Below are 184,960 nucleotides of genomic sequence, written 5' to 3' on the forward strand. Positions count from 1 at the left end.
TTGGCTGCTTGGCTGCTTGGCTGCTTGGCTGCTTGGCTGCTTGGCTGCTTGGCTGCTTGGCTGCTTGGCTGCTTGGCTGCTTGGCGCTTTACCTCAACAGCCAGGACAGCACCAGCAGCAGCAGCAGGATCCCCGCCACGCCCTGCCAGAAGCTCGCCCGCTCCCCCGGGCGTCGCCCGCCATTCCCCGCCTCCCGCGGCGGGCGCAGGGCGCGGCGAAACTCCGACATGCGCCGGAAACGCAGCGCACGCTGGGGATCCAGGGCGCGGCGCAGGGCATCGTCCAGCGCGATCGGCACCTCGGGATTGAGGGTGCGGGCGCTGCGGTAGGCCAGCTGTTCGAGGTCGGTGTGGCTGCGCAGCTGGTTGGGCGCCAGGGCGTAGGGCAGCTCGCCGGTCAACAGCCAGTAGATGGTCGAGGCCAGCGAGTACTGATCGCTGCGCCGCCCGACCTGATCGTCCAGGGCATACTCCGGGGCACTATGCTCGGTGAGCCCGAGCTGGCGCACCAGGCCCCGAGAGCGACGATGGCCGTCCACGTCGCGCAGGTGGCAGGCGCTGAAGTCGGCCAGCACCACCTGGCCATGCGGATCGATGAGCACGTTGTCGGGGTGGATGCGCTGGTGCAGCAGGTCGCGGTGGTGCAGCGCCTGCACCGCCTTGCCCAGCTGGTTGGCGATGTCCAGGCGCTGCTCGAGGCTCGCCTGGGGATGCTGGCGGGCCCAGTCGGTCAGGGTGCTGCCCCGTACGTGAGCCATCAGATAGTAGAGGTAGCGCCGTGGGCGCGAGGACTCCATGATCCGCACCACGAAGGGTGAGGTGACGCGCTCCACCACCCACTGCTGCAGCAGGAAATGCTCCAGGTAGGCGTTACGGCTGGAGAGTTCGGGGCTCGGTGCCTTCATCACCATCTCACGCCCGCTGTGCACGTCACGCACGTGATAGACCCGTGACTGAGCGGTGCGCGACAGCACCGACAGCACCTCGAGACCGTCGAGGCGCTCCCCGGGAACCAGCTCCGGAGGAATCGGCAGGTCGCCGTAGACCCGGCCGGGCTGATCCTCCGAGGCGTCGGGCAGGCCGTCGATACGCACCAGCTGGAAGCAGAACTGATCACTGCCGTAGCCGCGCTCCTGGGCCCGCTCGCGGGCCGCCTCGGCGAGCCGCTCGCAGGCGGCATCCAGGTCGCTGACGTCCTCACGAATCAGGCGCACGTAGTCCGAGGGCATCAGGGTGCCCTGCACCGCCTGGGTGGTGAACAGGAAGATGTCGCCCTGCTTGAGGGGCAGATTGGCGTAATCGATCTCCAGGCCGCTGTCCATGCCCATGGCCCGCGAGGGGTAGCGGTAGCCGCCCAGGTCGGTGACGTGATCCCGGGAGAGCTGCTCGAACTCGGCGCCGCGCAAACGGAACACCACGGTATCGCCCATGTGAAAGAGGTGCGCCTCCCGGCCGCGGAAGACCATGGCGGAGAGCGAGGAGACGTAGCTGCCGTCCGACATCTGGCGGTTCTGGCTGAAGCACCAGCCGTTCAGCGCCCGCAACACGCGGGTCGCCGAGGTCTTGACGTCCCAGTGGTCGGGGGTGGAGAAGTAGTCGGCCAGAAACCCCTTGACGCTGAGATCCCCCGCCTGCTTGGCGAGGTTGTTGCGCAGGGTGGAATCACTGATCAGGGCGCAGGCGCCCTTGGCGGCGAGCTGGGGTGGCTCGGGGAAGCGCACCGACATCGAGCTGCGATGCCGCCGCCGATCGGGCGCGACGAAGGCCTGGCCGTAGCTCAGCGACAGGTGCAGGGGGGTCAAGGCATTCTCCTCGCAAACGACGCGCTCCGCCGGCCGGTGGCCGACGCCTTCCATCGGGGACCCATGATACACCCTGCTTCCACGCCTGGCCCATCGGTCGGTGGTCGAAGTGGCATGCCACCTATGGCCGATTGGTAATCACCGCCTCGGCTTCGTATAATTCGGCGGATTTTTCCGCCATTACGATTCGCCCCGCATTAGCATTGCCAACCCAAGGAAGCGACGATGAACCTCGACAACATCCCCGCCGGCAAGGATCTCCCCAACGACATCTACGTGGCGATCGAGATCCCGGCCAACCACGCGCCGATCAAATACGAGATCGACAAGGACATGGGTGCCCTACTGGTCGATCGCTTCATGGCCACCCCGATGTTCTACCCGGCCAACTACGGCTTCATCCCGCACACCCTGGCCGACGACGGCGACGCCCTGGATGCGCTGGTGGTCACCCCCTATCCGGTCCAGCCCGGCGCCGTGATCCGCGCTCGCCCGGTGGGCATCCTCAACATGACCGACGAGGCCGGCGAGGACGCCAAGCTGGTCTGCGTGCCCCACCCCAAGCTCTCCAGCCTCTATGACGATGTCCAGGAAGTGACCGACCTGCCCGAGCTGCTACGCCAGCAGATCGCCCACTTCTTCGAGAACTACAAGGATCTCGAGAAGGGCAAGTGGGTCAAGGTGGAGTCCTGGGAGGGTTCCGAGGCCGCCTGCAAGGCGATCGAGAAGGCCGTGGTCGCCCACGACAAGGCCTGATCGCCACACCGGATCATGCCTAACGGCGGCAACGCCGCCGCCCAACAGAACGGGCCGCCCACTGGGCGGCCCGTTCTCGTTGCAGGGTGTCCACGGCGATCTCGCCGGCCCCTGCCGGCACCCCCACCGCGGCGACGTCCTACTCCTGCGGCTTCGCGCCGGCCTCGCTGTCCTCGGCGGCCGACTCGTCGCTTGCGGCCTCGGTCGTGGTCTCTGACGGCGGCGACGCGGACGCCTGCTCCGTCTCGGGCTCGGGCTCGACAGCGCCCTCGCCGGCCGCACTGCCCGTCGGCTCACTGTCGGCGGTTGCCGCCCCCGATGAGGCCTCGACGGCGGCGGCGTCGGCCTCGCTCGCGGACGCCGCCGCATCAGGCGAGGCGTCGGGCGCTTGCTCGGCGGTTGCCTGCTCGACGGGTGCCACGGCACCTTCATCGACCCCGCTATCGGCTGCGTCATCTGCTCCGACCGGCGCCCCGGTGGCCGGCGCGCCGCCGGTCGGGGTCGCCGCCGCCAGCTGCTCGGCGAGCTTCCGGGACAGGTCGCGGGCCCGAATCATGTGGTTGGCCAGCACCAGCGAGTGGTTGGCGAAGATGCCGAAGCCCGAGCCGTTGAGCACCAGGGGGCTCCACAGACGCCGCTGGCTAAGCTCGAGCTCGGCCACCAGCGCCTCCCAGCGCGCCTCGAGGCCGGCCGCGGCCAGCACGTCGGCCTGGTCACGCTGCACCGCCCTCAGCAGGTGAATCATGGCCCAGGCCTGGCCGCGCGCCTCGAAGAAGACGTCGTCGACCCGGTACCAGGCGGTCCGCGCCGGCAGCGCCTCGGCATCGATGTCCAGGTCGCGAAGCTCCGCGCGAGGGCCGATGCTGGCCGACAACCGAAGCCCCAGGTCGTCGAGCGAGCGAGTGACCGCCTCCAGCCAGGCGGCGAGTCCCTGCCCACGGTCCCCGAAGGCCGCCTCGCCGTCCTCGTCGAGCGCCTGCAGGTAGCCGTCGAGCGCCTCGAGGGCCTGGTTCAGGCGCCGCTCGGTGGAGGGATAGAGCCAGTCGCCGCTGTCCCCCGCCAGGCGCTGCTGAACGCTCTCGAGTGCCGGCAGGGCGGACTGCTCCATGGCCGGCAGCGCCACCGAGAGCCGACGCGCCTGGGTGAGCACGCCAAGCTCCCAGGCCGGCATATTGTCGAGCCACACCCCGGGCGGAGCAATATCATTGCGCAGGTAGCCTCCGGGCTTCTCGAGCAGCGTCTCGACCAGCGTCATCAGGCTCGCGGTGGTCACCGCTCCTCGGGAGGCCGGCGCCTGGGCGGCCGTGCCGCGCTGATCGATCACGGCCTGCTCCACGTCGAAGACCGCCGGCGTGCGGCTCCACCAGATCCCCAGCCCCACGCACACCGCCAGGTAGATCACCAGCAGCGTCAGCAGCGGCTTGTAGATCCAGCCATAGGCCGGACGCTCCAGTTCCTCGGTCCGCTTGCGGCGCCTGGCGGCACCCTTTTGCGTCAACGCCATGTTCGGGTTTCCTTGATGATGAGAGCTTCCGGCGGCGCGACAATACGGCGCAGCCTCCACGGGAGGATGCCATCCACACCCTCCTGACTACTGCGATATCCTAGCAGGCCGGCGGCCATACCGCCGATGGGGAACCCCGACCACTGTCCGGGGTCAAATCGCGCCGAACGCTCAACGCCCACCGTCAATCAAGGAAGACCCGTGTCGACCGTACTGCGACTCGCCCTGCTGATCATCCTACTGCTGCCGCTGGGAGCCCAGGCCCAATGGTTCTCCCAGAATGACGACGAGGCGCAGTTCCTGCCCGTTCATGACGCCTTCCAGCCCAGCGCCTGGCATGACGGCGAGACGCTCTACGTCGGCTTCGAGAACGCCGACGGCTACTATCTCTACCGCCACCAGTTCGAGGTCGCGACCGAGATGCAAGGCCTCTCGCTCGGGGAACCCGACCTTCCTCCCGGCGAGGCCAAGAGCGATGAGTTCCTCGGCGACGTCAACGTCTTCTACGATAGCGTGGTCTTCGCGAGCGCCCTCGCGCCCGATCATCAGGGCCCGCTGGAGTTGACCCTGACCTTCCAGGGCTGCGCCGATGCCGGCCTCTGCTACCCGCCGGAGCGGGTCGAGCTCACCGCCCGCGAGGGTGAGGCACCGGCCCGCTTCGTCGGCTGGACGCCGGACGCCGAGGCGAGGGATTTCGCCGCCTCCCCGGTCGACGACGCCTCCGATGCCCTCACAGATGCTGCTGCCACGGCCTCTACGGGCACGGCTTCTCTGAGTCGTAACGACGGCGCATCGGTCGCCGCCCCGACGAGCGAGGACGGCCGCTTCCGCTCGCTGATGGCAGAGGCCAGCCTGCCGCTGATCCTCGGGCTCTTCTTCCTCGCCGGCCTGGGGCTGACCTTCACGCCCTGCGTGCTGCCCATGGTACCGATCCTCTCCTCGATCATCGTCGGCCAGCACCCGACACGCCCCCGCGCCTTCGCCCTCTCGGCCAGCTATGTGGGCGGCATGGCGCTGACCTACGCTTTCGTCGGCGTGCTGATGGGGCTGTTCGGCGCCGGCCTGAACCTCCAGGCGCGCCTGCAGTCGGCGCCGGTGCTGATCACCTTCGCCCTGCTCTTCACGCTGTTCGCCCTGGCCATGTTCGGGGCCTTCAACCTGCGCCTGTCGTCGTCGCTGTCCGGCCGCATCGATGCCTGGCAGGCTCGCGCCCAGCAGAGCGGTCCCGCCGGCCTGGCACTGGCCGGCGCGCTGTCGGTGCTGGTGGTCTCGCCCTGCGTCTCGGCGCCGCTGGCCGGCGCCCTGGTGTTCATCTCCACCACCGGCGATGCGCTGATGGGTGGCGCGGCGCTGCTCTTCCTGGCATTGGGCATGGGCGTGCCGCTGCTGCTGGTCGGCACCTTCGGCACCACCCTGCTGCCGCGCTCCGGTGCCTGGATGAACGGCGTCAAGGCCGCCTTCGGCATCCTGCTACTGGGGGTCGCCATCTGGCTCGTCGAGCGCCTGCTGCCGGGCAGCGTCGCGCTGCTGCTGTGGGCGGGACTCGCCATCGGCAGCGCCCTGGCGCTGGGGGCGCTGACCGTCAATCAGGCGGCCGGCTGGCCGCGAGTCCGCCAGGCCGGCGGCCTGATGCTGCTGGCCTGGGGCATCGCGCTGGTGATCGGCGCCTCCCGCGGCGGCGAGGATCCGCTGCGACCGCTGGTCATCACCGCGACGAATTCGGGCGCCGCCACGGCGGGCGAGTCCCTCTCCCGGCAACCCATCACCACCGTAGAGGACCTCGAGGCCCTCGAGGCGACGCTTGCCCAGAGCGACGAGCCGGCCTTCGTCAACATCACCGCCGACTGGTGCATCTCCTGCAAGGTCATGGAGCGCAGCGTCTATCCGGCGCCCGAGGTGGCCGGGCCGCTGGCGCGCTTCCGGCGTATCAACGTCGACGTGACCGAGAGTGACGCTGCCAGTCGCGCCCTGCTCGAGCACTTCCAACTGTTCGGCCCGCCCAGCCTGCTGTTCTTCGACGGCGGCGAGGAGCTGCGCGACGCCCGAGTCCAGGGCGAGGTCGACGCCCCTCAGCTGGCCAGCCACCTCGAGGGCGTGCTGGACTGGCTGGCGACGCGGCGGGGCTGAGCCCGCGGCCCCCGGCTGATGGCGCTCGAACAGCGTTCCCCTACGGCTGGACATCCCGAACGATTTTCGGCAGACTCCGCTCCCACTGCTCCTTCATGGTCAATAGAGGCCGCAAGACACGCTATCTTGCCGCGATCTATTGCAAGTTGGCCGGGGTTGACAGCACCCCGGATCACCACCCCAACCCCACCGGTCGAGACAACGTCATGGATATCCGCAAGGTCAAGAAGCTGATCGAACTGCTCGAAGAGTCCAACATCAGCGAGATCGAGATCCAGGAAGGGGAAGAGTCGGTTCGCATCAGCCGCCACCCCAACGGCACGAGCTGGCAGCAGCCCGCGCCCCAGCCCAACGCGGCCGCCTCCCAGCCGGCGCCCCAGGCCCCGGCCGCTCCCGCCGAGCCTGCCGCCGCCGAGCCGTCCTTCCAGGGCCACAGCGTCAACTCCCCGATGGTCGGCACCTTCTACCGCTCGCCGGCACCGGGCTCCAAGGTCTTCGTGGAAATCGGTCAGAGCGTCAAGAAGGGCGAGACCATCTGCATCGTCGAGGCGATGAAGATGATGAACCAGATCGAGGCCGATCGCGACGGCGTGATCGAGGCGATCCTGGTCGAGGACGGCGAGCCGGTGGAGTTCGACCAGCCGATGGTCGTCATCGCCTGATCGTCCCGCGTCTTCATCACTCATCAACTGGCGGATTCATCATGCTGGACAAGGTTCTGATCGCCAATCGCGGCGAGATTGCCCTGCGCATCCTGCGCGCCTGCAAGGAGCTGGGCATCAAGACGGTGGCGGTCCACTCCACGGCCGACCGTGAACTGATGCACGTACGCCTGGCCGATGAGGCCGTGTGCATCGGCCCGGCCTCCTCGGCGCAGTCCTACCTGAACATTCCGGCGCTGATCAGCGCCGCGGAAGTCACCGACTCCAGCGCCATCCATCCGGGCTACGGCTTCCTCTCCGAGAACGCCAACTTCGCCGAGCAGGTCGAGCGTTCCGGCTTCACCTTCATCGGCCCGCGCGCCGAGACCATTCGCCTGATGGGCGACAAGGTCAGCGCCATCGAGTCGATGAAGAAGGCCGGCGTGCCCACGGTGCCCGGCTCCGACGGTCCCCTGGGCGATGACGAGGGCGAGACCCTCGCCGTGGCCCGGCGCATCGGCTACCCGGTGATCATCAAGGCGGCCGCCGGCGGCGGCGGGCGCGGCATGCGGGTCGTGCACACCGAGGCGCACCTGCTCTCGGCGGTCAACGTCACCCGCACCGAGGCCCACTCGTCCTTCGGCGACGGCACCGTCTACATGGAGAAGTTCCTCGAGAACCCGCGCCACGTGGAGGTGCAGGTGCTGGCCGATGGCCAGGGCAATGCCATCCATCTGTATGACCGCGACTGCTCGCTGCAGCGCCGCCACCAGAAGGTGATCGAGGAGGCTCCCGCCCCGGGCATCGACGAGACCGCCCGCGCCGAGGTCCTCGAGGCGTGCCGCGAGGCCTGCATCACCATCGGCTACCGCGGCGCCGGTACCTTCGAGTTCCTCTACGAGGACGGCCAGTTCTTCTTCATCGAGATGAACACCCGGGTCCAGGTGGAGCACCCCGTGACCGAGATGGTCACCGGCGTGGACATCGTTCGCGAGCAGCTGCGCATCGCCTCGGGCCTGCCGCTCTCGGTCAGCCAGGATGAGGTGGAGCTGAGCGGCCACGCCTTCGAGTGCCGGATCAACGCCGAGGACGCCCGTACCTTCATGCCCTCGCCCGGCAAGGTCACCCTCTATCACCCGCCCGGCGGGCTCGGCGTGCGCATGGACTCCCATGTCTATACCGGCTATACGGTGCCGCCCCACTACGACTCGCTGATCGGCAAGCTGATCACCTGGGGCGTGGACCGCGAGACGGCGCTGATCCGCATGCGCAACGCCCTGGACGAGCTGCTGGTCGAAGGCATCAAGACCAATACCGACCTGCACAAGGACCTGGTACGCGACGGCTACTTCCAGCAGGGCGGCGTCAATATCCACTACCTGGAGAAGAAGCTGGGCCTCTGAGCTTGTCTCCTCCTGCGCGCGGGGCGGCCATGGCCGCCCCGCTTGCGTTGCCCACCGCCTATCCTTTCTTTCCCGCTCCCACCGACCGGAGATCGCCCATGCCCTGGATGCAACTCAAGGCCCGTATCGCCCCCGAGCAGGCCGAGACCCTGGAGGAGCTGCTGCTGGCCGAGGGCGCCACCGCCATCACGCTTCAGGACGCCTTCGACGAGCCGGTCTTCGAGCCGGAGCGCGGCACCACTCCGCTGTGGGACGAGACGGTGCTCACCGGGCTCTACGACGACCTCGAGGGCATTGATGCGATGCTCGAGCGCGTACGCCAGGCCTGGGCCGCCGAGCTCCCGGACGAGCCCTGCCCCGAGGTGGAGGTCGAACTGCTGGCCGATCGCGACTGGGAGCGCGAGTGGATGGCGGACTTCCATCCCCTGCGCATGGGCGAGCGGCTGTGGATCGTGCCGAGTTGGCATGCGCCGCCGGAGCCCGGCGCCGTCAACCTTCATCTCGACCCCGGGCTCGCCTTCGGCACCGGCACCCACCCCACCACGGCGCTGTGCCTGGAGTGGCTGGACGGCCTGGCGGTGGCCGGCGAACTGACCGACCTCGATGTGCTCGACGTGGGCTGCGGCTCGGGCATCCTGGCGATCGCCGCGCTCAAGCTCGGCGCCCGAGAGGCCACGGGCACCGACATCGATCCCCAGGCGCTCTCCGCCAGCCGCGACAACGCCGAGCGCAACGACGTGACTGATGCCGCCTTCCGGCTCTGCTACCCCGAACAGCTCGAGCCAGGCGCATTCCCGCTGGTGGTCGCCAACATCCTCGCCGGGCCGCTGGTCGAGCTCGCCGACGAGATCGCCGGCCGCGTCGCGCCGGGCGGTCGCCTGGCGCTCTCGGGCATCCTCGAGGCCCAGGCCGAGGAGGTGCTCGAGGCCTATCGCGCCCGCGGACTGATCATGGAGGAGCCGACGGTGCGCGAAGGCTGGGGGCGACTCACCGGCATGCGCCCCGCCGCCGCCAAGGCGCCGTGAGGCGGATGCCCCGCGTGTAGCGGTTCAACAACGCCCACCGTGGGCGTATGATATGCCCCCCTTGTCGCCGACGATCTCGATCATGCACGACGCTCGCCACCTGCCCCGCATCGGTCGCCACCAACTGCCCAACCGGGTGGTGCTGGCGCCCATGGCCGGGGTCACCGACCGCCCCTTCCGCGCCCTCTGCCGTCGCCTGGGCGCGGGGCTGGTGGTGGGTGAGATGGTCACCTCGGATCCCACCCTGTGGCATACCCGCAAGTCGCGGCTGCGCATGGATCACCGCGGTGAACCTGGCCCGCGCAGCGTGCAGATCGCCGGCGGCGATGCCGAGATGCTCGCCGAGGCGGCGCGGCTGAACGCCGCCATGGGTGCCGAGATCATCGACATCAACATGGGCTGCCCGGCCAAGAAGGTCTGCAACAAGGCCGCCGGCTCGGCCCTGCTGCGCGACGAGGCGCTGGTGGCCGAGATCGTCCAGGCGGTGGTCGCCGCGGTCGAGGTGCCGGTGACCCTGAAGATCCGCACCGGCTGGTGTGCCGAGAGCAACAACGGCGTACGGGTGGCGCGCATCGCCGAGGACGCCGGCATCCAGGCCCTGGCCGTGCACGGCCGCCATCGCCAGCAGCGCTATGCCGGCAGCGCCGAGTACGACACCATCGCCGCCATCAAGGCCGCGGTCGGCATTCCGGTGTTCGCCAACGGCGACATCGACGGTCCCGAGAAGGCGCGCCGGATCCTCGACTATACTGGAGCGGATGCGGTGATGGTCGGGCGCGGCGCCCAGGGCAATCCCTGGATCTTCCGCGAGATCGATCACTATCTGCGCCATGGTGAGCCGCTGACTCCCCCGCAGGACGAGGAGCGCGCCGCGGTGCTGCGCGACCACCTCGGGGCCCTGCACGGCTTCTACGGCGACCACATGGGCGTGCGCATCGCGCGCAAGCACCTCGGCTGGTACCTGGCCGGGGATGTGCGTTTCGACGACGACGGGCGACGGGCCCTGCGAGCCACCTTCAATGGCCTCGAGAGCCCCCCGGCCCAGCGCCGCTTCATTGACGAACTCTTTCGCCACGACCCCGCCGCGACGCCACGTCACGTTGCCCGGGCCATGGCATCCGACGGAACCTGTGCCGCATGACCAGCAGCCAATCCCTTGATCAGAATCTCGCGCAGTCCGAGGTCGAGTCCCCGGCCTCCGGCGAGCTCGCCGAACTGCGCGACACCGTTCGCCCGGCCCACCAGGACGACCGCCCCCTGCGCGAGGCCGTCGAGGCTTCCCTGGCGCGCTACTTCGATCATCTCGACGGCTCCAGCGTCACCGACCTCTACGCCATGGTGATGGCCGAGGTCGAGGCACCGCTGCTGGCCTCGGTGCTCGAGCATACCCAGGGCAACCAGACCCGTGCCGCCGAGATGCTCGGCCTCAACCGCGGCACGCTGCGCAAGAAGCTCAAGCAGTACGGCCTGATCTAAACGGTCCATCCGGGGAGCCCGTGGGGCTCCCCTCGCGTTCTTCGCCGCCCCATCACAACCCGTATCAGCCTGACCATCGACAAAGAGTGACTCCCATGGCCCAAGCCTCCTCCACCGCGGTCCGCCGCGCCCTGATCAGCGTCTCCGACAAGACCGGCATCGTCGACTTCGCCCGCGGCCTCGCCGAGCAGGACGTCGCGCTGCTCTCCACCGGCGGCACCTTCCGCCTGCTCAAGGAGCACGGCATCGACGTCACCGAGGTCTCCGAGCACACCGGGTTCCCGGAGATCATGGACGGCCGGGTCAAGACGCTGCATCCGACGATCCACGGCGGCATCCTCGGTCGCCGCGGCCAGGACGACGGCGTCATGGCCGAGCACGGCATCGATCCCATCGACATGGTGGTCGTCAACCTCTACCCCTTCGCCCAGACCGTCGCCAAGCCGGACTGCACCCTCACGGATGCCATCGAGAACATCGACATCGGCGGTCCGACCATGGTGCGCGCCTGCGCCAAGAACCACGCCCATACCACCATCGTGGTGGATGCCGGCGACTACGCCCGAGTACTGGCCGAGATCGCCTCCGGCGAGGGCGCGGTAAGTGATGCCACCCGCTTCGACCTGGCCGTGAAGGCCTTCGAGCATACCGCCGGCTATGACGCCGCCATCGCCGACTACCTCGGCCAGCGGGTCCCCGGCGGCGAGGATGGCTTCCCGCGCACCTACAACCTGCAGTTCGAGAAGAAGCAGGCCATGCGCTACGGCGAGAATCCGCACCAGAATGCGGCCTTCTACGTCGAGGCAGACGCCCGCGAGGCGAGCGTAGCCACCGCCACCCAGCTCAACGGCAAGGCGCTCTCGTTCAACAACGTCGCCGATACCGATGCCGCCTTCGAGTGCGTCAAGGGTTTCACCGACACCGCCTGCGTGATCGTCAAGCACGCCAACCCCTGCGGCGTGGCGGTGGGCGCCAACGCCCGCGAGGCCTACGACAAGGCCTTCGCCACCGACCCGACCAGCGCCTTCGGCGGCATCATCGCCTTCAACGTGGCGCTTACCGCCGAGACCGCCCGCGCCATCGTCGACCGCCAGTTCGTCGAGGTGATCATCGCCCCGGGGGTCGAGGACGAGGCGGCGCGTATCGTCGCCGAGAAGAAGAACATCCGCCTGCTCGATGTCGGTGCCCACTGGCCCGGCGAGCGCGAGCACGCCCACGACCTCAAGCGCGTCACCGGCGGGCTGCTGGTGCAGGATCGCGACCTCGGCATGGTCGGCCGCGACGAGCTCACCGTGGTCAGCGAGCGCGTGCCCACCGAGCAGGAGATGCGCGACCTGGCCTTCGCCTGGAAGGTGGCCAAGTACGTCAAGTCCAACGCCATCGTCTACGCCAAGGATGGCCAGACCATCGGCGTGGGCGCCGGCCAGATGAGCCGCGTCTACTCGGCCAAGATCGCCGGCATCAAGGCCGCCGACGAGGGCCTCTCGGTGCCCGGCTCGGTGATGGCATCCGACGCCTTCTTCCCGTTCCGTGACGGCATCGATGCCGCTGCCGCCGCCGGCATCGCCGCGGTGATCCAGCCCGGCGGCTCCATGCGCGACCAGGAGGTGATCGACGCCGCCAACGAGGCCGGCATCGCCATGGTGTTTACCGGCATGCGCCACTTCAGGCACTGACGCCGGCGCCTGCGGCGAGCTGGAAGCTGGAAGCTGGAAGCTGGAAGCTGGAAGCTGGAAGTCAGCCTGAGCCAAGCCCAGTAAGCACAACACCCCCGCCGGGCAACCGGCGGGGGTGTGTTTTTCCAGCTTCCAGGCGCGAAGCGCCGCTCTTCAAGCTTCCAGCTGGTTCAGCCGAGATCGATGCAGAGGTACTTGGTCTCGAGGAACTCGTCGAGCCCCTGATGGCCGCCCTCGCGGCCCAGCCCCGAGGCCTTGACCCCGCCGAAGGGCGCGGCGGCGTTGGAGATCAGGCCGGTGTTGATGCCCACCATGCCGTACTCCAGGGCGTCGGCGACCCGCCAGACGCGCCCCAGGTCGCGCGAGTAGAAGTAGGAGGCCAGGCCATATTCGGTATCGTTGGCCAGGCGGACGGCTTCCTCCTCGTCATCGAAGGGGAACACCGCCGCCAGCGGGCCGAAGGTCTCCTCGCTGGCCACCTTCATCCTGTCATGGGCGAAGCTGATCAGGGTCGGCGAGAAGAAGTTGCCGCCCAGCGGGTGCGGATGACCGCCCAGCAGCAGCTCGGCGCCCTGATCTACGGCGTCGTGGACATGCTCGCTGACCTTGGCGACCGCCTTGTCGTCGATCAGCGGGCCGATGTTGACGCCGTCATCGGTGCCGTGGCCCACCTTGAGCTCGCTGTTCATGGCCACCGCCAGCTTCTCGCAGAAGGCGTTGACCACGCTGGACTGGACCAGGAAGCGGTTGGTGCAGACGCAGGTCTGGCCGGCGTTGCGGAACTTGGCGGCCATGGCGCCCTCCACCGCGGCGTCCAGGTCGGCATCCTCGAAGACGATGAAGGGGGCGTTGCCGCCGAGTTCCAGGGAGATCTTCTGGATATGCCGGGAGGCCTGGGCCATCAGCTCGCGACCGACCTCGGTGGAGCCGGTGAAGGTGATCTTGCGCACCAGCGGCGACTCGGTCATGGCCGCGGCGATCTCCGAGGCGCGCCCGGGCACCACGTTGAACACGCCGCGCGGCACGCCGGCGCGTTCGGCAAGCTTGGCCAGGGCCGTGGCGGAGAACGGGGTCTGGCTGGCCGGCTTGACCACGATGGTACAGCCCGCGGCCAGCGCCGCGCCGGCCTTGCGGGTGATCATCGCCGCCGGGAAGTTCCAGGGCGTGATGGCCCCCACCACGCCGACCGGCTGCTTGGTGACCACGATCCGCTGGTTAGCCTTGGCGGCCGGCACGGTGTCACCGTAGATACGCCGCGCCTCCTCGGCGAACCAGCGCAGGAAGCTTGCCGCGTAGGCGATCTCGCCCGCGGCCTCCTTGAGCGGCTTGCCCTGCTCATGGGTCATGATCATGGCCAGGTCGTCCTGATGCTCCATCATCAGGTCGTGCCACTTCATCAGGATGTCGGCGCGCTCCAGGGCGGTGAGCGCCTTCCAGCCCGTCAGGGCGGCATCCGCCGCGTCGATGGCCCGCTCGGTCTCCACACGCCCCAGGCGCGGCACGTTGCCCATCGGCTCGCCGGTGGCTGGATTGAGCACGTCGATCTGCTCGCCGCTGTCGGCGGCGACCCAACTGCCGTCGATATAGGCGAAGGGGCAATAGAGCTGCGTTTCCTTGAGGGCTTGCATGATCATCTCCTGCCGCTAGCGCGGCCTCGTGTCGGTTTTCCCCATGCTAAGCGCAAAGACCCCGATGCACCAAGCATCGGGGTCCTTCATCGATCAACGCCGGGGGCTCACTGCGGGCGGCGAGACTCCCGGGAAGCGGAGAGCGTAATCGAGACCGAATCGGAGAAGCGCAGCGCGTGAGGCTTGTCGATCTCCACCTGGGCGGTCAGCACCTGCTCATGGCTCATGATCAGATCCAGCACCTCTCGGGTCATACGCTCGAGCAGCAGGAAACGATGATCCTCGACCAGGGCGATCACCTCCTTGGTGATGGTCCGGTAGTTCAAGGCCTGCTCGATGTGGTTGAACTCGACGGCCTTGTCGGCACGATAGCGAATCACCGCGTTGATCACCACATCCTGGCGATTCTTGGTCTCGTCATCCTTGATGCCGATGTGCGTCCGAAGGCGCAGGTTCTTGATGCGGATCGTGGCCAGGTCGTGGTCGAAGTGCTGATCGTCCAGGGCGTGAATCGGCATGTCGTGGCTCCTTAGGGAAAATCAGCGGCCGTTGACCAGCGTGAGGAACTCCTGGCGGGTACTCTGGTTCTCACGGAAGGCACCGAGCATCACCGACGACGTCATGCTGGAGTTCTGCTTCTCCACCCCGCGCATCATCATGCACAGGTGGCGCGCCTCGATCACCACTCCCACGCCCCGAGCCTCGGTCACCTGCTGGACCGCCTCGGCGATCTGGCGAGTGAGGTTCTCCTGGATCTGCATGCGCCGGGCGTACATGTCGACGATGCGGGCGAACTTGGAGAGCCCCAGCACCTTGCCGCTGGGCAGATAGGCGATGTGGCACTTGCCAATGAACGGCAGCAGATGGTGCTCGCACATCGAGTAGAGCTCGATGTCCTTGACCAGCACCATCTCGTCGGTCTCCGACTCGAACACCGCGCCGTTGATGATCTCCTCCAGCGACTGGGTGTAGCCGCGGTTGAGGAACTGCATCGCCTTGGCGGCGCGCTTGGGCGTGTCGCGCAGGCCCTCGCGCTCGGGATTCTCGCCCAGCTCTTGGATGATATGGCGATAATGGTTGGCGAGTTCTTCGGTCATGGTCAGGCCCCGTGGCAGAGTCGGTGTCCGGCGTGTCGATGGTGGATAGCCCGGCCATCACGCTTGCATAGTGTACAGAAGATATACAAGAAAAATATCTTGTACAATAAAAGAATCCAGGAACTTAGCATTCTAGCGCATGACGCCCGTCGACGCAGGGGAACGGCGTCCGGTCCAGGGCTATCGCAGCTAGCTCGACCTCGAAAGCGAAAGGCGCCGGGGACAGGTCGAAGAGGGGGTCCGGAGGCCAGGGAAGGCGGAGGTATCGTACAGGGAGGTATTCACAGCGCCCCCTCGAAGGCCTGTCGCCGGGAAAGCCTTAAGCGATGTTGCCAACGGCGATAGCCCTGCGGTCCGGTCAGTGACATCGTGTCGCGCCCTCCGCCGCCCCCCAGGGCTGCCGGGTATGCCGCCCTGTGATAGAATAATGGCGGCTTCATGCTGCGCCCAAGTCACCCTCGAGAGCCCGACATGATCAAGACCCCTGCCTCTCTGCTGATGGCCGCTGCCCTCGCGGCACCAACCCTGGCCATGAGCGACACCCTCGAACTGCCGACCGATGCGACCCTCGACGTCCAGGTCATCGACACGCTGACGCTCACCGCCCAGGAGCCGGCACGCGACGATCTGGTCATTCATCCGGTCGCCGGCGGCAGCGCCTCTCACACCCTGCCGGAATACTGCGTGGTGATCGGCAACGCCCGCCTCGATGGTGAGCGCATCCGCCTGACCACCGAGGCCCTGACCTGCATCGAGACCGACGGCAGCGAGAGCGAGATCTACAGCGGCGAGCTTTCCGCCGCCGCCTATGGCGCCGACGGCGATTTCGGCATCCCCGCCTGCCAGGACGGCGAATGCCGCCTGACCCCGCAGCAGACTTTCCAGCTGCGCCTGGCCAGCGATCTGGCCATCGAGCAGCAGGACAATCCGGCGGCCGAGATCAATGCGCAGCGCCGCCAGGGCGAGGGCGCCGCCGCCCCGACGCCGGCCGAGACCGGTCCCGGCGACGACTGAACGTCGCCCGACCCGCGGCATGCTCAAGGACGCACCCTGCGGGGTGCGTCCTGCGTTGCGGCCCCCTTTCTATCTTGCCCTGCGCCCATCGCCTTCTCGGGCCAGCCCCCTCTCAGGCCAGCCAGCGCGGCGCCGCCTCGAGCACCTGGCGCTGCTGTTCCAACAGGCGCAGGTGGCCATCCCAGTAGCCGGCATCGGCCAGCCACGGGAAGGCCAACGGGAAGGCCGGGTCCTCCCAGCGATCCACCAGCCAGGCGCTGTGGCGCAGCAGGCGCAGGGTGCGCAGCGGCTCTACCAGGGCAAGCTCGCGGCGCTCGAAGTCGCGGTGCTGCTCATAGCCCTCGAGCACCTCGGAGAGCTGCATCTGGCGCTCGCCTTCGTCCTGGGCGGTGAACAGCATCCACAGGTCCTGGATGGCGGGCGCCATCAGGCAATCATCGAAATCGACCAGGGCGAAGTGCTCGTCCCGGCCGAGCACGTTGCCGATATGACAGTCACCCTGCACGCGGATCATCTGCCCCAGCTCCTCGCCATGCGCGGCGAGCCGGGCATGCAGCGCATCGCAGAGGCGCCGGTAGGCCGGGCGCTGGCGGCGATCCAGCCAGCGGCTCGCCAGCACCTTGTCGCGAGCCTCCAGCACCATGCCGTCGAGATCCAGCGAGCGACGATGCGCGAAGCTTCCTCGCTCGCCCACCGCGTGCACCGCGCCGATCAGCTCGCCGAGGGCGAACAGGTGAGTCGGATTCTCCAGCTCCGGCGCCTGGCCCGGCAGGTGTGGGAAGAGCGTGAAACGAAAGCCCTCGGCGCGGTGCAGGCTCTCGCCCGCCGCGTCGCGCCAGGGTGCCGACACGGCCACCTCGGCCTCGGCGAGCTCGGCGAGGAAGGCGTGCTCCTCGCGGATCTGGGCATCCGTCCAGCGCTCGGGACGATAGAACTTCACCACCCAGCGGCGCCGCTCGTCGTCGTGCACCAGGAAGACCCGGTTCTCGTAGCTGTTCAGGGTGAAGGGTTCCCCGGGCAGCCAGAAGCCGAGCGACTCCACCGCCGCCACGACCCGGGCGGGCGAGAGGTCGGCGAAGGGATGGGGTCTGGTCTCCATGGAGGGCTCCGGCAGGCGTCGTAAAAGAGCCACTCTACCAGAGCCCGGATCAGCGGTCGTGGAGGGGCGTGCGCGCCACCGCCCAGGCCTCCGCCTCGCGGGCGCCGGCCCGGCGGCAGGCCACGGCCAGCGCCTCCAGGGTCGCCCCGGTGGTCATCACGTCGTCGACCAGCGCCACGCGCCCAGGCAGGCCCGCCGACACGCCAAAGGCCGCGCGCAGGTTGCTGCGCCGCTCGCCGCGATCCAGGCCGCGCTGGCTGGGCGTATCGCGCAGGCGCACCGCTCGCACCAGTGGACAGCCGAGCCGCCGCGCCAGCCGCCGGGAGAGCCACAGGGCCTGGTCGAAGCCACGCTCCCGCGCACGGCGCGGATGCAGCGGCACCGCCACCAGCGCCTCGGGCCAGGCCGGCGCGTCCGGCGTGAGCCCCGTCATCAGCAGCTCGAGCAGCAGGCTCCCGGCCCGCGGCGAGGCCTCGAACTTGAAGCGCTGCACCAGGCCGGCCACCTCATTGGTGTAGCGTAGCGGCACCCTCGCCCGGTCGAAGGCCGGGGGGCGCCGCAGGCAGCGCCCGCAGCGAAACCCGGCCTGGGTCGACGGCTGGGGCTCGCCGCAGCCGTCACAGGCCGGCCGGTTCCAGGGCAGCCCCGCGAAGCAGGCCGCACACCAGGGCGCCTCCCCCGGCAGCGACGCCAAGCAGAAGACGCAGCGACCGGGCAGGGCCCGGCGCAGCCAGCCGTCAACCCCATGCATCCTCGTGGTTGACATGACTGCCGCAGACCGTAGGCTATCCGTCAACCTCGATATCCACGCCAAATTGACCATAAGCGAGCCCGCCATGCCTGCTGCGCGCCAAGAATCCCGCCCCGACTCCCTGACCCTAGCCACCCATGGCGAGGTCCGCCACGACTGGTCACTCGAGGAGATCGAAGCGCTGTTCGCCCTGCCCTTCAACGACCTGCTGTTTCGCGCCCAGCAGGTGCATCGGGCCCACTTCGAGGCCAATGCCGTGCAGGTCTCCACCCTGCTTTCCATCAAGACCGGTGCCTGCCCCGAGGATTGCAAGTACTGCCCCCAATCGGGCCACTACAACACCGGGCTCGGCAAGGAGAAGCTGCTCGAGATCGAGAAGGTGGTCGAGCAGGCGCGGGCCGCCCAGGAGGCTGGTGCCAGCCGCTTCTGCATGGGCGCCGCCTGGAAGAGTCCGCGGGAGCGCGACCTCGAGGTGGTGCTGGAGATGGTCCGCCGGGTCAAGGCGCTGGGGCTCGAGACCTGCATGACGCTCGGCATGGTCGACAGCGACCAGGCGAGCCGACTGTCCGACGCCGGGCTCGACTACTACAACCACAACCTCGACACCTCGCCGGAGTACTACGGCGAGGTCATCACCACGCGCACCTATGCCGACCGACTGGAGACGCTGGGCAACGTGCGCGAGGCCGGCATGAAGGTCTGCTCGGGCGGCATCCTCGGCATGGGCGAGGCGCCCCGCGACCGCGCCGCCCTGCTACAGCAGCTGGTCAAGCTCGAGCCGCACCCGGAGTCGGTGCCGATCAACATGCTGGTCAAGGTGCCCGGTACGCCGCTTGCGAACGTCGAAGACCTCGATCCCATCGAATACATCCGCGCCATCGCCGTGGCCCGCCTCCTGATGCCGAAGAGCCACGTGCGCCTCTCCGCCGGCCGCGAGCAGATGAGCGACTCCACCCAGGCGCTGGCCTTCCTGGCCGGAGCCAACTCGATCTTCTACGGCGACAGCCTGCTGACCACCGGCAACCCCCAGGTAGAGAAGGACCGCGCGCTGTTCGACCGCCTGGGCTTGCACCCCGAGCGCCGGGAGACCTGCACCGACGAGGCCGGCCAGCAGGCTGCCCTGACGGCCGCGCTCGAGGCCAGTGCGGTGCGCCAGGCCGCGACGGCACTGGACACCGAGGCCAGCCGGCTCGCCTACGACGCCGCTCAGGCCTGACCCGCCATGCCGGAGGCCTGGACCACCTACCTCGGCGAGCGGGCCGCGGCGCAGCGCGACGGCGGCCGCTGGCGAGCGCGCCGCACCCACCATCCCCGGGGGCCGCTGCGCGACTTCGCCGGCAACGACTACCTGGGCCTGGCTCGAGATCCGCGTCTCGCCGAGGCCCAGGCCGAGGGCGCGCGCCGGGACGGCGCCGGGGCCGGCGCCTCACACCTGGTCAGCGGCCACCTGGCGGTCCACGAAGCACTCGAGCAGCGCCTGGCCGCCCTGACCGGGCGCCCGGCGGCGCTGCTCTTCTCCACCGGCTACATGGCCAACCTCGGCACCCTGCAGGCACTCTGCGACGGCGAGACACGGCTGTTCCAGGATCGCCTGAACCACGCCTCGCTGCTCGACGGCGGCCGGCTCTCGGGCGCCCGCTCGCGGCGCTTCCACCATAATGATCTGGGCGATCTCGAGCGACTGCTCGCCCGAACGCCGGCCGAGGGGCGCCGGCTGGTGGTCAGCGACGGGGTGTTCAGCATGGACGGCGACGTGGCCGACATCGCCGGGCTCGCCGAGACCTGCGCTCGCCACGATGCCTGGCTGATGGTCGACGACGCCCACGGCCTCGGCGTGCTGGGCGAGCATGGTGACGGCTGCGCCGGCCGGGCCGTTGGCCCCGAGCGCGTGCCGGTGCTGGTCGGCACCCTGGGCAAGGCGCTCGGCTCCGCCGGCGCCTTCGTGGCGGGCAGCCAGGCGCTGATCGATCACCTGATCCAGTTCGCCCGCCCCTACGTCTATACCACCGCCCAGCCGCCCGGGGTGGCCGCCGCCACCCTCGAGGCGCTGAGGCTGCTCGAGGCCGAACCCGAGCGGCGCACGCACCTGGCCGAGCGGGTCACGCGCTTTCGCGCCGAGGCCGCCCGGCTAGGGCTCGCGCTCTCGCCCTCCACCACGCCCATCCAGCCCCTGGTGCTGGGCGACAGCGAGCGCGTGATGCGCTGGGCGGAACGGCTGCGCGAGCGCGGGATCCTGGTCGGCGCCATCCGCGAGCCCACGGTGCCCCGCGGCGAGGCGCGGCTGCGCATCACCCTGAGTGCGGCCCACGCTGACGAGGACCTCGAGGCGCTGCTCGAGGCTCTGTCCGCGCTGTACGCCGAGGAGGTATCGGCATGACCCGGATCGTCCTCCTCTCCGGCTGGGGTTGCGATGCGCGCCTCTGGCAGCCGCTGGCCGCGCACTGGCCTGATCGGCGAGAGGGAGGCCTCGAGGTCTCGACCCCGGACTGGCCCGGCTATGCGACCCGCCCCACCCTGGACGACCCCGAGGATATCGCCGCCCTGGCCGAGGCGATGGCAGGCGACCTGCCCGCAGAGGCCGTCTGGGTCGGCTGGTCCCTGGGCGGCCTGCTCGCCGCGGCCCTGCTCGACCACCTGCCGCCCCCTCGCGGCCTGGTGCTGCTCGGCATGGGGGCGCGCTTCTGCGACCCCGAGGGCGTCACCCAGGAGGCACTGGTGACCTTTCGTACCGCCTTCCGCCGCGATCCGGAGGCGACGCGGGCTCACTTCCTGCGCTGGCAGCTGCGCGGCGAGCCGTCGCCCCGGGCCGCCCATCGCCGGCTGCTCGACCTGCTCGGCGAAGTGCCCGCCGCCCCGCCGGCGACCCTGGCCGCGGGGCTCGGGCAGTTGGCCCGGCTCGATCATCGCCACCGCCTGGCCGCCCCGCCCTGCCCGGTGTGGCGCGTCGCCGGGGTACACGACCCGCTGCTGCCGCCGTCGGCCCGCGATGCGGCGGACATTCGCCTCGCCGACGCGGGCCACTGTCCGATGCTCAGCCAGCCGCTCGCCCTGGCGGACGACCTGGCCGCCATCGCCCTGGAGCGAGCACCATGATGGCGCTTCCCACCCCCCCGTCGGACGCGTCTCGCCGCGCCACGCCACACTCGGCGGAAGACGCCAGCTGGCGAAGCCGCGTCGCCCGCGCCTTCTCCCGGGCCGCCCCGCAGTATGCCGAGCGGGCCAGCGCCCAGCGGGCCATGGCCGCGACGCTGCTCGAACGCCTGCCCGAGCGGGCCGAGGCGGTACTGGATCTCGGCTGCGGCCCGGGAGAAACGGCCGCCGGCATCAAAGAGCGCTTCGGTGCGGCCTGCCGCGTGATCGGCCTCGACCTCGCCCCGGGCATGCTCGACGAGGCCCGCCGCCACCACGGCGAGCGCGTGCGCTGGCTGTGTGGCGATGCCGCCGCCCTGCCGCTGGCTGATGCGAGCCTGGATCTGGTGGTCTCCAACCTGGCGATCCAGTGGTGTCCGGACCTCGAGGCCGTGCTGGCCGAGGTACTGCGCGTGCTGCGCCCCGGCGGTCGCGCCCTGATCAACACCCTCGCCCCCGGCACCCTCGCCGAGGTGAGCGACGCCTGGTCGCATCCCGAGCGCCCGGCCGCCCTGCTCGCCTTTCGCGATGCCGGCGAGCATCGCCGCGCGGCCTGGTCGGCGGGCTTTCGCCGCGTCGACTGCCGCGAGCGAGCCGCGCGCTTTCACTATCCCGACCTCGCCGCGGTCATGGCCTCGATCAAGGGCGTCGGGGCCCAGGTCGCGCGACCCGGTGCCCGGCTGACGCGGGGCGATCTGGCCCGGGCGACGCGGCGTTACGAGGCGCTGCGCGACACCCATGGGCTGCCCGTCACCTATCGTCTGCTGACCCTGGAGCTTTCGACCTGATATGTCCGCCTACTTCGTGACCGGCACCGACACCGACGCCGGCAAGACCCTCGTCACCAGCGGCCTGCTCGCCCTGGCCCGGCGCCGCGGCTTCACCACCCTGGGGCTCAAGCCCGTCGCCTCCGGCTGCGAGGAGACCGCCCAGGGGCTGCGCAACGCCGATGCCCTGGCTCTCGAGGCCCAGACCCGGCCGCCCCTGCCCTACGCGACGATCAATCCCTTCGCCTTCGCGCCCGCCATCGCCCCACACCTGGCCGCCCGGCGGGCCGGGGCGACGCCGACGCTCGCCGTGCTGGCCGACCATGTCCGGCCCCCACTCGACCTCGAACGCGACCTGACGCTGATCGAGGGGGCGGGCGGCTGGCGGGTGCCGCTCAACGAACGCGAGGACCTATCGGGGCTGGCCGTGCGCCTCGCGCTTCCGGTGATCCTGGTGGTGGGGCTGCGCCTCGGCGCCATCAGCCACGCCCGGCTCAGCGGTGAGGCGATCCGCGCCGACGGCCTGCGCCTCGCCGGCTGGGTGGGCAACCTGATCGATCCCGGCTTTGCGGCGGATGACGCCCTCTACCGCGACAACCTGGCGACTCTCGCCGCTACCCTCGATGCGCCCTGCCTGGGCGTGGTGCCGAGGCTCGCGGCCGAGGGCCACGCGGCACTGGCCGCGGCCGCCGCCGACCACCTGGCGATGCCCGATGTCGATTGACTTGCGTGAAGGCGTCCGTAAAATATGCACGCCTGCCTATCCGTGCGGATGTGGTGGAATTGGTAGACACGCCAGGTTTAGGTCCTGGTGCCTTCGGGCGTGGGAGTTCAAGTCTCCCCATCCGCACCATCTCAGCGCAGCGTTGCGCTCCTTTTCGCACCGGCCTTCCTCGAGAAAGCACGGCGTTTTCGCGCGTCCGTCTTCCGCGCGCCCCGCCGAGCCCTGTGCCATCGCCTGGCACGCGTCCAACGGCCGCCAGTCCAGCGCCCGTCACCTTTTCAACACCCGTCACTCTCTGCCGATTCCTCGGAGGCCCTCATGACGTCCCCCGTCTGGCACCCCTATGCCCACCTCAAGACCCAGCGCCCGGCCCCCAAGGTGGTCGGCGGCGAAGGGGCAACCTTCACCCTGGAGGGCGGCGAAACGCTGCTCGACGCCACCTGCTCCTGGTGGTGCATGATCCACGGCTATCGCCACCCACGACTGGTCGAGGCCATCCAGCGCCAGGCCGACGAGCTGTGCCACGTGATGCTCGGCGGCCTGACCCACGAGCCCGCCGACCGCTTGGCCCGGGAGCTGGTACGCGTCACCCCGGACGGCCTGAACCACGTGTTCTTCTCCGACAGCGGCTCGGTGGGCATGGAAGTGGCCATGAAGATGGCCGTGCAGTACCACTACCTGCGCGGCAAGCCGGCCAAGCACCGCATGCTGACACTGATGAAGGCCTATCACGGCGACACCGCCGGTTGCATGGCGGTGTGCGACCCCGAGGAGGGCATGCACTCGCTGTTCTCGGGCTTCCTGCCCCAGCACCACTTTGCCCCCGCCCCTACCGCTCCCTTCGAGGCCAGCCGCGAGGCGGTGCAGCCCGATCTCGACGCCCTGCGCGGCGTGCTCGAGGCCCATCACGAGGAGATCGGGGCGCTGCTGATGGAGCCGCTGCTGCAGGCCGCCGGCGGGCTCAACATGACCTCGCCCCACTATCTTCGCGGCGCCCGCGAACTCTGCGAGGAGTTCGACGTGCTGCTGATCTTCGACGAGGTGGCCACCGGCTTCGGGCGCACCGGGCGGATGTTCGCCGCCGACCACGCCGCCGTGACGCCGGACATCATGGTGCTCTCCAAGGGGCTGACCGGCGGCTACCTGGGCCACGCCGCCACGCTCGCCACCGACCGGGTGCACGACGCCTTCATCGGAGATAGTCCTGAACATGCCTTTATGCACGGCCCCACCTTCATGGGGAACCCGCTGGCCTGCCGGGTGGCACTGGAGAGCCTGGCGGTGTTCGAGGAGGAGGACTACCTGGGCCGCATCCGGGCGCTCAATGGCGTGCTGCGCGAGACGCTGGTCGACGATGAGGCGCTGCGCGCCCATCCGGACGTCGCCGACGTGCGCGCGCTCGGCGCCACCGCGGTGATCGAGGTCCACAACGCCGCCGCACTCAAGGGCGTGGCCGACTTCGCCCGCACCCAGGGCGTCTGGCTGCGCCCCTTCGGCCGCTGGCTCTATACCATGCCCGCCTACGTCACCCTCGATGCCGAGATGCGCCGCATCACCGACGTCATGAAGGGCTGGTTCCTCGCGCGCTGAACGTTCAGACCAGCGAGCGCAGCAGGCGCCGGTCCCAACTGCGGCAGAAGACCCGCGTCTCGCCCTCGTAGGCATCCAGGGTGGCATGCAGCCGGAACGACGTGGCATCCGAGGTCAGGCGCGTGCGCGTCACGGTGCGCACCGTCCAGTCGCCCCGGGTGAGCGAGCGCTCCCAGTGGGTCGTGCCCTCCAGGGAATCGAAGTCGTCGTCGCGGGAGGCGTAGGTCTCCACCGATCGGGTGGCCACCTCGATCCCGGAGTCCTCCAGCCGGATGCGACCGTTGTCGTTGATCACCTCGAGGGTGGAGAGATCCTCGGCCAGGTCGCGATGCACGTACCAGTTGTGGTGGCCGGGCTCGAGGCGCGTGGTCTCGATGCTCGGCGCCGCCTCCGGCGCCGCGAAGGGGGCCAATCGGCTATCCTCCTCGCGGGGCGGACGCACCGGCAGGTGCAGCGCGCAGCCCCGATCGAAGAGCGTGAGACGCACCGATTCGGGTGGCGCCCAGGCCAGCGGCCAGTAGGAGGAGGAGAGCGACAGCCGCAGCCGATGGCCGTGGGGAAACACCTGGGCCACGTCGTTGAGCTGCAGGCTCACCCGATAGCGGCGCCCCGGCTCCAGGGGGCTCGGTGAGGCGTGGCTCTCGCGGTGGGTCAGGTTGAGCAGGCCGTAGGTGACCCGGGTCGCCTTGTCGTCGGGGGCCACGTCGCTCAGGCGCGCCGCCACCATGGCCACCGGCCGGTCGGCGGCCAGCTCCAGTTCCACCACCACCGCCCCCATCACCTCCAGCGGCGCCTCCAGGGGCGAGCTGTCGAAGGTCAGGGCGCCGCCGTCCTCCTGGCGCTGGTCGTGGGCCAGGTCGGGACCGGCGGCGTAGGAGCACCACTTGCCGGCGAACAGGCCGCAGGTCAGCGGCGACTGCACGGTCAGCGCGTGCTCCTCCTCGCCGGGATGGCCGCCGAGATGCAGCCGGTCGGGCGAGAGCGGCAGCTTGTAGTGCACGATGTTCGGCGACGGCCAGCAGGGCTCGGCGACCCAGCGCCCAGGCCGGCAGCCATAACGCGTGGTCGGCGGCATGCTGTCCTGCATCCACACCTTGAGCGCCGGCTCCTCCTTCACGCCGGTGTCGCGCCCCTTGAGCCACTGGTCCCACCAGCGCACGCACTCCTGCAGGAAGCCGATGGCCGGCCCCGGCTCGCCGAGATGGGGATACTTGTGGCTCCACGGGCCGATCAGCCCCTGGCAAAGCTCGGGTAGGCTCGCCACCAGACGCTTGACGGCGTTGGAGTAGCCATCCGACCAGCCGCTGACCGCGAGGATGGGCACCTGCACCCGCGAGAAATCCTCGCAGATCGAGCCGTGGCGCCAGTAGGCGTCGCGATGCGGGTGCTCGAGCCAGGTATCCAGCCACAGCCCGCTGCCCTCGAGACGCCGGTGCCACATCGCTCGCCACTCCTCGCCCACCACCGCGGGGTCCGGCGGCAGCGAGTTGTAGGCGAACATGGTCGAGGCCCAGGAGAGGTTGTCACCCAGCAGGCAGCCGCCCATGTAGTGGACGTCGTCGGCGTAGCGGTCGTCGGTGGAACAGACGCTGACCACCGCGCCGAGTTCGGGGGGCTGGCGGGCCGCCAGCTGCAGGCCGTTGAAGCCGCCCCAGGAGATGCCGATCATGCCGACCCGGCCGTCGCACCAGGGCTGGGCGGCCAGCCAGCGCAGGATTGCCTCGCCGTCGACGAGCTCCTGCTCCAGGTATTCGTCGGTGAGCACGCCACCGGAGTCGCCGCTGCCGCGGATGTCGACACGGATCGAGGCATAGCCGTGGCCGGCGAAGTAGTGGTGGTGCATGGCGTCGCGCCGGGCCGAGCCGTCGCGCAGCCGGTAGGGGATGTACTCGAGGATCGCCGGCACCGGGCGCTGCTCGGCGCCCACCGGCAGCCAGAGTCGCGCACACAGCGCGACGCCGTCGTCCATGGGAATCCACACCGGATCGTGGCATTCCACGCGATGGGGAAAGTCGCTGACGATACGCATAGCATCCTCCTCTCGTGCTGGCGGCCGGCGCGGGCTCAGGCCTCGCCCTCGTCCGACAGCGGTTCGATCTCGAACGGCAGCATGCGCCGGCACTGCGCGATGCGCGCCTCCAGCGTCTCGCGGTCGTCCGCCCCGATGAACAGCACGCCCAGCTCCCAGGAGAAGGAGTCCTGGTGCTTGAGCTCGGACAGCCGCATGCCCTCCTCCACGTTGACCTGCATCAGGGTGCCCGGAAATGCCGCCTCGACGCGGCGGATCTCGTCGTCGCTCGGCACCCGGCGCACCCGACCGTCCTCGAAGACCCGCAGCATCTGCTTGGCGGCCACGGGATAGCGGCCCTCGCGGTGGGGCATGCGCGGCGGGATGCCCAACGCCACGTCCACCATCACCTGGAAGTGCGGCGCCCCGTCGACCAGTTGGAAGAGCGCCGCGTGGGAGCGCGAGATGCGCGCATTGACCTCCAGCAGCCACAGCCGGTCGCTCTGCGCGTCGTGGAAGTACTCGATGTTGAAGGGGCCGTGGTCGTAGCCGATCTGGGCGATGAAGCGCCGGGTGAGGGCCAGCATCCGCTGCTGCAGCGCCTCGGGCAGCGAGGAGGGGTACTGATAGCGCACCAGCACGGAGGAGTGTGCGGCGTCGCGCAGGCTGTCGACGATGCCCACCAGGTGCACCTCGCCGTCGAGGACGTAGCCCTCCAGGGTGAACTGGCGCCCGTCCGAGATGATCGCCTCGGCGATGCAGTGGTAGCCGGTCACCGCCGCGACCTCGTCGGGCAGCGACGCGTGGGCGGTGATCTCGTCGAAGGGGCCGCCGAAGCGGCCGATGCCGTCGCGAATGGTCGGCAGCACCTCGCGCAGTTGGTCGGCATTCTCGATGCGAAAGCCCAGGTGCGACGAATGCGCCTTGATCGGCTTGAGCCAGAACGGATAGTCGATCTCCACCGACTCGACGGCCCGCGGGTCGAAGGGATCCAGCGCCTGGAAGGCTGGCACGCACTCGGGCACCGAGCGCGCCTGCTCCAGGCGGCTCCAGTACTTGTGCTCGCACTTGAGGAAGGCGACGAGCGACGGGCCCGGCAGCCCCCAGGCCTGGCGCAGCACCGGCAGCAGGCCGCTGGTGGGAAAGTCCCAGTAGCCGACGATGGCATCCACCGGGCCGTCGAAGCGCCGCAGCTCCGCCAGGGCACGCTCCACCAGCTCGTCGAAGGGGTAGGCCTCGGCGTGCACCACCTCCTCCAGGCTCAACAGCGGGTGAAAGGCGTAGTCCTCGGCGTGGCGCAGGCGCGGCAGCATGCGCTGCCCAAGGGCGTCTTGGCCGACGATGAAGACGTTCCAGCTCATGGGCATTTCTCCAGACAGGCCATCCCCTGGCAGCGGATCATCACATCTCGTCCCACCCTCCAGCATGGCAAGCGATTCACGAATCCGCCTCCGGGACGTGCGCCGACCTCGCCTACCCGCCGGATCGTCAGAGTGATGCCGAGCGCGGTGTCGGACGTGGTATCGAGGACGACGAAGCCGCTAGACTCCAGAAAAAGCGAGGGGCGCACGCATGAGGGGATTATGGATCAGGATGATGGTGGCGCTCGTCACCCTGGGCCTCGAGACCCAGGCCGCGTCCGCCGACGCCCCGCTCGGGGACAGCGACCTGCCGAAATGGGCCGACAAGAAGTTCGGCCCCTTCCATGCCAGCGTATCTCGCTGGGTGGAGGACACCTCGCGCCGCATCGACGGCTTCTTCGGCACCACCGATGCGCTAACCGTGAATACCGATTCCTACTTGCGCGTCCGCCAAGAGATGGCCTGGCGCGAGGGCGAGGCGTTCCAGCAGGACCTGGGGGCCCGCTTCCGACTCGACCTGCCCACCACCGAGGAGCGCCTGCGCCTGATCATCGAGAGCGAGCCCGAGGAAACCCGCGGCACACTGGCCGAGCAGGAGTCGGCCCTCACCGACGACCAGGCCGACAGCCTCGGCGACCTGCTGGTGGGCCTCAACCGGCTCGGTGACCGGGACAAGCGGCGCCACTGGAATACCCGCGTCGGGGCCGGGATCAAGCTCCGTCTGCCGCTGGAGCCGTACGTGCGTCTGACCAGCCAGCGTCTCTGGACCCTGAACGGGGGGCCCTGGCAGCTGCACAGCGACAACCGCCTCTCCTGGTTCAACGGTAACGGCTACTCGGCACGCACCCGCTGGGACCTGGGACGGGAGCTCGACGACCGCCGTCATCTGCGCTTCCTCACCAACGTCCAGTGGCGCGAGACCGAGGACACCCTAGAGTTCAGCCAGGCCGTGGAGCTCAACCGCCGCCTCAACCGCCGCAGCGTGCTGCGCTACTCGGCGGTGGCACTGGGCGAGAGCGCCTCCCATCCGGCCATCGAGGACAGCTACCTGCAAGTGCGCTACCGTCGAGACATCCACAAGGGGTTCACCTTCGTGGACGTCTCGCCCTCGCTGCACTTCCGCCGGGAGGACGACCGCGAGCCACGCTGGGCGTTGACCCTGAGCCTGGAGATGTATTTCCGCCGCCATATCGACCGCGTCAGCCTGTAGCGCGTCAAGGATGCTCCATATGACTCTGAGCAAGACCCGAACCAGCTTCTACCGCCGCCTCTACGTCGCCCACCTGGTGGCCAGCGGCGCCTCCAGCGTGCCGGCCATCATGGAGGCCACCGGCATGCCCCGGCGCACCGCCCAGGACACCCTCAGCGCCCTGGCCGAGCTGGATATGGTCTGCGAGTTCGAGCACCTGCCGGGCGAGCGCCACAACATCGGCGCCTACGTGATTCGCGACTGGGGGCCCATCGACCCGACCTGGGTGGCCAACCACGCCGAACGGCTGCGCCAGGCCCTCGGCTACCCGCCCCGGCACTGACTGGCGGAGGTAGCGTACAGGGAGGTATTCACAGCGCCCCCTCGAAGGCCTGTCGCCGGGAAAGCCTTGAGCGATGTCGCCAACGGCGATAGCCCTGGGCCGAGATGGCGGCAGGCCGTTGCGGACCTTGAGGTGGATGGAGAATTGATGACATCAGCCCAACTGATGAGAATGCGCGCACTGGCCCTCCGGTGTCCAATGCCGGGATTCGGCCAAGGATGGACTTTAGAAAAGCTTGATTAATGCCCGCAACACCGAACAATTTGGAGAAAAGGGGGATCCGGATCAAGTGGTGTATCCGGTGTTTTACTGACACATGCACCCGCTTTGTTCCCTCCGCATGTTCTGGCTGGCCGGAACGACGGAGCTGCCTCAAAATCCGCTGTCGCGTCACGTCACCTCCCGAGGAGGGTTCACGAAGGGCTGAAGCAACATGCGGTCCAGCCGCAGGTCGTGCGCTTCTCTGAAGTCCTCTATGCCGATCGTCATGCCGAGGTGTCCGGCGGCAGGCTGATCTCGGTAAGTACCGAAGAGTCGATCCCACCAAGGCAGGTTGAAGCCGAAGTTGCTGTCGGTTTCCTGGCGGACAATGGAGTGATGGACGCGATGCATGTCAGGTGTCACCACGGCCAGGCGTAGCCAGCGGTCAAGTCTGGCGGGTAGGCGGACATTGCCGTGGTTGAACATCGAGGTGGCGTTGAGCAACACCTCGAAGATCAGCACTGCCAGCGCCGGCGCCCCGAGCAGAGCCACCACGGCGAGCTTGATGCCCATCGAGATCAGGATCTCCAGGGGATGGAAGCGCAGCCCCGTGGTGACGTCGAACTCCAGATCCGCATGGTGCATGCGATGCAGTCGCCAAAGCCAGGGAACGACATGGAAGAGGCGGTGCTGGAAGTAGATGGCCATGTCCAACATGACCACGGAGGCGACCATGGCCAGCCATGTCGGGACCGACACCAGGTTAAAAAGACCCCAGCCCTGCTCGGCGGCGACCAGGGCCGCCCCCACGGCGGCGAGCGGGAAGACCAGGCGCACCGCCAAGGTATCGAGGACCACGATGGCCAAGTTGCTTGGCCAGCGCTGACGACGAGGAATGCGCTGGGGCCGTCGCCTGGCAACGACCTCCCACAGTGCCATTCCCAGCAGAACGAAGGCGAAGACACCCCCTCTGATCAGCAGTTCATGGGTTAGGGGCATTTCGGACATGGCGGTACCTCCTGTCATGCGATGGGCAGACCCGCCGCTTTCCACTCCGGATACCCTTCCTCGAAGCGCCGGACGCGATAGCCGCGTTGACGCAGGCGCTGTACGGCCTCGTGCGACAGGACGCAATAGGGGCCACGGCAATAGGCCACGATCTCCCTGTCCTGGGGCAGCTTGCCCAGCATGTCTTCCAACTGCTCCAGTGGGATGTTGATTGCCTCGGGCAGGTGGCCGGCCTCGTACTCCTCCTCCGGGCGCACATCCAGCAATGCCACCTCGCCGCTGGCAAGCCCTGCCAGCAACTCGTCCCGGCTGACCGCCTCCAGAACGCCATCGGCGTCATCCTCCGCGAACAGCCGACTGACCAGACGCTCCATCTCGGCCAGGTTGGTCTCGGCCACCTGCCTGAGCAGGCCCAGCAGGTTGATGATCCGCTCATCGGTCAGGCGGTAGATCATCTGCTTACCGGAACGCTGGGCAGTGACGAGCCCCGCCCGGCGCAGGTGTTGAAGGTGCTGGGAGGCGTTACCGATGGTCAGGTCGGTGGTGTTGGCCAAGGTTTCGACCGAGGCGTCACCCTGAGCCAGGCGCTCCAGCAACGCCAGGCGATGCCCGTTACCCAGGGCGCGGGCGACCTGGGCCAGCGTATCGAGAAGGTCCTGCTGCAAGGTCATGGGGTCTCTCCGAGGGGCGTAAGCAACACAGCGCGCCATTTGACAGGTGACGATATATCCATCCATCATTCTATCGTTTAATTGAATGATGGCAATAAAACCATGCAGACGCTAATCATCATCAACGATCCCCCCTATGGCACCGAACGCCTCTACAACGGCCTGCGACTGGCCCTTGCGCTGTCAAAGCGCGAGGGAGACGTCACCGTCTTCCTGATGGGGGATGCCGTGTCCGGAGGCAAGGCGGGACAGAAGACGCCGGACGGCTTCTACAACGCCGAGCGCATGCTCAAGCGGGTCACCTCCAAGGGCCGCGTGCTGCTGTGCGGAACCTGCATGGATGCCCGGGGCATTACCGACGAGGAGGTGGTGAAGGGCGCCGAGCGCAGCACCATGGACGCCCTGGCTGAAGCCACCGAGCAGGCCGACAAGGTGCTGGTGTTCTAGTCCCACCCTGATAACCTCTATTCTCACGACCTGAACCGTCCCGGGATTCCCGGAGGCTCCAAACCTTGAGAGGATGGAGCATCGGCGTCCGCTACTGGGCCTGGAAGCACAAGCTGACCCGCCGCAAGGACGGGCAGTTGCCAGCGGTCAAACGCTCCCCTGCAAACCGAGAATGGCGATCACGCTCTCAACGCTCTGGCGGCGAGAGCCTGGAGCCCTGCCTCAATGCGCAGCATGCTGCGGGGGAACATTCACCATCAGCGGACGATGAGGCCACTAGCCGGGTACAGCCGTTCGGCATTCAGCCTCAATTCAGCTTGATGGCTTAGAAATAGACAGACTCACTGACCCAACAAAGGTATCAACATGCGTAAGTCTCTTCTCTTGGCCGTTTTCGGTCTGGCGTCTACCACAGCACTGGCCGGGGCCGGGCACGGCAGCGGCCAGTCGCAGGCCGACAATGATCAGTCGATCGATCGCACCTTCACCTTCGAGGCCGGTGATATGTGGTTCACGCCCGGCAAGCTGGAGATCGCTCCCGGCGAGACGGTGAAGTTCGAGATCACCAACACCGGCAATCTCGACCATGAATTCGTGATCGGAGACAGTGAGGCTCAGGCGGAGCATCGCGAGATGATGCTCGAGATGGCCTCCAGCGGTGGACACGACATGGGGGCTGGCCATCATGGCGGGGGACAGGATGACGCGGCCAGCATGCCCTCGGTGACCATCCCCCCCGGCGAGACCGCCGCCCTGGTCTGGACCGCGCCCAATGATGGCGAGGAGGTGGAGTTCGCCTGCAACATTCCTGGCCACTATGAGGCGGGCATGAACGGCGACATCCAGATCGAAGGGTAAGCCATCAAGCTACTGCTTCTCTAGGACGATGACCCGCTGGGCGAGAGCCTGACGGAAACTCTGAGCGATGAAGGCTATCGCGTCGATACGGCCACACGCTTGCGTGTGGCCGACTCACTGATGCAGACACAGGCATATGGCCTCGTCTCATCCTGGATATCGGACTGCCTGACGGCTCCGGTACGGGTGCGCTGATCGCCTTCTCCATTTCCCGCCTGCTGGGGCACAACGCCCTGAGGGCGTGGTTGGGCGTGCGCCCTATCCCGAACCTGCTGCAGCGTTTCATCGGCTCGCAGAATGCCCTGATGGCCGCCGTTTTCGCCACCCGGCTGATGCCGTTCGTCTCGTTCGACGTCATCAGCTACGCGGCCGGGCTCTCGCCTCTCAGAGCCTGGCGCTTTGCCGTCGCGACGCTGCTGGGCGTGTTGCCGGCGAGTTTCCTGCTGGCGCATTTCGGCGACGAACTCGCCTCCAACGATCTGCGCCGCGCGGGCCTCACGGTGCTCGCGCTCGGCACCATCACCCTGCTCCCCCTGGCCTGGAAAGCCGCGCCGGCACGCCTGCGATCGGCCCTCAGGCGCTGGCTGCATCTCGGCTAGACGGGTCACAGTCCCGCCAGGCGCCCTGCTTAAACCGTCCATCATGGGGTCCTGGCATGGGGGTCGGGGACGCGTAACCCGGCCTGCCTGGCCGACATCCTCATGACGCCCCGACAGGCTCCGCCCATTCACATTCAGGGTGGGTTCAGCTTTGCCACCCAGGCTAGGGGTGGGCCTCAACAAGCCGGGGATTGCATGACGTCGATCAAGATTTGGAGCTATCCACCGCCCTGATGTTCCCCTCTCGCTTGACCCTTGCGTTACCCAAGGGATTTAGGCTTTGAGCAAATCGGCGGAATCCAAGGGCCTAGGCATCGCCGGGGGGGTGCCGAAGGCAGAAGGCCCGGAAGGTGGGAGCGATACAGGCCGAGGGGCAAGGGTAGGTATCGCCATCGCGATCAGTTCGGTGTCGGAGGTTCGCACTGTTCTGAACTTACACCGGACATGGATCTGACCGTGCATGAGGAAAATGACAGAGGGGAGTGTTCCATATGTCAACGAAACCACATCGTCTCGGCGTCTCAGAGGTCAACCTAGTGACTCGCAAGCTAAAGCTTGAACCCTGCAATAAGGAGGCTTTACGCGTCGCCATGGACGAGATCGATGAGCTGTACGGGCTCGAGGGAGTCACCTATGACACCGACAAGCACAAGCTCAGCATGGCCTATGATGCGTCGCGGCTGTGCATCGACCATATCGAGGCGATCCTCGCCCGGCACGCCATCGAGATCAGCCATGGCTGGTGGACGCGCTTCAAGGAAGACCACTACCGGTTCGTCGACCAGAACATCAAGGACAATGCCAGCAAGGAGCCATGGAGCTGCCATTGACTGCTCTCTTCATCGCCGCCGCGGCCATGTCGTTCAGCTCGGTATCGGTGATATGACATTCCCTGTGCTCGAGCCAAACGAGGATCTGACCATGCATGACGAAACAGGCTGGCTTGACGTGGTCCGATTGACGCGGACATCCCATGTGCCTCATCCGGTCAACCAAGCTGAATGGACATGAGCCCCCATGCCTACCTGAAAGACGAGCTGGCTCGGATGGTGACTTCATCGAATCATTCTCCATGACACCTCGACCGCCTGCCGATGGTCGCCCACGCCCCTCAGGGGCCTCAACACTTAGGAAAAGCCTCTCATGAAGAACCCTCTGCACAGACCGTGGCTGGCTAGTCTCATGGCCGGCATCGCCCTCGGCGCCTCGACAACCGCCATGGCGGCGAGCGATCGGGCATTCGTGCCGATGGGGACGGCAGATGCCGTGGGTATCATCGACCTGGAGCGTCAGGAGGTGATATCGACCGTGACCGATACGATCAATACCCATGGCTCCGCCCTGACTCCTGACGGACGACACCTCATCGTGGGGAGCCTTTCCCCTCATGATGCCGGTCGCGAGATCGCTCGTCCCGAGGAGGTGGCGGAAGACGAGCACGCGGCCCATCATGGCGACGACGGCACGACTTCCACGAGAGCTGCGAATACCGGTCTACTTTACGTCGCCGATACGGCCACGAGCCGCCTCTCCAGAACGCTGGAGGTACCCGGGCCTGTTCATCATGTGCTGGTCACGCGAGACGGGCGTCATGCCGTCTCGACCCACCCTGCCGGCGGAGGCATCAGCGTGGTGTCGCTGGAAAGCGGCCAAGTGATCGCTTCCGTGGCCACGGGACCGAACCCGAACTACCTGGTTCAGCGCGAGGAGGGGGGAGCGATTCTGGTCAGCAATGCCGGTAACGGCACCATCAGCGAAGTCGATCCCCAGCACTGGTTCGTGCAACGCAATATCCGCGTCGGCGGGAACCCGGAACACATGGTGCTCTCGAAGGACGGCAAATCCCTCTACGTCAACGATGATGCCGGGGGCCGCGTCCTGGCGGTGGATCTGACGACAGGCAGTGTGGCGGACGATTATGAGATCGGCACGGCGCCTCACGGCATCGACCTGAGCCCGGATGGCCGGAGGCTCTATGCGACGAGTCAGGGCGACAACCGCCTCGTCAAAATCTCCCTCGAGGATGGCACTCGGCATACCGCCGAGCTGGCACCGGCCCCCTACCATCTCGCCGTGGCGCCCACCGATGGCCGGGTGCTGGTCACCAGCCGGGAAGAGCCCCGGATGTGGATCCTCGACCCGGACACCCTCGAGATATTGCAGAGCGTGGAGCTGGGGGGCATCGGTCACCAGATATCTCTCGAGGCTGCGCACTCCCGGTGAATGAGGCGACGGAAAACGGGGCAATATGCTGCAGCCAAAGGACCCATCGCGCTTGTGACCCCAAGGGACAGCAGTCGCCACCTGACCGATTCCGGCCGGCACCCCGGACGAACGCCGGCCGATAGCCATTCACTTCATTTCACCTAGGTAGAAGTTCAGTGGAAACGCTCTCCTCTATCGGTCTGATCGGCGCCCTCTTCGGCGGGCTACTGTCGTTCTTCTCGCCCTGTACCCTGCCGCTGCTGCCCGCCTATCTGTCGGTGGTCACCGGCGGCAGTGCCGGCAAGGCGGATCGCCGCTTCGAGGCGATGCTGCTGAGCACCTTCTTCGTCTTCGGCTTCAGCGTGGTCTTCATCCTGATGGGTCTGGGCGTCACCAGCATCGGCCAGCTGCTGCGCGGCTATCGTCAGGAGCTCAACTGGATCACCGGCAGTATCGTCATCGTGCTCGGCCTGTTCATGACGGGCGTATTCCGACTGCCCGTCCTGCAGCGCAGCTTTCACTGGTCGCCGGAGCTGCGAGGAGGCTCCCCCATGGCGGCGACCTTCTTCGGCATCTCCTTCGCTATCGGCTGGACGCCCTGCATCGGCCCGATCCTGGGGGCGATCCTGATGGCCACCTCGACCACCACCAGCGCCCAGGCCGGCATGCTCTACCTGGCGACCTACTCCCTGGGCCTGGCCCTGCCCTTCCTGGCCAGCACCCTGTTGCTCAACAAGTTCAGCCGCTACCGGGGCCGTCTCGGCAAGTGGAGTGCCTATGCCCGACCGGTCGCCGGCGTGATCCTCATCCTCATGGGGCTGCTGATCGTTTCGGGGACGCTCACCCGGCTCTCCAGCATGCTGGTGGACTGGTTCCCGGCCCTGGCCACGATCGGCTGAGGGCACCGATTGGATTCCGATCGTCGAGACTCCTGCGACTACTCGGCCTAACGCCATCTACCATCACCGCGTGTTGTGTATCACCGCGCCAGCCTCGCCCGGCACGTGGCTGAAGGCCATCGCGGCATTGCCGCACTCCAAGGCGACGAAGCCGCCCCTCCACGAGGGTGGCCCCATTCTAGTCAGGCGCCGGATGAACCACCTACCGATGACCACACCTAGAAGAGCTTGGCAAGTGCCGCAACCCCTGGGATTACCCAATCGGCCAGGCACCGCACCCTCGCTCTCATGAAAACGCCTCCTGCGAGTCGTATGATGAGGAGGCAGGTCACATTCAATGGAGGGAACGACGATGATCAGCGAGACCGACAAGCGGCACCTGGCGCGCTGCGTAGAGCTGGCCGAGGAGGCCCTTGAGGCCGGCGACGAGCCCTTCGGTTCGGTGCTGGTGAGCGGCGACGGCGCGGTGCTGGTCGAGGACCACAACCACGTGGCCGGCGGCGATGCCACCCAGCACCCGGAGTTCTTCCTGGCCCGCTGGGCCGCGGAGAACCTGCCGCCCGAGGAGCGCGCCCGGGCCACCGTCTATACCTCGGGCGAGCACTGCCCGATGTGCGCGGCCGCCCACGGCTGGGTGGGGCTGGGGCGCATCGTCTACGCCAGCTCCTCCGAGCAGCTCGGCGGCTGGCTCGAGGAGATGGGCGTGGCCCCGCCGCCCGTGAATCCCCTGCCGATCCAGGAGATCGTGCCGAGCGCCACCGTCGAGGGGCCGGTGCCGGAGCTCGCCGAGCGGGTCCACGCCCTGCACCGGCGCCTGCACGAGGCCTGAACCGTCAGCACGCCAAGAGGCCACCGGCGCTAGCTGGAGGCATCAGGGGCGGGCGTCTGGCCCGAGCCGGTCGATGATGCGGTAGTGCTCTTGCCGGGCTTCGCCCGGTGCTCGTTCGTCCCGCTCGGCATGCGCCTCCAGCCCGTTCGCCAGCCGGGCGGCGGCGGCCGAGACGGCGACACTGAGCGAGGCCGCGACGTCACGGCGGGCCTCGTCGAGGCCCTCGCGCAGCCGGGCCTCGAGGGCCGGGCGCCGGCGCGCCTCTTGCAGCTTCAGCAGGGCGAATTCGCCGCCGACGAGGCCGGCCAGCCCCACGGCAGTGGTCGCCGCGCCCACCATCAAGGCGCCGGGGCCGCTGGAGGCCGTGACCGCCGCCGCGGCCCCGCCGCTTGCGAGCGAGCGGGCGGCACCGGCACCCAGCCGGGTCGCCAGGGCGCGCAGCGCCATCCGGCCACCCTGCCCCGCGGCACCGGCCGCGAGCCTACGCGCCAGAGGCCGCCCCGCCAGCAGCCCGAGCCCGCTGCCGCCCAGCGCGGCCGTCTGCCAGCGCCGGGCATCCAGCGTCACCAGCAGCGCCTGATCCATCTGGCCATCCAGGTCGAACGCCGGCGGCGCCGCCGGCATCTCCGCGTCAGCGACACTCCGAGGGGCATAGCGTTCGAGCAGCGTCGCGCTCATCGCATCACCCACGGCCTGCTGCTCACGGGCGAGCCGCGCCGTGTGTTCCGCCTGAAGCTTACTCAGGGCCGCCCCGATGCCGCTCGCCTCGATCAGCCGTGTCTGGCGCTGTGCGTCGAGCCAGGTGGCCTGATCGCCCGCCAGGCCCATCGCCAGCCGCAGGTAGCTGCCGCGCAGGGAGAAGTACCAGTCGAGATAGCCCGGTACCGCCGCCGTCAGGGGCATGAAGGCCCGCTCCAGGCGCGATGCCATCCAGGGCGCCATGCGTGCGGCCAGCGCCGCCTCGGCCTCGGCGGCGAGCCGTTCGAGATCGCGTGAAAAGGCGGCATGGGTCTCGGCATCGAGGGTCAGCGACTCACCCGCCACGATCACCCGATAGAGCGGGGCCTGGCTACGCGCCTCGAGAACGCGGTGGCCGACCTCGAACACGAAGAGCAGCAGGAGCACCACCAGGGCCGAGAGCGCCCAGCCGCGCCAGCGGGAAGCACGATCCAAGGCGCGCCCGTCCAGGCGGTTGGTGACCTCGCCGGTCACGTTCATGCGCGAGTCTCCTGATCGCCGAGCTCGGCGGGATCGTTTGTCGGCCCAGTGCGAGGCGAACGGCCCTCGCGGCGCAGCGCCTCGGCGCCCACCAGCAGGCGCACGTAGGCCCAGGCGACGGCGCCCTGAGTCAGCAGCAGCACCAGCCAGCCCAGCACCGCCACGGGCGTGGCGAGGTGAAAGCGCTCCACGGCGTTCTGCATGGCCCACTGCCGGGTGAACTCGGCACTGGCGGCCAGCCGCTCGAAGACGCCGAGCAGCCCGCCGCTCTCGCCTGTCGAGAGGTGGCGAGCGATCGTCTCCTCCCAGCCGAGCCCGACCAGCCATGGCTGGGGCAGCCAAAGCGCCGCCAGCACCATCGCCAGCGCCAGCAGCGCGGCGATGGGCAGCATCACCAGGCGCCGGGTCACCGCCGGCAGGTACTCGGCCACGACATGGCGAGACAGTCGCCGCCGCAGGCGATTTCTGGCCAGCACCATCACCGGCACCGCGGCCAGCAGCAGCGGCCACTCCGGCAAGGTCAGCAGGCGCAGGTCGACCAGCAGCACTAGGGCGAGCAGCGCGGCGACGAGCTGATGGCGCAGCACCATCAGCGCCCCGCCCTGCAGCCAGCGCCGCCAGGGCGAGTCGTCGCGCAGGTACTGACCGAGCCAGGCACGCCGCCGCAGCCGGGCGGCCTCGAGACTGCCGGCCACGATCAGCTGGGTGGCCAGTACCCAGACCGGCAGGAACAGCACGACGGCCCAGTCGTCGCTCGCAAGCGACCAGGCCAGCAGCACCAGCACCGCCAGGGCCAGATGGGCATGGCGACGCAGCGGTCCGGCGATCGTCCTGCGCCTTGCCATCAGGCCAGCGGCGAGAGAGCCTGCTCGACGAACGCCTCGCAGCGGGCGCGCGCCGGCCGGTCCTTCAGGCCCGCCCAATAGGCCTCGAACTCGGGCCGCCGCGGGATGGTGCCGAAGTACATGCCCCAGCCGAGGTGCGAGCCGACGTAGACGTCGGCGGCGCTGAAGGCCGTCCCGGCGATATGGCGGCGTCCCTCGAGGGCGCCCGCCAGGGTTTCGATGACCGTCCAGTAGTCACCGCAGCCGAGCTGCCTCTGCTGCTCGGCCGTGGGCTGCACGCCGAGGGTGTTCAGCGAGAGTGCGGCCTCCAGCGGCCCGGCAGCGAAGAACAGCCAGCGGTAGTAGTCGCCCCGCGCCGCCGGCGGCGGCGCCAGGCCGGCCTCCGGAAAGGCATCGGCGAGGTAGGCACAGATGGCGGCGGCCTCGGTGACCACCACGTCGCCGTGGCGAATCGCCGGCACCTTGCCCATGGGGTTAAGGGCCAGGTAGTCCGGCGATTTCATGGCGGCGCCGTACTCGAGGGTCACCGTGCGATAGGGTACGCCGAGCTCCTCGAGCATCCAGTGGACGATGCCGCCCCGGGAGAGCGGGTTGGTGTAGAAGGTGAGCTCGGCCGGCTCGCGTGGGGCTGGCTCGGCCAGTGCCGCGGGCGGCAGCACGACGTCAGGCGGCAGCACATAGCCCTGGCCGGGCGCATTGACCACCTCGACCCCCACCGCCCGCAGCGCGGCGACGTCCTGGTAGAGGGTACGCAGGGTGATACCCAGCCGCTCGGCAAGCTCGGGCCCGCCGATCGGGCCTGTGTGATGGCGGAGTTCACGGATCAGGTCTTGCAGGCGCGTCGTTCGTGGCATGAGCGGTTCCTCGTGCGCGTGGCAGTCTCTCGCCGCCTCAGTGAGCGTCGAGGCGATCATCATGCCTCCGACGGCGTAGCGGTACCAGCTACACGGCCAGGCGTCTGCAAGCGACACACGGAAGCGACATCACAGGGGCCGGCTACGGGACATGCCGCCCATTGCCCGGCACCCTCGCGGCATTGCCCCCTGCCCGGCTCACAGCCCTTGGGCGCCTCGACGCAGCCAATCGTGCATGAAAACAAGCTTACGGCGGACCCGTTCGGACAGCACGAAGGGGTAGAGATCAGACAACCCCATCGCGCGATTGATGTGGTTGACCGCCATCACCTGGTGCGTCGCAATGTGGATCAACTCCTCGGCATCTGCCTCCATGTAGGGATCCCACCCGAGATGCGGCAGGTCAGTGGAGGACAGGCCAGCAGCCACGAAGCTATCGGCGATATCCGTGAGGTGCAGCAGGTGGGACGCGGTTTCGGCCCAGTCTTCGTGGGGGTGTGCCGCGGCATAGGTGCTGACGAAGTTCGAGCGCCAGTCGGGCGGTGGCCCATTATGGTAGTAGCGCTGCAGTGCCTCGGGATAGTCCTCCCGCTCATCGCCGAACATGGCCCGGAAGGCCTCGAGAAAATCTTCCCGAAGGCTGAGACGCCACCAGAGCATATGCGAGATCTCATGGCGCATATGGCCGATCATGGTGCGATAGGGCTCTTCCAGGGCTTCTCGACGGGTCGTGCGCAGGACCGGGTCTGCCTCCGCCACGCTGATCGTCACCACGCCTCCGACATGCCCCATGGGCACCGGGGTCGGGCCCTCGGCCAGCATGTGAAACACCGGGCGAGTGCCGGGGTCCTCGGGCCGAAACCAGTTCCAGCGTCCCAGATTGTCGAGAACCCAGCGCTTGGCGGCCTCGGTCTGCGCCCAGTTGGGCATGGCATCGGGGATGGAGGGATCCGGCGCCAGCTCGGTCATGGCGCAGGCGCGACAGAAAGCGCCCTGCTCGGGAGCGATCCAGTTGCAGCCGATGACCTCCCGGTTGGCGCAGAACGGCGGCATGGTGATAAAGGCCCTGGCCTGCGGATCATAGGCAACGGGCGTTCCCTGGGCGGTGGCGAGATTGTCGAACCAGAGGGCTCCGGCACCGACCGGGTTGGCAAAAACACGCATGAGGCACTTACTCCGAAATTACCGTAAGGCAGATGGCCTGACGCCTTACGATGCATCCTGCTCTTTCCGGGCCCACCAATCAAACCGCCACCGCTGCAAGGCCAGGCAGGATCCGACCAGGGCTATCGCCGTTGGCAACATCGCTCAAGGCTTTCCCGGCGCCTTTCGCTTTCGAGGCCGAGCTAACTGCGATAGCCCTGAGGATCCGACGACATCCCTCGTAAAGAAAGCGGCGAGGGAATTCCTCGCCGCCACACACCGATCGTTCCCGATCGAGAGAGTGCTTGCTGGTGTGTCGTTACGTCATCAGGCCTCGAAGCCCAGGCCGAAGTCCTCGGCGCTGATCGCCATCAGCGATTCGGCGCCCGCCTCGATGGATTGCTTGTGCGCCCGGGTGCGCGGCAGCAGGCGCTGGTAGTAGAAGCGCGCGGTGTCGAGCTTGGCGCGGTAGAAGGCGGCCTCGTCCCCCCCTTCGGCCAGTGCGGCGCGGGCCTGCTTGGCGGCCCAGGCGAAGAGGTAGGCCAGGGTCACGTAGCCCGAGTACATCAGGTAGTCGACGCTGGCCGCGCCGACCTCCTCGCGCTCACTCATGGCCTTCATGCCCACGCTCATGGTCAGCTCGCCCCACTCCTGGTTCAGCCTGGCCAGGGGACGCACGAACTCGGCGAGCTCGGCGTTGCCCTCCTCCGCCCGGCAGAACTGGTGGATCTCCTTGGTGAACACCTTGAGGGTCTCGCCCTGGTTCATCAGCACCTTGCGGCCGAGCAGGTCGAGGGCCTGGATGCCGGTGGTGCCCTCGTAAAGACGCGTGATGCGCGCATCACGCACCAGCTGCTCCATGCCCCACTCCTGGATGAAGCCGTGGCCGCCGAAGACCTGCACCCCCTCGTTGGTGGCCTCGAAGCCGACCTCGGTGAGGAAGGCCTTGACGATGGGTGTCAGCAGGCCGAGCAGCGTCTCGGCGCGTTCCTTCTCGGCGGCGTCAGTCCCGTGCTCGACCAGGTCGATCATCTGCGCAGTGTAGAGCGTCAGCATCCGGCCGCCCTCGGCGAAGGCCTTCTGGGTCAGCAGCATGCGGCGCACGTCCGGGTGAACGATGATCGGATCGGCGGGTTTCTCCGGGGCCTTCGCCCCGGCGAGCGCGCGCATCTGCAGGCGGTCGCGGGCGTAGGCCAGGGCATTCTGGAAGCTCGCCTCGGTGAGGCCCAGGCCCTGGATGCCGACGCCGATGCGCGCGGCGTTCATCATGGTGAACATGCAGGCCAGGCCCTTGTGGGGCGCGCCGACCAGGAAGCCCTTGGCCCCGTCGAAGTTCATCACGCAGGTGGCGTTACCATGGATGCCCATCTTGTGCTCGAGCGAGCCACAGCTGACGCCGTTGCGCTCGCCCGGCTCACCCGCTTCGTTCGGGAGGAGCTCATTCGGTAAGTACTTGGGCACCACGAATAGCGAGATGCCCTTGGAGCCCGCCGGGGCGTCCGGCAGCTTGGCCAGCACCAGGTGGACGATGTTCTCGGCCAGGTCGTGCTCGCCGGCGGAGATGAAGATCTTGGTGCCCGTTACCGCATAGCCGCCATCGTCATGGGGCACCGCGCGGGTCTTGATCAGCCCCAGGTCGGTGCCGCAGTGGGGCTCGGTCAGGCACATGGTGCCGGTCCAGGTGCCCTCGACCAGCTTGGTCAGGTAGGTGGCCTTCTGCGCCTCGGTGCCGTGGTGGCGCAGGGCATCGGCGGCGCCGTGGGAGAGCCCCGGGTACATGCCCCAGGCCAGGTTGGTGGCACAGATCATCTCGTTGAGCACCATCGCCAGCGAGGGCGGCAGGCCCTGGCCGCCGTGCTCGGGGTCGGCGGCGAGGCTCGGCCAACCGCCCTCCACGTATTGGGCGTAGGCCTGCTTGAAGCCCTTCGGCGCCTTCACCTCGCCGCCCTCCAGCAGGCAGCCCTCGCGATCGCCGCTCTGGTTCAGCGGCAGCAGCACCTCGCGGGCGAAGCGTGCGCCCTCCTCCAGGATGGCGCCCACCACGTCGGGCGTGGCCTCCTCGCCGCCCGGCAGGCGCGCATAGTGGGCCGGATAGTCGAGCATCTCGTCCATGACGAAGCGAAGGTCGCGCAGGGGGGCCTGATAGTCGGGCATCTCGATCTCTCCAGTTCCACGGCCGGGCCACGAGGGGCACCGAGTCATAGGGTCGCGAAGGCGGCGAGAACCGCTTTCAAACATGTGTTTGAAAGTATCCGCCCACCCTCCATGAGTCAAGCGTTCGTTTCAAAGCTGGAAGCTGGAAGCTGGAAAGCAGCGAAAGCTTGCCTGCCCATCGCAAACACCCCCGCAGCACGGCTGCGAGGGTGTTCTTCTTCAAGCTTCGAGCTTATGGCTTTCAGCTCCCGGCGTAGCCGGGTTACTGCATGCGTATCCCGCCGTCGAGGCGGATCACCTCGCCGTTGAGCATGGGGTTGGTGACGATCTGCTCGGCCAGGCGGGCGAATTCCGCGGGCTTGCCCAACCGCTTGGGGAAAGGCACGGCGGCGGCCAGGGCCTGGGCGGCCTCGTCGGGGATCTCGCTCATCATCGGCGTCTCGAAGACGCCGGGGGCGATGGCCATCACCCGCACGCCGTGGCGCGAGAGCTCACGAGCCGCGGGCAGGCTCATGCCCACCACTCCGGCCTTGGAGGCGCTGTAGGCACACTGCCCCACCTGGCCATCGAAGGCGGCGACGGAGGCGGTGTTGATGATCACGCCGCGCTCGCCATCCTCGCCAGGCTCGTTGCCGGCCATGGCGGCCGCGGCCAGACGCATCACGTTGAAGGTGCCCACCAGGTTGATCTGGAGGGTGCGCTGATAGGCCTCGAGATCGGCGGGGTTGCCCTCGCGATCGACCAGCTTGCCCACGCTCACCACGCCGGCACAGTGCACCACGCCGGCGAGGCCGCGCCCCTCGGAGAGGGCCACGGCGGCCTCGACGGCCGCCTGGATATCGTCGCCGGAGGTGACGTCGCCGCGCACCGCGCGGGCCGCCTCGCCCAGCGTCTCGGCGTGGGCCTCGACCGCGTCGCTCAGGTCGCAGAGCACCACCCGGCCGCCGCCGGCCACCAGGCGTTCGGCGGTGGCCGCGCCCAGCCCGGAGGCGGCGCCGGTGATCAGGAAGGTGTTGTCCTTCACGTTCATACAGGATTCCTCGATGTCATGTGGCCGGTGCGGCCTCTGCCTTGTCGGCGGCATCGGCGCGCAGTTTGAAGCGTTGGATCTTGCCGCTGGGGGTCTTGGGCAGCACCTCGACGAACTCGATGACCCGCGGGAAGGCGTGGGTCGAGAGCCGCTCGCGCACCTGCTGACGAATCTCGTCGGCCAGGGCGTCGCTGGCCTCGAAGCCCTCGCGCAGCACCACGTAGGACTTGATGATCTCGCCGCGGATCTCGTCGGGCTGGCCCACGGCGGCGGACTCGGCGACCGCCGGATGGGTCATCACGCTGTTCTCCACGTCGGTCGGGCCCACCCGGTAGCCGGCGGTGGTGATGATGTCGTCGTCGCGGCCGGCGAATTGGAAGGTGCCGTCCTCATTCTGGATCACCACGTCGCCGGTGAGGTAGTAGCCCTCGGCGAAGGGGTGCTTCTCCTGCCAGGTGTAGCCGGCGAAGAAGTGCGCCGGGGAGCGGGCAATGTCCACGGCCAGCACGCCCGGCTCCCCCGGCGGCAGCTCGTTGTACTCGGCATCGAGGATCGCCAGGCGGTAGCCGGGGAGCGGCACGCCCATGCCGCCGACGTGCTTGGGATGATCCAGCGCGTGGTGGTTGTTGCAGGTCATGCCGGTCTCGGTCTGGCCGTAGTGATCCATCACCGGGCAGCCCAACGAGCGCTCCACCCAGGTCACCACCTCGGTATTGAGCGGCTCGCCGGCGGAGCTGGCCGCGCGCAGCTCGAGGGTCTCGTGGGCATCGTCGAAGAGCCCCGAGGCCTTCATCAGGCGATAGGCGGTCGGTGCGGCGGCGAAGTTGGTGATACGATGGCGTTTCATGAAGGCCAGCGCCCCTTCGGCGCTGAAGCCCGCCTCGCAGAAGTGAGTGGTCACGCCCAGCAGCAGCGGGCCGGCGATGGCGTAGTAGAGGCCATAGGCCCAGCCCGGGTCGGCCATGTTCCAGAAACGATCGCTGTCGCGCAGGTCGACGGCGAGCTCCATGTAGAGCGCGAAGGCCGGCATCGCAGACAGCGGGACCGCCACGCCCTTGGGCTTGCCCACGGTGCCGGAGGTGAACATCTGCAGGAAGGGCGCCTCACGAGGCAGGCGCGGCGGCGCGGCCTCGAGGGGCGCGTGGGCCAGCGCCTCGGCCCAGTCCCGATCATCGGCATGCTTGGCGTCGGGGCCACCCACGGCGAGCACCGGCGGACACTGAGTCAGGCCGTCGAACTTGAAGCGATTGGCGTGATCGGTGATCACGAGCTTGGTGTCGGCCCGGCCCAGGCGGTAGTCGACGGAATCCGGACCGAAGGCGGTGAACAGCGGCTGGTAGACCGCGCCGATGCGCCAGGTGGCCACCACCGCCACCAGCAGCTGCGGCGTGCGCGGCAGCATGCAGGCGATGCGATCTCCCTCGCCCAGCCCCTGCGCGGCGAACCAGCCGGCGAGGCGGGCGCTCTGGGCCTCCAGCTCGGCATAGCTCAGGGTGGTGACCGCGCCCTCGGCATCCTCGTGGATCAGCGCCGGCACCTCACCCCGGCCGGCGCGCAGATGGCGCCCGCAGCAGGATTCAAAGGCGTTGGCGCGGCCGTCGCGATGATCGTCGAGGCGCGCGATGACGTCATCGATGGAGAAGGAGTCGAGATAGGTGGCGTAGTCGGTAAGAGACGGCGTGGATTGAGTGCTCATGGTTTGCCCTCTTGCGGCTTGTGATTGTTGTAGCGGCAAACGGTAACGACCATGAGGCTGGCCGGTCGCTGGCGTGGTCACGCCCTCTTCCGATTGCCATGCAGTTGACGTAAGCGTAAACCTAGCAAGCGCTCGGTACACGCTAGTGGCAACCGGGGAAGGGGGCAACCCCTGAGCGACGAGAAGGGACTAGACGATGGTCGTGCACGGCGGGCCGACGGCCCGCACGAGAACCGTTCGGGGTCAGGCGGGGCGCTGGGTGATCATGGCGACCAGTTCATGGGCCAGGTCGTCCGGCGAGCGCGGCCCGGCGGGGTCGTACCAGCGCACCGTCCAGTTCAGCGCGCCCATCACGAAGCGGGAGACCAGGAAGCGGTCACCATGGATCAGGCCGGCGTCCAGCGCCTCGTCGATCACCGCCTCCCAGAGCGCCTCGTAGGCATCGCGCAGGTGGATCAGGTGATCGCGGGCCTCGGGATCGAGGCGGCGCCACTCGTAGAGAGCGACCACGTGGGCGTTGCGGTCGGTAAGCAGGGTCTCCAGGTGCGCCCGGGCCATCGCCTGCAACCGCGCCTCGGGCGTGTGGTCACACGACTCGAGGGACGCCCGGGCGATGAGCAGGGCGTTCTGGGTGCCCTCCTCGATCACCGCCGCGAGGATCTCCTGCTTGTCGCGAAAATGGTGGAAGAGGCTGCCAGACTTGATACCCATCTCCTGGGCAAGCATGCGCACGGTCGTCCGATCGAAGCCCTCCTGGACGAACAACTGGGCGGCCTGGCGGGTCAATTCCTTGCGGCGCGGGGAGTCATTCATTACATTCATTGGAATTTACACTAGCGCTTGCTTGGTTGCCCCTGAGAAAACCACAGGCCCGATGCCGGGTCAACGCGCGGCAACCGCCTGAACGACAAGCCATAACAACGACAACCTACCACCTTTCCGGCCAGCGCCGGACCACCTCAGGAGCCATGCCATGAGCCATTCCAACGATATCGTCTTCCTGTCTGCCACCCGCACGCCCATGGGAGGCATGCTCGGCAGCCTCGCCAGCCTCACCGCCCCCGAACTCGGGGCCACGGCCATCCGCGCCGCCATCGAACGTGCCGGCATCGAGGCCTCCGCCATCGACGAGGGCATCATGGGCTGCGTGCTGCCCGCCGGCGTCAAGCAGGGCCCGGCCCGCCAGGCCATGCGCCAGGCCGGCATCCCCGACGCCAGCGGCGCCACCACCATCAACAAGCTGTGCGGCTCGGGCATGAAAGCCGCCATGCTGGCCCACGACCTGATCCGCGCCGGCAGCGGCGAGGTGATGCTGGCCGGAGGCATGGAGTCCATGTCCAACGCGCCCCACGTGCTCACCAAGGCCCGCGCCGGCTACCGCCTGGGCCATGGCGAGTTGAAGGACCACATGTTCCTGGACGGCCTCGAGGATGCCGAGACCGGCAAGCTGATGGGCGTCTTCGCCCAGGACGTGGCCAGCCAGCGCGACTACGGCCGCGAGCGCCTGGATGACTTCGCCATCGCCTCGCTGGAGCGCGCCATGGAGGCGACCAACGCCGGCCACCTGGACGCCGAGATGGCGCCGGTCACCGTCAAGAGCCGCCAGGGCGAGAGCGTGGTCGACCACGATGAGCAGCCCTTCCAGGCCAAGCTCGACAAGATTCGCGACCTGCGTCCGGCCTTCGCCAAGGACGGCACCATCACCGCGGCCAATTCCAGCTCCATCTCCGACGGTGCCTCGGCGCTGATCCTGGCAAGCCAGGCGGCGGCCGACCGGCTCGGCGCCACGCCCATCGCGCGGATGCTCGGCCACAGCACCCACTCGCGCCACCCGAGCGAGTTCACCATCGCGCCGGTGGGGGCCATCGACAAGTTGATGAAGAAGCTCGACTGGGGCGTCGACGACGTCGACCTGTTCGAGATCAACGAGGCCTTCGCGGTGGTCACCCTGATGGCCATCGACGACCTGGGCCTGCCCCATGAGAAGGTCAACGTGTTCGGCGGCGCCTGTGCCCAGGGCCACCCCATCGGCTCCACCGGATCGCGGATCATCGCCACCCTGATTCACGCCCTGCGCACCAAGGGCAGCAAGCGCGGCATCGCGAGCCTGTGCATCGGCGGCGGCGAGGCGACCGCCGTGGCCGTGGAGCTGATCGACTGACCGAGAGCCGAGGCCTCCAACTCCCACCCACCTCACCCGCATGATCTGCCACGCGCCCGCCCTTCGGCGGGCGCGCTCACTCGGCAGCTGCGTTCAGGCGCGAGGCGCCGACAGACGCTCCAGGCGCAGCCGCTCGCGACCGTCGAACAGCCGCCGGCTGCCCGCCGCCACCGCCGCCAGGGTGCCGAAGCCGGTACCCAGGGTGATGGTGAACATCACCAGTATCTGGTATTTCACCGCCAGCGCCGGCGGGCTGCCGGCCAGTATCTGGCCGGTCATCATGCCCGGCAGGCTGACCACCCCGGCCGCCGCCATGGCGTTGATCATCGGCATCATGCCGCTGCGCATCGCCTCACGGCGGATATCGCCGATCGCCTCCTGCCAGCGCTGGCCGAGCATCAGCCGATTCTCGATCACCGCGCGCTGACGCCAGGCCGTATCGGTGAGGCGGTCCAGGGCCAGGGCGACGCCGGTCATGGTGTTGCCGAGCATCATGCCCAGCAGCGGGATGGCGTACTGGGGCTGGTACCAGGGCTCGGGGCCGATGATCACGGTGAGCGTCAGCACGGTGACGGTGAACGAGGAGAGAAACATTGCCACGGTGCCGATGCCGAAGGCCCAGCCGCCGCGCAGCCGCCGCGTCTGGCGGGCCATGACCTCGCGCCCGGCGATCAGCAGCATGCCCATCGCCATCAGCACCACCCAGTGAAAGCGTGCCGCCGAGAAGAGCGCCTCGAGCACCAGGCCGACCAGGCCGAGCTGGATCACCGTGCGCGCCGCGGCGATTAACAGGCTGCGCCCCATCCCCAAGCGGGCGACCATCGTGCAGCCGGCCAGCGCCACCACCATCAGGGCCGCCAGGGCCAGCTGCCACCAGGCCAGCGCGATCACGCCCATGCGCCTGCCTCCTCCAGTCGACCCTCGACGATGCGCCAGTGGCGATCCGCCACCCGGTCGATCTGCGCCGGGTCATGGGCGACCCAGATCACCGGCCAGCCGCGCTCGCGGATCCGCGCGCCGAGCCACGCCTCGACCCGGCGAGCCGTGGCGTCGTCCAGGTTGGCGGTGGGCTCATCGAGCAGCAGTGCCGAGGGCTCCCGGCTCAGCGCCCTGACCAGCGCCAGGCGCTGCTTCTCGCCCGAGGAGAGCCGCGCGACCTGCCAGTCGCGCACCTCGGCCGCAAACCCCAGGGTCTCTAGGTCGTCGAGACGCGCGTCAGCCAGGTGCTCGCCCACCGTGTCGCCCCACCACTGGCTCTCCGCAGGCACCAGCATCACCCGGGCGCGCCAGGCATGCCCGGCGAGCGAGGACTGGGCCGTCTCGCCGAGCCACGCCTCGCCGTCGTGGGGCTCCAGATCGGCCACCGCGCGCAGCAGCCGGCTCTTGCCGGAGCCGCTGGGGCCGGAGAGGCAGTGAACTTCGCCGGGGGCGATGGTCAGGCTCACCTCGGCAAGCTCGCCGACAGCGAGCCGCTTCAGGCTCAGGGCATCGGTAGCGGTCAAGGCAGCCTCCAGGCAGAAGGGAATGCCGGCGATGGTAGCAGCTTGCCCCGCCGAGGGGTGTGCGACACGGCATCGTCAACCAGACGTCACCCCAACGCCATCCCCATGCAGCAGCACTGTCACATGAAGCTTCCAGTATATCGGCTGAGCATCCATTCCCCGACCATTCCCCGACGTATGGTGGTGCCCCATGATGACCCTGACCCGCTCCCTGCTCGCCGGCGGCTTCGCCGTCGCCGCTCTCACCGCCGCCGTCTCCCCGGCCGAGGCAAGCTTCTCACTAAGCGATCGCTTCAGCGATGCCGACGGCGACCTGGTGGCCGATATCCCCGCGGACGAGAGCCAGTGGCTCGACCCCGACACCCTGGTATTCGCCTACACCCCGGTCGAGGACCCCGCCGTCTATGCCGAGGTGTGGGACGGCTTCCTCGAGCACATGGAGGAGGTGACCGGCAAGACGGTGCAGTTCTTCCCGGTGCAGTCCAATTCCGCGCAGATCGAGGCGATGCGCGCCGGGCGCCTCCACGTGGCTGGTTTCAACACCGGCTCCAACCCGCTGGCCGTGGCCTGTGCCGGCTACCGTCCCTTCACCATGATGGCCGCCGAGGACGGCAGCTTCGGCTACGAGATGGAGATCATCACCCATCCGGGCTCCGGCATCGACGAGGCCGAGGATATCCGCGGCCGCACCCTGACCCACACCTCCGAGACGTCCAACTCCGGCTTCAAGGCCCCCACCGCCCTGTTGGCTTCCGAGTTCGGCATGGTGTCGGGTGACGACTACGAGGTCGACTTCTCCGGCAAGCACGACAACTCCGTGCTGGGCGTGGCCAACCGGGACTACGAGGTCGCCACCGTCGCCAACTCGGTCAAGAATCGCATGCTCGATCGCGGCGTGATCGAGGCTGACCAGCTCGAGGTGATCTACCAGTCGGACACCTTCCCCACGACCAGCTACGGCACCGTCCATAACCTGGCGCCCGAACTGCAGGAGGCGATCCAGGAGGCCTTCTTCAGCTTCGATTGGGAAGGCAGCGCACTGGCCGATGAGTTCGGTCGCAACGGAGAAGAGCAGTTCATTCCCATCACCTTCAAGAAGCACTGGGCGGTCATCCGCCAGATCGATGCGGCCAACGGCGTCGAATACGACTGCAACTGAGCCGCATGCCAAGGAAGGCGCGGGCGATATGTCGCCCGCGCCTTCGCGCAAGTGAAACACAGGGGAGAACCCGCCAAGTGCTTACCATCGACCAGCTGACCAAGACCTATACGGCCGGCGACACCGCTCTGCGTGAGGTGACCTTCCGGGTACCACGGGGCCAGGTCGTGGGCCTGATCGGCCCCTCGGGGGCCGGCAAGTCGACGCTGATTCGCTGCATCAACCGCCTGGTGGAACCTTCGAGCGGTACGATTCGCCTCGGCGAGACCGACCTGGTCAACCTGGGTACCCGCGAGCTGCGCCAGGCGCGGCGGCGCATCGGCATGATCTTCCAGGAATACGCCCTAGTGGAGCGCCTGACCGTGATGGAAAACGTGCTCTCCGGGCGACTGGGCTATGTGCCCTTCTGGCGCAGCTTCACGCGACGCTTCCCGGGCCGAGATATCGAGAACGCCTATCGCCTGCTCGATCGTGTCGGCCTGCTGGAGCACGCCGACAAGCGGGCCGACGCTCTCTCGGGCGGCCAACGCCAGCGGGTGGGCATCGCCCGTGCCCTGGCCCAGGAGCCGGAGCTGCTGCTGGTGGACGAGCCCACGGCCAGCCTCGATCCCAAGACCAGCCGTCTGATCATGCGGCTGATCACCGAGATCTGCGCCGAGCGCCAGCTGCCGGCCATCGTCAACATCCATGATGTGCCGCTGGCCCAGCAGTTCGTCGATCGGTTGGTGGGGCTGCGTGCTGGCCGGGTGGTGTTCGATAACGCCCCCGGCCGTCTCGACGAGGCCATGCTCACCGAGATCTATGGAGCCGAAGACTGGACCGCCACCGACCAGGACGACGATGACCCGGATCCCGACGACAAGGCACAGGGCAGGTTACGGCTGGTGGGGACGGCGACATGACAGCAAGCGCTTCCTATCCTCGCCGCTGGCGGCGACCGCCGCAGCTGGTCACGACCCGGCGCTGGCGGCTGATGCTTCCCGTGCTGGTGCTGGCCTACCTGATCCTGGCGGTCGGCTCATTGGAGATCGACGTCGGCCGCGTCGTCGAGGGGCTCTCGCGAGGCGCGCGCTTCGTCCAGGGATTCCTGCAGCCGGACTTCGTGAGCCGCTGGCAGGATATCCGCCAGGGGTTGATCGAGAGCCTGACCATGACCCTGACCGCCACCGTGGTGGGCGTGCTGGTCTCGGTCCCCATCGGCATCGGGGCGGCGCGCAACCTGTCACCGCGGCCGGTCTACCTGGTGTGCCGCTCGATCGTTGCCGTCAGCCGCTCGCTGCAGGAGATCATCATCGCCATCTTCCTGGTGGCGATGTTCGGCTTCGGCCCCTTCGCCGGCTTCCTTACCCTGGCCTTCGCCACCATCGGCTTCGTGGCCAAGCTGCTCGCCGACGACATCGAGGAGGCCAGCGCCAGCCAGATCGAGGCGATCCGCGCCACCGGTGCCGGCTGGTCGCAGCTGGTCCACTACGCCGTTCAACCCCAGGTCATGCCGCGACTGATCGGGCTATCGCTCTATCGACTGGACATCAACTTCCGCGAGAGCGCGGTGATCGGCATCGTCGGCGCGGGCGGCATCGGCGCCACCCTCAACACCGCCATCGACCGCTACGAGTACGACAGCGCCGGCGCCATCCTGCTGCTCGTCATCGCCATCGTCATGCTCTCGGAGTACGCCTCCAGCCACCTCAGGAAGACCCTGCAATGAGCGCTCTCGATACTCGCCGCGGCGACCCCCCCCACTACTCGCAGATCTGGACCTTTCGCACGCCGCGCGCTCGACTGGCGCTGTGGGTGGGCTGGCTCGCCCTGGTGGCGCTCTTCGTCTGGTGCTGGCAGGTGATGAACCAGAACACGCTGTGGATCTTCGTCACCGATGCACCTGACCAGGCCGTGGACATCGGCAGCCGCATGTTCCCCCCAAGGCTGGGCTACCTGCCCGAGCTGCTGATGCCGCTGTGGGATACCCTCAACATCGCCACGCTGGGCACGATGGGGGGCGTCATCCTGGCAGTGCCGGTGGCTTTCCTGGCCGCGCGCAACACCACGCCCTCGGCGCTGCTGGTTCGCCCGGTGGCGCTGTTCATCATCGTGACGTCGCGCTCAATCAACTCGCTGATCTGGGCGCTGCTGCTGGTGGCGATCATCGGCCCCGGCCTGCTGGCTGGCATCGTCGCCATCGCCCTGCGCTCCATCGGCTTCGTCGGCAAGCTTCTGTATGAAGCCATCGAGGAGACCGATGCCCGCCAGGTCGAGGCGGTGACTGCCACGGGCGCAGCCCGGGCCCAGGTGATCCACTTCGGCATCGTGCCGCAGGTGCTGCCCGCCTTCTGGGGCATCTCGATGTTTCGCTGGGACATCAATATCCGCGAAAGCACCATCCTTGGGCTGGTCGGCGCAGGCGGCATCGGCATGAAACTGCAGTCCTCCATCGACACCCTGGCCTGGTCCCAGGTGGCCACCATCCTGATCGTGATCCTGGGCACGGTAGTGGTCAGCGAGGCGCTCTCGGCGCGGGTGCGCCAAGCGCTGATATGATGCGAGGCCTCTTGATGACATGAATGCCGCCGGGTTCGCGCGTTTCGCGCGTCTGCTAACGTGGCGGCTTCCTCTCTTCATGGTCAAGGAGCCCACCCCATGGCGCATTACCTAGTCTTCCTCGGAACCGTCCGCGACAGCACCCCGCCCGCGCCTGCCCGTCTCGGCTTGAGAGTGGCCCGTGCCTGCGTGCAACTGCTCGAGGACGACGGCGCCACGGTGGAACTGATCGACCCGTTGGACGTCGACCTGGGCGAGATATTCAAGCCGCACTTCGCCTATCCGAAGTCGAAAGTGCCCGAGGTACTGGACGCCCTCGCCGAGAAGATCGCCGCCGCCGACGGCTACGTGATGGTCAGCCCCGAGTACAACCACTCCATGAGCCCGGCACTCGCCCATCTGCTGAACCACTTCGGCAGCTCGCTCTATGCCTTCAAGCCCAGCGCCATCGTCACCTACTCGGCCGGCCAGTGGGGCGGCGCCCGCGCCGCGGTCAACCTGCGCACCTTCCTCGCCGAGCTCGGCTGCCTGCCGGTCTCGGCGATGATCCACATGCCGAAGGCTCAGGAGGCCCTCGACGAGGACGGTCGCTTCCGCGAGGACCCGGAGCGGTGGGCCGGCTACTTCGGCCGCACCCTGGGCCAGCTCGGCTGGTGGGCCGAGGCCGCGGCCAGGCACCGCAACATTCGGGCCCCCAGCGAGGTCTCGCCGGCCTTCCAGCGCGCCCCGGACCAGCGCAACGCGCCGGAGTCCGGGTGATGGCATTGAGCATATATGACTTCCCACATATGATGGGCAGCACAACGGCCTGATACCCCACCCCGACGACTGTCTCGATGGAGACACCATGAACGTACTGTTTCTGTGCACCGGCAACGCCTGCCGGTCCATCTACGCCGAGGCGCTGTTCAACCAGCTGACCGAGACCCGCCATCGCGCCTGGAGCGGTGGCAGCCATCCGACCGGCGAGATCAACCCCCTGGTGCTGATCTGGCTGGAGAAGGCGGGCATCCCCACCCGCGGGCTTGCCAGCAAGTCCTGGGACGACCTCGAGGTGACGCCGGATGCCGTCATCACCGTCTGCGACGATGCCGCCGGCGAGGCCTGCCCGCTCTTCCTCGGCAAGGCCGTGAGGGCCCACTGGGGCGTGCCGGCCCCCTCGAGGGCCAAGGGCAGCGAGGCCGACATCGAGGCCGCCTTCGCCAGCACCTTCGGCGCCCTGCGCCGGCGCATCGAGGCCATGCTGGCCCTGCCGCTGGATCGGCTGTCCGACGACGCTCTGCGGCAGGCCCTGGAGGAGATTCACCAGCGCGCCTCAAGGGAAGAGACCCCACAAGGAGATACCGCGTGACGACCCACCCCCTGGACGACCTGACCAACATCGACCGCGAGCGCTTCCGGGTGCCCGATGCGGTCAGCCTGGGCATCCCCGTGGACCGTGAGCATGCCCCGCGCATCCTGCTGCTCTATGGCTCGCTGCGCAGCCGCTCCTTCAGCCGTCTGGCGGTGGAGGAAGCCGCACGGCTGCTGCGCGCCATGGGCGCCGAGACCCGCATCTTCGACCCGCGGGGGCTGCCGCTGCCCGATGCCGAGGAGGCGACCCACCCCAAGGTGGCAGAGCTGCGCGAACTGGCCGAGTGGTCGGAAGGTATGGTGTGGTGCTCGCCGGAGCGCCACGGCGCTATGACCGGCATCATGAAGGCGCAGATCGACTGGATCCCCCTGGCGCTGGGCGCGGTGCGCCCCACCCAAGGCAAGACCCTGGCGGTGATGCAGGTGTGCGGCGGCTCCCAGTCGTTCAACTCGGTCAACCAGCTGCGCGTGCTGGGGCGCTGGATGCGCATGGTCACCATCCCCAACCAGTCCTCGGTGCCCAGGGCCTTCATGGAGTTCGACGACAACGACCGCATGAAGCCCTCGCCCTTCTATGACCGCATCGTGGACGTCATGGAGGAGCTGGTGAAATTCACGCTGCTGGTGCGCGGGCGCAGCGAGGCGCTCACCGACCGCTATTCGGAGCGCAAGGAATCGGCCGAGCAGCTCTCCGCCCGGGTCAACCAGCGCGCCATCTGACAGGAGTCACACCATGACCGCACATCAGGAATCCCAGTCTCCCAGCACGTCGGAGGGCATGGGGCTCTTCGAGCGCTTCCTCTCGGTGTGGGTGGCGCTGGCCATCGTCGCCGGCGTGCTGCTCGGCCAGTTCGTCCCCGCGGTGCCCGAGACCCTCTCGCGCTTCGAGTACGCCCAGGTGTCGATCCCGGTGGCGATCCTGATCTGGGCGATGATCTTCCCCATGATGGCGCAGATCGACTTCAGCGCGGTGCTCGGGGTGCGCCGCCAACCCAAGGGACTGGTCATCACCACCACGGTGAACTGGCTGATCAAGCCCTTCACCATGTTCGCCATCGCCTGGTTCTTCCTGACGGTGGTCTTCCAGCCGCTGATCCCCGAGCCCCTGGCTAGCCAGTACCTGGCCGGCGCCATCCTGCTCGGTGCCGCACCCTGCACCGCCATGGTGTTCGTATGGAGCACCCTGACCCGGGGCGATGCCGCCTACACCCTGGTGCAGGTCGCCCTCAACGACCTGATCATGCTGTTCACCTTCGCGCCCATCGTGGTCTTCCTGCTCGGCGTCTCCAACATCCCGATACCCTGGGACACGGTCGCCCTGTCGGTGGTGCTCTACATCGTCATCCCGCTGGCAGCTGGCTATCTGACCCGGCGCACCCTGATCGCCCGCCACGGCAGCGAGTGGTACGACAACGTCTTCATGAAGAAGGTGGGGCCGATCACCCCCGTCGGACTGATCATCACCCTGGTACTGCTGTTTGCCTTCCAGGGCGAGGTGATCCTCGAGGCGCCGCTGCACATCCTGCTGATCGCCATCCCACTGATCCTCCAGACCTTCCTGATCTTCTTCATCGCCTACGGCTGGGCCAAGGCGTGGAAAGTGCCCCACAACGTGGCGGCGCCCGGGGCGATGATCGGTGCCAGCAACTTCTTCGAGCTGGCGGTGGCCGCCGCCATCGCGTTGTTTGGGCTACAGTCCGGTGCGGCGCTGGCCACGGTGGTGGGCGTACTGGTGGAGGTCCCGCTGATGCTCGCCCTGGTGGGCATTGCCAACAGGACCCGCCACCACTTCCCCGGCGCCGAGACGCAGGCCCACGCCGAGGCCAGGGGCTGACCCATGGCCATCGAGGTCAGCGACCGCGCCCGCGAGTGGCTGAAGAGGAAGGGCGGTGTGGTCACGGTGCGCCTCTCGCCGCGCCACGGTTGCTGCGGCGGCGGGGCCGATATCGCGGTGGCCGAGGCCCGGGCCCCGGATGTTCCGGAGCACTACACCCGTCTCGACCTCGATGGCGTGATCGTGCACATCGACCCGAGTCTGCTCGACCAGGGCCTGAGACTCGACGTCGAGGGCTTCCTGGGCCTCGGGCACCTCTTCGTGGAGGGCGCCTCCCCCACCCGTTCCAAAGAGTAATACCCTGTTCAAGCACATCCTGGTCGCCGTGGACTTCTCCCCCGCCTGGCCGCTTCTCCAGGCGCGCCTGAAGTCGCTGCCCCCTTGGTCGTCGACATCCGTAGCTAATATATTTCAATATTGCATGAAATCTAGAATTCATCCATTTTTGAAATATGAATCTGACCAACGACGACATCGTCGCCAGAAAGCTGACCGCCCTCGCCCATCCCGTCCGCCTGGCGGCGATTCGCCGGCTGGCGACGGCGGGCCCCGACGGCGTGGCGGCAGGCAAGCTCGCCGAACGCCTGGACATGGCACCGAGTGCCTTGACCTTTCACCTGCAGAAACTGGCCGCCGCCGGCCTGGTCGAATCGCGCCGAGAGGGTCAGTTCGTCTATTACCGCGCGGTGTTCGATGCCCTGCTGGCGTTGACGGACCATCTGGTCGGTGCCTGCTGCAGCGAGTCCGAGAATGACTGCGGCCCCCGCTGTCCCTCGAGCCGTTGCGAGTAGACCGCCGCCCTCTCCTGCAGGGTTCATCCGTTCATCTCCCGGTAACAGGAGTGCAAGATGACTCAGACAGCCTCCGCCAAACCTTCCTGGACTAGGGCGATCGGCATCGGGATCGTGGTGTCGGTCTTGACCGCCATCGTCATGGTGGCCTTGCTGAAGACCGGCATATCGCCCTTCCCCAAGCCCCCTTCCCTGGCCTTCGCCGAGACCCTGCTGGGACGGCCCCTGCCGATGCCGGTCGGCCTGCTCTTCCATACGGTCTACGTGACCTTCTGGTCGGTGGTGTTTGTGCGCTATTTCCCGCGCAAGACCCTGCCGACTGCGCTGGGCCTGGCCGCCGTGCTGTGGGTCGTGATCCTGGTGGTGTTCTTCCCCGTGGTAGGCTGGGGACTCGCCGGCCTGGCGATCGGCCCCCAGCTGATCCCGGCGTCTGCCCTGCCGCACCTGCTGTTCGGCCTGCTGCTGTGGGGACTGGACCGCTACTTCGGCAAGTGATTCTCGCGCGCCACCAAGAGGTGCCCTGTACCGACTGGTTCATCAGCTTCACTCATCTCGGCAAGGGGGATGCCGCCCGAGCCATCACCGCCGCGCCCCTGCTGCTGGCATGGATCACCGAACGCCTGGCCGCACGGCACGCGCAAGCCAGGCGACTGATCCATGGCCTGGGCGTGCTGCCGGTCCCGCTGCTGGCCTTGGTGGTGCTGGTAATCGCGGCCTCTCAGGTCAACGCCGTGATCGAGCTCCGGGACGTCCTGCTTCGGGTCCTGGGGGTGTTCGTTGCCTACCTGCTCTTCGCCGCCTGCCTGGGAAAACTCCTCGGCCAACTGTTTCGCCTTGATGTCTACCGGGCCCGCACCCTGGCCTTCAGCTTCGGGACCCGCAATTCCTTCGTGATGCTGCCGCTGGCCCTGACGCTGCCGGAGGCCTTGCAGGCCGCCGTGGTGGTCATCGTCTTCCAGTCACTGGTCGAGCTGTTCGGCATGGTGGCTTACCTAAGCTGGGTGCCGAGCAAATTGCTTCCGGAGCCCCCTGGGGCGTGACGAAATCATCTTCCGTTTACACGACCCACCTTGCCAGGGGACGAGAAGAGGGCAAACCTGACGACATGACTCATTTGCTGCAGCGCCATCCGCTGATTGTCATCGTCCTCGCCCAGCTGTGCGGCACCTCACTCTGGTTCTCCGTGAATGGCGTCGGGCTGGCACTGTCGCGTAACCTGGGCCTCTCGGAGGCCGACCTGGGCCGCCTGACCCTGACCGTGCAGGCAGGCTTCATCGCCGGCACCCTGTTCATCGCCACCACGGGCCTGGCCGACCGCTTCCGCGCCAGCCGGATCTTCGCTGTCTCCTGCCTCGCCGGTGCCCTGACCAACGCCGTCTTCGTGCTCACAGCGGCACATCCTCCCCTCGATCTGCTGCTGCGTTTTGCCACCGGGCTCTGCCTCGCCGGCATCTATCCGCTGGGCATGAAGCTGGTGATCGGCTGGACGCCGCGACATACCGGTGCGGCACTGGCCTGGCTCGTCGGCATGCTGACCCTGGGCACCGCCCTGCCCCATCTCCTTCGCGGTTCCACCCTGGGCCTGCCCTGGGAGTGGCCGCTGCTGGGCGCTTCTCTGCTGGCGCTCGCGGGCGGCGGCCTGATCCTGGGTCTCGGTGATGGCCCTCACCTGCCACCCTCGAGCGGCAAGGCACGACTTCTCGACGGCCTGGCGGCGCTGCGCGAGCCGCGGTTCCGCGCCGTGGCCGGGGGCTACTTCGGCCACTGCTGGGAGCTCTATGCCCTGTGGACGCTGGCCCCCTTCCTGGTCGCCCGGGAGGTGACCCGGCTCGGTGCCCCGGAGGCCTGGGTTCCCTGGCTGTCGTTTACCGTCATTGCTCTGGGGCTGGCGGGTTGCGTGGGAGGCGGCGGACTGAGCCGCCGCCTCGGTAGCCTGTGGGTGGCGCGCCGGGCACTGGCCGCCTCCGGGCTGATCTGCCTGGCTTATCCGCTGCTGGTCTGGCTGCCTCCCGGCATGTTGCTGGGGCTGCTCGCCCTGTGGGGGCTGACCGTCATCGCCGACTCGCCGCAGTTCTCGGCACTGGCCGCGGCCAGCGCGCCCCGGGAACGCGTGGGCTCGACCCTGGCGGTGATGAACGCCGTGGGCTTCGCGCTGACCATCCCGGCCATTTCGCTGACCACCGCGCTATGGTCACTGCAGGCTACCTGGGTGGTGTGGTGGCTGCTGCCCGGGCCGCTGCTGGGTCTCTGGGCAATGCGCGGCATATGCACCGACGCGCCCGACACGCAAGATGCGCCTTCACCTCCGGGAACACGCAAGACGGGGGCCATTCGTCATTGATGCCGATCGAGTCGGCCGCGACTCGACCCGTGAAACATATGCATATTGATCGTCCCCAAGGCGAGGGCGTAACAGCGACAATCACCATTGAGTGATACCTGTCAGGGACTCGTCACCAACTGCGTGCTATAGGTGAGATGTCCTGACCGGCGGCCCATTCCGCCACCTGCCCGAACGAAATGAGGAAAACACCCATGTCATCTCGCGATGTCGTCATCTGCCACCCCGTGCGCACCGCCATCGGCACCTACGGCGGCAGCCTCAAGGACACACCCGCGACCGACCTCGGTGCGCGGGTCATTCAGGAGACCCTCTCTCGTGCGGGCCTCGTCCCCGACAAGGTGCAATCGCTGGTGATGGGCCACGTGATCCAGGCCGGCTGCCGCATGAACTCCGCCCGCCAGGCCGGCATCGGCGGCAGACTGCCGGTGGAGGTGCCGGCGCTCACCGTCAACCGGGTCTGCGGCTCGGGGGCCCAGGCCGTGGCCAGCGCCGCCATGGAGATCTGGAGCGGCATGGCCGACTGTACCATCGCCGGCGGCATGGAGAACATGGACCGCGCCCCTTACGTGCTGCCACAGGGACGCTGGGGCGCGCGCATGGGCGACGTCACCATGCACGACACCATGCTGCTCGACGGCCTCAACGATGCCTTCAGTGGCAAGCACTCCGGCTGGCATACCGAAGACCTGGTCACCCGCTACGACATCTCCCGCGAGGACCAGGACGCCTGGGCGCTGCGCTCCCAGCTGAGCTTCTCCAAGGCCCAGGAGGCCGGCCACTTCGACGCCGAGATCGCCGGTGTGGAGCTCACCACCCGCAAGGGCACCACCACCTTTGCCCGCGACGAACACAACCGCGGCGATACCACCGCGGAGTCCCTGGCGAAGCTCAGGCCCGCCTTCCGCAAGGAGGGCACCATCACCGCCGGCAACGCCCCGGGGCTCAACAGCGGCGCAGCGGCGATGATTGTCGCCGAGCGCGACTGGGCCGAGAAGCAGGGCCTCGCGCCCATGGCGCGGCTGGTTTCCTTCGGTGTCGGCGCCGTGGAACCGGGCTACTTCGGCATCGGCCCGGTACCGGCGGTCAAGCAGGCGATGGAGCGTGCCGGCTGGTCGGTGGGCGACCTGGAGCGGGTGGAGATCAACGAGGCCTTCGCCGCCATCGCCCTGGCCTGCCAGCGCGAGCTGGGCCTGCCGGAGGCGATCGTCAACTCCGAAGGGGGGGCCATCGCCCACGGGCACCCGATCGGCGCCAGCGGCGCGGTGCTGACCACCCGCCTGCTGCATGCCATGCAGCGCAACGGCGAGCGTCGCGGCATCGTCACCCTGTGCATCGGCGGTGGTCAGGGCATCGCCCTGGCGCTGGAAATCCTCTGATGAACGGCCGTGGGTGCGCCTGGGCGCACCCACGTCTCCCCGCCGATACTCATAGAGAGTGACGATGACGGCCGACCCGCACCCACACGCCTGCATCGAGTCCGCCTGGCAAGCCCACCGGAATGAGCTCCGCGGCTTCCTGATCCGACACAGCGGCGATCGCGATGCCGCCGACGACCTCCTGCAGACCGTCTATGCCAAGGCGCTGGCCCACCGCCGGCAATTCTGCGAACTGGATTCTCCCCGTGCCTGGCTGTTCCGCGTGGCGCGGCACCAGTGGATCGATCAGCAGCGGCGCGCGAAACATTGGACGGACGAGGCACCCCCCGAGATCGCTACAGAATCGCCAACGGCCTCCCCCGTGGAGAGTCTCGTCGACTGCATCGAACGTGCGCTCCCCCATCTCGAGCCGCAGGACCGGGACATTCTGCGTCGTTGCGACCTGGAGGGGCGTCGCCAGGCCGACTATGCCGACGACCACGGCCTGGGCCTGCCGGCCACCAAGGCCCGACTGCGCCGCGCCCGACAGCGGCTGCGCCAGCGCCTCATCGCCCAGTGCGGCATCGTCTTCGACGATCAGGGGCACATCTGCTGCCATCGCGCGCATCGGGGATGATCGAGATTTTTCGCATCGCGGCGGTATCCTTTTGCCGCCTGCCGCGTCTTCCTGGGTGACACCGACCGAACACACAGGGAGAGGATGACCATGCTGGAGGTCTTTACCTGGCTGGCCGACTGGCTGATCTACGACCTTGCGGGGCTGGGTCCCGAGAGCAAGCTCGGCGCCTCGCTGCACTTCTTCGTCGAGGACACCACCAAGATCTTCGCGCTGCTGGTGGTAATGATCTACATCATCGCCCTGGTGCGCGCCTCGCTGAACCTGGAGCGGGTACGCCACTACATCCAGCAGAAGCATCGCCTGGCAGGCTACGGCCTGGGCGCCGGCTTCGGCGCCATCACCCCTTTCTGCTCCTGCTCGAGCATCCCGTTGTTCCTGGGCTTCACCAGCGCCGGGATCCCGCTAGGCATCACCATGGCCTTCCTGTTCACCTCGCCGATCATCAACGAGGTCGCGGTGATCATGCTGTGGAGCCTGCTGGGCTGGGAGTTCACCCTGGTCTACATCGCCATCGGCATGGCCGTGGGCATCGGCGGCGGCATGCTCCTCGATGCCCTGAAGGGCGAGCGCTGGCTGAAGGACTTCGCGGCCAAGGCCTACCAGCAGGCCGCCGCGACACCCCACGACGACGAGCCCGCCCCCGAGACGCCCTCGCTGACCCTGAAGGAGCGCCATGCGTTTGCCCGGGACGAACTCAAGGAGATCGTCGGGCGGATCTGGAAGTGGGTGATCATCGGTGTCGGCCTGGGCGCCGGCCTGCATGGCTTCGTGCCGGACGGCTGGTTCGCCGACAACCTGGGCAGCGGCCAGTGGTGGAACGTGCCCGTCGCCGTGCTGGCGGGGCTTCCGCTCTACTCCAACGCCACCGGTGTCATCCCGGTGATGGAGAGCCTGATCCTCAAGGGGCTGCCGGTGGGCACCACCCTGGCCTTCTGCATGAGCACCGTGGCGGCCAGCTTCCCCGAGTTCATCATGCTCAAGCAGGTCATGCAGTGGCGCCTGCTGGCCACCATCTTCGTCATCCTGCTGGTCAACTTCATGATCGTTGGCTGGCTGATCAACCTGCTGAGCCCCTGGCTGTTCAGCGGACTTCTCTAAGCGCAAAGGAGCAAGACCATGAAGAAGATCGAAGTACTGGGTACCGGCTGCAAGAAGTGCGTCACCACCGCCGAGCAGATCGAGGCCGTGGCCGGCGAGCTGGGCATCGAGGTCACGGTGGAGAAGGTCACGGATCCGGCGGCCATCATGGGCTACCAGGTCATGTCGACGCCCGCCGTGGCCATCGACGGCACCCTCGTTCACAGCGGCAGCGTACCGAACCGAGAAAGAATCGAGAGCCTGCTGAAGGGCTGAGCACGGCATACCGGGCCCGGGAGGATACCTTAGACGGGCCCCTTTCCGAGACGCCCCCACCAGACTATCTTGATCTCCATCAAGCCCCGTCCAGAGCGACTCCTCCTCCTCCTTGGCTCAACCCCCTGACTTGTTTTGCTGTTGGTGAAAGCAACGCACCGACGCTATCAACCCTCCTTGCGCACCTGCCAGGGGGTAACTAATCTGAGCAAAAGATCTGCTGATTCAAATATCCATATAACAATGAAGCAGCAGCCGATACCGGCTTCCCGACAACAACACCGGAGCGTCAGACGATGTCACGACTGAGCCGCCGCAACTTCCTCAAGCTGACCGGCAGCAGCGCTGCTGTCGGCACCCTGTCCCTGTCACCGCTGGCCAGGGCTCAGCAGGACCAGGGCCCGAACGCCACCGGCAGCACGACCCTCCCCTACCCGCGAGAGGTGGTCGCCCGGCTGGGCGACGTCGCCGTCAATCAGCCCGTCCACTTCAACTACCCCGACTCCCGCTCGCCCTGCGTGCTGATTCGCAAGGGCCGCGAGGTCAAGGGCGGGGTGGGGCCGGACAGGGACGTGGTGGCCTACAGTACCCAGTGCACGCACATGGGCTGCCCGGTCAACTACGACCAGGAGGCCGAGACCTTCAAATGCCCCTGCCACTACAGCGTCTTCGATCCCGACAACGCCGGCCAGATGGTGATCGGCCATGCCACCGAGAGCCTGCCACGGATCATTCTGGAATATGACGAGGCAGAAGACGCCCTGCTTGCCGTGTCGGTCGATGGGCTGATCTATGGTCGTCAGGCCAACATCATCTGAATCGGGAGAACAACAATGACGCAGTTCAAGGACCGCATCCCCCTGCCGCCGGCCGATGCCCGGAAGACCAACATGGCGTGCCACTTCTGCATCGTCGGCTGCGGCTACCATGTCTACAAGTGGCCCGCCGACCGGGAAGGTGGCAGGGCTGCCGACCAGAATGCGCTGGGGCTCGACTTCACCCGCCAGCTTCCTGCCATGCAGCTCACCATGACGCCGGCCATGGTCAACCGGATCAAGGATCACGACGGTCGCGAATACAACATCATGATCCTTCCCGACAAGGCGTGCAGCGTGAACCAGGGGCTGTCCTCGACGCGGGGCGGTCAGATGGCCAGCGTGATGTATTCGGAAGGCACCCCGATCGGCGAGCGGCGGCTGAAGTACCCACTGGTATACACCGGTGACGACTGGGTCGAGAGCAACTGGGAGCAGGCGATGGCCCTCTATGCCGGCCTGACCCAGCGCATCCTCGACAACGACGGCCCGGACCAGCTGTTCTTCAACCTCTTCGACCATGGCGGCGCCGGTGGCGGTTTCGAGAACACCTGGGCCACCGGCAAGCTGATCTTCAACGGCCTGCAGTCGAAGATGGTGCGCATCCATAACCGCCCCGCCTACAACTCGGAATGCCATGCGACCCGCGACATGGGCATCGGCGAGCTCAACAACAGCTACGAGGATGCCGAGATCGCCGACGTCATCTTCTCCATCGGCGGCAACTCCTACGAGACGCAGTCGAACTGGTTCCTGGCCCACTGGGAGCCGAACCTCAGGGGTGCCAACGTCGGCAAGAAGCGGGAATGGTTTCCCGACGAGAGCGTGGGCAAGGGCAGGGTCATCCTGGTCGACCCGCGGCGCACGCCGACCGTGGCGATCTGCGAGACCGTCGCCGGCAAGGACAATGTCCTGCACCTGGCGATCCAGCCGGGCACCGATACCGCGCTGTTCAATGGGCTGCTGACCTACGTGGTGGACCAGGGCTGGCACGACCAGGCCTTCATCGACGAGCACACCAGCGGCTTCGAGGAGATGCTGGCCGCCAACCGCCTGGAACTGGACGAGTGCGCCCGGATCACCGGGCTGGATCGTGCCGATATCATCAAGGCCGCCGAGTGGGCCTACAAGCCCAAGGAGAGCGGCCATGCCCCGCGCACCATGCACGCCTACGAGAAGGGCGTGATCTGGGGCAACGACAACTATCGGATCCAGTCCGCCATCGTCAACCTCGTGGTGGCCACCCGTAACGTCGGCCGCCGCGGCACCGGTGTCGTACGCATGGGCGGCCACCAGGAGGGCTACACGCGCCCCCCCTATCCCGGCGGGCGCCCGGCGCCCTATATCGACCAGGAGCTGATCAAGGGCAACGGCATGATGCTGACGGTCTGGGCATGCAACGCCTTCCAGACCACCGTCAATGCCGAGACCTATCGCCAGGTGATCAAGCGGCGAGCCGCCATCGTCAACCAGGCGCTGGCCGAGGCGCGCGGCGCCACCACCGAGGAACTGATCGATATCGTCTATGACGCCGTCAAGAATAAGGGCGGCCTGTTCATCGTCGATATCGACCTCTACCGCACCAAGTTCGCCGAGTCCTCCCACCTGGTACTGCCGGCGACCCATCCCGGCGAGATGAACCTGACCTCCATGAACGGCGAGCGGCGACTGCGGTTGTCCGAACGCTTCATGGACCCTCCCGGCATCGCCAAGCCGGATTGCCTGATCGCCGCCGACATGGCCAATGCCCTCAGGCAGCGCTACGAGGCGGCAGGCAACGCGGCGATGGCCGAGCGTTTCGCCGGCTTCGACTGGACGACCGAGGAGGACGCCTTCAACGACGGCTTCCGCATGGCCCATGAGAAGGAGATCGACAGCCAGGGCGGGCCGACGGGACACCTGGCCACCTATGAGCGCCTGCGCGAGGCCGGCAACAACGGCGTACAGCTGCCCATCAAGGAGTACAAGGATGGCAAGCTGATCGGCACCGAGATGCTGTACACCTACAGCCGCTTCGATACCGAGGACGGTCGGGCACATTTCCAGCCATCGCCCTGGAACGGACTTCCCGAGGTGGTCCAGCAGCAGAAGGAGAAGTTCGACTTCTGGATCAACAACGGCCGGACCAACCACATCTGGCAGACGGCCTATCACGACCAGCACCTGGCCTTCCGCAAGGGCCGCTACCCCATGGCCCCGATCGAGATCCACCCCCAGGATGCCGAGGCCCTGGGTATCGCTAACGGCGATATCGTCGAGGTCTTCAATGACTTTGGCGCGACCATGGCCATGGCCTACCTGGAACCCGATCTAAAGCGGGGGCAGGTCTTCATGATGTTCGGCTACCCCAACGGGGTACAGGGCGACGTCGTCACCGAATGGGCCGACCGCAACCTCATCCCCTACTACAAGGGCACCTGGGCCAGCATCCGTCGAGTTGGGGAGAACCCCGCCTACCTGCGCGATGTCTCCTTCAAGCGCCGGCGATATTCCTGATCTCACCGACACGTATCTGAAGCGAGGGGCGCAATGGCCAACCCTCGGCGGGAGTGCCCAAGAGCACTCCCGCCTGTCGTTGACACCCCAGCGTCAACACATGGCCACACGGCGCTCCGGGCGATCTCCCATGGTATGGAGGCCCGCCTGCAGCTCGGCAAGGCGGGCCGCTGCGCCCCGCCCGGCGGCGTCGAGGGCCGTGGTCACCCACTCGGGCAGATCAGGGGGGAGATCGTAATAGACCCACTGCCCCTCGCGTCGATCCATGAGCAGGCCGCACTGGCGCAACTGTGCCAGGTGCCGCGATACCTTGGGCTGTGACACCTGCAGGGCATGGGTCATCTCGCAGACGCAGAGCTCCTGCTCGCGCAGCACGAGGAGCATCAGCATCAGGCGGGTCTCGTCACCCAAGCACTTGAAGACACGGACCGGGTCCAGCGACATCGGGGCTTCCTCCTGCGGGTTTCAGCCCAATTCTACGCGACGGGGGGCAGGGTTCGAAGCGCGGTGCGCCATGACATCGAAAAACAAGGCACCGAAAAGCGGGGTCTCGAAGAACACGGCATCGAGAAACTCGGCGCCGGCCGCCGCCACGGCCCCCACGCCCGGGTCGGCTCCACCCTGGCGGTGATGAACGCCGTGGGGAGCGGGACTAGTCATCGCTCAGCCCGGCGACCCGGAGCCGCTCCTTGAGACGCTGGTTCTCCTCGATCAGGTCGGCCGCCAGGGCGGCGAGCTCGGGCGCTGCCTCGAAGTCACGTTCCAGCTGACACAGCCGCCGGGCCCGGGTCAGGTCGCGACTGGTGAAGCGCCAGCTCGTCACATAGGGCGACCCATCGGCCAGCAGGCCGCTCTCGATGCGTTCGACGACCCACTCGACCTCGACCGAACAGGCGCGTGCCAGTTCCTCGAGCGTCAGGGTCGCCTCGTCGATCAACTCGCCGCTGGCGATACGCCGCTGTGCCATGGCCTAGCCTCCCCTCCGCCGGCGCGGATCGAAAGCGAGCTCCCGCGCCATGGTCTCATAGAGCTCCCTCGCCCTGTCGGTATCGGCGGGGGGCAGTACCACCTCGAGCTCCACGTAGAGATCGCCCGGCTCGGGCCCCGGAATCCCGCGCCCCTTCAAGCGCAATTGGCGCCCGGACTGTGAGCCGGCGGGCACCTTCACCTTGACCACCCCCAACGGCGTCGGCGTCTCGATGCTGGCTCCCAGGGCGGCCTCCCAGGGGGTGACCGGCACGCGTTGATGCACGTCCCGTCCCTCGACCCGATAGCGCGGATCCGGGGTGAAGTGGATCTCCAGAAAGAGGTCACCCGCCGGGCCCCCTCCCATGCCGAGGCCACCCTGGCCGGCGAGACGGATATGCTGGCCCGCCTTCACCCCCTTGGGGATGCGCACATTGAGGGTGTGCTCTCGGGACAGCACGCGTCCCTGGGCGTCGACCCGGGGCACCTGCAGGGTGATTGCCCGGGTAGCGCCGTGGTAGGCGTCCTCGAGATCGATGACGATCTTGGCATGGCGATCCTCGCCACGCATCTGATAGCCGCGGCTCCCTCGCCCTGCCCGGCCGCCCCGGCCGAACAGGTTGGCGAAGAAGTCGCTGAACTCCCCGAGGTCGGCCTCCTCGAAGCCTCCCCCGCTGAACTCGAACCCTGCATCCCAGTCCGGTGGCGGCTGGAAATCCTGGCCCGAGCGATACCGCTCGCCCAGCTGATCGTAGGCGAGTCGCTTCTCGGGATCGGTAAGCACCGCCTTGGCCTCGTTGATTTCCTGCATGCGCTGCTCGGCTTCCGACTCCTTGCTGACGTCGGGGTGATACTGTCGCGCCAGCTTGCGATACGCCTTCTTGATCTCCTCGGTCGTCGCGGTCTTCTCCACCCCGAGAACCTGGTAGTAATCCTTGAATTCCACGTGAAAGAACTCCGGTGGTGCCTGTCAATCCGGGCAGGATGACCCCAGCGTCACTCCTGACAGGACATCGGCGATTGACTCAAGCCTAGTCGAAGATGACCGCAGGACGAAGCCAGGCGCCCACGCGCGTCCCTCGGCACGCCTCGTCAGTGGGCCGATGCTTCCCGAGGCAGCGCCAGGGCCATCAGCGCACTGGCCGCCACCAGGGCGGACGAGATCCACAGGCAGACGGCCAGGCCGTAGACCTGGTAGACCCAGCCGGAAAGCAGCGTGCCTAGCAGGCGGCCCATGGCGTTGGCCATGTAGTAGAAGCCCACGTCCATGGAGACGCCGTCGGCGCGGGCGTAGTGGACGATCAGGTAGCTATGCCAGCTGGAGTTGATGGCAAATAGCACGCCGAAGGCCAGCAACCCTGCCACCAGCCAGCCCACCTCGGCCAGGGGCAGCAGCGCCAGCAGGGCCGGCAGGCCGGCAAGCATCAGGGCCCAGAAGGCCGTGACACCTCGCGCCCCGCCCTTGACCAGGCCGGTAAGGCGCGGCGCCTGGGTCTGCACGCCGCCGTAGCCGATCACCCAGATGGCCAGCAGACCGCCCACCGTCCAGTGGTTCCAGCCGTGCTGGTCATAGAGGAACACCGGCAGCGCCACCACGAACCAGACGTCCCGGGAGGCAAACAGGCACAGCCTTGCCGCCGAGAGCACGTTGATGGCCCGCGACTTCGAGAACACCTCGGTGAATTTCGGCTTGCGTTTCTGGCGTCCCAAGTCGGCCTTGAGCCGGACCAGCGACAGGGCGAGCACTCCCACCAGCATCAGCGCCATGGCGATCACGGCGCCACGGAAGCCGATCAGGGTCAGCAGCAACCCACCCAAGAAGAAGCCGGCCCCCTTGAGGGCATTCTTGGAACCGGTGAGGATCGCTACCCAGCGGTAGAGGGCGCTGCCGGCGCTGGGGCTGTCCTTGGGGACCAGCACCTTGACCGCACTCTTGGCACTCATCTTGTTGAGGTCCTTGGCGATGCCCGATAGCGCCTGGGCCGCCATCACCCAGGGCACGGTCAGCGCCGTGGCGGGCACCATCAGCATGGAAAGCGCCACGATCTGCAGCGCGAGCCCGACGTTCATGGTGCGGTTGAGCCCCAGGCGGGCGCCCAGCCACCCCCCCACCAGATTGGTGACCACGCCGAAGGCCTCGTAGAAGAGGAACAGCAGCGCCACCTCGAGCGGCGAATAGCCCAGCTGGTGGAAGTGCAGCACCACCAGCATGCGCAAGGCGCCGTCGGTGAGGGTGAAGGCCCAGTAGTTGCCGGTGATCAGCAGGTACTGGCGGACCTCGAAGGGCAACCCCCTGAGACGGGCGACGAGCGATTCAGCCACGTCCCACCTGCTCGCTCTCCACCTTCTCACTACCCACCTTCATGGCCAGCTCGGCGGTGCGGTTAGCGTAGCCCCACTCGTTGTCGTACCAGGCGTAGAGCTTGAGCTGGGTGCCATTGATCACCATGGTCGAGAGGGCATCGATGATCGAGCTACGTGGGTCCGTGCGGTAGTCGATGGAGACCAGCGGACGCGTTTCAAAGCCCAGGATGCCGGCGAGTTCGCCCTCGGCGGCGGCCTCTAGCGCCGCATTGACCTCCTCCACCGTCACCTCGCGCTCGAGTTCGAAGACCATGTCGGTGAGCGAGGCGTTGGCCAGCGGCACGCGGATGGCATGCCCGTTCAGCTTGCCAGTCAGCTCCGGGAAGATGACGGTGATCGCCTTGGCCGAGCCGGTGGTGGTGGGGATCAGGCTCATGCCGCAGGCCCGCGAACGACGCAGATCCGGCTTTTGTGGAGAGCTCGGGGCATCGAGGATGGTCTGGGTGTTGGTGATGTCGTGCACCGTGGTCATGGAGCCGTGGCGGATCCCGAACGTCTCGTGGATCACCTTGACCACCGGCGCCAGGCAATTGGTGGTACAGCTCGCCGCGGTGACGATGCGATGGACGTCGGGGTCGTATGCGTGGTCGTTGACGCCCACCACCACGTTGAGCACGCCCTCCTCCTTCACCGGCGCGCTGACCACCACCCGCTCGACGCCCTGGTCCAGATAGGCCTGAAGCGCCTCCGTGGTCTTCATCTTGCCGGAGCACTCGATGGCGACCTGACAGCCGGACCAGTCGCCGTCGTCCAGCGCCTTGTGCGCGCTGAAGGCGATACGACGGCCATCGATGACGATGGCATCCTCCTCGGCCTGGATACCCTGCCCCGGCGACCAGTGGCCGTGGACCGAGTCGAACTCGAGCAGGTGGGCAAAGGTGGCGGCATCGCCGCCCGGGTCATTGATGCGCGAAAGCTCGACCTCGCCCGCCGCGACGCGGGGCCAGAGGCTACGCAGCACCAGGCGGCCGATACGCCCGAAGCCATTGATGCCGATACGTAATGTCATGATGTCCCCTTGAAATGAAGAGAAATACGCCAGGTGATGGCCAGGGAACAGCGCCCCGTCACTGTCAGCGCCGGATATCGTCCCGCGCCTTGATCTGCAACCACAGCGAGAGGCGGTGGCGAATCTCGCTAAGGGCCTGCTCGTAGGCGTTGGCACGCCCGATCAGGCGGGGATCGCGAATATCCCAGTAGAGATGCTCGTCGCTCTCTCCCTGCCAGTCGCGACACGCCTGCTGGGCCTTGTCGCACAGCACGATGACGGCATTGAAGTGTTCGCCGGCGAAATCGTCCAGCGGCTTGCTGGCCAGCCCCTCGGTGGAAATACTCAGCTTCTCCAATGCCGCCAGGGTCATCGCAGCGGGTTCATCCGGCTCGCTGCCCGCGCTGTAGGCCTCGAACTTATCGCCTGCAAGGTGGCGCAACAGCGCCTCCCCCATCAGCGAGCGGGCGGAATTGGCATTGCACAGGAAGAGCACGCGCTGTTTCGTCATGGGAGGCTCCCGACGATATATGGAATATCATATATAACAGCGCCAGATGTCAATCTGGTGACAGCGTCAGGGGGCGACCAGGATACCCGACACGGCCAGCAGCCCCACCACGGCCCAGGCGGGTAGCTGCCAGCACACCAGCAGCAGGAAACCGGCCAGGGCCAGGGCGAACTGCTCGGGCCCGAGGATGCCTCCGGTCCAGACCGGGTCGTAGAGTGCGACTCCCAGGATGCCCACCACGGCGGCATTGGCACCGCGCATCGCCGACTGGACACCTGCCCAGTGGCGCAAGGTATTCCAGAACGGTATCACCGCCACCAGCAGCAGCAACCCCGGCACGAAGATGGCCACCAGCGCCAGGGCCGCACCCTGGCCCGCCCCGGGCCCGATGCCCGGCAGGCTGCCGAGGTAGGCCGCGAAGGTGAAGAGCGGACCGGGCACCGCCTGAGCGGCACCATAGCCGGCCAGAAAGGCGTCCGACGAGACCCAACCCGACTGCACCACCTCGGCTTCGAGCAGCGGCAGCACCACGTGCCCGCCGCCGAATACCAGGGCCCCGGCCCGATAGAAGGCATCCAGCAGGTCGAGGGTCGGCGAGGCGGTGGCAAATGCCAACAGTGGCAGCCCTCCCAGCAGCGCAAGGAAGGCCACCAGGGCGAGGCCGCCGGCCCGATGGGAGACCGGTAGTGCTAGTGGCACGCGAGGCGCATCGTCACCGTCGGCGCGGCAAAGCGCCAAGCCGGCCAGCACTCCCATCAGGATGGCGACCACCTGACCGAGAGGGCCGCCCATCAGCACCACGGTGAAGACCGCGGCCAGCGCGATGCCGGCGCGACGTCGATCCGGACAGAGCCCCATCGCCATGCCCCACACGGCATGGGCGACGATGGCCACCGCCGCCACCTTGAGGCCGTGGATCAGCCCCGCGCCAACGGGACCGTCGAACAGGCTCGCGCCCAGGGCGAAGGCCACCAGCGCGAGCGCCGAGGGGAGGGTGAAGGCCAGCCAGGCCAGGGCGGCCCCCCAGGGGCCGGCCCGCAGCAGCCCCAGGGCAAACCCCACCTGGCTGCTGGCCGGCCCGGGCAGGAACTGGCAGAGCGCCACCAGATCGGCATAGTCACGCTCGCCGAGCCAGTGCCGACGCGTCACGAACTCGTGGCGGAAGTAGCCCAGATGCGCGACGGGGCCACCGAACGAGGTCAGGCCCAGCAGCAGGAAGGCCTGGAAGACCTCCCGGCGCCGCCCCCCTTGGCCGGTCGAGCGGTTCATGCCGGGCGAGCGCCGCCGGGCTCGTCCACGCTCAGCCGTAGCGGCCGGTGATGTAATCCTCGGCCTTCTTGGTGGCCGGGTTGGCGAACATCGTCCGGGTGTCGTTGTACTCGATGATCTCGCCGAGGTGGAAGAAGGCCGTGTAGTCGGCCACCCGCGCCGCCTGTTGCATGTTGTGGGTCACGGTGATGATGGTGAACTGCTGCTTGAGCTTGTCCATCAGGTCCTCGATGGTCGCCGTGGAGATCGGGTCCAGCGCCGAGGTGGGCTCGTCCATGAGGATCACGTCGGGCTGAACGGCGATAGCGCGGGCGATGCACAGGCGCTGCTGCTGGCCGCCGGAGAGCGAGGTGCCCGGCTGTTGCAGCTTGTCCTTGACCTCCTCCCACAGGCCGGCATCGCGCAGCGCCCTCTCCACCAGTTCGTCCTGTTCGGCCTTGCGGCTCACCAGGTCGTGCATGCGCGGCGCGTAGACGACATTGTCGTAGATCGACTTGGGAAAGGGGTTGGGCTTCTGGAAGACCATGCCCACCCGGCGGCGAAGCGCCACCTCGTCCATCTTGGCGGCATTGACGTCGCGGCCATCCATCTCCACCAGCCCCTCGAGACGTACGCTGGGGATCAGATCGTTCATGCGATTCAGGCAGCGCAGGAAGGTGGACTTGCCGCAGCCCGAAGGGCCAATCAGGGCCGTGATGTTCTTCTGATAGACATCGATATTGATGTTCTTCAACGCTTGGCTCTGGCCATACCAGAGGTTGAGGTCGCGAACGCGGATGCTCAGCTCGTGGTGGGCGTCGGTATTGCGGGTCACCGGCTGGCCGGGTTCGGGGCGAGAGCTTTCGTGACGTGACATCGGCGCGGTACTCCGCTCGGCAACGTGAATGTTCATCTGTGGATACCCTGTAACGTAGCGTGGCCTACCAGCGGCGCTCGAACTTCTTGCGCAGGATGACGGCGGTGGCGTTGAGGAAGATCAGGATTGCCAGCAGCACCAGGATCCCCCCGGCGGTCTTCTCGACGAAGGCCTGCTCCGGCTCCCCTGCCCAGGTGAAGACCTGTGCCGGCAGCACGGTGGCGGCCTGGGTGAAGGAGGCGCCCACGTCGGGGATGAAGGCCACCATGCCGACGATGATCAGCGGTGCGGTCTCGCCCATGGCCTGGGCCAGGCCGATGATCGAGCCGGTCATGATGCCCGGCATGGCTAGCGGCAGCACGTGATCACGCACCACCTGCCAGCGCGAGCAGCCGACCCCGAAGGCGGCGTGGCGGATCGAGTCCGGCACGCTGCGCAGTGCCGTGCGGGTGGCGATGATGATCACCGGCAGGGTCATCAGGGCCAGCGTCATCCCGCCCACCAGCGGCGAGGAGCGCGGCACGCCGAAGAAGTTGATGAAGATCGCCAGGCCCAGCAAGCCGAACAGGATCGAGGGGATCGCTGCCAGGTTGTTGATATTGATCTCGATGATCTGGGTCAGGCGGTTATCCGGGGCAAACTCCTCCAGGTAGACTGCCGTCATCACGCCGATGGGGAAGGCGATGGCCAGCGTCACCAGCATGGTCATCACCGTACCCATGGCCGCGGAGAGGATGCCAGAGGCTTCCGGCATCTTGGAATCGCCGCTGGTGAAGAAGGTGGTATTGAACTTGAGCGCTGCCCTGCCCTGTTCCACCAGGGCATCGACGGTAGCCTGCTGGGATTCACTGAGCGTGTGACGATGCCCCTTGAGGTACTGGTCCACCTCGCTATCGGCGAGCACCCAGCGGGTCTCGCTGGTGCCCAGCAGCTCGGCATTGTCGCGCATCCGCACCGGAATCAGGCGTTCGAAGGTACGGCTCACCAGGCGCGACACCTCGGGGTCCAGGGCGGCACGCCCCATGCGGCTGGCATCCTCGTTGTAGTCGATCTCCACCTGGATCTGCGCCTGCTGAAAGGCCGGCAGGCCCTTGGAGAGCATATCGGCGAAGAACAGCAACAGGAACAGGCCGGCGAGCCCCAGGGCGCCCATGGAGATCCACTTCAGCCGCGATGACTGGCGATGGCGGCGGCGCAGCTGGGCGCTGATGTCGTCGAAGGATTGACTCATGTCGGCGATTCCTCGGCGTTACAGGTTGTTGACGCGATACTTCTCGCGGAAGCGGCGGATCATGAGCACCGACACCAGGTTCAGGCTGAGGGTGACGGCGAACAGCACCAGGCCCAGGGCGAAGGCGGAGAGGGTCTCGGCACTGGCGAACTCCAGGTCGCCGGTCAGCGCCGCGACGATGCGCACCGTCACCGTGGTCATGTCTTCCAGCGGGTTGGCGGTGAGGTTGGGCCGCATGCCCGCCGCCATCACCACGATCATGGTCTCGCCCAGCGCCCGCGAGACCGCCAGCAGCGAGGCGGAGATGATCCCCGGCAGAGCCGCGGGAATGACCACGTCGCGGATGGTCTCGCCCTTGGTCATGCCCAGCGCCAGGGAGCCCTGGCGCATGCTGTCGGGTACCGCATTGATCACGTCGTCGGAGAGCGAGGAGATGAAGGGGATGATCATGATGCCCATCACCACCCCCGGCGCCACGGCATTGTTGAAGGAGGCATCCAGGCCGAAGAAACCGGCCACGTCGACGATGATCGGTGCCACCGTGATGGCGGCGAAGAAGCCGTAGACCACGGTGGGCACACCGGCCAGCACCTCGAGAGTGGGCTTGGCCAGGGTGCGTACCCGCTGGGGGGCGAACTCTGCCATGTAGATGGCCGAGAGCAGGCCCACGGGGATGGCCACCAGCATGGCGATGGCGGTGATCATGAAGGTGCCGGCGAACAGCGGCACGGAGCCGAACTGGGCGGCGCTGCCGCCCTCGTCGCCGCGCCCGGCGGCCTCGAGGAAGCTGGCCCCCGGGTTCCAGACGGTGCCGGTGACGAAGTCCCAGAAGCTGTGCATCTGGAAGAAGCGCAGCGCCTCGAAGACGATGGAGAAGAGGATGCCGAAGGTGGTGAAGATCGAGATCAGCGCCGCGGTCACCAGGACCCAGCGAATCACCCGCTCGATGGCCTGGCGGGCATGGAACTCGGGCTTCACCTGGCTCATCCCCACCATCAGGCCAATAGCCGCAATCACCAGACTGCCGGCCAGCAGGTAGAGCGTGGGGATATCGGCGCCCAGCAGCAGCATCAGGAAGGCCCCGATGGCGCCCACGGTGATCGCCGGGCCGGCGGTGGCGAGCACCGCGAACCAGGCGTACTGGTCGGGCTGGGCGTACATGGCCGTGCCAGTGGCGCGCACCCGCGCGGCCTTGGCACGACCCAGGAAGAAGGCTATCAGACCCAGCAGCAGCAGGACGCCGCTGAACATGGCGAGGAGTTGGTTGGTCTGCATAGGTCTCTCTCGGTGGATAACGACGGCAGCGTGCCTGCCGGAACGTGCGACGGCCGGCAGCCGTGGGCTGCCGGCCGGATCAGGCGTCCTTGCCTATTCGGATGTTACTTGAGGTCGCTGACCGCGAGCTGCGCGCGGTTCTCGACCTTTTCACGGGTCTGTTCGCGCTCGGCTTCCGGCAGCGGGATCAGGCCGAGGTCCATCAGGTAGCCACCCTCGCCGATCATGGTCTCGGACACGAACATGTCGACATAGTCGTACAGCGGCGGCACGGCCTCGACGTGCTGGTTCTTGACATAGAACCACAGCGAACGGGCGATCGGGTAGTCGCCGGCGCTGATCGCCTCGGACTCCGGTGCCACGCCGTCGATGGCCGTGCCAACCAGGGTATCGGGGTTCTCGACCAGGAAGGAGTAGCCGAAGATACCGAAGGCATCGGTGTCCTCGCTCAGGCGCTGGACGATCAGGTTGTCATTCTCGCCGGCGTCGATATAGACGCCGTCGGAACGAATGTCAGTGTAGCCCTCGCCACCGTAGGCCTCCATTTCTTCTGACGGGACCTCCATGGCGAGCTCTTCGAAGGCATCGCGGGTACCCGAGGTGCTGGGCGGGCCGTAGATGGAGATCTCGCGATCCGGCAGGGAAGCGTCGATCTCGCTCCAGTTGGTGTAGGGGTTGTCGACCAGCTCGCCATCGACCGGCACCTTGGCGGCCACGGCCAGGAAAAGCTGCTCGAGGGTCAGCTCGATCGCCTCGTTGGTGCTGGACTGGGCGAAGACGATGCCGTCGGAACCGATCTTGACCTCGGTCACGTCGGTCACGCCGTTCTCGATGCAGCGCTCCAGCTCGGAGAGCTTGATACGACGAGACGCGTTGGTAATGTCCGGGGTGTCCTCGCCCACGCCGTTACAGAACAGGCGCAGGCCGCCACCGGAGCCGGTGGACTCGATGACCGGCGTCGGATACTGGGTCACCGCGCCGAATTCTTCGGTCACGTAGCTGGCGAACGGGTAGACGGTGCTGGAGCCGACGATGCGGATCTGATCACGGGCGTGGGCCACAGTGGCCACACCCATGACGGCGGCGGCGATAGCGGTGGTCTTGAGGATGCGGTTCATGGAGCGATCTCCTGTCGAGAAAGGGATTCATCCTTCGCGACACACACGTTGCCTCAGGAACGTGACAGCTTCATGACAGTCCACGGCGACGACCTCATCCACGCCTCGCCTTCACGCCGGCCGCTATCAGATGACGGGGGTAACCTCCCGACCGGCGCGCCCCACGAGCCCCCGCAGGGCCAGGTTGCCGGCCAGCGATACCGCCAGCATGGTCAGCACCATGGGCCAGGCGCTGTCGATCTCGAAGCCGCTCACCACCACCCCGGCGAGCGCCCCGCAGGTGAACTGAATGCTGCCGAGCAGCGCCGTGGCGGTCGCGCTCATGTGGCTGAAGTGCTCGAGCAGCGAGGCGATGGCGTTGGGCGTGATCATGCCGACCATGCCCATGAACAGCATGATCAGCGGCACCACGGTATAGAGCGAGTCCTGTCCGGAGGCCACCAGCAGGGTCAGGCAGCACGCCACGCCAAGCTGCACGCCGAGACCGAGGCGTATGTTCTGCTGGGGGGTACGGCGGCGCAGCAGGCGGATGTTCACACGGTTCGACGCCGCCATGACCACCACGTTGGCGCCGAAGACCACTGGGTAGATGGCCGGCGACACGCCGTAGTGGGTGATGTAGAGAAACGGCGAGGCGGTGATGAAGGCGAACATGCCCGCGAAGGTCGCGGCCACGGCGAGCACGTAGCCCATGCCCTCGCGGTGGCGCAGGACGCTGGCGTAGTTGCGCAGCACCTGCCGCGGCGAAGCCGCGGGAGCGTCGGGCGCGCGGGTCTCGGGGAGCTTGGTGCCCATCAGCCAAAGGAGGAAGGCCGCATAGACCGCCAGAAAGACGAAGATCAGCCACCAGTCGGCGAGATAGAGCAGCCCGCTGCCCACCGCCGGGGCCGCCAGCGGCGCCAGCATCATGATCATCGCCATGGTCGACATCACCTTGGCGGCCTCGCGGCCCTGGAAGCAGTCGCGCACGATGGCCGCCGAGTTGACCACGCAGGCGCCGCCGCCCAGCGCTTGCACCAGGCGCCAGGAAAGCAGCTCGCCGAGGCTGCCCACCGTGGCCAGCATCAGGCTCGCCAGCAGGAAGATCACGAGGCCCGTGAGCAGCACCGGCTTGCGGCCCAGCCGGTCGGAGAGCGGTCCGCCCATGAGCTGCCCGAGCGCGAAGCCGGCCAGGAAGGTGCTGATCGACAGCTCGGTATGATGGATGCTCGCGCCCACGGCCTCGGCCAAGGCCGGCATGGCGGGCAGGTAGGCATCGATGGCGAAGGGAGCCAGGGCGGTGTTGGCGGCGACCAGCAGGGCCACGCGCCGGGAATTCAGGGTCAACAAGGCGCCTCCCACAGGGCTCTTGGCAGAGAAGGAGTGGATAGCGAATAAAAGATAGAGGGCTAATGATAACCCAAAAACCGCTCGCGGGCCCGGGCACCTGTATTCGCCCGGGCTGCCTTGCTAGAGTGAACGCCTTGACAACCGGAAGGATCCCCACCATGGCAGACGACCTGCTTTCACAACTCAAGACCATGACCACCGTGGTGGCCGACACCGGCGATCTCGAGGCGATTCGTCGCTTCGAACCCTCCGACGCCACCACCAATCCCTCGCTGATCCTCCAGGCGGCGCAACACGAGAACCGCCGGGCGCGGCTGGCCGAGATCGCCCGCCACGCCACCGATATCGACGATGCCCTGGACACCGTGGCCGTCGAGATCGGCAGCGAGATCAGTGCCCTGGTCCCCGGCTTCGTCTCCACCGAGGTCAGCGCGCGGCTCTCCTTCGACACCGATGCCACCCTGGCCCGGGCTCGTGCACTGATCGAGCGCTACGGCCGCCACGGGGTCGGTCCCGAGCGGATCCTGATCAAGGTCGCGGCGACCTGGGAGGGGATTCGCGCCGCGCGGATCCTCGAGCGCGAGGGCATCCACACCAACCTGACCCTGCTGTTCAGCTTCGCCCAGGCCCGCGCCTGCGCGGATGCCGGCGCGACCCTGGTCTCGCCGTTCGTGGGGCGGATCCTCGACTGGCACAAGGCCCAGGATCCCGAGGCCGACTTCGAGGGCGACCGCGACCCGGGCGTACAGTCGGTCAAGCGCATCTACGAGCACTTCAAGGGCCACGGCTATGAGACCATCGTGATGGGCGCCAGCTTCCGCAATAGCGGCGAGATCCTCGCCCTGTCGGGCTGCGACCGGCTGACCATCTCGCCGGCGCTACTGGAGGAGCTGGCCGGTACCGAGGCGCCGCTGACGCGTCGACTCACGCCGCTGGACGCCGAGACCAGCGCGCCGGAACCCCAAGACGAGGCCGAGTTCCGCTGGGCGATGAACGAGGACGCCATGGCCACCGAGAAACTGGCCGAGGGCATCCGCAAGTTCATGGCCGACCAACGCAAGCTGGAGACGCTGCTGGGAGAGCTCAGGAAGGGGTGACCGGACGGTAGGCGGCCTGGCTCAGAGTTGCCTTGAAGGGAGCCCGTCTAGGGGCCGTGGGAGGCGGCCTGCTGGGCCTCGAGCATCTCCACCAGCGGCTGGAACTCCTCGCGGTTATGCTCGTTGAGGCGCATCAGGATACGATGCGCCTCGAGCACCCGCTGGCGGGTCTCCTCCACGTCGGTGGGGATCTCGGGCAGGTCACGAAGGTCACGCGTCTCGGTGATCGGTGACTCCACCAGGGTGAAGATGCGCGAGAACCCCATGACGTCGAGCATCCGCTGAACATCGGGATTGTCGGCGATGATGGTCGGCGCCTCGCTGACGCGTCCCTGCACCGCCATGGCCACCTTGGCGAGAAAGCCCAGGGCGGTGGAATCCACGTTGGTGGTGTCTCTCAGGTCGATGATCAGCGTCTCGAGGCCCGGCGTCTCGGCGAGCTGCTGGGCCTGGCGATCCAGGGTCGCACAGAGCGTCAGGCGCACGTCCCCGCACAGCTTGAGGACGAAGACCCCCGATGCAAACGCTGCCTTGATGCGGCCCTCATGATTTATCATTGCCAAATCCGCTCAACACCATGATCGTCAGGTCGTCTGGCAGTTCCTCATGCCCCGGTGCCCTCTGGGCCACAACTTCATCATCGTCGGCCAGATGCTCCAGTGCAAGACTGCCGCGTAGGTCCTCCAGCGTCGCGCTGGCCAGGACCCGCCGCTCGAGTTCCCTGAGCCGCCCTTCCAGGGTGTCCCCCGGCAGACACTCCAATATGCCATCCGAACAGAGCCACAGCCGAAAGTTCTCCGGCAGCGGACAGCCCAGGCTCGGGTAGTCGACCCCGGGGAAGAGACCGACCGGCATACCCTCGCCGGGCAGCGCCTGCACCTCGCCATCGGCAACCAGCAACGGCATGGGTAGCTGCGCGCCGAGGGAATAGTGGAGATAACGGCGCCGGTGGTCAATCACCCCGACGAACAGGGTGGCGTGCTTGCCGATACCGGCATCCAGCAGCTCGCGGTTGAGGGCCTCCAGCCAGCGCGGCGCCAGCCGCTCGGGATGCTCTCCGTTCCACTCCTGCTGCCAGCGATTGGAGAGGTATTTCAGCAGCACGGTGACGAAGGCCGAGGAGGCGCCGTGGCCGGAGACGTCGGCGAAGTAGAACAGGCTGTAGTGATCGTCGAAGCCCTGGAAGTCGAGGAAGTCCCCGGAGAGATAGAGCGAGGGCGCCAGCCAGTAGTCGAAGGTCACGCCCTGCAGGGTCTGGGGCCTGGGCGGCAGCAGCTTGCGCTGGATCTGACCACCGGCCTGCTGGTCGAGGCGCAGCATCGCCAGGTGGGTCTCCAGGCTCTCGTTGAGCTCCTCGAGGTTCTCGTTGAGATGGGCCAGCCGGGCCCGATCGCGCTCCCGCTCGGCGGCCAGCCGGTGCACCTCGATGGCCTTGACGATCATGCGCCGCAGCAGCGGGCCGTGACGCAGCGGGTCGATGATGTAGTCCACCAGGCCCGCCTCCACCGCCTGCAGCAGGTCGGCGTCCTGACGATCGTCGCTGACCACCAGGGTCGGCAGCCGCTCGGCCAGGCGTTCCCATTCGGCACGCGAGACCGCCCGCGCATGGGCGACGATCAGCGCCGTCTCCGGCGGCAGCTCCTCGATGCCGGAGGCGGCGTACACCGCCAGGTCGTCACGGGCGATGGTCCGGGCCAGGGCGTCACGCTCCGGTCCCGGGATGTCGATCACTCCGATCAGCTGCTTGGCTGGTGGCATGCGGTCATGGCCTCATTCGGCGAAGGCGTCGTCGAAGTCCGTATCATCGAAGTCGAACTCGTCGCTGGCGAAGGGATCCTCGCCCAGCTGCCCATCGTTGACCTCGAAGCGACGCTGCTGAAGGTAGGCATCGCGGATGAAGCTGTAGCGGTCGCCGCTGATCAGCGCCTCCTGATCGAGCAGCCCGGCCCGGGTATCGATCACCCGCAGCGCGGTCAGGCTGAGGCGCACGACATCGTCTTCCACGTAGGTGGTCGGGTAGGTGACCATGTCCGCCGGCAGCCCCGCGGTGTCGCGCACCGTGCTCGGCCCCAGCAGCGGCAGCACCAGGTAGGCCCCCTCCCCTAGGCCCCAGGCACCGAGCGTCTGGCCGAAGTCCTCCTCGCGACCGGTGATCTCCATCCGCGAGGCAACGTCGAACAGCCCGCCGATGCCGACGGTGGTGTTGATCAGGAAGCGTCCGGTCGCCACGCCGGCATTGGTGCCCTTGCCCTGCAGCAGGCTGTTCAGGGTGGTGCGGATCTCGCCGAGGTTGGAGAAGAAGTTGCCCACGCCCGTCTCCACGGGATCCGGGGTGATGAAGCGATAGCCCTGGGCGAGCGGCTTCAGCGCGTAGCGGTCGAGCACGTCGTTGAAGGCAAAGACCTTGCGGTTGAAGCCCTCCCAGGGGTCGTCGGGATGACGCTCGCGCATCTCACCACTGCTGGCGCAGCCCGCGAGCACCGCCAGCGCTACGACCAGGGCACCGCGACCCGCCCACCGGGCCATCCCCCCTGCCATCATCCCGTTCATCTCACGTCCGTTCATCGGGCACTATCGCCTCCCTGCGGTTACTGTCTTGACGCTCATTGGCGACGCACCACCACGCTGCCGGCACTGTAGCCCGCGCCGAAGGAACAGACCACCCCGATCGTGCCGGGCTCGAGATCGTGACGATGCAGGTGGAAGGCGATGATCGAGCCGGCCGAGCTGGTATTGGCGTAGCGATCGAGGATGATTGGCGCCTGTTCGGCCTCCGGCTCATGGCCCAGCACACGCCGAGCGATGAGGTCGTTCATGTGGCGATTGGCCTGGTGCAGCCACAGGCGCGCCAGGTCGTCGCCGGCGAGCTCCAGGCTCGCCAGGTGATCGCTGATCAGCGCCGCCACCAGCGGGCAGACTTCCTTGAAGACGCGGCGCCCCTCCTGCACGAAGAGCCGATCGGTGGCGAGCGGGTCGCTGTCGGTGACGCGGTCGAGGAAGCCGGCGTTGTTGCGAATGGCATTGGAGAAGCGCGTCGTGAGCCGGGTGCCGAGGATCTCGAAGCGCGACTCGGCCGTCGCCACCTCGTCGCTCTCCAGCACCAGGGCGGTACAGGCATCGCCGAAGATGAAATGGCTATCGCGGTCACGGAAGTTGAGGTGGGCCGAGCAGATCTCGGGATTGACCACCAGGGCTCGCTTGATGCTGCCGGCGCGGATGGCGTTGGCGGCGGTCTCGATGGCGAAGGTCGCCGAGCTGCAGGCCACGTTCATGTCGAAGGCGTAGCCGCCAGCGCCCAGCGCCGCCTGAAGCTCCACGGCCACCGCCGGGTAGGGGCGTTCCAGATTGGAGCAGGCCACGATCATCAGGTCGATCTCCCCGGCCGCCACACCCGCCGACTCCAGCGCCTCGCGGGCCGCGGCCAGGCCCATCTCGCACTGTATGGAGGGCTCGTCATTGCCGCGCGGAGCGAGCCGCGGACGCATGCGCTCAGGGTCGAGGATCCCCTCGGCATCCATCACGTAGCGGCTGTGGATACCCGACGCCTTGACGATGAAGTCGCTGCTCGAGTGCTCCAGACGCTCCTCGACGCCCGCCGCGGCGCGACGCGCGTTCTCGGCGTCCACCCAGGCATTGAACGCGGCCACCAGGGCCGCGTTATCGATGGCGTGGGGCGGCGTGAAGAGGCCCGTGCCGGTAATCACTGCATGGGTCATGCGCTTCTCCCTGTGAGTTCGGCCCAGCGTTTCTCGAGGCGCTTGGTGGAGACCGGGAAGCGGGTGCCCAGCTGCTGGGCGAAGAGCGAGACGCGCAGCTCTTCGATCCACCAGCCGAACTCCACCAGGGCCGGGTCTTCCACCCCGCCGCGCCGCTCGCTCTCGCGGCGGGCCGCCAGGCGCGCCTCGAAGTCCTGGACCTCCTGCATGTGCATCTGGTCGCGCATGCGCTCCCGCGGCGCCTTTTCCAGTCGGATCAGGGCGGCTTCCATATAACGCGGATACTCCTCGAGCCACTCGCCGGCCTCGCTGACGAAGCCGGGGTGCACCAGGCGCTGCATCTGCGCCTTGAGATCACTGTACACCAGCGCCAGGGCCAGGTTCAGGTTGCCCTTCAGCGCCTTGGTCACCGCCAGGTGCCCCTGGAGCGCCTGCTCCAGGGTCGCCACCAGGGCCTCCGCGCGGGGCAGCAGCGCGTCGCCGGTGGCCTCGAGTCGCGCCGCCAGCTCATCGCGGGAGCGCGGCAGCGGGTCGCTGGCCACCACCTGGCGAAAGACCGCCGCCACCACGTCCTCGATGAGCGTGCGCTTGCCGCCCACCTTGGCAAACAGCAGCGCGCAGGTAGCGAGCCCCTTCAGTCGCTCGATGGCGCGTGCCTGGTCGGGGCGCTGCTCTATGGCGGCCTGCACCACGCCGGTGCGATGGGCCTCGCGGGCCTTGTCGGGATGATCGAACAGCTCGACCCGGTAGGCCTCCCTGGCGGGCACCAGGGCGGGATAGGCCTCCACCCGGATGCCCGCCTGGGTGGTGACCCGGGACTCGGGCAGCGGCGTCTCGGGCAGGGCCTCGAGTTCCCCCTCGTCGCTCGCCTGCTCAGCCAGGGCACGGGCGCCCTCCCCCGCGGCCGCCTCGAAGCGGCGCTCCAGCTCGCGGGGGTCGCGGCCCTGGCCCAGGGGCTCGCCGCGATGGTCGACCACCCGCAGGTTCATCACCAGGTGGGGCTCGAGGGCCTCGAGGTTCCAGTCGTCGGGGTGCAGGCGCACGCCGGTCTTGCGGCGCAGGAACTCGCCCAGCACCTCGGTGAGCGGGACGTCGTCCGGCGTCATCGCCTGCAGGGCGGCGTCTACCCAGTCGGGGATCGGCACCACCTGGCGCCGGATCGCCTTGGGCAACGACTTCATCAGGGCGATGCACTTCTCGCGCAGCAGCCCCGGCACCAGCCACTCCAGCCGCGCCAGGGGCAGCTGAGGCAGCATGGCGGCCGGCACGGTCAGCGTCACGCCGTCGTCCGGGGCGCCGGGCTCGAAGTGGTAGGCGAGCGGGTAGCGCACGCCGTTGAGCGTGAGCTCGTCGGGGTAGTCGGCCTGGGTGACCTCGCCGGCCTCGCGAGCCAGCAGGGCCGCGCGGTCGAACTTGAGGATATCGGGGTCCTCGGCCTCGGCCTTCTTGCGCCAGGCCTCGAAACCCTTGCCGTTGACGATCTCGGCGGGAAGACGCTCGTCGTAGAAGGCGAAGAGGGACTCCTCGTCGACCAGGATATCGCGCTTGCGGGCGCGATCCTCGAGGTCCTCGACCTCCTCCACCAGGGCCCGATTGTGAGCGAAGAAGTCGCCGCGGGTCTTGAACTCGCCCTCGACCAGCGCCCGGCGGATGAACAGCTCCCGGGACTGTACTGGGTCGATCGGCCCGAAGTTGACCTTGCGCCCGGTGACGATGGGCAGACCGAAGAGCGTGACCTGCTCGGTGGCCACCACCTGGGCGCGCTTCATCTCCCAATGGGGCTCGGCGTAGGAGCGCTTCACCAGGTGGCCGGCCAGCGGCTCGATCCAATGGGGCTCGATGCGCGCCGCGGTGCGGGCGAAGAGCTTCGTCGTCTCCACCAGCTCGAACGCCATCAGCCACTTGGGCGACTTCTTGGCGAGCCCCGAGCCCGGATGGACGACGAACTTGCGGTTGCGCGCCCCCAGGTACTCGCGGTTCTCGGTGAGCAGGCCGATATTCGAGAGCAGCCCGGTGAGCAGCGCCTGGTGCAGGGCGACCGCGCGCTCGCGACGAGCCTCGCGGCGCGCCTTGTCGTCCTCCCCGGGCTTGTCGCTAGTGCCTTCGACCGGCGCCGGGGCCGGCGGCGGCACCTCGATCTCCATGTCGCGCAGCAGCTGGCGCAGCTGGCGGAAGGTATCGTGCCACTCGCGCAGGCGCAGGTAGTTGAGGTAGTGATCCTTGCACCAGCGGCGCAGCCGGTTGCCGGAGAGCTCCTCCCGGGCGGCCTCGAAGCCGTGCCAGAGGTTGAGCAGCGCGACGAAATCGGAGTCGGGGTCGTGCCAGCGGCGATGCGCCTGATCGGCGGCCTGGCGCTTGTCGGCCGGTCTGTCGCGGGGATCCTGGACCGCCAGGCCGGCGACCACGATCAGCACCTCGCGCAAGCCCCCCTGCTCGGCGCCGGCCAGCACCATGCGCGCCAGGCGCGGATCGATGGGCAGCCGAGCCAGCTTACGCCCCAGCGGGGTCAGGCGGTTGCCCGCATCCACCGCGCCCAGTTCGAAGAGCAGCCGGAAGCCGTCGGTGATGAAGCGCGAATCCGGGGGGTCGACGAAGGGAAAGGCCTCGATGTCGCCGAGCTTGAGCGAGAGCATCGAGAGGATCACCGAGGCCAGGTTGGTGCGCCGGATCTCGGGGTCGGTGAACTCGGGCCGGGCGAGGAAGTCCTCCTCGTCATAGAGGCGGATGCAGACGCCCTCGGCCACGCGGCCGCAGCGGCCCTTGCGCTGGTTGGCGCTGGCCTGGCTGACCGGCTCCACCGGCAGGCGCTGAATCTTGGCCTTGTAGCTGTAGCGGCTGATGCGCACCAGGCCGGGGTCGATGACGTAGCGGATACCCGGCACCGTCAGCGAGGTCTCGGCGACGTTGGTGGAGAGCACGATGCGCCGCCCCGCGTGGGAGGCGAAGACCCGATTCTGCTCGGCGTTGGAGAGCCGCGCATAGAGCGGCAGGATCTCGGTGCCGCGCAGGTCGGCCCGGCGCAGGGTGTCGGCGGTCTCGCGGATCTCGCGCTCGCCGGGCAGGAACACCAGGATGTCGCGGGGCCCGTGGAACCAGCCCTTGTCGCGCTCGACCCGCTCGATCTCCTCCACGGCGTGCAGGATGCCCTCCTGCAGGGTGCGGTCCTCCTCGCCGTCGTCATCGCGCACCAGGGGCCGATAGTGCACCTCCACCGGGTAGGTGCGCCCGGAGACCTCGACCACCGGCGCCGGCATCTGTTGGCCCTGGGCATCGCGACGGCCGAAGTGCGCGGCGAAACGCTCGACGTCGATGGTCGCCGAGGTGATGATCACCTTGAGGTCGGGACGCCGCGCCATGAGGCGCTTGAGGTAGCCGAGCAGGAAGTCGATGTTAAGGCTGCGCTCATGGGCCTCGTCGATGATGATCGCCTCGTAGCGACTGAGGTCGGGGTCGTGGCGTGTCTCGGCGAGCAGGATGCCATCGGTCATCAGCTTGATCAGGGTCTCGTCGCTGCTCTGGTCGGTGAAGCGCACCTGATAGCCGACCTGTTCGCCCAGCGGCACCGCGAGCTCCTCGGCCAGGCGCGTGGCCACCGAGCGCGCCGCCAGACGCCGCGGCTGGGTGTGGCCGATCAACCCGCGACGCCCCAGGCCCAGCTCCAGGCAGAGCTTGGGCAGCTGGGTGGTCTTGCCAGAACCGGTCTCGCCGGCGACCACCACCACCTGGTGCTCCGCGAGGGCCGCGAGGATGTCCTCGCGCCGCTCGGCCACCGGCAGCGCCGCCGGGTAGTCGAGGGTGACGGGGCGCGCCCGGCGCCGCTCGACGAGGCCGCGCGAGCGTTCCACGGCGCGGCGCACCTCGGTGAGGCCCCGGTCCACGGGCTTGCCTTCCTTGAGGCGGCGGCGCAGGCCGCGCAGGCGTTTCTCGAGGCCGACGACGTCGCGGCGCATGACGTCATCGAGGTCACGGGTCAGGGCATCAAGCTCGGCGGCGTCCTCGGCCTTCGCGGCGGCGGGCTGGCGGGTCTCGGCGGTCACGGTATCGACGGTCGGCTCCGGGTCACGGTCAGCGAAAGGTGGCCGCCCGGGCATTCCGGGCGGCCCCGCATTATAACGTCGCGGCCTCGACCGCGCCTAATCGGGGTGCTCGTCGGGGCGCTCGCCCGCCTCGTCACGCAGCTGGCGGCGTAGCACCTTGCCCACATTCGTCTTGGGTAGCTCATCGCGAAACTCCACGAACCTCGGCACCTTGTAGCCGGCGAGTTCCTTGCGACACCAGCCGCGCAGGGTCTCGGCATCCAGCCCCTCGTCGCGAGACACCACGAACAGCTTGATAGCCTCGCCGCTGACCTCGTCCGGCACCCCCACGGCCGCCGATTCCACCACCCCCGGATGGGCGGCCACGACGTCTTCGATCTCGTTGGGGTACACGTTGAAGCCCGACACCAGGATCATGTCCTTCTTGCGATCGACGATACGGATGTAGCCGTCCGGCTGGAGCACGGCGATGTCACCGGTGTGGAACCAGCCCTGGTCATCGATCGACCGGGCGGTCTCGTCGTCACGGCGCCAGTAGCCCTTCATCACCTGGGGGCCCCTCACGCAGAGCTCCCCCGCGGCATCAAAGGGGGCGTCCTGGCCGTCGGCGTCCAGCACCTTTACCTCGGTGCCGGCCACCGGCTTGCCGATGGTGCCCAGCTGGATGGCGTCCACAGGATTGAAGCTGACGATGGGCGAGGTCTCGGTCAGGCCATAACCCTCGGCCACCTGACAACCGGTGACCTCTTCCCAGCGGGTCGCCGAGGCGCGGGTCAGGGCCATGCCGCCGGAGATGGTCAGATGCAGCCGCGAGAAATCGAGCTGGCGAAAGTCCTCGCGGTTGCACAGCGCATTGAACAGCGTATTAAGCCCGATGAAGCCGGTGAAGCGCACCTGCTTGAGCGTCTTGACGAAGCCATTGAGGTCGCGGGGGTTGGGGATCAGCACCGAGTGGTTGCCGGTCTCCATCATGAACAGGCAGTTCACCGTGAAGGTATAGATGTGATAGACGGGCAGCGGCGCGATGATGGTCTCGACGCCCTCACCCAGCGCCGGCCCGATCGCCTGGCGGGCCTGCAGCATGTTGGCCACCAGATTACGGTGAGTCAGCATGGCGCCCTTGGCGAGCCCAGTGGTGCCGCCCGTGTACTGCAGGGCGGCGATGTCGTCGGGCTCGCGGTTCACCTCGCGGTGTGGATGCCGGGCGCCGGTAGCGAGGACCCGGCGGAAAGGCGTGGCACCGGGCAGCGAGAAGGCCGGCACCAGCTTCTTGACGTGCCTGACCACGGCATTGATCAGCGGACGCTTGGGGAAGGAGTGCAGATCGCCGAGCTCGGTCACCACCACCTGCTCGATGTCGGTACGCTCGAGGATGCCCTCTAGCTTGGCGGCCATGTTGGCCAGGATGACGATGGCGCGAACCTCGGCATCCTTGAACTGATGGGCCATCTCACGCTCGGTGTAGAGCGGGTTGGTATTGACCACCACGAGGCCGGCCCGCAGGGCGCCAAACACCGCCACCGGGAACTGCAGCACGTTGGGCAGCTGGATGGCGATGCGATCCCCGGGATCCAGGTCGGTCTCCCGCTGCAGCCAGGCCGCGAAGTGGCCGGAGAGATGGTCGAGCTCGGCGTAGCTCAGCACCCGCCCCATGCAACTGAAGGCCGGCTTGTCGCCGAAGCGCGCCACCGAGGTGTGGAAGACCTCCATCACCGAGGCATAGTCATCGAGTTTCTCGAGGGGCTGTCCAGTCAGGATGGCGGGCGTGGCGTTCTCGCTCATGGGCTGTCTCCATGCTACGGCCGATGTCGATATCGGCCTTATTGTTCTCCACGCGAAGGTGATCCACACGCGGTGTTATTAGCAGGCACCTTATACCAGCGACTCGACGGCTGTAAAACGAGTGATTGAAACTTACGTTTTATAGCGCGCCTGGATCACTCCACCCTGCCACACCAGCAGCTCGCCCGGCACCATGCGCACCCAATCCTCGTTGTCGGTGAGCGGCTCGGTGGCGATCACCGAGACCACGTCGTCGGCGGTGGTGTGTTCGGCGAAGTTCACCGTCAGCTCGGCATCCGACAGGCTCGCCCGCCCGAAGGGCGCCCGGCGGGTGATGTGCGCCAGTTTGGTGGAGCAGAAGGTGTAGAGATAGTCGCCGTCGGCCAGCAGCAGGTTGAACACCCCCAGGCCGCGCAGCCGTTCGCAGAGCCCGTGCAGCATCGACCAGAGGGCCTCGCGCTGCCGGTCATCGGCGGGCGGCTCGGGAAAGGCCCCGCGCAGCTCGCCGAGCAGCCAGCAGAAGGCGTGCTCGCTGTCGGTGCTGCCCACCGGGCGGTAGAAGGAGTGCGGCAGGGCCTGCCAGTCGGCCAGCTGACCGTTATGCGCATAGCACCAGGGACGCCCCCACATCTCGCGCACGAAGGGGTGCGTGTTGGCCAGGCGCACCTGGCCGACGTTGGCCTGGCGGATATGGCTGATGACAATGTTCGACTTGATGGGGTAGTCGCAGATCAGCCGGGCGATGGGCGAGTGTACCGAGGGGTGCGGGTCGCGAAAGTCGCGGTAGCCGCCCTCCTCGTAGAAGGCGATGCCCCAGCCGTCGCGATGCGGCCCGGTCCCGCCGCCCCGGTGCAGGAAGCCGGTGAAGCTGAAGCAGATATCCGTGGGCACGTTGGCACTCATGCCCAGAAGCTCACACATGGGGTTCCTCCCGGCGTAGGGGGCGCCGCGCCTGGCGGCGCCGAATCAGGCGGATGACCAGCAGCAGCAGGAGCAGCGCCGCCAGCGCGCCCCACAGGCGCGGATCGCGACGATGCTCGTGCCAGAGGCGCTCAAGGCCCGGCCAGCCCGCCCGCCAGAGCGCCCGGGCCGCTTCCGGCAGGCGGTTGACCCACGCGACGAAGCGGTCGGCGGCGGGCTCGGCGCCCACCTCGGGCGGCGGTACGGCGTCGCTACCGCGCGGATCGGCGAGGGTCTCGGTGGCAAGCGTCGGGCCGGCCACGTCGGCGAGCTCGATGCCGAGGCGGCCATCGGGATGGAGCACCAGGCGCGGCAGGGAGAGCGTCTGGCGCTCGCCGTCGAGCTCGACGGTGGCCTCCAGTAGCAGGGGCAGACTCAGCGAGGGATCGAGGTCGGGCAGCGCGAGGTGCCAGCGCGTCTCCCCCACCGCTTCGGCCTCGAGGCGCTCGCCCTGCAGCTCGCCGTGGATCTCGGTGTTGTCGCGGTTGAGGCCCGGGTGTTCGGCGGCCAGGACCACCCGCCCGGCCTGGGGACGATGGATGGCCCCGATGGCCGGCAGCACGTTCACGGCCTGGGCCCTTTGCCGCTGGAACGCCTCGCTCTCGGCGCGGATCACCAGGCGGGCGTTGCCGGTCAGCGCCGGCGCCGGCAGGCGCCCACGATAGCGCCCCGCCTCAGGCTCGAGCACGACGCGAGACTGCACCTCGCCCTGGGCGTCCTGCAGCGTCACCGACAGCGCCAGGTCCTCGCCGCCCTCGAAGGGCCCGCCGTCGTGGGTGATCCACGCCTCCACCGGCACGTCGAAGCCGCGATAGAGGGTGGTAGGCAGGTCGGCGGTGCGCAGGTGCAGCGGGGAGGCGACGTTGATGCGGCTCTCCTCTCCCACGGCGCCATCCAGGCGCCACTCGCCGGCCTGGGGATCCGGCACCCGGATCAGGTCGAAGCGTGATCCCGCCTGCCAGCGGATGTCGTCGGGCGCGTCCTCGGCCCGGTAGCGCATGCCATCCGGGGCGATCAGGGTCAGGGGCTCGTCGTCGGGCTCATGGAAGATCAGCGCCGAGAAGGTCTCCACGCCGTCATCGATGACGAAGCGCCCCTCGTCCAGGGGTACCTGGTCGGCGGGGAAGATACGCTCGACGATGTCCAGGAAGGCACCCAGCAGGCCCTCGGGGCTCTCGGCCAGCGCCGCCAGCCCGCCGGTGGACTGGGCCAGGCGCTCCACCAGGGCCAGGTCGGCCTCGCTGGAAAAGGCGATGGCATGGACCGCCACGCCCTGTTCGGCGAGCTCCTCGGCCCGCTCCTCGACCAGCCGGCGCCGCGAGGCCCGATCGATGTCGGGCTTGGGACCCCGGCCGGGTGACAGGTCGATCATGCCGTCGGTCAGCAGCACCAGGTGACGCCAGCCGTTGGCCTCGCCGCGGGAGGCCGCGTTCAGCGCGGCTTCGATGTCGGTGTACTGCTGGTAGGCCCGTAGCGCCGGCGGCAGGGCCAGGGCCTGCTCTCGCCAGGCCGCATCCACCTCGCCCAGCGGCAGGGGGTTGTCGACCGTCTCGCCGAAGGTCCAGACGCCCGCCCGTGCGCCACTTGGCAGCAGTGCCACCAGCAGGTCCAGGGCGCTGACGGCCAGCCGGTCAGGGTCGTTGTCCCGCATGCTGCCGGAGACATCGACCACCACCCGGACGTCGGGTCGCTCCTCGTGCGGCTGGGCCCAGAGCGGGCCGGCCCACAGCCACAGGACCATGCCCACAGCCAGCATCCGAGACAGCCAGCCGATGCGTTCCTTGCCGTACCCACTCATCGAAGCTCCTTGGCCGATCAAGATAGCCGACTAAGTTAGCCGACCACGTCAGACCATCATGGCGCGTATTAGCCGATCACCGGCTCATGGCGTTCGCCACGGCCGCCGCGGCCGGAAGTAGCGGGCGCTTCGTCGTCCCTATCCACGACGTCATCGTGGCCTTGGGTGTCACGATGGCGACCGCGCCACCACAGCAGCAGCCCCAGCAGGGCGCCCACGCCGGTCCCTACGGCGACCAGCAGGGTGGCCGGCAGGAAGGTCTCGCGATTGTTCTCGAGGAAGGCCACGGCCGCGACCATCACCGCCGGGGCGAACCCGCTGTAGAACTCCCCTTCCTCCAGCAGCGGCAGACGGAAATGGGACGGGGTCCACATCACGCCGGCCACCGCCCAGGTGATCACCAGCCGCGGCAACCGCGGCAAAAAGCCCAGCCCCAGGTAGCCGGTCAGCAGTACCACCAGCGACAACACGACATAGACCAGCCATAGTAGGGGCATCGAATCCGACATCAGCATCACGACCTCGCGAGTTGTGCGTCGACGACGCACGTTCTTGAAAACACACTGAGTATGGTACATCCCGCGCCATGAAAGCACAGCCGCCACGTGACAAGGCCCCACCCCTCCCCGCCGACGACCCCGCTACCCGCTTTCGCCATGCCGATGATCCGGCCTGGCACTGGCTGGAGCAGCGCGACACCCCGGAGGTCACCGCCTTCCTCGAGGCCGCCAATCAGGAGTCCGATCGCTGGTTCGCGCCGCTGGACGACCTGGTGGAGCGTCTCTATCACGGCCACCTAGCGCGCCGGGAACTCGCCGTGAGCGGGCTCAAGACGCCGCTCGATCACTTCACGGTGTGGAGCGAGACGGCGGCCAACGCCGACTATCCGGTCTGGTGGCGCCATCCTAACGGCCGTCCCGACGCCGCGGAGGCCTTCCTCGACCTGGAAGCCAGGGCCAGCGAGCACGACTTCCTCGAGCTCGGCGACATGGCCCTCTCCCCGGACGAGGCCTGGCTGGCCTGGACCGAAGACACTCGCGGCGACGAGACCTACACGCTCTACCTCAAGCGCCTGCCGAATGGCGACCCCGCCATGCTGCTCGAGGAGATCGGCCCCGAGATCGGCTGGGCCGAGGACAATACCACCCTGCTGTTCACCCGCTTCGATGCCACCCAGCGCCCGGAGAGCATCTGGCGCCTGCCGGTGGCGCAGGGCCAGGCTGGCGAGTCGACGCTGATCCTGCGCGAACACGACCCGGAGTTCTGGCTGGGCCTGGGCAAGACCCGCTCGCGGGAGTGGCTGATCCTGGAGAGCGCCTCCAAGGACACCAGCGAGAGCCACCTGATTCCCGCCCATGCCCCGGACACGCCGCCCCGCTGCTTCCGCGCCCGGGAGAGCGGCGTGGAGTATGCGATCGATCATCGTCCCGGCCACTTCTATGTCCTGCATAACCGCCAGGCGATCCACTTCCGCCTGGATCGGATGGCAGCGCGACACCTCGGGGACGCCGATCCCACGCACCACTGGCAGCCGCTCATCGACCACCGCGACGAGGCAACCCTGGAGGGAGTCGACGCCTTCGACTGGGGGCTCGTCATCACCGAGCGCGACCACCACGAGGCCCAGGTGCATCTGCGCGTGCTCGAGCTGGAGGACGACCACGCCCCCACCCGTGACGAGCGCCTGCCACTGCCCGAACTGCCCTGCAGCCTGGCGCTGGGCGACGCGCCGCACTTCGCCGACCGGCGTCTGCGGCTGCGCGAGGAGTCCTTCATCCTGCCGGTGACCTGGCTCGAGCTCGACCTCGACAGCGGCGACCGGCGCCTCCTCAAGCAGCAGCCGGTCCATGGTGACCTGCGACCCGAACAGCTGGCCTGCGAGCGGATCTGGGCGACCTCCCACGACGGCGAACGCGTGCCGGTCTCGGTGGTCAGGCGGGCCGATCTCTCCGGCCACCCTCTGCCCACCCTGCTCTACGGCTATGGCGCCTACGGCGAGGTGCTCGACCCCTGGTTCTCAGTCGCTCGGCTGGAACTGCTGGCGCGCGGGGCGGCCTTCGCCGTAGCCCACGTGCGCGGTGGCGGCGATCGCGGCGAGCCCTGGTACCTGGCCGGCAAGCTCGAGCACAAGGTCAATAGTTTCCATGACTTCCTCGCTGCCCGCGACGCCCTGGTCGAGAAGGGCCTCAGCGACGGCGAGCGCATCGCCGCCTACGGCGGCAGTGCCGGTGGCCTGCTGGTCAGCGCCAGCCTCAACCTGGCCCCCGACGCCTTCTGCGCCGCGGTGCTCGACGTGCCCTTCGTCGACGTGCTGCGCACCATGGAAAACCCCGACCTGCCCTTGACCACCGCGGAGTACACCGAATGGGGCGATCCTCGCGAGCCCGAGGCGCGGCGCCGCATCCGCGACTACTCACCGCTGGACAACCTCTCGGCCAGGCCCTGGCCGGCGGTCTTCCTGCAGGGCAGCTGGCACGACACCCGGGTGCCCTACTGGGAGCCGGCCAAGCTCTATGCGCGTCTCAAGGAGCTTGCGCCCGAGCAGCGCCTTGAGGATCACCCCATCCTGCTGAGGACGGACATGTCCGCCGGCCACGGCGGCGCCTCGGGGCGCTTCAAGGCCTGGCACGACAATGCCCGCCAGGACGCCTTCATCCTCTGGGCACTGGACCTGGATGGCCGGGAGGCCTGATGCCTCGATGACAGCGCCCTGACGGCAGGGACCCGGTCGCGGCCGGGTCCCTGTGACTTGTGCGTGAAGCGAGTAGTCCGGGATCAGCCGCCGGCACCTCCCGCTGCTCCGCCACCGGCACCGCCGCCGGAACCGCCACCCGAGCCGCCGCCGGAACCGCCACCCGAGCCGCCGCCGGAACCGCCGCCGGAACCGCCACCCGAGCCGCCGCCGGAACCGCCACCCGAGCCGCCGCCGGAACCGCCACCCGAGCCGCCGCCGGAACCGCCACCCGAGCCACCGCCGGAACCGCCACCCGAGCCGCCGCCCCCACCGCCGGAATGAATCAGGCCGTCGTCACCGCTGCCGTCGTCGATGCCGTCATCCGTTCCATCATCGGAGCCATCATCCGCTCCATCATCGGACCCGTCGTCCGCTCCATCATCGCTGCCGTCGTCCGCTCCATCATCGGACCCGTCGTCCGCTCCATCATCGCTGCCGTCGTCCACTCCATCATCGGACCCATCATCCGTTCCATCATCGGACCCATCATCCGTTCCATCATCGGACCCATCGTCCGCTCCATCATCGCTGGCGTTGTCGCTGGCGTTGTCGCTGGCGTTGTCGCTGGCGGCCAGCACGATATCGCTGCCGTCACGCGCACTGGAAAGCCCCGTGTCGCGCTCCCCGGCGCTCGGCGGATAGAGCAGCAGCAGCTCTTCGGGACTCTGCCGCGTCGGCAGCCACGACTGCAGCTGCGCCATCTCCTGGTCGTCGAGCACTCGGCCCTCGTTCATGAGGTCGTTGAACATCGCCGCCATCTCGTCATCGCTGAGCGTGTCGCCGCTCCACGAGGAGGACTGCGCCGCGACGCCGGACGAGGCCAGGGCGCCCACCGCCATGGCCAGCGCTAGCTTCCTGAAACCTTTCATGATCGCTCCCCCTTGATCCCGTACCTCTCGACACCCGACGTCGATGCGTCGAGCAAATATGCCCATGCCGGACAACAAACTGTTACACATAGCAAAGCATCGTCTCCGCCGGTGGGCGGCGCCATAGGACGAAGCCATGAAACCACGGCAGCAAGGGGATGAGCCTGGACGCCCACCGGCGTATGAGGCGTCTCAGGCATGAAGTGGAGGCGGTACACCCCGCTGAAGGGATGGGCGAGGTGGCGACGTCAGCCGTCGATGGGCAGGATGGCGATGATGTGCGCCTCGAGTTCCTCCTCGGGCACCTCGCGCTGGGAGACGGCGAAGCTGCGCACGCTGATGCCCTTGCGGTGCATTCGTTCGGGCCCACCGGCGATCAGTGGATGCCAAGCGGCCAGCTTGCGGCCCTCCGCGACCCGGCGGTAGGCACAGGACTTGGGCAGCCAGCGGAAGTCGTCGATGCGCTCGGGCGTCAACTGCGTGCAGTCCGGCACCTTCTCGAACCGATGGGCATAGTCGCCGCAGCGACAGCTCGGGATATCCAGCAGCTCACAGGCGACATTGAGCACCGCCAGGTCGCCGCTCTCCTCATCCTGGAACTTGAGCAGACAGCACTGGCCGCAACCGTCGCAGAGCGCCTCCCACTCCTCGTCGGTGAGCTCCTCCAGATCGAAGCGCTCCCAGAATCGTTCTCTCATGCTCTCTCCTGTCCCTCTTGGGGCCTTGGCAAGGCGCCACTCGCCGGTATTGCCGGCCCGAACTCGCCGTGTCGTTGGGCATCCGGCGGGGGTCAGCGTCTTTCACGCGGCCGCGGGCGCGACCCAGCGAGAGCCGCGCGGCCCCGGGCGCGATACTCGTTTATCGCGCCCGATGCCGCGCGAGGTTTATCGCGCCCGATGCCGCGCGAGGCTAGTAACGTGCCTCGGTCGGGGTGCGGTAGAGGTCGAGCAGATAATCCTCCTTGGCCGGCGGCATCTGCAGGTAGTAGCCCTTCTCGCGGATGGCGGCCATGACATCGGCGGCCTGCGCCCGCCCCATCTTCTTATCCGGGGTGAGGATCAGGGTCATGGCGGATATCGGCCTGCCGAAGTGTCCCAACAGCGCCTCGGGCACCTCGTCGAGCCCCCGGCGCTTGTCCACGTAGAGGTACATCCCCTCCTTGGACGGGCTCTTGAAGATCTCGCAGAGCAGCTTGTCGCCGCGCATCCGGTCGTCGCTCATCGTGATGCCTCCTCGAGGGCCGCGGTCAGGCCCGTCGCCAGTCGCTCCCCGCGCCAGCCGCCGGGCAGGGGCAGCGGCTGCCCCCTCAGGTCGGCACTCACCAGGGCTTCGAGCTCGCGCCGCTTGAGCAGCACTTCGGGCGCGACGCCCAGCGCCTTGGCCTCGGCATTGACCACCGTCTTCAAGGCCTTGAGACGTTTCTTGAACTCGGGCGTCATCGGCGAGAGCGGTGCCGGCGGCAGCGCGTCCTCGTCGACCTTGAGCGCCTCGCGCACCAGCCTCAGCAGGTCGTCGCCCTCGCGCTTGATCAGCCCGGGCTTGAGGTCCTCGACGCGTGCCAGCTCGAAGCGGTTCTCCGGCAGCTGCTCGGCGATGGCGTAGAGCAGACGGTCGGGGACCAGCCAGCCCCGCGGTACATCGCGACGCCGGGCCTCGCCCTCGCGCCAGATGGTCAGGCGCCGATAGGCTTCTACCTGGCGCGGCGAGAGCCGCCAGAGCTGGCGATGACGCAGGTACCATTGACCGTCGGCGGTCTCGCTGCGCGTCGCCTGGGCGACCAGGGCGGCGCAGTCGGCCTCGACCCAGGCCATGCGGCCCTGATGCTCGAGAGAGGCGCGCTGCTGCTCCCAGACCTCGAGCAGGAAGACCACGTCCAGGGCCGCGTAGCGCTGCTGGGACTCCGAGAGCGGGCGCAGCAGCCAATTGGAGCGGGTCTCGTCCTTGGGCAGAGTCTCGCCGGTCCAGTGCTCCACCAGCTTTTGGTAGCCCATCGACGGCACCTCGCCAAGCAGCGACTGGGCGACTTGGGTATCCACCAGGGGGGCTACGGGTACCCCGGCCCAGTGGGCAAAGACCTCGAGGTCCTCGCTCGAGGCGTGCAGCAGCTTCAACGGCCCCTCGGCCAGCAGGCGACGAAAGGCCTCGGTGCATGCCACCTCCTGGGGATCGATCAGGAAAGCCGGGCCGCCGGCGGCGAACTGGATCAGCGCCGGCACCGGATGGAAGGTGTTCTCGCGAAAGAACTCGGTGTCCAGGGCGATGACGTCGGCCGTGGCCACTTCGGCACAGGCAGTGTCCAGGGCGGCGGGGGTATCGATCCAGCGAATCTCGGGGTTCAGGGTCATGCAGGGTTCCGACAGCAGGGGAAAAGGTTCACTCGCCCCGGAAGGGCAGGCGACCGTTGAAGGCGCGGCTCAGGGTACCACCGTCGACGTACTCGAGCTCGCCGCCCATGGGTACGCCATAGGCCAACCGCGAGAGCGAGACGCCCCGTGGCGCTAGCTGGGCGGCAATGTAGTGGGCGGTGGCCTCCCCCTCCACCGTGGGATTGGTGGCCAGCACGATCTCCTCCACCCCTCCCTCGGCGACTCGCGCCTCGAGCTGGTCGAGACCGATGTCCTCGGGGCCGATGCCGTCCAGTGGCGAGAGGTGGCCGTGCAGCACGAAGTAGCGGCCGCGAAAGCCGCCGGCCTCCTCGATGGCCAGCTGGTCGGCGGGAGATTCCACCACGCAGAGCAGGGCCTCATCGCGCCGCGTGCTCTGGCAGATGCCGCAGACCTCTTCCTCGGTCAGTGTGCGGCAGCGCCGGCAATAGCCGACCCGCTCGAGCGCCACGTCCAGCGCCGCCACCAGGCGCCTGCCGCCGTCGCGGTCGCGCTCGAGCAGGTGCATGGCCATGCGCTGGGCGGTCTTGGGGCCGACGCCGGGCAGCACCCGCAGCGACTCCATCAGTCTCTCGATCAGCGGGGAAAAGCTCATGATCGGTCCGTCTCGGCCTGGATCAGAAGGGCATCTTGAAGCCCGGCGGCAGGTTGAAACCGGCGGTGGCCTCCTCCATGCGCGCCTTGGAGTCCGCCTCGACCTTGCGCACCGCGTCGTTTACGGCGGCCGCCAGCAGGTCCTCGAGCAGCTCCTTGTCCTCCTCCATCAGGCTCGGGTCGAGGTCGACCTTGCTGACGTCGTGGCGGCCGTTCATGGTCACCTTAACCATGCCGGCACCCGCCTCGCCCTGGACCTCGGCCTTGGCGACCTCCTCCTGGGCCTTCTGCATCTTCTCCTGCATCTCCTGAGCCTGCTTCATGATGTTGCCCATGCCACCCTTCATCATGGCGAAATCCTCTCGTGGTTGATGTGATCGGTCTCGGCGCGCGGCTCAGCCGCGCGCCTCGGCATCGGCGGGCTTGACCGTGGATTCGATCAGGCGTGCGCCGAAGGCCTGCTGCAACTTCTGTACATGGGGGTCGTGGTTCAAGGCTTCAATCGCCTCGGCATGCCGCTGGGCGGCCAGGCGGTCGGCCTGCTGCCTGGGCGTCTCGACCTCTCGGGGCAGCTCTCCGGGCTCCAGCACCAGGCGACGCTCGATGCCAACGGCCGCCAGCGCCTGGCGGATGCGGGTCACATGGACCTCGGCGTTCATCGCCTCCTGGGAGGGGTCGAGGCGCATCGTGAGCCGCTCGCCGTCGTCGGCCTCGACCACGCAGTGGGCCGCCAGGTTGCGAGTCAGCCCGCCGAGCCCCAGCGCCTCGAAGCGGGCCAGCCAGTCGGCGTGCTCGAAGCGGCCCGCCGGCGCGGCCGGCGCCGTATCCTCGCCCGCCGAGGCGGGCTCGAGGTCGCGGGTCGCCTCGCACGACGGGACAGGCTCGGGGCTCTCGGACGACACGGCCTCGGCAGAGGTCGTCGCGGGCGCGTCCCGGGGCGTGCTCTGCGGCGGCGCCATCTCCGGTGCCATCTCCGGTGATGGGGAGACGGGCTCAGGGGCGGGAGAGACATCTCCGGCCGGCGCGTTTGGCGACTCTTCCGCAGGAGGCGCTGCCTCGGTCGGCGGCGCGGCCTCGGTGGCCGGTGCCGGCTCGCGGGGCGGCTCAGGCGAAGGAGCGGATGCGGCCTCGGGCTCCAGCGAATGGATCGGCTCGGACGCCTGGGGCGGCGCCACCTCGGCCCCTTGTGATGGGGACATCTCGGATGGGGCGGCACGCGACGCCTCGGGCCCCGGCGCCGGATCGCTGCCTGGGTCGCTTGCCGGTCCCGCCCCGTCGCCGCCCGGCTGCCCGCGCAGGGGCAGCGGCGTCTGCGCCGGCCGCGGCACGCCCTGGGGACGGAAGGCCAGCATGCGCAGCAGCGTCATCTCCAGCGCGGTGCGCAGGTCCGGGGCATGCTCCATGTCGCCGCGGCCCTGAATGCCGATCTGGTAGAAGAGCTGGATGTCCTCAGCGGTGAAACGCGCGGCCAACGCCAGTAGCGCGGCGCGGTCGCCGTGACCGTTGTCCACGGCGTCGGGCACCATCTGGGCAATGGCCAGTCGGTGCAGCACGCCGGTGATATCGTCGAGCACCGCGGCGAAGTCGGGCCCCTGTTCGGCCAGGGCCGTCACCTCGGCGAGCAGCCGGGCGGCATCCACCTCGGCCAGCGCCTCGACCAGCGCCAGCACGTGGCGATGATCGAGGGTGCCGAGCATGGCCGCCACGTCGGCATGGTGCACCTCGCCCTGGCCGAAGGCGATGGCCTGGTCGGTGAGACTCATGGCATCGCGCATGGAGCCCTCGGCGGCCTTGCCGAGCAGCCACAGCGCGCTCTCCTCGAAGCTCACCTGCTCGGCCTCGAGCACCGCGGCCAGGTGCCCGACGATGCGCTCCGGCGCCATGTGCTTGAGGGTGAACTGCAGGCAGCGCGACAGCACCGTGGGCGGTAGCTTCTGCGGGTCGGTGGTCGCCAGCAGGAACTTCACATGGGGCGGCGGCTCTTCCAGGGTCTTGAGCAGCGCGTTGAAGCTGCTGGTGGAGAGCATGTGCACCTCGTCGATGAGGTACACCTTGTAACGCCCCTGGGTCGGCGCGTACTGCACGTTATCGAGCAGCTCGCGGGTATCCTCGACCTTGGTGCGCGAGGCGGCGTCGACCTCGATGAGGTCGACGAAGCGTCCCTCGTCGATGGAGCGGCAGCTGTCACATTCACCGCAGGGGGTGGAGGTCACGCCCTCGTCGCCCCGGCCGTTGGCCGTGCAGTTCAGACACTTGGCCAGAATGCGCGCCAGGGTGGTCTTGCCCACGCCGCGGGTGCCGGTGAACAGATAGGCGTGGTGCAGCCGGCCCTGGTCCAGGGCATTGACCAGCGCGCGCTGGACATGCTCCTGGCCGACCAGTTCATGGAAGGTACGCGGTCGCCACTTGCGGGCCAGAACCTGATAGCTCATGCAGCGCGGGATCCTTGCGGTATAGCGAACAGCAGCTGGGTGATGAGGGGCGCCGAGCGGTCGGGTGGTTCGGTTGACCGAGCCCGATGCTCGACGGCAAACGGTCATTCTATCGACCGGGGCGCCCGGCGGAAAGCGGCGCGGATTCAGGCCTCCCGCGCCAGCCCTCCCGCCCCCCAGCGCTGGGCGAACTCCGTGGCCGTCAGCGGCGGGCTCAGGTAGTCGCCCTGATAGGCGGGACAGCCCAGCGAGCGCAGGAACTCGAGCTGGGTCGCGTTCTCCACGCCCTCGGCGATGACGTCAAGCCCCAGGCGTTCGGCGATCGAGAGGATGGCGGCGACGATCGTCTCATCGTCGGCGTCGCCGGGCACGTCGGTGATGAAGGAACGGTCGATCTTCAGGCACTGCACTGGCAGGCGCGTGAGATAGGAGAGCGACGAGTAGCCGGTACCGAAATCGTCCACGGCCAGCTCGACGCCCAGGCGACGCAGTCCGTTCAACCGGTCCAGGCCCTCGTCGGCATGGCCGATTACGAAGCCCTCGGTGATCTCCAACTCCAATCGCGAAGGGGACAGTCCGCTCTGTTCGAGGGCATCACGCACGTCGCCAACGATGTCCCCCTGCACCACCTGCAGCCCCGACAGGTTGACCGCGACGCGCAGGGGCAGCCCGGCCAGTTCCCACTCGCGGGCCTGGCGACAGGCCTCGCCCAGCACCCAGCGGCCGATGAGATGGATCAACCCGGCCTCCTCCGCCAGGGCGATGAAGCGACCCGGCCCGATCACCTCGCCCTCCGGCGTGGTCCAGCGCACCAGCGCCTCGGCTCCGAACACGCGGCTGCCCTCCACCCGCGCCTGGGGCTGGTAGTGCAGTACCAGCTCCTGACGATCCAGGGCCCGACGCAGACCGGTATCCATGGTGAAGCGTTCGCGACTGGCCTCGGCCAGTTCCGGCGTGAAGAACATCCAGGTGTTGCGCTTAAGCGCCTTGGCACCGTACATGGCGGTATCGGCACGCTGGATCAACTCGCCGGCGCGGCGCCCATCGCGGGGATAGACACTGATCCCGATGGAGGCGCCGATGAAGATCTCGTGCGGCCCGATATAGAACGGCTGCAGCAGGGCGTCGATCAGCTTCTGCGCCACCCGGCCGGCATCGGCGGATTCATGCAGGCGCTCCAGCACCAGCACGAACTCGTCGCCCCCCAGGCGCCCCAGGGAGTCCTCGTCTCGCACGGCCCGGCCCAGGCGCCGACCGACCGCCTGCAGCAGCCGGTCGCCCAGCGGGTGCCCGAGGCTGTCGTTGATGTCCTTGAAATGATCCAGATCGAGGAACAGGACCGCCAGGGCTCCCTCGTCCTCCTCGGCGCGCTCCAGCGCCAGGGCGAGCCGCTGGTTGAGATAGGCACGATTGGGCAGGCCGGTCAGCGGATCGAAGTTGGCCGACCGCCTCAGGCGACCGGCCTGATCGGTGATGCGCGACAGCAGCGGGCTGATCACCCGTGCCGTAGCCAGCGCCCCCAACCCCATCAGCAGCACCACCATGATGGCCGGCCAGAGCAGCTTATGGTAGACCACGCCGTAGAAGCTACGGGCGGGAATCTGCACCATCAGCGCCCAGTCGGGCGTGGCCAGCGGCATCTGCACCAGTACCGCCGCCTGCCCCCCCTCGCCATCGCGGGTCAGCTCCGCCTGATCGCTCGCCAGCGCCTCGCGCAGGCGTCCGGCGAGCCGCCCCTCGGGCTCGGCCTTGACCAACGCGCCCTGGGGATCCGCCGCCAGCAGCGCCTGGCCGGGGGGGGCCAGCAGCCACTGTCGTGCGCCCTCACCGAAGCGACTGGCGTCGTGGAGCATGCCGGCGATGTCCTGCGAGCCGAAATAGAGCAGATCGGTGCCGAGGCGCCGGCTGTCCCGAGAGACGATCGGCGTCGTCACCTCCACGAGCATCCCCTCCTCCGCCGGCACCAGGCGCGTCTGGCCTGACGTGTCGGTCACCGCTATCACCGGGCGCGCTTGCGGAACCCGGCCGATGGTCACCAGCGGCTGACCCGCCGCATCCAGCCGAATCAGGCCCACGAGGTCCGGAGACTGCAGCATGGCATCCACCAGCCGCGGCGCCATGAAGGCCGCCAGGGCGTCACGCCCCTCGCCGGTCGCGGCATAGTCCTCCAGGTGGCGCCGCAACTCGGTGCGGCTGGCGATCTGGCGGGCGACATCCCGATAGCGCGCCAGCAGGTGATCGAGGCTCTCCGCCTGGGCCGAGGCGCTGACCAGGGTGATCGTCTCGAGCCCCTGGCGATGAGCGTGGTAGAGCGGCCAGGCCGTCGCCAGCCCGACCAGTGCGCCCGTGCAGAGGATACCGAGCATCGCCAGTGCGACGATGCGACGCTGGGCGCGCTTCATCATCCAGGACGACTCCCCTCAGGGCCCACGGCGCCGAATCCAATCACCGCCGCACGCCGGGCCCCGACGCCGTCGGGCTCTGCCGGAGCATCAAACATGGTTCATCCTCGGTGGCCGGCGCTCTCGCCTTTCCAGTGTGGGCCGGGGTCCGGTAAACGCCAAGCCGGCCGCACCGCACCGGATCTAGCCCCGCGGAAGCGGCTCACGGCCGCTCGAAGCCGCTCAGCACGTTGACCGCATTGATGCCGATCTCCTCCACCGCATAGCCGCCCTCGAGCAGGAAGACCGTGGGCAGCCCGAGGCGTCCCAGCCGCCGGCCCACGTCGCTGAAGTCGTCGCTCGAGAGCGTGAAGGCGCTGATGGGGTCGTGCTCGAAGGCATCGACGCCGAGCGAGACCACCAGCAGCTCGCAGCCGGCCTCGACGATGCGCGCCTTGGCCGCTTCCAGTGCCTCCACCCAGGCAGCATAGCCGGTGCCCGGCGCCATGGGGTAGTTGACGTTGAAGCCCTCGCCCGCCCCTTCTCCGATCTCGTCGGCATGGCCGAGGAAGTGGGGGAAGCAGTGGACAGGATCACCGTGCAGTGAGAGGAAGAGCACGTCGTCCCGGGCGTAGAAGATCTGCTGGGTGCCGTTGCCGTGGTGGAAGTCGATGTCCAGTACCGCCACGCGCGACCTGCCGGCCTCCAGCGCGCGCTGGGCGGCGATGGCCGCATTGTTGAAGAAGCAGTAGCCGCCGAACTGGTCGGTGGCGGCGTGGTGGCCCGGCGGTCGGCACAGGCCGAAGGCCGGCTCGCCGCTGGCCAAGACATGGTCCACCGCCGAGAGCGCGATGTCCTTGCTGGCCATGGCGGCCTCGAAGGTACCCTCGCAGATGGAGGTGTCGGCGCCCAGGGCGTAGTGGCCGAGGCGGCCGTCGATATGCTGCGGGATGACACGCCCCGGCATGGTGCGGGTCGGCCAGATCCAGGCGATCGCCTCGCCCTGGCGACCGGCGGCGACCCAGTCCGCCCAGCAGCGCGCGAGGAACTCGACATAGCCCCGGTCATGGATCGCCAGTACCGGGTCGAGGCCATGCTCGGTCGGCTCGTGCACCGCGCCAAGGCCGCTCTCGAGCACTCGCTTGAGCACCAGATCGACCCGCTCGGGGCATTCGTACGGCGTCACCAGCCGTCCGCCGTCCAGCTCGGTGCGGGCACGACGGCACTTGGTCCGTTCACTGTGAAAGGTCAGCATCGCGATCAGGCATCCTCGTCGGTCAGAAATGGGCAAGCACGCACCGCGGCGGGCCGGGCGTCGTCAGGCGGGGTACTCCCGCAGCAGATCCCGGCCGCTGGCGCGGATGAACTCCAGCGCACGAGCATGCTTCCAGTCCTCGCGATACACCAGCCCGAAGCTGAAATCGATCGACGGGGTGAAGGGCAACACCACCACCTCGTCGCGCCCGACGAGCTGATCGGTGGCGGTGATCGGGTTCATCACGCTGATCCCGACCCCGTTGGCGACCAGCGAGGTGATGGCCCCGATGTTGGCTTCGGTCTTGCCGGCGATATGAATGCCGTGGGCGGTGGCCAGGTGGAGCAGCGGATCGGCACCCACGTTGGGTTGGTTGCCGATCACCAGGAACTGGTCCCTGAGGTCGGTGATGCTCACCTCGTCCCGGCCGCTCAGGGGGTGCTGTCTGGGCACCAGGCAGCGGGCCTGGGTGGTCAGCCACTCCTCGACGCGCAGCACCCGAGAGCTGACCGGCAGCGTCACGAAGCCGATATCGGCATGGCCGGACTCCACCTCGCGCAGCACCTCGTGGCTCGACATCATGTCGAAGCTGATGCTGAAGCCGCGATTGTCCTCCAGCAGCGTGGCGATCAGACGCGGCACGAAGCCGAAGGCCAACCCCGGGATGGCGGCGATGCGCAGCCGCGAGGTGCCGAACTCCTTGAGCGCCAGCACGCTGTGGCGCAGCTCCTCGATGTTGCCCATCAGCCGCAGGATCTCCTCGTAGAGCTCCCGCGCCTCGGGCGTGGCGACCAGCCGATTCTTCTCGCGCAGGAACAGCTCGAGCCCGAGGTTCTGCTCGAGCTGGGAGAGCGAGCGGCTGACGCCCGACTGGGTGATGCCGAGCGTCCGCGCCGCCTGCGAGGCGCTGCCCGCCTCGAACAGCGTCTTGAAGATGGCGAGCGCCTTGAGCGAATGGATGTTGATGTCAGGCATGATCGAAAGTCATCGAATTCGGTAAAAACATCATATCTTGAAATAGATTATCGCGGCTACCTAGACTGACAGCCATCCGAACAACACCACCACAACGGATCGACACGATGACGTCCTCCCCCCTCTTCTATCAGGCCGGTCCCACGATGCCGGAAGTCAGCCACGGCGATGGCGTATTCCTGTGGGACACCGACGGCAAGGAGTACCTCGACGGCTGCTCCGGCGCCATCTCCTGCAACCTCGGCCATGGTCGCGAGGACCTGCGCGACGCCATGCTGGCCCAGCTCGACCGCGTCGCCTTCACCTACCGCACCCAGTTCGAGAACGCCCCGGCCGTGGCGCTGGCCGAGGCGCTGGTCGAGATGACCGAGGGCGCGCTCGAGAAGGTGTTCTTCGTCTCCAGCGGCTCCGAGGCGGTGGAATCCGCCCTCAAGCTGGCCCGCCAGTACTTCGTGGCCAGTGGCGAGTCCCGTCGTCGCCATTTCGTGTCGCTGCGCCCCTCCTATCACGGCAGTACGCTCGGCGCGCTGGGCGTCACCGGCTACCAGCCCCTGGAGGCGCCCTTCGCCGACATCACCGCAGGCTCGCTGAAGGTGCCCGGCCCGGACTTCTATCGCCAGCGGGACGGCGACTGCGACGCCCACATCCGCCGCGTGCTCGCCGAGACCCGCGAGACGATCGAGGCGGCCGGCGGCGAGAGCGTCATCGCCATCGTGCTCGAGCCCGTCGGCGGCGCCAGCACCGGCGCCCGCCTGGTCGACCGGGCCTATCTCGAGGGCCTGCGCGCGCTATGCGACGAGTTCGGTTGCCTGCTGATCTTCGACGAGGTGCTGTGTGGCATCGGCCGCACCGGCCGCTGGTTCGCCTACCAGCAGTGGGGCGTGACGCCGGACCTGCTGATCACCGCCAAGGGGCTGGGGGCCGGCTACTACCCGGTGGGAGCGCTGCTGGCCCGCGAGGAGATCGTCGAGACGGTGATGGCCGCCGGCGGCTTTCAACACGGCCACACCTACGCCGGCAACCCGCTGGCCTGCGCCACGGGCCTGGCCGCCGTCGAGGCGATCCGCCGCGAGGGGCTGCTCGACAACGTGCGCGCCCGCGGCGAGCAGCTAAAGCGCGGCCTCGAGGCACTCCAGGCACGCCACGCCTGGATCGGCGACGTGCGCGGCCTGGGGCTCTTGTGGGGCGTGGAGCTGGTCATGGACCCGGCCGAGCAGACGCCCTTCCCCGCCGAGGCCAACCTCTTCGCCCGGGTGACGGCACTGGCCAGGGAGGAGGGGCTGCTGATCTATCCCCGGCGCACCCTGAACGGCCTGTGTGGCGATCACTTCCTGGTCAGCCCGCCCTTCACCATCAGCGAAGGCGAGACCGACCTGCTGCTCGAGCGGCTCGCCCGCGCCCTGGACCGGCTCGACCATGAGGTGGTGACTCCGCTGTTCGACGACGCCAGCGCCATCCCCGCTCACGGCATCACAGGCTGAGACTCATGACACTGCTCAACCAGAAACACGCCACGCTCGAGGCGGCCATCGCCGAGATCCCCGACGGGGCCTCGATCATGGTCGGCGGCTTCGGCTCGCCGGGCACGCCCTTCGCACTGCTCGACGAGCTGCTGGCCCAGGGCCAGACGCGCCTGACGCTGATCAAGAACGACGCCAACGAGCCGGACATCGGCATCGGCCGGCTGATCCGCGCCGGCCGCGTCGACAAGCTGATCACCTCGCACATCGGCCTCAACCGGATCGCCATCGAGGAGATGAACCGGGGCCGGCTGGCGGTGGAGATGCACCCCCAGGGGCTGCTGGCGGAGAAGATCCGCTGCGCCGGCGCCGGCCACTACGGCTTCCTGACCGATATCGGGCTCGGCACCGAGGTCGCCGAGGGGCGCCGCGAGATCGAGTGCGACGGCCGGACCTGGGCGATCGAGCCGGCCATCCACGCCGACGTCGCCCTGGTCCATGCCGACCTGGCCGATGCCTACGGCAACCTCGTCTACCGCGGCACCGCGATCAACTTCAACCCGCTGATGGCCATGGCCGCCGACCGCGTGATCGCCCAGGCCTTCCGCGTCGAGGCTCCCGGCCAGCTGGCGCCGGCGAGCATCCATACGCCCTGCGCCTTCGTCAGCCACATCGTCGAGGTCGATCCCGCCACCAGCGAACAGGGGAGGCGCGCCCATGCCGTCTGACCAGGAAAGGATCCTCGCCCGCGCGGCCCGTGAGGTGGTCCCCGGCCAGATCGTCAACCTCGGTATCGGCCTGCCCACCCGGCTGTTCCACTACCTGCCGCCGGAAATGGAAGTGCTGGTCCACTCCGAGAACGGCGTGCTGGGCTGCCAGCCCCTCGATCACGACGCCGCACCCGACCTCGAGATGATCGACTCGGGCGGGGCTTACATCGGCGCGCGCCCCGGCGCCAGCGTCTTCGACAGCGCCCTCTCCTTCGCGATGATCCGCCGCAGCCGGGTCGACGTCACCTTCATGGGCGCCTTCGAGGTCGACCAGCAGGGCAACCTCGCCAACTGGAAGATCCCCGGCAAGTTCTCGCCGGGCATCGGCGGCGCCATGGAGCTTGCCCAGAAGGTCGAGACCCTGGTGGTGCTCTGCTCGCACAACGACAAGCACGGCAACCCCAAGATCCTCAAACGCTGCCGCCTGCCGCTGACGGCGCCGCGCTGCGTCACCCGGATCATCACCGAGAAGGCGGTGATGCAGGTGACCGACGCGGGCCTCGAGGTGCTGGACATCGCCGAGGGGCTCGACGTGGCCACGCTGCGCGCGGCCACCGAGGCCGACCTGATCATCGACGACGACCGGCTGGGGAGATTCTGATGCTCGACGCCACGGAAGAACGCATCCTCGCGCGCTGCGAGGCGCTGATGGACACCACCCTCGACCTGACCCGGGACCTGGTGCGCGGCTACAGCGTGCTCGGCCAGGAGCGCGGGGCGCTCGACACCATGGAGCGCTGGCTCGAGCGCCTGGAGCTGCCGGCCGAGCGCGTCGGCCTCGATGCGCCGGGCTTCGCCGACCATCCCCACCGGGCGCCGGCCGCCTGGTCGAGCGAGGGGCGCTACAACCTGGTCAGCCGGCTCAATCCCCAGAGCGACGAGCCCCACCTGGTGCTCAACGGCCACCTGGACGTGGTGCCCGCCGAGCCCACCGACATGTGGACGCGCCCACCCTGGGAGCCCTGGGAGCAGGACGGCTGGCTGTATGGCCGCGGCGCCGGGGACATGAAGGCGGGCATCGCCGCCATGGTGATGGCCGTGCAGGCGGTGCGCGAGGCCGGCGTGGCCATCGACTTCCCGCTGACCCTGCAGACGGTGATCGAGGAGGAGTGCACCGGCAACGGCGCCCTGGCCTGCCTGCACCAGGGCTACAGCGGGGACTTCGTGCTGATACCCGAGCCCTTCGGCGCGCAGATCTACAGCGGCCAGGTGGGCGTGCTGTGGTTTCGCATGCGCCTCGACGGCGTGCCGGCCCACGTGCTCGACCCCCGCGCCGGCCGCAACGCCATCGAGACCCTGCAGGGCTATCTGCCGGCGTTCAAGGCGCTGGAGAAAGAGATCAACGCCCTGCCCCGTCCCGCGCCCTATGAGGCGCTGGAGCACCCCTTCAACCTCAGCATCGGCAAGATCGAGGGCGGCAACTGGGCCTCCAGCGTGCCGGCCCATGCCCTGCTCGAGGGACGCGTCGGCTTCCCGCCGGGCATGAGTGCCGACGAGATCATGGCGCGTGTTCGTCGGGTCATCGCCGACCATCACCAGGCAATGGACGACGGCTCGCCCGCGCCCCGGGTCGAGTTCCACGGCTTCCGCTCCGAGGGCCACCTGGTCGACCTCGATACGCCGGGGATCCGCCTGCTGTCGCGCTGCCACGAGGACCTCGCCGGCGCACCGCCGGGCCACTACCTCTCGACCTGCACCACCGACCTGCGCGCCTTCCATGTCGCGGGCGGCATCAACGGCACCTGCTATGGCCCGGTCGCCCAGCGCATCCACGGCGTCGACGAGTGCGTCGAGATCGACTCCATCCGCCGAGTGCTGACCACCTACGCCCTGTTCATTCACCGCTGGGCCAGCGGCGACGCCACCCCGAGGAGCGCCTCATGAACGACGCCTATCTCGTCGACTATGCGCGCAGCGCCTTCACCCGCGCCCATCCCCGCAAGCCCGAGATCGACGCCTGGTCGGGCCAGCGCGGCGACGCCCTGCTGGCCCGGGTGATCGATACGCTGCTGAGCCGCCGCGGGATCGAGGGCGAGCGCATCGAGGACCTGAGCGTCGGTTGCGCGCTGCCGGTCAAGGAGCAGTGGAGCTTCGGCGGGCGCTATCCCCAGTGGCTCTCGATGCTGGGGGCGAGCTGCGCCTCGCGCCAGATCGACCAGCAGTGCGGCTCGAGCCTGGCGGCCCTGCGCGGCACCGTGCGCGAGATCCAGGTCGGGGCGATCGAGGCCGGCGTAGCCGGCGGCTTCGAGAACATGTCGCGGGTGCCGATGGGGCCGAGCCTCTTCCAGGAGGGGGTGCTGACGATCCCCGAGGCCCTGGAGGGCAGCGACGGCCTCGACCTGAGCGTGGCCATGAACATGGGGCTGACCGCCGAGCGCCTGGCCCGGGAGAGCGGGATAACCCGGGAGGCCATGGACGCCTTCGCCCTGCGCTCCCACCAGCGCGCCGCCCGGGCCGAATCGGCCGGCTGGTTCGAGGGCGAACGCCTGGCGCTGGCCAACCCGGCCGGCGAGACGGTCGCCACCGACGCCAACATCCGCCCCGACACCAGCCTGGAACGCCTGGCCGGCCTCGATCCGGCCTTCGTCGAGGGCGGCCGGATCACCGCCGGTAACAGCTCGCCGCTGACCTCCGGCGCCGGCGCGGCGCTGGTGATGTCCGAGGCCGGCCTGGCCCGCCACGGCCTCTCGCCCCTGGCGCGGGTGGTCGCGGTGGTCGACGTCGGCGTGACGCCGGAGCGCATGGGCGCCGGGGCGGCCAAGGCGATCGCCCGGGCGCTGACCGCCACCGGCCTGCATGTCGATGACATCGACGCCTGGGAGATCAACGAAGCCTTCAGCGCCGTGCCGCTCTACGCCATGGATTTGCTGGGCCTCGATCCCGAGCGCGTCAATGTCTACGGCGGCGCCCTGGCACTGGGCCATCCGCTGGGGGCCACCGGCATCCGGCTGGCCGGCACCCTGGCCCGCCTCCTGCAGCATCGGCAGGGGCGCTACGGCTGCGCCGCCGCCTGCATCGGCGGCGGCCAGGGGATCGCGATGATCCTCGAGCGCGCATGACCCTAAAGGCACGGCGTCCTGCGCCGGATGTTCCCCCACCACATCAGGAGGACATGGCGGTACCAGCCATCGATCACGTCGATAACGCAATCCCGCAGCCCCAAATCTGAATCACCTTATAAACTGATAACGGCAACCCACCACAGGCAGGCATCAACATGACAAATCACAACAAGCCTTTCTCTCGTTCCCTCATGGGCGCCCTGGCGCTGCTCGGCGCCCTCTCCCTGGCCAGCGTGCCGGCCCAGGCCCGGGATCTGCCCGAGATCCGGGAGGATGTCTTCCAGGTCGCCAATTCCGGCGCCTACCCGCCCTTCAGCTTCGTCAACACGGAGGGTGAGGTGGTCGGCTTCGACGTGGATATCGCCGAGGCTCTGGCGGACAAGATGGGCGTCGAGGTCAATATCCAGACCTCTCCCTGGAACGGCATCGTCGCCGCCCTGGCGGGCGGCCGCTTCGACGCCTGCATCTGCAGCATGAGCGCCACCGAGGAGCGCCGGAAGGCCGTCGACTTTACCGACCCCTACTACCGCTCGGGGCTCTCCATCTGGGTGCAGGAAGAGACCGATGACGTCTCAAGCATCGCCGACTTCGAGGGCAAGCGCGTGGGCTCGACGCTCGGCGAGACCGGCAACCAGTGGGCCACCGAGCAGGCCGACGGGCGCTGGCGCAACCAGACCTTCCAGGGGCTGCCCGACATGCTCAATGCCCTCACCACCGGTCGCATCGACGTGATGGTCGCCGATGACATTCCCGTCTATGTCGCGCTCAACGAGGACGATATCGCCATCAAGCAGGTCGACGTGGGCGACCTGCCTCGCTTCCCGGCCGCCATCGCCGTCCAGAAAGGCTCCCCGCAGCTCAAGGAGGCCCTCAACGAGGCGCTGGCCGAGATCAAGGCGGATGGCACCTACCAGGAGATCGTCGACAAGTGGATCGGCGCAGGCGTCGAATTCAACTGATGGTATCGACACAGCAGGGCACACGCCCTGCTGCCCTCCACCCTTCCTGACAACACGACAATAGGAAAGAAGGGATCATGGACTTCGATCTGATGATCGACATCACGCCGCTGCTGGTGAAGGCGGCGTGGGTCACCGTGGACATTTCCGCGCGCGCGCTGTTCTTCGGCTTCATCATCGCCTCGGCGCTGGTGGCCATGCGCACCTCGCGCATCCCCCCCGTCCGCTGGTTCGCCCGTGCCTATATCAGCGTGGTGCGCGGTACGCCCTATTTCGTGCAGCTGCTGCTGGTCTTCTACGGCGGGCCCGCCGTCGGCCTGCGCCTGGACCCCTTCACCTGTGGTGTGGTGGTCGGCGCCTTCAATATCGGCGCCTACATGAGCGAGGCCATTCGCGGCGCCATCGAGTCGGTGGACAGTGGCCAGAACGAGGCATCGCGCTCCCTGGGCTTCGGTCGCCTACAGACCCTGCAGCACATCATCCTGCCCCAGGCAGCCGGCCTGATGATCCGCTCGGTGGGCGTCCTGGCCATCATCCTGGTCAAGAACTCGTCGCTGGTCTCCATCATCTCGGTGATCGAGCTGACCTATCAGGCCCAGCGACTGATCGGCTCCACCTACAAGCCCCTGGAAGTCTTCACGCTCAGCGCCCTGATGTACATCGTCATCATCTACGCGGTCATGGGCATCGTGGAGTTTCTCTACCGTCGGGCCACACGCTACGCCTTCCTGTAACCCTTACCGGGCGTCTTACCGGGCCACAACCACCAGGATAGCCCCATGGAATTCGACTTCAGTCCCGTCATCGATTACCTGCCCACGCTGCTTCAGGGCGTCGGCGTCACCCTGCTGATCGGCCTGGCCGTCGCCGTGATGTCGGTGGTGGGTGGCCAGATCGTGGCGGTCATCACCCTGTATACCCGCAAGATGGTGAACTGGCCGCTGCGCTTCTTCATCTGGCTGTTCATGACCACGCCGCTGCTGCTGCAGCTCTACTTTCTCTACTTCGGCCTCGGCGAGCTGATCCTGATACCGGCCATCGTGGTCGGGGTGCTGGGCCTGGGCTTTCACTACATGGCCTACAACGCCGACATCTTCATCGCCACCATCAAGTCGGTATCGAGTGGCCAGTACGAGGCCTCGCGCTCGCTGGGCTTCGGGCATCTGAGGACGCTGTTCTACGTGATCCTCCCCCAGGCCTTCTATCGGGCCCTGCCCCAGCTGAGCAACAACATGATCATCATGGTCAAGGATATCTCGGTGCTCTCCGCCATCGGCATCGGCGAGATGGTGTATGTCTCGCAGTACGCCATCAGCGTGACCTTCCGCCCCTTCGAGTTCTACATCACCATCGCCGTCATCTACTACCTGATCAACCTGATGATGGAAGCCGGCCAGACGTGGATCGAACGTCGCGCCGCCTATCGCCGCTAACGAGGACGTCATATGACTCAATCAACAGAGCCCCCGATGGTCGAGCTCAAGGGGGTCAAGAAACGCTTCGGTGACCTGGAAGTGCTCAAGGGCATCGACCTGAGGGTCGACCGCGGCAGGATCATCTCCATCATCGGCCCATCAGGCTCGGGCAAGAGCACCCTGCTGCGCTCCATCAACAACCTGGAGGTGATCGATGAGGGCATCATTCTGCTGGATGGTGTTCAGGTCAATCGTCCCGATCTGAAGGGCCTGGCCTTCGAGAGGCACATCAACCATATCCGCCAGAACATGGGCATGGTGTTTCAGCACTTCAACCTATTTCCCCACCTCTCGACATTGGAAAACGTGACCCTGGCGCCCAGAAAGCTCAAGGGCATGAGCGCCGGCAGCGCCCGCAAACTCGGCATGGAACTGCTCGATCGCGTGGGCCTGGCGGACAAAGCGACGTCCTACCCCAGCTCCCTCTCCGGGGGCCAGAAACAGCGGGTGGCCATCGCCAGGGCGCTGGCCATGCAGCCCAAGGTGATGCTCTTCGACGAGGCCACCTCGGCGCTCGATCCCGAGCTGGTCGAGGAGGTAAACCGGGTCATGAAGGGGCTGGCCGAGGAGCATATGACCATGCTGATCGTTACCCACGAGATGGCCTTCGCGCGCGACGTGTCCGATTGGGCGATGTTCATGGATGGCGGCGTGGTGGTCGAGGCCAATACCCCTGACCACCTGTTCAGCCATCCCGAGCAGGAGCGCACCCAACACTTCCTGCGTAAACACCTGGGCGCACACGCCTGAGGCGGCACCCGACCCAGCCGCGAATCGTCAGCGATCCGCTCACGTCGGTCACGGTATCGGCCAACAACAATCCCCCTCGGAGGAGCAATACCTTGCACCATTCAACCACCCAGGATTCATCCATACGTCCCTCGTTCCTGGGGGCCGCGAGTTGCATCGGCTTTCTATGCTTCATGATGTTCGCCCAGATCTTCCTCCTCGGTGAAGACTGGGTCACCCATATCTCGCTGATCTTCGCCATCATGGTCACTGCCATCATCGCCATGCTGTCGGGTTTCAGCTGGCACGACATCCAGAAGGGCATCCTCTACGGCTGCGAGATCGCCATGCTGCCGATGCTGATCCTGATGATGGTCGGAGTGCTGGTCGCCAGCTGGATCGCCTCGGGCACCATTCCCTCGCTGGTCTACTACGGCCTACAGCTGATCAATCCGACCTACTTCCTGTTCACCGCGGTGATCGTGTGTGCCATCGCCTCGCTGGTCACGGGCAGCTCCTGGACCACCGCCGCGACCTTCGGCGTCGCCTTCATGGGCATCGGCACGGGCCTCGACGTCCCCCCCGCCATGACCGCGGGTGCCGTGATCTCGGGCGCCATCTTCGGCGACAAGATCTCGCCGGTCTCCGACTCCACCAACCTGGCCGCGGGAGTCGCCGAGGCGGATCTCTTCGACCACATCCGCTCGATGCTCTACACCACCGGTCCCGCCCTGATCATTTCGGCGGTGCTGTTCTTCGTCATCGGCATGGGCTTCGACGGCAGCAGCGTCGACACCTCCCGCACCGACCGGCTGCTGGCCGGCATACAGGAGAACTACTCGGTCGGCCTGCTCGCCTTCCTGCCGCCCCTGGTCGTGCTCATGCTGGCCTATCGTCGCGTCAGCGCCCTGGCCGTCATGGTGATCGGCAGCCTGGTCGGGGCCGCCATGGCGGTTGCCATCCAGGGCGTGGCGATCGGCGACATGATGAACTTCATGAACTATGGCTATGTCTCGGAGACCGGGATCGAGTCGGTGGACAGCCTGCTCAGCCGCGGCGGCCTGCAGGAGATGATGTGGACGATCTCGCTGGGCTTCATCGGCCTCAGCCTCGGTGGCCTGCTGGAAAAGACCCACATGCTCGAGGTGCTGCTCGAGAAGATGGGCCGGCTGGTGAGCCACTCGCGGGGGCTGATCGTGACCCACGTCGTCGCCTCGCTGGCCACCAATCTGTTCTCCGCGAGCCAGTACATCGCCATCATCATTCCCGGACGCATGCTGGTGCCGGCCTATCGCAAGCTCAAGATCCTGCCGTCGGTGTGCTCGCGCACCTGCGAGGATTCCGCCACCGTGACCTCGCCATTGGTGCCCTGGGGCCTGGGCGGCGCCTACTACATGGGCGTGCTGGACGTGTCGGCCTGGGACTACATGGGCTGGACCTTCCTGGCCATCATCACCCCGGTGATCGCCGTCCTCTATGCCATGTTCAACCTCTTCATCTGGCGTGAGGGGGAGCGCAACGAGGTCAACACCTATCGCGAGCCACAGGTTCAAGCCGGCTGAGCGCAGCCCGGCTGAGTGCAACCAGAGCCACCTGCGCGCCACGCCAAGGGGGCGCCGTGTTCGACACGGCGCCCCCTTCGACTTCCTATGGCGACTGCTCCGGTTACTCGACTCGCTCCCGGCGGAAAACGTCGCGACGGCGCCTAGCTCGCCGACAGCGCCTGACGCTCGAGTTCCTGCCTCATGCCGTCGTCCAGTCCCAAGGCGCCGCCCAGCTGATCGAGCCAGGCGCGCTCCATGGGGTTCTGTTCGTCGATCACCGCCACGCTGATCAGGTACATCTCCCGCGCCGCCTGGGGCGAGTCCGCCTGACGGGCCAGGGCCTCGGCGTCCAGCGGCGCCGATAGCTGTTGCTCCACCCAGTCGTGAAGCTCGGCGTCGGCGCCCATGGCATCGATCTGTTCGGTCAACAGGGCGCGCTCGCGGTCGTCGATGTGGCCATCGGCGCGCGCCGCCATGATCACGGCCTGCAGCAGTTCCAGGCTGCGCTGTTCCTGGGAGACACCTTCGAGGCGCTCCATGGGGCGCCCCTCCTTGGCCTCGCTGCCTGCCGAGTCGCCTCGGGCGTTCTGCCAGGCCTTCCAGGCCAGCGCGCCGACGCCGGCGATGGCCCCATATTTCAGCGCCTTGCCGCCCATCTTGCGGCCGCGCTTGGAGCCGACCAGCAGCCCCAGGGCCCCACCCCCGAGCAGGCTCTTCATGTCGACGCCACTCCCTTGCGCTTTACCAACGGCGCCCTGTGATCCGCTGCCAGCATCCGGTGCCCCACCGCCGCTGCCAAGTACCGAGGAGACCCGGTTCACCATGCTCTGGACGTCCAGGCCACCGGCGCCCTTCTGACTGCTGCTGGCCTGTTTCATGACCTGCTCGAGAATGCTCTTGGCGTTCATGTCGCGCTCCTTGTGAAAACCGCAAGGGTTTCGATAGGCAGAGTCGCGATAGGTTTCGCGGCCGGCCGGCTCTTTTGCCGGGACATCATGCAAGACATCGGTAAGCGACCGGACATCACCGCCGGCATATGATCCGGCGGTGATGCCCGAACGCTTACGGTATTGCAAAAATAAATGTCTTGTGCTCCACCGGTCAATGTAACAGTGGTTGATAAGACCTCAGCAGCGGTCTTGTAGCCCAGTGTTTTTCTGGGGCGCTCGTTTAGCCGCATGGCCACCTGATCAAGGTCTTGATGAGTGAACGTGGATAAACCCATTCCCTTTGGCCTGATCAAGGTCTTGCTGAGTGTAGTGGCCAAAAATACTTGACCACTACATTCAGCAGGCCATCTTCGCGGCGTTGGTGAAATATCCGGGCTAGCCCACCGCGAGGAACGGCAGATGCTGACTCGGTTCGGTGACGGCTATCGAGCCTATCAGCGGCGGGTACCGATGTTTATTCCTCGCTGGGGGCAGGGGCGGAAGCTAGCGGGTACCTCAAGCAATACGCGCGATGAACCGGGGGTTCACTGACATCCAGGATTCACACATCAACACACGCGGACGGCGTTGATTCCATGCCACTGAAAATATCGAAAGTTGACCGCAATCAAGAGCCGCATGCTTTCACCTCATATTATCTTGACCCTTGGGTTGCCCATAGGTTTTAGCTTTATATCAGGATGATTCAACTTGAAAGGAGATCCGACCATGTGGGACGACATGATGGCGCATATGGGGAGTTACGGCTGGGGACATATGCTCTTCGGCGGGCTCATGATGGTGTTGTTCTGGGGCGCCGTCATTGCCTTGGCCGTCCCCTTGGTGCGTGGCCTGACCCGAGGCCGGGGCGAGACCATGTCACAACGGCGGTCAACGGCCCTGGACCTTCTGCAAGAACGCTACGCCCGGGGAGAAATCGACCGCGAGGAGTACGAGCAACGCAGGCGCGATCTGCGGCATTGACGACGCTCCATAGGCGCCACGGCGTTCCTCGCTCGCGGGAAGGAAGACCCTGAGATACCCCCAAGCCAACGAAGGTAACGGAGACGACTTCATGACCCAGCAGCACATCAAGCGGCGTGAGCACTCGCATCACGGTAAACTGCAGGAAGGCACCGATGCCGGCGCCATGAACGCCAGCGATCAAGGGTCTTCCCAGTACACCTGCCCGATGCACCCGGAGGTCGTCTCCGATCAGCCAGGTGATTGCCCGACGTGCGGCATGCATCTCGTGCCTGTGGGAAGCGACGACGCTCAGGCGCATGACGACCAGGGCCATGGCGAGTGTTACGGACATGGTCATCACGCCGGCCATGGGGCCTCCGCGTCGGTACACGGCGGCAAATACGACAAGGTGCCGGCCGGGCATGCCGGCGCCGTCTACACCTGCCCCATGCACCCCGAGGTGCGCCAGACCAAGCCCGGCTCATGCCCGCTGTGCGGCATGGGGCTGGAGCTTGAGTCAGCGGCGCTCGGCGATGAAGGGCCGAATCCCGAACTGGTCGATTTCAGCCGACGCTTCTGGGTCGCGGCCGTGCTCACGCTTCCGGTCCTGATTCTGACGATGAGCCCCTACCTGGGCTTCGGGGCCCTTCGCGACTTCTTCGGTGAACGCAATGCGATGTGGATCGAGCTGGTGCTCAGCACGCCGGTAATCCTCTGGTCGGGCTGGCCGTTCTTCGTGCGCGGCGTTAATTCCTTCCGCACCATGAACCTCAACATGTTCAGCCTAATCGGCATGGGGGTCGGCGCGGCCTATCTCTTCTCGATCGTCGCAGTGCTGGTGCCGGGCATCTTCCCCGAGGGTTTCCGCCGGGAAGACGGCACCGTCGGCGTCTATTTCGAGGCCGCAGCGGTGATCGTGACCCTGGTCCTGCTGGGCCAGGTGATGGAGCTCAAGGCCCGCGAAGGCACCGGCAAGGCGATCCGCGCGCTGATGGACATGGCGGCCAAGACCGCGCGGATCATCCGGCCCGACGGCAGCGAAGAGGAGGTGGCGCTGGAAGACGTGCAGGTGGGCGACCGTCTGCGGGTGCGTCCCGGCGACAAGGTGCCGGTGGACGGCATGGTCGTCGAGGGTCGCTCCTCGATCGACGAGTCGATGATCTCGGGCGAGCCGGTGCCTGTGGAAAAAGTCAAGGACGACAGGGTCACTGGGGCCACGATTAACGGCACGGGCAGTCTGGTCATGGAAGCCACCCGCGTCGGCGCCGATACCATGCTCAGCCAGATCGTCGAGATGGTGGCCGCCGCCCAGCGCAGCCGCGCACCGATCCAGAAATTCGCCGATAAGGTGGCGGGCACGTTCGTCCCCGCGGTCATCGGCGTCGCCATTCTCTCCTTCATTAGCTGGGCGATCTGGGGTCCGGCGCCGGCGCTGTCCTATGCGCTGGTCTCGGCGGTGGCGGTGCTGATCATCGCCTGCCCCTGTGCGCTGGGCCTGGCCACGCCGATGTCGATCATGACGGCCACCGGGCGCGGCGCGCAGGCCGGCGTACTGATCAAGAATGCCGAGGCGCTGGAACGCTTCGCCAAGGTCGATACGCTGATGGTCGACAAGACAGGCACCCTGACCGAAGGCAAGCCGAAGCTGGTGGCGGTGCTGCCCGAGGAAGGGCATGACGAGGCCGAGGTGTTGCGCCTGGCGGCCAGCCTCGAGAAAGGCTCCGAGCACCCACTGGCCGAGGCCATCGTCGCCGGCGCCGAGGAGCGCGGCGTATCCCTCGCCGATGCCACCGATTTCGAGGCCGTGACCGGCATGGGCGTCAAGGGGGTCGTGGACAGCAAGTCGGTGGCCCTCGGCAACGCCAAGCTGATGGCCGAACTGGGCCTCGATGGCGGCCGGATCTCCGAGACCGCGAACGCCCGCCGCGATGAAGGCGAAACGGTGATGTTCGTCGTGCTCGACGGCGCCATCGCCGGCCTGGTCAGCGTGGCCGACCCGGTGAAGGAGACCACCCCCGATGCACTGAAGGCGCTGCACCGGCTGGGCTTCCGCATCATCATGGCCACCGGCGACAACGAGCGGACGGCCAAGGCGGTGGCCGGGCGACTGGGCATCGACGAGATCCGCGCCGATGTCATGCCGGAGGACAAGGCCCGCATCATCCGCGAATTGCAAGAACAAGGCCGCAAGGTAGCAATGGCGGGCGACGGAGTGAACGACGCCCCTGCCCTGGCCCAGGCCGATGTGGGCATCGCCATGGGCACCGGCGCCGACGTGGCGATCGAAAGCGCCGGCTTCACGCTGGTCAAGGGCAACCTCGACGGCATCGTCCGTGCCCGCAAGCTGTCGCTGGCCACCATGCGCAACATCAAGCAGAACCTGTTCTTCGCACTGGTCTACAACGGAGCCGGGGTACCGATCGCCGCCGGCATCCTCTATCCGTTCCTCGGCATCCTGATCGGGCCGATGTTCGCCGCCTTCGCGATGAGCGCGTCCTCGCTGTCGGTGGTGATGAATTCGCTGCGCCTGCGTCGGGTGAGGATCTGATCATGACCGACCACAACCACTGGCTGGATAGACGGCCGAGCAGGGGAAGCTTCTGGCTGATGGTGGCGATCGCCCTGGCGGTGATGGGCTTCCTGCTCTGGGAGGAGCACAAGGTGCACCTGCTCGGCGCCCTGCCCTGGTTGATCCTGCTCGCCTGTCCGCTGATGCATGTGTTCATGCACGGCGGACATGGAGGCCATGGTGGACACGGAGGTCATGACGGGCATGACGACCACAAGGGAGGACGCGATGAGTAGCGAGTCGCCGGGACTGGCGCTCGCTCGGGGCCTTCAGCACCTTGCTAGTGGCGCTGTTCACTGAGATGTACGGCTTCCCGCGACCCTCTACTTCGGCGCGGCCTGGCAGGCGTATGCGGCCCGCACGCCACGCTTCATTCCACGCCTGAGGGTGGCGGGTCCGAGTGGCTGGCGCCTGTAAGGGCCATCTCCGGGAGGCGGTGACCGCGATGACCACATTGGCACAGCAGGGGGCCGAGGAACGCACGGCAGGGCTGGTGACCGTCGGCGCCATGGTCGTGGCGCTGATGCTTGCCAACTCGCCACTGAGCGACTTCTACCAACTGGTGCACCATACCCCCGTGTCGGTGCAGGTCGGTACCCTGAGCATCGACAAGCCGTTGATCCTGTGGATCAACGACGGACTAATGGTGTTCTTCTTCCTGCTGATGGGCGTCGAACTCAAGCGCGAGATGCTCGGTGGCCTGCTGGGCTCGGCCCGCCAGGGCGTGTTGGCCACCTCGGTCGTCGCGGCGCTGGTCGGCGGTGCGGTGCTGGCGGTAACACTGCCCCACTCGGCAACACCGCGATCCGAGTCCCGGAGACAGTCATGAAACGCAGACGTTTTCTCGTCGGCGCGACCGTGGTGGTCGCCGACGTCTGGCCGGACGGCTACTTCTGCCCCTGCCACGGCTCCCGATTCGACTTCGCCGGACGCATGTTCAAGGCGGTGCCGGCCCCGATCAATCTGGAGGTCCCGCCGTACCGCTTCCTGTCCGATATCCGGATCGAGACCGGCGTCGACCCCGAACCATCGACATCCTGATCACAGAGGTAATGCTCCATGACCACCAAGACAGCAACCACCAAGGTTCCCTCGGCTCGCCACGCCCCGAGCAAGCGCCAAGCTACCGCTCCGCAAGAGTCCACGGATCAAGGGAGTCCATCCAGCCCCCAACCAGCCACCGCCCTGAGCCCCCCAGCAGCGGAGCTGCTCACCTATCAGCTCGACCTGTGGCGCCGCGGCGTGCGGTACCTGGACACGCTGCGTGAGCGCGCGGACAACATGCTCGAACACGAGCGAGCCGGCAAGCCTCCGCTGCTCGACTTCGACTACGAGACGATCCTCGATGGTCGCCGGCTGGAGCGCCCCGCCAACTATGCCCTGCTGCGGGTCACACGCGTGGGGGATGACTGCCTGGAGGACTGCCTCGATGCCAGCAAGCCGCCGGTGATGATCGTCGACCCGCGTGCCGGCCACGGCCCGGGCATCGGCGGCTTCAAGCGCGACTCCGAGGTGGGCATGGCGCTCCACGAGGGGCACCCGGTGTACTTCGTGATCTTCTTCCCCGAGCCCGTCCCCGGGCAGACGCTGGAGGACGTGTTGCACGTCCTGCGCCGCTTCGTCGAAACAGTGGCCGAGCGGCACCCCGGCCAGCCGCCGGTGCTCTACGGCAATTGCCAGGCGGGCTGGGCCATCGCGCTGCTCGCCGCTGACTGCGAGGGCCTGGTGGGGCCGACGGTGCTCAACGGCTCGCCGCTCTCCTACTGGTCGGGTGAATCCGGCGTCAATCCCATGCGGCTGGCCGGTGGACTACTGGGCGGCGCCTGGCTGACGCACCTGTTGGCGGACCTGGGCGATGGCCGCTTCGATGGCGCCCACCTGGCCGCGAACTTCGAATCGCTCAAACCGGCCAACACCCTGTGGCAGAAGGACTATCAGCTGTTCGCCGACATCGACGGACAGCGCGAACGCTTCCTCGACTTCGAGCGCTGGTGGACGGGCTTCTACGCACTGGGCAAGGAAGAGATCACCGCCATCGTCGAGAACCTCTTCGTCGGCAATCGGCTAGAGCGCGGTGAGATGCAGGTCTGTCCGGGGTGCACCATCGATCTCAAACGGATCCGCAACCCCCTGGTGATCTTCGCCTCCGGCGGTGACAACATCACCCCGCCCCACCAGGCGCTCAACTGGATCCCCGCGGTCTACCCGAGCACGGAGGCTCTCAAGGCCGCCGACCAGCGCATCGTCTACCTACTCAATCCCCATGTGGGGCACCTGGGCATCTTCGTCTCCTCCAAGGTCGCGCGCCTGGAGCACCGGGCCATCCTCGAGAGCGTCGGCGAGCTGAACGACCTGGCGCCCGGCCTCTATGAGATGCGCATCGACAACCCCACCGGCGACCCCGACTGCCACAAGCCCCAGTTCCAGGTGCGCTTCGAGGAACGCCGCGTGGAGGACCTGGATTTCCCCTCTCAGGCACCGGCGTTCGATCGGGTGCGCGCCCTCTCCGAGCACAACGTGGCCCTCTACGAGACCTTCGTCGGGCCCTGGGTGCGGTTTTACACCACCCCCTGGTCAGCCGAGGCGCTGCGTCAGCTGCATCCGGCCCGCACCAGCCGGCTGATGCTCTCGGAACGCTTCTCCCCCTGGATGACCGGGGTGAAGTGGCTGGCCGAGATGGTAGAGACCGCACCGGCGCCGATCGATAGTGACACCCCCTATCGGCAATGGGAGACGCTGTTGAGCGACTCTATCGCCTCGACGCTGGAGCTTGCCGGCACCATGCGCGACAGCCTGTACGAGATGGGGTTTCGCAGCCTCTACGGCGGGGGATGGTGGAGCGAGAACGAGTGACCCAGTCGAAGCCGACCGGTTTACAGCCAATACCTATAGAGCAACCCACGAATGGAGAGCAATAAATGAAGATCGAGACCTTTCATGACCTGATCGACTGGACTCGCCAGCTGCATGCCCAGTTGGCCGAGTGCTTCAGGCACTGTGCCACCCAGCAGGAGGAGGCACGGGCCAAATCGCTGCTGGAGTATCTCGCCGATCACGAGGCGGTCCTGGAGCACACCGTGGCCAGCTTCGAGAAGCAGGCCGACCCCAAGGCCCTGCACACCTGGGTCTACGACTATCTGTCGCATGCGCCCATCAAACCCCATCAGGCGTGCAATTTGCCCTATGCCGAGATGGGCTTCGAAGACATCAGCCGGGAAGTCTTCTCGCTGCACGATCAGGTCATCGCGCTATACCGCTACCTGGAAGGACGCGCCGACATCCCCGAGGCTCGGGATCTCGTTCGCGAGCTCTTGAAGCTGGAGGAACACGAGGCGATGCGTCTGTCCCAGCAGATCAACCGCGCCCGAGACCTGTAGCCGGGCGCTGAACAGGGACCATCTTTCGCCCCCGGAGAAGGAGGACTCGACAATGCCAAGTCGCCGATCGGCCATTCTGGTGGTCAACTGCGGGTCATCCAGCCTGAAGTTCGCCGTGTTCATTCTGACGGAAGGGCTCGAACGGTTGGTATGGGGATCGGCCAGTGGGATCGGCACATCACAAGGCCGGCTCCGGATGTCGAGTGCACAGGGAACGGTTGACGACCACCCCGCGCGACTGGCCGATCATGCCACCGCCATCGAGAAGGTCGACACCCTTCTTCAACAGCAGGCAAGCCGACTGGACCTGGTCGGCATCGGTCACCGGGTGGTCCATGGTGGCCCCGATTGCGACTGCCCTCAACGGATCGATGCCTCCCTGCTGGACCGACTTCACGCTCTGGTGCCACTGGCTCCGCTGCACCTGCCACACAACCTGGCCGGCATCAACGCCATACGCAGGCAATTTCCCGACGTGCCCCAGCTCGCCTGCTTCGACACGGCGTTCCACCACGGCCTGCCCGCGGTTGCCCGGCACACCGGGCTGCCACGGGAACACGAGGCCCGGGGCGTGCGCCGCTACGGCTTTCACGGGCTCTCCTACGAGTTCATCGTCGACGACCTGAGGCGGCGCCATGGCCCGGAGGCGTTACGTGAGCGCCTGATCGTGGCGCACCTGGGCAACGGCGCCTCTCTGGCGGCAATCCGGGACGGGTGCAGCATCGAGACGACGATGGGCTTCAGTGCCTTGGGCGGCATGCCCATGGGCACCCGCAGCGGGGATCTGGACCCCGGTACCCTGCTCTACTTGGCGAGTCACGACGGACTCGACGTCGCGGCGCTGGAAGCCCTGCTCTATCGACGCTCGGGGCTGCTGGGGCTTTCCGGGGTGAGTGCCGACATGCGGGAACTCCTGGCGCACCGCGAGGACACGCCGGAGGCCGCGCAGGCCGTCGACTTCTTCTGCCATCGTGCCCGCCACTTCCTCGGTGGCCTGAGCGCCGCGCTCGGCGGGCTGGACCGGCTGATCTTCACCGGCGGCATCGGGGCGAACTCACCGGCGATCCGGGCACAGATCTGCGCAGGAATGGGGTATCTCGGCATCACCCTGGAGGAAGGACGCAACCGCACGCCCGGGCCGGTGATTTCCGCCGCCGAGGGCCCGGTCCGGGTGGAGGCCGTAGCCACCGATGAAGAACGGATGATCGCCCGGCACGTGCAGCGCACATTAACCAACACCCAGGAGGTGACATGACCCAGACGGCAACGCCAGTGGCCCTTGCGATGCTCGATGACCTGATCCGGCAGGCCGGTGGCGGTAACCCGATCCGCGTCGCCGTGGTCAACGCGGCCCAGGCCGCGGTCCTGGAGACGCTTCGCGAGGCGGCGAGGCTGGGCATCGCCGAGCCGGTGCTCATCGGCCGCCCCGCCGAGATCGTCGAGGCCGCCGCGGCGATCGGGTGGGGCCTCGATCCGCAAGCGATGATCGAGGCCGATTCGGATGTGGAGGCCGCCCGCATCGGGGTGGAGCTCGTGCAGGCCGGACGCGCGGAGGCGCTGATGAAAGGGCACCTCCACACCGATACTTTCATGCATGCCCTGCTGGGTAATGGCCTGCGACAGCCCGGCCGGCGAGTGAGCCACGTCTTTTTGGTGGACGTGCCCGACTACCCACGCCTGCTGGCCGTGACCGATGCGGCCGTGAACATCGCGCCGGATCTCGACGCCAAGGCGCAGATCTTGCACAACGCCATCGAGCTGATGCACATGATCGGGCTCGAGCGGCCACGCGCCGCGGTCATTTCCGCCGTAGAAATGGTCAATCCGGCCATCGTCTCCACCCTGGATGCCGCGTGCCTGACCCTGATGGCCCGCCGCGGGCAGATTGCCGGCGCCGAGGTCGACGGTCCGCTGGCGTTTGACAACGCCATCTCGGAACGTGCGGCCCGCGAAAAGGGCATCGATTCCGCAGTGGCGGGGAAGGCCGACATCCTGCTCATGCCTGATCTGGTGTCCGGCAACGTGTTGGCCAAGACCCTCGAGTACCATGCCGGCGCCACGGCGGCCGGCGTGGTCATGGGGCTGACGGTACCGGTAGTGCTGAGCTCCCGGGCCGACCCGCCCGAGGCGCGCCTGGCCGGACTAGCCGTGGCGGCATTGATGTACCGAGCGGGCATCCACCTGCCCCAGCCCTCCTCTGGCGAAGTCGAATCCACCTTATACTGTTCTCCGCAACCCGAGTCGGCCTGCTGCCCCAGGGAGGTGCACTGATGGACACCACGACCCGAACCACCACCCGAGCCACCATCGATGCGCCGCCAGCGAGCCCACCGGCGACAACGACCGACCCGCGCCTGCACGCCATGATGAGTCTGTTCACGGGAGGGCTGTCGCCGACCGCCGTCCAGCAGGCCTGGTGGGACTGGTCGCAACACCTGCTCCTGTCGCCGGACAAGCAGGCCGAGCTTCTCGGCAAGGCACTGCGCAAGTGGCAACGTTTCGGCAGCTATTGCGAGCAGGCTTGCCGGGACGCTGACTGCGAACGCTGCATCGAGCCGCTGCCCCAGGACAAGCGCTTTCGCGGCGAGGCCTGGCAGCGCTGGCCCTTCAACGTGCTCTACCAGGGTTTCCTGCTGCAGCAGCAGTGGTGGCATGCGGCTACCACCGGGGTCCCCGGCGTCTCGCGCCATCATGAGGCGATGGTGAATTTCGGTGCGCGGCAGTTGCTCGACATCTGGGCGCCGTCAAACTTCCTCGCCACCAACCCCGAATTGCTGGAGCAGACGCGACGCGAGGGTGGCGCCAACCTGGCCCGCGGCGCCAGCAATCTGCTGGAGGATTGGCGACGCCGCCAGGCCGGCGAAGGGCCGGTGGGGGTCGAGGCGTATCGCGTCGGCCAGAACGTCGCGGTGACGCCGGGCAAGGTGGTCTACCGCAACCGGCTCATCGAGCTGATCCAGTACGCGCCCGCCACCCAGGAGGTCCATGCCGAGCCGGTGCTGATCGTGCCGGCCTGGATCATGAAGTACTACATCCTCGACCTCTCCCCCGAGAACTCCCTGGTCCGCTACCTGGTGGCACAGGGCCATACGGTGTTCGTCGTGTCCTGGAAGAACCCGGGCAGCGAGGAGCGGGACCTGGGCATGGCCGACTACCGCCGGCTGGGCGTCATGGCGGCCCTCGACGCGGTCACGGCCATCTGCCCACAGCAGCGTGTTCATGGGGTCGGCTATTGCCTGGGCGGCACCCTATTGTCGATCGCCGCGGCCGCCATGGGCCGGGACGGTGACAATCGCCTGGCCAGCCTGACGCTGCTCGCCGCGCAGACCGACTTCAGCGAGGCCGGCGAGCTGATGCTGTTTATCGACGAGGACCAGGTGCGCTTCCTCGAGGACCTCATGGCCGTCAGGGGCTATCTGGACACCCGCCAGATGGCCGGCGCCTTCCAGCTTCTGCGTTCCCAGGACCTGATCTGGTCGAGGATGGTGCGCAGTTATCTCGCCGGCGAGCGTCCGCCCATGTTCGACCTGATGGCCTGGAACGCCGACGGCACCCGCATGCCGGCGCGCATGCACAGCGAGTACCTCCGTTGGCTGTTCCTCGACAACGATCTCGCCGGCGGGCGCTACCGGGTGGACGGACGGCCCGTGTCGCTGACCGATATCGAGATACCCGTGTTCGCCGTCAGCACGCTCAAGGATCATGTCGCCCCCTGGCGCTCCGTCTACAAGGTCCAGTGGCTGACGCCGGCAAACGTCACCTTCGTGCTCTCCAGCGGCGGGCACAACGCGGGCATCGTCAACCCGCCCGGCGACTCCCGCCGCTTCCACCAGATCTCGACCATCCAGCCTGAGGACCCCTTCATGGATCCGGATGGCTGGCAGGCCACTGCCGCGCATCATGACGGCTCCTGGTGGCCCTGCTGGCAGGGCTGGCTGGAAGGTCACAGTACCCAGCGCGTGCCCGCTCGGGAGCCGGGGGTGACCAGAGGCTATCCAGCGCTGGACGAGGCGCCAGGGCGTTATGTACTGGAGCAATGAGCCCGTCCTGCGGGCCTGCTAGAGGAAGCGGTGCAACTGTAACCGCGGATTGACCCGAATGCGTAGCTCTCCATGAGCTGCCGAGCTGTGCCACTCAATGAGGTAACATCATGAAAGCACTCGTCTATCACGGACCGGGCCAGCGACGCTGGGAGGAAAAGCCGCGCCCGAGCATCACCAAGCCCACAGACGCGGTGGTGCGCATCACCCATACCACTATCTGCGGCACCGACTTGCATATCCTCAAGGGCGACGTGCCGGCCGTGGAAGATGGTCGTATCCTCGGCCACGAGGGCGTCGGCGTCGTCGAGGAAGTCGGCGACGGCGTGAGCAACATCCAGATCGGCGACGAGGTGCTGATTTCCTGCATCACCTCCTGCGGTCGCTGCGACTATTGCAAGCGCGGTCTCTATGCCCACTGCCGCGACGGAGGCTGGATCCTCGGTCACCTGATCGATGGCACCCAGGCCGAGTACGTGCGTATACCGCACGCGGACAACAGCCTGCACCGATTGCCGAAGGACATGGACCGCGCCGCGGCGGTGATGCTCAGTGACATTCTGCCTACCGGCCATGAGATCGGCGCCCTGAACGGCGAGGTAGGGCTCGGCGACACGGTTGCCATTGTCGGCGCGGGGCCCATCGGCCTGGCGGCCCTGATGACCTCGCGCTTCTATTCTCCCGCACGGATCATCATGATCGACCCCGACGAGAACCGCCTGGCCATGGCCAAGCAGCTCGGCGCCACCGACACCATCGCCCGAGATCCGCTCGAAGCTATCGACGAGCTGACCGGTGGCGAAGGCGTGGACGTCGCCATGGAAGCAGTGGGCATTCCCGAGACCTTCGATATCTGCCAGCGCATCGTGCGCCCGGGGGGGCATATCGCCAACATCGGCGTGCACGGCAAGAGCGTCGAGTTCCGCCTGCAGGATCTCTGGATCAAGAATGTCACGGTGCGTACCGGCCTGGTGAACACCGACACGACTCCGGTGCTAATGCGCATCGTCGAGGCCGGTGGCGTCGAGCCCGCGGGCTTGGTGACCCACCGCTTCAAGCTCGACGACATCGAGAAGGCCTACGATATCTTCGGTCAGGCGGCGAAGGAGCAAGCCATCAAGATGCTATTGACGGCCGAGTAACCAATCCGGGGGGATGGATGCGATGACCGTCACTTGGGCCCAGGAGCTCGCCCGTTACAACATCCGCGTCGCGGCTATCGCCCCGGGTTCTGCCGCACGGCCATGGCCGAGGCAATGCCCGACAAGGTCCTCGACAAGTTACGGGCTCAGATCCCGGCGGGACGGCTGGGGGATCCCGAGGAAGTCGCGCACGCGGCGCAGTTCATCTTCGAAAACGACTACTTCAATGGCCGAATCCTGGAGTTGGATGGCGGGCTGCGATTGTAGACGAGGCAGCAAGGATGCGCCGTTCTGAATAATGACAAGGAGCGATCAACAATGAAACGCGAACGCGTGGCGCAAAAGTGTTTCGTGGATCCAGTTTGCGGCATGGCGATCAGCTTCCAGACTGCCGCCGTGGGGAGTGAATACCGGGGGCAGCGCTATTACTTCTGCTCAGGGGCTTGCCGCGAACAGTTCGAAACGGATCCCGAACGGTACGTTCGTGCGCATCAGTTGGATGGCTGAGACGTGGGTGAACATAGAGGCCCTTCATCCATGACCCAGCACTCAGCCGTCTGCGCCGGCCCCGCGCGGGGCGATACCGTGACCGTAATCGGCGCGGGCCCCGCCGGGTTGGCCTGCGCCATCGTCCTGGCGCGTGGGGGGCAGCGCGTGATCGTGCACGAGCGTCGCCGTCGCGTTGGTGCCCGCTTCCCTGTAAGGGTCCCGGATACACCACTTAATCCGGATACCCAATCTTTGCAGCCTTATGTTGTAAACGACACTTGCATAGCCGAAGCCAATATTCGAGTCACAGTCGTACTGGAAGGACAGCAGTAGACGCCAGCACGCAAAGGAGCAGCGCGCAACGAAATAGCGGCAGGGCAAGGGCATCTAGCTATCTAGCACCGTGTAGAACGGTACTCAGGTAGGAAAATTACTAACGAATGCAGGGCTCGACATTTTTCATTGCAAAATTTGTCAACTCTTTTGCATTTTTTGTCAATTTTGATTGCAAACCACGGCCACAAAGAGAGGCGGCCCCGAAAGCCACATCCCGGCACACGCGTCCATCACTACCGTTGCTCCCTTCCGGGCCTGGCGGGGTTTGCGACTTAGCGTTGCGGGAGGACCAACGAGGCCACCACGACATGCGTCTCGAAGACGCCTCGACCGACGCGGGACACGCCCTTGTCGACCGGCTGGCACTATACCAATGTGACTCCCCGGCAACAAGGGCCGATACGGGAATCGGACGCTTGATTTCTATGTCCAATGCAGGCGTCATAGAGACCATGACAGCCTGACGACAAGGAGTCCGTGTGACGACCCCACGTGACACGACAGACAGCACCAGCCGTGGTGTGACCAGAGTCAGCGGCGAGCTCGCCGGCCTGCTCAAGACGTTCGATGACACCGTCAGCCTGCTCAGCGACGCAAGCGACCTCTCCAAGCCGGGCGTGCTGCCCGATCTTCTCGATATCGCCCGGCAATTGATGCTGCAGGAGGGCGGCTGCGACGCCATCGAGCAACGCGCCCGCGCCTTCGAGGAGGCCGGGGTCTTCCTCGGGTCCGACTGGGAGACGCCCCAGTACCTCGTGCCCTCCCTCACCCCGCATGCGCTGAAGAGCGCCGACCCCAACACCGTCGCGATCGAGGCGCTCAGCGAGCTCCGGCTGCTGGCCGTGGCCAAGGGTGACTACCTGCACCCGCATATCTCGATGGAACAGGCGCACCATTATCTGACCCAGGTGATGGCCATCAATCTCTGGCTGCTCTTCGGCACTCCCAGCGAAGCGGAACGCGAGTCCCAGGGGCAGCTGGCGCTGGTGCCGCGACAGCTGTTCGGCCACCTGGCCGAGCGCATCGGCTACGAACATATCATCGACCGGCTGATCGAGGAGATCTGGCGGATCATCGAACAGCGTCCCATTCAGGTCGAGCCGGTCAAGCAGATGATCACCCAGATCGCCATCTGCCAGGCCAACCCCGACATCGACCTGGGCGCCAGCGGCCAGGGGGCCGACCGCCTGGTCAGCTCGCTGTTCGGCCCGACTCGGGCCTGCCGCGAAGACCCGGGCCTGGAGATCTACCGCGAGCGGCTGTCGAGCATGGACACCCCCGCGCTTCAGGGCGAGGCCACCGGTTTCGCCCGCGCCATGCACGACACCGGCCTGGTCTCCGCCTACCATCCGGTGCTGCTGCGTCACCTCCTGGACCACAGCGACCACCTGCTGGCGGAAGCGCTGGGGCTCTCTTCCACCGGCCGTGACTGCCTGCTCTGCTATCGCGAGCTGGTCCATGCGCTGATCCGCGGGGGCATCTATCCCACCACCCCGCAGGCCGCCTATGGCCTGGCGCTGATGCTGGAGCGCGGCATCCTCTACCAGCCGCCAGTGGCCCCGGCGATGTGGCGCCAGCTGGGACTCTCCCTGTCGGAGTGGTCCCAGGCACGCCTCAACCTGGCCTTCGGCGAGACCGTGTCGCCCCGCGCCCGGCTGCTGGAGGGCGTGCTGTGCATGCTCGGCCTGCCGCTGGGCGTGGGCCAGGGCAACAACCCCACCTGCCAATCGGCGCGCGCCCTCTCCATGTGGGCCTACAACGACCCGGACTACCTGCTGCAGATGGTGACCTGGGCGGCCCGTGACGACGACATCATCATCCATTTCGAGGGCATGCCGCTCTCCTCCATGGCGAGCCTCTCCGGCGTCGCCCAGGCATTGCCCATGGACCTCGATCCGGTATCGCTGATCGTGGTCCCGCACCTGGATCGTATCTATGCGGAAATGATCCGGCGCTGCATCGGCCGCGAAGGCGACCCGCACCGCTGGGTCAACCCGGAGTTCCATGGCTGGTGGTCCGGGCGCGGCTTCCGCATCAATGTCGACGTGGCGACCGGCAAGCTCCATGAGCTGGACGACTTCCTGCGCCACTTCTATGCCAGCTACCACCCTTACTACAACGGCCATCAGCCGCTGATTCACCCCCAGCCGGCGGGCATCGCCGTCACCGACAGCGCCGCCCGCTTCATCGGCTGGCACGCCATCACCATCCTGCGGGTCAACCTCGACCCCAGCGACGTCATGCGGGTGTACTTCTTCAACCCCAACAACGACAGCGGCCAGGACTGGGGCGACGGCATCAAGGTGAGCACGGCAGACCAGGGCGAGCGCTTCGGCGAGTCCTCGCTGCCCTTCGAGCAGTTCGCCTCACGCCTCTACATCTACCACTACGACCCCCTGGAGCGCGGCGAGCTGGCCAAGATCAGCCAGGAAGAACTGGACCGGGTGACGGGCTATATCCACCGCAGCTGGGGCAGCGACCGGATTCCGGCCGTCGGCCTGCAGGCCGACGAGGGGCCCTAGGCCAGACCGCCCGGTCGACGACCACGCCGACCGCGATAGCCGCCCGACTCGATGCCCTCCTGCCCCCTGGGTGCGGGGGCATCGTGCATGAGAACGCCCCACTGCCGGCATCTCGAGCCTCGAGCGAGTGACGCGATATGCCATAATGGCGCCTCCGTAAACGCCCCGCCGGAGCCGCCATGCCACGTCTCGATCAGTTGCTCGTCACCCAGGGCCTGGCCCGTTCTCGCACCCGCGCCCAGCGGCTGATCCGCCATGGCCGCGTGCGTCTAGCGATGGGCGGCACCCCGCTGACCAAGCCCGGCGAGAAGCTGCCGGAGGCGACCGGCCTGACGGTGGAAGACGATCCCGAGGAGCGCTATGCCTCCCGGGCCGGACTCAAGCTCGAGGCGCTGATCGAGGCGCTCGAGCTGTCGCTCTCGGGGCGCTCGGTGCTCGACGTGGGCCAGTCTACCGGGGGCTTCACCGACTGCGCCCTGCACTGCGGTGCCCGACACGTGATCGGCGTGGAGGTCGGTCACGACCAGCTCGATGCCCGCCTGCGCCACGACCCCAGGGTGACCTGCCTGGAGGGACTCAATGCGCGTGCCATGGCGAGCGACCCGCGCCTCGAGGCGGCCTTCGCGGCGCTCGAGATCGAGGGTCCGGAGCTGGCGGTGATGGACGTCTCCTTCATTTCGCAGACGCTGATCCTGCCCGAGCTCGCCGTACTGCTGCCACCGGAGAGCGAGCTTCTGAGCCTAGTCAAGCCGCAGTTCGAGGTGGGCCCAGGGGGCGTCAACGCGCGAGGCCTGGTGGTGGATCAACGCCGCTTCGCCGAGGTGGAGGTACGCATCCGCCAGGTCTGCGCCGCGCTCGGCTTCGAGATCCTGCACTGGCGGCAAAGCCCGCTACTCGGCGGCGATGGCAACCGGGAGTTCCTGCTCCACGCCGTGCGGCGCTGACGCCCCGCCGCTTCCCTTTGGACAGGTGCCGATCTGGCCAGGGTCCTGCCTTCCATACCGCGCTCCCTTCAGCGCCCGGCGCCCCCGTCTCCATCGCCCCCGGCATCGAGATCGCCCGGGTCGCCTTTCGCGCCCGGTGCCGGGCGATGGGGCTCGTCCAGCCGCCGCGGCGAGACGCTCTGGACCCTGCTGGCCTGACCGCCGGCCCGGTGGAGCCAGACATCGAGCTGGTTGAAGGCGATATCGATGCCATGCTCGGCAAACAGCTCGCCCACCCGGCAGTTGATCTCGTCAGTGGCGAACAGCCGGTCGCCGAGGCTATTGACGAAGATGCGCAGCTCGAAGTCCAGGGTGCTATCCCCGTAGCTCATGAAGAACACCTGGGGCTCGGGATCGGCCAGCACCCGGGCATTGTCGTCGGCCGCCTGACGCAGCAGGCGGTGCACCAGTCGATGATCCGAGCCGTAGGCGACCCCGTAGGTGAGCACCACCCGGGTGATCGTGTCGGAGAGCGACCAGTTGATCAGCTGATCGGTGATGAAGGTCTTGTTGGGGATGATGATCTCCTTGCGGTCGAAGTCGGTCACCGTGGTGGCGCGGATGCGGATCTTGCTCACCGTCCCGGTGAGGTTGCCCAGGGTGATGGTGTCGCCGATGCGCACCGGCCGCTCGAAGAGGATGATCAGCCCCGAGACGAAGTTGGCGAAGATCTCCTGCAGGCCGAACCCGAGCCCCACGCTCAGCGCCGCCACCAGCCACTGCAGCTTGCTCCAGGAGACCCCCAGGGTGCCCAGCGCCGTGACCACACCGCCACCGACGATGGTATAGGCGAGCAGCGAGCTGATGGCGTAGGCGCTGCCCTGCTTGAGCGCCAGCCGCGAGAGCACCATCACCTCGAGCAGGCCCGGCAGGTTGCGCGCCATCATCAAGGTGAGCACGACCACCAGCAGGGCGGTGATGATGTCGGCCACCGAGACCATGCCGCCGAGCGTCTCAGCGGACTCCCCCTCGCCGGGCGACACCAAGGTGACCTGCTCGAGGTAACCAAACACCGAGAGCAGGTCTGACCACACCAGGTAGAGCACCAGGATGAAGACGATTATCAGGATCAGCTTGGAGAGGCGCAGCGACTGCTGGTTGACCTGTTCCATGTCCAGCGGCGGCTCCTCGATGACCTCCAGCCCCTCTGTCACCTCCTGGGCCTGGGCCTGGGCCTGGGCCTGTCGCCGCGCCAGGGCGCGGCGATAGGCCAGTCGCCGGGCGGCCACGGCCAGGCCGCGAATCACCGTGGCCTCCACCAGGACCCACAGGCCCAGCAGGTAGAGCGAGATGACGAAGCGTCCCACCAGGCTCAGGGCCGTGTACTCGAAGCCGTAGACGATCAGCCCCGCCATCGCCAGCGGGACCAGGGCGATGACCAGGCCCACCAGCAGCCGGAACATCTTGACTCCGAAGAAGGGCACATGGGCGAGTATCAGCTTGGCCAGCACGACACTCATGGCTAGAAGGCCCAACAGCAGCAGCGTCAGCCCGACCGGTCGCTGGTTGAGCTCGATGGACGCGTCGCGGGCCAGGGGCGCGATCAGCAGGACCGGCACCAGCGCCACGCCCAGCCACAGCAGCCAGCGGCGCAGGGCCGCCGCATAGCCGGAGGGCCAGTAGAAATGCCGCGTGGCGACCCCGCCCGACCATAGCAGGTTACGTGCCCAGGTGAGCACGGCCCAGGCCAGCGCCAGCTGCAGCAGCGCCAGGCCGATCCCCCGTCCCACGCCCTCCGTTCCCAGCACCAGGGCGCCCCCCCCCGCCAGCAGGCACAGCGGTCCGGGCAGCGCCAGCAGGGCATTGAGCGCCACCGCCTCGGGGGTATGCCCCTGGGAGTCACGGCTGAGGCGACCGACTTCCTGGTGTAGGTGCGCCAGCCGCTCCCGGATGCGCCGCCGGAGGAGGAGCCCCCCCAGCGCCACCAGCAGGATCGGCACGCCGAGCAGGGCCCGGGCATCAGGCAGGCGCCAGTTTACCGGCAGCACGGCGCGCCACTCCCCCTCGCGCCACTCCGTTGCCAGGTTCTGCGGCAGGCTGCTCAGCCAGCTCAGCCCCAGGGGACGGGTATTGGCGATCCAGAACAGCTGCTCGTCGATGGTGGCACGCAGCTCCTGACTGGTGGCCAGCAGCTGCTGCTGGGTGAGCTGCAGGTCGATGGCCGCGCTGAGCATCTCGCCATAGGCCTTCTCCAGCTGGTCGACCAGCTCGCGACGGGCCTGGTAGAGGCGCAGCAGCGAATCGACCAACGCCGGCGATGACTCGGCGTCCGCCTCCTCGATCCGCTGGCGCGCCAGCTTCTCGCCCTCGCGCAGCTGGTCACGCTGGCGGCCGAGTTCGAACTGCTTGAGGTGCAGATCGGCAATCTCGTCCTGCAGGCCCCGCCGCACTTCCACCCGGGGCAGCGTCAGGCGTTGCTCGCGCAAGATCCGGGACAGCAGCATGCTACCCCGGATGGCATCGATCTGTTCGTTGAGGTTGCGCTGGAGCTGGCGTACCCGGTCAAACTGACGCCGCACCTCGAGGCCTTCCCGCACCAGGCGATTGGCCCGGTCGGTGGCACGCAGCAGTTCGAGGCTCATGGTGCGGTTGATCTCCCGCGCATGACGCACCACGGGATGCCCGATGACGCTCTGGCCCTCGTCACCGACCGCCTCGGCGATGGCCTGCTCCGACTCCTCGCGACGGCGACGATCGATGATGCCCTGCAACATGGTCAGTCGAGCTTCCTCGCTGGCCACCTGGCGCTCGAGCAGGTCCTTGTGCTCCTGATCCAGTTCACGCAGTCGACTATTGGTCTCCAGCTGGCGCTGGCGCAGCTTGAGAGTCTGCTCGGCCAGTTCCCGTTCGATGCGCAGTTGCCAGCGCCTGGGATCGTCCTCGGCCACCTGAGCATCGGCCAGCTCCTCCAGCTGGCGACGCCGCTCCTCGACGGTCTGCATCGCCTCGCCGATCGCCTGCTGGGCCCGTTCCGGCAGGGTCTGGGCATTGAGCAGCCGCGACGTCACCTCGGCCAGGTTGTCCTGAAAGTCCGACAGGGCCTCCTGGGTGTTCTGGCGGCGTTTCTCCAGCGCCTCGACGGACAGGTCCTCCAGGCCCGAACGGGACGTCTGCTGGCCCTCCTGCTCCATGTCGCGCAGCTCCCGCTGAATGCGCTGCAGTTCCCTGGGGGCCTTCTGGACCCGGGCCTCGAGGTCGTCCAGCTGCTCCCGGACCGCCGCCAGCCGCTCCAGACCATCGAGGGCCGCTCGCAGTGCCTCGATGTCCCGCTGGACGCCCTCGGCGGGCGTCTCGCCTTCGGCCGGCTGGCGCTCCTCGAGGCGTGCCTCGACCTCCTCGCGAGAGGGAAGCGGCCGGTCGGCACTCGCCAGCGGGGCGACCTCCTGAGCCAGCACCGAGGGCGCCGCCATCGGCCCCACCAGCAAGCACAGCAAGAGCAGCAGGCCATAGCACACGGCTGCGCGCCGATGGCCAACATGATGATAGGCGTTCAAGGGGCAGCCTCGGTTATGATGATGCATCGCGTGATTCTCGGCCCCGCGGGACAACAAGGCAATGACCGCCTGTCGCCTCGGCAGCACAGTTGACTTGCCGGGCTGGCGTGATAGAAACGGCGTGATCTTCCACAAGGTGCCTGACCATGATGTCTGCCCGATTTTCCCTGTGCGCGGCGTCGCTGCTGATGGCGAGCCTCAACGGCACGACCCTCGCCGCCGAACCGCTGAGCGAGGTCGAGCGACAGGCCATCGAGGCCCGTATCGCCGAACTCGAGGATGAGATGGACGCGCTGCGCCAACGGCTGCAGACGGCCGAGAACACGCCATCCGCCACCGCCGTTCTCGCCGACGACGACAGCGAGAAGGAGCTCGAGGAGACCGTGGACGAACGCCGCCAGTTCGAGCGGGCCTCGGCGAACAACCCCTATGCCATCACCACCCACAAGCGCAACTACTGGTTCCCGCTGAGCTACAACGCCACCCCGAACGATGGCGTCTTTCGCGACGTCAGCGATGATAACGCCGCCGACCGAGCGGAGATGAAGTTCCAGTTCAGCGTCAAGTTCAACCTGGTCGAGGATCTCTTCGGCGACGTCGGTGGCGACCTGCATTTCGGTTATACCCAGCGCAGCTGGTGGCAGGCCTACAATGCGGATGCCTCCTCGCCGTTTCGCGAGACCAACTACGAGCCCGAGGTGTTCATCGACTTCGACAACAGCACCTCGCTGCTGGGCTGGACTAACATCCATAATCGCCTGGCGTTCAACCACCAGTCCAACGGCCGCTCCGAGACGCTATCACGCAGCTGGAACCGGCTCATTTTCCAGTCCAGCTTCATCCACGATGACTGGACCCTGGTTCTGGCGCCCCACTGGCGCATTCCGGAATCCGAGGGCGAGGACGACAATCCCGACATCCACAAGTATCTCGGCTATGGTGACATCACCGTGGCCCGGCGCGTCAACGATGACAACGAACTGAGTCTGATGCTGCGCGGCAACCCCAGCGAGGGCAACCTGGGTACTCAACTGGACTACTCCTGGCCGCTGTTCGGCAGCATTCGCGGCCATCTGCAGTACTATTACGGCTATGGCGAGAGCCTGATCGACTACGATCAGCGCACCAACCGCCTGAGCCTGGGCTTCAGTCTCAACCCACTGTTCTCCACCGGCAGCCTCGAGCGCTGAGCCGGCCTCAACCCCGAGTGAAAGCCCGAGGAGCGTTCGAAGAGAGAGCAAAGCGCGCACCCGGATGGATTGAAGTCGCTCCGTCGACTGCTATGCTGACCCTGTCATTCATCGTCAAAGGAAGACCCGATGGCCAGCCAACACTCCCGCACCAGCGAATCCACACAGCAGCTCAAGGAAGATCTGCACCACCTTACCCAGACCATCGAGGAGTTGGTCGACGCTACGGCCGATGACTCCCGGAGCAATATCAAGGAGCTCCGTGAGCGCGCAGAAAAGCGGATGAAGGACACCCGGGAGCGTCTCGAGGCGCGTGGCGAGCGCCTCTACGGCGAGGCGCGCGATAACGTGACCCAGCAGGCCGACGCCTGCGACCGCTATGTCCACGACAACCCCTGGACCAGCATCGGCATCGGCGCCGCCGTGGGCGTGGTGGTCGGCATGCTGATCGGGCGGCGCTGATGGCGACGAGCCAGGGACCGGCTCAACGGCTGTTCGGGGCAGGCAAGCGGCTGCTCGGCAGCTTGCTGGCGACCGGCGAGACGCGCCTGCGCCTCGCCGTGCTCGAACTGGAAGAAGAGCGCGCACGCCTCTTCGGCCTCCTGCTGCTGGCCGGCCTCAGCCTGATCCTGCTGCTGCTGGGTATCGGCGTCCTCACCGCCCTGGTGATCGTCGCCTTCTGGGAGACCCACCGCCTGGTGGCCATCGGCGCAAGCGCGGTGGTGCTACTGGGCAGCGGGCTGCTGATGGCCCTGCGGGTGATGCAGCTGGCCCGCCGCCGCACCCTGCTGGCCGGCACCCTGCGCCACCTGGCCACGGATCGTGACTTGGTGGAGGCGAGCCGTGAACCGCGCTGAACGCCTGGCCCGCCGGGCCGAACTCGAACACGCCATCGAACAGCAGCGCATCGACCTGCTGGTGGCCGCCCATCGCTGGCGCACGGCCGAAAGGGCGCTCGATCAGGGTTGGCAACTGCTCGTACGCTTCAAGACCCCGCTGCTCATGGCGGGTGGACTGCTCGCCTATCGCGGGTTGCGCCACCCAGGCGGCGCGGCGCGACTGGCACGTCGGCTGACCGCCGGCGCGCTGTTCGCCAAGAAGGCTCGCGACCTGCTGCGCTGAGCCACACCGTCGCCCGCTGGTGGCCAATCCCGGGCGCGCGACCTCCCCCGACGCACTTCCCCCCTTAGATGGCCCCGAAGGGCCCCTCAAGCCCCGAAACAGCGCCAAAGGAGCCCTACCATGCCCCTTGCCATCAGCCTGCACCTTCTCGCCGCCGTGATCTGGGTCGGCGGCATGTTCTTCGCCTGGATGATCCTGCGCCGGGTCGCCGGAGAGCTGCTCGCGCCGCCCCAGCGACTGACGCTCTGGTACCACGCGTTCCAGCGCTTCTTCCCCTGGGTATGGGCCAGTGTGGTGGTGCTGCTGGCGACGGGGCTGTGGATGCTCTTCGGGGTCTTCGGCGGCATGGCCGGCGCCGGCGTGCATGTTCACCTGATGCTGGTGACAGGGCTCGCCATGATGGCGATCTTCCTGCACATCTGGTTTGCGCCGTTTGTGCGCCTGGGTCGGGCCGTAGCCGACGAAGACTGGCCCACCGGCGGTCAGCAGCTGGCCCAGATCCGTCGGCTGATCGGCATTAACCTGATACTGGGGCTGGTAACGGTCGCCATCGCCTCCGCTGGCCGCTACCTGTAATGCAGGCACCCATGTGATATCGAGGCTATGTGATACAGCCCCCTACGCAAAAGGCAGGGCTTAGGCCCTGCCTCTCTTCACGTTACTGCCAGCCAGATGGCGGGCTTGATCGCATCACTAGACGTAGAAATCCAGGTCTTCCTGAGCCTTGAGCAGATCCCGCATCTTGATCGGATCATCACCGTAGAAGAACACCAGGCCCCAGTGTGTGCCGAAGGCCGAGCGATCCGGCACCGTCTCCTCGGCGGGCGGCGTCAGTTCGTGAAAATCGAAATACGGATGCTCGATGGTTTCCTTGGGCATCTCCAGCGTGCTGACGACACGACGACGCGGATAGACGCCGAAACAGCCCGCATAGCCCTTCGCATCGACCACTTCCCGCGGGAAGAAGTTGGCGACCTCTTCCTTGGTGCTCTTGGGATCGAAGACGAGCATCGATGCCTGATAGGCATTGAAGCCGTAGGCACGTTCGATGAGTTCGAAGGCCTTGAACCCGGGTGGGCGATAGGCGACTTCGCCGAAGTACATCTCGCCGTCGGCGGTCACGAAATACTCGGGATGGATCAGACCGAACTGGATGTCGAACGTCTTGATCAACTTCTCGATCTGCTTGGTAATGGCATCGCGCCAGCTCTCGAGCTCTTTGGTCGCGGGAACGAAGACCGAGTAGCCCAGTGTCACGTATTCGGAGATGTTGAGGAACTGGATCTTGCCATCGTGGATCCAGGCCTCGACGGCGAACTCCCAGCCATCCAGGTGGCTTTCCATCAACAGCGGATACTCTTCATCCGGGATATGCTCGATCTCTTCCATCGTGCGGATCATGCGATGGCCGAGGCAGCCGGCCTTGTCGAAGGCCTTGACGTGAATCGGGTCGTCGGGGTCGCCGTCAAGCTTGAGCAGCGTCTGGTTGACGCGCTTCATGAAGCGAACGACGTCTTCCTTCTCGTGAGCCTCCTCGAAGATCCCTACGCGAATGCCCCCCAGCTGGGCACGACGCTTCATCAGCGCCTTGTCGCGGAACAGGATGGACTGCCCGAACATGCGCGGGTTATCCAGCAGCACGGAGTTGATCGCGCCCGACCACTCCACGGTTTCCTCGAACAGGGGGATGGCGACATCGACGCCTTCATCCTTGAGCCTCTGGGCGATCTCCATGGATCGATCATTCAGGCGGATGAAGTCCCACGGAATGAAGGGAATCTTGTTGGCCGTACAGAAATCCTCGGCCCATTCAGGCGCCACGACCACGTAGCGACGGTCGAATTTCTGAGCCGCCTTGATGGCATTGATGCTCCAACCAAGCAGGGCGATATACCCCTTATTGGGATCCTTGGGCGTTTCCGTTCCACGAACCGAATCCATCGAAGGATCGGTCCAGGATGCAACCTCCGGGGGCAGTTCAGTTTCTGTTTCTGGCGTCGTCATTCGACATTCTCCTTGGGGTTGTACGGAAAGCTTGCACTCGGATCGGAGCGCGGGCTCGGTGAAGTACGCCACCGGGAAGCGAAGTGTCACAACAACCAGACCACCCAGCGGCGTGTGACGTGTGCGATGCGGGTCGGAAAAATCACAAAGGATCGCGCAGGCCCTTAATCCGATCGCATTAATCAGTGTAGCGGCTCTGCCATTGAATAGGAAATCGAGGCGATAGCCCTGAAACTGTGAGATGACGAACAACCAATTTCAGCCCCGCCGCACTAGCGGCCCGACGCCCAGCTAGCCTGCGCCAGCCGCATGGCGCCATGCACCTCATCAGCCGGCACGGTCGCAGGATCTCCCTTCTCCAGGGGATCATAGTGAAAGACGTAGAGCCGTGAGACGAACTGGGACACGGGTAGCGATGCCTCACCGTAAAGTTCGCCATGGCCCTGGGTTGAGGTGATGATTTCCTGCCCCCAATTTTGCCCGCTGTCGTTATTGGGATTGAAGAAATACACCCGCATAATCCCGACTGGATCGAGAGCAAGCCGCTGAATCGTGATCGCATGCCAGCCGAGAAAGCGCGTGGCACTGTCGGTCACGGCAATACCCGCTGGCTGCGGATTGATGACCGGGATATTGCCGTTGTAATAAGGGTGATATGCCGCATAGAAATCTCGGATAAAACCCTCGAAATCCTTCAAGCCTCCCGTAAAGACATCGACGGCGATGCGAAATCCATGGCCGACCTGCTCGCCATGGAACTCGGCATTGACCCACTTGTGAGGATCCTCTCCGCGACCGGCACTGCGACGCCCCATCTCGAAGTATATACGGTCAAGATGCGGGACGGTCAGCAATGAGACCGCGTCCACATCAACGGGTGGCTCGCTCGCCAGACCGGCGCCGAGTTCACGCGAGGAAATGTTGTCACCCTCGAAGCGCATCACGATCTCGTCATCGCGCGCTGCCCAGGCGACGATGCGCAGCAGGTCGGCCGGCGTACTGTAGGCCCACATGGACAAGGCACGCGTGGACTGGCAGGTCGGATAGTTGCCCTGCCCCACGCCAAGCGGCTGGCCGAGTACGTTGAGGACGTCGGCCAGCAGGAAGCATTCCGGAGAGCGACGGTTCCCGAAGACACTGACGATTTTCTCTGCCGCGGCGTCGCACAGGGTCAATCGCACCTGCCGCCACAGCGACGGGGCCACCGGTGGCGCATATAGAATGCCCCGCTCAAGCATCATGGCGAGGCCGTAGACCGCCTGACTGGTGTCGGCGAACACCGCTTCGTCGATCAGGGTATGGATCAAGGCCGGGTAGCAGTGAAAAGCGTCTGACCCAGTGTAGCTGAGGCCCAGCGCCGTGGGAATCAAGGCATTCCACCGGGTGCGCAGGTAACGTATGAAACCCGGCATGTAGGGCGAGACCAGGCCGGTGCTGTGCATGGCCTGGGCGAAGGCAATCGCTTCCTGCAACAGCGTCGCGTCGTCCATGCGCACCAGCCGCTCGGCATAGACGTCGAAACCGGGATCCTCGCGGCACCCTGCAGTGGGACTGAACACGGCATTGATCAGTCGCAGCGCATCATCCCCGACCTCACCCATCGTCGCGTCTGGCTTGTTCATGCAGGCGGCGATCTGGGTCACCATGTGCTTGACGCCGCCGACCTGGACCGGACGTTGCGCCAGCACCCGCCACACCTCGGCGACCAGGTGTTCCAGAAGGTTTTCGTAGCCCAGATGACGCAGCAGATAGTGATAGAGATGCTGGACGAGGACGCCCAGTCTGTCGGGCCGCAGGCGGTCGCTCTCCTGTAGGTCGCTGACCACGAGGTCGAGATTCATCGCCATCACCTGGGCGAGGAAGTGATGGGCGTGCTCTGCAGAGATGGAGGGATGAATGAAGTCGCCATTGGCCACGGCGAGCAGGCGAACCTGGCTCAGGCTCTCCACCAGGGTAGCGATCGGGTCGCCATGCCGCACCGTACGAACGGCGAGGGAAGGCACCAGCGTCTGGGGATAATCCCAATCGCTGCCGCGGAAGAACCCGGCCGCCTCGAGCGCCGGTACCCGCGCGTAGATGAGATCGATCCCCTCGGGATCGAGCATCAAGGCGCGTGCCGGCTCAAGGACCTCGAACACGGGGGAGACGCCCGCGACGCTATTGGCGACGGCAAGCCGCTCGATGGCCGCATCAAGCTGCTCAACGAATGAGGCGAGCGCCGCATGATCGTCGTGGGGGTGGGAATCGTGGGTGTCAGGGCTCATGCAACCACTGTTAATCCTACCTCCAGACATGTCAAACGCGTGGCGCTGGCCCTCAGGGCTATCGCAGTTGGCAACATCGCTCAAGGCTTTCCCGGCGACAGGCCTTCGAGGGGGCGCTGTGAATACCTCCCTGTACGCTACCTCCGCCTTCCCTGGCCTCCGGACCCCCTCTTCGACCTGTCCCCGGCGCCTTTCGCTTTCGAGGCCGAGCGAACGGCGATAGCCCTGGGCTGGCCCTGAGCCAGATGCCCGGTCGCCTGGGGACGAGTTGCTTTTAATGAATGGGGCGACTGTATAAGGAAGGCACTACAGCGCTATACCGCAGGCCACGCCGGACGCCCAGGCCCACTGGAAGTTGTGGCCGCCGAGCTCGCCGGTGACGTCCAGCACCTCGCCGATGAAGCGCAGCTGGGGTAGCCCCGTGACCGCGAAGTGCTTCGACGAGATCGACCGCGTGTCGACCCCGCCCATGGTCACCTCGGCGGTGCGCCAGCCCTCGGTACCGGCCGGCTTGACGCGCCAGTCGCCGAGACGCTCGGCCCAGGCCGCCAGACGGTCGTTGGAATACTCGGCCAGCACCCCGTCATCGCCATGCCACTCGATCAGCGCCTGGGCGAGCCGCTTCGGCAGCCGCTCGCCAAGCCAGGTCGAGAGACGGCGCCTCGGCGTCTCGCGGCGCGCCGCGGCCAGGGCCTCGAAGGCCTCGAGGCCGGGCAGCAGGTCAATGGCGAGGGTGTCGCCCGGCTGCCAGACGCTGGAGATCTGCAGCATGGCGGGGCCCGACAGGCCGCGGTGGGTGAAGAGCATCGGTTCGCGGTAACGACGCCCACGACAGCTCACCGCAACCTCGACGCTGACGCCGGCCAGGGCCTCGGCCCGCGCCTTCCACTGCGAGGTCAGGGTGAAGGGCACCAGGGCGGCCCGGGTCTCGGTGACCTCGAGGCCGAACTGCCGGGCGAGGTCATAGCCGAACCCCGTGGCGCCCATGGTCGGGATGGAGAGCCCACCGCTCGCTACCACCACGGCGCCGGTATCGATGCGCCCTGCCGAGGTCGCGAGCCGCATGCCCTCCCCGGCGCGCTCCACGGCCTCGATCGAGGTCTTCAGGCGGATCTCGACGCCCGCCCAGTCGCACTCGGTCAGCAGCACCCGCAGGATCTCCTTCGCGGAGTCGGCGCAGAACAGCTGGCCCGGCGCCTTCTCCACGTAGTCCACGCCGTGGCGGTCTACCAGCTCGACGAAGTGCTCGGGCCGGTAGCGCTTGAGGGCCGAGATACAGAAGGCCGGGTTGGCCGAATAGAAGTTGGCCGGCCCCGAGGCCAGGTTAGTGAAGTTGCAGCGCCCCCCACCGGACATCAGGATCTTCTTGCCGGCCTTGTTGGCATGATCCACCACCAGCACGCGCCGCCCGGCATAGCCGGCGGTCAGCGCACACATCAGGCCGGCGGCGCCGGCGCCGATCACTACCACGTCATACGTCACGGCCTGGGCCTCCTGAGGGCATTGAGTCGGGCCGCGCATTCTAGCAGCCCGCTGGCCCGGCGCCGAGCTCGCCCGGGGAGTGGTCATTTCTGTACAAGAATTGTACATTGAAATGGCAGCGAGTCACCTGTGCATTTCTTTCACACTGTGCTGTCACACTCGGCCCCAGCCGACCTCTAAGCTATTACGGGCCCGACGGAACGGGCACCCGCTCATCGACCACCGACAAGAAGCCCACCATGATCTCATCGCGAAGACGCCTGACCCTGCTGATCGGCCTGGCCCTGCTGGTGCTCTCGCCGCTGGTGGCCGCCCAGCCGCCCACCGCGGTGATCGCCGCCCGCGCCAGCCTCGCCGCCTGGTCCGACCCGCTGGAGGCGCTGGGCACCCTGCGTGCCGACGAGAGCGTGACCCTCTCCGCCACCGTCACCGAGACCATCGCCGAGTTGACCTTCGAGGGCGGCGAAAGCGTCGCGGCCGGCGAGCTGCTGGTGCGCCTGGCCGACGACGAGCAGCGCGCCGACCTGCGGGTCGCCCAGGCGCTGCGCGACGAGCGGCGTAACGCCGTCAACCGGCTCGCCCAGCTGCAGAGCCGCAACCTGGCGCCGCGTGCCGACGTGGAGGATGCCCGGGCCCGCCTGCGCCAGGCCGAGGCACAGATCCAGGCCCTGGAGGCCAGGCTGGCCGACACCCGCATCCAGGCGCCCTTCGCCGGCATCGTGGGCTTTCGCAACGTCAGCGTGGGCACCCTGGTGACCCCCGGCACCGAGCTCGTCACCCTCGATCGGCTCGAGGTCATGAAGCTCGACTTCACCCTGCCCGAGCGAGCCCTCGGCCAGATCCAGCCGGGACTGGCACTGACCGCGACCAGCGCGGCCCTGCCCGACACCCCTTTCCGCGGCGAGATCGCGAGCATCGGCACGCGCATCGACCCGATCAGCCGCAGCATCACGGTGCGCGCCGAACTCGCCAACCCGGCGCTCGCGCTGCGCCCCGGCATGCTGATGCAGGTGAGGCTCGAAAGCGCCCCCCGCGAGGCGCTGGTGATCCCCGAGGAAGCGCTGATACCACAGGGGCAGCGCCAGTTCGTGCTGACGGTTCAGAGCGACGGGGAGGCCTACCGAGTCGAGGAACGCGAGGTGCGCATCGGCGCGCGCCGCGCGGGCGAGGTGGAGATCCTCGAGGGCCTCGCGGAGAATGATCTGGTGGTCGCCCACGGTACCGAGCGGGTCCGCGACGGCCAGCCGACCCGCCTGCTGGGCATCCTCGACGACGACACCACCGTGCCCCAGCTGCTGCGTCGCAGCCGCGACGCCGCCGAGGTGAATGGCTGATGCGTCTCTCCGACCTGTCCGTCCAGCGCCCGGTGCTGGCCGTGGTGATGGCCGCCCTGATCGTGGCCTTCGGCCTGCTGGCCCTGGAGCGGCTGCCGCTCCAGGAGTATCCTGCCATCGACCCGCCGGTGGTCTCCATCGATACTCGCTATCCCGGCGCCTCGGCCAGCATCGTGGAGACCCGCGTCACCCAAGTGCTGGAGGATCGCATCGCCGGGGTGGCGGGCATCGAGGTGATCTCCTCCTCCAGCGAGGACGGCCGCTCCAGCATCAACGTAGAGTTCGGCCTGGACCTGGACATCGACGCGGCCGCCAACGACATCCGCGACCGCATCTCCGGGGCACGGGACAACCTCCCCAAGGAGGCCGACCCGCCGGAGGTACAGAAGGCCGACTCGAGCTCCGAGGTGGTGATCTGGTTCTCGCTGAGCGGCGGCGGCTACGACGTGGCCGAGCTCACCGACTACGCCGACCGCTACCTGGTGGACCGCTTCTCGGTGCTGCCCGGCGTCGCCCAGGTGCGGGTCGGGGGCGGCCGCGAGTACGCCATGCGTGTCTGGCTCGATGCCGACGCCCTGGCGGCGCGCGGGCTCACGGTGGGCGACGTCGAGGACGTCCTGCGCGACGAGAACGTCGAGCTGCCCGGCGGCGCCGTGGTCTCCGAGGCGCGCCAGTTCATCGTGCGCCTGCCGAGAAGCTTCGCCACTCCCGAGGATTTCCGCCGGCTGGCGCTCGACGAGGGCGCCGACGGCTACCTGGTCCGCCTGGGCGACGTGGCGCGGGTGGAGATCGGCGCCGTGGAGGAGCGCACCACCTTTCGTGGCAACGGCGTACCCGTGGTCGGGCTGGGGCTGATGAAGCAGTCCACCGCCAACGTGCTGGAGATCTCCCAGGGGGCCAAGGCCGAGATGGAACGCCTGCAGGAGACCCTGCCCGAGGGCATGGAGCTGTCGCTGAACTTCGACGCCTCGGTGTTCGTGTCCGGCGCCATCGGCCAGGTCGTGCAGACGCTGTTCATCGCCATGGGCCTGGTGGTGGTGGCGATCTTCCTGTTCCTGGGCAACCTGCGCACCACCCTGATCCCGGCCGTGACCGTGCCCATCGCCCTGATCGGTAGCTTCGCGGCGCTGGCGGTGCTGGGCTTTACCATCAACCTGCTGACCCTGCTGGCCCTGGTGCTGGCCATCGGGCTGATCGTCGATGACGCCATCGTGGTGCTGGAGAACATCCACCGGCGCATGCAGGAGCTCGGCGAGACGCCGCTGGTGGCGGCCTTCCGGGGGACCCGCCAGATCGCCTTCGCGGTCATCGCCACCACCCTGGTGCTGGTAGCGGTGTTCGTGCCGCTGAGCTTCCTGCAGGGCGACATCGGCCGGCTATTCTCGGAATTTGCCCTCACCCTGGCCGCCGCGGTGGTCATCTCCAGCCTGCTCGCGCTGACCCTGACGCCGATGATGGCCTCCAAGATCCTCAAGGCCGACATGCACGAGGGCCGCCTGGCGCGGGCCGTGCAGTGGGGCCTGGATCGCTCCCGCCACGGCTATCGCCGGCTGCTCGAACGGGTACTGGGGCTGCGGCTGCTGGTGCTGGCGCTGTTTCTCGGCATCGTCGGCGCCATGGTATGGCTCAACGGGCAGCTGCCCAATGAGTACACCCCCAAGGAGGATCGCGGCAACTTCTTCGTGCTGGTCAACGGCCCGCCCGGCGCGACCTACGACTACATGCTCGACTACATGGACGAGATCGAGACGCGCCTGCTGCCGCTCACCGAGCAGGGCGAGGTCGAGCGCATCCTGGTGCGCGCGCCGCGGGGCTGGGGCAACATCGAGAACTTCAACAGCGGCTTCGTCATCGTCACCCTCGCCGACTGGGCCGAGCGCCGGTCGGCCTGGACGATCATGGACGAGATCCGCGGCCGCCTCGCCGACCTGCCCGGCATCCGGGCCTTCCCGGTGATGCGCCAGGGCTTCGGGTCACGGGTCGAGAAGCCGGTGCAGTTCGTGCTCGGCGGCGGCACCTTTGAGCAGCTCGCCGAGTGGCGCGACACCTTGCTCGCCCACCTGCGCGAGCACAACCCGCGTCTGACCGGGCTCGAGAGCGACTACGAGGAGAACCAGCCGCAGCTGCGCGTGGACATCGACTATACCCGTGCCGCCGCCCTGGGGGTGACGGTCACCGAGATCGGCCGCACCCTGGAGACCCTGCTGGGCGGGCGCACCGTGACCCAGTACGTGGACGACGGCCAGGAGTATGACGTCATCCTCGAGGGAGCCCCCGGTTCCCGGCCGAGCCCGCGGTCCCTGGAGAGCCTCCGGGTGCGCTCCGACCGCTCGGGCGAGCTGATTCCCCTGGCGAGCCTAGTGACGATGTCCGACTTCGCCGGGCCCAGCACGCTGAACCGCTTCAACCGGGTCCGGGCGGTCACGATCCAGGCCGACCTGGCGGACGGCTACCCGCTGGGTGAGGCGCTGGCCTATCTGGAAACCACGGTGGACGAGATCCTGCCGCCGGCGGCCCAGACCGACGTCAAGGGCGCCTCGCGGGACTACCAGGAGGCCAGCGGCGCCACCGCCTTCCTGCTGGGTCTGGGCATCCTGGTGGTCTTCCTGGTGCTCGCCGGGCAGTTCGAGAGCTTCGTGCATCCCTTCGTGATCATGCTCACCGTGCCGCTGGCGATCTGCGGCGCCCTGCTGGGGCTCTATCTCACCGGACAGTCGTTGAATATCTACAGTCAGGTGGGGCTGGTCATGCTGGTGGGGCTGGCGGCCAAGAACGGCATCCTGATCGTCGAGTTCGCCAACCAGCTGCGCGATCGCGGCATGGCCTTCCACGAGGCGCTGGTGGAGGCCTCGGTGACCCGCCTGAGGCCCATCGTGATGACGGCGGTAACCACCATGGCGGGCGCCGTGCCGCTGATCGTCTCCAGCGGCGCCGGCGCCGAGACCCGGCTGGTGATCGGTACTGTCATCCTCTGCGGCCTGGCCGCGGCCACCCTGTTCACCCTGTTCGTGGTGCCGGTAGCCTACGACCTGCTGGCCCGTCGCACCGGCTCGCCCGGCGATGTTGCCCGCCGCCTGGCAGACGAGATGGGCGAGGAGCCCGCCGCGCACTGAGGTGGATCGAAGCGGAGGGATCACGCAAGGGAATCGGCGCCGAGGGTCGGGAGGTGGCGAACGGCGCCCGTGCGGCTCAGCAGTCGCCGAGGCGCCGGCCCTCCACGACGGTGGTCATCTTGAGCTCGCCCGCGGCGGAGTCGACCAGGATGTCGACGTTGCCCTCGACTCGCTCGCCGAGGAAATCCATGCGACCGATGATGCTGGCCTCACCGCCCTCGGCCCGGCAGACCATGCGGTAGTCCATACCGTCGACCGTGACCTCGTGGTCGAGCAGTTCGCAGCCCTCCTCCTCCTTGATGAAGCTGAACGACTCGTCCTCGAGGTCGCCTTGGGCGATGCACTCCTGGGTGGTCTCGGTCTGATCGGGGATCGGCAGGTCCCCGCCGACGGCGGTGGTGCTGGTGAACTCCCACTGGCCCGGGACGATATTGGGGGCCTCGGCGAGGGCCACGAGCGGCGTGGCCAGCAGCAGACTGGCAAGAAGGGGACGAAACGGCATGGGGGGACTCTCCCTGGAGGTGGATGATCTGCCAGGCCTTCGGCATCGCCATCAGCATATCCCAATCGGCACCTCCCCCCAATCGGGTGCGATACGCCCTGGGGCCCCTGGCCTTGTTGGCGGTCCGGCGCCGGGCTTTCGCCTACTTATCGTTATCGCCGACCTATCGCCGCTCGCTACCCAGGCGTGCCGGGCGGACACGCGCCTCGCTGAGACCCAGCCAGGCGGTGAGCGCGGCCACCAGCACGATCGGCCCCAGCATCGCCAGGTTGAGCCCGGTCCATCCCAGCTGCCGCAGCAGGCTCGCCGACAGCAGCGAGCCCGCCGCCACCAGCGAGAAGATGACCAGGTCGTTGATGCCCTGCACCTTGCCGCGCTCGGCCTCCCCATGGGTGCTGGCGAGCAGCGTGCTGCCGCCGATGAACAGGAAGTTCCAGCCGACGCCGAGCAGCAACAGCGCCACCCAGAACTGGGCAAGCCCGGTGCCGGTGGCCGCCAGCAGGCTCGAGGCGGCCAGTATCGCGGTGCCGACCAGCAGGATGCGGGTGATCCCGAAGCGGGCGATCAGGCCCCCGGTGAAGAAGGAAGGCGCGAACATGCCGAGCACGTGCCACTGCATGACGAAGGCCACCTGCCCCATCTCGAAGCCCAGCGCGCGCATGGCGAGCGGCGTGGCGGTCATCACCAGACCCATGATGGCGTAGCCCGTGGCCGCGGCGACCAGCGCGACTCGAAAGCGCGACTGAGCGCCGATCTCGGCCATCGGCCGGGCGATCTCGCCGGGAGCGGGCTCGCCGCTGGCCGGCACGCGCAGGCCGCCGAGTATCAGCATCGCCACCAGCGCCAGGCCGGCGATCATCAGGTAGGGTCCGCCATCCGGCACCGCGGCGATCCAGTCACTGGTCAGGCTGGCGTTCCAGGGCCCGAGAAAGGCCGCCACCACCCCGCCGGCCAGCACCAGGGAGATGGCTCGGCTGCGAAAGGCCGGGCGCGTCACGTCGACGGCGGCGAAACGGTAGTACATGGCGAAGCCTTGGTAGCCGCCCAGCAGCAGGTTGCCCAGGCAGAACAGCCAGAAGTGCGCGAGGGCGATGGCGGCGAAGGCCACCAGTCCACCGAGCACGCCGCCGAGCAGCGCCCCGACCATGAAGCCGCGCCGGCGCCCCACCCGCTTCATGTAGAGCGAGGCCGGCAGGGTCGCGAGCAGGGTACCGATCATCATCATGGCGACGGGCAGCGTCGCGAGTTCCGCCGCGGGCGTGAGCCGGTGGCCCACCACCCCGCTCAGGGTCATCACGGTGATGGTGGCGACCATGTAGAGCGTCTGGCCGGCGACCAGGATGGCGACGTTGCGTTTCTCCAGGCGACTGGCGGCCCTCATGGCGACTCCTCGGCGACGAGCGATGACCCCGGCAAGCGTATCAGAACGCCCGTCCCGTGCCTCGCGCCGCTGCCACCGCTACGCGCAAGGCCGCTCGGCATCGACCCTGGAACCCAGACGACACAGGGGGCACGCCGGCGGCGTGCCCCCTGTCGATCGATTGGCCGCCGGCGGCGGCTCGGCCTCGCCGTCAGCGCGCCATGTCGACCACCACACGACCGCGCACCCGGCCGGCCAGCAGATCGCCCGCCGTGTCGATGGCCTCGTCCAGGCCGATGGTGCGGGTGATTTCATCCAGCTGGGCCGATGAGAGCAGCTCGCCGAGCCGACGCCAGGCCTCGACGCGATCGGCATAGGGGCGCATCACGCTGTCGATCCCGACGAGGGTCACGCCGCGCAGGATGAAGGGCGCGACGCTGGAGGGCAGGTCCATGCCCTGGGCCAGCCCGCAGGCCGCCACGGCGCCGCCATAGCGGGTCGAGGCGAGCACGTTGGCCAGGGTGTGGCTGCCTACCGAGTCGACGGCGCCCGACCAGCGCTCCTTGGCCAGGGGACGCCCGGGCTCGGAGAGTTCCGCCCGATCGATCACCGATTCGGCACCGAGCCCCTTGAGGTAGTCCGTCTCCTCGAGTCGCCCGGTGGAGGCCACGACCCGGAAGCCCAGCCGGGCGAGCAGCGCGATGGCATAGCTGCCCACGCCGCCGTTGGCCCCGGTCACCAGCACCTCGCCCTGTTCCGGCGTCACGCCCTGCTGTTCCAGCGCCATCACCGACAGCATGGCGGTGTAGCCCGCCGTACCGATGGCCATGGCCTGGCGGGCGCTGAAGGCCGCCGGCTGGGGAATCAGCCAGCCGCTGTCCAGGCGCGCCTTCTCGGAAAGGCCCCCCCAGTGCTTCTCGCCCACGCCCCAGCCGTTGAGCAGCACGGCGTCTCCCGGCTGGTAGGCATCAACCGTGGAGCTCTCGACGGTGCCCGCCAGGTCGATCCCCGGCACCATGGGAAACTGGCGCACCACCGGCCCCTTGCCGGTGATCGCCAGGGCGTCCTTGTAGTTGAGGGTGCTGCAGTCGACCCGCACCGTGACGTCGCCGTCCGGCAGGCGGGAGTCATCCAGCGTCTCTACCGTGACCCGCTGCCCGTCGTCGTTCTTGTCGATCAGAATGGCCTTGAACATCGTGCACCTCGTGTTGTTGATTACTTATAGACCGAGCGTCTATCGAATGGCATGAAGCGGCGCCCGCTAGCGGGGCAGCCCCTCCATGTACGTGGTGATGAAGACCTCCAGGGGACGCGCCCGGCGTTCGAGTCTTGCGCGCATCACCGCGCCCTCCCAGCCGATCCAGAAGGCCTCGGCGAGCCGCTCGCAGTCGGCGTGATCGGCGAGCTCGCCGGCCGCCTGGGCCTCGTGCAGGCAGCGCGCCAGGCGCTGCTTCCACTCGTCGAGGGTCGCCCGCAGCCACTCCCGATACCCCTCCGGCAGACCGCCGGCCTCCTGGCCGAGGTTGCCGACCAGGCAGCCCCGGCGGAAGTCGTGGCGGGCCATGCCGTCGCGGGCATCGGCGACGAAGGCCTCGATGCGCGAAAGCGGCGAGCGCGCGGCGTCCCCCAGATGGCGATCCAGCTTCCTCGCGAAGTAGGCGCCGTAGTGCTCCATCACGGCGCGCCCGAACGCCTCCTTGCTGTCGAAGTAGTAGTAGAACGAGCCCTTGGGAACACCGACACGCTTGAGGATGCCGTCGATGCCCGAGGCGCTGAAGCCCTGTTCGGTCAGCACCTCGGTGCCGCTGCGGATCAGGGCTGCCCGGGTATCCGGGTCGTCGCGCGGCACCCTGGGGGGCCGGCCACGGCGTGGCTTGGAGGTCGTATCGGTCATGCCGTTTAATATAGACCGGTTGTCTATAAAATCAAATCGAGAAGCGCCGACGCATCGACCGCCCCCCTGCTGCTGCCGCTCTCCCCTCCCCGCACATACCAATGCGGCCAGCCGACGAATGCCGGCTGGCCGCTTCTTTTTTCGGTAGCTCGACGTCCGGGAATTCGACGCTAGAAGTGCGAGGTCGCCCGGGCGATCAGGTGCCCAGGCCGCCGATCAGCACCACGCCGAGCACCACGACCAGCAGGAAGACGGTCTCCAGCGCCATCAGGATCACCGGCTTCCAGCCCACCACCGCGAGCTTCTGGAACGAGGTCTTGATGCCGAGGGCGGCGATGGCGGTGACCAGACACCAGCGGGACAGGGTCGACATGCCCTCGTTCACCGCCTCGGGAATCAGCCCCATGCTGTTGACCAGCACCAGCACCACGAAGCCCACCAGGAAGCTCGGCAGCATCGGCACCTTGGTCGCCGCCCCCTCTGCCTGGCGCGAGGCCCGGAACAGCCACATGAAGACCATCACCGCCGGCACCAGCATGGCCACCCGCACCAGCTTGACCAGCGTCGAGACATCGCCGGTCTGCTCGGAGATCATGTAGCCGGCCCCCACCACCTGGGCCACGTCGTGGATGGTGCCGCCGAGGAAGATCCCCGCCTGGCCGTTGGCGAGTTCCAGGGCCCCGGCGATCAGCGGATAGATCACCATCGCCATGGTCGAGAGGGTCGTGACCCCGACCACCGTAAGGATGGTGTTGCGCTCATGGGTCTCGTGGCGCGGCATCACCGCCGACAGGGCGAGCGCCGCCGAGGCACCGCAGATGGCGACGGCGCCGCCGGTCAAGAGCCCCAGATCGCGATCCAGGCCCAGCACCCGGGCCAGCACCGAGCCCATGGCGATGACCAGGGCCACGGCCACCACCACGGTGAGCACGGGGCCGATCCCCAGGTCGCCGACCTGGGCGAGGGTCATGCGCGCCCCCAGCAGGGCCACGCCGAGGCGCAGCACGGTGCGGGCGGCAAACTCGATGCCCTCGCGGCAACGCCCCTCCTCGCTCAGGAAGTGCAGCGACATGCCGAACAGCAGGGCGTAGAGCAGCGTGGGGCCCCCGTAGTGGTCGGCGATGAAGGTGGTAGCCAGGGCGATGGTGACGCACACCAGCAGGCCGCGGCCGATGGGCCGGGCCCTGCCGAACCGTTCGGTGAGTGGCGTATCGAAGAGCGTGGTTTTCATGTCGCAGTTCTCCTGGAGCCGCCTGACGGACGCACGTCGCCGCTCCCCGCCGCAGTGGGCGGGAACGACACGGCCCGGCGAGGCGGGAAAACGGGGTCCGAGCGTCGCTCGGACCGAATCGGTCGGGACGGCTGAGCCATGACGGCTCAGACTCGAAGCTCAGGGCGTGACGGCCTCGACGCCCTCGGCGGCGGCCACCACCTGCTCGGCCAGCACGCGGACGCTATCCACGACCGGCAGCGAGCCGTCGAGGGCGTCGTCGATGACCGAGAGTTCGGTGCAGGCCAGCACCAGCACATCCGCCCCGCGCGCCTTGAGGTCGTCGGCGGCCCGGGCGAAGGCGGCCCGGGTGTCGGGGTGACGCCCCTCCCCGCGCTTGACGGCGCGAATTACCTCGAGCACCGCGGCCTCGTCCTCGGGATAGACCAGCGACAGGCCCCGCGCTTTGACGAAGCCCTCATAGAGGCCGATCTTGCGCAGCGCCGGCGAGCAGAGCAGACCGACTCGCGCCCCGGGTACGAGTCGGGCGACGCTGTCCAGCGTGCGCTCGACGATGTGCCAGACCGGGATGTCGACCGCATCCTGAGCATCCCGCCAGTAGTAGTGGGCGGTGTTGCATGGCATCACCAGGAAGGCGGCGCCGGCCCGCTCCAGGCGCCGCGCCATCTCGGCGATCGCCGGCCCCGGGTTCTCACCGTCGCCGTCGATCAGCGCCTTGATCCGCGAGGGCACCTTGGGGTTGTTGTCCACCAGCAGGTGGACGTGGTCGATATCGTCCTCGGCGGGCGTGGCGTCGATGACCCGCTGCATGAAGGTCACGGTGGCATCGGGCCCCATGCCCCCCAGCACGCCGACCATGGTGTGCGGATCGCGGGAAAGGGCCTGGCTGTCGCGGTCGTCAGTCGTCATCGTTTGCCTATTCATGGGTGATCAGAAGCCCAGCATCGTGGGCAGCCACAGGGTGATCTGGGGGAAGAACGCCAGCAGCAGATCGATCACCACCATGGAGCCGACCAGCGGAATGGCGCGGACCGAGATGCGCTCGATGGAGACGTTGGCGATGCTCGAGCTGATGAACATGTTCTCGCCCAGGGGCGGCGTGGAGAAGCCGATCCCGAGGCTGACCACCAGCACGATCCCGAAGTGGATCGGATCGACGCCCAGCTCGACCATCACCGGCAGCAGCACCGGGGTGACGATCATGATGGTGGCGAGTATCTCGATGAACATGCCCACGATCAGCAGGAAGCCGATCACCAGGATCCAGACCAGCCACAGACTGTCGGTGATCTCGAGAATGCCCTGGGCGATCATCGCCGGGATGTGATTCTCGACCAGGATGCGACCGAAGGCGGTGGCGGTGAACATGATGATCAGCACCCGACCGGTCAGCCAGGTGGTGCTCTGGAAGGCCTCGTTGAGCCCGCGCAACGACGACTCCTTGTGGATGAAGATGCCGACGAACAGGGCATAGAAGATCGACACCACCGCCGCCTCGGTGGGCGTGAACATCCCGGAGTAGATGCCGCCCAGGATCACCACCGGCGCCATCAGCGACCAGAAGCCGTCCTTCAGGACCTTGACGATGCGCTTGAAATCATAGCCCGAGCCCTCGGTCTGGTAGCCGTTGCGCTTGGCGGTGATGTAGTTGGCCACGATCAGGCCCACGCCGAGCATGATGCCCGGGAAGACCCCGGCCATGAACAGCCCCGAGATGGACTCGTTGGCGGTCACGCCGTAGATCACCAGCGGCATGCTGGGCGGGATCACCACCCCGAGCCCGCCGGCGGTGGCGGTGATCGCCGCCGGATAGCTGCGCCCGTAGCCGCGCTCGATCATCGCCGGAATCACCAGCATGCCGACCGCGGCCGTCGTCGCAGGCCCGGAGCCGGAAATCGCACCGAAGAACATGCAGGCCATGACCGCGGCGGCGCCAAGCCCCCCGGCGGCGGGACCCGCCAGCTCCTCGGCGATATGGATCAGGCGCCGAGCGATGCCGGCGTCGCCCATCAGGGCGCCGGCCAGGATGAACGAGGGCAGCGCCATGAGCGGAAACGAGTTGATGGCGGAAAAAGCCAGCTCGATCAGCGAGCTGATGTCGTCGCCGTTGAGCACGTAGACCGCCATGGAGGCGACCCCGAGGGCCACCACGATGGGCGCGCCGAAGAACAGCAGCGCCCCGAACATGGAAAACAGTACCGTTGCGGCCATGCGGCTTACCCCTTGCCGTTGGAGGAGGAGTTTCCGGTGGTGTTGGACTCCCCCTCGGTAATCTTGCTGACTTCCTGCTGTTCCACGTCGCCGGGTTCGATGCCCTTGACCAGCTTCATGTACTGGACCTGCAGCACGCGAAAGGCCATCAGCACGAAGGCGATGGGGAACACGAAGTAGACGTAGGCCAGAGACCAGCCCAGGGCCGGCGAGTCGTAGGGAAACTCCAGCAGCAGCCCGATCAGATCCAGGCTCTTCCAGGCCAGCACCAGGCAGAAGCCCACCCACATCAGGTCGACCAGCAGCAGCAGGGTATTGGCGACGCGTTTGGGCAACAGCTTGATGTGCGTCTGCAGGCGGTTATGGGCCCCCAGATGCGCGGCGTGAGCCGCCCCCAGGAACACGAACCAGATGAACGCGTAGCGCGCCAGTTCCTCGATCCACGCCATGCCGATGCCCAGCGTCACCCGCATGACCACCTGAACGAACAACAGCACGACGAAAACACCGAGCAGGAAGCGGCAGGCGTAGTCTTCGATATGATTGAACTTTGCTAACACGAAAGCCTCCTTCCCCTGTGGGAGTGCGAGGAGGGAGCCAGGCCAGGCGACCCATCGTTGCCCGGCCCAGCCTCACTCAGTGGCCCAATGCCTTCTGTATTTCCTCGAAGGCTTCCTGACCACCGATCTCGTCGTAAAACTCAGGCCAGACCTCTTCCTTGGCAATTCGAACCCACTCCTCCTCATCTTCCAGTCGATACCTCGGCACCTTCTACCTCCATGCCGGCGCGGGCCTTGGAGGCTTCGGTCAGCTGGAACTGCAGCGCATATAGCTGGGCTTCGAGTCCGGCACGATCGATGATTGCGCGCTCTTCGTCGCTGAGTTTCTCGTAGGTCCTGACACCCATCACGCTCGGCTGAAGGGAGTACTGGTAGTGGACCTCAGTGAGGTAATCCTGCACCTCGTGGAACTTCATCGTGTAGTTGACGATGTAAGGATTGTCCTGGCCATCGATCACGCCTTGCTGAAAGCCGGTGAACACCTCGGGCCAGGACATGCTGATCGGGCTGGCGCCCCAGGCCTCGTACGTGGCCAGCATCAGCTCGTTCTGTGGCACCCTGATCTTGAGCCCCTCGATATCCTCCAGGGTGGTCACGGGCCTTTCGGAGTTGGTGAGGTAGCGGAAGTTGGAATATAGCCAGCTGAGGATATGTACGCCGGCTTCCTCTTCGGCGATTGCATTCCAGCGGTCAGCCAGCGGCACCGTGGTAGCCTTCACCGCATCGGCGTGGCTGCGGATCGCGTAGGGCATGGTCAAGGCACCGAGCCGAGGGGCATAGGGGGTCAAGTTCCCTACGTCGATCAGGGCGAAGTCGAGCTTGCCGATGCGAGTATCCTGGATCCTGCCCGTCTCGGAACCGAGTTGCCCACCGGGGAACAGCTCGACCTGCATCTCGCTCCCGAAGAGTTCTTCGACCAACTCCTCGAAACGCTATGCCAGCGCCCCTTGGTCGGAATCCATCGGGTCCCCCATGCCGACCTTGAAGGTCGTCTCTGCCTGGGCGGCATGCGCAGTCAGGGTGGCAAGAACAGCGGAGGCCAAGAGGGTTTTCTTGAACATTGTTGTCACTCCAATCTTCATCGGGTGGGTGCTGCTAGTGCATACGACGCGTATGCACTACTCGGGCGTCGTCTTGTTGGTTGCCTGCGCCAGGGCGTCGCCCATCAGCTGGACGATGTCGTCACAGTCTCCTTCATCGAAGGTCAACGGCAGCCTCAGGTCGCACAGCGTGGCCAACACACGGTCGGCGTTGGGCAGGGAGCGCGTCGCGCCGAGATAGCCCCAGCTGTCGTAGCGGCTGGTGTAGTCCTCGGGCTGCGATTTCCCATACCACTTGAGAGGAATGCCGCGCGCCTCGCAGCCGGCGATGAACCGGGCGATCTCGTCGTGGGTGAACGCTGGCAGCCGGAACTGGATCGAACTGCCCACGAAATCCTCTTTTTCAGGCCGGGGAATCGTCTCGACCGGGGCCATCGCGCCCAGCCCCGCCTCGAGGCGGCGATAGAGCGTATTCCAGCGCTGCCTGCGGGACTCGAGCTCGGCCAGCTGCGGGCGCAGGATCGCCGCGCGCAGGTTATCCATCCGCCCGCTCATGTTGGGCGTCACCAAGCGCGTCTCGCTGAACGTCTCGGCCGGCGGAGCCGCCAGATGACGGTCGTAGAGCATGTAGGAGCCCGACATGATCACCGCGCGGCGCATCACCTCGGGATCGTCGGTGCTCAAAAGCCCCCCCTCGCCGGAGTTGAGGTGCTTGTAGGTCTGGGTGCTGAAGCAGCCCACCTTGCCGAAGGTGCCACTGGGCCGGCCGTCGTAGCAGGCCCCCATGGTATGGGCGCAGTCCTCGATCAGGGTGATGCCGTGGGCCTCGCAGACCGCCATGATGGCGTCCATGTCGCCGATGTGGCCGCGCATGTGCGAGAGCAGGAAGAAGCGCGCCCCACTCTCCTGCGCCGCGGCGGCCAGATCGTCGGGGTCGACGGTGGTGTCCTCGCGAATGTCCACCAGCACGGCCTCGCCGCCCGCGGCGTGGATGCTGCCGGGCACCGGCGAGAGGGTGAAGGCGTTGCACAGCACCGCCTCGCCGCGCTCGAGCCCGCAGGCGCGCAGCGCCAGCTGCAGCGCATAGCCCCCGGAAGCGCAGGCCAGCACGTAGGGCACGCCGAGACTCGCGGCGAACTCCTGCTCCAGCAAGGCGGTCTCGCCCTTCTCGCCCTCGACCAGGTTGTAGCGGTGCAGGCGACCGGTGCGCATGACCGCCACCGCGGCCTCGATCGCTGCCTCGGCGATCGGCTCCTGCTGGGTAAAGGATTTCGAGAAACGGCGCATGGGACCTACCTCAGTAACGCTGCTGGTGATGGACGGGGAAATCCCACTGCTCGTCGGGGAAGTACTTGGTCAGGCGCCAATCACAGGCCCGGGCGTGTCCTTCCATGCCCTCGACGCGGGAGATGCGCGAGCCCACGGCGCTGAAGGTGCGGTTGGCCTCCTCGCTGAGCTGCTGGGTGGTCAGCACCTTCATGAACTTGTGCACGTTCAGGCCGCCGCTGTAGCGGCCGGCACGCTTGGTCGGCAGGATGTGGTTGGTGCCCGAGCACTTGTCGCCATGGGTGACGGTGCTGCCCTCGCCGAGGAACAGCGAGCCGTAGTTGCCCAGGTGCTCCTTCCACCAGTCGAGGTCCGCGCACAGCACCTGCAGGTGCTCGCAGGCGTAGCGATCGCTGACTTCGACGACCTCCTCGCGGGTATCGCCCAGGATCACCTCGCCATGATCGCGCCAGGCGGCATGGATGACGTCGGCGTTGGGCATGTCGTCGGCGACCTTGGGCACCAGTTCGATGACCTTCTGCCCCAGGGCCTCGCTGGTGGTAAACAGCCACACCGGCGAGTTGGTGCCGTGCTCGGCCTGGGAGACCAGGTCGACGGCGATGGTCATCGGGTCGGCGGAGTCGTCGGCGATCACCGCCGATTCGGTCGGGCCGGCGAAGACGTCGATGCCGACCTGGCCGAACAGCAGGCGTTTGGCCTCGGCCACGTAGGCATTGCCCGGGCCGACCAGGATGTCGGCCTCACGCCCGCCGAACAGGCCGAAGGCCATGCTCGCCATGGCATGCACGCCGCCCATCTCGAGGATCATGTCGGCGCCGGCCACGTGCAGGGCATAGACCACCGCCGGGTTGATGCTGTCGCCGCGGGGCGGGGAACAGGCCACCACGTGGGGCACGCCGGCCGCCTTGGCCGTCGCCACGCTCATCAGCGCCGAGGCGGCATGGGCATAGCGGCCGCCGGGAATGTAGCAGCCGGCGCAGTCGACCGGCAGCACTCGCTGGCCGAGCAGCACGCCGGGCTCGGTCTCGATCTCGAAGGAGCTCAGGCTGTCGCGCTGCGCCTCGGCGAAGCGGCGAATCTGGCGATGGGCGAAGTCGATGTCGTCCTTCACCGACTGCGGCACGCCGTCGATGAGACGCTGGCGCTTCTCGTCGCTGAGCACGAAGTCCTCGGTCCAGCCGTCGAACTTCTCGGCGTACTCGCGCACGGCCGGCTCGCCACGCTCGCGAATGTCGTCGAGCATCTGACGCACCGCGGTGGTGACCCGTTGATCCTCGGCGGCGACGCCCTCGGCGCCCTCGGCCGTCTTGAGATATCGAATTGTCATGGTGTTCTCCGCAATGGCGCTAACGGCTCAAATCACTGATGAATCCCCCGGGGCGCACCCCGGGGACGACGACTCGGCCCCTCGCGGCCCACCGAGGGCCGGGGACCGATCGTCACGCCTGGTAGTCGGGGAAGCCGAAGGCATCCGGGTAGCCGAACAGCGCGACGCTGCCGCCGGTGTGCAGGAACACCACGTTCTCGCCTTCCTTGAAATGGCCCTTGCGGATCAGGTCGATCAGGCCCGCCATGCCCTTGCCGGAGTAGACCGGATCGAGCAGGATGCCCTCGTGACGCGCCATCAGGGTGACGGCCTCGACCATGCTCTCGGTGGGGATGCCGTAGCCCTCGCCCACGTAGTCGCAGTTGGCCACGACGTCCTCGCGAGACACGACGGTGGTCAGCCCGAGCTTGGCCTCGGTCTTCTGGGCCAGCGCGAAGACGTTGGCCTCCTGCTTGTCCTTGGGCGCACGCACGCCGACGCCGAGCACCGGGATGCCCGCGTTGCAGGCGGACAGGCCGGTGACGAGGCCGGCCTGGGTGCCGGCGCTGCCGGTGGCATGCACCAGGTGATCGATCTGCAGGCCCATGTCATTGGCCTGAGCGAGCAGCTCCAGGGCGGCGTTGACGTAGCCCAGGGCGCCGATCTCGTTGGAGCCGCCGCCGGGAATGATGTAGGGGGTCTTGCCTTCGGCCTTCAGCGTCTCGGCCAGGGCCTCCATCTCGGCCGCCATGTCGGCACCGCCGGGACGCTTCTCGACGCTGGCGCCGTGCAGCTGGTCGAGGAAGACGTTGCCATTGTAGTTGTAGGCCGGGTCATGGCTGCCGGTGCGATCCTCGAGCAGGATGTGGCAGCCCAGGCCCAGCTTGCAGGCCGCCGCGACGGTCTGGCGGGCATGGTTAGACTGGGTTGCGCCCTGGGTGATGATGATGTCGGCGCCCTTCTCCAGGGCATCGGCCATCAGGAACTCGAGCTTGCGGGTCTTGTTGCCGCCGGTGGAGAGCCCCGTGCAGTCGTCGCGCTTGACCCACAGGCGCGGGCCACCCAGCAGACGGCTCAGGTTGTCCATCGGCTCGAGCGGTGTCGGCATGTGGCCGAGCCGGACACGGGGAAAGCGGGAAAGATGCATACGAGCCTCCAGGCGAGTAATTTGTTGTGGCATAAGCGTACTCTCGAAATGAGACGGTCAACGGGCCGGCGAATCACCGTTTGCCACCGACCGGTCTGGACTAAAGCTAATACCTACACGCCGACGCGCACCAATGCCAAGATACTCATGGACGGTTACTTTTTTGCATACACCACAAATATGCCTTTGTTAGCGCCTAATCCCGGAAAATTATTATGAAAATCGAATGGATAGAAGATTTTCTTGCGCTTATCGAGGCAGGCACGTTCTCCCAGGCCGCGGAGGTGCGGCACGTCACCCAGCCGGCCTTTTCGCGTCGCATCCGCCAGCTGGAGGAGTGGCTGGGGGTCGAGCTGATCGATCGCCACTCGCCACGCCTCGCGCTCACGCCCCATGCGCGGACCTACGAGTTGTCGATGCGCGACTGGCTGGCGCGCCTCTACGCGATGCGCAGCCGCATCCGGGCGGATGCCCTGCACGGCCCCCGGGCGATCCTGACCACCCAGCACACCCTCACCGTGAGCTATCTGCCCCGGCTGCTGCGTCACTTCCGTCAGCAGGCGCCCGAGGCGCGCCTGCAGGTCCGATCGTCAGATCGCAGCGACTGCATCCGCAACTTCCAGCGTGGCGACGCCGATCTACTACTGTGCAGCGAGCTCGAGGGCACGCCGCTGTTCCTCGATCGTGAGGAGATCGAGCGCGTTCCGCTGGGTGTGGAGCAGCTGATCCCGGTCTGCGCCACGGACCAGCAGGGACAGCCGCTGTTCGATCTCGGGGGCCAGGCCCACCTGCCGCTGATCGGTTACGAGACGGACAGCTTCCTCGGCGGGGTGCTGGCCAGTCCCTACCTGCTCGACCTTCAACGCCGCTTCGATACCGAGCTGGTGTGCGAGACCTCGTTCACGATCGGCATCCGCGAGCTGACCCTGGCGGGCCTGGGGATCGGCTGGCTGCCCCACGGCCTGATCGAGGAGGACCTGATGGCGGGCCGGCTGATCTCGCTGCTGGACACGCTGGGCGGCCCGAAGCTGGTCGTGGCCTGCTACCGCCAGCCCGACGTCGAGTCCACCTCGCTGGAGACGCTGTGGCAGCTGATGCACGACCGGCCGCCGACAATATGAGCGCGACGCCAACCCTCGGCGCTATGGGCCGAGTGCGATAAGATAGTGCAGCTTACTCATCACCGATCGCGCGACGCGGCGCCTGGTTGCCGCGCCGTCCAAGGAGGCATCATGAGCCATGGTATCCGTCGCATCCTGTGCTGTGTGGGGCTGAAGATCGACTGCAATCCGGTGCTGGCGCACGCGGTGGGACTGGCGGTGGCCACCGGCGCCGAACTAGAGGTGCTGCACGCGGTCAAGTCGCTGTCCGATGACGTCGTCAACACGCTCCGGGTCAACATCCCGGATCGGGAGATCCTCGAGACCCTACGGGAACAGCGTCTCAAGGAGGCCAGCGAGGTGCTGGATGCGAAGATCGAGACCTTCTGGGCCGGCCACCCCGAGCTGCGTGACGCCTTCGGCGCCCGCGAGATGAAGCGCAGCGTGCTGGAGGGCTATCCGGCCGTGGTGATCACCGACTATGCCCATCGCAGCGGCAGCGACATGATCGTGATGGCGGCCAACAAGCGCAGCTTCTCGGCCACCTATGCGGGCAAGATCACCAAGGGCGTGATCAAGCGCTCCCACGTGCCGGTGGTGGTGGTGCCGCCGCGTCGCGACTGATCCGCGGCAGCGACAGGGTGAAGGTGGTGCCGCGCTCCAGTTCCTTGACGCGATACTCCACCGCGTCGCGGGCGGTCAAAAAGGGGATCATCGCACTTTGCGGGGAAACCATCGTCCACAGGAGAGCAGCGCTCCTACAAACCTCGCCCCTATCACGCTGATCTGCGATGAGTCCAAAAAAAGACCCCCTCAACGAGGGGGCCAAACAGCAAAGCATTGGACAAAACCAGGCCGATGATCAGCCGTGACGATCGAAGCTGTTGTCAAGGAACGGATAGTCGGTGTAGCCCGCCTCGTCGCCGCCATAGAAGGTATCGGGGTTCGGCTCGTTGAGCGCGGCGCCGACGCGGAAGCGCTCGACCAGATCCGGGTTGGCGATGTAGGAGCGCCCGATGGCCACCGCATCGGCGATCCCGTCGTCGATGGTCCGCTGGGCGTGCTCAGCGTCGTAGTGGCCGCAGAAGATCAGGCTGCCGGTGAAACGCTCACGCAGGCCGCGACGGAAGTCATCGCTGAACTGGATGTCCCCGCCGGCCCAGTCCGGCTCGTTGACATGCACATAGGCGAGGCCGCGATGGGACAGCTGCTCCATCAGGTAGAAGGCCATCGCCTCCGGCTCCTCGTCGGTCAGGCCGAAGATCTCGATGAAGGGCGTCAGGCGAATGCCGGTGCGCGCGGGGCCGAACACCTCGGCCACCGCATCGACCACTTCCAACGGAAACCGCGCACGGTTCTCCAGCGAACCGCCGTACTGGTCGGTACGCCGGTTGGTGCCGGTGGCCAGGAACTGGTTGAGCAGGTAGGCGTTGGCCGCGTGCACCTCGACCATGTCGAAGCCGGCCCGCTGGGCGCGAATCGCCGCCTGGCGATAGTCCTCTACGAGGCCGGGGATCTCGTCGGTCTCAAGCGCCCGCGGGGTGCTGGTCTCGTGCTGGCCGGCGCTGCCGTCCGGAAACTCGACGAAGCACTGGGCCCCTTCCCCCTTCAAGGCGCTCGGCGCCACCGGCGCCTGGCCATCCGGCTGCACCATCTCGTGGGAGACGCGGCCGACGTGCCACAGCTGCAGGGCCATGCGTCCGCCCTTGGCGTGCACGGCGTCGACCACGCCCTTCCAGCCGGCTTCCTGCTCGTCGGTCCAGATGCCGGGGGTATAGACGTAGCCCCTCGCGGTGGGCGAGATATTGGTCGCCTCGCTGATGATCAGCCCCGCGCCGGCGCGCTGGCCGTAGTAGGCCTGCTGCAGCTCGCCCGGCACGCTGTCGGGCGTGCGGGCCCGGGTCAGCGGCGCCATCAGGATGCGGTTGGGCAGCGTCAGGCGGCCCAGGCGGGTCGGTGTCAGCAGGGTCTCGTACGCCATGCGGTAACGTCCTCTTCGATGGGTGTGGATCCGGGCTCGGCGCCTCGGCGCCCGACTTGATTAGACCAGTTTACTAGTAACATCCGAGCGCTGGCTACCCCCGCTAATGATTAACGCGTTAATCGATATCCGGGGCGGTATCGTGCCGGCGACGCACGGGCCTCGACGACGGGCCGACCCGGGGCCGAGGCAAGGCTTTACATCCGGGCGCGACGGGGCCTATGATTCAGACAGCGCCGATTTGAACTCCAGCTTGCGGGCGCTCTACAAATACCGCTAAAGCGCTGCCAGAGGCCCGTTTTAGCACACGCAAAGCGGGTTTTTTGTTGCCTGGCCCCCGGGCCGCCGCCGATTTAAGCACCAACTTGCGGGCGGAATAGAAATACAGCTAAAGCGGCGTGCGACTCCTCTCCCCTGGGTCGGCGCTTGCCGAACCACCCTGTCCAGCGCACCCCAGGGGAAACGGAGACGATCATGACCCACCGCACTACTACCGCTCACACCACCACTCACGCCTCGGCTGTCACTCGCCGCCACACGCTGGCTGCCCTGCTCGACCCGGACGACATCGTGCGCCCGGAACTGCGCAACGACGCCATCCTCGAGGCGCGGCGCGCCTCACGGGATGCGTCTCGCGGCCCCTGCGCTCGCGTGGACGACGCGCTCCCGGGGTCACGGCGATGACGATAGCGATAGGAATGAGTTCAAGAACGGGTATAAGAAAAGTGCATGCCAGGCGATAAGCCAACGGCCCTACTCGTGCGGCGGCGCGCCGGTCACCATGCCGGCGATCGTTAGCGTGATGACCAAGCCACACGAGGATGCCCTTCATGCCCACCCACCCCGCGTTCGTCCTCCACGAGCAGCCGCCAGCGGTTCGCCTCCAGAACGGCGATGCCTCCCGTGAGATCAGCCCGCTATGGCTGCGCGAGCGGACTCAATCGCCCGACCAGCTGGAGCCGATGACCCAGCAGCGCCTGTTCGATTCCCACGCCATCGACACGGCGCTAACGCTGGAGGAAGTGTCCCGAGTCGACGAGCACCACGCGACGCTGGCCTTCAGCGATGGCCACCGCGAGACCTACGATCTTCGCGTGCTGGCCGCCGAGCTCGATGACGCGGCGACTTTCCCCACAGCCGAGCCCTGGGATGCCCGCCTGGAGGCGGATCGCGTGCGCTTCGACTGGCGGCGAGTGCTCGCGGAGCCGGGCTACTTTCGCGCCTCGCTGGATGCCTATCTGCGCTATGGTCACCTGGTGCTCTACGGCGTGCCCACCGACCCCGAGCGTATCCTCGAGGTCGGCAGTCACTTCGGCTACGTCAAGGAGACCAACTTCGGCCGCTACTTCGAGGTCTACTCGCGGCCGAGCGGCAACGACCTGGCCTATCGCAGCGTGGCGTTGGGCCCGCATACCGACAATCCTTACCGGAACCCCGTGCCGGGCATCCAGCTGCTGCACTGCCTGGTCAACGAGACCCGCGGCGGGCTCTCGACCCTGGTCGACAGCCTCAAGGTGCTCGAGCGGCTGCGCCACGAGTCCCCCGAGGGGTATGCGCTGCTCAAGACCACGCCGGTGCGCTTTCGCTTCGTCGATGCCGGCACCGAGCTCGTCACCCACCGCACCATGATCCAGACCGACGACGACGGCCATCCGACCGGCGTGCATTACAGCCCGCGGCTCGACGCCCTGCCGCTGCTCTCCGATGCCGAGACTCGGCTCTTTCACGGGGCCCGGCAGCGGCTCGGCGAACTGTTCGCGGACCCGACCTACGAGCGGCGCTTCGCCCTTAACGCCGGCGAGCTGATGCTGTTCGATAACAGCCGGGTGCTGCACGGGCGCACCAGCTACGACAGCAGCGAGGGGCGCCGCCATCTCCAGGGCTGCTACCTGGACACCGACGGCCCGCGCGAACGCTTCGCGAGCCTAGTGAAACATCATGATTCGATCGAGGAGGTCGCCTGAATGGAACAGGTCGCATTCCGTCAGATGAAGGACGGCACCCGGGAAGAGTACGTCTTTCTCGAGGGCCTGGAGGAGCAGTTCAACCGGGGGCTGGTGGATCGCCTGCTGGACGCGCTGCGCCAGCTCGAGCACAGCCTGAGCGGCTACCGGGTCACGCGGCTGGAGCACTCGCTGCAGTCGGCCGCCCGGGCCGAGGCCGACGGCGCCGATGAGGACATGATCGTCGGCGCCCTGCTGCACGACCTGGGCGATGACCTGGCGCCCTACAACCACTCCCAGCTGGCCGCGTCGATCATCCGCCCCTACGTACGCGGCGAGGTGACCTGGGTGGTCCATCACCACGGTCTCTTCCAGACCTACTACTTCGCCCACCACTTCGGCATGGACCCGAACGCCCGCGACCGCTACCGGGACCACCCCTGCTATCAGGCCTGCGTCGACTTCTGCGAGCGCTACGATCAGGCCTCCTTCGACCCGGACTACCCCACCCCGCCCCTCGAGCACTTCGAGCCGATGCTGCGCCGCGTCTTTTCGCGCACGCCCTTCGACCCGGCGGTGATCGGCGAGGAGCATCCGCTGGAGCCCTGAGCGGCCTCAGCGTCCACCATCGGCGAGGTCTTCCGCGGGGCGCAGGGCCGCCAGCACGCGCTCGAACTCGGGCCCGGCGGAGCGGACGCTGCGCCGGGTCAGCCAGTAGCCCTCGGCCATGGGCAGCGTCTCGGGGCTCGCGCGCCGCAGCCGCCCGGCCTGCAGCGCCGCGCGGCAGAGGGGCAACGAGCCCAGCAGCACCCCCGCGCCGGCCTCGGCGGCGCGCAGGGCCTGCACCAGGCTATCCAGGCGTACCACCGGCATCGGGCCGGGGCCCGCCTCCACTCGCTGATCCCACTCCCGCCAGCCCAGCCGTGGCCCGGCCACGGCGATGCGCGGCAGGCGGCGCCAATCATCGACGCCGGCCAGCAGCGCCGGTGTTGCCATGGGCGCGAGCACCTCGCCGAACAGCCGATGGCTGACCCGCTCCGGCCAGTCGCCCTCCCCGAAGCGAATGTCCAGATCGGCCTCCGCCTGGGCGTAGTCCGGCCAGCGATGCATGGTGGAGAGGACCAGCTGTCGCCTGGGCAGCTCGACCTGCAGCGCGGCCAGGCGCGGCACGATCCAGAGCTCGATCAGCGAGACCGAGGCCATCAGGCTCAGGCGGGTGCGAGGCGCCGCGAAGAGACTGTCGGCGCTGTGGGTGAGCCGCTCGAGGGACTGCTGCACGTGGGGCAGCCAGGCCTCGCCCTGAAGCGACAGGGTCACTCCCCGCGCCTGGCGCTCGAACAGCGACACCCCCAGCCGCTCTTCCAGGTGGCGGATGCGCTGGCTGACGGCGGCCTGGGTCAGCCCCAGCTCCCGGGCCGCAGCGGTGAAACTGCCCAGCCGCGCCGCCGATTCGAAGACCCGGACCCACTCCAGGGAGGGCAGCAGGGCGGTGGATTCAGCCATAAGAAATTTGCACCTCTCACCCCAAAAACCGTTGATTGTCGTTATGCCACCGGCGACGTCAAATGGCCAGGCATCCATCCATCTCACCGTGTCATGGAGAGCCTCATGCTCGAGACCGCCGAACTGATCGACCACGGCCAGGCCGTCCTGCTGACCTTCCAGCAGGGCGCGCAACGCCGCTTTCATGGCGTCTGGCTGCGCGACAACGCCCAGGACGCCACCACCCGCTCCCCCGACAACGGCCAGCGTCTGATCAGCCTCGCCGACATCCCCGCCACCCTGCGGCTGACCGAGGCGCGGGTCGAGGCGGGACGCCTGATCGTGGCCATGGCCCCGGAGGGGCGTGAGTTCGCCTTCGAAGGCGCCTGGCTCTGGCAACATGCCTATGATCGCGAACCGCCCGCCCGGCGCGGCTGGCTCGACGCGCACGCAGAGACCTGGGACGCCTCACTGGCCGAGCGCCTGCCCTGCGCCGATATCACGGCCCTGGGCCGCGACGACGCCGTCAAGCGGCGATGGCTCGCCGACATTCGCCGCTACGGCATCGGCAAGCTCACGGGCGGCCCGATCGAGGATGGCGCCCTGCTCGACGTGGTGGCCCAGTTCGGCTTCACCCGGGAGACCAACTACGGCCGCTACTTCGAGGTGCGCAGCGAGATCGCCCCGACCAACCTGGCCTTCACCGGCCTCGGCCTGCCGGCCCACACCGATAACCCCTACCGGGATCCGGCGCCGACCCTGCAGCTGCTCTACTGCCTGGAGAACTCCGCGGCCGGCGGCGACAACCGAGTGGTGGACGGCTTCCGCGCCGCCCAGCGCCTGCGCGAGGAGGATCCCCGCGGCTTCGAACTGCTTGCCGGCTACTGCGCCCGCTTCGAGTATCGCGGCCTCGGCGACGTCTGCCTGCAGGCCCGGCGCCCGATGATCGAGCTGGCCCCGGACGGCGAGCTGATCGGCATTCGCTTCAACAACCGCTCCGCAGCGCCCTTCACCGACATCCCCTTCGACGACATGGCCGCCTACTACGCCGCCTATCGCCGCCTCGGCGAGCTGCTCGAGTCCCCGGAGCTCGGCGTGACCTTCAAGCTGTCCCCTGGCGAGGCCTTCCTGGTCGACAACACCCGGGTGCTGCACGCGCGCACCGGCTACTCGGGCGAGGGGTCGCGCTGGCTGCAGGGCTGCTACGCCGACCGCGACGGCCTGCTCTCCACCCTCGCCTGCCTGGAAACCGCCATCGAAGGAGCCGACGCATGACCCACACGCCGGATACCGTCGTCGAGACCCTCGCCACCCTCTTCGCCGAGCAGGGCGCCAAGAGCTACCTGGGCGAGGCGGTCACCATGGCCGAACACATGCTGCAGGGGGCCTGGCTGGCCGAGCAGCAGGGCGCGAGCGACGAGATCATCGTCGGCGCCCTGCTCCACGACATCGGCCACTTCGCCGGGGATCGCGGCACCTTCGCCCTGACCGACACCGAGGATCGCTGCCACGAGAGCACCGGCGCCGCCCTGGTCGAGGCGCACCTGCCGCCGGCGGTGGTCGCCTGCATTCGCGAGCACGTGGCAGCCAAGCGCTACCTCTGTGCGGTCGACCCGGCCTATGCCGACACCCTGTCCCGGGCCTCGCAGCACTCCCTGCGCCTGCAGGGGGGCCCCATGGCGGCCGATGAGGCGGAGCGTTTCGCCCAGCACCCCCACCTGGAGGCGATCCTCAAGGTGCGCCTGCTGGACGATGCCGGCAAGGAAGCCGGCCGCCAGACGCCGGAGTTCGCCCACTTCGCCCCCCGGGTGCGGCGCCTGATCGAGGCCCACCGGGCGAGCTGATCGCTGCCGGGCCGGTACACGGCGGCGTCCCACCGGACGCCGCCGCCCCCATCACCCTCCTCCTCTTCGCCTCAGGGCAGCGCCACCACCCACAGCCCAGCGAGCATCAGCGCGGTACCGAGCCACTTGGCCGGTGCCGCGCGCTCGCGCAGCCACCACACCCCGAGCACCACGCCGAGCGGGATCGACAGCTGGCGCATGGCGACGACCAGGCTCACCTCCTCGGTGAGGGCCATCGCCACCAGCACCAAGCCGTAGGTGGTGAGCATCATGATCCCGGTCAGCGCCATTGCAGATCGCTCTCCGTCCCAGAGCGCGGCGAGGCGGCACCGCTCGACGGGCAGCAGCAGCAGCACCGCGGGCAGGCCCCAGGCCAGAGTCATCAGCGCCTGGAGCACCATGAAGTGACTGCCGGCGGCGAGACTGGTGTAGCCGCTCGCCATCATCAGCGCCAGGGCCCGGTTGTCGATCAGCGAGTAGCCGGCGGTGGCCACCGCCGCCAGCAGGGCGAAGCCGAACGCCGGGGTCAGGTAGGTCGAGGGCCGCAGCGCCCGCGGGCTCGTCAGGGGCAGGCAGAGCGCGCCGATCACGATCAGCCCCATGCCGGCAAGATCGAGGGGCGTCAGGGCGCGACTGCCCAGCACGACCACCGACACCAGGGGCACCAGCACCACCGGCAGGGCGCGGGCGATGGGATAGAGCACGCTGATCTCGCCGCGGGCATAGGCCCAGGCCAGGCCGCCCAGGTAGAGCATCTGGCAGAGCCCCGAGGCGACGAGCCAGCCCCAGAACGCCGGCGGCAGCGCCGCCGGCGACGGCCCCAGCCACAGCAGCGGCGCCAGCGCCAGCGCCCCGGCGCCCATCGCCAGCACGAAGAAGGCCAGCGACGGCGCGCGCCCCTTGCCCATCAGGTTCCAGCCGGCGTGCAGGCAGACCGACAGCAGCACGAGTCCCAGCGCCGCGGGACTCACGAGGCGAGCTTGTCGGACTTGCCTGCCGCCGCGGCGAAGTTGGCCAGCCAGCGGTCCCAGGGCCGCGGCAGCCGTTCGAGGTCCTCGTGGCGCTCCTTACGACGAATGGCATTGCGCACCATCAAGGAGCCCAGGTAGCGCACGGGCTCCGGCGGGAACTGTCCCAACGGTCCCCGGGCCAGCGGCGAACGGCGCCAGAGATTGTTCTGCTCCAGCACCAGGGCCGTGAGCAGCTTGGCCCCCATTCGCGTCGGGCCCACCCCGTTGCCGGAGTAGCCGAAGCCGTAGACGATATTGGCATGGCCCGGCAGGGCACCGAAGAACGGTAGGCCGGTCACCGAGCGATCCGAGGGGCCGGTCCAGCTGGCGGCCAGCGGCACCTCGGCAAGGCGGGGGAAGAACTCCGTCAGGCTCTGGCGCAGCGCCGCCCGGTAGCGGGACGGCCGGTCGAAGACGCCATGCACGTGCCCGCCGAAGGCGAAGGTGTTGCCCCCCTTGCCCAGCATCAGGCGGCCCTGCGGGGTGGTGCGGTAGTAGTGCACGAAGGTGCGCGAATCGAGCACCGAGACGCCATCGACGAGCCCGGTTTCCGCGAGCGCCTCGGGGGCGGGCTCGGTGATCACCATGTCGCTGGAGACGATGGCGATGGTACGCCGGTACTCGGGAAGCAGCCGGGCCGTCCAGGCATTGGTGGCCAGCACCACCTTGTCGGCGATGAGGCTGCCGCGCGGCGTGACCACCCGAGCCGGGCGGCCCCGCTCCAGGGCCTGCATGGGCGTTCGCTCGAACAGCTCGACGCCCAGTTCCCGGGCCACGCGACGCAGGCCACGCGCCAGCTTGGCGGGCTGCACCGTGGCCGCCCGAGGCGAGAACCAGCCCTGCCGGTGGCGCGCCGAGCCGCTGCGCCGCTGTACCTCCGCCGCCTCCAGCGACGCGAAGCTGCCGATGCCCCGCTCGGCCAGCCCGTTCATCAGCGGGGCGATGTCCGCCTGCTGGGCGCCATTAGTGGCGGTGAACAGGGTGCCGTCATGGCGGAACTCGGCCTCGATGCCGTGCTCGCGGCAGAAGTCGCCGATCTCCGCGACGCTGCGCTCCGACTCGACGACCAGCCGGCGGGCCTCCTCCTCGCCGAACAGCCGGTGCAGGGTCGGGTACTTGCTGGCCCAGCCCAGCACGCAGCCGCCGTTGCGGCCGCTGGCCCCGGCCCCGCAGAGGTCGGCCTCGATCAGCGCCACGCGCAGGCCGGGTGCCTGCTGGCGCAGCATAATGGCGGTCCACAGGCCGGTGTAGCCGCCGCCGACGATGCACACGTCGACGCGCAGGTCCCGCTCCAGGGACGGTGCCGGCGCCTCAGGCGCCTGCTCCAGGGCCTGAGTCAACCAGAAAGGACGCATGAAAACTCCTTCAAACCGTGAACGCCCCGGGTCCTGGCCCGGAGCATGATCCCGGCCAGAAGGGGCGTGCCAGACGGCCGGGATAACAAACATGAGGTAGGGTGGCGGGGCCTAGCTCGCCTGTCGCCAGCGCTGGGCGCGGGTCAGCAGCAGATGGCTGATCGCCGCATGGGCCAGCTTGACCGCCAGCGAGGTGAAGAAGATCAGCACCGCCATGGCCGCGGCGCTGGCGAAGTAGCCGGCCTCGTCGAGGTGCATCACCGCCACGGAGGCCAGGCGCGTGTCGCTGGTGTAGAGGAAGACCACCGCCGAGACCGTGGTCATGGCGTTGACGAACAGGTAGACCGAGATATCCAGCACCGCCGGCAGCGAGACCGGCAGGGTCACGCGACGGAAGGTGGTCCAGAACGGCACCTTGAGCGAGGCGCCCACCGCCTCGAACTCGGGGTCGAGCTGCTTGAGCGCGGTCACCGAGGTGAGATGGCAGACGGTGTAGAAGTGCACCAGGGTGTTGAGCACCAGGATGATCAGGGTGCCGTAGATCCAGTTCAGCGGATTGTCGGGCTGGTTGAAGAAGAAGATGTAGGCCAGGCCCAGCACCATGCCCGGCACCGCCATGGGCAGCATGGCCAGGAAGTGAAGCCCCTGGCGCAGCGCGCGGTAGCCGTCGCTCTTCTCGATCAGCCAGGCGTTGAAGAAGATCACCAGGGTGCCGATCGACGCCACGAAGAAGGCGAGCGTCAGGGAGTTGAACCAGGCGGCCCAGCCGCCGCCGGCCAGCGCTTCGAAGGCGTAGTGCTCGAGGGTCAGCGCCAGGTCGTAGGGCCAGAACTGCACCAGGGAGGCGTAGATGGCGGTGCCGATCACCGTCAGGATGATCGCCGCCACGCCGTAGCAGAGCGCGGCGAAGGTCCAGTCCCGCAGGGGGCTGGGGCTCGGCTGCCAGGGCACCGCCCGGGCCGAGAGCTGGGCCACCTGGCGGCGCTGGATCCAGCGGTCCACCGCGAAGGAGACCAGCGCCGGCGCCAGCAGGATCACGCTGACCACCGCGCCCATCTGGAAGTTCTGCTGCCCTACCACCTGCCGGTAGACGTCGGTGGCCAGTACGCTGAACTGCCCGCCGATGATCTTGGGCACCCCGAAATCGGTGATCGCCATGGTGAAGACCACGAAGGCGCAGGAGATCAGCCCGTAGCGGGCGCCCGGCAGGGTGATGGTGAGAAAGCTGCGCCACTTCGGCGTGCCGAGCGCTTCCGCGGCCTCATAGAGGCGCGCGTCGCTGTTGGCCAGCGCCGTCACCAGGATCATCAGCGCATGGGGGAAGATCCAGAAGCACATGCCCATGACGATGCCGATGGGACCGTAGATGCTCTCCCCCATCAGCGCCTCCCGGAACCAACCCTGGTTGCCGAACAGGTAGACGAGGCTGATGGCCGGCAGCAGCGAGGGCGCGAGGATCGGCAGGGTGGCCAGCATGCGAAACAGCCGCTTTCCCGGCATGCAGGTGCGGGTGATGCCGTAGGCGCAGAGGAAGGCGAGCCCGACCACGATCACGGTGCTGGTCAGGGCCACCGTCAGCGAGTTGACGATGGAGCCGGCCAGGGCCGGGGTCTGCACGTAGCGGGCGAAGTTGGCCAGGCCGATGAAGTCGCCGGCGCGATCCTGCACGCTCTTGACCAGCATGGCGGCCAGGGGAAAGAGCAGCCCCACCACCAGCAGGCCCAGCGCCAGCAGCAGCGCCAGCAGCCGGATCAGAGCCTCGCCGGAGAGCCGCTCGGGCCAGATGGAGGCACCTGCGATCATGCCCGGGCCTCCTCGCTGGGAAAGAGGCGCATCGCCTCGGCCGGCAGGCGAGCGCCGAGGGTCATTCCCTGCTCGAGCCCCAGGCGCTCGCCGTCGCGCACGGCGACGTCCGCGGTCAGCGCCTGCCCGCTCGCCTCGAGGGTCAGGCTGACCCGCAGGAAGGCGCCCAGGAACTCGACGTGGTCGACCCGGGCCGAGAGCCCCTCGTCCTGCGCGCACAGCTGCACCGCCTCGGGGCGAATGGCCAGACGCACCCGCTCCTCGTCGGCGCAGTGGTGAGCCGCGCAGTCCAGGCGCTGCTCACCGAGGCGCAGGCCGTGACCGCCCTCAGGGCGGCAGTCGAGGAAGTTCATGCTGCCGATGAACTCGGCCACGAAGGCGCTGGCGGGGTGGCGGTAGATCTCGGCCGGCGTGCCCACCTGCTCGATCACGCCGTGATTCATCACCACGATGCGATCGGCCATGGCCAGGGCCTCCTCCTGGTCGTGGGTCACCATGATGGTGGTCACCCCCAGGCGTGCCTGCAGCGCCTTGATCTGGCTGCGCAGGTGCACGCGCACTCGGGCATCCAGGGCCGACAGCGGCTCGTCGAGCAGCAGCAGGCCCGGCTCGGTGGCCAGCGCGCGGGCCAGCGCCACGCGCTGCTGCTGGCCGCCGGAGAGCGCCGCCGGGTACTTGCCCTCGCTGCCGGTCAGGTCCACCAGGGCCAGCAACTCGGCGACCCGCTGACGCATCAGGTGGCGCTCGTCGCGACGGTTGCGCAGCCCGTAGGCCACGTTGTCGAAGACGGTGAGATTGGGAAAGAGCGCGTAGGACTGGAAGACGATGCCGAAGTCCCGGGCCTGGGGCGGCAGCCGCGAGATGTCACGGCCGCACTGGACGATGCGTCCCGCGCTCTGGGGCGCCAAGCCGGCGATGGCGCGCAGCAGGGTGGTCTTGCCGCAGCCCGAGGGCCCCAGGAAGCAGACGAACTCGCCCTCGCGGATGGCGAGGTCGATATCGCGCAGGGCCGTGAACTGCCCGTAGCGCTTGGTCAGGCCGGCGATCTCGAGGTGAATGCCGGCATCGGCGACGGCGGCGTGCACCGAATCGGTCTGGGGAACGGTCAGGGTGGTCATGCAGGAGGACTCCAAGCCCCGGCGCGCTGCGCCGAGGCAATGACGAGGATGGCGAGGGGATTACTGGCTGTCGGACTTGCCGTCGTAGCGGCGCTGCCACTCGCCGAGCAGACGCTCGCGGTGGTTGGCCGCCCAGTTGAAGTCGGGCTCGATCATCAGCTCGGTGATGTTCTCGGGATAGTTCTCGATGGGCTCGGCCACGCCGGGATAGGCCACCACCGCATAGCCCTCGTTGTAGAGCGCGTTGGCTTCCTCGGTGACGGCCCAGTCGAGCAGGGTCTCGGCGGCCTCGCGCCGGTCGCTGCCTTCGATGATGGCCGCCGCCTCCATGTCCCAGCCGACACCCTCCTCGGGGAAGACCAGCTCGAGGGGCGCGCCCTGGGACGCGAGACGCGCGCCGCGGAAGGCGAAGGAGACGCCCACCACGGTCTCTCCGGAGGCCGCGAGGTTGCAGGGGGCCGAGCCCGAGTGGGTGTAGCGGGCGATGTTCTGGTGCAGGCGGTCCATGTAGTCCCAGCCGCCCTGCTCGTCCCACAGCTGCATCCAGCTGGCCACGTCCAGGTAGCCGGTGCCGGAAGAGCTGGGGTTGGGCATGATCACATGGCCCTCATACTCGGGGCGGGTGAGGTCTTCCCAGGAGCTGGGCTTGGGCACGCCCAGGCGCTCGCCTTCGATGGTGTTGTAGCAGATCGACGCCACCCAGGCGTCCATGCCGACCCAGGCCGGATCCTTTCCCTCGCGGATGGCCGGATCGACGAACTTGGGGTCCAGGGCCTCCACGCCCTCGGGCGCGTAGCGGGACAGCATGCCCTCCTCTTCCAGCACCAGCAGGCTGGTGGCGGCCAGGCCCCAGACCACGTCGGCCTGGGGGTTCTCCTTCTCGGCCAGCAGGCGCGCGGTGATGACGCCGGTGGAGTCCCGCACCCACTTGATCTCGATCTCCGGATGCGCGAGCTCGAAGCGCGCGGCGTACTTCTGCAGGTCGTCCGCCTCGACGGCGGTGTAGACGGTCAGCTCGGTGGCCGCCTGGGCCCCGGTGGTCATGGCGAGGCCCACCGCGGCGGCCAGCAGGGAACGGGAGAAGAGGGACATCGTCGTGCTCCAGTGCTTGGTGAAGGTCAGATGAGCGAATGCCTATCTGGTATATACCAAGAGTCTGGCGATGCCGGGTGACGGTTCAATGACAGTTCATTGAACGTCGCATGAAAAATGCAGCCGATTGATTACGCGGTATTTTCCAGGTCCACCGTGATGCACAGCGCATTGTGCAGCCAGTGCTCTTCGTCGTACTCCACCGGGCGGCGCCGGGCGTCGAAAATGGTGCGGCGCACGCTCAGGCCGGCCGTGCCGGCGGCCACGCCCAGCTCCTCCGCTTCCTGGGCGCCCAGCGTCTCGGAGTAGAGGCGCAGGGAGCGGTGGGCCAGCGTCAGCCCCCAGCGCCCTCGCAGCTGCCCCCACAGCGAGCCGGTGAAATCCCCCTCGAGCAGCTGCGGGGCGCGCTCCGGCACGACCCAGAGCGACTCCGAGAGCACCGCGCGGTCGTCCACGAAGCGACGCCGGCGAATGTGGTGGAAGGGCTGGTCGACGGGCAGGCCCAGCGCCTCGGCGGCCGGACGATGGGGACGGGTATCGGTAAGCAGCACCTCGGTGCGCGGTTGGCGCCCCTGGGCCTTCACGTAGTCGTTGAAGCCGGCGTCCCGCGTCGGGTCGTAGTCCAGGGGCGGCGGCGAGACGAACCAGCCGCGGCGGTTGCTGCGATGGATGCGCCCCTCGCCCTCGAGCTGCGCCAGGGCCTGGCGCAGGGTGACCCGCGTGGTGCGAAAGCGCTCGGCCAGCACCCGCTCGGCCGGCAGTCGATCGCCGCCGAAGGCCGCGGGGTCCTGGAGGAGCTCGCGCAGGCGGTCGGTGAGGTGGAGGTAGTAGGCGTCGCTCATGCGGGGAGTCCTGCTGGGCTGGGAAGCAGTGGCCGAGGCGTCAAGCCTTGGCCGGGGCGAGGCCCGATTCTGGCACATTCGCCCCGCCAGGCGTCACCGCCCGGGGGCGCCCTCCCCCGACGCTGCCCCAACGACCCGCCCTGCCGTGCCGTGGCTTCCCGCGGCGTGCCGACGCGCCGCCCGCCAGACTCCCCAAACGCCAACGACCGGGCCTGGGCCCGGTCGTTGCGCTTCTCGAGGCGCCTTCCCGCTCAGCAGGCCTGGGGCATCTCGCCGCGGGCCAGCCGGGCATTGATGTCGTCGATCACCCCCGGCAGGTCGGCGATGGTGTCGATCAGGTAGTGGGGGCGCGAGGCCTCGAACTCCCGGGCGACCCGGGCGCGTCCCTCGGCCAGGGCCTCGGGCGTGAGCGCCTGGAACGCCTCGAGGGTCAGGCCCAGGGCGTTGCCGGAGCAGGTCAGGCCCACCGTCCACATGCCGGCGCGGCGCCCCTCGAGGATCCCCGGGGTGGTGTCGTCGATCTTCACGCAGGCGGCGACGTCCTCGATGCCGAGCGCGACGACGCTGGCCAGCGCCTGGGCCGGATGCGGGCGGCCGTTGGGCACCTCGTCGGAGGCCACCACGTGGTCGGCCTCGTAGCCGTGCTGCGCCGCCATCTCCACGACCCGCTCCATGACCACGGCCGGATAGCCGGAGCAGGAGCCGATCTTCATGCCCTGGTCGCGCATGGCGGCGATCGCCTCGATGGCGCCGGGAATCAGCGCCGAGTGCTCGGGGATCTTCTCGACCTGCAGCGGCATGAAGCGCTCGTAGATGGCGGTCACGTCGGCATCGGTGGGCGCATGGCCGAACATCTCGGCGCAGCGCGCGGCGATCTCGGGGATATCGCACAGGGCGCGGATGTGATCCCACTTGCCCATGCCCATGGGGCCGCGGGCCTCCTCCAGGCTGAGCGCGACGCCGAACTCGGCGAAGGCGTCGACGAAGATCTGGGTCGGCGCGAAGGAGCCGAAGTCCACCACGGTGCCGGCCCAGTCGTGAATCGCGGCCTGCAGGCGTTCGGGGGCGTTGTAGATCATGGAGCGTTCCTCGTTGTTGTCGGGCAGTGGCGTGTGTTTACTGAAGAGTGGCGTGTGTTCACTGAAGAGCGACGTGCTTTCAGGGGGTTGTCGCAAAGGGAAATGGCGGCTCAGGCCGCCGGACGGCCGTCGTCGACGCCCAGGGCGTCGAGCGCCTCGCCCACGGCGACGAGCAGGCGCTCGACCACCGCGACATCCAGGCGGCCGATGCAGCCGATGCGAAAGCTCTCGGCCTCGGTCAGCTTGCCCGGATAGATGACGAAGCCCCGTGCCTTGAGCTCGGCGTAGAAGCGGCCGAAGTCGAAGGCGGGATGGCCGGGACAGAAGAAGGTGGTGATGATCGGCGACAGCCAGCGATCCTCGAGCAGGGTCGCGAAGCCCAGCTCGCGCATGCCGGCCACCAGCCGCTCGCGGCTGCGGGTGTAGCGGGCCAGGCGCCCCGCCACCCCGCCCTCGGCGCGGTGCTCGGCCAGCGCCGTGTGAAAGGCGGCGACCACGTGGGTCGGCGGGGTGAAGCGCCACTGGCCGGTGCGCTCCATGTAGCGCCACTGCTCGAGGAGATCGAGGCTCAGCGAATGGGCGCGGCCGGCGCTGGCCTCGAGCAGGTCGCGGCGCAGGATCACGAAGCCGAAGCCCGGCACCCCCTCGAGGCACTTGTTGGCCGAGGAGACCAGGACGTCGAAGGGCACCGCCTCGACGCTCAGCGGGACCGCGCCGAAGGAGCTCATGGCGTCGACGATCAGCCCCTTGCCCCGGGCCTTGACCACCTCGGCGATCTCGGCCAGCGGGTTGAGGATGCCGGAGCTCGTCTCGCAGTGGACCAGGAAGACGTCGGTGATCTCGGGGTCGGCGTCGAGCAATGCGGCCACCTCCTCGCCCCGGGGCGGCAGGTAGTCGCCCTTGTCGAGCACCAGGTGCTCGCGGCCCAGATAGCCGAGGATCTTGGCGGCACGCTGACCGTAGGCGCCGTTGGCCAGCACCAGGGCCTTACCGTGGCGATCGATGGCGGTGGCCAGCGCCGCCTCCACGGCGAAGGTGCCGCTGCCCTGCAGGGGCACGCAGGCGTAGGCGTCGCCCGAGGCGCCGGCCATCTCGAGCAGCTGCGCGCGGACCTCGGCGGTCAGGCGGTTGAAGTCGTCGTCCCAGGAGCCCCAGTCGTGGAGCATCGCGGCCTTGATGGTATCGCTGGTGGTCAGGGGGCCGGGGGTCAGCAGGTAGGGCGCGTGCTGAGCGGGCTCGTCGACGGGGGGCGTGGCGGTGGCGAGGGACATGGGCGGCTCCGGCTATCTCTCAAAGGGAAAGGGATCAAAGGGAAGTGGCGCCCATCAGACCAGTCGCTTGACCATAGATAAAATCGATTTATCGTATCTTTGATACAAGCTGAACTTATAGTGAAACCATGTCCCTCTCCCACGCGCAGCTGCGCGCCTTCCATGCGGTGGCCGTCCACGGCAGCTTCACCCGCGCCGCCGAACGCCTCTGCCTCAGCCAGCCGGCGGTCTCCGACCAGGTGCGCAAGCTCGAGGAGCGCTTCGGGGTCAGCCTGCTGCGCCGCAGCCGGCGCACGGTGGCACTCACCGATCTCGGCGAGCGGCTGCTCGGCATCACCCAGCGGCTGTTCGCCGCCGCCGACGAGGCCGAGGCGCTGCTGGCCGGCGCCCGGGACCTGCAGTCGGGCAAGCTCACCCTGGCGGTGGACTCGCCGATGCACGTGCGGCGCTTCATCGCCCGCTTCCAGGCGCGCCATCCCGGGGTGCGCTTCCAGCTGATGACCGGCAACACCGACGCGGCCCTCTCCCGGCTGTTCGAGCACCGCGCCGACTTCGCCGTGCTGGGCCGCACGGTGGAGGATCCACGCCTGCTGAGCGTGGAGCTGAGCCGCGCCCCGCTGATCGCCTTCGTGCCCGCGGACCACCCCTGGGCCCGCTGGCGCGCAATCCGCCTGGCCGACCTCGCCCGGGCCCCGCTGGTGCTGCGCGAGCGCGGCTCCATGACTCGCCAGGCCCTGGAGGCGGAGCTGCGCGCGGCGGGGATGGCGCTCACGCCGGCCATCGAGGCCGAGGGACGCGAGGCCGTCTTCGAGCTGGTGGCAGCGGGGCTCGGGGTGGGGATCGTCTCGGCGGCCGAGGCCGGCCATCATCCCGGCATGCACCGGCTCGCCATCGAGGACAGCGGCCACTGCATGACCGAGACCCTGGTCTGCCTGCGCCAGCAGAGCGAGCGGCGCCTGGTGGCGGCCTTCCTGGAGGTGGTGCGCGAGGCCCTGGCCGAGCCCGAGTGGTGAGAAATCAGCCCGTCGCGTGCTGCGCCGTCGCCTGGGCGTCGGGCCGGCGGCGGTGGACCGCCTCGAGCAGCCAGTCGCCGATCGGCTCGAGCACGGCGCTGCGGTGGTGCTTCACGCTGAGCCAGTAGCCGTAGTCGCGACGCGTGACCCGCGGCCCCAGCCCGACCAGCTGGCCGCTCGCCAGATGCTCCTCGACGAGGATCGACCAGCCGAGCGCCACCCCCTGGTGGGCGAGCGCGGCGTTCAGCAGCAGCGCGTAGTTGTAGTAGGCGAAGACGCCGTCTCGCGGGGCCAGGCTCAGGCCGGCGGTCTGGCACCACTGCGCCCAGTCGAGCCAGCGCGGGTCCTTGATGTCCTGATGCAGCAGCGAGAGACCGGGCAGCGCTTCCGTCGTCAACGTATCCGTCAGGCCGTGCTGGTCGGCATAGGCCGGGCTGCACACCGGGAAGACCGCCTCGCTGGCCACCAGGCGCGCCTCGGTGTGGGGCGTGCGGGGCCCGAAGCGGATGGCGATGTCGGCGGCCTGCAGCTCCGGGTCATCGGCGCGATCGATCGGCATCAGCTGGAAGGTCACCTCCGGAAAGGCCTGCTTGAGCGCCGGCAGGCGCGGCAGCAGCCAGAGGTGGGTGAAGCCGGAGCCGGCGGCGATCACCACCGAGGGCGACGGCCGCCGGCCCTCCTGCATCACCCGCTCGCAGGCCTCGCGCACCGACTTGAGGCCCGGCGCCACCTCCCGATAGAAGCGCTCGCCCTGGGCGTTCAGCACCAGCCGCCCGCCCTGGCGATCGAACAGCGGCAGCCCGACCCGCTCCTCCAGCGCCCGGATGCGCTGCGAGATGGTCGGCTGGCTGGTGCGCTCGGCATCCGCCGCCGCCGTCATCGATCCGAGGCGAGCGGTGGCCTCGAACGCGATCAGCGACTTCATGGAGGGGGGCTGGTGGCTCACGGGCGGGGCCTTATACGTCGCTAGTGGGGTTCTAGGGTGAAGGCGGGATTTTCTCACATGCCGTTGTATTGGGAACACGATCAGCCGATGAATGCGACGCTTACCTGGGCCAACGATGCCATCCGACAGCAGCTCTCGCTGCTCGACACGCCCGATCAGCAAGCCCAGAGCGCACGCGACCACCAGTTGGTGGCCGCCCTGGACGAACTCAATGGGAAGATGGGTAAGGGCCCAGTGGGCCTGGGCGTGCCGCGCATCAGTGCCGCCTGGCAGCTACGCTGTGCGCATCGAACGCCAAGGTGGACCACGCATTGGCCGGAACTACCGACCGCAAGGACATGATCAAGGGGCTTCCCTTATTTGACTTTGGTCTTTTGGTACGCTGAGGAGAAGTCGCGTAGTGTAAGACTGAAAACACCGTCCATCACAGGTATGCAGGGAGGCACCATGGACCTTATCGAGAAGCTCAACAACATTGCACGTCGTGGCCAAGAGCAGGTTGACCACATTCAGAATGAGGAAGCAACCAAAACGGCTCTGGTGCTTCCCTTCATCAACTCTCTCGGCTACGACCCCTTTGATACCCGAGAGGTTGTGCCGGAATTCACGGCGGATGTAGGCACCAAGAAAGGTGAGAAGGTCGATTATGCCATTCGTGCCGATGGCAGCATTTCAATCCTCATGGAGTGCAAGCCACTGGGTACTAATCTCGCCAACGTCCAGTACAACCAGCTCTACCGCTACTTTGCCTGCACTGACGCTAAGTTCGCCATCCTGACAAACGGCTTTGAGTACCGTTTTTATTCTGACCTAGACTCAGAAAACAAGCTGGACACTCGCCCCTTCTTCACCTTCGACCTTGAAGACTTCAACGATCAGGATATCGACGAGCTTCGAAAGTTCACCAAGCCCAATTTTGATGTTGATGCCATCCTCGGCACAGCCAACCGGCTCAAATATACTAACCTGGCCAAACAGGCCATTGATGAAGTCTTCCGAGAAACTCCGGAGGAGTTCGTCAAATTCATTGTAGGCAAGGTTTATGAGGGGCGTCAGACACGGCAGGTGATCGAGGAATTCACGCCGATCATCAAAGAAGCAGGTAAGGCTTATATCAAGGAGCAGGTCGCGCAGCGCCTGCGTGGTGCCCTTGCCAGCAACGATATAGATACTACGCAGTCCACCGCTTCTACCGACAGTGCATCGCAGGAAGCCGAGCCTGATGATGATGGCATAATTACCACTCAGGAAGAGATCGATGCCTATAATATTGTTCGATCCCTGCTCGCAGAACAGGTCGATGTCAGCCGTATAGCTATGCGAGATGCCAAGTCATACTGCGCAGTGCTTCTCGACGACAACAACCGCAAGCCCATCTGCCGTTTCCATTTCAACGCGAAATCAGTCAAGCGGGTAGGCTTCTTTAGCGACAAGAAAGAAGACCGGATCGATATAAACTCGGTCAGTGACCTCTTTCAGCATAAGGATCAGCTGAAAGCGACCGTGGGCGAATACCTCGAGTAGTAGACCAACGGTCAGGGCTAGACAGGCAACGGCTTAATCAAGCTGCCGTCGTCATTCCCTGGCCGGTTGACGCGGGAGCTCACCGTCCAGTGGGTGATCCGCTCGGCGGGCAAGTGGTGCACCGCGTGGCGGATCGTCTTGCGGTCGGTCAGGTGCGGGTCGAGCCAGGGCTCGAGTCTATCGGCATCCAGGACCAGCGGCATGCGATCGTGAATCTCCTTGGCCACACCCCGCGCCTGCTCGGTTAGGGTGGCGCAGCCCGGCTTGCCGTCCGGCCTCTCGCTCCAGATGCCCGCCAGCCAGATCGGCTCGCGATCCTCGCGGCACAGGAAGTGCGGCTGCTTCCTGGCATCCACCGGCAAGTCGAGTAGGGGACTGAAGTCACCTCCAGTCCCCCCTCTAAGAACCGTGCGTGAGAGTTTCCAGCTCACACGGCTCAAGCCTTAACTAACGCCATCATTAATGACGCGGCGGCAGGAGGCAGGCGACGCCTACGTGTACTGACGTATGACGTCCATGCCGGGTCGTATGGATTCAAGGCGGATGCTACCAGCCGGTGCCGGGTGATCTTGACGCTTTGGGCATGGAACAGGTGGAACGCGCTCGGCTTACCCTTTGTTGCACCAATACGGTAACCGGTGAAACACCAGTCCCTGAAGCCCAAACGGGTAAAGTATTTTCGCTTGATCCACCTTGCCCCCTTGCGACGATGGCGGGATTTGGCCCACCGCCAAATGATATTGAATATCTCATTGTCCAAGTAGGTGAAAACCCTCTTTGAGACAACGTGGCGATGGTAGTTAGCCCACCCCCTGATTACGGTATTTAGCCTAGCAATCAGGGCTCCGGCAGTTGCAGCCCACATTTCTCGGACGATTTTCTTCACTTTGTCGATGATAGACTTGAGGCTTTTCTTGGCGGGCTTTATGAGAAGCTTCCCGTTAGAATAGCGTCTTATGTTCTGCCCAAGGAAGTCAAATCCCGAGGTGATATGCGTAAATCTAGTTTTCTCTTTCGAGAGTTCTAGACCACGCTCACTCATGAATTTTTCGACTATAGGCAACACTCTATCACGAAGTATTTCCTCGTTTGACGCAGTGATAATGAAGTCATCCGCGTAGCGGATAAGATGCACCTTTGCTGCCCTACCCGAATATGATCCCGGGCCTTTCCTTGGGAATTCTTTCCGTAGATCTTTCTCCAGATCATCCAGAGCCAGATTAGCAATTACAGGTGAAATGATGCCGCCTTGTGGTGTTCCTGCCACGGTAGGATTGAATACCTGATTATCGAGGAATCCTGCTTTTAGCCAGCCCTCCAGCACCCTTCTTTCCATGGGAACATGGCGCATAAGCCACTGATGGCTTATGTTGTCAAAGCATCCCTTGATATCCCCTTCCATAACCCACGCGGGGCTACTTCTGCGACTAAGGTTGACGAAGCACCTCTCGATCGCATCTGCGCAGCTACGCATGGGCCTGAACCCGTATGAGCAGCCATCGGCCTGGGTCTCGGCTACCGGGTCGAGTGCCAGCAGGTAGAGTGCCTGCATCGCACGATCCCTGATGGTCGGGATCCCAAGAGGCCTGAGCTTCCCATTGGGCTTTGGGATGTAGATCCTTCTCAGCGGAAGGGGCCGATACCCACGGGGCCTCAGTCCAGAGGCCCCCCGAAGTTTCTGGCCGGGTATCGTCCAAGTGGCTCCATCCACTCCTGGGGTGTTCTTTCCTTTGTTCTCGGTGACTCTTCGTACTGCCAGTAGCTTGGCGCTACGAGAACGCGTGAGCAGGCGCTGCAATGACTTGACCTTGTTCCATCGATTTTCTTCTACCGCCTTCACAATACGGGCTTGGAGCCGGCGAACACTTTGTTCAACGGTCTGCCACGGTATGGCTTCCCATCTACCGAGGGTGTCCGAGGCTGCACCAGCTTTCGCCGTCATCTGCTTTTCCTCGTTGGCCAGTTAATCAAGCTCTCTTGTGACGTAAGACCACGGGGAAGTCTGCCCACTTTCGTGTCGGGTAACGTTGAAACCCGTATCAGAACCATTACAGCCCTGCATTCGCTTTTTCCCCGATCCTCTACCCGCATGGCTATCACTGCACCTTACGGTGGAGCTTCCCTTTCGGGAGCCATACGGGCTTACCATGTTCCGCATGAGTGACAGGATTGGGTTAGGTCTCTCTTCGATACCGGCGGCCTTTATGCCCATGACGGGTGAGAATGGAGCACCCGTACCGACCGCAACACGGACCCTATCAGCATCTTTGGATCCTTCTTGGTTGACGATATTAATGAGATTCGCATACGCTGACCTTACCATCCACCCTAGCTCCGACCCGCGTTGATGCTCGCAGGCATGCCCTCCTCTCACGAGTCGGGCACCCGCTGGAGAGCGGAGGCTACATTGTCCGAGGGCTTTTAGACGGCTTGTTACCAGGCCGCCATACCTCGTAGGGTACTGCCGATGGGACGGCAGGTCCGGTCGGGAATGGCTCCGCCGGACAATCTCACATACGACTTCATGTCGCACCCACTCGTACCAGCCATCCGCCGGCACTAGGTTTTGTCCGAAAAGTCGGATGTGCTAATTTTCCCTATGTCGCAGCTGCATAGGTGACGTATGGCAGGACGCT

At 67.4% G+C, this 184,960-nt stretch carries 172 protein-coding genes, 1 tRNA gene and 1 other RNA gene; 90 read left to right on the forward strand and 84 right to left on the reverse strand.

Translation table 11 applies throughout. The features are described from left to right. Positions 1–88: 88 nt before the first annotated feature. Positions 89–1,726, reverse strand: coding sequence for a bifunctional protein-serine/threonine kinase/phosphatase (locus FEI13_RS04100; protein ID WP_240036425.1), 1,638 nt, complete (start codon positions 1,724–1,726; stop codon positions 89–91). A 300-nt stretch (positions 1,727–2,026) separates the two neighbouring features. Between FEI13_RS04100 and ppa the strand changes: the two genes are divergently transcribed. Then, on the forward strand, positions 2,027–2,557 hold the full coding sequence (ppa, locus tag FEI13_RS04105; RefSeq protein WP_138179758.1) for an inorganic diphosphatase: 531 nt from the start codon (positions 2,027–2,029) through the stop codon (positions 2,555–2,557). 139 nt (positions 2,558–2,696) lie between these two features. On the opposite strand, the gene FEI13_RS04110 is transcribed toward ppa, so the two are convergent. Beyond that, a complete protein-coding gene (locus FEI13_RS04110) occupies positions 2,697–4,061 on the reverse strand; it encodes a DUF2333 family protein (RefSeq protein ID WP_138179759.1) in 1,365 nt (454 codons plus the stop codon). 201 nt (positions 4,062–4,262) lie between these two features. Here FEI13_RS04110 and dsbD point away from each other — a divergent pair, with 201 nt between their 5' ends. From dsbD to purH, 7 genes are all read left to right on the forward strand, one after another. Next, complete coding sequence (dsbD, locus tag FEI13_RS04115; RefSeq protein WP_240036417.1) at positions 4,263–6,188, forward strand: protein-disulfide reductase DsbD; 1,926 nt, start codon at positions 4,263–4,265, stop codon at positions 6,186–6,188. A gap of 206 nt (positions 6,189–6,394) precedes the next feature. Beyond that, on the forward strand, positions 6,395–6,850 hold the full coding sequence (accB, locus tag FEI13_RS04120; RefSeq protein WP_138179761.1) for an acetyl-CoA carboxylase biotin carboxyl carrier protein: 456 nt from the start codon (positions 6,395–6,397) through the stop codon (positions 6,848–6,850). A gap of 41 nt (positions 6,851–6,891) precedes the next feature. Continuing rightward, a complete protein-coding gene (gene accC, locus FEI13_RS04125) occupies positions 6,892–8,232 on the forward strand; it encodes an acetyl-CoA carboxylase biotin carboxylase subunit (protein ID WP_138179762.1) in 1,341 nt (446 codons plus the stop codon). Positions 8,233–8,330: 98 nt separating this feature from the next. Then, positions 8,331–9,257: a 50S ribosomal protein L11 methyltransferase gene (gene prmA / locus FEI13_RS04130; protein ID WP_138179763.1), complete on the forward strand. Its 927-nt coding sequence runs from the start codon at positions 8,331–8,333 to the stop codon at positions 9,255–9,257. 82 nt (positions 9,258–9,339) lie between these two features. After that, positions 9,340–10,398 (forward strand): tRNA dihydrouridine synthase DusB, encoded by a 1,059-nt coding sequence (gene dusB / locus FEI13_RS04135; protein WP_138179764.1) that lies wholly within the window; start codon positions 9,340–9,342, stop codon positions 10,396–10,398. Beyond that, positions 10,395–10,733, forward strand: coding sequence for a DNA-binding transcriptional regulator Fis (gene fis / locus FEI13_RS04140; RefSeq protein WP_138179765.1), 339 nt, complete (start codon positions 10,395–10,397; stop codon positions 10,731–10,733). The genes dusB and fis overlap by 4 nt, the downstream gene beginning before the upstream one ends. Positions 10,734–10,828: 95 nt before the next feature. Further along, positions 10,829–12,409 (forward strand): bifunctional phosphoribosylaminoimidazolecarboxamide formyltransferase/IMP cyclohydrolase, encoded by a 1,581-nt coding sequence (gene purH, locus FEI13_RS04145; RefSeq protein WP_138179766.1) that lies wholly within the window; start codon positions 10,829–10,831, stop codon positions 12,407–12,409. Between the two features lie 170 nt (positions 12,410–12,579). Here purH and FEI13_RS04150 read toward each other — a convergent pair whose 3' ends face one another. The 3 genes from FEI13_RS04150 to folE form a co-directional block, all read right to left on the reverse strand. Continuing rightward, positions 12,580–14,037 carry an NAD-dependent succinate-semialdehyde dehydrogenase gene (locus tag FEI13_RS04150; protein ID WP_138179767.1) on the reverse strand — a complete coding sequence of 486 codons (1,458 nt, stop codon included), beginning with the start codon at positions 14,035–14,037 and terminating at the stop codon, positions 12,580–12,582. Between the two features lie 107 nt (positions 14,038–14,144). Beyond that, the gene (gene folX, locus FEI13_RS04155; RefSeq protein ID WP_138179768.1) at positions 14,145–14,555 is read right to left on the reverse strand and encodes a dihydroneopterin triphosphate 2'-epimerase; all 411 of its coding nucleotides are present in this window, start codon (positions 14,553–14,555) and stop codon (positions 14,145–14,147) included. Positions 14,556–14,576: 21 nt separating this feature from the next. Further along, positions 14,577–15,134 carry a GTP cyclohydrolase I FolE gene (gene folE, locus FEI13_RS04160; RefSeq protein WP_138179769.1) on the reverse strand — a complete coding sequence of 186 codons (558 nt, stop codon included), beginning with the start codon at positions 15,132–15,134 and terminating at the stop codon, positions 14,577–14,579. A 471-nt stretch (positions 15,135–15,605) separates the two neighbouring features. Here folE and FEI13_RS04165 point away from each other — a divergent pair, with 471 nt between their 5' ends. After that, positions 15,606–16,148: a TraB/TrbI/VirB10 family type IV secretion system protein gene (locus tag FEI13_RS04165; protein WP_138179770.1), complete on the forward strand. Its 543-nt coding sequence runs from the start codon at positions 15,606–15,608 to the stop codon at positions 16,146–16,148. 112 nt (positions 16,149–16,260) lie between these two features. On the opposite strand, the gene FEI13_RS04170 is transcribed toward FEI13_RS04165, so the two are convergent. Both FEI13_RS04170 and FEI13_RS04175 read right to left on the reverse strand, forming a co-directional pair. Then, a complete protein-coding gene (locus tag FEI13_RS04170) occupies positions 16,261–17,247 on the reverse strand; it encodes a serine/threonine protein kinase (protein ID WP_138179771.1) in 987 nt (328 codons plus the stop codon). 49 nt (positions 17,248–17,296) lie between these two features. After that, a complete protein-coding gene (locus FEI13_RS04175; RefSeq protein ID WP_138179772.1) occupies positions 17,297–17,998 on the reverse strand; it encodes a ComF family protein in 702 nt (233 codons plus the stop codon). A gap of 85 nt (positions 17,999–18,083) precedes the next feature. Between FEI13_RS04175 and bioB the strand changes: the two genes are divergently transcribed. From bioB to bioA, 7 genes are all read left to right on the forward strand, one after another. Then, positions 18,084–19,214 (forward strand): biotin synthase BioB, encoded by a 1,131-nt coding sequence (bioB, locus tag FEI13_RS04180; RefSeq protein ID WP_240036418.1) that lies wholly within the window; start codon positions 18,084–18,086, stop codon positions 19,212–19,214. A gap of 6 nt (positions 19,215–19,220) precedes the next feature. Then, positions 19,221–20,375, forward strand: coding sequence for an 8-amino-7-oxononanoate synthase (gene bioF, locus FEI13_RS04185; RefSeq protein ID WP_138179773.1), 1,155 nt, complete (start codon positions 19,221–19,223; stop codon positions 20,373–20,375). Then, entirely contained in the window at positions 20,372–21,091 is a 720-nt protein-coding gene (locus FEI13_RS04190; protein WP_138179774.1) for an alpha/beta fold hydrolase, read from the forward strand. Before bioF ends, FEI13_RS04190 begins: the two co-directional genes overlap by 4 nt. Next, on the forward strand, positions 21,088–21,915 hold the full coding sequence (locus FEI13_RS04195) for a methyltransferase domain-containing protein (protein ID WP_138179775.1): 828 nt from the start codon (positions 21,088–21,090) through the stop codon (positions 21,913–21,915). The genes FEI13_RS04190 and FEI13_RS04195 overlap by 4 nt, the downstream gene beginning before the upstream one ends. Position 21,916: 1 nt before the next feature. Beyond that, positions 21,917–22,618 (forward strand): dethiobiotin synthase, encoded by a 702-nt coding sequence (gene bioD, locus FEI13_RS04200; protein WP_138179776.1) that lies wholly within the window; start codon positions 21,917–21,919, stop codon positions 22,616–22,618. A 44-nt stretch (positions 22,619–22,662) separates the two neighbouring features. Continuing rightward, positions 22,663–22,747 (forward strand) — tRNA-Leu (locus FEI13_RS04205). Positions 22,748–22,936: 189 nt separating this feature from the next. Beyond that, a complete protein-coding gene (gene bioA / locus FEI13_RS04210; RefSeq protein WP_138179777.1) occupies positions 22,937–24,208 on the forward strand; it encodes an adenosylmethionine--8-amino-7-oxononanoate transaminase in 1,272 nt (423 codons plus the stop codon). A gap of 4 nt (positions 24,209–24,212) precedes the next feature. Here bioA and FEI13_RS04215 read toward each other — a convergent pair whose 3' ends face one another. Beyond that, complete coding sequence (locus FEI13_RS04215) at positions 24,213–26,237, reverse strand: CocE/NonD family hydrolase (protein ID WP_138179778.1); 2,025 nt, start codon at positions 26,235–26,237, stop codon at positions 24,213–24,215. A 35-nt stretch (positions 26,238–26,272) separates the two neighbouring features. After that, on the reverse strand, positions 26,273–27,577 hold the full coding sequence (locus FEI13_RS04220; RefSeq protein WP_138179779.1) for an ATP-grasp domain-containing protein: 1,305 nt from the start codon (positions 27,575–27,577) through the stop codon (positions 26,273–26,275). A 232-nt stretch (positions 27,578–27,809) separates the two neighbouring features. Between FEI13_RS04220 and FEI13_RS04225 the strand changes: the two genes are divergently transcribed. Both FEI13_RS04225 and FEI13_RS04230 read left to right on the forward strand, forming a co-directional pair. Beyond that, positions 27,810–28,787, forward strand: a complete 978-nt coding sequence (locus tag FEI13_RS04225; protein ID WP_138179780.1) for a hypothetical protein — start codon at positions 27,810–27,812, stop codon at positions 28,785–28,787. Positions 28,788–28,806: 19 nt separating this feature from the next. Continuing rightward, positions 28,807–29,109, forward strand: coding sequence for a winged helix-turn-helix domain-containing protein (locus FEI13_RS04230; protein WP_138179781.1), 303 nt, complete (start codon positions 28,807–28,809; stop codon positions 29,107–29,109). 390 nt (positions 29,110–29,499) lie between these two features. Here FEI13_RS04230 and FEI13_RS04235 read toward each other — a convergent pair whose 3' ends face one another. Together FEI13_RS04235 and FEI13_RS04240 are read right to left on the reverse strand one after the other, a co-directional pair. Continuing rightward, entirely contained in the window at positions 29,500–30,318 is an 819-nt protein-coding gene (locus FEI13_RS04235) for a sterol desaturase family protein (protein WP_138179782.1), read from the reverse strand. A gap of 14 nt (positions 30,319–30,332) precedes the next feature. After that, positions 30,333–30,989 (reverse strand): ArsR/SmtB family transcription factor, encoded by a 657-nt coding sequence (locus FEI13_RS04240; protein ID WP_138179783.1) that lies wholly within the window; start codon positions 30,987–30,989, stop codon positions 30,333–30,335. A 102-nt stretch (positions 30,990–31,091) separates the two neighbouring features. Here FEI13_RS04240 and FEI13_RS04245 point away from each other — a divergent pair, with 102 nt between their 5' ends. The 7 genes from FEI13_RS04245 to FEI13_RS04280 all read left to right on the forward strand — a co-directional run bounded on the left by FEI13_RS04245 (position 31,092) and on the right by FEI13_RS04280 (position 36,826). Further along, entirely contained in the window at positions 31,092–31,436 is a 345-nt protein-coding gene (locus FEI13_RS04245) for a DsrE/DsrF/TusD sulfur relay family protein (RefSeq protein WP_138179784.1), read from the forward strand. 366 nt (positions 31,437–31,802) lie between these two features. Next, entirely contained in the window at positions 31,803–32,294 is a 492-nt protein-coding gene (locus FEI13_RS04255) for a cupredoxin domain-containing protein (RefSeq protein ID WP_138179785.1), read from the forward strand. A 233-nt stretch (positions 32,295–32,527) separates the two neighbouring features. Further along, entirely contained in the window at positions 32,528–32,893 is a 366-nt protein-coding gene (locus FEI13_RS04260) for a TVP38/TMEM64 family protein (protein ID WP_240036427.1), read from the forward strand. A gap of 590 nt (positions 32,894–33,483) precedes the next feature. Next, complete coding sequence (locus tag FEI13_RS04265; protein WP_240036419.1) at positions 33,484–33,723, forward strand: hypothetical protein; 240 nt, start codon at positions 33,484–33,486, stop codon at positions 33,721–33,723. Positions 33,724–34,036: 313 nt separating this feature from the next. Further along, entirely contained in the window at positions 34,037–35,116 is a 1,080-nt protein-coding gene (locus FEI13_RS04270) for a YncE family protein (protein ID WP_138179787.1), read from the forward strand. 158 nt (positions 35,117–35,274) lie between these two features. Next, positions 35,275–35,997, forward strand: coding sequence for a cytochrome c biogenesis CcdA family protein (locus FEI13_RS04275; protein WP_138179788.1), 723 nt, complete (start codon positions 35,275–35,277; stop codon positions 35,995–35,997). A gap of 352 nt (positions 35,998–36,349) precedes the next feature. After that, positions 36,350–36,826 carry a nucleoside deaminase gene (locus FEI13_RS04280; RefSeq protein WP_138179789.1) on the forward strand — a complete coding sequence of 159 codons (477 nt, stop codon included), beginning with the start codon at positions 36,350–36,352 and terminating at the stop codon, positions 36,824–36,826. A 42-nt stretch (positions 36,827–36,868) separates the two neighbouring features. On the opposite strand, the gene FEI13_RS04285 is transcribed toward FEI13_RS04280, so the two are convergent. The 8 genes from FEI13_RS04285 to FEI13_RS04320 all read right to left on the reverse strand — a co-directional run bounded on the left by FEI13_RS04285 (position 36,869) and on the right by FEI13_RS04320 (position 46,579). Then, entirely contained in the window at positions 36,869–38,044 is a 1,176-nt protein-coding gene (locus FEI13_RS04285) for a hypothetical protein (protein WP_138179790.1), read from the reverse strand. After that, on the reverse strand, positions 38,041–38,889 hold the full coding sequence (locus FEI13_RS04290) for a hypothetical protein (protein WP_138179791.1): 849 nt from the start codon (positions 38,887–38,889) through the stop codon (positions 38,041–38,043). Before FEI13_RS04290 ends, FEI13_RS04285 begins: the two co-directional genes overlap by 4 nt. Further along, positions 38,889–39,743: an HTH domain-containing protein gene (locus tag FEI13_RS04295; protein WP_138179792.1), complete on the reverse strand. Its 855-nt coding sequence runs from the start codon at positions 39,741–39,743 to the stop codon at positions 38,889–38,891. The genes FEI13_RS04290 and FEI13_RS04295 overlap by 1 nt, the downstream gene beginning before the upstream one ends. A gap of 198 nt (positions 39,744–39,941) precedes the next feature. Then, positions 39,942–40,907 carry a zinc-binding metallopeptidase family protein gene (locus FEI13_RS04300; RefSeq protein WP_138179793.1) on the reverse strand — a complete coding sequence of 322 codons (966 nt, stop codon included), beginning with the start codon at positions 40,905–40,907 and terminating at the stop codon, positions 39,942–39,944. A gap of 306 nt (positions 40,908–41,213) precedes the next feature. Then, positions 41,214–43,040, reverse strand: coding sequence for an acyl-CoA dehydrogenase C-terminal domain-containing protein (locus tag FEI13_RS04305; RefSeq protein WP_138179794.1), 1,827 nt, complete (start codon positions 43,038–43,040; stop codon positions 41,214–41,216). Positions 43,041–43,302: 262 nt separating this feature from the next. Then, positions 43,303–44,070: an SDR family NAD(P)-dependent oxidoreductase gene (locus tag FEI13_RS04310; protein ID WP_138179795.1), complete on the reverse strand. Its 768-nt coding sequence runs from the start codon at positions 44,068–44,070 to the stop codon at positions 43,303–43,305. A gap of 16 nt (positions 44,071–44,086) precedes the next feature. Further along, positions 44,087–45,766 carry an AMP-binding protein gene (locus FEI13_RS04315; protein WP_138179796.1) on the reverse strand — a complete coding sequence of 560 codons (1,680 nt, stop codon included), beginning with the start codon at positions 45,764–45,766 and terminating at the stop codon, positions 44,087–44,089. Positions 45,767–46,009: 243 nt separating this feature from the next. After that, complete coding sequence (locus FEI13_RS04320) at positions 46,010–46,579, reverse strand: TetR/AcrR family transcriptional regulator (RefSeq protein WP_138179797.1); 570 nt, start codon at positions 46,577–46,579, stop codon at positions 46,010–46,012. Between the two features lie 160 nt (positions 46,580–46,739). Here FEI13_RS04320 and FEI13_RS04325 point away from each other — a divergent pair, with 160 nt between their 5' ends. Continuing rightward, positions 46,740–47,927 (forward strand): acetyl-CoA C-acyltransferase, encoded by a 1,188-nt coding sequence (locus FEI13_RS04325; protein ID WP_138179798.1) that lies wholly within the window; start codon positions 46,740–46,742, stop codon positions 47,925–47,927. Between the two features lie 93 nt (positions 47,928–48,020). Here FEI13_RS04325 and FEI13_RS04330 read toward each other — a convergent pair whose 3' ends face one another. Both FEI13_RS04330 and FEI13_RS04335 read right to left on the reverse strand, forming a co-directional pair. After that, entirely contained in the window at positions 48,021–48,824 is an 804-nt protein-coding gene (locus FEI13_RS04330) for an ABC transporter permease (protein WP_138179799.1), read from the reverse strand. After that, a complete protein-coding gene (locus tag FEI13_RS04335) occupies positions 48,815–49,429 on the reverse strand; it encodes an ABC transporter ATP-binding protein (RefSeq protein ID WP_138179800.1) in 615 nt (204 codons plus the stop codon). Before FEI13_RS04335 ends, FEI13_RS04330 begins: the two co-directional genes overlap by 10 nt. Positions 49,430–49,619: 190 nt before the next feature. On the opposite strand from FEI13_RS04335, the gene phnD reads away from it, so the two are divergent. The 19 genes from phnD to FEI13_RS04430 all read left to right on the forward strand — a co-directional run bounded on the left by phnD (position 49,620) and on the right by FEI13_RS04430 (position 66,107). Continuing rightward, positions 49,620–50,588: a phosphate/phosphite/phosphonate ABC transporter substrate-binding protein gene (phnD, locus tag FEI13_RS04340; RefSeq protein ID WP_138179801.1), complete on the forward strand. Its 969-nt coding sequence runs from the start codon at positions 49,620–49,622 to the stop codon at positions 50,586–50,588. Positions 50,589–50,665: 77 nt separating this feature from the next. Further along, positions 50,666–51,490 carry a phosphonate ABC transporter ATP-binding protein gene (gene phnC, locus FEI13_RS04345; protein ID WP_138179802.1) on the forward strand — a complete coding sequence of 275 codons (825 nt, stop codon included), beginning with the start codon at positions 50,666–50,668 and terminating at the stop codon, positions 51,488–51,490. Then, positions 51,487–52,296 (forward strand): phosphonate ABC transporter, permease protein PhnE, encoded by an 810-nt coding sequence (gene phnE, locus FEI13_RS04350; protein WP_138179803.1) that lies wholly within the window; start codon positions 51,487–51,489, stop codon positions 52,294–52,296. Before phnC ends, phnE (FEI13_RS04350) begins: the two co-directional genes overlap by 4 nt. Beyond that, complete coding sequence (gene phnE, locus FEI13_RS04355) at positions 52,293–53,126, forward strand: phosphonate ABC transporter, permease protein PhnE (RefSeq protein WP_138179804.1); 834 nt, start codon at positions 52,293–52,295, stop codon at positions 53,124–53,126. Before phnE (FEI13_RS04350) ends, phnE (FEI13_RS04355) begins: the two co-directional genes overlap by 4 nt. Positions 53,127–53,225: 99 nt before the next feature. Continuing rightward, positions 53,226–53,885 (forward strand): NADPH-dependent FMN reductase, encoded by a 660-nt coding sequence (locus tag FEI13_RS04360; protein ID WP_138179805.1) that lies wholly within the window; start codon positions 53,226–53,228, stop codon positions 53,883–53,885. An 88-nt stretch (positions 53,886–53,973) separates the two neighbouring features. After that, positions 53,974–54,477 carry an arsenate reductase ArsC gene (locus tag FEI13_RS04365; RefSeq protein ID WP_138179806.1) on the forward strand — a complete coding sequence of 168 codons (504 nt, stop codon included), beginning with the start codon at positions 53,974–53,976 and terminating at the stop codon, positions 54,475–54,477. Between the two features lie 11 nt (positions 54,478–54,488). Next, complete coding sequence (gene arsH / locus FEI13_RS04370) at positions 54,489–55,199, forward strand: arsenical resistance protein ArsH (RefSeq protein ID WP_138179971.1); 711 nt, start codon at positions 54,489–54,491, stop codon at positions 55,197–55,199. Positions 55,200–55,212: 13 nt separating this feature from the next. After that, positions 55,213–56,313 (forward strand): ACR3 family arsenite efflux transporter, encoded by a 1,101-nt coding sequence (gene arsB, locus FEI13_RS04375; RefSeq protein ID WP_138179807.1) that lies wholly within the window; start codon positions 55,213–55,215, stop codon positions 56,311–56,313. 3 nt (positions 56,314–56,316) lie between these two features. Continuing rightward, positions 56,317–56,610, forward strand: a complete 294-nt coding sequence (locus FEI13_RS04380) for a CC/Se motif family (seleno)protein (RefSeq protein ID WP_138179808.1) — start codon at positions 56,317–56,319, stop codon at positions 56,608–56,610. Positions 56,611–56,765: 155 nt separating this feature from the next. Beyond that, entirely contained in the window at positions 56,766–57,104 is a 339-nt protein-coding gene (locus FEI13_RS04385; RefSeq protein WP_138179809.1) for an ArsR/SmtB family transcription factor, read from the forward strand. Positions 57,105–57,161: 57 nt separating this feature from the next. After that, on the forward strand, positions 57,162–57,599 hold the full coding sequence (locus tag FEI13_RS04390; protein WP_138179810.1) for a CNNM metal transporter family protein: 438 nt from the start codon (positions 57,162–57,164) through the stop codon (positions 57,597–57,599). After that, positions 57,596–58,144: a hypothetical protein gene (locus tag FEI13_RS04395; RefSeq protein WP_240036420.1), complete on the forward strand. Its 549-nt coding sequence runs from the start codon at positions 57,596–57,598 to the stop codon at positions 58,142–58,144. Before FEI13_RS04390 ends, FEI13_RS04395 begins: the two co-directional genes overlap by 4 nt. Positions 58,145–58,209: 65 nt before the next feature. Then, the gene (locus FEI13_RS04400; RefSeq protein ID WP_138179811.1) at positions 58,210–59,445 is read left to right on the forward strand and encodes an MFS transporter; all 1,236 of its coding nucleotides are present in this window, start codon (positions 58,210–58,212) and stop codon (positions 59,443–59,445) included. Positions 59,446–59,639: 194 nt separating this feature from the next. Continuing rightward, positions 59,640–60,824 carry a thiolase family protein gene (locus FEI13_RS04405; RefSeq protein ID WP_138179812.1) on the forward strand — a complete coding sequence of 395 codons (1,185 nt, stop codon included), beginning with the start codon at positions 59,640–59,642 and terminating at the stop codon, positions 60,822–60,824. Between the two features lie 64 nt (positions 60,825–60,888). After that, positions 60,889–61,440, forward strand: coding sequence for an RNA polymerase sigma factor (locus FEI13_RS04410; protein ID WP_138179813.1), 552 nt, complete (start codon positions 60,889–60,891; stop codon positions 61,438–61,440). A 90-nt stretch (positions 61,441–61,530) separates the two neighbouring features. Then, positions 61,531–62,541: a permease gene (locus tag FEI13_RS04415; RefSeq protein ID WP_138179814.1), complete on the forward strand. Its 1,011-nt coding sequence runs from the start codon at positions 61,531–61,533 to the stop codon at positions 62,539–62,541. A gap of 18 nt (positions 62,542–62,559) precedes the next feature. Further along, entirely contained in the window at positions 62,560–62,796 is a 237-nt protein-coding gene (locus FEI13_RS04420) for a thioredoxin family protein (protein WP_138179815.1), read from the forward strand. Between the two features lie 296 nt (positions 62,797–63,092). Beyond that, positions 63,093–63,614 carry an arsenate reductase (azurin) small subunit gene (locus FEI13_RS04425; RefSeq protein ID WP_138179816.1) on the forward strand — a complete coding sequence of 174 codons (522 nt, stop codon included), beginning with the start codon at positions 63,093–63,095 and terminating at the stop codon, positions 63,612–63,614. Between the two features lie 15 nt (positions 63,615–63,629). Beyond that, the gene (locus tag FEI13_RS04430; protein ID WP_138179817.1) at positions 63,630–66,107 is read left to right on the forward strand and encodes an arsenate reductase (azurin) large subunit; all 2,478 of its coding nucleotides are present in this window, start codon (positions 63,630–63,632) and stop codon (positions 66,105–66,107) included. A 93-nt stretch (positions 66,108–66,200) separates the two neighbouring features. Here the strand turns inward: FEI13_RS04430 and FEI13_RS04435 are convergent, their stop codons facing one another. The 12 genes from FEI13_RS04435 to FEI13_RS04490 all read right to left on the reverse strand — a co-directional run bounded on the left by FEI13_RS04435 (position 66,201) and on the right by FEI13_RS04490 (position 78,011). Further along, on the reverse strand, positions 66,201–66,551 hold the full coding sequence (locus FEI13_RS04435) for a metalloregulator ArsR/SmtB family transcription factor (RefSeq protein ID WP_138179818.1): 351 nt from the start codon (positions 66,549–66,551) through the stop codon (positions 66,201–66,203). 208 nt (positions 66,552–66,759) lie between these two features. Next, positions 66,760–67,074: a chaperone modulator CbpM gene (locus FEI13_RS04440; protein WP_138179819.1), complete on the reverse strand. Its 315-nt coding sequence runs from the start codon at positions 67,072–67,074 to the stop codon at positions 66,760–66,762. A gap of 3 nt (positions 67,075–67,077) precedes the next feature. Continuing rightward, entirely contained in the window at positions 67,078–68,019 is a 942-nt protein-coding gene (locus tag FEI13_RS04445) for a DnaJ C-terminal domain-containing protein (protein ID WP_138179820.1), read from the reverse strand. Positions 68,020–68,165: 146 nt separating this feature from the next. Continuing rightward, on the reverse strand, positions 68,166–69,395 hold the full coding sequence (gene arsJ / locus FEI13_RS04450; protein WP_138179821.1) for an organoarsenical effux MFS transporter ArsJ: 1,230 nt from the start codon (positions 69,393–69,395) through the stop codon (positions 68,166–68,168). Continuing rightward, entirely contained in the window at positions 69,388–70,446 is a 1,059-nt protein-coding gene (locus tag FEI13_RS04455; RefSeq protein ID WP_138179822.1) for an ArsJ-associated glyceraldehyde-3-phosphate dehydrogenase, read from the reverse strand. The genes arsJ and FEI13_RS04455 overlap by 8 nt, the downstream gene beginning before the upstream one ends. Positions 70,447–70,510: 64 nt before the next feature. Then, positions 70,511–70,936, reverse strand: coding sequence for an arsenate reductase ArsC (locus FEI13_RS04460; protein WP_138179823.1), 426 nt, complete (start codon positions 70,934–70,936; stop codon positions 70,511–70,513). Between the two features lie 66 nt (positions 70,937–71,002). Then, the gene (gene chrA / locus FEI13_RS04465; RefSeq protein WP_138179824.1) at positions 71,003–72,205 is read right to left on the reverse strand and encodes a chromate efflux transporter; all 1,203 of its coding nucleotides are present in this window, start codon (positions 72,203–72,205) and stop codon (positions 71,003–71,005) included. A 31-nt stretch (positions 72,206–72,236) separates the two neighbouring features. Continuing rightward, positions 72,237–73,061 (reverse strand): phosphate ABC transporter ATP-binding protein PstB, encoded by an 825-nt coding sequence (gene pstB / locus FEI13_RS04470; RefSeq protein ID WP_138179825.1) that lies wholly within the window; start codon positions 73,059–73,061, stop codon positions 72,237–72,239. A 64-nt stretch (positions 73,062–73,125) separates the two neighbouring features. Next, a complete protein-coding gene (gene pstA / locus FEI13_RS04475) occupies positions 73,126–74,292 on the reverse strand; it encodes a phosphate ABC transporter permease PstA (RefSeq protein ID WP_138179826.1) in 1,167 nt (388 codons plus the stop codon). Positions 74,293–74,310: 18 nt separating this feature from the next. Beyond that, positions 74,311–75,567, reverse strand: coding sequence for a phosphate ABC transporter permease subunit PstC (pstC, locus tag FEI13_RS04480; protein WP_138179827.1), 1,257 nt, complete (start codon positions 75,565–75,567; stop codon positions 74,311–74,313). Positions 75,568–75,671: 104 nt separating this feature from the next. Further along, positions 75,672–76,685 carry a substrate-binding domain-containing protein gene (locus tag FEI13_RS04485; protein ID WP_138179828.1) on the reverse strand — a complete coding sequence of 338 codons (1,014 nt, stop codon included), beginning with the start codon at positions 76,683–76,685 and terminating at the stop codon, positions 75,672–75,674. A gap of 126 nt (positions 76,686–76,811) precedes the next feature. Then, on the reverse strand, positions 76,812–78,011 hold the full coding sequence (locus tag FEI13_RS04490) for a Bcr/CflA family multidrug efflux MFS transporter (protein ID WP_138179829.1): 1,200 nt from the start codon (positions 78,009–78,011) through the stop codon (positions 76,812–76,814). Positions 78,012–78,172: 161 nt separating this feature from the next. On the opposite strand from FEI13_RS04490, the gene tal reads away from it, so the two are divergent. Beyond that, complete coding sequence (gene tal / locus FEI13_RS04495) at positions 78,173–79,111, forward strand: transaldolase (protein WP_138179830.1); 939 nt, start codon at positions 78,173–78,175, stop codon at positions 79,109–79,111. Positions 79,112–79,158: 47 nt separating this feature from the next. Here tal and FEI13_RS04500 read toward each other — a convergent pair whose 3' ends face one another. The 9 genes from FEI13_RS04500 to FEI13_RS04540 form a co-directional block, all read right to left on the reverse strand. Next, positions 79,159–79,668: an STAS domain-containing protein gene (locus FEI13_RS04500; RefSeq protein WP_138179831.1), complete on the reverse strand. Its 510-nt coding sequence runs from the start codon at positions 79,666–79,668 to the stop codon at positions 79,159–79,161. Beyond that, positions 79,655–80,869 (reverse strand): PP2C family protein-serine/threonine phosphatase, encoded by a 1,215-nt coding sequence (locus tag FEI13_RS04505; RefSeq protein ID WP_138179832.1) that lies wholly within the window; start codon positions 80,867–80,869, stop codon positions 79,655–79,657. Before FEI13_RS04505 ends, FEI13_RS04500 begins: the two co-directional genes overlap by 14 nt. A 12-nt stretch (positions 80,870–80,881) precedes the next feature. After that, positions 80,882–81,649 (reverse strand): MlaA family lipoprotein, encoded by a 768-nt coding sequence (locus FEI13_RS04510; protein WP_240036429.1) that lies wholly within the window; start codon positions 81,647–81,649, stop codon positions 80,882–80,884. A gap of 65 nt (positions 81,650–81,714) precedes the next feature. After that, positions 81,715–82,827, reverse strand: a complete 1,113-nt coding sequence (locus tag FEI13_RS04515; protein WP_138179833.1) for a beta-ketoacyl-ACP synthase III — start codon at positions 82,825–82,827, stop codon at positions 81,715–81,717. Then, a complete protein-coding gene (gene hrpA / locus FEI13_RS04520; RefSeq protein WP_420841566.1) occupies positions 82,824–86,777 on the reverse strand; it encodes an ATP-dependent RNA helicase HrpA in 3,954 nt (1,317 codons plus the stop codon). Before hrpA ends, FEI13_RS04515 begins: the two co-directional genes overlap by 4 nt. Positions 86,778–86,960: 183 nt before the next feature. After that, positions 86,961–88,646, reverse strand: a complete 1,686-nt coding sequence (locus tag FEI13_RS04525) for an AMP-binding protein (RefSeq protein ID WP_138179835.1) — start codon at positions 88,644–88,646, stop codon at positions 86,961–86,963. Positions 88,647–88,778: 132 nt separating this feature from the next. Continuing rightward, the gene (locus tag FEI13_RS04530) at positions 88,779–89,567 is read right to left on the reverse strand and encodes a class II glutamine amidotransferase (protein WP_138179836.1); all 789 of its coding nucleotides are present in this window, start codon (positions 89,565–89,567) and stop codon (positions 88,779–88,781) included. Further along, positions 89,560–91,404 (reverse strand): VWA domain-containing protein, encoded by a 1,845-nt coding sequence (locus FEI13_RS04535; protein WP_138179837.1) that lies wholly within the window; start codon positions 91,402–91,404, stop codon positions 89,560–89,562. The genes FEI13_RS04530 and FEI13_RS04535 overlap by 8 nt, the downstream gene beginning before the upstream one ends. 68 nt (positions 91,405–91,472) lie before the next feature. Then, positions 91,473–91,919, reverse strand: a complete 447-nt coding sequence (locus tag FEI13_RS04540) for a hypothetical protein (protein ID WP_138179838.1) — start codon at positions 91,917–91,919, stop codon at positions 91,473–91,475. A 71-nt stretch (positions 91,920–91,990) separates the two neighbouring features. Between FEI13_RS04540 and FEI13_RS04545 the strand changes: the two genes are divergently transcribed. Then, on the forward strand, positions 91,991–94,096 hold the full coding sequence (locus tag FEI13_RS04545) for a S9 family peptidase (protein WP_138179839.1): 2,106 nt from the start codon (positions 91,991–91,993) through the stop codon (positions 94,094–94,096). Positions 94,097–94,179: 83 nt separating this feature from the next. On the opposite strand, the gene FEI13_RS19205 is transcribed toward FEI13_RS04545, so the two are convergent. The 10 genes from FEI13_RS19205 to FEI13_RS04600 all read right to left on the reverse strand — a co-directional run bounded on the left by FEI13_RS19205 (position 94,180) and on the right by FEI13_RS04600 (position 105,028). Then, positions 94,180–95,007 (reverse strand): hypothetical protein, encoded by an 828-nt coding sequence (locus FEI13_RS19205; protein ID WP_158294510.1) that lies wholly within the window; start codon positions 95,005–95,007, stop codon positions 94,180–94,182. 248 nt (positions 95,008–95,255) lie between these two features. Next, positions 95,256–95,705 carry a YcgN family cysteine cluster protein gene (locus FEI13_RS04560; RefSeq protein ID WP_138179841.1) on the reverse strand — a complete coding sequence of 150 codons (450 nt, stop codon included), beginning with the start codon at positions 95,703–95,705 and terminating at the stop codon, positions 95,256–95,258. A gap of 211 nt (positions 95,706–95,916) precedes the next feature. Further along, complete coding sequence (locus tag FEI13_RS04565; protein WP_138179842.1) at positions 95,917–96,228, reverse strand: YcgL domain-containing protein; 312 nt, start codon at positions 96,226–96,228, stop codon at positions 95,917–95,919. Continuing rightward, positions 96,225–97,352 carry a ribonuclease D gene (gene rnd / locus FEI13_RS04570; protein WP_138179843.1) on the reverse strand — a complete coding sequence of 376 codons (1,128 nt, stop codon included), beginning with the start codon at positions 97,350–97,352 and terminating at the stop codon, positions 96,225–96,227. Before rnd ends, FEI13_RS04565 begins: the two co-directional genes overlap by 4 nt. A 28-nt stretch (positions 97,353–97,380) precedes the next feature. Continuing rightward, a complete protein-coding gene (gene recR, locus FEI13_RS04575; protein WP_138179844.1) occupies positions 97,381–97,986 on the reverse strand; it encodes a recombination mediator RecR in 606 nt (201 codons plus the stop codon). Between the two features lie 22 nt (positions 97,987–98,008). Beyond that, on the reverse strand, positions 98,009–98,335 hold the full coding sequence (locus FEI13_RS04580; RefSeq protein WP_138179845.1) for a YbaB/EbfC family nucleoid-associated protein: 327 nt from the start codon (positions 98,333–98,335) through the stop codon (positions 98,009–98,011). 45 nt (positions 98,336–98,380) lie between these two features. After that, entirely contained in the window at positions 98,381–100,417 is a 2,037-nt protein-coding gene (gene dnaX, locus FEI13_RS04585) for a DNA polymerase III subunit gamma/tau (RefSeq protein WP_138179846.1), read from the reverse strand. 146 nt (positions 100,418–100,563) lie between these two features. Then, a complete protein-coding gene (locus FEI13_RS04590; protein WP_138179847.1) occupies positions 100,564–102,822 on the reverse strand; it encodes a putative bifunctional diguanylate cyclase/phosphodiesterase in 2,259 nt (752 codons plus the stop codon). Between the two features lie 199 nt (positions 102,823–103,021). After that, the gene (locus tag FEI13_RS04595) at positions 103,022–104,053 is read right to left on the reverse strand and encodes a histone deacetylase family protein (RefSeq protein WP_138179848.1); all 1,032 of its coding nucleotides are present in this window, start codon (positions 104,051–104,053) and stop codon (positions 103,022–103,024) included. A 63-nt stretch (positions 104,054–104,116) separates the two neighbouring features. Next, a complete protein-coding gene (locus tag FEI13_RS04600) occupies positions 104,117–105,028 on the reverse strand; it encodes a LysR family transcriptional regulator (RefSeq protein WP_138179849.1) in 912 nt (303 codons plus the stop codon). A gap of 107 nt (positions 105,029–105,135) precedes the next feature. Here FEI13_RS04600 and FEI13_RS04605 point away from each other — a divergent pair, with 107 nt between their 5' ends. The 10 genes from FEI13_RS04605 to nhaC all read left to right on the forward strand — a co-directional run bounded on the left by FEI13_RS04605 (position 105,136) and on the right by nhaC (position 115,045). Continuing rightward, positions 105,136–106,509 (forward strand): aminotransferase family protein, encoded by a 1,374-nt coding sequence (locus tag FEI13_RS04605; RefSeq protein ID WP_138179850.1) that lies wholly within the window; start codon positions 105,136–105,138, stop codon positions 106,507–106,509. A 5-nt stretch (positions 106,510–106,514) separates the two neighbouring features. After that, the gene (locus FEI13_RS04610) at positions 106,515–107,216 is read left to right on the forward strand and encodes a CoA transferase subunit A (RefSeq protein ID WP_138179851.1); all 702 of its coding nucleotides are present in this window, start codon (positions 106,515–106,517) and stop codon (positions 107,214–107,216) included. Continuing rightward, a complete protein-coding gene (locus FEI13_RS04615; protein ID WP_138179852.1) occupies positions 107,206–107,859 on the forward strand; it encodes a 3-oxoacid CoA-transferase subunit B in 654 nt (217 codons plus the stop codon). The genes FEI13_RS04610 and FEI13_RS04615 overlap by 11 nt, the downstream gene beginning before the upstream one ends. Beyond that, positions 107,859–109,142 carry an ArgE/DapE family deacylase gene (locus tag FEI13_RS04620; protein ID WP_138179853.1) on the forward strand — a complete coding sequence of 428 codons (1,284 nt, stop codon included), beginning with the start codon at positions 107,859–107,861 and terminating at the stop codon, positions 109,140–109,142. Before FEI13_RS04615 ends, FEI13_RS04620 begins: the two co-directional genes overlap by 1 nt. Beyond that, positions 109,139–110,317 carry an acetyl-CoA C-acyltransferase gene (locus tag FEI13_RS04625; RefSeq protein ID WP_138179854.1) on the forward strand — a complete coding sequence of 393 codons (1,179 nt, stop codon included), beginning with the start codon at positions 109,139–109,141 and terminating at the stop codon, positions 110,315–110,317. Before FEI13_RS04620 ends, FEI13_RS04625 begins: the two co-directional genes overlap by 4 nt. 158 nt (positions 110,318–110,475) lie before the next feature. Continuing rightward, positions 110,476–111,279, forward strand: a complete 804-nt coding sequence (locus FEI13_RS04630; RefSeq protein ID WP_138179855.1) for a transporter substrate-binding domain-containing protein — start codon at positions 110,476–110,478, stop codon at positions 111,277–111,279. Between the two features lie 77 nt (positions 111,280–111,356). Then, a complete protein-coding gene (locus tag FEI13_RS04635) occupies positions 111,357–112,013 on the forward strand; it encodes an amino acid ABC transporter permease (RefSeq protein ID WP_138179857.1) in 657 nt (218 codons plus the stop codon). A gap of 45 nt (positions 112,014–112,058) precedes the next feature. Next, positions 112,059–112,712, forward strand: coding sequence for an amino acid ABC transporter permease (locus tag FEI13_RS04640; RefSeq protein ID WP_138179859.1), 654 nt, complete (start codon positions 112,059–112,061; stop codon positions 112,710–112,712). A 12-nt stretch (positions 112,713–112,724) separates the two neighbouring features. Continuing rightward, positions 112,725–113,504: an ATP-binding cassette domain-containing protein gene (locus tag FEI13_RS04645; RefSeq protein ID WP_338035071.1), complete on the forward strand. Its 780-nt coding sequence runs from the start codon at positions 112,725–112,727 to the stop codon at positions 113,502–113,504. A gap of 92 nt (positions 113,505–113,596) precedes the next feature. Then, positions 113,597–115,045 (forward strand): Na+/H+ antiporter NhaC, encoded by a 1,449-nt coding sequence (nhaC, locus tag FEI13_RS04650; RefSeq protein WP_138179861.1) that lies wholly within the window; start codon positions 113,597–113,599, stop codon positions 115,043–115,045. 143 nt (positions 115,046–115,188) lie between these two features. Here nhaC and FEI13_RS04655 read toward each other — a convergent pair whose 3' ends face one another. Further along, positions 115,189–115,935, reverse strand: coding sequence for a tellurite resistance TerB family protein (locus FEI13_RS04655; protein ID WP_138179863.1), 747 nt, complete (start codon positions 115,933–115,935; stop codon positions 115,189–115,191). A gap of 750 nt (positions 115,936–116,685) precedes the next feature. On the opposite strand from FEI13_RS04655, the gene FEI13_RS04665 reads away from it, so the two are divergent. From FEI13_RS04665 to FEI13_RS04735, 14 genes are all read left to right on the forward strand, one after another. Further along, a complete protein-coding gene (locus FEI13_RS04665; RefSeq protein ID WP_138179864.1) occupies positions 116,686–116,940 on the forward strand; it encodes an SHOCT domain-containing protein in 255 nt (84 codons plus the stop codon). A gap of 91 nt (positions 116,941–117,031) precedes the next feature. Continuing rightward, complete coding sequence (locus FEI13_RS04670) at positions 117,032–119,470, forward strand: copper-transporting P-type ATPase (protein ID WP_240036421.1); 2,439 nt, start codon at positions 117,032–117,034, stop codon at positions 119,468–119,470. 2 nt (positions 119,471–119,472) lie between these two features. After that, a complete protein-coding gene (locus FEI13_RS04675) occupies positions 119,473–119,727 on the forward strand; it encodes a DUF2933 domain-containing protein (RefSeq protein ID WP_138179866.1) in 255 nt (84 codons plus the stop codon). A gap of 209 nt (positions 119,728–119,936) precedes the next feature. Further along, on the forward strand, positions 119,937–120,320 hold the full coding sequence (locus FEI13_RS04685; RefSeq protein ID WP_138179868.1) for a Na+/H+ antiporter NhaA: 384 nt from the start codon (positions 119,937–119,939) through the stop codon (positions 120,318–120,320). After that, the gene (locus FEI13_RS04690) at positions 120,317–120,532 is read left to right on the forward strand and encodes a Rieske (2Fe-2S) protein (protein ID WP_420841563.1); all 216 of its coding nucleotides are present in this window, start codon (positions 120,317–120,319) and stop codon (positions 120,530–120,532) included. The genes FEI13_RS04685 and FEI13_RS04690 overlap by 4 nt, the downstream gene beginning before the upstream one ends. Before the next feature lie 18 nt (positions 120,533–120,550). Then, a complete protein-coding gene (locus FEI13_RS04695) occupies positions 120,551–122,344 on the forward strand; it encodes a DUF3141 domain-containing protein (protein WP_138179870.1) in 1,794 nt (597 codons plus the stop codon). Positions 122,345–122,409: 65 nt separating this feature from the next. Beyond that, positions 122,410–122,868: a hypothetical protein gene (locus FEI13_RS04700; protein WP_045995010.1), complete on the forward strand. Its 459-nt coding sequence runs from the start codon at positions 122,410–122,412 to the stop codon at positions 122,866–122,868. Positions 122,869–122,920: 52 nt separating this feature from the next. Continuing rightward, positions 122,921–124,123 (forward strand): acetate/propionate family kinase, encoded by a 1,203-nt coding sequence (locus FEI13_RS04705; protein WP_138179872.1) that lies wholly within the window; start codon positions 122,921–122,923, stop codon positions 124,121–124,123. Further along, entirely contained in the window at positions 124,120–125,139 is a 1,020-nt protein-coding gene (locus FEI13_RS04710; RefSeq protein ID WP_204758347.1) for a bifunctional enoyl-CoA hydratase/phosphate acetyltransferase, read from the forward strand. The genes FEI13_RS04705 and FEI13_RS04710 overlap by 4 nt, the downstream gene beginning before the upstream one ends. After that, on the forward strand, positions 125,139–126,908 hold the full coding sequence (locus FEI13_RS04715; RefSeq protein WP_138179874.1) for a PHA/PHB synthase family protein: 1,770 nt from the start codon (positions 125,139–125,141) through the stop codon (positions 126,906–126,908). Before FEI13_RS04710 ends, FEI13_RS04715 begins: the two co-directional genes overlap by 1 nt. Positions 126,909–127,018: 110 nt before the next feature. Next, entirely contained in the window at positions 127,019–128,050 is a 1,032-nt protein-coding gene (locus FEI13_RS04720) for a zinc-dependent alcohol dehydrogenase family protein (protein ID WP_138179876.1), read from the forward strand. Positions 128,051–128,083: 33 nt separating this feature from the next. Next, positions 128,084–128,317, forward strand: coding sequence for an SDR family oxidoreductase (locus FEI13_RS19250; RefSeq protein WP_420841564.1), 234 nt, complete (start codon positions 128,084–128,086; stop codon positions 128,315–128,317). Between the two features lie 51 nt (positions 128,318–128,368). Then, positions 128,369–128,557, forward strand: coding sequence for a YHS domain-containing protein (locus tag FEI13_RS04730; protein WP_138179878.1), 189 nt, complete (start codon positions 128,369–128,371; stop codon positions 128,555–128,557). Positions 128,558–128,587: 30 nt separating this feature from the next. Continuing rightward, entirely contained in the window at positions 128,588–128,872 is a 285-nt protein-coding gene (locus FEI13_RS04735; protein ID WP_138179880.1) for an NAD(P)-binding protein, read from the forward strand. A gap of 201 nt (positions 128,873–129,073) precedes the next feature. Here FEI13_RS04735 and ffs read toward each other — a convergent pair. Next, positions 129,074–129,170: signal recognition particle sRNA small type (ffs, locus tag FEI13_RS04740), an RNA gene on the reverse strand. 184 nt (positions 129,171–129,354) lie between these two features. Here ffs and FEI13_RS04745 point away from each other — a divergent pair. Together FEI13_RS04745 and FEI13_RS04750 are read left to right on the forward strand one after the other, a co-directional pair. Continuing rightward, positions 129,355–131,397 carry a hypothetical protein gene (locus FEI13_RS04745; protein WP_420841565.1) on the forward strand — a complete coding sequence of 681 codons (2,043 nt, stop codon included), beginning with the start codon at positions 129,355–129,357 and terminating at the stop codon, positions 131,395–131,397. A 179-nt stretch (positions 131,398–131,576) separates the two neighbouring features. Next, positions 131,577–132,341 carry a TlyA family RNA methyltransferase gene (locus FEI13_RS04750; protein ID WP_138179882.1) on the forward strand — a complete coding sequence of 255 codons (765 nt, stop codon included), beginning with the start codon at positions 131,577–131,579 and terminating at the stop codon, positions 132,339–132,341. 68 nt (positions 132,342–132,409) lie between these two features. Here FEI13_RS04750 and mscK read toward each other — a convergent pair whose 3' ends face one another. Then, positions 132,410–135,790, reverse strand: a complete 3,381-nt coding sequence (gene mscK / locus FEI13_RS04755) for a mechanosensitive channel MscK (protein WP_138179983.1) — start codon at positions 135,788–135,790, stop codon at positions 132,410–132,412. Between the two features lie 230 nt (positions 135,791–136,020). Between mscK and FEI13_RS04760 the strand changes: the two genes are divergently transcribed. The 5 genes from FEI13_RS04760 (at position 136,021) to FEI13_RS04780 (ending at position 138,762) form a co-directional block, all read left to right on the forward strand. Beyond that, positions 136,021–137,064 carry a phospholipase A gene (locus tag FEI13_RS04760; RefSeq protein ID WP_338035072.1) on the forward strand — a complete coding sequence of 348 codons (1,044 nt, stop codon included), beginning with the start codon at positions 136,021–136,023 and terminating at the stop codon, positions 137,062–137,064. A gap of 129 nt (positions 137,065–137,193) precedes the next feature. Beyond that, positions 137,194–137,526, forward strand: a complete 333-nt coding sequence (locus tag FEI13_RS04765) for an ElaB/YgaM/YqjD family protein (RefSeq protein WP_138179884.1) — start codon at positions 137,194–137,196, stop codon at positions 137,524–137,526. Next, a complete protein-coding gene (locus FEI13_RS04770) occupies positions 137,526–137,921 on the forward strand; it encodes a phage holin family protein (RefSeq protein ID WP_138179887.1) in 396 nt (131 codons plus the stop codon). The genes FEI13_RS04765 and FEI13_RS04770 overlap by 1 nt, the downstream gene beginning before the upstream one ends. Further along, complete coding sequence (locus FEI13_RS04775) at positions 137,908–138,186, forward strand: YqjK family protein (protein WP_158294511.1); 279 nt, start codon at positions 137,908–137,910, stop codon at positions 138,184–138,186. Before FEI13_RS04770 ends, FEI13_RS04775 begins: the two co-directional genes overlap by 14 nt. A 120-nt stretch (positions 138,187–138,306) precedes the next feature. Then, a complete protein-coding gene (locus FEI13_RS04780; RefSeq protein WP_138179891.1) occupies positions 138,307–138,762 on the forward strand; it encodes a CopD family protein in 456 nt (151 codons plus the stop codon). A 117-nt stretch (positions 138,763–138,879) separates the two neighbouring features. Here FEI13_RS04780 and FEI13_RS04785 read toward each other — a convergent pair whose 3' ends face one another. The 3 genes from FEI13_RS04785 to FEI13_RS04795 all read right to left on the reverse strand — a co-directional run bounded on the left by FEI13_RS04785 (position 138,880) and on the right by FEI13_RS04795 (position 143,936). Further along, the gene (locus FEI13_RS04785; protein ID WP_138179987.1) at positions 138,880–140,127 is read right to left on the reverse strand and encodes an ATP-grasp domain-containing protein; all 1,248 of its coding nucleotides are present in this window, start codon (positions 140,125–140,127) and stop codon (positions 138,880–138,882) included. 335 nt (positions 140,128–140,462) lie between these two features. Next, a complete protein-coding gene (locus FEI13_RS04790) occupies positions 140,463–142,454 on the reverse strand; it encodes a hypothetical protein (protein WP_204758349.1) in 1,992 nt (663 codons plus the stop codon). A gap of 306 nt (positions 142,455–142,760) precedes the next feature. Further along, complete coding sequence (locus tag FEI13_RS04795; RefSeq protein WP_138179893.1) at positions 142,761–143,936, reverse strand: BaiN/RdsA family NAD(P)/FAD-dependent oxidoreductase; 1,176 nt, start codon at positions 143,934–143,936, stop codon at positions 142,761–142,763. Between the two features lie 239 nt (positions 143,937–144,175). Between FEI13_RS04795 and FEI13_RS04800 the strand changes: the two genes are divergently transcribed. Continuing rightward, complete coding sequence (locus tag FEI13_RS04800; protein WP_138179895.1) at positions 144,176–145,270, forward strand: efflux RND transporter periplasmic adaptor subunit; 1,095 nt, start codon at positions 144,176–144,178, stop codon at positions 145,268–145,270. Beyond that, positions 145,270–148,383, forward strand: coding sequence for an efflux RND transporter permease subunit (locus FEI13_RS04805; RefSeq protein ID WP_138179897.1), 3,114 nt, complete (start codon positions 145,270–145,272; stop codon positions 148,381–148,383). Before FEI13_RS04800 ends, FEI13_RS04805 begins: the two co-directional genes overlap by 1 nt. Positions 148,384–148,459: 76 nt before the next feature. On the opposite strand, the gene FEI13_RS04810 is transcribed toward FEI13_RS04805, so the two are convergent. From FEI13_RS04810 to cuyA, 13 genes are all read right to left on the reverse strand, one after another. Then, entirely contained in the window at positions 148,460–148,885 is a 426-nt protein-coding gene (locus FEI13_RS04810; protein WP_138179899.1) for a DUF3617 domain-containing protein, read from the reverse strand. A gap of 163 nt (positions 148,886–149,048) precedes the next feature. Next, positions 149,049–150,266: an MFS transporter gene (locus FEI13_RS04815; RefSeq protein WP_138179901.1), complete on the reverse strand. Its 1,218-nt coding sequence runs from the start codon at positions 150,264–150,266 to the stop codon at positions 149,049–149,051. Positions 150,267–150,456: 190 nt separating this feature from the next. After that, positions 150,457–151,440, reverse strand: coding sequence for an acrylyl-CoA reductase (NADPH) (acuI, locus tag FEI13_RS04820; RefSeq protein WP_138179903.1), 984 nt, complete (start codon positions 151,438–151,440; stop codon positions 150,457–150,459). Between the two features lie 66 nt (positions 151,441–151,506). Further along, complete coding sequence (acuR, locus tag FEI13_RS04825) at positions 151,507–152,139, reverse strand: acrylate utilization transcriptional regulator AcuR (RefSeq protein WP_138179905.1); 633 nt, start codon at positions 152,137–152,139, stop codon at positions 151,507–151,509. 196 nt (positions 152,140–152,335) lie between these two features. Next, the gene (locus FEI13_RS04830) at positions 152,336–153,370 is read right to left on the reverse strand and encodes a YeiH family protein (protein ID WP_138179907.1); all 1,035 of its coding nucleotides are present in this window, start codon (positions 153,368–153,370) and stop codon (positions 152,336–152,338) included. Positions 153,371–153,529: 159 nt separating this feature from the next. Then, the gene (cuyB, locus tag FEI13_RS04835; protein WP_204758350.1) at positions 153,530–154,279 is read right to left on the reverse strand and encodes a cysteate racemase; all 750 of its coding nucleotides are present in this window, start codon (positions 154,277–154,279) and stop codon (positions 153,530–153,532) included. A gap of 21 nt (positions 154,280–154,300) precedes the next feature. Next, on the reverse strand, positions 154,301–155,581 hold the full coding sequence (locus FEI13_RS04840) for a TRAP transporter large permease (RefSeq protein WP_138179910.1): 1,281 nt from the start codon (positions 155,579–155,581) through the stop codon (positions 154,301–154,303). 5 nt (positions 155,582–155,586) lie between these two features. After that, the gene (locus tag FEI13_RS04845; RefSeq protein ID WP_204758351.1) at positions 155,587–156,141 is read right to left on the reverse strand and encodes a TRAP transporter small permease; all 555 of its coding nucleotides are present in this window, start codon (positions 156,139–156,141) and stop codon (positions 155,587–155,589) included. Between the two features lie 182 nt (positions 156,142–156,323). Then, the gene (locus tag FEI13_RS04850; RefSeq protein WP_275668710.1) at positions 156,324–157,061 is read right to left on the reverse strand and encodes a TRAP transporter substrate-binding protein; all 738 of its coding nucleotides are present in this window, start codon (positions 157,059–157,061) and stop codon (positions 156,324–156,326) included. Positions 157,062–157,073: 12 nt separating this feature from the next. Continuing rightward, positions 157,074–157,202, reverse strand: a complete 129-nt coding sequence (locus tag FEI13_RS19625; RefSeq protein ID WP_275668711.1) for a hypothetical protein — start codon at positions 157,200–157,202, stop codon at positions 157,074–157,076. 57 nt (positions 157,203–157,259) lie between these two features. Then, positions 157,260–158,468, reverse strand: coding sequence for a DegT/DnrJ/EryC1/StrS family aminotransferase (locus FEI13_RS04855; RefSeq protein WP_138179912.1), 1,209 nt, complete (start codon positions 158,466–158,468; stop codon positions 157,260–157,262). A gap of 10 nt (positions 158,469–158,478) precedes the next feature. Then, on the reverse strand, positions 158,479–159,795 hold the full coding sequence (gene hisD, locus FEI13_RS04860) for a histidinol dehydrogenase (RefSeq protein ID WP_138179914.1): 1,317 nt from the start codon (positions 159,793–159,795) through the stop codon (positions 158,479–158,481). A gap of 112 nt (positions 159,796–159,907) precedes the next feature. Next, positions 159,908–160,921, reverse strand: a complete 1,014-nt coding sequence (gene cuyA / locus FEI13_RS04865) for a D-cysteate sulfo-lyase (RefSeq protein WP_138179916.1) — start codon at positions 160,919–160,921, stop codon at positions 159,908–159,910. A 215-nt stretch (positions 160,922–161,136) separates the two neighbouring features. Here cuyA and FEI13_RS04870 point away from each other — a divergent pair, with 215 nt between their 5' ends. Both FEI13_RS04870 and FEI13_RS04875 read left to right on the forward strand, forming a co-directional pair. Then, positions 161,137–162,042: a LysR substrate-binding domain-containing protein gene (locus FEI13_RS04870; RefSeq protein ID WP_138179918.1), complete on the forward strand. Its 906-nt coding sequence runs from the start codon at positions 161,137–161,139 to the stop codon at positions 162,040–162,042. Positions 162,043–162,153: 111 nt separating this feature from the next. Beyond that, entirely contained in the window at positions 162,154–162,645 is a 492-nt protein-coding gene (locus FEI13_RS04875) for a universal stress protein (protein WP_138179920.1), read from the forward strand. Between the two features lie 238 nt (positions 162,646–162,883). Here FEI13_RS04875 and FEI13_RS04880 read toward each other — a convergent pair whose 3' ends face one another. Continuing rightward, complete coding sequence (locus FEI13_RS04880; RefSeq protein ID WP_138179922.1) at positions 162,884–164,002, reverse strand: alkene reductase; 1,119 nt, start codon at positions 164,000–164,002, stop codon at positions 162,884–162,886. 474 nt (positions 164,003–164,476) lie between these two features. Here FEI13_RS04880 and FEI13_RS04885 point away from each other — a divergent pair, with 474 nt between their 5' ends. The 3 genes from FEI13_RS04885 to FEI13_RS04895 all read left to right on the forward strand — a co-directional run bounded on the left by FEI13_RS04885 (position 164,477) and on the right by FEI13_RS04895 (position 166,554). Beyond that, on the forward strand, positions 164,477–164,686 hold the full coding sequence (locus tag FEI13_RS04885) for a hypothetical protein (protein ID WP_138179925.1): 210 nt from the start codon (positions 164,477–164,479) through the stop codon (positions 164,684–164,686). 146 nt (positions 164,687–164,832) lie between these two features. After that, the gene (locus tag FEI13_RS04890; protein WP_138179927.1) at positions 164,833–165,966 is read left to right on the forward strand and encodes a TauD/TfdA family dioxygenase; all 1,134 of its coding nucleotides are present in this window, start codon (positions 164,833–164,835) and stop codon (positions 165,964–165,966) included. Beyond that, the gene (locus tag FEI13_RS04895) at positions 165,967–166,554 is read left to right on the forward strand and encodes an HD domain-containing protein (RefSeq protein WP_138179929.1); all 588 of its coding nucleotides are present in this window, start codon (positions 165,967–165,969) and stop codon (positions 166,552–166,554) included. It begins immediately after the preceding gene. Positions 166,555–166,560: 6 nt separating this feature from the next. Here the strand turns inward: FEI13_RS04895 and FEI13_RS04900 are convergent, their stop codons facing one another. Continuing rightward, positions 166,561–167,448 (reverse strand): LysR family transcriptional regulator, encoded by an 888-nt coding sequence (locus tag FEI13_RS04900; RefSeq protein ID WP_240036422.1) that lies wholly within the window; start codon positions 167,446–167,448, stop codon positions 166,561–166,563. 105 nt (positions 167,449–167,553) lie between these two features. Between FEI13_RS04900 and tmpA the strand changes: the two genes are divergently transcribed. Further along, positions 167,554–168,702: a 2-trimethylaminoethylphosphonate dioxygenase gene (gene tmpA / locus FEI13_RS04905; protein WP_138179934.1), complete on the forward strand. Its 1,149-nt coding sequence runs from the start codon at positions 167,554–167,556 to the stop codon at positions 168,700–168,702. Next, positions 168,699–169,271: an HD domain-containing protein gene (locus tag FEI13_RS04910; RefSeq protein ID WP_138179936.1), complete on the forward strand. Its 573-nt coding sequence runs from the start codon at positions 168,699–168,701 to the stop codon at positions 169,269–169,271. The genes tmpA and FEI13_RS04910 overlap by 4 nt, the downstream gene beginning before the upstream one ends. Before the next feature lie 71 nt (positions 169,272–169,342). On the opposite strand, the gene FEI13_RS04915 is transcribed toward FEI13_RS04910, so the two are convergent. From FEI13_RS04915 to FEI13_RS04950, 8 genes are all read right to left on the reverse strand, one after another. Continuing rightward, on the reverse strand, positions 169,343–170,242 hold the full coding sequence (locus FEI13_RS04915; protein ID WP_138179938.1) for an EamA family transporter: 900 nt from the start codon (positions 170,240–170,242) through the stop codon (positions 169,343–169,345). After that, positions 170,239–171,636 (reverse strand): FAD-dependent oxidoreductase, encoded by a 1,398-nt coding sequence (locus FEI13_RS04920; protein WP_138179940.1) that lies wholly within the window; start codon positions 171,634–171,636, stop codon positions 170,239–170,241. The genes FEI13_RS04915 and FEI13_RS04920 overlap by 4 nt, the downstream gene beginning before the upstream one ends. Before the next feature lie 111 nt (positions 171,637–171,747). Next, the gene (locus FEI13_RS04925) at positions 171,748–173,439 is read right to left on the reverse strand and encodes a putative 2-aminoethylphosphonate ABC transporter permease subunit (RefSeq protein ID WP_138179942.1); all 1,692 of its coding nucleotides are present in this window, start codon (positions 173,437–173,439) and stop codon (positions 171,748–171,750) included. Further along, positions 173,436–174,557: a putative 2-aminoethylphosphonate ABC transporter ATP-binding protein gene (locus FEI13_RS04930; RefSeq protein ID WP_138179944.1), complete on the reverse strand. Its 1,122-nt coding sequence runs from the start codon at positions 174,555–174,557 to the stop codon at positions 173,436–173,438. The genes FEI13_RS04925 and FEI13_RS04930 overlap by 4 nt, the downstream gene beginning before the upstream one ends. Positions 174,558–174,617: 60 nt before the next feature. After that, entirely contained in the window at positions 174,618–175,649 is a 1,032-nt protein-coding gene (locus FEI13_RS04935) for a putative 2-aminoethylphosphonate ABC transporter substrate-binding protein (protein WP_138179946.1), read from the reverse strand. A gap of 131 nt (positions 175,650–175,780) precedes the next feature. Continuing rightward, positions 175,781–176,491 (reverse strand): UTRA domain-containing protein, encoded by a 711-nt coding sequence (locus tag FEI13_RS04940; RefSeq protein ID WP_138179948.1) that lies wholly within the window; start codon positions 176,489–176,491, stop codon positions 175,781–175,783. Between the two features lie 251 nt (positions 176,492–176,742). Beyond that, positions 176,743–177,570, reverse strand: a complete 828-nt coding sequence (gene phnX / locus FEI13_RS04945) for a phosphonoacetaldehyde hydrolase (protein WP_138179950.1) — start codon at positions 177,568–177,570, stop codon at positions 176,743–176,745. A gap of 110 nt (positions 177,571–177,680) precedes the next feature. Beyond that, positions 177,681–178,841, reverse strand: coding sequence for a 2-aminoethylphosphonate--pyruvate transaminase (locus FEI13_RS04950; protein ID WP_138179952.1), 1,161 nt, complete (start codon positions 178,839–178,841; stop codon positions 177,681–177,683). Positions 178,842–178,969: 128 nt separating this feature from the next. Between FEI13_RS04950 and FEI13_RS04955 the strand changes: the two genes are divergently transcribed. Continuing rightward, the gene (locus FEI13_RS04955; protein ID WP_138179954.1) at positions 178,970–179,854 is read left to right on the forward strand and encodes a LysR substrate-binding domain-containing protein; all 885 of its coding nucleotides are present in this window, start codon (positions 178,970–178,972) and stop codon (positions 179,852–179,854) included. A gap of 4 nt (positions 179,855–179,858) precedes the next feature. Here FEI13_RS04955 and FEI13_RS04960 read toward each other — a convergent pair whose 3' ends face one another. Further along, positions 179,859–180,800: a LysR substrate-binding domain-containing protein gene (locus tag FEI13_RS04960; protein ID WP_138179956.1), complete on the reverse strand. Its 942-nt coding sequence runs from the start codon at positions 180,798–180,800 to the stop codon at positions 179,859–179,861. 87 nt (positions 180,801–180,887) lie between these two features. On the opposite strand from FEI13_RS04960, the gene FEI13_RS04965 reads away from it, so the two are divergent. Continuing rightward, complete coding sequence (locus tag FEI13_RS04965; RefSeq protein ID WP_240036423.1) at positions 180,888–181,142, forward strand: DUF4113 domain-containing protein; 255 nt, start codon at positions 180,888–180,890, stop codon at positions 181,140–181,142. Positions 181,143–181,247: 105 nt separating this feature from the next. Then, entirely contained in the window at positions 181,248–182,324 is a 1,077-nt protein-coding gene (locus tag FEI13_RS04970) for a type I restriction endonuclease (RefSeq protein WP_158294512.1), read from the forward strand. 17 nt (positions 182,325–182,341) lie between these two features. Here FEI13_RS04970 and FEI13_RS04975 read toward each other — a convergent pair whose 3' ends face one another. Then, positions 182,342–182,680: an SOS response-associated peptidase family protein gene (locus tag FEI13_RS04975; protein WP_240036424.1), complete on the reverse strand. Its 339-nt coding sequence runs from the start codon at positions 182,678–182,680 to the stop codon at positions 182,342–182,344. 80 nt (positions 182,681–182,760) lie between these two features. After that, entirely contained in the window at positions 182,761–184,266 is a 1,506-nt protein-coding gene (gene ltrA, locus FEI13_RS04980) for a group II intron reverse transcriptase/maturase (protein WP_138179963.1), read from the reverse strand. Positions 184,267–184,960: the final 694 nt, after the last annotated feature.

This window comes from Halomonas urmiana, assembly GCF_005780185.1.
GTDB lineage: Bacteria > Pseudomonadota > Gammaproteobacteria > Pseudomonadales > Halomonadaceae > Halomonas > Halomonas urmiana.

Bases quoted from the DNA above. Each gene is read 5' to 3' on its own strand.
- FEI13_RS04100 (WP_240036425.1), bottom strand. From the start codon at position 1,726: ATGTCGGTGCGCTTCCCCGAGCCACCCCAGCTCGCCGCCAAGGGCGCC.
- ppa (WP_138179758.1), top strand. From the start codon at position 2,027: ATGAACCTCGACAACATCCCCGCCGGCAAGGATCTCCCCAACGACATC.
- FEI13_RS04110 (WP_138179759.1), bottom strand. From the start codon at position 4,061: ATGGCGTTGACGCAAAAGGGTGCCGCCAGGCGCCGCAAGCGGACCGAG.
- accB (WP_138179761.1), top strand. From the start codon at position 6,395: ATGGATATCCGCAAGGTCAAGAAGCTGATCGAACTGCTCGAAGAGTCC.
- accC (WP_138179762.1), top strand. From the start codon at position 6,892: ATGCTGGACAAGGTTCTGATCGCCAATCGCGGCGAGATTGCCCTGCGC.
- prmA (WP_138179763.1), top strand. From the start codon at position 8,331: ATGCCCTGGATGCAACTCAAGGCCCGTATCGCCCCCGAGCAGGCCGAG.
- dusB (WP_138179764.1), top strand. From the start codon at position 9,340: ATGCACGACGCTCGCCACCTGCCCCGCATCGGTCGCCACCAACTGCCC.
- fis (WP_138179765.1), top strand. From the start codon at position 10,395: ATGACCAGCAGCCAATCCCTTGATCAGAATCTCGCGCAGTCCGAGGTC.
- purH (WP_138179766.1), top strand. From the start codon at position 10,829: ATGGCCCAAGCCTCCTCCACCGCGGTCCGCCGCGCCCTGATCAGCGTC.
- FEI13_RS04150 (WP_138179767.1), bottom strand. From the start codon at position 14,037: ATGCAAGCCCTCAAGGAAACGCAGCTCTATTGCCCCTTCGCCTATATC.
- folX (WP_138179768.1), bottom strand. From the start codon at position 14,555: ATGCCGATTCACGCCCTGGACGATCAGCACTTCGACCACGACCTGGCC.
- folE (WP_138179769.1), bottom strand. From the start codon at position 15,134: ATGACCGAAGAACTCGCCAACCATTATCGCCATATCATCCAAGAGCTG.
- FEI13_RS04165 (WP_138179770.1), top strand. From the start codon at position 15,606: ATGATCAAGACCCCTGCCTCTCTGCTGATGGCCGCTGCCCTCGCGGCA.
- FEI13_RS04170 (WP_138179771.1), bottom strand. From the start codon at position 17,247: ATGGAGACCAGACCCCATCCCTTCGCCGACCTCTCGCCCGCCCGGGTC.
- FEI13_RS04175 (WP_138179772.1), bottom strand. From the start codon at position 17,998: ATGCATGGGGTTGACGGCTGGCTGCGCCGGGCCCTGCCCGGTCGCTGC.
- bioB (WP_240036418.1), top strand. From the start codon at position 18,084: ATGCCTGCTGCGCGCCAAGAATCCCGCCCCGACTCCCTGACCCTAGCC.
- bioF (WP_138179773.1), top strand. From the start codon at position 19,221: ATGCCGGAGGCCTGGACCACCTACCTCGGCGAGCGGGCCGCGGCGCAG.
- FEI13_RS04190 (WP_138179774.1), top strand. From the start codon at position 20,372: ATGACCCGGATCGTCCTCCTCTCCGGCTGGGGTTGCGATGCGCGCCTC.
- FEI13_RS04195 (WP_138179775.1), top strand. From the start codon at position 21,088: ATGATGGCGCTTCCCACCCCCCCGTCGGACGCGTCTCGCCGCGCCACG.
- bioD (WP_138179776.1), top strand. From the start codon at position 21,917: ATGTCCGCCTACTTCGTGACCGGCACCGACACCGACGCCGGCAAGACC.
- bioA (WP_138179777.1), top strand. From the start codon at position 22,937: ATGACGTCCCCCGTCTGGCACCCCTATGCCCACCTCAAGACCCAGCGC.
- FEI13_RS04215 (WP_138179778.1), bottom strand. From the start codon at position 26,237: ATGCGTATCGTCAGCGACTTTCCCCATCGCGTGGAATGCCACGATCCG.
- FEI13_RS04220 (WP_138179779.1), bottom strand. From the start codon at position 27,577: ATGAGCTGGAACGTCTTCATCGTCGGCCAAGACGCCCTTGGGCAGCGC.
- FEI13_RS04225 (WP_138179780.1), top strand. From the start codon at position 27,810: ATGATGGTGGCGCTCGTCACCCTGGGCCTCGAGACCCAGGCCGCGTCC.
- FEI13_RS04230 (WP_138179781.1), top strand. From the start codon at position 28,807: ATGACTCTGAGCAAGACCCGAACCAGCTTCTACCGCCGCCTCTACGTC.
- FEI13_RS04235 (WP_138179782.1), bottom strand. From the start codon at position 30,318: ATGTCCGAAATGCCCCTAACCCATGAACTGCTGATCAGAGGGGGTGTC.
- FEI13_RS04240 (WP_138179783.1), bottom strand. From the start codon at position 30,989: ATGACCTTGCAGCAGGACCTTCTCGATACGCTGGCCCAGGTCGCCCGC.
- FEI13_RS04245 (WP_138179784.1), top strand. From the start codon at position 31,092: ATGCAGACGCTAATCATCATCAACGATCCCCCCTATGGCACCGAACGC.
- FEI13_RS04255 (WP_138179785.1), top strand. From the start codon at position 31,803: ATGCGTAAGTCTCTTCTCTTGGCCGTTTTCGGTCTGGCGTCTACCACA.
- FEI13_RS04265 (WP_240036419.1), top strand. From the start codon at position 33,484: ATGGACGAGATCGATGAGCTGTACGGGCTCGAGGGAGTCACCTATGAC.
- FEI13_RS04270 (WP_138179787.1), top strand. From the start codon at position 34,037: ATGAAGAACCCTCTGCACAGACCGTGGCTGGCTAGTCTCATGGCCGGC.
- FEI13_RS04280 (WP_138179789.1), top strand. From the start codon at position 36,350: ATGATCAGCGAGACCGACAAGCGGCACCTGGCGCGCTGCGTAGAGCTG.
- FEI13_RS04285 (WP_138179790.1), bottom strand. From the start codon at position 38,044: ATGAACGTGACCGGCGAGGTCACCAACCGCCTGGACGGGCGCGCCTTG.
- FEI13_RS04290 (WP_138179791.1), bottom strand. From the start codon at position 38,889: ATGGCAAGGCGCAGGACGATCGCCGGACCGCTGCGTCGCCATGCCCAT.
- FEI13_RS04295 (WP_138179792.1), bottom strand. From the start codon at position 39,743: ATGCCACGAACGACGCGCCTGCAAGACCTGATCCGTGAACTCCGCCAT.
- FEI13_RS04300 (WP_138179793.1), bottom strand. From the start codon at position 40,907: ATGCGTGTTTTTGCCAACCCGGTCGGTGCCGGAGCCCTCTGGTTCGAC.
- FEI13_RS04305 (WP_138179794.1), bottom strand. From the start codon at position 43,040: ATGCCCGACTATCAGGCCCCCCTGCGCGACCTTCGCTTCGTCATGGAC.
- FEI13_RS04310 (WP_138179795.1), bottom strand. From the start codon at position 44,070: ATGAACGTGAAGGACAACACCTTCCTGATCACCGGCGCCGCCTCCGGG.
- FEI13_RS04315 (WP_138179796.1), bottom strand. From the start codon at position 45,766: ATGAGCACTCAATCCACGCCGTCTCTTACCGACTACGCCACCTATCTC.
- FEI13_RS04320 (WP_138179797.1), bottom strand. From the start codon at position 46,579: ATGAATGACTCCCCGCGCCGCAAGGAATTGACCCGCCAGGCCGCCCAG.
- FEI13_RS04325 (WP_138179798.1), top strand. From the start codon at position 46,740: ATGAGCCATTCCAACGATATCGTCTTCCTGTCTGCCACCCGCACGCCC.
- FEI13_RS04330 (WP_138179799.1), bottom strand. From the start codon at position 48,824: ATGGGCGTGATCGCGCTGGCCTGGTGGCAGCTGGCCCTGGCGGCCCTG.
- phnD (WP_138179801.1), top strand. From the start codon at position 49,620: ATGATGACCCTGACCCGCTCCCTGCTCGCCGGCGGCTTCGCCGTCGCC.
- phnE (WP_138179803.1), top strand. From the start codon at position 51,487: ATGACAGCAAGCGCTTCCTATCCTCGCCGCTGGCGGCGACCGCCGCAG.
- phnE (WP_138179804.1), top strand. From the start codon at position 52,293: ATGAGCGCTCTCGATACTCGCCGCGGCGACCCCCCCCACTACTCGCAG.
- FEI13_RS04360 (WP_138179805.1), top strand. From the start codon at position 53,226: ATGGCGCATTACCTAGTCTTCCTCGGAACCGTCCGCGACAGCACCCCG.
- FEI13_RS04365 (WP_138179806.1), top strand. From the start codon at position 53,974: ATGAACGTACTGTTTCTGTGCACCGGCAACGCCTGCCGGTCCATCTAC.
- arsB (WP_138179807.1), top strand. From the start codon at position 55,213: ATGACCGCACATCAGGAATCCCAGTCTCCCAGCACGTCGGAGGGCATG.
- FEI13_RS04380 (WP_138179808.1), top strand. From the start codon at position 56,317: ATGGCCATCGAGGTCAGCGACCGCGCCCGCGAGTGGCTGAAGAGGAAG.
- FEI13_RS04385 (WP_138179809.1), top strand. From the start codon at position 56,766: ATGAATCTGACCAACGACGACATCGTCGCCAGAAAGCTGACCGCCCTC.
- FEI13_RS04390 (WP_138179810.1), top strand. From the start codon at position 57,162: ATGACTCAGACAGCCTCCGCCAAACCTTCCTGGACTAGGGCGATCGGC.
- FEI13_RS04400 (WP_138179811.1), top strand. From the start codon at position 58,210: ATGACTCATTTGCTGCAGCGCCATCCGCTGATTGTCATCGTCCTCGCC.
- FEI13_RS04405 (WP_138179812.1), top strand. From the start codon at position 59,640: ATGTCATCTCGCGATGTCGTCATCTGCCACCCCGTGCGCACCGCCATC.
- FEI13_RS04410 (WP_138179813.1), top strand. From the start codon at position 60,889: ATGACGGCCGACCCGCACCCACACGCCTGCATCGAGTCCGCCTGGCAA.
- FEI13_RS04415 (WP_138179814.1), top strand. From the start codon at position 61,531: ATGCTGGAGGTCTTTACCTGGCTGGCCGACTGGCTGATCTACGACCTT.
- FEI13_RS04420 (WP_138179815.1), top strand. From the start codon at position 62,560: ATGAAGAAGATCGAAGTACTGGGTACCGGCTGCAAGAAGTGCGTCACC.
- FEI13_RS04425 (WP_138179816.1), top strand. From the start codon at position 63,093: ATGTCACGACTGAGCCGCCGCAACTTCCTCAAGCTGACCGGCAGCAGC.
- FEI13_RS04430 (WP_138179817.1), top strand. From the start codon at position 63,630: ATGACGCAGTTCAAGGACCGCATCCCCCTGCCGCCGGCCGATGCCCGG.
- FEI13_RS04435 (WP_138179818.1), bottom strand. From the start codon at position 66,551: ATGTCGCTGGACCCGGTCCGTGTCTTCAAGTGCTTGGGTGACGAGACC.
- FEI13_RS04440 (WP_138179819.1), bottom strand. From the start codon at position 67,074: ATGGCACAGCGGCGTATCGCCAGCGGCGAGTTGATCGACGAGGCGACC.
- FEI13_RS04455 (WP_138179822.1), bottom strand. From the start codon at position 70,446: ATGACATTACGTATCGGCATCAATGGCTTCGGGCGTATCGGCCGCCTG.
- FEI13_RS04460 (WP_138179823.1), bottom strand. From the start codon at position 70,936: ATGACGAAACAGCGCGTGCTCTTCCTGTGCAATGCCAATTCCGCCCGC.
- chrA (WP_138179824.1), bottom strand. From the start codon at position 72,205: ATGAACCGCTCGACCGGCCAAGGGGGGCGGCGCCGGGAGGTCTTCCAG.
- pstB (WP_138179825.1), bottom strand. From the start codon at position 73,061: ATGTCACGTCACGAAAGCTCTCGCCCCGAACCCGGCCAGCCGGTGACC.
- pstA (WP_138179826.1), bottom strand. From the start codon at position 74,292: ATGAGTCAATCCTTCGACGACATCAGCGCCCAGCTGCGCCGCCGCCAT.
- pstC (WP_138179827.1), bottom strand. From the start codon at position 75,567: ATGCAGACCAACCAACTCCTCGCCATGTTCAGCGGCGTCCTGCTGCTG.
- FEI13_RS04485 (WP_138179828.1), bottom strand. From the start codon at position 76,685: ATGAACCGCATCCTCAAGACCACCGCTATCGCCGCCGCCGTCATGGGT.
- tal (WP_138179830.1), top strand. From the start codon at position 78,173: ATGGCAGACGACCTGCTTTCACAACTCAAGACCATGACCACCGTGGTG.
- FEI13_RS04500 (WP_138179831.1), bottom strand. From the start codon at position 79,668: ATGATAAATCATGAGGGCCGCATCAAGGCAGCGTTTGCATCGGGGGTC.
- FEI13_RS04505 (WP_138179832.1), bottom strand. From the start codon at position 80,869: ATGCCACCAGCCAAGCAGCTGATCGGAGTGATCGACATCCCGGGACCG.
- FEI13_RS04510 (WP_240036429.1), bottom strand. From the start codon at position 81,649: ATGGCAGGGGGGATGGCCCGGTGGGCGGGTCGCGGTGCCCTGGTCGTA.
- FEI13_RS04515 (WP_138179833.1), bottom strand. From the start codon at position 82,827: ATGACCCATGCAGTGATTACCGGCACGGGCCTCTTCACGCCGCCCCAC.
- hrpA (WP_420841566.1), bottom strand. From the start codon at position 86,777: ATGCGCCGCGACGTCGTCGGCCTCGAGAAACGCCTGCGCGGCCTGCGC.
- FEI13_RS04525 (WP_138179835.1), bottom strand. From the start codon at position 88,646: ATGAGCGAGAACGCCACGCCCGCCATCCTGACTGGACAGCCCCTCGAG.
- FEI13_RS04530 (WP_138179836.1), bottom strand. From the start codon at position 89,567: ATGTGTGAGCTTCTGGGCATGAGTGCCAACGTGCCCACGGATATCTGC.
- FEI13_RS04535 (WP_138179837.1), bottom strand. From the start codon at position 91,404: ATGAGTGGGTACGGCAAGGAACGCATCGGCTGGCTGTCTCGGATGCTG.
- FEI13_RS04540 (WP_138179838.1), bottom strand. From the start codon at position 91,919: ATGCTGATGTCGGATTCGATGCCCCTACTATGGCTGGTCTATGTCGTG.
- FEI13_RS04545 (WP_138179839.1), top strand. From the start codon at position 91,991: ATGAAAGCACAGCCGCCACGTGACAAGGCCCCACCCCTCCCCGCCGAC.
- FEI13_RS19205 (WP_158294510.1), bottom strand. From the start codon at position 95,007: ATGAAAGGTTTCAGGAAGCTAGCGCTGGCCATGGCGGTGGGCGCCCTG.
- FEI13_RS04560 (WP_138179841.1), bottom strand. From the start codon at position 95,705: ATGAGAGAACGATTCTGGGAGCGCTTCGATCTGGAGGAGCTCACCGAC.
- FEI13_RS04565 (WP_138179842.1), bottom strand. From the start codon at position 96,228: ATGAGCGACGACCGGATGCGCGGCGACAAGCTGCTCTGCGAGATCTTC.
- rnd (WP_138179843.1), bottom strand. From the start codon at position 97,352: ATGACCCTGAACCCCGAGATTCGCTGGATCGATACCCCCGCCGCCCTG.
- recR (WP_138179844.1), bottom strand. From the start codon at position 97,986: ATGAGCTTTTCCCCGCTGATCGAGAGACTGATGGAGTCGCTGCGGGTG.
- FEI13_RS04580 (WP_138179845.1), bottom strand. From the start codon at position 98,335: ATGATGAAGGGTGGCATGGGCAACATCATGAAGCAGGCTCAGGAGATG.
- dnaX (WP_138179846.1), bottom strand. From the start codon at position 100,417: ATGAGCTATCAGGTTCTGGCCCGCAAGTGGCGACCGCGTACCTTCCAT.
- FEI13_RS04590 (WP_138179847.1), bottom strand. From the start codon at position 102,822: ATGATGAAGCGCGCCCAGCGTCGCATCGTCGCACTGGCGATGCTCGGT.
- FEI13_RS04595 (WP_138179848.1), bottom strand. From the start codon at position 104,053: ATGCTGACCTTTCACAGTGAACGGACCAAGTGCCGTCGTGCCCGCACC.
- FEI13_RS04600 (WP_138179849.1), bottom strand. From the start codon at position 105,028: ATGCCTGACATCAACATCCATTCGCTCAAGGCGCTCGCCATCTTCAAG.
- FEI13_RS04605 (WP_138179850.1), top strand. From the start codon at position 105,136: ATGACGTCCTCCCCCCTCTTCTATCAGGCCGGTCCCACGATGCCGGAA.
- FEI13_RS04610 (WP_138179851.1), top strand. From the start codon at position 106,515: ATGACACTGCTCAACCAGAAACACGCCACGCTCGAGGCGGCCATCGCC.
- FEI13_RS04615 (WP_138179852.1), top strand. From the start codon at position 107,206: ATGCCGTCTGACCAGGAAAGGATCCTCGCCCGCGCGGCCCGTGAGGTG.
- FEI13_RS04620 (WP_138179853.1), top strand. From the start codon at position 107,859: ATGCTCGACGCCACGGAAGAACGCATCCTCGCGCGCTGCGAGGCGCTG.
- FEI13_RS04625 (WP_138179854.1), top strand. From the start codon at position 109,139: ATGAACGACGCCTATCTCGTCGACTATGCGCGCAGCGCCTTCACCCGC.
- FEI13_RS04630 (WP_138179855.1), top strand. From the start codon at position 110,476: ATGACAAATCACAACAAGCCTTTCTCTCGTTCCCTCATGGGCGCCCTG.
- FEI13_RS04635 (WP_138179857.1), top strand. From the start codon at position 111,357: ATGGACTTCGATCTGATGATCGACATCACGCCGCTGCTGGTGAAGGCG.
- FEI13_RS04640 (WP_138179859.1), top strand. From the start codon at position 112,059: ATGGAATTCGACTTCAGTCCCGTCATCGATTACCTGCCCACGCTGCTT.
- FEI13_RS04645 (WP_338035071.1), top strand. From the start codon at position 112,725: ATGACTCAATCAACAGAGCCCCCGATGGTCGAGCTCAAGGGGGTCAAG.
- FEI13_RS04655 (WP_138179863.1), bottom strand. From the start codon at position 115,935: ATGAACGCCAAGAGCATTCTCGAGCAGGTCATGAAACAGGCCAGCAGC.
- FEI13_RS04665 (WP_138179864.1), top strand. From the start codon at position 116,686: ATGTGGGACGACATGATGGCGCATATGGGGAGTTACGGCTGGGGACAT.
- FEI13_RS04670 (WP_240036421.1), top strand. From the start codon at position 117,032: ATGACCCAGCAGCACATCAAGCGGCGTGAGCACTCGCATCACGGTAAA.
- FEI13_RS04675 (WP_138179866.1), top strand. From the start codon at position 119,473: ATGACCGACCACAACCACTGGCTGGATAGACGGCCGAGCAGGGGAAGC.
- FEI13_RS04685 (WP_138179868.1), top strand. From the start codon at position 119,937: ATGACCACATTGGCACAGCAGGGGGCCGAGGAACGCACGGCAGGGCTG.
- FEI13_RS04690 (WP_420841563.1), top strand. From the start codon at position 120,317: ATGAAACGCAGACGTTTTCTCGTCGGCGCGACCGTGGTGGTCGCCGAC.
- FEI13_RS04695 (WP_138179870.1), top strand. From the start codon at position 120,551: ATGACCACCAAGACAGCAACCACCAAGGTTCCCTCGGCTCGCCACGCC.
- FEI13_RS04700 (WP_045995010.1), top strand. From the start codon at position 122,410: ATGAAGATCGAGACCTTTCATGACCTGATCGACTGGACTCGCCAGCTG.
- FEI13_RS04705 (WP_138179872.1), top strand. From the start codon at position 122,921: ATGCCAAGTCGCCGATCGGCCATTCTGGTGGTCAACTGCGGGTCATCC.
- FEI13_RS04710 (WP_204758347.1), top strand. From the start codon at position 124,120: ATGACCCAGACGGCAACGCCAGTGGCCCTTGCGATGCTCGATGACCTG.
- FEI13_RS04715 (WP_138179874.1), top strand. From the start codon at position 125,139: ATGGACACCACGACCCGAACCACCACCCGAGCCACCATCGATGCGCCG.
- FEI13_RS04720 (WP_138179876.1), top strand. From the start codon at position 127,019: ATGAAAGCACTCGTCTATCACGGACCGGGCCAGCGACGCTGGGAGGAA.
- FEI13_RS04730 (WP_138179878.1), top strand. From the start codon at position 128,369: ATGAAACGCGAACGCGTGGCGCAAAAGTGTTTCGTGGATCCAGTTTGC.
- FEI13_RS04735 (WP_138179880.1), top strand. From the start codon at position 128,588: ATGACCCAGCACTCAGCCGTCTGCGCCGGCCCCGCGCGGGGCGATACC.
- FEI13_RS04750 (WP_138179882.1), top strand. From the start codon at position 131,577: ATGCCACGTCTCGATCAGTTGCTCGTCACCCAGGGCCTGGCCCGTTCT.
- mscK (WP_138179983.1), bottom strand. From the start codon at position 135,790: ATGGCGGCGCCCTCGGTGCTGGCTCAGGAGGTCGCCCCGCTGGCGAGT.
- FEI13_RS04760 (WP_338035072.1), top strand. From the start codon at position 136,021: ATGATGTCTGCCCGATTTTCCCTGTGCGCGGCGTCGCTGCTGATGGCG.
- FEI13_RS04765 (WP_138179884.1), top strand. From the start codon at position 137,194: ATGGCCAGCCAACACTCCCGCACCAGCGAATCCACACAGCAGCTCAAG.
- FEI13_RS04770 (WP_138179887.1), top strand. From the start codon at position 137,526: ATGGCGACGAGCCAGGGACCGGCTCAACGGCTGTTCGGGGCAGGCAAG.
- FEI13_RS04780 (WP_138179891.1), top strand. From the start codon at position 138,307: ATGCCCCTTGCCATCAGCCTGCACCTTCTCGCCGCCGTGATCTGGGTC.
- FEI13_RS04785 (WP_138179987.1), bottom strand. From the start codon at position 140,127: ATGGATTCGGTTCGTGGAACGGAAACGCCCAAGGATCCCAATAAGGGG.
- FEI13_RS04790 (WP_204758349.1), bottom strand. From the start codon at position 142,454: ATGAGCCCTGACACCCACGATTCCCACCCCCACGACGATCATGCGGCG.
- FEI13_RS04800 (WP_138179895.1), top strand. From the start codon at position 144,176: ATGATCTCATCGCGAAGACGCCTGACCCTGCTGATCGGCCTGGCCCTG.
- FEI13_RS04805 (WP_138179897.1), top strand. From the start codon at position 145,270: ATGCGTCTCTCCGACCTGTCCGTCCAGCGCCCGGTGCTGGCCGTGGTG.
- FEI13_RS04810 (WP_138179899.1), bottom strand. From the start codon at position 148,885: ATGCCGTTTCGTCCCCTTCTTGCCAGTCTGCTGCTGGCCACGCCGCTC.
- FEI13_RS04815 (WP_138179901.1), bottom strand. From the start codon at position 150,266: ATGAGGGCCGCCAGTCGCCTGGAGAAACGCAACGTCGCCATCCTGGTC.
- acuI (WP_138179903.1), bottom strand. From the start codon at position 151,440: ATGTTCAAGGCCATTCTGATCGACAAGAACGACGACGGGCAGCGGGTC.
- acuR (WP_138179905.1), bottom strand. From the start codon at position 152,139: ATGACCGATACGACCTCCAAGCCACGCCGTGGCCGGCCCCCCAGGGTG.
- FEI13_RS04830 (WP_138179907.1), bottom strand. From the start codon at position 153,370: ATGAAAACCACGCTCTTCGATACGCCACTCACCGAACGGTTCGGCAGG.
- cuyB (WP_204758350.1), bottom strand. From the start codon at position 154,279: ATGACGACTGACGACCGCGACAGCCAGGCCCTTTCCCGCGATCCGCAC.
- FEI13_RS04840 (WP_138179910.1), bottom strand. From the start codon at position 155,581: ATGGCCGCAACGGTACTGTTTTCCATGTTCGGGGCGCTGCTGTTCTTC.
- FEI13_RS19625 (WP_275668711.1), bottom strand. From the start codon at position 157,202: ATGTTCAAGAAAACCCTCTTGGCCTCCGCTGTTCTTGCCACCCTGACT.
- FEI13_RS04855 (WP_138179912.1), bottom strand. From the start codon at position 158,468: ATGCGCCGTTTCTCGAAATCCTTTACCCAGCAGGAGCCGATCGCCGAG.
- hisD (WP_138179914.1), bottom strand. From the start codon at position 159,795: ATGACAATTCGATATCTCAAGACGGCCGAGGGCGCCGAGGGCGTCGCC.
- cuyA (WP_138179916.1), bottom strand. From the start codon at position 160,921: ATGCATCTTTCCCGCTTTCCCCGTGTCCGGCTCGGCCACATGCCGACA.
- FEI13_RS04870 (WP_138179918.1), top strand. From the start codon at position 161,137: ATGAAAATCGAATGGATAGAAGATTTTCTTGCGCTTATCGAGGCAGGC.
- FEI13_RS04875 (WP_138179920.1), top strand. From the start codon at position 162,154: ATGAGCCATGGTATCCGTCGCATCCTGTGCTGTGTGGGGCTGAAGATC.
- FEI13_RS04880 (WP_138179922.1), bottom strand. From the start codon at position 164,002: ATGGCGTACGAGACCCTGCTGACACCGACCCGCCTGGGCCGCCTGACG.
- FEI13_RS04885 (WP_138179925.1), top strand. From the start codon at position 164,477: ATGACCCACCGCACTACTACCGCTCACACCACCACTCACGCCTCGGCT.
- FEI13_RS04890 (WP_138179927.1), top strand. From the start codon at position 164,833: ATGCCCACCCACCCCGCGTTCGTCCTCCACGAGCAGCCGCCAGCGGTT.
- FEI13_RS04895 (WP_138179929.1), top strand. From the start codon at position 165,967: ATGGAACAGGTCGCATTCCGTCAGATGAAGGACGGCACCCGGGAAGAG.
- FEI13_RS04900 (WP_240036422.1), bottom strand. From the start codon at position 167,448: ATGGCTGAATCCACCGCCCTGCTGCCCTCCCTGGAGTGGGTCCGGGTC.
- tmpA (WP_138179934.1), top strand. From the start codon at position 167,554: ATGCTCGAGACCGCCGAACTGATCGACCACGGCCAGGCCGTCCTGCTG.
- FEI13_RS04910 (WP_138179936.1), top strand. From the start codon at position 168,699: ATGACCCACACGCCGGATACCGTCGTCGAGACCCTCGCCACCCTCTTC.
- FEI13_RS04920 (WP_138179940.1), bottom strand. From the start codon at position 171,636: ATGCGTCCTTTCTGGTTGACTCAGGCCCTGGAGCAGGCGCCTGAGGCG.
- FEI13_RS04925 (WP_138179942.1), bottom strand. From the start codon at position 173,439: ATGATCGCAGGTGCCTCCATCTGGCCCGAGCGGCTCTCCGGCGAGGCT.
- FEI13_RS04930 (WP_138179944.1), bottom strand. From the start codon at position 174,557: ATGACCACCCTGACCGTTCCCCAGACCGATTCGGTGCACGCCGCCGTC.
- FEI13_RS04935 (WP_138179946.1), bottom strand. From the start codon at position 175,649: ATGTCCCTCTTCTCCCGTTCCCTGCTGGCCGCCGCGGTGGGCCTCGCC.
- FEI13_RS04940 (WP_138179948.1), bottom strand. From the start codon at position 176,491: ATGAGCGACGCCTACTACCTCCACCTCACCGACCGCCTGCGCGAGCTC.
- phnX (WP_138179950.1), bottom strand. From the start codon at position 177,570: ATGATCTACAACGCCCCCGAACGCCTGCAGGCCGCGATTCACGACTGG.
- FEI13_RS04950 (WP_138179952.1), bottom strand. From the start codon at position 178,841: ATGTCCCTCGCCACCGCCACGCCCCCCGTCGACGAGCCCGCTCAGCAC.
- FEI13_RS04955 (WP_138179954.1), top strand. From the start codon at position 178,970: ATGTCCCTCTCCCACGCGCAGCTGCGCGCCTTCCATGCGGTGGCCGTC.
- FEI13_RS04965 (WP_240036423.1), top strand. From the start codon at position 180,888: ATGAATGCGACGCTTACCTGGGCCAACGATGCCATCCGACAGCAGCTC.
- FEI13_RS04970 (WP_158294512.1), top strand. From the start codon at position 181,248: ATGGACCTTATCGAGAAGCTCAACAACATTGCACGTCGTGGCCAAGAG.
- ltrA (WP_138179963.1), bottom strand. From the start codon at position 184,266: ATGACGGCGAAAGCTGGTGCAGCCTCGGACACCCTCGGTAGATGGGAA.